A 230686-nucleotide genomic window follows, 5' to 3' on the forward strand; every position below is an offset into this window, starting at 1 on the left:
CAGAGTTCCACCGCTGGCAGGCCGAATTGGCGCTCGCAATTGGGATCGAGGTACAGCAGGGCCCAGCTTGCCTCATTAAGCCGCTCGAAACGCAGCATACCGAGGCGCGAAGGCACCGGTAATTGCGTCACTACCTCGGTCGCCATACGGGCGACATCGGGTTGGCTTTTCATGGGGAAACTCGCTTGGGAAAATGCGCGTGGCGCCCGGCTCACGCCCTCTTTACTGTCGCCTGCGGCAAGGTTGCATCATGCGGCACGCACTGACAAGAGAGGATGAAGGCTAAGTGCTATAAGGCAGTTATCGGCCGCGCGAAGGATTTCTGCAATCGAAATGACAGAAGGTGTACAAACCTGTCCTGTGCGTACACCGAGCGCGCAAAAAAAAGCCCCGCCAAGCGGCGGGGTTGAGGTACGAGCGTGGCGCTCGGAAATCGGTGCGGCAAGGGCCTTCCCAGTAAAAGGAAGGCCCTGCGGCTTACAGCAGGATGGTGCGGATGTCGTTCAGCAACTGGCTCAGGCGCTGGGTGAAGCGTGCCGCCGCGGCGCCGTTGATCACACGGTGATCGTAGGACAGCGACAGTGGCAGCATCAGCTTCGGCTGGAACGCTTTGCCGTCCCACACAGGCTGAATGGTGGCCTTGGAAACACCCAAAATCGCCACTTCCGGCGCGTTGACGATTGGCGTGAAGCCAGTGCCGCCAATGTGACCGAGGCTGGAGATGGTGAAGCAGGCGCCCTGCATGTCGTCCGGGGTGAGCTTCTTGTCGCGGGCCTTGGCAGCCAGTGCAGCGGCTTCGCCAGCGAGTTGCAGCAGGCTCTTCTGGTCAACGTTCTTGATGACCGGCACCAGCAGGCCATCCGGGGTGTCGACCGCGAAACCGATGTGCACGTACTTCTTGCGGATGATCGCCTTGCCACTTGGCGCCAGCGAGGCGTTGAAGTCCGGCAGTTCCTTGAGCAGATGCGCGCACGCCTTGAGCAGCAGTGGCAGCACGGTCAGTTTAACGCCAGCCTTTTCGGCCACGGCTTTCTGCGCAACGCGGAAAGCTTCCAGGTCGGTGATGTCGGCCTGGTCGAACTGGGTCACGTGCGGGATGTTCAGCCAGCTCGCGTGCAGGCCGGCCGCGCCGATTTGCATCAGGCGGGTCATCGGCACTTCTTCGATTTCGCCGAAGCGGCTGAAGTCCACGGTACGGATCGGCGGAATGCCCGAACCACCGGTAGCGCCACCGGCAGCTGGCGCTTCCTTGGCTTTTTGCATCATGGCCTTGACGTAGACCTGCACGTCTTCCTTCAGCACGCGACCGTGAGGGCCAGTGGCCGACACAGCATTGAGCTCAACGCCGAACTCACGGGCCAGTTGACGCACCGCAGGGCCGGCATGCACCTTGGCACCGCTTGGCGCAGGTGCGGCAGCCGCAGGGGCTGGCGCAGCTTCGGCTTTTGCGGCAGGTGCAGGGGCAGCAGCGGCAGGTGCCGCTTCAGCCTTGGCAGCCGGAGCAGCAGCCGGTGCTGGTGCGGCGGCTGGCGCAGCACCTTGTACTTTCAGCTTGAGGATGAAGTCACCAGTGCCTACTTCGTCTTCCAGCTTGACCGCGATGCTTTCCACCACGCCGGCAGCCGGCGAAGGGATTTCCATGGAGGCCTTGTCGGACTCCAGGGTGATCAGCGACTGGTCAGCTTCGACGGTGTCGCCGACCTTGACCAGCAGCTCGATGATCTTGGCCTTGCCCGACGAACCGATGTCCGGGACGTGGATGTCCTGGACGGTGGCGGCGGCGGGTTCAGCAGCCGCAGCGGCAGGTGCTTCGGCTGGCTTTTCAGCGGGTGCTGGCGCAGCAGCGGCGGCAGGGGCCGCGGCCGCAGGGGCTGCATCAGCAGCACCTTCGATTTCCAGCTCCAGCAGTTCGTCACCTTCTTTCAGGCGGTCGCCCAGCTTCACTTTCAGGCTCTTGACCACGCCGGCCTTGGGAGCAGGGATTTCCATGCTCGCCTTGTCCGATTCCAGGGTCAGGATGCTCTGGTCGGCTTCGACGGTGTCGCCGACCTTCACAAACAGCTCGATTACTTCACCTTCACCGCTGCCGATGTCAGGTACGCGAATGAGTTCGCTCACAAAAAGTCTCCTCAGCAGTCCAGTGGGTTGCGTTTTTCCGGGTTGATCCCGAACTTGACGATGGCGTCAGCCACCACCTTGGGTTCGATCTCACCACGGTCAGCCAAGGCTTCCAGGGCTGCCAACACCACGAAGTGACGGTCGACTTCGAAGAAGTGACGCAGCTTCTTGCGGCTGTCACTGCGGCCGAAACCGTCGGTGCCCAGGACTTTGAATTCCTTGGACGGGACCCACTGGCGGATTTGTTCAGCAAACAGCTTCATGTAGTCGGTAGAGGCAATGACTGGACCCTTACGGCCGGCCAGGCACTCTTCGACGTAGCTCTTTGCAGGTTTCTGGCCAGGGTGCAGGCGGTTGCTGCGCTCTACGGCAAGGCCGTCGCGACGCAGTTCGTTGAAGCTGGTCACGCTCCACACATCGGCGCCGACGTTGAACTCGTCACGCAGGATCTTAGCCGCTTCACGCACTTCGCGCAGGATGGTGCCGGAGCCCATCAGTTGCACGTGGTGCGCCGCTTCCTTGGTGTCTTCTTCGAGCAGGTACATGCCCTTGATGATGCCTTCTTCCACGCCGGCCGGCATGGCAGGCTGCTGGTAGGACTCGTTCATCACGGTGATGTAGTAGAAAACGTCCTGCTGCTCTTCGGTCATCTTCTTCATGCCGTCCTGGATGATCACCGCCAGCTCGTAGCCGTAGGTTGGATCAAAGGTGCGGCAGTTCGGGATGGTGGCAGCCAGGATGTGGCTGTGACCGTCTTCGTGTTGCAGGCCTTCGCCGTTCAGCGTGGTGCGGCCGGCGGTACCGCCGATCAGGAAACCACGGGTACGGCTGTCGCCTGCTGCCCAGGCCAGGTCGCCGATACGCTGGAAGCCGAACATCGAGTAGAAGATGTAGAACGGCAGCATCGGCTGGTTGTGGCTGGAGTACGAAGTACCGGCAGCGATGAAGGAGCTCATGGCGCCCGCTTCGTTGATGCCTTCTTCGAGGATCTGGCCCTTCTTGTCTTCCTTGTAGAACATCACCTGGTCTTTATCGACTGGCTCGTAGAGCTGGCCGACGGAAGAGTAGATGCCCAACTGGCGGAACATGCCTTCCATGCCGAAGGTACGGGCTTCGTCCGGGATGATCGGGACGATGCGCGGGCCGATTTCCTTGTCCTTGACCAGTTGCGCAAGGATGCGCACGAAGGCCATGGTGGTGGAGATTTCACGGTCGCCCGAGCCGTCAAGGATGGCCTTGAGGGTGCTCAGGTCCGGTGTCGGTACGCTGAAGCTGTTGGCGCGGCGCTGTGGCACGAAACCGCCCAATGCGCTGCGACGCTCGCTCAGGTAGCGGGCTTCGGCGCTGTTTGGCTCAGGCTTGAAGAACGGCAGGTTCTCCAGCTCTTCGTCCTTGACCGGGATGTCGAAGCGGTCGCGGAACAACTTCAGGCTGTCGACATCGACTTTCTTGGTGTTGTGCGCGGTGTTCTTCGCTTCGCCGGCACCGGTGCCATAACCCTTGATGGTCTTGGCCAGGATGACGGTGGGCTGTTCCTTATGGTTGACCGCCTGGTGATACGCCGCGTAGACCTTGTACGGGTCGTGGCCACCACGGTTGAGCTTCCAGATCTCGTCGTCGGACAGGTCGGCAACCATCGCCTTGAGTTCAGGCGTGTTGAAGAAGTGCTCGCGAACGAACGCACCGTCTTTAGCCTTGTAGTTCTGGTATTCGCCGTCGATGACTTCGTCCATGCGACGTTGCAGGATGCCGTCGACGTCCTTGGCCAGCAGTGGGTCCCAGAAGCGGCCCCAGATGACCTTGGTCACGTTCCAGTGGGCGCCACGGAACACGCCTTCAAGTTCCTGGATGATCTTGCCGTTGCCGCGAACCGGGCCGTCGAGGCGCTGCAGGTTGCAGTTGATGACAAAAATCAGGTTGTCGAGCTTCTCGCGGCCGGCCAGGGAGATGGCACCCAGGGATTCCGGCTCGTCGCACTCGCCGTCACCCAGGAAGCACCAGACTTTCTGCTTGCCTTCGGGGATGAAGCCGCGGGCTTCCAGGTACTTCATGAAACGTGCCTGGTAGATCGCCTGGATCGGGCCCAGACCCATTGAAACGGTCGGGAACTGCCAGAAATCAGGCATCAGCCAAGGGTGCGGGTAGGACGACAGGCCCTGACCGTCGACTTCCTGGCGGAAGTTGTTCATTTGTTCTTCGCTGATGCGACCTTCCATGAACGCACGGGCGTAGACGCCTGGCGAGGTGTGGCCCTGGAAGTAGATCAGGTCGCCGCCGTGTTCGTCGGTCGGGGCCTGGAAGAAGTAGTTGAAGCCGATGTCATACAGGGTTGCGCTGGAAGCGAAGCTGGAGATGTGACCGCCCAGGTCAGAATCTTTCAAGTTCGTGCGCATTACCATCGCCATGGCGTTCCAACGTACCAGCGAGCGAATGCGGCGTTCCATGAACAGGTCGCCAGGCATGCGTGCTTCGTGGGTAACGGGGATGGTGTTGCGGTATGGCGTGGTGATGGCGTAAGGCAATTGCGAGCCGCTGCGGGTCGCGAGTTCGCCCATACGGGTCATCAGGTAGTGAGCACGGTCTTCGCCTTCTTTGTCGAGAACCGATTCCAGGGCGTCCAGCCATTCCTGGGTTTCGACGGGATCGAGGTCTTGCATGGCTTGCTCCAGGGCGGAAAGGCTACCAGAATCGGTTGCCTGAAGTTTGCGACTGGCCTTGTGGGCAGACGACATAAATTCTTGGATGGCCGAAGGTTGCTTCGGCGTCCTGTAGTTTTACTACAAATCGTCGGCCATTTCAGCCTTTCGAATGTATATACGAGTAGTAAAACTACACAAGACTGAGCGTATGGCTCGGTCTGGCTGGTGAGCATAATCGTTATTGTTGATCTTTTGCGAACAAGAAAAGGTGAAAGTTTAATGCTGTGTGCCAAGATTGATTTAATTTCAGCTATTTATAACCTTTGTTCGACAGTCCATCACCGAGGGTGGTTCTTGCGTTCACAGCCGCAGGCCATTTACGCGCCGATCAAGGATAGATCATGAGCCTTCCCACGCTGGCCGAGCTGCCGGCCATTCTCCTGCCTTACGCCAGCCGGGCCGAGCAGTCATTTCGTGACGCAGTGGCCGCGCTGGATGACGATCATGGCCTTTCTGCGTGGACGCCGCAACGGTGGGCCGACTTCGCCCGCGTGTGCGCAGCCAGTGATTTCGTCATTGAACAGAGTGTTCGTGACCCTTTGATGTTGCTCGAATTGGTGGCCTGGGGTGAGCTGGACCGCGGCTTTGCGCCCGGTGAGCTGTGCAGCCAGATTGCCGGAGCAGTGCAACAAGCCGAAACAGAAGATGAGTTGGGCCGGGTATTGCGCCGCCAGCGCACGCGCCAGCAAGTGCGCATCATCTGGCGCGACCTGACGCGTCAGGCCGACCTGGTGCAAACCTGTCGCGATCTCTCTGACATGGCCGACGCCAGCATCGACCAGGCCTACCAATGGTTGTACCAGCGCCATTGCGCCCAGTTCGGCACGCCCACCGGGCGACGCAGTGGTGAAGCCCAGCACATGGTTATCCTCGGCATGGGCAAACTCGGTGCGGTGGAATTGAACCTGTCCTCGGATATCGACCTGATCTTTGCCTACCCTGAAGGCGGAGAAACGGTGGGTGTGAAGCGCTCCCTGGATAATCAGGAGTTTTTCATCCGCCTTGGTCAGAAATTGATCAAGGCCCTCGACCCGATGACCGTCGACGGCTTCGTCTTCCGGGTCGACATGCGCCTGCGTCCCTACGGCTCGTCCGGCGCCTTGGTGCTCAGCTTCAACGCGCTGGAGCAGTACTATCAGGATCAGGGCCGGGACTGGGAACGCTACGCGATGATCAAGGCGCGGGTGGTGGCTGGCGATCAGGTGGCGGGCGCGCAGTTGCTGGATATGCTGCGGCCGTTCGTCTACCGCCGCTACCTGGATTTCTCCGCCATCGAAGCGCTGCGCACCATGAAGCAGTTGATTCAGCAGGAAGTGCGGCGCAAGGGCATGGCCGACAATATCAAGCTGGGTGCAGGCGGCATCCGCGAGGTGGAGTTTATCGCCCAGGCGTTCCAGTTGATCCACGGTGGCCGCGACCTCAGCCTGCAACAGCGTCCGTTGCTGAAAGTGCTGGGCACCCTGGAAGGCCAGGGTTACCTGCCGCCGGCGGTGATCACCGAGTTGCGCAATGGCTACGAATTCCTGCGCTATACCGAACACGCGATCCAGGCGATCGCCGATCGCCAGACGCAAATGCTTCCCGATAGCCCCGATGACCAGGCGCGTATCGCCTTTATGCTGGGTTTCAGGGATTGGGGCGCGTTCCACGAGCGCCTGATGTACTGGCGTGGTCGTGTGGACTGGCACTTCCGCCAAGTGATTGCCGACCCGGATGAAGAGGAAGGCGAAGAAAGCGAACTGGTCGTCGGTGGCGAGTGGTTGCCACTGTGGGAGGAATCCCAGGATGAAGACGCTGCGTGCCGCCAACTGGCCGAAGGCGGTTTCACCGACGCCCCTATGGCGCTCAAGGCCTTGGCTGGCCTGCGCGGTAGCCCGCAATTGCGTGCCATGCAGCGCTTGGGGCGTGAACGCTTGGACGCGTTTATCCCGCGCCTGCTGGCCCAGGCCGTCGAGCACGCCAACCCGGATCTGGTGCTTGAGCGTGTGTTGCCGCTGGTGGAAGCCGTCGCCCGGCGTTCGGCATATCTGGTGCTGCTCACGGAAAACCCCGACGCCCTGCGTCGCCTGCTGACCCTGTGCGCCGCCAGCCCGTGGATCGCCGAGCAGATCACCCGTTTCCCGTTGTTGCTGGATGAGTTGCTCAACGAAGGCCGCCTGTTCAAGCCGCCGCTGGCGCCGGAACTGGCCGCCGAGTTGCGCGAACGCCTTACGCGCATTCCCGAAGATGACCTTGAGCAGCAGATGGAAGCCCTGCGGCATTTCAAGCTGGCGCACCGCCTGCGGGTGGCCGCCTCGGAAATCGCCGGCAGCCTGCCGTTGATGAAAGTCAGCGACTATCTCACCTGGCTGGCCGAGGCGATTCTTGAGCAAGTGCTGGCCCTGGCCTGGCGCCAGACTGTCGCCCGCCACGGCGCGCCGCAGCGCCTGGACGGTACGCTGTGCGATCCTGGGTTCATCATTGTCGGGTATGGGAAAGTCGGCGGTATCGAACTGGGACATGGTTCGGACCTGGACCTGGTGTTTATCCACGATGGTGACCCCCAGGCCGAGACCGATGGCGCCAAGCCGATTGACGGCGCGCAGTTCTTTACGCGCCTGGGTCAGCGGATCATTCACCTGCTGACCACCCAGACCAACTCGGGCCAGCTCTATGAAGTGGACATGCGCCTGCGACCTTCCGGCGCATCCGGCCTGCTGGTGAGTTCCCTGGGCGCATTCGACCGCTATCAGCAAAATGAAGCCTGGACCTGGGAGCATCAGGCCCTGATACGCGCGCGGGTGCTGGTCGGCAGCCAGGATGTGGGCCAGGCATTCGAGCAGGTACGCGCTGAAGTGTTGGGGCGTGAGCGGGACTTGGCCAAGCTGCGCCAGGAGGTCAGTGAAATGCGTGCCAAGATGCGCGATAACCTCGGCACCCGGGCCACGACGGCCGGCAGGGGCGCCAATGCCTTCGAGGCTACGGCGGTGTTCGATCTCAAGCAGGACGCCGGAGGTATCGTCGATATTGAATTTATGGTGCAATACGCGGCTTTGGCGTGGTCTGCGCACCATCCGTCGTTGCTGCGCTACACCGATAATATCCGCATTCTGGAGGGCCTGGAGCAGGTCGGGCTGATGCCCGCCGCCGATGCCCATTTGCTGCGTGAGGTGTACAAGGCCTACCGCTCAGCCGCGCACCGCCAGGCTTTGCAGAACGAGGCCGGCACGGTCGCCGGAGACCAGTTCGCCGATGAGCGGCGACAGGTAATGCGAATCTGGCAGGCGCTGGGCTTGAGCTGAAACACTATTAGGGCGGGGAGGCATAAGCCTCCCCGCATCGTTTGTGGAAACTACATGAATATTCTGATCGTTGGGCCCAGTTGGGTCGGTGACATGGTGATGGCACAGACACTGTTCCAGTGCCTGCGGCAGCGCTATCCAGACTGCCAGATCGACGTGCTCGCCCCTGAGTGGAGCCGGCCGATCCTCGAGCGCATGCCCGAAGTGCGCAAGGCCTTGAGCTTTCCGCTCGGCCACGGCGCCCTGGAACTGGCGACCCGTCGGCGCATCGGCAAGTCCATGGCCGGCCAGTACGACCAGGCGATCCTGTTGCCCAACTCGCTCAAGTCGGCGCTGGTGCCGTATTTCGCCGGCATCCCCAAGCGCACCGGCTGGCGCGGCGAGTTTCGCTATGTGCTGCTCAATGACGTGCGCACGCTGGATAAAGCCCGCTACCCGCTGATGATTGAGCGTTTCATGGCCCTGGCCTACGAGCCTGGCGCGCAATTGCCCAAGCCGTACCCGCGCCCCAGCTTGCAGATCGACCCGGTGACCCGCGACGCGGCACTGGCCAAGTTCGGCCTCACCCTTGATCGGCCGGTATTGGCCTTGTGCCCAGGCGCCGAGTTTGGCGAGTCCAAGCGCTGGCCGTCGGAGCATTACGCCAAGGTTGCCGAGACCAAGATCCGCGAAGGCTGGCAGGTGTGGCTGTTCGGTTCGAAGAACGATCATTCGGTCGGTGAAGATATTCGCCAGCGCCTGATCCCGGGCCTGCGGGAGGAAGCGACGAACCTCAGTGGCGACACATCCCTGGCCGAGGCCATCGACTTGCTGTCCTGCGCTGACTCGGTGGTGTCCAACGACTCCGGCCTGATGCATGTCGCGGCAGCGCTGAACCGCCCGCTGGTGGCGGTGTACGGCTCTACCTCCCCAGGGTTTACCCCACCCCTGGCCGACAAGGTCGAAGTGGTGCGCCTGGGCCTGGATTGCAGCCCCTGCTTTGACCGTACCTGCCGTTTCGGCCACTACAATTGCCTGCGCCAATTATTGCCGCAGCCGGTAACCGATGCCTTGCAGCGGTTGCAGGGCGACGTGGTCGAGGTTCGCTGAGTTGCGGGTACTGGTAGTCAAGACCTCATCCCTGGGCGATGTGATCCACGCCTTGCCAGCATTGACCGATGCAGCGCGGGCGATCCCCGGCATTCGCTTTGATTGGGTGGTGGAAGAAGGCTTTGCCGAAATCCCTGCCTGGCACCCGGCGGTGGACCAGGTGATCCCGGTAGCGATCCGCCGCTGGCGCAAGAATCTCTGGCAAACCTTCAAGAGCGGCGAGTGGCGGCGCTTCAAGCAGCGTGTGCAGTCGACCAAATATGACTTGGTGATCGACGCCCAGGGCCTGTTGAAAAGCGCCTGGCTGACCCGTTATGTGCGGGCACCCGTGGCCGGGTTTGACAAGCACTCGGCCCGCGAACCGATCGCGGCACACTTCTACTCGCGGCGCCTGGCCGTGGCCCGTGGGCAACACGCGGTAGAGCGCCTGCGCCAGTTGTTCGCAGTGGCCTTGGGCTACGATCTGCCCAAAGGCCTGGGCGACTATGGCCTGAGCACCGAGAAGCTGCTGGGGCTGCCGCCAAAGAAACCTTTTGTATTGCTGTTGCACGGCACCACCTGGGACACCAAGCACTGGCCCGAAGCCTATTGGCGCGAGCTGGCCGAACGCATGGGCCGCCTGGGGGTGGACGTGAAGCTGCCCTGGGGCAACGCCGCCGAAAAGGCCCGGGCCGAGCGCCTGGCCCAAGGGCTGCCCAACGCCGAAGTGTTGCCCAAGCTCAACCTGGCGGGTGTGGCCAGTGTATTGGCCAGCGCCCGGGCCTGTGTGGCCGTGGACACCGGGCTCGGCCACCTGGCCGCTGCACTGGATGTGCCGACCATTTCCCTGTTCGGTCCCACCAACCCCGGCCTGACCGGTGCCTATGGCAAGGGCCAGGTTCACCTGGCCAGCGATTGGCCGTGTGCGCCATGCCTGCAAAAAAACTGCACCTATCAACCAACGGCCGACGACCTGCGTCGGTTCGACATCCAGCGTGAGTCGCCCCTGTGTTTCACACGCTTGAATCCTGAGCGTGTAGCAAGCCGGCTGAGCACGTTGTTACTGGCTGAGGAGCAGCACTGATGCAACTGGCTTTTGTTCTGTACAAGTATTTCCCCTTCGGCGGCCTGCAGCGCGACTTCATGCGCATCGCCCTGGAGTGCCAGCAGCGCGGCCACCAGATTCGTGTGTACACCTTGATCTGGGAGGGTGATATCCCGCCAGGTTTTGAGGTGCTGGTGGCACCGGTCAAGGCGCTGGTCAACCACCGTCGCAACGAAAAACTGTATGCCTGGATCCAGGCTGACCTGGCCAAGCGCCCGGTGGACCGCGTGGTGGGATTCAACAAAATGCCCGGGCTGGATGTGTACTTCGCCGCCGACGGGGTGTTCGAGGACAAGGCACAAAACCTGCGCAACCCCATGTACCGCTGGTTCGGGCGCTACAGGCACTTCGCCGAATACGAGCGTGCGGTGTTCGACAAAAACGCCAAGACCCGGATCATGGTGTTGTCCGAGCATCAGCAGCAGCTCTTCACCCAGTATTACGGAACCCAGGCCGAGCGTTTCCATCTGCTGCCGCCCGGCATCGCCCGCGACCGACGCGCCCCGCCGAACGCCGCCGAAATCCGCGCCGAGTTTCGCGGTGAATTTGGCCTGGCCGAGGATGATCTGTTGCTGGTGCAGATCGGTTCGGGCTTCAAGACCAAGGGCGTCGACCGCAGCCTTAAGGCCTTGGCCGCATTGCCTTCGAAGCTGAAGAAACGCACCCGGCTGTTTGTAATCGGCCAGGACGACCCCAAGGTATTCCAATTGCAGAGTGCCGCATTGGGCCTGGGTGATCAGGTGCAGTTCTTCAAGGGCCGCAGTGATATCCCGCGCTTTCTGCTGGGTGCAGACCTGCTGATCCACCCTGCTTATAACGAGGCGGCCGGCATGGTGCTGGTCGAAGCGGTGGTCGCCGGCCTCCCGGTACTGGTGAGCCGGGTGTGTGGCTACGCGTTCTACATCGACAAGGCCCAGAGCGGTCGGGTGTTGGACGAGCCGTTCGAGCAAGCCCAGCTCAACCAGTACCTGGTGGATATGCTCGACGATCCACACGCACGCGCGACCTGGAGTCGCAATGGTCTGGCCTTCGCCGAGACGGCCGACCTCTATAGCATGCCGCAGTACGCTGCGGACCTGATTCTGGCGGAGCCAAACCGATGAAGTTGATTCTAGCCGAACCCTTCAAGACTCTTTGGGCCGGGCGCGATGCGTTCGCCGAGGTCGAGAAGCTGGAAGGCCAGGTGTTCCGCGAGCTGGCCGCTCGCCGTACGTTGCGTACGGTGGTCGAAGGCCAGCCTTATTTTGTGAAGATCCACCGTGGCATCGGCTGGGGCGAAATCCTTAAGAACCTGGTTACGGCCAAGTTGCCGGTATTGGGCGCGGGCCAGGAGTGGCTGGCGATCCAGCGCTTGCAGGAACTCGGCGTGCCGACCATGACCGCCGTGGCGTTTGGCGAAAAAGGCAGTAACCCGGCGGACCAGCATTCGTTTATCGTCACCCGGGAACTGACCCCGATTATCAGTCTGGAAGACTTGACCCTCGACTGGGTCAAGCAACCGCCCGTGCCAGCCATCAAGCATGCCTTGACCCTTGAACTGGCACGTACGGTCGGCGCAATGCACCGCGGCGGGGTCAATCATCGCGATTGCTACCTCTGCCATTTTCTGTTGCACACCGACCAGCCCATCAGCGTCGACAACCTCAAGCTGTCGGTGATCGACCTGCACCGCGCCCAGGTGCGTGCGACGATACCCATGCGTTGGCGCAACAAAGACCTGGCCGGCCTGTATTACTCCGCCCTGGAGATCGGCTTGACCCAGCGCGACAAACTGCGCTTTCTCAAGGCTTACTTCCAACAGCCGCTGCGCCAGATCCTGGCCGAGCAAACCGCGCTGTTGGCCGAATTGGAACGCATGGCCGCGAAGCTCTATGCGCGCAAGCAACGATACGGGGATGCGCTCTGATGGCGGGTTGGAACCTGGAGCCTGCCTACGCCGCCCTGGCGGATGACTTCGGGAGCCTGGAAGCGGTCTTCGCCCTGCAAGGCGAGCGGCTGACCCGCGACCCGCTGTCGGAAGTGATCCGGGTGGAGCGGGGTGGGGTCAATTATTACGTCAAGCGCTATGTGGGCGCCGGTAAAGGCTTACGCCGCTATTTGGGCCGGCCGCGGGTCAAATCCGAATGGCAGAACCTCAAGCGTTTTGCCAAATGGGGCATCCCTACGGCCGACGTAGTTGCCTGGGGCCTGGATCGCAAGGGCCTGGCCTACAACCGCGGCGCCATGATCACTCGTGAATTGCCCAGGACCGAAGACCTGTCGGTGCTGGCCGAGCGTAATGACGAACGCCTGAAGGACCCCCGCTGGGTCGATGGCATCAGCCGTCAGCTCGCTGAGTACACGCGGACCATGCACGACCACCGTTTCACCCATAACGACTTGAAGTGGCGCAACCTGCTGGTGGACGACCAGCGCACCCTATACCTGATCGACTGCCCCAACGGCGATTTCTGGCGCGGTTTCTGGCTCAAGTACCGCATCACCAAGGACCTGGCCTGCCTGGACAAAGTCGCCAAGTATCACTTGTCGGCCACCCAGCGCCTGCGCTTCTACCTGCAATATCGCCAACGCTCGCACCTGACGGCGTCGGACAAACAGCGGATTCGCCACGTGGTGAAGTTTTTCGAGGGGCGCGAATGAGTGACTTCCTGGCGGCCGAAGACCGCGCTTTGCTTGAGCGCAACGGGCTGGCGACATTCGATGCCCTGTGGGCCAAGCAACTGGACGCGGTGGACGAGCCCAATACCAGCCAAGGCGGCTGGAGCAGCGTGTATCGCCTGGAACTTGAGGGTCAGGGTTACTACCTCAAGCGCCAGAGCAACTACCTGACCCGCACCTTGCACCGGCCGTTGGGCGAACCCAGTTTTGCCCGTGAGTTTCGTAACATCAGCCTGTATCGGAAGCTGGGAATCCCGGCGTTGCAGGCGGCTTTCTTCGGCGAGCGCAAGGTCGCAGGCGAACGCCGGGCGATGTTGCTTACCCGCGCCCTGGATGGTTGGAACGACCTGGATTCGTTGCTGGAACAATGGCCGCAACTGAGCGATATCCAGCAGCGCGCAATCCTGCTGGCGTGCGGCAAGCTGGCGCGGCACCTGCACGGTGTTGGTCAGGTGCACGGCTGTTTTTACCCCAAGCATATTTTCCTGCAGGCCACCGCGCAGGGTTACGCCGCGCAGTTGATCGACCTGGAGAAAACCCGCCCGCTGTTGTTCGGCTGGCGGGACCGGGTCAAGGACCTGGAACCGCTGCTGCGCCGTGCGCCGCAATGGTCCGATGCGCAAGTGCGCCAACTGTTGGCAGCGTACCTTGAACAGCCCGAGGACAGTGCCTTGGTATCCACTTGGCTTCAACGCTTGACTGCACGCCGTAGCCACAAGGAGAACCGCTGATGCGTTTATCCGAGCTGAAAAAGATTGGCCGTTCCCCCAGCCTGCCGTTGACTATCGACTTGGCAGATGCCGCAGGCCCAGGGCAGTTGCAACTGCTGAGCCTATTGCGGGTGTTGCCGGGGCAGCGCTACGTGGGCGCGGCTGTTTGGCGCGGTCGCCCGGTGTTGGCCAAGCTACTGGTAGGCAGCAAGGCGGCGCGGCATTTTCAGCGCGAGCTCAAGGGCGTGCGTTTGTTGGCCGAGCAGGGCCTGACCACGCCGCTGTTGCTGGCCGATGGCTTGCAGGATGGCGAGGGCGGCTGGCTGCTGTTTGAGTTTATCGAGGGCGCCCAAAGCCTGGCCGACGCCTGGCTCGCCGTCGAGAGCCTGCCGCCGCTTGCGGACGAACAAACCGCCGTGCTCGCCGAAGCGCTGGGTGCGATTGCCCAGATGCACGCCAAAGGCCTGTGGCAGGAAGACCTGCACCTGGACAATCTGCTGCGCCAGGATGGCAAGTTGTATTTGATCGATGGCGCCGGTATTCGTGTCGAGGAGCCGGGCAAGCCGCTGTCGCGCAATCGAGTGCTGGAAAACCTCGGGGTGTTTTTTGCCCAGTTGCCGAAAAGCCTCGAGCCCTTTACCGAAGAATTGCTGGTGTATTACCTGCTCGGCAATGGCGAGCATGCCTTGCCGCTGGAAGCCCTGGAAAAGCAGGTACGCAAAGTCAGCGCCTGGCGCTTGAAAGATTTCCTCGACAAGACCGGTCGCGAGTGCACGCTGTTCAGCGTGGTACGTGGCGCCTTTGCCCTGCGTGCGATCCGACGCGAAGAAGAGGCGGCCATGCTGCCGGTGCTGGAGCAGGCGGATGCGTTGCTTGATCAGGGCCACCTGTACAAGACCGGCGGCGCGGCCAGCGTGGGCAAGGTCGAGGTGGCCGGTCGGCCGCTGGTGATCAAGCGCTACAACATCAAGGGCTTTGCCCACTGGCTCAGGCGCTTTTGGCGGCCGAGCCGCGCCTGGCATTCCTGGCGCGAAGGCAACCGCCTGGCGTTCCTCGGTATCGCCACGCCCAAGCCGCTGGCGGTATTGGAGAAGCGCTTTTTATGGTTGCGCAGCCGTGCTTACCTGATCACGGAGTTCCTGCCTGGGCCGGACATCATCGAGCGCTTCGCGCCGTATGTTGAGCAAGGTGATGCGCCTGAAAGCGAGCTGATGGCGCTGGAGCATCTATTCGCAGAGTTGATTCGCGAGCGTATCAGCCACGGCGACTTCAAGGGGCATAACCTGTTTTGGAACGACGGCTGCTGGGCGATGATCGACCTGGACGCGATGTGTCAGCACAGCTCCATCGCCAGCTTCGCTGCGGCGTATGCCAAGGATCGTGCGCGGTTTATGCGCAATTGGCCGCAGGGAAGTGCGTTGTATCAAGTGATTGATCAGCGTTTGCCTAAAGAGACGGATGTTTTGGCGGGCCTGGTTTAAGAGCACGCTTGAGGTCCAAATGTGGGAGGGGGCTTGCCCCCCGATGCGGGGCGTCAGTGAATGTTTCTGTAACTGATCCACCGCTATCGGGAGCAAGCCCCCTCCCACATTAGAATTGATATTCAGCCCCAGCCCCCTCGTACCACGATCGCCCCGCCGGCGTTGCTGACATACCGGCAGGTCGAGCGTCGGGCTGGCGCTGCGCGAGCCGGTGATCACGCTGGGGTCGAGGGTCAGCGTTGCGTCGCCGGCCAGGGCTGTGGTGCACAAGCCCAGTGCAAGCAGGGCGGCGGGATCGGACGCTTCCTACACAAAATTGCGCCCAGCAGAGCCTGTGGATAACGGTTCGGAGTGTTAGCTTTCAGTCCCTCAACTGGAGAAGCAAGCATGAAGACTGGAATGGCGAGGCTGTGGGCGCTGGTAGGCAGCCTGTTGCTGCTGGCCGGCTGCGGTACCGTGACAACGGTGTTGCGTGACGATGGGGTCGCAATCCGGGAGCTCAAGGCGAAAAAAACCTACTGCCAGTCCGTTCCACGTGTCTACAGCGGCGTGGCTTATGACCTGTGCGTACTGCATGCACCGCCCAATTCCGCAGGTGGCCTCGCGCTGGACGGTATTCCCTGGGCCTTTATCGATGTGCCGATCTCCGCCGTGCTGGATACCCTTGCCTTGCCTTACACCCTCTACCGGCAAAACGCCGACGGTAGCCTCGAACTGCAGTAGCCCTCCGAGCCTGGCGCGCGCCGCTAACAGCTTCCCCCTGCTTTTAAGCTATAATCCCGCCCTTTAGCTGTTTCTCGCCCAGGCGAGAGGCACACTTTTTTCAGGCGCGACCCGCCTGCATGCAGACTAAAAGAGGCTAGACCCCTGTGGCATTGACGATTCTTGGCCTGTCCGGCGCCCTTAGCCATGATCCTTCCGCAGCCCTGTATATCGACGGCAAGCTGATTGCGGCCGCCGAAGAAGAGCGCTTCGTACGCGACAAACATGCAAAGAACCGCATGCCCTACGAGTCGGCGAAGTTCTGCCTGGAACAGGCCGGCATCAAGCCTTCCGACGTTGACGTAGTGGCGATCCCGTTCGCCCCGATCAGCCTGTTCGGCGAGGCGCGCTGGCACTACGCCAAGCGCTACTGGTACGCCCCGGACCGTGCCCTCGACGCGATCCTGATGGGCAACCGTCGCTACAAGCGCTATCGCAACAAGATCGTCTGGTGCCTGGAGCAATTGGGTTTCGACCCGAAGAAAATCAAGATCGAACCGGTTGAACACCACCTGGCCCACGCTTCCAGTGCCTACCACTGCTCGGGCTTTCAGGAAAAGACCGCGATCCTGGGCATCGACGGCAAGGGTGAGTACGCCACCACGTTCTTCGGCTACGGCGAAAACGGCAAGATCCACAAGATCAAGGAATTCTACGATCCAGACTCCCTCGGCGGCCTGTACGGCGCAATCACCGAGTTCCTCGGTTTCGAGATGCTCGACGGTGAATTCAAGGTCATGGGCATGGCGCCCTATGGTGATGCCAGCAAGTACGACTTCTCGCGCCTGGCCTCGTTTGAAAACGGCGAACTGCTGATCAACACCGACTACGCCAACGTCATCGGCCTGCGCCGTTATAAAGAGAAGGGCAAGGGTTTCTACTTCTCGCCGAAACTGATCGAGTGGCTGGGCCCCAAGCGCGAAGGCGACATCGCCGACGAGCCGTACATCCACTACGCGGCCAGCATGCAGGCGCTGTTCGAAAAGCTGGCCCTGCAGATGATCGATTACTACCTGGGTGACATCCTCAAGGACACCGGCAAGCTGGCCTTCGCCGGTGGCTGTGCGCTGAACGTCAAGCTGAACCAGAAGATCATCGCCCGTGACGACGTGAAAGAGCTGTTCGTACAGCCCGCTTCCGGCGATGCCGGTACAGCAGTCGGTGCGGCGGCCTACGTGTCCCACGCCCGTGGTGTACCGGTTGAGAAGATGGAGCACGTCTACCTCGGCCCGTCCTACAGCAATGAAGACGTGATCGCCGCCTGCGCCAAGCACGCGAGCAAGCCGAACTGGCGCAAGATCGAGAACATGCCGCAGCGCATCGCCAGGATCATGGTGGACGGCAACCCCGTGGCCTGGTTCCAGGGACGCATGGAGTTCGGCCCGCGTGCCCTGGGCGGCCGTTCGATCATCGGTTGCCCGAGTGCGACCGGCGTGGCTGACCGCATCAACCACCAGATCAAGTTCCGCGAGCGCTGGAGGCCTTTCTGCCCGTCGATGCTCGACACCGTGGCCCCGCAGATGATCAAGGTCGATCACCCGGCGCCGTTCATGACCTTCACCTTTGAAGTCGCCGAAGAGTGGAAGACCCGCGTGCCGGAAGTGGTGCATGAAGATGGTACGTCCCGCGCCCAGGTGCTCAAGCGCGAATACAACCCGCGCTACTACGACATGATGAAAGAGCTGGAAGTGCTGACCGGTAACGGTGTGTCGCTGAACACCTCGCTCAATCGTCGTGGCGAAGCGATGATCTGCTCGCCGACCGATGCGTTGAACATGTTCTTCGGCTCCGACCTGCAGTACCTGATCATGGAAGACATCCTCGTGGTCAAGGACGGCGTGGACCCTTATGACGCCGTGGTTTAAATGCTGAACCGCTTCCAGGGCTGGCGTGAACGTGGCTGGGCGCCTGTCGAGGCCGAGGTTTACGCTCAGGCCTGGCAGCGTTATGGCGGCAGCCTGGCGACTCATCCGCAGGTGATCGAGCGGTTGGCTGACCTGGCGCAGATTCCGGTGCGCTATCTGGGTTGGGAACAAGGTGGCGAACTCAAGGGGGCGATCGCCACCTGGGGACGCGACCTTGCTCTCTCCAAGGAAGTGCTCAAGCGCAGCGGCAAGAAGGGCCTGTTTGACCTGGGCAACGCTGAGATCATCCTGCCGATTGCCGCCGATGCGCAGGTGCCGTTGCGGCATCGTGCGCGCTACCTGTCGGCGCTGAACGAGGGGCGCGTCAGCACCCTCAAGCCCCAGGCAGAGCAATTGGCCATGGCGCGCACGCCCGAAGAACTGTCGAAGAAGTTTCGCTACAACCAGCGCCGCGAATTGCGTTTGCTGGAAGAAGCGGGCGGCGTAGTGCGGGCGGTCAGTGAGTTTTCCAGCGTGGAGTTGGCGGCGATTTATTGCGACCTGTTCCAGCGCCGCTGGGGCTTTCCGGCAGCAGGCGCGGCGCGCCTGGCCGAGGTATTGGAGTTGCTCAAGGAGTTCCTGTTCGGCTCGGTGCTGTTTCTCAATGACGCCGCGATTGCGGTGCAGTTGGTGTATCAGGTGCAGTCCAATGAGTGGTTCAGCGCCGAGTACGTCAACGGTGGCGTCGACCCGGAAACCCGCGCATTCAGCCCCGGCAGCGTGCTGAGTTTCCTCAATACCCAAAGCGCGTGGGAACAGGCGCGGGCGTCGAACAAGTCGCTGCGTTTCTCCTTCGGGCGTTCCGACCGTGAGTACAAGGAGCGCTGGTGCAACCCGGTGCCGGTGTTCAGCGTATGAGTCGCAAGCAGCAGCTGCTCAAGCGCCATCGGCGCAACAAGCGTATCGCGCTGTTGATCGGCTTGCTGGTGTTGGTGGCAGCCGGCGTCCTGGTGGCTTGGTGGTTGCCGCTGCTGCTGGCGGTGCTGCTGTGGGCGGCCCATGAAGCCTGGTTTGCCGATCACCTGTTTTACTCGCCCAAAGACAGCTACGGCTACGCGTTCCCGGTCGGCAGCGAACAGTCCGGCCTGCGCCTGGAGGCGGGGCGGCTGCTGTTGGACACGCCTCTGGCGGCCGATGAAACCCTGATCGTGGGTGTCGATTTGAAAAGCACCTGGTTTGGGCGGTTCCTCGACCCTGCGGTGGACGTTTTGGGCCTGGAGATGCCGGATCGACAAGTCTTCGAGCGCGGCGTCGCCGGGCGGCGTTACCTGAACCTGACAGGCGCCGCCGAAGCCTTGGCGGCGGGCAATATCAGGTTGCGCGGGCGTTTCTGCCGGATCAAGGGCCAGCCGATACTCTGGCGCTTTCGCCAGCCGGACTATCGCCAGCACCGGGTGATGGTCATCGCGCCTCACGCCGACGATGCCGAGCTGGCGGCGTTCAGCCTCTACAGTCAGGCGCGTGAAAGCTGGATCGTGACCCTGACCGCCGGTGAAGTTGAAGCCGAACATTACCAGCACATGGGGCTTCCCAGAGCTGAAGCCGCCCGCCTCAAGGGCCGCCTGCGTGCCTGGGACAGCATCGCCGTGCCGCGTTGGGCTGGCGTGCCCGAGACGCAGTGTGTGCAATTGGGCTACTTCTGCATGCAGTTGCAGGCCATGCAGGCAGCGCCGGATCAGCCCATGGCTTCGCGCGAAGCTGACTTAAGCGATACGCGGTTGTTTCGTCAGTTCAACGGCTTTGCATTGCCGGGGGATATGGACGGCGCGCCGACCTGGCACAACTTGATCGCTGACCTGCGGGCACTGCTGCTAAAGGCGCGGCCCCAGGTGATCGTGTTGCCCACGCCATTGCTTGACCCCCACGCGGACCACATCAGTGCCCATGCGGCGATCCTGGAAGCCCTGCAAGGCCTGGAGTGGCAGCCCGACACATTGCTCGGCTACGCCAATCACCTGCATGATAACGACCGCTGGCCCATGGGTGATTCGGGGGCTGGCGTAGCGCTGCCGCCGCGTTTTGAGAGTGCGGTCGAGATGGAGCCTTGCAGCTTTGCGCTCAGTTTGAGTCTGCAGCAGGACAAGGCCATGGCATTGGGCATGATGCATGACCTGCAACCGCCAGCGCCGTTCAAGCGCCGGGTGCGCAGGTGGTTGCAGCAACTGCTGGCGGGCCGCAAGCCGTCGCCCTACGGCGAGAACGAATTCTTTCGCAAGGCCGTGCGCCGTCACGAGCTGTTGTGGGTCCTGAAGAGGGACTGAGAGCCTATTGAAGGCAGGCCGGTATTTGCCTGTCGCCCTTTTTACCGGGCTGCGTGCCCGTAGCCAGATCGCTGCATGGAGAGTTATGAAGCCGCGTTTCAAGGTTTTGCAGTTACAGCCGGACTACAACGTCAAGACCAATGATTTCGCCGACCTGGGTGAGCAAATCGTCAAGTCCTTGCCGCCTGAGCGTTTCGAGGTGACATCCGGATTTCTCAGCGGCCGCCCGCTGCCCGGCCAGCCCCTGAGCGTGGCTGAACACTCTCATTATTTCGAGCTGCCGGAGAAGTCCCTCAAGGGCATTCGCTTCGGTGCCATGTGGCAGATCTACAAGTATTGCCGCGAGCAGAAATTCGATGTGGTCATCTGTAACCGCTTCAAGTCGGTGAACATGATGCTCTCGCTCAATCGCTGGCTGAAAATTCCGCTGTGTATCGGCATCTCCCACGGTTTTGGCGAGTATGCCCGTGGTTACCGTCGACGTCAGACCCAGCGCTGGGTCAGTCCGGCATGGCGGTTTGTCGGGGTGTCGGAGGCGGTGAAGGACTATCTGGTGGATCTCAATTGCGGCTTTACCCGCGACAACACCACCTATGTCACCAACGCTATCGACATTCCCCAGGCCGAAGCCCTGCAGTTGACCCGTGAGGACGCCCGCAAGGCCCTGGGTCTGCCAATGGACGCACGAATGATCGGCGCCCTGGGCCGCCTGGTACCGATCAAGGGCCACACCCATCTGTTGCAAGCTTTCGCGACCCTCAAGGACAAATACCCCGAGGCCCAGGTGGGCATCATCGGTTCCGGTCGCGCCGAAGCCGATCTGCGTGCGGATATCGAGCGTCTGGGCCTGACTGGTCGCGCACACTTACTGGGCTTTCGCGAAGACGGCATGAAGTACGTGCGCGGCTTCGATATCTGGACCATGCCGTCGCTGTTCGAAGGCCTGGGCCTGGCCCTGCTGGAAGGCATGAGCGGCCACTTGCCGGTGATCGCTTCCAATGGCCCGGCGATGCTGCCGCTGGTGCAGGGCGCGGGCGGCCTGTCCCATGACCCGGGTAATGTCGAGCAACTGGCCGCGGCCCTGGATACCTATCTGGCGCTGAGCGATGAACAATTACGCGCCAAGGGTGAAGAGGTGTTCCGCTACCTGCAGGCCAATCACACTCTTGAAGAGTTCAAGCACAAGTACCTGACCCTGATTGAAACCGGTTTGCGTGAAGTAGGTAGAGCATGAATCAGCCACAACCCCTGGTCTCGGTGATTATCGCTTCCTATAACCACGGCCAGTACATCGAACAGAGCATCCTCAGCGTGTTGGGGCAGACCTACCCCAATATCGAATTGCTGGTGGTGGATGACGGCTCCAAGGATGATAGCGTCGAACGTATCCTGCGCTTGCAGGCCGAGCACGGCTTTGACTTCCAGGTCCAGCAGAACCAAGGCCTCAGCGCCACCCTCAACGGTGCGATCGCGCGCGCCAAGGGCAGCCTGATCGCACCGTTCGGCTCGGACGACATCATGCTGCCGGACCGTATTGCCACCCAGGTCGCGTATATGGACGGTAAGCCTAAGGTGGGCATGTGTGCCGGCAACATCGAGCTGATCGATGCTGACGGCAACCTGCATCCGGAGAAAAAACAACGCCGCGACGTGCCGTTTCGCAGCCTCGACTTCGATGATATTTTCATGGACCGCAAGCCGTTCCCACCGGCCCCGACCATGCTGATTCGTCGGGAAGTGCTGGAGCAAGTCGGTGGCTTCGACCCGCAGATTCCCCTGGAGGACCTGCTGATCCAGTTGAAGATCACGGCGGCGGGCTACACGATCGACGCCCTTGGCGTGGTGATGGCCAAGTATCGCCAGCACGCGAGCAACACGTACAAGAACCACCGCTACATGATCCAGAACATTCTCAAGACTTATGCCAAGTTCAGCGATCACCCGGCTTATGACGCGGTGCGCTACAACTTCCTGAACTCGATGTTCCTCAAGACCGCCGACCGCGATCGCCCACTGGCGCGGGAGATTCTCAAGCAGATCCCGTTGAAGTTCTGGGGGCGCAAGACGTTGCGCGGTTTGGTGCGCTTGTATCTGGCGCCGCTCAAAAACTGAAACTGCGCCTCACCCTGTAGGAGCGAGCTTGCTCGCGAAAAAACGGAGAACACCGCGGGCAACTTGAATGCCCGCGTCATCGTTCACGATTTTCGCGAGCAAGCTCGCTCCTGCATGTTTAAAGGCTCTGTACTTGCTCGCGGATTTTCGCGGTAGCCGCTGGGCTTGCCACCGATGCGTAGCCTTTGACCAGTTGCTCGAAGTGCGTTTCGAACAGCCAGTTGCGATCCTGTGGATAGCGCTGCATGTGGCGCAGGTTACGCTGGCGCAGCGCGTAGCGCAGTGAGGACGGGTAGATGCGCAGGTCGGCCACATCGATCAGGCCGAACTCACCGTCGTCCATCAACAGCACGTTACCCAGGTGAAGCGAGCGGAAGTAAACACCGCGCTCGTGCAACTGCGCCATGAACCGGCCAAAACGCTCCACCAGCGATTCGCGCAAGCTGCTGTCCAGGCTTTGCAGCGCTTGGCGCAAGGTCAGGCCGGGCAGTGGTGTGTAGGCCACGGCGCTGCTGGCGTCACTCAGGCGATAGAGCCCGAGGATGTCCGGGGCGGGAATGCCAAGGGTGCGCAATTGCTCGCTGTTGCTGGCAAAACGCTCCGAATACGGGTTGAAGCTGCCGGAGGTGTACCAGCGGCGTGGGCGGAATAGCTTGAGGAAGCTGCCGTCTTCCAGGCGTAGGACTTTAGGTCCGAGGCCATCGGCTTCAATGACGTGGGCGTTGTTGCACATCTGCTCGAAGGCGGCGGTCTTCAGGTTTTGCACCGGCATACGCAACAGGCTGCGATGGCGCTGGGCGATGCTCAGGCCGGTGATAATCGCCAGGGGAATCCACAGCAGGAACCAGTGTTCCTTGGGGCGCGACAGAATGCCGCCGCCCTCGGTCAGGCCTGCGCCGATGCCGTAGGCCAGCAGCGAGGATGCCAGGATGAACAGCGGCTGTGCGCGTTGCTGCAGGCCTTTATACAGGCCCCAGCCGAGCATAAAGGCCCAGGGGATAAAACCAATGATGCCGACGTAATAGAGCACGCCGAGGGCAAAGCTGTGGGGTTCGCGCAGTTGGTATCCATCGGACACCGTTAGGTAAAGCTCGGAATCGTAGCTATGCCCGATCCAGGGATGCTCGGCGATAAGCTGCAGTGAAATACTCCACAGCTCGAGACGGAACGAAGTGCCTCGCTCGGTGATTAACTCGGGGTAAAACAGGAGTAGTGCGACTGTGCCTAGGATCATTCCACTGATCAGCAATGCCGAGCGACGATTTCGGCTCACAAAGCTCATCCACAGGATAGCCAGCCCCAGCGCCACCAGCGGCGTGCGTGAGCCGGTCGCCAGCACGGCCATGGTCATGATCGCCAGGGCCGGTACGCTGAACCACAACACTTTCATGCGCTGGGTGGTCATGCAGACATACAGCCAGTACACGGTGAAAAACCCAAAAAGGTGCGAACTCAACAGTGGGTTATCAAGAGCACCAAGACCGCCGATCATGCGCAAACCGGGCGAATAGCCCTTGGCGAACGCCACCAGGTTACCCAGGCTCACCACCAGTGCAATCACCGCCGCGCTGAAGAAGATCGGTTTGAACAATTCATTGCGGTAATGCAGCAACAGCCCGCACCCGCCAAAAAGCATGAAGGTGTTCAGCGGTCGCTTGAACAGGTCGGTGTCGGTGCTGTGTTCGGGGCTCCACAGCAGGCTGGTCAACGCCCAGGCGGAGAAAGCCAGGAACGCGATTGCCAGCGGCTCGCGCAACAGATCCTTGAATTCCCTGGGGCGCATGCACAACAGAAACAAAGTCGGTACGCTGAACAGGATGTAGAAAATCCGGTGCAGTACATTACGATTGCCGACGAAGAACAGTGCACTCAGGAGCAGCAATAAGCCAACAGGCAAAATCCATAGGACCAGGAAGTCGAAAACGCGATTTGAGCCATAGTTAAGGCGCTTGGAGTGCATACAGTAGAGCCATTCCAGAAAGAGAAAGCCAACCATCTTAAGCTAGTGGCCATGTAATGTCGCCGGTCGGATCCAACCGGGCCGCGGGTTACACCGGGTGCAAGTACAACAGAGAAGCTGTGCTAAAGTCAGCCTCCTTTTTCAAAACGCCGCGTGATATGACCGACTCCAGTCCGAGCGCAAGCCCTTCGAGCTTGAAAATATACTTCCGTCTGCTCAGTTACGTTAAGCCTTATATGGGCTTGTTCGCATTGAGTATCCTCGGATTTCTGATTTTCGCGTCGACCCAGCCGATGCTGGGTTACATCCTCAAGTATTTTGTCGACGGCCTCTCCAACCCGGAAGCCGTGCTGTTCCCGACGGTACCATTCCTGCGCGACCTGCAACTGCTGCAGGCCGTGCCGCTGCTGATCATCCTGATCGCGGCCTGGCAGGGCTTGGGTTCGTTCCTGGGCAACTACCTGCTGGCCAAGGTTTCCCTGGGCCTGGTCCACGACCTGCGGGTGCAGTTGTTCAACAACTTGCTGACGCTGCCCAACCGTTATTTCGATAACCACAACTCCGGCCACCTGATTTCCCGCATCACCTTCAACGTGACCATGGTCACGGGGGCGGCGACCGACGCCATCAAGGTGGTCATCCGCGAAGGCATGACGGTGATCTTCCTGTTCGCCTCCCTGCTGTACATGAACTGGCGCCTGACGCTGGTCATGATCGCGATCCTGCCGCTGATTGCCGTGATGGTCAGCACCGCCAGCAAGAAATTCCGCAAGCAGAGCAAAAAGATCCAGGTGGCCATGGGCGACGTCACCCACGTGGCCTCGGAGACCATCCAGGGCTACCGCGTGGTGCGCAGCTTCGGTGGTGAAGTCTACGAAGAGAAGCGCTTTCTCAAGGCCAGCCAGAGCAACACCAACAAGCAACTGCGCATGACCCGTACCGGGGCAATCTACACGCCAGCATTGCAGTTGGTGATCTACTCCGCCATGGCTGTGCTGATGTTCCTGGTCCTGTACCTGCGTGGCGATGCCTCTGCCGGTGACATGGTGGCCTACATCACCCTGGCCGGTTTGTTGCCCAAGCCGATCCGCCAACTGTCGGAGGTCAGCTCCACCATCCAGAAAGGTGTGGCGGGCGCCGAAAGCATTTTCGAACAACTGGACGAAGACGTTGAGGTCGACCACGGCACCATCGAGCGCGACCAGGTCAGCGGTCGCCTGGAAGTGCGCAATCTGAACTTCACCTACCCTGGCACCGAACGCCATGTGCTCAAGGACATCAGCTTCACTGCCGAGCCTGGGCAGATGATCGCCCTGGTGGGCCGTTCGGGCAGCGGCAAGTCAACCCTGGCCAGCCTGATCCCGCGCTTCTACCACCATGAAAGCGGCGAGATCCTGCTCGACGGCGTAGAGATCGAAGACTACAAGCTGCTCAACCTGCGCAAGCACATTGCCCAGGTCACCCAGCACGTCACCCTGTTCAGCGACACCGTGACCAATAACATCGCCTACGGCGACCTGGCCGGTGCGCCTCGCGCCGACGTTGAAGCGGCCGCCGCCGATGCCAACGCCAAGGACTTCATCGACCAGTTGCCCAAGGGCTTCGATACCCAGGTCGGCGAGAACGGCGTGTTGTTGTCCGGCGGCCAACGCCAGCGCCTGGCCATTGCCCGGGCATTGCTCAAGAATGCGCCGTTGTTGATTCTCGACGAGGCCACCTCGGCCCTCGACACCGAGTCCGAGCGGCATATCCAGGCGGCACTGGACAAGGTCATGCAAGGCCGTACGACCCTGGTGATCGCGCACCGATTGTCGACTATCGAGAAAGCCGACCTGATTCTGGTGATGGATGACGGGCGGATTGTCGAGCGCGGCACCCACGGCGAGTTGCTTGCGCAGAACGGTTATTACGCCCGCCTGCATGCCATGGGCCTGGATGCGCCGGTAGCGGCTGACATCACCTGATCAACAGACGTCACGGCTCGAATGTGGGAGGGGCTTGTCCGAAGGTTTTTTTGTAGGAGCGAGCTTGCTCGCGAAAAACGTCAACGATTACGCGTGCTTCCTGAATAAACGCGGCGCCTGTGAGTTTTTCGCGAGCAAGCTCGCTCCTACAGAGGGTAGCCCCCTCCCACATTTGGCCAGCAGTGCGCGTAAGCGACCGCAAACCCTGTGCTAATATCGCGCCCCTGTTCATTTTGTATGTGGGTTGCTCCATGAAGTTGTCCATGCCGCGATTCAATCAAGCCGCTGTCTTGGTGGTCGGCGATGTCATGCTCGACCGTTACTGGCATGGCGGTACCTCACGGATTTCCCCTGAGGCGCCGGTGCCGGTAGTCAAGGTCGAGCAAATCGAAGACCGCCCAGGCGGCGCTGCTAACGTCGCCCTCAATATTGCCGCTCTCGGCGCCCCAGCCTCCCTGGTAGGGGTGACTGGCGACGACGAAGCTGCCGACAGCCTGGCCAACAGCTTGCAGGGTGCCGGTGTGCGTGCGCTGTTCCAGCGCATCGCCCATCAGCCGACGATCGTCAAGCTGCGGGTCATGAGTCGTCACCAGCAATTGCTGCGTATCGATTTCGAAGAGCCCTTCGCAACCGATGCCCTGGCCCTCAGCGACCAGGTCGATGCTTTGTTCGAAGGTATCAAGGTGCTGGTGTTGTCCGACTACGGCAAAGGCGCCTTGCAGAACCACCAGGTATTGATCCAGGCCGCCAAGGCCCGCAATATTCCGGTGCTGGCCGATCCCAAGGGCAAGGACTTCTCGATTTATCGGGGCGCCAGCCTGCTGACGCCAAACCTCAGCGAGTTCGAAACTATCGTCGGCGGTTGCGTCGATGAGCACGATCTGGTGAGCAAGGGCGCCACACTGATGACCGAGCTCGACCTGGGCGCCTTGCTGGTGACCCGTGGCGAGCACGGCATGACCCTGCTGCGGCCTGACCATCCGGCCATGCACCTGCCGGCACGTGCACGTGAAGTGTTTGACGTTACCGGTGCCGGTGACACCGTGATTTCCACCCTGGCGGCGTCCATCGCGGCCGGTGAAGAATTGCCCCACGCCGTGGCCTTGGCCAACCTGGCGGCGGGCATTGTGGTGGGCAAGCTGGGTACCGCGGCCATCAGTGCGCCGGAATTGCGCCGTGCGATCCAGCGCTCCGAAGGCTCGGAACGCGGCGTGCTGGGCCTGGAGCAATTGCTGCTGGCGATTGACGATGCCCGCGCCCACAACGAGAGCATAGTCTTCACCAACGGCTGCTTTGACATCCTGCACGCCGGTCATGTGACTTACCTGGAGCAGGCGAGTGCCCAGGGCGATCGCCTGATCGTCGCGGTCAACGACGATGCGTCGGTCAGCCGTTTGAAAGGCCCGGGCCGTCCGATCAACAGCGTTGACCGGCGCATGGCGGTGCTGGCAGGGCTGGGTGCGGTGGACTGGGTGATCAGCTTCTCCGAAGATACCCCGGAGAACCTGCTGGCCCAGGTCAAGCCTGACGTGCTGGTCAAGGGCGGGGACTATACCGTCGACAAGGTGGTCGGTGCGGATATCGTCAGTGCCTATGGCGGTACGGTCAAGGTGTTGGGGCTGGTTGAAAACAGCTCTACCACTGCTATCGTCGAAAAGATCCGCAACAACGAGTAACACCCCGTGACGCCCGGGGCGAGCCTGCTCGCCCCTAGCTCTTCTTCGGTACGATCTTGCGCAACATCTGCCGCGCCTTGCCGGTCAGGCGCTTGAGCTTGGAGTCCTTTTCCGGCTCTGCCAAACCCTGCTGCCTTAGCCAATCCTTCCAGCGAATCCGCTCATCGCGCACCAGCCAGCCTTCCTGCCGGGCGAAGCTTTCCGCCAGGTACAAGCCGCGTGTGCTGGCCGGGTACAGCTGGTCTTTCTTTACGGTGTACAGCTCAGCGAGCGGCTCGCCGTCTTTCAATGGCATCAGGTACAGGTCCGGGCGCTGGCGGTCCAGGCGCGCCACCAGTTGGTCGCCTTCGAGGCGCTCATCCACATGGAACAAGCTGAGGGACTTGGCCTCCTTCGGCACTTCCAGGCGCAGGTCATAAATCAACTGCAGTGACGCCGTCGGCAGGTGCACGTAGGCTCGCGGGCGTTCGATCAGTTGGGTGGTGGCGCAGCGTACCGGGCGAGCGGCGCCGGACAAGGGGCTCAGGCGGAACGGCAGGGCTTCGCGGTAATGCAGGGCGGCGGAGTAGGGCGCCGGCAGCCAGGTGTCGTTGAAACGTCCGCCGAGCCAGCCTTCCGGAGTTTCGAGCAAGCATTCCTCGGCAATTTCCTGAATGGCGGTGTGCAGCGGCAGGTTCAGTTCATGGGCCGGGACGTAGCCGGAGATCAGCTTGAGCACCACATCGCCGCGGTCCTGGCGGCGTTGGCGCACCAGTACCCAGTAATCCTTGTTTTGCCAATGCAGGGTCAGGCGTACCGATACGCCCAGGTTCGCCAGTTCGAGGGCGAAGCGCTCGGCGTCCGGCACCTCTACCGGCTTGCGCCGTTGCAGGGTCTGGGCGAAGTTGAGCGGCATGCCTACACTCTGGTAGCTCAGGCCCTCGGGGGTAGCCTCTACGTGCAGCGGCAGTGTCTTGAAGTTGCTCGGGTTTTTTCGAATCAGCGTTCGCGGCATGTCGGCTCCTTCTTGCGACGGGGTCGGCCGCATCGGCGGCATCAGAGTTGACGGATGACCCGGGCAGCGGTCGCCGCGTTATGGGCCAGGTGCAGCGGATTAATGGTCCCGACAATAGCACTGGCGACGCCCGTTTGCGCAAACAACAGCTTGAAACTGGCATCAATTGGATCCATTCCTGGCTCCAGGCACACGTGGCCGCTGGCCAGGGCTTTTTTCACCAGGATGCCTTTGCCATGGGCTGCTGCATAATCGATCACGGCTTTTTCGGCCTGCTCGTTGAGGTTGTAGGTGACCATCGCGCAATCACCCTGTTCCAACGCTTTTACGCCGCCCTCGACGGTCTTGCCGGAAAAACCGAAAGCGCGAATCTTGCCGTCTTTTTTCAGCTCCGCCAGGGTCTGGTAAACCTCGCAATCGTTGAGGATATGCAAGTCGTTGCCATCGGAATGCACCAGCACCAGGTCGATAAAATCCGTTTCAAGGCGTTTCAGGCTGCGTTCAATCGACATCCGCGTATGGGCCGCGCTGAAATCGTGCCGCGACACGCCATTGGCAAACTCTTCGCCGACCTTGCTGACAATCACCCAGTTCTTGCGTTGCCCGCGCAGCAGCGGGCCCAGGCGCTCTTCGCTCATGCCATAGGCCGGCGCGGTGTCGATCAGGTTGATGCCCAGCGAGCGGGCCAGGAGCAGCAGCCTGCGTGCCGCTTCGTCGCTGGGGATCTGGAAACCGCTGGGGTATTTCACGCCCTGGTCGCGGCCCAGCTTGACGGTGCCCAGGCCCAGTGGCGACACCCGCAGACCGGTGTTGCCCAAGGGTCGATGAAAGTCGTGAAGGGTTAGCAGGCTCATGGCAACAGTTGCTCCCAGGCAGGTTGGCCGATAGTTGGTTTTGGCAGGTCGGGTAGCGGGGCGCCGGCGCCAGGGCGGATGCCGTCGCGCTCCAGGAGGTGCAGGACTCGATCGGCGAAGTCCGGCGCCAGGGCCAGTTTGGTCGGCCAACCGACCAACAGGCGGCCGTCGTCGGCGAGGAAGGCGTTATCGGGGCGGGTCAGCCCCGACTGCAGCGGTTCGGCGCGATCCACCCGTAAGGTTGCCCACCGGGTCTGGCTCATGTCGATCCAGGGCAGCAGTTGCGCCAGCTCTTTCTGTGCGGTGGCGATCTGTTCTTCTGGTGTGCGTGCCACGCCGTCAGCCTCGGCAATATCGCCGCCGAGGTACCACACCCAGTTGCCGTCGGCCGCCGGGTGTGTCGTCACAGTGATGCGCGGCTTGGTGCCGCCGCCCAGGCAATGGGCATACAGGGGTTTGAGGCCCGGGCCCTTGGCGATGATCATATGCAGAGGACGTTTTTGCATGGCTGGCTGGCTCAGGCCCAGGGTCGCGAGCACATCGGCGGTACCGCCTCCGGCACTCAACACGATGCGCTGGGCACGGATCTCGTGGCCGTCGACTTTCAAGCCCGCCAGAGTGCCGTCCTCAAACAGGGGCTCAATGTGCTGACCGGCAAGCAAGCCGTCACCCGCCAGTTGCGCCAGGCGTTCAATCAGGCTCGGTACGTCCACCACCAATTCCGCCAGGCGATAGACCTTGCCCTTGAAACGACGGTCTTGCAGGGCCGCGGGCAACTCGTCGCCCTTGACCTGATCGACGCGGCCGCGCACGGCCTTGCTGGCGAAGAAGCTGGTGAGGTTGCCGGCGAGGGTGCCGGGGGACCACAGGTAATGGGCTTGGGACAGTACGCGTACGCCGGACAGGTCCAGCTCACCGGTACCCGCCAGGGCTTCCCGCCAGCGGCGCGGCATATCGGCGATGGCTTCGGAGGCGCCGGTGAGGGCGCCGTGCAGGGCGTATTTCGCGCCGCCGTGGATGATCCCCTGGGACTTCACGCTTTGCCCGCCACCCAGGGTGGCGCTTTCCACCACTAACGTAGAGAACCCCTGGCTGCGCAGGCGTGCGTTGAGCCAGAGGCCGGCAACCCCGGCGCCGACAATCAGAACGTCGGTGGAAATAACGGATGGCATCGGCGACCTCAGTGTTCAAGACAAGAGGCGCAGTATACAGGCTGTTGAGTGGCGGTCAGTGCCCCACGGTTTTCGAGAACAGCTGAATCACCACCACGCCCAGCACAATCAGGCCCATGCCCAGCATCGCCGGGACATCCAGCTTCTGCCCATAGATGAACAACGCTGCGACGCTGACCATCACAATCCCCAGCCCTGCCCAGACCGCATAGGCTATCCCCACCGGCACGGTGCGCACCACCAGGGTGAGCATCCAGAACGCGACGCCATAACCCACAATCATCAACAACAGCGGGATCGGTGTGCTCAAGCCCTTGACGGCTTTCATGGAGACGGTCGCAACCACTTCCGAGCAAATTGCAATGGCCAGGTAAACGTAGGCGGCATTCATGGGAAAGTCCTCGGTAGTTTCAAAATCTGTAGGAGCGAGCTTGCTCGCGAAAAGCGTTAACGAAAACGCAGGGATTGCAGCTAGACGCGTTGCCTGTGCGTTTTTCGCGAGCAAGCTCGCTCCCTACAGTGGTCGGCATTCTAGTTGTTTGCCAGATGCGGTAAAGTCATTACCTATCTGGATTAGAGATGGGTTGAGCCATGAGCGTGCAGTGGAACCTGGAACAGATGCGCCTGTTTGTCAGCGTCGCCGAGCGGCGTTCGTTCTCGGCCGTCGCCCGTGATCAGCGCAAGGCGCAATCGGCGATCAGCAATGGCATCGCGTTGCTGGAAGCGGACCTGGGCGTGAGCCTGTTCGAGCGTAGCAGTGGCCGCCAGCCTAGCTTGACCGAGGCCGGCAGCGTGTTGCTGGAGGAGGCGCGTGAAGTGCTGCGCCAGTGTGAGCGCCTCAATGGCCGGGCGCTGTCCTTGACCCGCGGTGAGGAAGCCTGCCTGCGCCTGGCCCAGGATGAGGCGATGTTGTTCCAGCCGGTGCTCGATAGCCTCGAGGCACTGGCGGTGCACTACCCGCTGCTGGAAGTGCAACTGTCCAGCGCCGCCCAGGGCGACGTGGCGCGCAAGCTGGTGGAGCGCAAGGCGGACCTGGGGCTGTTGTTCTATCACGATCAGATCCCCGAGGCCCTGGAACGACGGGTGGTGGGCAGTGTGGAAATGGTCACGGTGTGCGGGGTGAATCACCCGCTGGCCCAGGAACAGTACGTGACGTGCCAGCATCTGGCGCAGTTTCGGCAGTTGCTGATGTCGACCCAGACCAGCGTTTACCCCGGCAGCGAGGCGGCCAGCCCGCTGGTGTGGCGCGCCGACAGTTTCTACGTACTCGCCGAATGGCTGATGAGCGGCCTGGGCTGGGCCTGGTTGCCTCGGCATATCGTGCAATACCCGACCTATCAACAACAGATGGTCGAGTTGGCCAGCGAATGGACGCCGCCGGCGCTGGTGGTGGAGCTGGTGTGGCGCCGCGATGAACACCTTGGGCCCGCGGCCCGCTTCCTGGCCAAACGTTTTGCCGAGTGCTTGCAGGCGATCGACTGAAAAAGCCGATAAACTCCGCCGCCATGAATAGAACTCTCTATAGCTGTCTGTTTTACCTGGCGCTGCCGTTGGTGGCCTTACGTTTATGGTTGCGTGCGCGCAAGGCGCCGGCCTATGCCAAGCGTGTGGGCGAACGGTTTTCCTATGGCTTGCCGGTGATGCGTCCCGGCGGGATCTGGGTGCATGCCGTGTCGGTGGGCGAAAGCATTGCCGCCGCGCCGATGGTTCGTGGTTTGCTGGCGCGTTATCCACAGCTGCCGATCACCGTCACCTGCATGACGCCCACCGGTTCCGAGCGGATCCAGGCACTGTTCGCCAACGAGCCGCGCATCCAGCACTGCTACTTGCCTTACGACTTGCCTTGCGCCGCCAAGCGATTTCTTGATCACGTGCAGCCCAAGCTGGCGGTGATCATGGAAACGGAACTCTGGCCCAACCATATTCATGCCTGTGCCCGGCGCGGTATCCCGGTGGCGCTGGCCAATGCGCGATTGTCGGCGCGTTCGGCCAAGGGGTATGCGCGTTTCGCCAAGCTGACTGCGCCGATGCTCTCGCAAATGAGCCTGTTCGCTGTGCAGACTGAAACCGAAGCCGAACGATTTCGCAGTCTTGGTGCGCGTCCTGAAACGGTGGAGGTTACCGGCTCGATCAAATTCGACCTGAGCATCGATCCGCAATTGCCGGAACGCGCCGCCGCGTTGCGTGAACAATGGGGCGCCAGTGAGCGGCCAGTGTGGATCGCAGCCAGTACCCACGAAGGCGAAGATGAAGTGGTGCTTGCAGCCCATCGACAATTGCTCGCCAGCTACCCCAACGCATTGCTGATTCTGGTTCCGCGTCATCAGGAGCGCTTTGGCCCAACATTTGAGCGTTGCGTGCAGCAGGGCTTTGCCACGGTGCGCCGCTCCAGTGGCGAGGCGGTCAACGCGCAAACCTCGATTTTGCTTGGCGACACCATGGGTGAATTACTGTTCCTCTACGGCTTGGCCGACAGCGCCTTTGTCGGCGGTAGCCTGGTGCCGACGGGGGGGCACAATCCGCTGGAGCCGGCGGCGTTGGGCAAGCCGGTGATCATGGGACCCCACGTATTCAACTTCCTCGACATCACCGCGATGATGCGTGACGCGGGGGCGTTGCGCGAGGTGGATGACGCAGAAGGTCTGGCCGAAGCGGTGAGGCAGCTGTTCGAGCTGCCGCAGGATGCGCGCAGGATGGCGCAGGCGGGGTTGAAAGTGATGCAGGCCAATCAGGGTGCGTTAAAACGCCTTTTGGACGGTTTGGAAAGATTGATCGCTCACTGACCCAACACCCATCAAATGTGGGAGCAAGCCCCTCCCACATTGGTTTTGCAGTGTGATCAATAGCCCGGGCGGGCCTTGAGCTGCTCGGCGGCGGCCTTGGCCAAATCCGGTGGCAGGAAGTCCTTGTCCGGGTTGTAGTCTGCCTTGAGGTAGCGCGCCAGGTCTTGCAAGTCCCCTGGGTTCAGGGTGCCCGCCGCCTGCTTCAAGCGCAGGTTGTCGAGGATGTAGTCATAGCGGCTGTTGTTGTAGTTGCGCACCGAGGAGTAAAGCTGGCGCTGTGCATCCAGCACGTCAACGATGTTGCGCGTGCCCACCTGATAACCGATCTCCGTGGCTTCCACCGCGCTCTGGTTGGAGATGATCGACTGGCGGCGTGCCTGGACTTGTTCCACATCGGTATTCACCGCACGGTGCAGGTTACGGGTGTTTTCCACCACCTGGCGGCGCAGGCCTTCGCGTTGTTGCTCGCTCTGGTCCAGGCGTGAATAGGATTCACGCACTTGCGAACTGGTAAGCCCGCCGCTGTAGATCGGGATGTTCAGGCGCAGGCCGATGGTGCGTTGCGACACATCACCGCCGTACGGGATGGGCAACTGATTCGGGTTGCTGAAACCCAAGGCATCGTTGTCACCTTTTTCGTATTGCGCGACGGCGTCGAGGGTCGGCAGGTGCCCGGCCTTGCGCTGGCGCAGGGTTTCTTCGGCGGCAGTCACGGCGTAGTTGCTGGCCAGCAGATTGAGGTTCTGGCGACCGGCCGTTTCGACCCAGGCCTTGGCGTCGTTCGGTGCCGGCGGTAGCACCGGCAGCGTGTGGACGATGCCCTGGATCGAGTTGTATTGGCGATTGGTCAGGGTGATCAACGCTTCGAAGGCGTCATCTACCTGGCGCTGGGCAACGATGCGGTTGGCCCGGGCCGTGTCATAGCTGGCCTGGGATTGCAGTACATCGGTCTTGTCCGACAGGCCCACGTCAAAACGTTCGTTGGACTGGTCGAGCTGGCGCTTGAAGGCATTTTCTTCGGCCTTGGTCGAGGCCAGGTTGTCCTGGGCACGCAGCACGGCGAAGTAGCTCTCGGCGCTTTGCAGGATCAGGTTCTGTTCAGTGGCCGACAATTGCAGCGACGCTTGCTCGTTGACGGCTTCAGCCGCCTGCAGCTGGAACCAGCGATCGGCGCGGAACAGCGGCTGGCTCAGCGTGGCGCGCCAGGAGTGGGCGTCGCGGTTGGCCGTGGCGGCCGGCTGGTCGATCTGGGTGCGCACGTTATTGCTATCGGCACCGGCTGACAGGTTCGGCAGCAGCCCGGCGCGAGCCTGGGGTACCACTTCTTTTTGCGCGCCGTATTGGGCGCGGGCAGCGGCAAGGTCGGCGTTGTTGTGCGCCGCTTCCTGATAGACGCTGACCAGGTCGGTGTTGGTGGACAAGGGCGCTTCTGCTGCCCAGACCATTCCATTGGTCGCACAAGACACGGCAAGAGCCAGTGAGAGTTTGCGCAGCATGAGGCGATCCCTAGTTTAAATATTACGGTGATAATTTAGCGCTCAAGGCTAAGGCTGGCCATTCCTGGCGTCAAGCCTTGAGGCAGTGCCCGAGTGTAGTGGCCGGATCACGGCACAACAATCCCACGATCACGCCATTCATCACGCTGAATGCACCGCTATTGGCAATTTGCCCATGCCATGGTCTAGACTGGCCGAGTTCTTGTCGGGGTGCCTTGTTGGAAGGCTGAGATCGGTAAATACCGGATCCCGTTGAACCTGATCAGGTTAACGCCTGCGTAGGGAACAAGATTTCTCGTCACCCGGCGAGTCCTCTTGTGCTTCGTCCGGGATGTTGTTCGACCATCGAACAGCCCTCGAGTACCGAGCACAGCACTGGTTCCAGTGCGTCCATCCGTCACAGGTTCGCTCCGACAAAAATCCACCGCCTGGATAAGTTGGAGAGCCCGTGATGACGACAAAACTAAAAAATACCGTGCACCTGAGTGAATCGGCCAAGGTCGACTCCGGCTCCGTGCAGCCGTTTACCCGCTCGCAAAAAATCTACGTACAAGGCACTCGCCCGGATATCCGCGTGCCGATGCGCGAAATCAGCCTGGATGTGACGCCCACCGATTTCGGCGGTGAAATCAACGCCCCCGTGGTCGTCTACGACACCTCCGGCCCTTATACCGACCCCAACGTCATCATCGACGTGCGCAAGGGCCTGGGGGATGTGCGCTCGCCGTGGATCGAGGCTCGTGGTGACACCGAGCGCCTGTCGGGCCTGAGTTCGCACTTTGGCCAGCAACGCTTGAGCGATGCCGAACTGACTGCCTTGCGCTTCGCCCACGTGAAGAACCCGCGTCGCGCCAAGGCCGGCGCCAACGTCACGCAGATGCACTACGCGCGTAAGGGCATCATCACCGCCGAGATGGAATACGTCGCCATCCGCGAAAACATGAAGTTGGAAGAAGCCCGCGCCAGCGGCCTGTTGGATCAGCAGCACGCCGGTCACAGCTTCGGCGCCAGCGTGCCGAAAATCATTACCCCGGAATTTGTGCGCGAGGAGATCGCCCGCGGTCGCGCGATCATTCCGGCCAACATCAACCACACCGAACTGGAACCCATGATCATCGGGCGTAACTTCCTGGTGAAGATCAACGGCAATATTGGTAACAGCGCCCTGGGTTCGTCCATCGAGGAAGAAGTGGCGAAACTGACTTGGGGTATTCGCTGGGGTTCGGACACCGTGATGGACCTGTCGACCGGCAAGCATATCCATGAAACCCGCGAGTGGATCATCCGTAACTCGCCGGTGCCGATCGGTACCGTGCCGATCTATCAGGCCCTGGAAAAAGTCGGTGGCGCCGCCGAAGACCTGACCTGGGAGCTGTTCCGCGACACCCTGATCGAACAGGCCGAGCAGGGCGTCGACTATTTCACCATCCACGCCGGTGTGCTGCTGCGCTATGTGCCGCTGACCGCCAAGCGTGTGACCGGCATTGTGTCCCGTGGCGGCTCGATCATGGCCAAGTGGTGCCTGGCGCACCACAAAGAGAACTTCACTTACACGCATTTCGACGAAATCTGCGAAATCATGAAGGCCTACGACGTCAGTTTCTCCCTGGGTGACGGCCTGCGCCCGGGGTCGATTGCCGACGCCAACGATGCCGCACAGTTCGGCGAGCTGGAGACCCTGGGCGAGCTGACCAAAATCGCCTGGAAGCACGACGTACAAACCATGATCGAAGGCCCTGGCCACGTGCCGATGCAACTGATCAAGGAGAACATGGACAAGCAACTGGAGTGCTGCGACGAGGCGCCGTTCTACACCCTCGGCCCGCTGACCACCGACATTGCACCGGGCTATGACCACATCACTTCGGGTATCGGTGCGGCGATGATCGGCTGGTTCGGTTGCGCCATGCTTTGCTACGTCACGCCCAAGGAACACCTGGGTTTGCCGAACAAGGATGATGTAAAGACGGGGATCATCACCTACAAGATCGCCGCGCACGCCGCCGACCTTGCGAAAGGCCATCCAGGCGCGCAAATCCGTGATAACGCGCTGAGCAAAGCGCGCTTCGAGTTCCGTTGGGAGGACCAGTTCAACCTAGGCCTGGACCCGGACACTGCACGTTCCTACCACGATGAAACCCTGCCTAAGGATTCGGCCAAGGTCGCGCATTTTTGCTCCATGTGCGGGCCGAAGTTCTGCTCGATGAAAATCACCCAGGAAGTACGCGAATACGCCGCCAACCAGCGCATTGAGGCGGTGGATGTGGATGTGGCCAAGGGCTTGGCGGAGCAGGCGCAACGGTTCAAGCAGGAAGGTAGCCAGCTGTACAAGAAGGTCTGATCCGGGATTCAGATACCTTGTAAGAGGCTTATCGGGGGCTTGCCCCCCGATAGCCATTTCCCAAGCAACACATGCCTCTTGCAGGTCACCCCTCCCTTGAACATTCAACCCAGCACTTATTCGCCGGACATCGCGAATTCATCCTGGGACGAGCGTTCAGTGGCGCGCGGGTACCAGTTCAGGCCTGAGGATGCCTTCCAGGCGCGAGTAAGGAATCTGCAACTCGACGTGGCCCAGGGCATAGGGGGCGATGGTGGCGGTGGGGTACTTGAGGGTCACGGCACTGGAAGTCAACGCCACGTTCGGGGTTTTCTGGAACGGGTAGCTTTTCACGAATTCCGGCTCCAGGCTCAGGCGCGTGCTGATCTGCCAGCTGTTGTGGCTGACCTGGGCAGCTTTCCAGAACGCGTCTTCCTTGCCCGGCAACAGCATATCGGTAAGTGTCAGGGCCTTCTGCTGCTGGCGCGAATAGTTGATGAACCCGCGGCCTGGTTCGCCATGGGTGGCGCCCTGGTCCAGGTAGCTGGACAGTTCGATGATCACCAAGCCGTCATGCTGCTCGCGTACCTTGGCCTGCAAATACATGCTGTTGTGGGGCGCCGCGGTTTGCAGGAACTGCTCGCGGTAGGCTTCCAGGCTCGACGGCAGCGGGTCGCTCGCATTGGTTCGGGTCATCTCCAGCAGGCGCTGTTCGATCAAGGCGTCTAGCTTGGGCTCCTTGGCAAAGTGCACGGTGTCGATATTGACCAGCGGGCAATCGGCGCTGGCGCAACCCGGCTTGCTTTGCTCGGTGGCGTCACGGACGCCTTCCAGCGGCGTGCGATAACTGGGTTGGAACAGGCTCTGGCAGGCGCCGAGAGTCAATGCGATACAAGCCACGGAGGCAATTTTTAAAAGCGACATGTATGTTCTTCGTCCATCGATAAGAGCGAAATTCGTGGATCTTCGACTACCGGCGCGGCAGTCAGTTCGCCACTAAGCTTGATCGTGTGAGTTTGACGTCCGCCGCCTGTCCCGGCAACTGGAAAGGGGCTGCATCAACGGGCATCGGCGCGTTAGGATGGCGGCAATTGCATCAGCATAACGAGGAAAACATGACGGACATCGCGAAGTCCGCGCCGAACAAGATCGAGATCGTTCAGCGCGACAATGCCTACCAGGGCTTCTACAAGCTCGATCGCGTGCAGTTGCGCCACGAGAAGTTCGATGGCGGCATGAGCCGGGTGATCAACCGCGAAGTCTTCGTGCGTCATGATGCTGTGTGCGTGCTGCCCTACGACCCGCAACGTGATGAGGTGGTGCTGATCGAACAGTTCCGCGTCGGTGCCATGGGGCGCGCCGGTAATCCGTGGCTGGTGGAGATGGTCGCCGGCCTGATTGACAAGGACGAGCAACCGGAGGAAGTTGCACACCGCGAGGCCGAGGAGGAAGCTGGGCTGACATTCTCCGCGCTTTGGCCGATCACCAAGTATTTCCCGTCGCCCGGCGGCAGTACCGAATTTGTCCATCTGTACCTGGGCCGTTGCGACAGCTCGGGCGCTGGCGGCGTCCATGGACTGGAAGAAGAAGCAGAAGATATCCGCGTTACCGCCTGGGCGTTCGAAGATGCCTTGCAAGCGGTGCGCGACGGTAAGATTTCCAATGCAGCCAGCATTATCGCCCTGCAGTGGCTTGCGCTTAATCGCGCGGAAGTGAGGGGGTTATGGCAGTAAAGGCACGGGAGCGTTACCGAGTTGACCTGATCGGGCTGCAAGCCGCCTGCGAAGCCAACTATGCGCGGCTGATGCGCCTGCTCCCGGACATGCGCCACACCCCCGAGGCGCGGCGCATTGCTGTGACCCACGGCGACCAGATGCTCGGCGTGCTGGCCCTGGAGGTCATCCTCACCTGTCCCTACACCACTACGCTGCGCGTGCGCCAGGAGCACAGTCTGCCTTGGCTGCCGGTGCCGCAACTGGAAGTGCAGGTGTACCACGATGCGCGTATGGCCGAAGTGATCAGCGCCGAGCATGCGCGACGCTTTCGCAGCATCTATCCTTACCCGAATGTGTTCATGCACCAACCCGACGAGAAAGCACAGCTCAATGTGTTCCTCGGGGAATGGCTGAGCCACTGCCTGGCGTTGGGTCATGAGTTTGAGGTCGTGCGGTAGATGTGAACTGCGTCTGCTTACCCAGCTTTCCTCTTTGTGTCCTGCCCTAGCATAATCGCGCCACCTATCCATTCCAGTGATTGCCTTGGGAGAGCGCCTTGCCGAGCGTATCCAACGTGAACCCCGACGCCAGCGTGTTGTTGGTGCAGCTGTCCGACAGCCATTTGTTCGCCGAGGAAGGCACAGCCCTGCTGGGCATGAATACCCGCGCCAGCTTGCAGCGGGTGATCGAGTTGGTGCGCGAGCAACAGCCGCGGATCGATCTGGTGCTGGCCACCGGTGACCTGTCCCAGGACGGCACGCTTGAGTCCTACCAGCAATTTCGCGACATGACCCGGGCGATTGGCGCGCCGGCGCGCTGGATCCCGGGCAATCACGACGAGCCGCAGATCATGGCCCAGGCGGCCGTGCACAGTGATTTGCTCGAGCCTGTGGTGGATATCGGCAACTGGCGCATTACCCTGTTGGACTCGGCCGTACCCGGCTCGGTGCCGGGCTACCTGCAGGACCAGCAACTGCAGCTGCTTGCCCAGGCCCTGAGCGAAGCGCCGAACCGCCATCATCTGGTGTGCCTGCACCATCATCCAGTGTCTATCGGTTGTGCCTGGATGGAGCCTATCGGCCTGCGCAATCCCGAGGCGCTGTTTGCCGTACTGGACCGCTTCCCGCAAGCGCGGGCGCTGCTCTGGGGGCACGTGCACCAGGAGATCGACCGCGAGTGCAACGGGTTGCGGTTGCTGGCCTCGCCTTCCACCTGTATCCAATTCGCGCCGGGCAGCGAGGACTTCCAGGTCAGCGAGCAAGCGCCGGGGTATCGCTGGCTGCGCCTGCATGCCGACGGACGGTTGGAGACTGGGGTGGAGCGGCTTCGGGACTTCGCGTTTACCGTCGACTACGGCAGCAACGGCTATTAAGACCTGCAAACACTGATCAAATGTGGGAGGGGGCTTGCTCCCGATGGCGGTGGGTCAGTCACAGCTATTGGGGCTGACACACCGCGATCGGGAGCAAGCCCCCTCCCACAGGGGTTCTGCGGTATCTGGAAGATCGGGTGCTCACACCTCACTCCGATCCCTGTAAACTGCGCCTCTTTGGCCCACGCACGGAGAGCCCGGCATGTCCGCTTCGATCCTGTATATCCACGGTTTCAACAGTGCCCCGGCCTCCAACAAGGCCAGTCAGCTGATCACCGTGATGGGCGCCCTCGGCCTGGCCGGGCAACTGCGTGTGCCGGCCCTGCATCACCACCCGCGTCAGGCTATTCCGCAATTGGAGCAGGCGATTGACCAACTGGGGCGGCCGCTGCTGGTCGGCAGCTCACTCGGCGGCTACTATGCAACCCATCTCGCCGAACGCCATGGTCTCAAGGCGTTGCTGGTCAACCCGGCGGTCAGCCCCCATCGGATGTTCGACGGTTACCTGGGCACCCAGAAGAACCTCTACACCGATGAGACCTGGGAGTTGACCCACGATCACGTTGCGGCACTGGCCGAACTTGAAGTACCGGCACCCCAGGATGCGGCGCGTTATCAGGTGTGGTTGCAGACCGGGGATGAAACCCTGGATTATCGCCTCGCCCAACAGTATTACCGGGCCTGTGCCTTGCGCATCCAGGCCGGTGGCGACCATGGTTACCAGGGGTTCGCCGAGCAATTGCCGGCACTGTTGAGCTTTGCCGGTATTGGCGCAGATCAGTATCAATCCTTCGATTTTTCGTCACTGTAGAAAATCGCAGGTCACTTTTTAATCGAACGACTCACGACGAGACCCCATGGCCACTCCCAGCGCTAGCTCTTATAACGCCGACGCCATCGAAGTCCTCTCGGGCCTCGACCCGGTGCGTAAGCGTCCCGGTATGTACACCGACACCAGTCGGCCGAACCACCTTGCCCAGGAAGTCATCGACAACAGCGTCGACGAAGCCTTGGCCGGGCACGCCAAGTCGGTACAGGTCATCCTCCATGCCGACCATTCCCTGGAAGTGTCCGACGATGGTCGCGGCATGCCGGTGGACATTCACCCTGAAGAGGGTGTATCGGGTGTCGAGCTGATCCTGACCAAGCTGCACGCTGGTGGCAAGTTCTCCAACAAGAATTACCAGTTTTCCGGTGGCTTGCACGGTGTGGGTATCTCCGTGGTCAACGCGCTGTCGACCCAGGTGCGGGTCAAGGTCAAGCGTGACGGCAACGAGTACCAGATGACCTTCGCCGATGGCTATAAAGCCACCGATCTGGAAGTGGTCGGCACTGTCGGCAAGCGCAACACCGGCACCAGCGTGTACTTCGCCCCGGACCCGAAATACTTCGATTCGCCGAAATTCTCCATCAGCCGCCTCAAGCATGTGCTCAAGGCCAAGGCCGTGCTGTGTCCAGGGCTGCTGGTCAGCTTTGAAGACAAAGGCACCGGCGAGAAGGTCGAGTGGCACTACGAAGACGGCCTGCGCTCGTATCTCGAAGACTCTGTCAGCGAGTTCGAACGCCTGCCCAACGAGCCGTTCTGCGGCAGCCTGGCGGGTAATAAGGAAGCCGTCGACTGGGCGCTGCTGTGGTTGCCCGAAGGTGGCGACAGCGTGCAGGAAAGCTACGTCAACCTGATCCCCACCGCCCAGGGCGGCACCCACGTCAACGGTTTGCGCCAGGGTTTGCTGGACGCCATGCGCGAATTCTGTGAATACCGCAGCCTGTTGCCGCGTGGCGTCAAGCTGGCGCCGGAAGACGTGTGGGAGCGCATCGCGTTCGTGCTGTCGATGAAGATGCAGGAGCCGCAATTTTCCGGCCAGACCAAGGAGCGTCTGTCGTCCCGTGAAGCGGCAGCGTTTGTCTCCGGTGTGGTCAAGGACGCTTTCAGCCTGTGGCTCAACGAACACCCGGAATTGGGCCTGGCCCTGGCTGAGCTGGCGATCAACAACGCCGGCCGGCGCTTGAAGGCCAGCAAGAAGGTCGAGCGCAAGCGCATCACCCAGGGCCCGGCATTGCCGGGCAAGCTGGCCGATTGCGCCGGGCAGGACCCGATGCGCTCCGAGCTGTTCCTGGTCGAAGGTGATTCAGCCGGTGGTTCCGCCAAGCAAGCGCGGGACAAGGAGTTCCAGGCGATCCTGCCGCTGCGTGGCAAGATCCTCAATACCTGGGAAGTCGACGGCAGCGAAGTGCTGGCCAGCCAGGAAGTGCATAACATCGCCGTGGCCATCGGGGTCGACCCGGGCGCAGCGGACATGAGCCAACTGCGCTACGGCAAGATCTGCATCCTCGCCGACGCCGACTCCGACGGCCTGCACATCGCCACCTTGCTGTGCGCGTTGTTCGTCCAGCATTTCCGACCGTTGGTGGACGCCGGTCACGTCTACGTCGCCATGCCGCCGCTGTATCGCATCGATCTGGGCAAGGAAATTTTCTACGCCCTGGACGAAGCCGAGCGCGATGGCATCCTCGATCGCCTGGTGGCCGAGAAGAGGCGCGGTAAGCCTCAGGTCACGCGATTCAAGGGCCTGGGTGAGATGAACCCGCCGCAGCTGCGCGAAACCACCATGGACCCGAACACCCGGCGCCTGGTGCAGTTGACCCTGGAAGACTTCGCCGGCACGTCGGAAATGATGGACATGCTGCTGGCGAAGAAGCGTGCACCGGATCGCAAGGCCTGGCTGGAATCCAAAGGCAACCTGGCCGAGGTTCTGGGCTGATGCGCACAGGCTTCGCCCTGGCGATCCTGATGTTGAGCGGGCTGGCGGCCACCCAGGTGGTTGCCGCGCCCGTGGTGGAACTCAAGCTGGTGTCCGAGCACCCGGTGGACGGCATGCGCGGCGGCAATCTGTCGGGCCTGGCGGTGTGCGGCAAGGAACTGTGGACGGTTTCTGACCGGGATGACGACCAGATCTACCGGCTGGATACCGGCGCGCCGACCTGGAACGCCCAAGCGGTGCAGATCGACGTGGCACCCGTGCCCGAGTCCGGTCTGCCTTGGGGCTTGCGTTCGCGCACCAAGGCCGCTTCGTTCATTCGCGGCGGTGACCTGGATTTTGAAGGTATCAGCTGTGATGCCTTGGGGAATCGCTACATTGTCAGCGAAGCCCATGCGGCGGTGTTGCAGATCCCGGCGACTGGCGCGCCCGAATGGTTGAAAATTGCCCCTGGCATGGTGCGCGAAGCACGGGCCAGTGGCATGTTGCTGCACTTCAATGCCTTGTTCGAAGGCCTGGCGGTGAACCCCGAAGGCAATCAGATCTGGCTGGCCGCCGAGCGTGAACGCCGCGGCTTGATTTCGATCAAGCGTGGCCAGAGCGTATGGGATTGCGACGGTGCCTGCGTGTTGTTGAGCGAGGCCGGCCAGGAAGTGCAACCGGCGCAATTCACCAACGCCAAGGCGGTGTCCAAGGACTTTGCCGACCTGGCGCTGTTCAACGGCAAGCTGTTTACCCTGGAGCGCAATGCGTTCCAGATTTGCCGGCGCGATACGCTCACGGCCAAAGTCGAGCTGTGCTGGTCGTTTGCCGACGAGATGCTCACGCCGCCGCGACGTTATGCACAACCTTATGGGCTGGCCGAAGCCCTGGTGGTGGATGCCGACGGCGCGTGGATCGGTATCGACAATAATTTCGGCCCTCGCGCCGATGGTGAAAAACGCCCTATGGTCTATCGTTTCGCCGCGCCTGACGGTGGCTGGAGCGCCCAGCCATGAGCCCTGCTTTTTTTGCATTGACCCGGCGCAGCGGCAGTTCCGCTGCGCGTTACCCTACAATGATGAGGCCCGCATGAGTGACATCCTCGCAGACAGCTTAGATGGCGTAGAACGCCGGTCGCTGGCTGACTTCACCGAAAATGCCTACCTCAACTACTCCATGTACGTGATCATGGACCGTGCCTTGCCGCATATCGGCGACGGCCTGAAGCCCGTGCAACGGCGCATCATCTATGCCATGAGTGAGTTGGGCCTGGACGCCGATTCCAAGCACAAGAAGTCGGCGCGTACCGTCGGTGACGTGCTGGGTAAGTTCCACCCCCACGGCGATTCGGCGTGCTATGAGGCCATGGTGCTGATGGCCCAGCCGTTCAGCTACCGCTACACCCTGGTGGACGGCCAGGGCAACTGGGGGGCGCCGGACGATCCCAAGTCTTTTGCCGCCATGCGCTACACCGAGGCGCGGTTGTCGCGTTACTCCGAAGTGCTGCTCAGCGAATTGGGCCAGGGCACCGCGAACTGGGGGCCGAACTTTGACGGAACCCTCGACGAGCCTTTGGTATTGCCGGCACGTTTGCCGAATATCCTGCTCAATGGCACCACCGGTATCGCGGTCGGCATGGCCACCGACGTACCGCCGCACAACCTGCGCGAAGTCGCCACCGCCTGCGTGCGCTTGCTGGATGAGCCCAAGGCCACGGTCGAGCAGCTTTGCGAGCACATCCAGGGCCCGGATTACCCGACCGAAGCGGAAATCATCACGCCTCGCGCCGACCTGTTGAAGATGTACGAAACCGGCAAGGGCTCGGTGCGCATGCGCGCCGTGTACCACATTGAAGACGGTGACATTATCGTCACCGCATTGCCGCACCAGGTATCGGGCGCCAAGGTGTTGGAGCAGATCGCCGCGCTGATGCAGGCCAAGCCGTCGAAACTGCCGCAAGTTGCCGACCTGCGTGACGAGTCCGACCATGAGAACCCGTGCCGCATCGTGATTATCCCGACCAATAGCCGGGTGGATCATGAAGTGTTGATGCAGCATTTGTTTGCCAGCACCGACCTGGAGTCCAGCTACCGGGTCAACGTCAATATCATCGGCCTGGACGGCAAGCCGCAGTTGAAGAACCTGCGCAACCTCCTGGTGGAATGGCTGGAGTTCCGCGTACAGACCGTGCGCCGCCGCCTGCAATTTCGCCTCGATAAGGTCGAGCGCCGCCTGCACCTGTTGGACGGTTTGCTGATTGCCTACCTCAACCTGGATGAAGTGATCCATATCATCCGTACCGCCGAGCACCCGAAGGCCGAGTTGATCGCGCGTTTCGAGCTGAGCGAAATCCAGGCTGACTACATCCTCGACACCCGCTTGCGCCAGTTGGCACGCCTGGAAGAAATGAAGCTGCGCGACGAGCAAGACGCGCTGCTCAAGGAGCAAGCCAAGTTGCAGGCGCTGCTGGGCAGCGAAGCCAAGCTCAAGAAGCTGGTGCGCAGTGAACTGATCAAAGACGCGGAAACCTACGGCGATGACCGCCGTTCGCCTATCGTCGAGCGCGCTGAAGCGAAGGCGCTGACAGAAACCGAGCTGTTGCCTAACGAGAAAATTACCGTCGTTTTGTCGGAAAAGGGTTGGGTTCGTTCCGCCAAAGGGCATGATATTGACGCCACCGGCCTTTCCTACAAAGCCGGTGATGGCTTCAAGACCGCTGCGGCCGGGCGTTCCAACCAGTTTGCGGTGTTTATTGATTCGACCGGGCGCAGTTATTCAGTGCCGGCCCATACCTTGCCGTCTGCACGGGGGCAGGGTGAACCGTTGACCGGGCGCCTTACGCCGCCACCGGGGGCCAGTTTCGAGTGCGTGCTGTTGCCGGACGATGATTCGCTGTACGTCATCGCCTCCGACGCCGGCTACGGTTTCGTGGTCAAGGGCGAAGACCTGCAGGCCAAGAACAAGGCGGGCAAGGCGCTGTTGAGCCTGCCGAACAACGCCAAGGTGATGCTGCCAAGGCCGGTGGATGATCGTGAGAGCAACTGGCTGGCTTCGGTGACCACCGAAGGGCGTTTGCTGGTGTTCAAGATCAGCGATTTGCCGCAGCTGGGCAAAGGCAAGGGCAACAAGATTATCGGCATTCCCGGCGACCGGGTGGCCAGTCGTGAAGAGTTCGTGACCGACATCGCGGTGGTCCCGGAAGGCTCTACCCTGGTGCTCCAGGCCGGCAAGCGCACGTTGTCATTGCGCCCTGACGACCTGGAGCACTACAAGGGCGAACGTGGTCGGCGTGGTAATAAACTGCCTCGAGGCTTCCAGCGAGTGGACGCCTTGCTGGTGGAAACGCCGGTTTAAGCTGTACTAGAGGCCTCGATCTACGATTTAACGCGTAGATCGACGCTTTCGCGCTGGAGTCATGGCGCATATTCACGGATGATATGGCCTTTCCAGCGCCGGCGTGGCCGAGCGTGTCAGGTTATTTTTAGTATTACATTGTGGTTCGCCTTGTGGCAGCCACCTGGATGGGATGATGACTGCTCCACGCCTTCCACTATTTTTGATGCTCGCTGGCCTTTTAGGGCTGGCGGGTTGCAGCACGCACCAACCGGTTTCGCTGTACCAGCTGGACAGCGGAAGTCCGGCTCAGCCAGCCCAGACAGCGGGCATGGCGGTATTGCTTGGCCCGGTAGTCGTTGCCGATTACCTGCAGCGCGAAACCCTGTTACAACGTCAGAACGATGGCAGCCTGCAAGGTTCCACCGATGGTCGTTGGGCAGGCAGCCTGTCGTCCGATATCAATCAACTGATGTTGCGCCAGGTCGCCGGCCAACTGGATAGCCAGCGCGTAGTGCTGGCACCAGGGCCATCCGGGTTTACTCCGGATGTGCAGGTGCTGTTGACGATCACGCGGCTTGACTCCGGCAAGTCGCAACCTGCAATCCTGGATGCACAGTGGCGTCTGATAGACCGTCGTGGGCAGGTGCGGGATAACCGCATCGTACATCTGCAGGAAGAGCACGCCGGCACCACCGCGTCCCAGGTCCAGGCCCAGGGTGTGCTATTGCAGCATTTGGCACAGCAGTTGTCGGTGGCGCTCAAGCCACTGGCCAACCAGCCGCCGGTTGCTGCCGAGACACCTCGCAAACAGGCTTCCCAGCCCAAGCCGGCAGCTCCGGAAAAGCCGAAGATGCCGATGGCAACGCCGATTCGCACGGACTTGGAAGTGTTCAGGTTCTGATCTGAATGGCGCACAAACAAAAGGCCCGCTGAATAAGCGGGCCTTTTTATTGGGCTGTTCTGTAGGAGCGAGCTTGCTCGCGAAAAGCGTCAACGATAACGCGTGTTTTCTGAATAAACGCGGCGTCTGTGAGTTTTTCGCGAGCAAGCTCGCTCCTACAAAAGCCTTAGCCTCAGGGCTTACGGGTCTCATGCATGCGCGCCAACTGGCGCTCAAGCATCGACGGATACGGCTCCATCAACCGCTCCACACAGCTGGCCCCTTCAGGGCTGGCAATCGGGCGGATGCGGGCGCGTTGGCGGATCAGCGTGTCTTCACTGATCTTGCGTTCCACCAACAGCAGGTTGCGGCTGTGTTGGGACAAGGCCAGGGCATCCTGGGCGATTTCGGTCAGCAGCAGGTCGATCTGGCTCATGCCAAACAGGTCATCGCCCACCGTCAAGCCAAGCTGCAGTTGCAGGGTGATGCCGCTATCGGCCACTTCAATCTGCAAGGCATGGCCCAGGGCGCGCAACAGCTCTCCGCAGCAGATTGCATTGGTCAGGTAGTCTTCGCCGCTGTCTTCGCTGTGGAACAGCATCAGCGTGCTGCCATCGTTAAGGGTGTGCAGTTCGCTCTGGTACAGCGAGGCGGCCTGGTCGAGGCAGTCGCGGTAGCGTTCGAGCAACTCGGTCAGGCGCGCACGCGGCAGGCGGCGCAGTTGCTCCTGGGCTCCCAGTTGCACGGCGAGTACGGCGCTGTGCTGCGGCTCGGTGTTCCTTTCCACCGCAACCGGCTTCGGTGCAGCAGCTGGGGCCACGGCCGAGGTATCGCGCAGGTCGGCGAACGGGTCTTCGTCGTCCAGCTCGTCTTCTTCGGCCTTGATCACATGGCGCGGCGCTGGCTTCAGGCCGGCTACCGGCGCGCTTTCGTCGAAGCCCGGGTCGCGCAGGTCGCGTACTTCAAACTCAGGCTCGTCGTTGTAGTCGTCGGTGTCGTCGTACTCTGGCTCAGGTTCGACTTCCGGGACTTTAGGTTCCGGTGCAAAGCTGGCGTGAAGCTGGCGTGCGAGGTCGCCGATTTCGTCCTGGCGATCAGTGGCCGGGGTGTGTTCGTCGATATCCCGCAGCCAGATGCGCAGTTGCATCAACGGCGTGGAGATATGCCGCCCCAGGCGCAGGCTCAAGGCCAGGGCCAGGGCCAGCAGGATCGCGCTCAAGATGCCCATGCTCTGCAGGCTGATGGTCATCGGCTGCTGGAACTGCTGCATATCAAGGCTGATACGCAGTTGGCCGGCCTTCACATCCTGAAAGGTGATATTGCTCTGGTACAGGCCCTCGGCTTCACCCAACAGGCCGTTCTTCGGGCGTTGCCCGGCCTCGGCCATGATCCGGTTATCCACGCTATAGATGGCGGCATGGGCCACCAGTGGGTTCTTGGTCAGGTTGTTGAGCAGTACGTTGAGGCTGAGGATGTCGTTGGACACCAGCAACTCAGTCGCCGACGTGGCGGTCTGGGTCGTCAGGCTCTCGCCCAGGGCATCGGCTTGCTCATGCATGGCCTGCTTGAACTGCAAACCCATCACGCAGGCGTAGATCACCAGGGCCAAAGCGACCAGGATCACGTTATGGCTGGCGATGCGTAATGCGATCGGTACACGGCGGTGGCGCAGTGCCCGGAAGATCAGCAGGAAGAAGTTATCGGTTTTTACTGGCGTGGGCCGGTTCACTTGCGCTCGGCTCTTGGTCCGTGAAGTTGACGCGCAGTATAGCGACAGGCCCATGGCCGGCAAAGCGCTGGCTGTGCCCGATGGTCACTGAAAGTGGGTAGAATGCGGTTTTTTTCCAGCCTGGGGGTGCGCTTTGCGCGAAATTGTCCTGATCAACATCACAGGTCTTGACCGACCGGGTCTCACCGCGGCCATCACCGGCGTCCTGGCCCAGGGTGGTGTGACCATTCTCGACATCGGCCAGGCGGTGATCCATGACACCCTGTCGTTCGGCATCCTGGTGGAAATCCCCAGCACCGAGCAGGCCTCGGCGGTACTCAAGGACATCCTGTTCACGGCCTATAAGCTGGATCAACAGGTGCGTTTCACTCCGGTATCCGAAGCGGACTACCAGCACTGGGTGCAAGGCCAGGGCAAAAAACGCCATATCGTCACCCTGTTGACCCGCAAGGTCACGGCCGAGCAGTTGCAACGCGTCAGCTCCATTACCGCGCAGTATGGTTTGAATATCGACCATATCGACCGTCTGTCGGGTCGCATGCCATTGGATACCCCTGCTGATAAGGGCAAGGGCTGCATCGAGTTCTCCGTGCGCGGCGAACCGGCCGATGCGCAAGCGCTACGTGCCGAATTCCTCAGTGTTGCCCAGGAGCTGAATGTCGATATCGCCTTCCAGGAAGACTCGCTGTTCCGTCGCAACCGTCGTCTGGCGGTGTTCGACATGGACTCCACCCTGATCGAAGCCGAAGTCATCGACGAGCTGGCCAAGGCGGCCGGTGTGGGCGAGCAAGTGTCCGCGATTACCGAGCGGGCGATGGCCGGTGAGCTGGATTTTCGGGCCAGCTTCAAGGAGCGTCTGGCGCTGCTCAAGGGCCTGGACGTGAGTGTGCTGGATTCCATCGGCGCGTCACTGCGCCTGACCGAGGGTGCCGAGGTTCTGTTCGCCGAACTCAAGCGCCTGGGCTACAAGACCGCCATCCTGTCGGGCGGCTTCACCTACTTCGCCAAGCAGTTGCAGGCGAAGTTGGGCATTGACTATGTATTCGCCAACGAGCTGGAAGTGGTGGATGGCAAGGTGACCGGAGTGGCCGTCGAGCCGATTGTCGATGCGCAGCGCAAGGCGGATCTGCTCAAGGAACTGGCCCACAAGGAAGGCTTGCGGCTGGAGCAGACCATTGCGGTCGGCGATGGCGCCAATGACCTGCCGATGCTGGCGATTGCCGGGCTGGGTGTGGCGTTTCGCGCCAAGCCATTGGTCAAGCAATCGGCCAAGCAAGCGATCTCGACCTTGGGTCTGGATGGCGTGCTGTATCTGCTGGGCTTGCGCGACCGCGACGGTCAGGTCTAATTGACGAAATGCGGTCAAAAATGTGGGAGGGGGCTTGCTCCCGATGGCGGTATTCCAGTCAGAGATGTATAGACTATTCCACCGCCATCGGGAGCGAGCCCCCTCCCACATTTGATCTTTGCAGTTTTCAGATTAGGCTTTAGGCAGTGCGATAGCCTGGCCCATCTGCACTGGCGCACCCGCCAGCAACGCTTCGGTCCACTTCACCTGGTCCGGACCGAACAGCACGATGGCGGTCGAGCCCAGCTTGAAGCGACCCATCTCTGCACCCTTTTCCAAATGAATCGGCGCGCGGGCAGCTTCGTCATAGCGGAAGGTTTTCAGCTCGCGCTTGGGTGGCGTGACCAGGCCGGCCCATACGGTTTCAATCGACGCCACTATCATAGCGCCCACCAACACCACCGCCATCGGGCCGCGTTCGGTGTCGAACAGGCAGACCGCCCGCTCATTACGCGCAAACAGCTCCGGCACGTTTTCAGCGGTGGTCTGGTTGACCGAGAAAATCCGTCCTGGCACGTACACCATCTCGCGCAAGGTACCGGCCAGTGGCATGTGCACGCGGTGGTAGTCCTTCGGCGATAGGTAAATAGTGGCGAAGTCGCCACCCATGAATGGAGCAGCCAGCGCCGCGTCACCGCCGAGCAATTCCAGCACACTGAAGCTGTGGCCCTTGGCCTGGAAGATGCGGCCATGCTCGATCGGGCCTACCTGGCTGACGGCGCCGTCGGCCGGGCTGAGTACCGCGCCTGGGGTCGGGTCCAGCGGGCGGGCGTCGTCTTTCAAGGCGCGGGTGAAGAAGGCGTTGAAGTGCTCGTAGGCGGTCAGGTCTTCCACCAGGGCCTGGGACATGTCCACCTGATAGCGCTTGGCGAACCACGCGGTGAAGGCGTTCTTGAACCAGCGCACGCGGCACTCGGCAACGCAGCCGGCCAAGCGCGAGAGCAAGTGGTGTGGGAGCAAATACTGGCTGAGGATAAACAACTGCTTTTTCATAACTGTCCTTAAACCTTAAATCTCAACGGGGGTGTCGGGGTGGTTGCCCCATTCGCCCCAGGAACCGGCATAACCTTTGACTCGCGGATAACCGAGCGCCTTGGCCACCAGGTAGGTGAAGCCAGAGCGGTGGTGAGTCTGGCAATGGGTGATGATTTCTTTGTCGCGGGTCAGCCCGAGGTCTTCGAGGACCTGCGGCATGTCACGGCGGATACGCAGGTTGCGCGCCTTGTCCATGCCGGCGGTCCATTCGAAATTCACTGCACCGGGGATGTGTCCGCCCTTGGCCGCGAGCACTTTCTCACCGGAATATTCCAGCGGGCCACGGGCGTCCCAGATACCCAGGTCGGTGGCGCCGAGACGGCTTTGCAGGTATTCGCGGGTGGCGGTGGGGCCATCATGCAGCGTGAGGCTGACCGGGCCGCCGACCGGTGCGGGTACATCGGTGGAGAGCGGTAGTTTTTCCTCCAACCACGCCAGCAGGCCGCCGTCCAGGTAGTGATATTTCGGATGGCCGATCACGTCGAGCATCCAGATAAAGCGCCCGGCCCAGCCGCCGCCTTCGTCGTCATAGACCACGTAGGTCGCGTCCGGGGTGTGGCCCAGTTCGCCGAACAGTTTTTCCAGGTCGGCTTGGCTGGGCAGCAGGCCGGGTGCCGGTGGCTGGCCCAGTTGGGTGCGTTTGGGGTCAACGAAATGCGCGCCGGGGATATGCCCTGCGGCGTAGCGGGCGGCACTGGTGAGGTCCACCACAATCAGGTGTGTGGCATCAAGGCGGCCAAGCAGGTCGCTGGACTCGATCACCAGCGGCAAGCCAGAGAAGTCAGGCATGTGAGGTCTCCTGGGCACAAATGTTGGCGATTAAAGACCGCGATTGTAGCGCAAGCATCAGGCGCTGCGGTTGGTAAAGCTGTGCAGGGCCTTTTCGATGCATTGGGCGGTTTTGCCGAACGCCTGCACGGTGGTTTCCGAGAATGGCCCGCCGCCCTGGTCCGCGACGATCAGCATTACTACGCGGCCGTTGCAGCTCAAAGAGCGCAGCAGCAAGTGCTCGCCGGTAAACAAGCGGCGCAGGACCGGCGGCAGCAGGGCTGAGAACTGCGCATGGTTGTCGGGGCTGAGCCGCACCTGGGCGGATTTTTCCAGCAGGCGTTGCAGCAATGTGCTGTTGACCACATCCAGGCTCAGGTGTGCGGCGTCCTTGGGCAGCCCATCGGCCTGATGTACGCGCAAGGTACTCAAGGCGCGGTCGGCCATGAACAGCAAAACCCGCTGCATACCGCTGGCTACCAAGGCGCTCTTGGCGCAGGTGGTCAGGTGCATGGCATTGGCGAAACGATTTGGCTCGACCAGCAGTTCCGTACAGTGTTTGCGCCACACCGCAAGGGACTCGGCGGTGGGCGGCGGCGCTGGCAGCAGGCCGCGATGGACCTTCTGCACATGCCACGGCCAGATCAGCGACAGCGCCGGGTGCCAGAGGTCGGGCATCAAGGTGGTGCGTGCGCTGGTCACAGCTTGCTGGTGCACCTGCTGTTGCACGTCACTCAATGGCACCTGCAGGTACAAGGCGGTCAGGTATTGCCAACGCTCGGTGTGCGGGCAAGTCCAGGATTCCTGGGCCGACATCGCCATGCCGTTGGCCAGCAGCACGGTGTTGGCCGGCTGGTTCAGCCAGCGGCGCAGGTTGGGCTCGGCATCGAGCAGTTGCTGGTGGCGCAGGGCATCGTCTTCGCGGGCAATGTGCAGCGCCTTGACCAGCAAACGCTGCTCCTCTAACAGCAGCTTGTAGCCCTGTGACACCCAGATCGGCAGGTGCCAGGCTTCGGTCAGGCCCAGGCACAGATCGAGCAAGCGCACGCCGAACAGCTCCTGCTCGACATGGCGCGCCGACTGGCCTTTATGGATAACCCGCAGTTCCCATTCCTCCAACAGCTTGGGGAAGGCGACGGCCATCGGCCACAGCGGTGACAGAAACAGCAGGCTGCCCCAGTGTATGTCCTGCCACAACCGCGCCAAGCGGCTGCCGAACAAACCGTTGGCTTGCTGGGACGCATGCTGGCTCACCAATAGCAATTGGCGCAGCGCAACAGGGATTTCCTGGGCTGGCACTGAGGGCAGGCGCGCCAGCAGTTTCTCTGCACGCTCGAGGCCGAGGCGATTAAGCGCGACTTCGAGGTTTTCCGCAGGTTCGGCCAGGCTGCCATGGGTTTGACTGTTGGCTTCGCGCATCACGCTGAGCACCAGGGCCGGGCTGTTCTGCATCAGTTCGGCAATATCTCGCAATGAACTGCGACTATCGCGAATGGCCTTGCATACGCGTTCATGGCTGGCCTGGGGCACTGGCAGCAAAACATCGTCCAGGCGCTTGATCCAAGCGGCGAGGGTGGTGGGTTTTGCATTGGATACGGTCGTTTCGTTTGCCATGATTGGGGCGCGATCATCACTTGCGTTTAACACGCCCGGAACGGGCTGAATTGGCTTTTCGCCTTAACGGGCTATAGTCTGGCGCAGTTTTGCCGATAAGTAGAACAAGAGTTTTCCGCAACACCCAATATGTCCATGAACCCGACGGCGCAAGTACCCATCTCCTATGGCTAAAATTATCGGCATCATTGTCGTCATCGCAAGTGTGCTCGGAGGGTACGTCCTCTCCCACGGTAAAATCGCCGCATTGATTCAACCTTTCGAAGTGCTGATTATCGGCGGCGCGGCGTTTGGCGCATTCTTGCAGGCCAACCCCGGCTACATGACCATGCATGTGATCAAGAAGTCGCTGGGCATGTTCAGTTCGCGCTTTTCCCACACCTTCTATCTGGAGGTGCTGGGGCTGGTCTACGAGATCCTCAACAAGAGCCGCCGTGAAGGCATGATGGCGATCGAGGGCGATATCGAAGACGCCGCCGCCAGCCCGATTTTCGCCAAATACCCGGCGGTGCTCAAAGACGAGCGCATGACTGCGTATATCTGTGATTATTTGCGCATCATGTCGTCCGGCAATATGGCGCCCCACGAGCTGGAAGGCCTGTTCGACATGGAACTGTTCAGCCTCAAGGAAGAGCTGGAGCATCCGTCCCACGCCGTGACCGGCATCGCCGACGGCATGCCGGGCTTTGGTATTGTCGCCGCGGTACTGGGTATCGTGGTGACCATGGCCTCCCTTGGCGAGGGCGACCAGGCGGCCATCGGCATGCACGTCGGCGCGGCGCTGGTGGGGACCTTCTTCGGTATCCTCGCGGCCTATGGTTTCTTTGGGCCCCTCGCCACATCCCTGGCCCATGATGCCAAGGAAGAGGTCAACCTCTATGAAGCGATCAAGGCGTGCCTGGTAGCGTCCGCGTCGGGCATGCCGCCGTCGCTGGCCGTGGAGTTCGGGCGCAAGGTGCTGTACCCCAAGCATCGCCCAAGTTTCTCCGAGCTGGAACAAGCGGTTCGCGGTCGCTAAGCCATGGAAAACAACCAGCCGATCATTATCAAGCGCGTCAAGCGCTTCGCTGCGGGGCACCATGGTGGTGCCTGGAAAATCGCCTTCGCCGACTTTGCCACGGCAATGATGGCGTTCTTCCTGGTGCTGTGGCTGATGTCTACCGCCACGCCGGAACAGAAGATCGCCATCGCCGGTTATTTCAAAGACCCGATTGGCTTTTCGGAAAGCGGCACGCCCTTCGTGATCGACCTGGGTGGCTCGCCACAGTTGGCACCTGAGCGCACCATCAACCCGGAGGTGCAGACCGAGTCGCCCCAGGAAAAAATCCCGATCGAGCGCGATACGGTTGAAGCCATGGCCGAGCAGGTCGAGCAGGAGCGCCTGGAGCTGTTGCTGCAAGAATTGCAGAATAAGGTTGAAGAAAACCCGCAGCTGCTGAAGTTCAAGGACCAGATTTCCTTCGAGATCACCCCCGAGGGGCTGCGCATCCAGATTACCGACGCCGCCAACCGGCCGATGTTCGACTCCGGCAGCGCGCGGTTGAAACCGTACTTTGAAGACATCCTGCTGGCCATGGCCGACACCATCAAGGCGGTGCCGAACAAGATCAGCATCAGCGGCCACACCGATGCCAAGCCTTACGCGGGCCAGGGCGATTTTGGCAACTGGGAACTCTCGGCCAACCGCGCCAACGCCGCCCGCCGTGCACTGGTGGCCGGTAGCTATCCAGACCCGCAAGTGGCGCGAGTGGTAGGTTTTGCTTCCTCGCAGTTGTTTGATCCCAAGGACCCGTTCAATCCGGTCAACCGCCGCATTGATATCGTGGTACTGACCAAAAAGGCCCAGCGTGCGATTGAGGGCGACCAGCCGCCGCCACCGACACCGACCCAGGGTGACGGCGCACCAGGCGAAGTGCCGGTTGATCCGAATGCGCTACCGCCGGAACAGCAGCCGCTGCCGGCCCATGAACTGCGGCAGAAGTTGAACCTGTTTGATGATGGCGGGGTGAAGGATCCTACGGTGCCTGCGCCGGCCTCCTAAGCTCCAGATACAACAAGGCCGCGATGATCGCGGCCTTGTTGTATTTGCTGTTTCACTGTAGGAGCGAGCTTGCTCGCGAAAAACGTCAACGATAACGCGTGTATCCAGGATGCCCGCGTTGCTCTTGGGGTCTTCGCGAGCAAGCTCGCTCCTACAGAGGCTGGCGGCTTAGTAATTGCTTTCAGGCAAACTCGCAATAATCGACCGATAGCTGTTCATTCGCTGCTGTTGCACTCGGCCATCTTCCAAGGCTTTGAGCAACGCACAGCCCGGCTCGCGGTCGTGCTTGCAGTCGCGGAAGCGGCAGGTACCGATCAGGTCGTTGAACTCGATAAAGCCTGCCTCCACATCGCTGCGGCTGACGTGGCCCAAGCCGAATTCACGGATTCCCGGGGAGTCGATCAATTCGCCGCCGCCGGGGAAGTGGAACAGCCGCGCGGTGGTGGTGGTGTGAGTGCCCTGGCCGGACAGTTCCGACAGTGGGCCGACGCGGGTGTCGACTTCCGGCAACAGGCTGTTGACCAGCGAGGACTTGCCCACGCCGGACTGGCCGACAAACACGCTGATGCGCCCGTCCAACTGCTGTTGCAGTTGTTCCATGCCGTTGCCGTGATGGGCTGACACTTCCAGCACCGGGTAGCCCAGGGTGCGGTAGACCGCCAACAACGCATTGAGCGCCGGGGCGTTCTGCTCGTCGATCAGGTCGAATTTGTTCAGCAGCAGCAGCGGGCGAATACCGGCATGCTCGGCCGCGACCAGGTAGCGATCGATCAGGTTGGCATGGGGCTCGGGCAGCGGCGCGAACACGATCACGATCATGTCGACGTTGGCGGCTACCGGCTTGAGCTGGCCACGGCTGTCGGGGCGGCGCAGTTCGGTGCTGCGTGGCAATTGGGCGACGATCACGCCGATGCCCTGGTTACCGGCACGCCACACGACTTTGTCGCCGGTGACCAGCGCAGGCAGGTTGGCGCGCAGGTGGCAACGGGATACTGAGCCTGCGAGCTCGCCTTCCAGCGCCTCGACCTCGACCTGCACACCGAAGTGCGCGATCACCAGGCCGGTTTGTTCTGGGCCCAGGTCGCCGCCCTCGAGTGCTTCCACGGCGGAGGATTCGCGTTTGGCGGCGCGGGCGGCGCGTTCACCTTGAATCTTTTCGATGCGCCAGTTTTGGCGACGATTGAGCTGGCGTTTGGCCATTGGTGTTCCGTGTCGATAATGCAAAGGTTAGGTAAAACGGTCGCGAGTCTAGCACGCCCCCGCCTGCTAAACTGCCTGGCTACGCCAAGGTGCCAAGAGAATCAAGCCATGCAAAACCCACAGAACCTGATTTGGATCGATCTGGAAATGACCGGTCTGAACCCCGACACCGACGTCATTATCGAGATGGCGACCATTGTCACCGACAGCAACCTCAACACCTTGGCCGAAGGTCCGGTGATCGCCATCCACCATAGTGACGCCGTGCTCGCCACCATGGACGAGTGGAACACCCGCACCCACGGTAACTCCGGCCTGACCCAACGCGTGCGCGACAGCCGCATCAGCATGGCCGAAGCCGAAGCTGAAACCATCGCCTTCCTGGAAAAGTGGGTACCCAAGGGCAAGTCGCCGATCTGCGGCAACAGCATCTGCCAGGACCGACGCTTCCTCTATACGCATATGAAGGCGCTGGAGAGCTACTTCCACTATCGCAACCTCGACGTGTCGACGCTCAAAGAGCTGGCTGCGCGTTGGGCGCCGGAGGTCAAGGACAGCTTCCATAAAGGCAGCACGCACCTGGCGCTGGATGATATTCGCGAGTCGATTGCCGAGTTGCAGCATTACCGCAAGCATTTCATCAAGGCTTGAAAACGGGGCGACTGCTGAACATGTGGGAGGGGGGCTTGCTCCCGATGGCGTTGTGTCAGCCCCAGATGCATTGACTGACACTCCCTCATCGGGAGCAAGCCCCCTCCCACATTTGAATGGATTTGCAAATCCAAAGGTGGAAGGGCACTTGCCCTGATGGCGGGCGACTGGGTTTATCTCCGAGCGCCCCCTTTTGGTGCCATCAGCAAATGATTAGACTGCCGGCCTCTCTGCAAGGATCGCCATCATGTTGCTGATGCTCTACCTCATCGCCATCACGGCCGAAGCCATGACTGGCGCCTTGTCCGCCGGTCGGCGTGGCATGGATTGGTTTGGCGTGGTGCTGATCGCCTGTGTGACGGCCCTGGGCGGTGGTTCGGTGCGCGATGTATTGCTCGGCCATTACCCGCTGACGTGGGTCAAGCACCCGGAATACCTGGTGCTCACCTCCGTCGCGGCGTTGGTGACGATCTTTATCGCACCGCTGATGCGCCGCCTTCGCTCGCTGTTTTTGGCGTTGGACGCCTTGGGCTTGGTGGCATTTACCCTGATCGGCTGCATGACCGCTCTGGAAATGGGCCACGGCATGCTAGTGGCATCGGTCAGCGGGGTGATCACTGGGGTGTTCGGCGGCATCCTGCGGGATATCTTCTGTAACGACATTCCGCTGATCTTCCGCCGGGAGCTGTACGCCAGCGTGTCATTCCTGGCCGCGTGGTTCTATCTGCTGTGCCTGTATCTGGAGCTGCCCAGCGAACAAGCGATTCTGCTGACGCTATTCAGCGGCTTTTTATTGCGCCTGCTGGCGATCCGTTTTCACTGGGAAATGCCCAAGTTCGTCTACAACGACGACGTACACTAGCGGGCCGCGTGCTGGTTCAGCGCCCATTCCACATGCTCGCGCACTAACTCCGACGGATAATTGCGCCGCGCCTTCAAGGCTTCCAGCACCGGTATGCTCGACGGCGCATTACCCAGGCCTACCGCCAGGTTGCGCAGCCAGCGCTCGTAGCCGGCACGGCGCAAGGGTGAGCCTTCGGTGCTGCTGAGGAATTTATCCTCGTCCCACATGAACAGTTCGGCAAGTTCCGCGTTATCCAGATTGTGCCGTGGCTTGAAATCGCTTTCGGCGGTGGGTCGGGCGAAACGATTCCACGGGCAAACGATCTGACAGTCATCGCAGCCAAATACGCGGTTGCCGATCAACGAGCGCAGGTCCTCGGGGATGGCGCTCTTGAGTTCGATGGTCAGGTAGGAAATGCAGCGCCGGGCGTCCAGCACATAAGGGCCGACGAAGGCATTGGTGGGGCAGATGTCCAGGCAGGCGGTGCAGCGGCCACAGTGTTCGGTGGCGTGGGGTGGGTCCACCGGCAGCGGCAGATCCACAAACAGTTCGCTCAGGAAGAAATAGCTGCCGGCCTTGCGATTGAGTACCAGGGTGTTTTTACCGATCCAGCCCAGGCCGGCTTGTTCGGCGATGGCTTTTTCCAATACGGGGGCGCTGTCGACAAAGGCCCGAAAGCCGAAGGGGCCGATCTGTGCCTGGATGCGATCGGCCAATTGCTGCACGCGTTTGCGGATCAGCTTGTGGTAGTCGCGGCCCAGGGCGTAGCGCGAGATGTAGGCTTTTTCCGGCTTGGCCAGCAGTTGCGCCATCTGGGTATCGCCGGGCAGGTAGTCCATGCGCAGCGATACCACGCGCAAGGTGCCGGGCACCAGTTGGTCAGGGTGCGAACGCTTGCTGCCGTGGGCGCCCATGTAGTCCATCTCGCCGTGGTAGCCCGCGTCGAGCCAGCGTTGCAGGTGCTGTTCATGCTCAGCCAGGTCGAGGCCGCTGATGCCGACTTGCTGAAAGCCCAGCTCGCGGCCCCAGTCTTTGATCGATTGGGCGAGGGCGGGCAGATCGGAGGTAATAGCAGGCATGAGACACGGGAAACCACAGGTTAGATGCGTATAATTCTGCCAGACATCGGAGCTTGAAGACGCATGCCTCAGACAAAACACGAAATAACCGACGTGCAGCCCCTGTTGCCTGGCCATTTGCCGCAACTGGCTGCGCGTTCCCCGAACGCCCATAAGGGCCTGTACGGGCATCTATTGGTCATCGGCGGCGATCACGGCTTTGGCGGTGCGGCGTTGCTCAGTGGCGAAAGTGCCTTGCGCAGCGGTGCCGGCATGGTGTCCCTGGCGACCCGCCCTGAGCATGTGCCGGCGGCGCTGGCACGGCTGCCGGAAGTGATGACGGTGGGCGTCAGCTCTGCCAACCAGTTGATGAGCCTGCTTGAAAAAATCTCGGTCATCGTGATTGGCCCGGGCTTGGGCGCTGCGGCGTGGGGCAAAAGCCTGCTGTCCGTGGCGGCCAATGCCCAGCAGCCGCAGGTCTGGGATGCTGACGCCTTGAATCAGCTGGCCACAGGCAGCGTCAGCCTTCCTGCCAATAGCGTGATCACCCCACATCCAGGTGAAGCAGCGCGGTTGTTGGGCATTTCGACAGCCGAGGTTCAGGCGGACCGCCTTAAGGTGGCGCGCGCGTTGAGCGAGAAATTCAATGCAGTGGCTATCCTCAAGGGGGCTGGCAGTTTGATTGCCAGCCCGGACGGGCGGGTTGCTCGCTGTGATCAAGGCCACCCGGCCATGGCGACGGCGGGGCTCGGTGATGTCCTGGCGGGCCTGGTCGGTGCCTTGTTGGCCCAGGGTATGCCCGCGTATGACGCAAGCTGCCTGGCCGTGTGGTTGCATGCCACTGCGGGGGATCGCCAAGGCAGTTTTGGTCGCGGGCTGGCGGCCAGCGACCTGATACCTGCCATTCGTCAATTGCTGGAGGAGCAGTCGCCGTGCCTGAATTAGTGCTTTTCCTGGCGAATGAAGACGCCATGGTTGCGTTCGGTCAACGCATCTCGCAGGTCACCGCCGGGGCCGGATTGATTTTTCTCGAGGGTGACCTTGGGGCCGGCAAGACCACGCTGTCGCGAGGAATTATTCGCGGTCTGGGCCATACGGGCGCGGTGAAAAGCCCGACGTTCACTTTGGTAGAGCCCTACGAGATCGGTGACGTGCGTGCCTTCCACTTCGACCTCTACCGTCTGGTAGATCCCGAAGAGCTGGAGTTCATGGGCATCCGTGATTATTTCGACGAAGATGCGCTATGCCTGATCGAATGGCCAGATAAAGGCACAGGCTTTTTGCCAAAGCCAGACATGACCATTACCATTACGCCGCATGAGCACGGACGTCAGCTGAAGTTGTTGCCCCAGAGCGAGCGCGCTAAAGCGTGGTGCGCCACTCTGGCATTGGAATTCAAATAAAATTGGTGGGGTTAGGTATGCGCTTTCGCGCGTTGGTTGCTGTCGTGGGGGTGTTGCTTGCGGCAATGACTGTCAATGCTCTGGCTGCTTCACAGGTAAAGAGCGTTCGCCTGTGGCGAGCTCCGGATAACACGCGACTGGTGTTCGACCTGTCTGGCCCGGTCCAGCACAGTGTCTTTACCCTGACGGCGCCTGATCGCCTGGTGATAGACATCAACGGTGCCAGCCTGGCCGCGCCGCTGAAGGTTTCTACCGCCAACACGCCTATTACCGCCATGCGCTCGGCCCAGCGTACGCCGACCGACCTGCGCGTGGTCATTGACCTGAAAAAGGCCGTGACCCCCAAAAGCTTTTCCCTGGCGCCCAACGCCCAATACGGCAACCGCCTGGTGGTCGACCTGTTCGACAACCCTGCCGACGCCGCACCGCCGCATGCGCCGACGCCGAGCGTGGCGACGGTGCCCGCAGTGCCGGTCAACCCCTCGCAACCCCAGGTCAAGCTGCCACCGCCGCCGCCCGCACCGGCCGGCAAGCGCGACATCATCGTGGTGATCGACGCCGGCCACGGTGGCGAAGACCCTGGTGCCTCCGGCTCCCGCGGCCAGCATGAGAAGGACGTGGTACTGGCGATCGCCCGCGAGCTGCAGCGCCAGGTCAATGGCATGAAAGGCTACCGCGCCGAGTTGACCCGTACCGGTGACTACTTCATTCCGTTGCGTGGCCGTACCGAAATTGCCCGTAAGAAGGGCGCGGACCTGTTCGTGTCGATCCACGCCGACGCCGCGCCGTCCACCGCCGCCTTTGGTGCTTCGGTGTTTGCCTTGTCGGATCGCGGCGCCACCTCCGAGACCGCACGCTGGCTGGCCGACAGCGAAAACCGTTCCGACTTGATTGGCGGGGCCGGCAACGTGTCCCTCGATGATAAGGACAAGATGCTCGCCGGCGTACTGCTCGACCTGTCGATGACCGCCTCGCTGACCTCCAGCCTGAACGTCGGCCAGAAAGTCCTGAGCAACATCGGCCGCGTGACCTCGCTGCACAAACAGCGCGTGGAGCAGGCCGGGTTCATGGTGTTGAAGTCGCCGGACATCCCGTCGATCCTGGTGGAAACCGGGTTTATCTCCAACGCCAACGAAGCCTCGAAGCTGGCCAGCGCCAGCCATCAGCAGGCGTTGGCACGCTCGATCAGCGCCGGCGTGCGCCAGTTCTTCCAGCAGAACCCGCCGCCGGGCACCTATATCGCCTGGCTGCGCGACTCCGGCAAAATCGCCCAGGGCCCGCGTGACCATCGCGTGCAGCCCGGTGACACCGTGGCCATGCTGGCAGTACGTTTCCAGGTCACGCCTGCGGCCTTGCGCAGTGCCAATAACCTGAAAACCGATGAGTTGAAGATCGGCCAGGTGTTGACCATCCCCGGCACTGAACTGGCGGCACAGTAATGAGCGAAACCATCTTGAACAGCGGCTCGCGCATTGAATTGCTCAGCCCGCGTCTTGCCAACCAGATCGCCGCCGGTGAGGTCGTTGAGCGCCCGGCTTCGGTGATCAAGGAGTTGCTGGAAAACAGCATCGACTCCGGCGCCAAGCGCATCGATGTCGACGTGGAGCAGGGCGGCGTCAAGCTGCTGCGGGTACGTGATGACGGCAGCGGCATCTCCGCCGACGACCTGCCGCTGGCCCTGGCCCGTCACGCCACCAGCAAGATCCGCGACCTGGAAGACTTGGAGCGGGTCATGAGCCTGGGCTTTCGCGGTGAGGCACTGGCCTCCATAAGCTCCGTGGCCCGCCTGACCTTGACCTCACGCACCCGCAGTGCCGAGCAAGCCTGGCAAGTGGAAACCGAAGGCCGCGACATGGCGCCTCGGGTCCAGCCGGCGGCGCACCCGGTGGGCACTTCGGTGGAAGTACGCGACCTGTTCTTCAACACCCCGGCACGGCGCAAATTCCTCAAGGCCGAGAAAACCGAATTCGACCACCTGCAGGAAGTCATCAAGCGCCTGGCCCTGGCGCGCTTCGATGTGGCGTTTCATCTGCGCCACAACGGCAAGACCATCCTCAGCCTGCACGAAGCCCACGACGACGCCGCACGCGCTCGCCGGGTGGCGGCAGTGTGCGGTGGCGGGTTCCTGGAGCAGGCACTGCCGATTGAGATCGAACGCAATGGCCTGAGGCTGTGGGGCTGGGTCGGTTTGCCGACGTTTTCCCGTAGCCAGGCCGACTTGCAGTATTTCTTTGTGAACGGCCGTGCGGTACGCGACAAGCTGGTGGCCCACGCGGTACGCCAGGCCTACCGCGATGTGCTGTTCAACGGGCGGCATCCGACGTTTGTGCTGTTCTTTGAGGTCGACCCGTCGGTGGTCGACGTCAACGTGCACCCGACCAAGCACGAAGTACGCTTCCGCGACGGGCGCATGGTGCATGACTTCCTGTATGGCACGCTGCACCGCGCCCTGGGCGATGTGCGTCCGGATGACCAACTGTCAGCGCCGATTGTCACGGCCGTGGTACGGCCAACTGGCCCGGAAGCCGGAGAGTTCGGCCCCCAGGGTGAAATGAGCCTGGCCGCCAACCTGCTGCAATCGCCGCAGTCGCAGCCGACCTACACGGCGCCGAACTCGGGTGCCGGTGCGGGCTATCAGTATCAATACACGCCGCGCCCGCAATCGACAGTGCCGGTGGCCGAGGCCCAGGCGGCGTACCGTGAGTTTTTTGCGCCGCTGCCGGGCGCCGAGCCGGGTATTGCTCCTTCATTGCCGGAAGGCGGCGGCGATATCCCGCCATTGGGTTACGCCCTGGCGCAGCTCAAGGGCATCTATATCCTCGCTGAAAACGCTCATGGCCTGGTGCTGGTGGATATGCACGCCGCCCACGAACGAATCATGTACGAGCGCTTGAAAATCGCCATGGCCAGCGAAGGCCTCAGCGGCCAGCCGCTGTTGGTGCCGGAATCCCTTGCGGTGAGCCAGCGCGAGGCCGATTGCGCGGAAGAGCATCACAGTGTGTTCCAGAAACTTGGCTTCGAATTGCAGCGTCTAGGTCCGGAAACCCTGGCGATCCGGCAGATTCCCGCGTTGCTCAAACAGGCTGAGGCCAACCGCCTGGTGGCCGACGTGCTGGCAGACCTGATGGAATACGGCACCAGTGACCGCATCCAGGCGCATATCAATGAGCTGCTCGGCACCATGGCTTGCCACGGCGCCATCCGCGCCAATCGTCGCCTGGCCCTGCCGGAAATGAACGGCCTGCTGCGTGACATGGAAAACACCGAGCGCAGCGGCCAATGCAACCATGGCCGACCGACCTGGACCCAGATGGGCCTGGACGATCTGGACAAACTCTTCCTGCGCGGTCGTTGATGAGTGCCTTGCCCCCCGCGATCTTCCTGATGGGCCCCACGGCCGCCGGCAAGACCGACCTGGCCATCGAGCTGACCAAGGTGTTGCCCTGCGAGCTGATCAGCGTTGACTCTGCCCTGGTTTACCGGGACATGGACATTGGTACCGCTAAACCGTCGAAAGCGTTGTTGGCCCAGTATCCGCACCGTTTGATCGACATCATCGACCCGGCCGAGAGCTATTCGGCAGCGGATTTTCGCACCGATGCCCTGGCGGCCATGGCTGAGATCACCGCGCGGGGCAATATTCCGCTGCTGGTGGGCGGTACGATGCTCTACTACAAGGCTTTGCAGGAAGGCCTGGCCGATATGCCGCCCGCTGACGCCCAAGTGCGCGCCGAACTCGAAGAAGAGGCTGCACGCCTTGGCTGGCAAGCCCTTCACGAGCAATTGGCGGCCGTGGATCCGGTGTCCGCAGCGCGCATTCACCCCAATGACCCCCAGCGTCTCACCCGTGCCTTGGAAGTCTGGCGTGTGAGTGGCCGGACCATGACTGAACACAGGCTGAAACAAAGTGCGCAAAGTGCTGATGCAGGCGCATCTGGACAACCACAATTGCCCTATACTGTGGCGAACCTGGCCATCGCTCCGGCAAATCGCCAGGTGCTGCATGAACGAATTGCACAAAGATTCACAATTATGTTGGAACAGGGGTTTGTGGAGGAGGTCGTAGCACTGCGTTCAAGAGGTGACCTACATCCCGGGCTGCCTTCGATACGTGCTGTAGGCTACCGCCAAGTCTGGGATCATCTGGATGGCAAGCTGACGTCAGCCGAAATGCAGGAGCGCGGCATCATTGCCACGCGCCAATTGGCGAAGCGCCAGTTCACCTGGCTGCGCAGCTGGAGCGAATTGCACTGGTTGGACAGCCTGGACAGCGACAATCTGTCACGCGCCTTGAAATACTTGGGAACGGTCTCCATATTGAGCTGAGTCCTTGCAATTGCCGTCTATCCTTGGGGGTGTGGCGGCCATAAGCTATCTATTTTCCGATTTTTTATTATTGATCCTTAAAGGAGTGCGGCACATGTCAAAAGGGCATTCGCTACAAGACCCTTACTTGAATACTTTACGTAAAGAGAAAGTGGGGGTTTCCATCTATCTGGTCAACGGTATCAAGCTGCAAGGTACGATCGAGTCGTTCGACCAGTTCGTGATCCTGCTGAAAAACACCGTCAGCCAGATGGTCTACAAGCACGCTATCTCGACAGTCGTTCCAGTTCGTCCAATCCGTCTGCCTAGCGCAGCAGGTGACGAACAGGGTGACGCTGAGCCAGGTAACGCCTGATAGGAGTCTCCTTTGTTCTTTGAGCGCCACGGTGGTGGTGAGCGAGTAATCCTCGTTCACTTGGATGGACAGGACCCTGAGGCGCGCGAAGATCCGCAGGAGTTTCAGGAGTTGGCAAATTCGGCCGGCGCCGAGACCGTTGCGTTTTTTAACGTGCCGCGTCATCGGCCAACCGCCAAATACCTGATAGGCAGCGGCAAGGTCGAGGAACTGCGCGACCTGGTCCACGCCGAAGAAGCCGATCTGGTGATCTTCAATCACATTCTCACGCCCAGTCAGGAACGTAACCTCGAACGTGTCTTCGAGTGTCGCGTGATTGACCGTACCGGCCTGATCCTCGATATTTTTGCCCAGCGCGCCCGTACCCATGAAGGCAAGCTCCAGGTCGAACTGGCCCAGCTTGACCACATGAGCACCCGCCTGGTTCGCGGCTGGACGCACCTTGAGCGTCAAGGTGGCGGTATCGGCATGCGTGGTCCCGGTGAAACCCAGTTGGAAACCGACCGGCGTCTGCTGCGGGTTCGCCTGCGCCAGATCAAGGGCCGCCTGGAGAAAGTGCGCAGCCAGCGCGAGCAATCGCGCCGTGGCCGTACCCGCGCGGATATCCCTACCGTTTCCCTGGTGGGTTATACCAACGCCGGCAAATCCACGCTGTTCAACAACGTGACGAAATCGGACGTGTACGCGGCCGACCAACTGTTCGCAACCCTCGACCCGACCCTGCGCCGCCTGGATATCGACGACCTGGGGCCGATTGTCCTGGCCGACACCGTGGGTTTCATTCGTCACTTGCCGCACAAGCTGGTCGAGGCATTTCGGTCTACGCTCGAAGAGTCGAGCAATTCCGACCTGCTCTTGCACGTGATCGATGCGGCCGAACCGGATCGCATGCTGCAAATTGAACAGGTCATGGTGGTGCTGGGCGAGATTGGTGCCCAGGACTTGCCGATCCTCGAGGTCTATAACAAACTCGATTTGCTTGAAGGCGTTGAGCCACAGATCCAGCGCGACGAAAACGGCAAGCCCCAACGGGTCTGGTTGTCGGCGCGTGATGGCAGTGGTCTGGAGCTGCTTGAACAAGCCATTGCCGAATTGCTCGGCAGCGATTTGTTCGTCGGCACCTTGCGCTTGCCTCAGCGTTTTGCTCGACTGCGTGCACAGTTTTTCGAATTGGGCGCGGTACAGAAAGAAGAACACGACGAAGAAGGTGTCAGCTTGCTGGCCGTTCGATTGCCGCGCTCGGAACTCAATCGGCTGGTCAGTCGCGAGGGTGTTGTACCGGCAGAGTTCATCGAACAACACACTTTGCAATAAAAGCCTCCTAAAGCGGTTGTGCCGCGGTAGCAGGCATTCTGTAGCATTGGTCGGCGCGCCGTGGGTGCGTCTTTGCTTTATCAGATGGAGAGCGCTATGGCTTGGAATGAGCCGGGTGGCAACTCGAATAATCAGGATCCTTGGGGTGGTAAGCGCCGCAATAACGGCGACCGCAAGGGGCCACCGGATCTCGACGAGGCCTTCCGAAAGCTGCAGGAAAGCCTGAATGGGTTGTTCGGTGGTGGAAAAAAACGTGGTGGTGACGACGGCGGTCGCACAAGCAAGGGCGGTGGCTATGGCCTGTTGGGCCTGGGTCTTGTCGTGCTGGCGGCCGTATGGCTCTACAGTGCGGTATACGTCGTGGACGAGCAGGAGCAGGCCGTGGTGCTGCGCTTCGGCAAGTACTACGAGACCGTCGGCCCGGGCCTGAATATCTATTTCCCGCCGATCGACAAGAAGTACATGGAGAACGTCACGCGTGAGCGGGCGTACACCAAACAGGGCCAGATGCTGACCGAAGACGAGAACATCGTCGAAGTGCCGCTGACCGTGCAGTACAAGATCAGCAACCTGCAGGACTTCGTGCTGAACGTCGACCAGCCGGAAATCAGCCTGCAACACGCAACCGAAAGTGCCCTGCGCCACGTGGTGGGTTCCACCGCCATGGACCAGGTGCTCACCGAAGGTCGTGAATTGATGGCCAGTGAAATCAAGGAGCGGCTGCAACGCTTCCTCGATACCTATCGCACCGGTATCACCGTCACCCAGGTGAACGTACAGAGCGCAGCGGCACCGCGTGAAGTGCAGGAAGCCTTTGACGACGTGATCCGCGCCCGTGAAGACGAGCAGCGTTCGCGCAACCAGGCTGAAACCTACGCCAACGGCGTCGTGCCGGAAGCCCGTGGTCAGGCCCAGCGCATCATCGAGGATGCCAATGGCTACCGCGATGAAGTGGTCTCTCGCGCCAAGGGTGAGGCGGATCGCTTTACCAAGCTGGTGGCCGAGTACCGCAAGGCGCCGGAAGTCACCCGCGAGCGTCTGTACCTGGACACCATGCAGGAAGTCTTCAGCAACACCAGCAAGGTTCTCGTGACTGGCAGCAAGGGAGGGCAGAACAACCTGCTGTACCTGCCGCTGGACAAGATGATCGAAGGTGGTCGTAGTGGCACCAGCGCACCGTCTACCGGTTCCAATGCCGCTGCCAACGAAGCGAGCGCCCGTGCGGCCGCTGACTTGCTGCAACAGCAAACACGTACCAGGGAGAGTCGTTGATGAGCAATAAATCGCTGACCGCCCTGATTGTGGGCGTCGTCGTGGTCATCGCTGCCTGGAACTGCTTCTACATCGTGGCTCAGACCGAGCGTGCGGTGCTGCTGCAATTCGGTCGCGTGGTCCAGGCGGATGTCCAGCCGGGCCTGCATGTGAAGGTCCCCTACGTCAACCAGGTGCGCAAGTTCGACGCCCGCCTGATGACCCTGGATGCACCGACACAGCGCTTCCTGACACTGGAAAAGAAAGCCGTGATGGTTGACGCCTACGCCAAGTGGCGCGTCAAGGATGCCGAGCGCTTCTACACCGCGACCTCCGGCCTCAAGCAGATTGCTGACGAGCGTCTCTCGCGTCGTCTGGAATCGGGCCTGCGTGACCAGTTTGGTAAACGCACCCTGCACGAGGTGGTATCCGGTGAGCGGGATGCGCTGATGGCTGACATCACGCGTTCGCTGAACACCATGGCGGAAAAAGAGCTGGGTATCGAAGTGGTCGATGTCCGGGTCAAGGCCATTGACCTGCCCAAGGAAGTCAACCGCAGCGTGTTCGAGCGCATGAGCACCGAGCGTGAGCGCGAGGCCCGTGAGCACCGCGCCAAGGGTAACGAGCTGGCAGAGGGTATCCGTGCGGATGCCGACCGTCAGCGCCGTGTCCTGCTGGCAGAAGCCTATCGCGAGTCTGAAGAGGCCCGTGGTGATGGTGATGCCCAAGCCGCGGCGATCTACGCCAAGGCCTACGGCCAGGACCAGGAGTTCTACGCGTTCTACCGTAGCCTGCGCGCCTACCGTGAAAGCTTCGCGAACAAAACCGACGTCATGGTGCTGGACCCAAGCAGCGACTTCTTCCGCTACCTGGAAAAGTCCAAGTAACCAGCCTTTGATTCTGTAGGAAGCACTCCGTCGGGCGGCTAAAATGCCTGGCGGGGTGCTCCTTTCAGAAAACGGGTGTATGATGCGGCAGCCGGGAAATTCCCGGCTTTTTTGCGTCTGCATGTTTGATTCGGCAGGCGTGACAGGTTTTTCGAGGAAAGTGCCCGACGAGGCCGGTTACAGGCCATTCGTCACGTCGCTCTTGCGCGTGGTTTATGCAGGGGGCGGGTATTTTCTGCTTCACTCAAGGTTCGGCCGAGGGCTGGCCGCCCGGATCATAGGGGAATGGCGTAATGGCAACGGTAGACCGCTGGCTGCTGCCAGATGGCATCGAAGAAGTACTGCCACCAGAAGCTGCGCGCATTGAAATAGCGCGTCGCCAGGTGTTGGATCTGTTCCAGAGCTGGGGTTACGAGTTTGTCGTGACTCCCCATATCGAGTACCTGGAATCCCTGCTGACCGGCGCGGGCCAGGACCTGGATTTGCGTACCTTCAAGGTCATCGATCCGCAATCGGGCCGGCAGATGGGGTTCCGTGCCGACATCACGCCGCAAGTGGCGCGCATCGATGCGCACACTCTGCGCCGCGAAGGTCCAAGCCGCCTGTGCTACGCCGGCAGCGTGCTACATGCCCAGCCGCGTGCCTTGTCGTCTTCCCGTAGCCCGATCCAGTTGGGCGCCGAGTTGTACGGCGATGCCAGCCCGAGCAGTGACGTTGAAGTGATCAGCCTGATGCTGGCCATGCTGCAACTGGCTGACGTGCCGGCTGTGCACATGGACCTGGGGCACGTCGGTATCTACCGCGGCCTGGCCCGTGCGGCCGGGTTGTCCGGCGAAGTAGAGCAGCAGTTGTTCGATGCCCTGCAACGCAAGGCCATTGATGAAGTGGTCGCCCTCACCGAGGGTGTACCTGCGGATCTGGCCGGTATGCTGCGTGCGCTGGTTGATCTGTGCGGTGGCCGTGAAGTGCTGTCGGCTGCACGTGAGCGCCTGGCCAAGGCGCCGGCGCCGGTATTGGCTGCGCTGGATGACGTGCTGGCAATCGCCGAGCGCCTGTCGGCGCGATTCCCGCAGCTGCCGCTGTATTTTGATCTGGGTGAGTTGCGCGGCTACCACTACCACACCGGTGTGGTGTTCGCGGTATTTGTCCCGGGTGTTGGCCAAGCCATCGCCCAGGGTGGTCGTTATGACGATATCGGCGCTGACTTCGGTCGTGCGCGTCCGGCCACTGGTTTCTCCACCGATTTGAAAACCCTGGTGACCCTGGGGCGTGCTGAGGTCGAGCTGCCGTCTGGTGGCATCTGGATGCCCGACAGTACGGACGCGGCACTCTGGCAGCAGGTTTGCCAGTTGCGCAGTGAGGGTCAGCGTGTGGTCCAGGCCTTGCCTGGGCAGCCATTGGCCGCCGCCCGTGAAGCGGACTGCGACCGGCAATTGATTCAGCAGAACGGGCTTTGGCAAGTATCGCCACTGGCTTCTTGAGTTTTCCTGCCGGCCATCGCCGGCACCAAGTTTGCGCGAATGAGGACAAGTGTTATGGGTAAGAATGTCGTAGTCCTGGGCACCCAATGGGGTGATGAGGGCAAAGGCAAGATCGTTGATCTGCTGACCGAACATGCTGCCGCCGTAGTGCGCTACCAAGGTGGCCACAACGCTGGCCACACCCTGGTCATCGATGGCGAAAAAACCGTCTTGCACCTGATCCCCTCGGGCGTACTGCGCGAAGGTGTGCAGTGCCTGATCGGCAACGGCGTGGTGGTCGCACCTGATGCCCTGCTACGCGAGATCATCAAGCTGGAAGAGAAAGGCGTGCCGGTGCGTGAGCGCCTACGTATCAGTCCGTCCTGCCCGCTGATCCTGTCCTTCCACGTTGCGCTGGACCAGGCCCGTGAAAAGGCCCGTGGCGAGCTGAAGATCGGTACTACCGGTCGCGGTATCGGCCCGGCCTACGAAGACAAGGTAGCCCGTCGTGGCCTGCGTGTAGGCGACCTGCTCAACATGCCGCGCTTTGAAGACAAGCTGCGTGAACTGGTGGATTACCACAACTTCATGCTGGTGGGTTACTACAAAGAGCCGGCCATCGAGTTCGAGAAGACCCTGGCCGAGTGCAAGGAATACGCTGAACTGCTCAAGCCGCTGATGCTGGACGTGACCGCCGAGCTGCATGACCTGCGTCGCGCCGGCAAAGACATCATGTTCGAAGGCGCCCAGGGTTCGCTGCTGGACATCGACCACGGTACCTACCCGTACGTCACCAGCTCCAACACCACCGCCGGCGGAGTCGCCACAGGTTCAGGCGTTGGCCCGATGTTCCTGGACTACATCCTGGGCATCACCAAGGCCTACACCACCCGTGTCGGTTCGGGTCCATTCCCGACTGAGCTGTTCGACGACGTCGGTGCACACCTGGCCAAGCAAGGTCACGAGTTCGGCGCAACCACCGGCCGTGCTCGCCGTTGTGGCTGGTTCGACGCCGTTATCCTGCGTCGCGCTATCGATGTGAACAGCATCTCGGGCATCTGCCTGACCAAGCTGGACGTCCTCGACGGTCTGGAAACCATCAACATCTGCATCGGCTACAAAGATGCAGAAGGCAACGATGTCGCTCCGACCGACGCCGACAGCTACGTAGGCCTGCAGCCTGTGTACGAAGAAGTGCCAGGCTGGACCGAATCGACCGTGGGTGCCAAGACCCTGGAAGAACTGCCAGCCAACGCCCGTGCCTACATCAAGCGTGTTGAAGCGTTGATCGGCGCACCGATCGACATTATTTCGACGGGCCCGGACCGCAACGAAACCATCGTGCTGCGTCACCCGTTCGCTTAATAAGCTGTTGATGTAAAAAGCAAAGGGCTCCTTCGGGAGCCCTTTGTCGTTTCTGTCTGGCAAGCGGCACGACCCTTGCTGTGTTTCTCTCTTTCGCGGTGCTATCAATTTAATGGCACCCGTGGTGGAGGGATTCCCGATGTCTGCCGTTCTCTCATTGTTACAAAGCCGGCTGTTGCGGCCGGTCTTCGTTACCCTTGGTATCGCTCTTTTGGTGCAAGTGCTGGTCGCCGTCGCTCTGACGCGGAGCACGGTCACTGCACTGGAGGCCGATTTGAGCAATCGCCTGGGTATCGACAGCCAGAAGCTGTCTGGCGAATTGGCCCAGGCGGGCAAGGAAGTCACCTCCAGCCTGGACAGCCTGTCGACCAGTACCCGCCAGCGTCTGACGGCGGGGCTTTCCACGCGCTTGCAGGAAGAACAGAAACAGCTGCGTGCGACCCTGGAAAAAGACCTGCAGGACTCCGCCAATGATATGGCGCAATTGTTGGCTTCAGTGGCCCCTCGCGCCATGTGGGACAGTGATGTGCCGACGCTGTCGGAGTTCGCCCGGCGTGCCCAGCGTAACCCCAATGTGTTGTTCGTAGTGTATGACGACGCAGCAGGCGAGCACTTGACCCGTTACCTGAATCGCGAAAACCCGATCAACCAGGCCCTGCTGGCGAAGGGAGCGGGCGAGCGTGCCCTGGATAAAGTGCTGGACGCGGCCAAGACTGACCCTTCCGTGTATTACGTAGAAGCCTCTATCAGCCCCAACGGCGTGGAAATCGGCAAGGTGCGCATGGGCGTATCCACTGCGGCGGTTGAAGCCGATCTGCAAGCATTGGATAAGCGCTTTGCCGCGCTGATTGCCAGCGGTGACCAATTGGTGGGCGATAGTCTCAAGGGGGCTGCTGCTGACAGTGCCGCCGCCATGGGCGCCAGACTGCAATCGGCGCAGGCCACAGCTACCCAAATGACCGCCAATACCGCCAGTGCCGTGCAGGACGCTGCGGGCACCCTGCGCTGGCGCATCGGCATGGGCCTGGCCTTGGTGGGGCTTGGCGTATTGCTGCTGATCGCCATCGTACTCGGTCGGCGCGTGGTCAACCGCTTGAAGCTGCTGATCGCGGCCATGGATGACCTGGCGGCAGGGGAGGGTGATCTTACCAAGCGCGTGCAGATCAACAGCAAGGACGAAATTGGTGACATGGCCTCTGCGGTCAATCGCTTTGTGGATAAATTGCAACCCATCGTGCGCGAAGCAGGCGACGTGGCCCAGCGCACCGGTGTGGAAATCGGCGCCATGACGTTGCGCAATGCCGGCGCCGATGCTGCTGCTGGCTTGCAGCGTGATGAAGTGGCGCAGAGTTTGCGCGCACTCTCGCAAATGGCCGACGAGGCCCAGGCCGAAAGCCATGCCATGCAGGCAGCCTTGCAACAAGTGGTGGATATTCGCCAGGCCACGGATGAAAATTCGCGCACGTCGGCCGAAGTCGGCAGCTTGATCGAGGCGTTGGCAGGGCAGGTCCAGGCCGGCTCCCAGGTTATCGAGCGCCTGGCCCAGCAAAGCGAGCAAATCGAGGTGGTGTTGACCGTAATCCATGGCATCGCCGAGCAAACCAACCTACTCGCACTCAACGCAGCCATCGAAGCAGCCCGCGCCGGTGAGACCGGTCGTGGGTTCGCCGTGGTGGCGGACGAAGTGCGTGCATTGGCCAGTAAGACCCAAAGCTCCACTGGCGATATCCAGGCGCATATCGTGGCATTGCAGCAGGGCGCGCGTGAGGCGGTGGAAACCATCGGTAAGGCTGGGCGCCAGGCCAATGAAGGATTGCTGGTGCTGCGCGACAGCGTGCGCTTGCAACAGACGGTCCAGGCATCGGTGGAGCAGGTGCACGCGGCCATCGGACTGGCGACTCGTGCAGCCGAGCATCAGGCCCAGGGCGCCCATGCAGTGCGCGGGCGGGTGGAGGTAATCCATGCCCAGGCCGAGCGTGCGGCGCAGGCGGTAATAGAGACGACGGCCAGTGGCAAGGTGCTCGATGGGTTGGCGGCGCAGTTGAAGGCGAGCCTGGGGCAGTTCAGGGCTTAGTGTTGCCTGTGCCGGCCTCATCGGGAGCAAGCCCCCTCCCACACTTGGAATGCGTTCCAATGTGGGAGGGGGCTTGCTTCCGATAGCGATCTCAGCGACTCAGATACATCCGAGTCGTGAGCAAATACACCGGCAACCCCGACACCAATATCAACAACGCTGCATAAGGCGCCGCCGCCGCAAACTCCACATTCGAGGTATGTGCCCAAACGGCAGTCGCCAAGGTATTCAGCCCGGTTGGGCTCAACAGCAACGTCGCTGTCAATTCCTTCATCGCATCCAGAAACACCAGTGCAAATGCCGCCCCCAGCGCCGGGAAGATAATCGGCAACGTCACTCGGCAAAACGCACTGAACGACGAAGCGCCCAACGTGCGTGCTGCCTCTTCCAATTGCGGTGCGGCCTTGTTCAGCGCGGTGCGAATCGGCGCCTGGGCCAAGGGCAAGAACAGCAGCGCATAAGCGATCAGCAGCAACGCCGAGGTCTGGTACAGCACCGGCACGTAGTGCAGGGCGAAATACACCAGGGTCAGCGCGATCACCAGGCCGGGCAGGGCGTGCAGCAAGTAAGGCAGGCGCTCGGCCCAGATCGCCAGTTGACCTTTGTAGCGCACCACCAGCAATCCCACCGGCACCGCCAGCGCCAGGCACAGAGCTGCGCCGCCCAGGGACAGTGCCAGGGAGGACAGCAGCGCCTCACCTATCTCTGCCATCGGAAACGCCGCAGATGAGCCTACCGCCAGCCAGTAACCGAGCATCCCCAATGGAATGCCACTGCCGATGATTGCCAGCGCCAGGCAATACACCTGACCCAATAACGCCCACTTGCCCAGTTGGACCTGTCCGGCATGTCGCGCCGCACCCTGGCCGATGCGCACATGCCGGCCTTTGCCGCGCACGCGCAGTTCCAGCCACAACAAGGTCAGGCACATCACCAGCAATACCGCCGAAAGCATCGCGGCATTGGCATTGCTGAATTCCAGTTCGAATTGCTGGTAGATCGCTGTGGTGAAGGTCTGCAGGCCGATGATCGACAGCGCGCCGAACTCCACCAGCATATGCAGGGCGATCAACAACGCCCCGGCCAGCAACGACGGCCACAGCAGCGGCAAGGTGATGCGAAAGAACACGCCCCAGCGATTCAACCCCAATGTGCGGGCGGATTCTTCCAGGGACGGGTCGAGGTTGCGCAAGGTTGCCGCCACCGGCAAAAACACCAGCGGGTATTTGGACAGGCTCATCACCAGGATTGCGCCGCCGAGCCCCTCGAAGTTGGCGCTCAACGACACCCAGGTAAAGCTGCTGACAAATGCCGGCACCGCAAACGGCAGGCACAGGATCACGCCCCAGAGGCGCCGCCCTGGCAGGCTGCTGCGCTCCAGCAGCCAGGCCAGGGACAGGCCGATCACGCCACAGGCCACCGTCACGCCGACCATCAGCGCGAGGGTGTTGCGCAGCAGGCCAAAGACATACGGCCGCCACAACAGATGCACCGCCTCTGCCCAGCCGGCCTGCCAAGCCTTGAGCCCGACATATGCCAGTGGCAGCAGGCTCAGGCCAACCAGCAACAGCACCGGCAGCAACAGCCAGATCGAAGGGCGTTTGCGCCGGGGGCTGAATGCGCCGGTCGTCAGCGACGGGTTCATCAGTTCAAGCCAACATCACGTTCCAGCTCCAGTGCTTCCTCAGCGTTGCCAAGGTCGGCCGGAGTGACTTTCGGCGGTTGAAGCTCGCTGAAGGGCTTGAGGCCACGGTTGGATTCCATACCCTTGCGCAGCGGGTACTCGGCCGAGGTGTTGGTGATCACGCGCTGGCCTTCTTCACTGGCCATGAATGCCAGCAATTGCTGAGCTTCCTTGGGATGCTTGCTGGATTTCAGTGCGGCAGCGGAGGACACGGTGATCAGGCCGCCGGCATCGCCATCAGTGAAATAGTGCAGTTGGGAATCCAGGTTGGTTTTTTCCTTCTTCAGGGCAAACCAGTAATAGTTATTCACCAGCACGGTGGCCACTTCGCCATTTTCCACGGCCTTGAGGGCGACCATATTGTTGCTGTATACCTTGCCGAAGGCGCGCAGGCCGGTCAGCCACTCTTCGGCAGCTTCGCGACCGTGCAGCTTGATGATCGCCACCGCTTGCTCCTGGAAGGCGCCGCTGGTGGGTACGAAGCCGACCTTGCCTTGCCACTCGGGGCCGGCGAAGTCCAATACCGACTTGGGCAGGTCTTTTTCAGCAATCAGTTTTGGGTTGAAAGCCACGACGCGGGTGCGGGCGGTCACGCCCATCCAATCGCCGTTACGGCCGACGTAATCTTTGGGCAGTACATCCAGGGTGCTGGCATCGATCTTCGCCAGCAAGCCTTGCTCGCCGAGTTTGTTCAGTGGCGGCGACTCTTCGGTATAGATTACGTCGGCAGGGGAACGGTCACCTTCTTCGACGACCTGGCTGGCCAACTGATTGCTGCTGCCTTTACGCACGTTAACGTGAATGCCAGTCTTGGCTTCAAAGGCTTTGGCGAGTTCATCGCCGACTTCCTTATGTTGGCCGTTGTACAAGGTCAGGGCGATCTTGTCGGCGGAGTAGGCGGCGGGCGAGAGCAGTGTCAGGCCGAGCAGGGTGAGGCTCAGGCCGCGCAGAAGGGATGTTGTGAGACGGTTATCGCGGATCATCATCCGAAGTGTTCCTCGCTATATGCAACAAATCATTGCAAGGATAAACGATAAAACTTCTCATGTGCGGATGAGCGGGGAAATCACTGGGGAGTTTTTCAAGCGTCAGAAACGAAAAAACCCGCTTTCGCGGGTTTGATCTGAATTTGGTGCCCAGGAGAAGACTCGAACTTCCACGACCTTGCGATCACCAGCACCTGAAGCTGGCGTGTCTACCAATTTCACCACCTGGGCATTATCTAACAACGTTGCCGCTGTCGATGGGGCGAACTATACGGCGGCCTTTTTGATCTGTAAACCCCTGATTCGAAAAATATAAATCAATTTTTCCGTTAAAAATCAAAGGCCTGAAACGAAAAAACCCGCTTTCGCGGGTTTGATCTGAATTTGGTGCCCAGGAGAAGACTCGAACTTCCACGACCTTGCGATCACCAGCACCTGAAGCTGGCGTGTCTACCAATTTCACCACCTGGGCATTATCTGACAACGTTGCCGTCGTCGATGGCGCGCACTATACGGAGCGATATTTGCGCTGTAAACCCCTGCCATCAAAAAAGCCTGGAAAATTTCGCCAATGGTCGTGCAAGGTGCGCGCCGGGGGTCGCAAAAGGCTTTTAAACGCTTGTTGATACCTGAAATTTCCCGTTTCAATACGCGTATGCCAAACTAACCCACATATAGACAAGGTGAAAACTCTCTAATGGCCGATTGGCAGTCCCTCGATCCCGAGGCCGCTCGTGAAGCGGAAAAATATGAAAACCCTATTCCTAGCCGCGAACTGATCCTGGCGCACCTCGCCGATCGTGGTTCGCCTGCTAGCCGCGAGCAGTTGGTCGAAGAATTCGGTCTGACCACCGAAGACCAGCTCGAAGCCCTGCGCCGCCGCCTGCGCGCCATGGAGCGCGACGCGCAACTGATCTACACCCGCCGCGGCACCTACGCACCGGTAGACAAGCTCGACCTGATCCTGGGCCGCATCGCCGGCCACCGTGACGGCTTTGGCTTCCTGATCCCGGACGACGGCAGCGACGACCTGTTCATGAGCCCTGCGCAAATGCGCCTGGTGTTCGATGGCGACCGTGCCCTGGCGCGCGTTTCCGGCCTCGACCGTCGCGGTCGCCGTGAAGGCGTGATCGTCGAAGTGGTGTCCCGTGCCCACGAGTCCATCGTCGGCCGTTACTTCGAAGAAGGCGGCATCGGCTTTGTGGTGCCGGATAACCCGAAGGTCCAGCAGGAAGTGCTGATCACGCCGGGCCGCAATGGCGCCGCCAAGGTGGGCCAGTTCGTCGAGGTGAAGATCACCCATTGGCCGACTGCGCGCTTCCAGCCCCAGGGCGATATCGTTGAAGTGGTCGGCAACTACATGGCGCCGGGCATGGAAATCGACGTTGCGCTGCGCACCTACGATATTCCTCACGTCTGGCCTGAGGCGGTACTCAAGGAAGCCGCCAAGCTCAAGCCGGAAGTCGAAGACAAAGACAAAGAAAAACGCATCGACCTGCGTCATCTGCCGTTCGTCACCATCGACGGCGAAGATGCCCGCGACTTCGACGATGCGGTCTACTGCGAAGCCAAGCCCGGCAAACTGCGCCTGTTCTCCGGCGGCTGGAAGCTGTTCGTCGCGATTGCCGACGTGTCCAGCTACGTGAAGATCGGTTCGGCCCTGGATAACGAAGCCCAGGTGCGCGGCAACTCCGTGTACTTCCCTGAGCGCGTAATCCCGATGCTGCCTGAGCAGCTGTCCAACGGCCTGTGCTCCCTGAACCCGAAAGTCGACCGCTTGGCCATGGTGTGCGAGATGACCATCTCGAAAACCGGCGAGATGACCGACTACCAGTTCTACGAAGCGGTGATCCACTCCCAGGCACGCCTGACCTACAACAAGGTCAGCACCATCCTGGAAACACCGAAGACCAGCGAAGCCAAGGCCCTGCGCAGCGAATACGCTGGCGTGGTTCCACACCTCAAGCAGCTCTACGCGCTGTACAAGGTGTTGCTGGGTGCCCGTCATACCCGTGGCGCGATCGATTTTGAAACCCAGGAAACCCGGATTGTCTTCGGTTCCGAGCGCAAGATCGCCGCTATCACGCCGACCACCCGTAATGACGCACACAAGCTGATCGAGGAATGCATGCTGGCGGCCAACGTGGCCACCGCCGAATTCCTGAAGAAGCACGAAATTCCAGCGTTGTACCGGGTGCACGACGGCCCGCCGCCGGAGCGCCTGGAAAAGCTGCGCGCGTTCCTCGGTGAGCTTGGCCTGTCCCTGCACAAAGGCAAGGACGGCCCGACGCCGAAGGATTACCAGGCCCTGCTGGCCAGCATCAAGGACCGTCCGGATTACCACGTGATCCAGACCGTGATGCTGCGCTCGCTGAGCCAGGCGGTATACAGCGCCGACAACCAGGGCCACTTCGGCTTGAATTACGAGGCGTATACCCACTTCACCTCGCCGATTCGTCGCTACCCGGATTTGCTCACGCACCGGGCGATCCGCAGCGTGATCCACTCCAAGCAGAACACCCCGCACGTCAAGCGCGCCGGTGCCATGACCATTCCGAAGGCACGGATCTATCCGTACGACGAGGCGGCCCTGGAACAGCTGGGCGAGCAGTGCTCCATGAGCGAGCGCCGCGCCGACGAAGCCACCCGTGACGTAGTGAACTGGCTCAAGTGCGAGTTCATGAAGGATCGCGTGGGCGAGACGTTCCCGGGTGTGATCACCGCCGTGACCGGCTTTGGCCTGTTCGTCGAGCTGACCGACATCTACGTCGAGGGCCTGGTGCACGTCACCGCCTTGCCGGGTGACTACTACCACTTCGACCCTGTGCATCACCGCCTGGCGGGCGAGCGCACCGGGCGCAGCTTCCGCCTGGGCGATACCGTGGAAGTGCAGGTCATGCGCGTCGACCTCGACGAGCGCAAGATCGACTTCGGCATGCCTGACAAGCCCGCAGAACCGGCTGGCCGTAAAAAGCGTGGCAGTGAAACCGCAGCCCCGGCGACCAAGGGCAAAGGGGCACCTGCGAAAGCGGCAGTCGCCGAGCCTGCACCGGCCAAGTCCGGTCGTCGCTCTTCTGCCAAGGACAAGGCCCCTGAAGCCTACCGCCCAAGTGATGCCGCGGCGAAAAACGCCGAGCTGCGCAAGAGCCGCGAGTTGAAGCAGCAGTTGCTCAACGAAGCCAAAAGCGGTGGTAAAGCGGCGTCTGGGGGAAAGTCCCAAGGGGCGGAAAAGCCGTCGAGCAAGCCGAGTAAACACCGTAAAGGCCCGCCGAAAGCGGGTTCGGCCCCCGCTAAAAGCAGCGGGTCGCGCAAACCTAAGGCCAAGTCATGAGTCTGGAAAAAATCTACGGCGTGCACGCCGTAGAAGCACTGCTGCGTCACCATCCCAAGCGCGTCAAGCAGGTGTGGTTGGCCGAAGGCCGCAGCGAGCCGCGTGTACAGGCGCTGGTCGAACTGGCCACGCAAAACAAGGTGGCCATCGGCCAGGCCGAGCGTCGTGAAATGGACGTCTGGGTCGAAGGCGTGCACCAGGGCGTGGTGGCGGACGTCAGCCCGAGCCAGGTCTGGGGCGAAGCGATGCTCGACGAGCTGCTCGACCGTACCGAAGGTGCGCCGCTCCTGCTGGTGCTGGACGGCGTGACCGACCCGCACAACCTCGGCGCCTGCCTGCGTTCGGCGGACGCCGCCGGCGCGCTGGCGGTGATCGTCCCCAAGGACAAGTCAGCGACCCTGACACCCGTAGTGCGTAAAGTCGCCTGCGGTGCGGCGGAAGTGATTCCATTGGTGGCCGTGACCAACCTGGCGCGCACCCTGGAGAAACTCCAGCAGCGTGGCTTGTGGGTCGTGGGTACGGCAGGCGAGGCCGAGGTCAGCATCTATGATCAGGACCTCACCGGCCCGACCATCCTGATCATGGGCGCCGAAGGCAAAGGCATGCGTCGCCTGACCCGTGAGCATTGCGATTACCTGGTGCACTTGCCGATGGCCGGTAGTGTCAGCAGTCTGAACGTGTCGGTTGCAACGGGTGTATGTCTGTTTGAGGCCCAGCGTCAGCGCGGTGCCAAGGTCAAGGCCAAGAAGTAATCCCGAGCCTGGCACAGAACCAAAATGTGGGAGGGGGCTTGCTCCCGATTGCGGTGTATCAGTCAGCTAATGTTTGGCTGACACACTGCTATCGGGAGCAAGCCCCCTCCCACATTGGTTTCTGGTGTCAGTAAGCATTGTTCAAATAATCACCAATCACCTTGCGCCGCTTCTCCCCCTTCTCTACAATTGCGCCCCTTGCCTTCCTGGCAGGCACGCATGTGCCTCCCCTGCGGCAAGATCCATAAGTGTCATTCACTCCTTGTCTGACCGTTTTTGAGCGGCAGGCTACAACCCGTAAGGAGCATTCATGCGTCATTACGAAATCATCTTTTTGGTCCACCCGGATCAAAGCGAGCAAGTCGGCGGCATGGTTGAGCGTTACACCAAGCTGATCGAAGAAGACGGCGGCAAAATCCACCGTCTGGAAGATTGGGGCCGTCGTCAACTGGCCTACGCAATCAACAATGTTCACAAGGCTCACTACGTGATGCTGAACGTTGAGTGCACTGGCAAGGCCCTGGCCGAGCTGGAAGACAACTTCCGCTACAACGATGCAGTGATCCGTAACCTGGTCATCCGTCGCGAAGAAGCCGTTACCGGCCAATCCGAGATGCTCAAGGCTGAAGAAAACCGCAGTGAGCGCCGTGAGCGTCGCGACCGTCCTGAAGAAGGCGCTGATGATAGCGCTGATGACAGTGACAACAGCGATAACGCTGACGAGTAATCCACGGACCTTTTAAGGAGCCTATCAAATGGCACGTTTCTTCCGTCGTCGTAAATTCTGCCGTTTCACCGCTGAAGACGTGAAAGAGATCGATTACAAAGATCTCAACACTCTGAAAGCCTACGTATCCGAGACCGGCAAAATCGTTCCAAGCCGTATCACCGGTACCAAAGCACGTTATCAGCGTCAGCTGGCCACCGCTATCAAGCGCGCCCGCTTCCTGGCCCTGCTGGCCTACACCGACAGCCACGGCCGCTGAGACCGGGCAGTCGACAAGTAGTAAGGGATTGAATGCATGCGCGCCTTAGCTGAGTTCATCATGCGCGGTCGCGTGCAGGCCACTCTGGTAGTGGCTGGCTGTGCGGCATTGCCGTTGCTTTATTGGTTGGGTGCTGCCGCTGGTTGCCTTGTGCTGCTGCGGCGCGGTTTGAAGGACGCCCTTGGCGTTCTTGCCCTGGGTTTGTTGCCGGCCTTGATCTGGTGGCTGCAAATGGGTGATCCACGGGTACTTCTGGTACTGCTGGGGTCATCGAGCCTTGCGTTGGTTCTGCGCGCAAGTGAGTCCTGGGTCCGTACGCTGCTGGTCAGCGTGGCATTGGGGTTGGTGTACTCAGTGATGCTTGGCGCGGCTTTCCGCCCGCAAATCGAGGCGCTGTCGCAGGAGATCGTCAAGATCCTGCCGTTGGCCCTCGGGGATCTCTACCAGCAGTTGTCGGTAGATGAGCGAGCGCGGTTTGCGTCACTGATTGCCCCGGTCCTGACCGGCCTGATTGCGGCATTGTTGCAGGTCGTCAGCGTGCTGAGCCTGATTCTTGGGCGTTACTGGCAGGCGTTGTTGTACAACCCGGGTGGTTTTGGTCGCGAGTTTCGCAGTATCAGAATCCCGGCGGGGCCGGCGATGTTGCTGCTGGCGTGCATGGTTGTCGGGCCGAACTTCGGCCCACAGATGGCCTTGCTGGCGCCGATTTGCAGCGTACCGCTGGTGTTTGCCGGGCTGGCCCTGATCCATGGGCTGGTTGCGCGCAAGCGCCTGGCCAGGTTTTGGCTGGTGGGGTTGTACGTCACGCTGTTGCTGTTCATGCAGCTGATCTATCCGTTACTCGTGGTCTTGGCCATTGTCGACGGCCTGATTGATTTTCGCGGTCGTCTGGCGTCGAAAGACGCCGATAACGCGAACGGTGAAGGTTAAAAGTTAGAGGATTTTCACATGCAACTGATCCTTCTGGAAAAAGTCGCCAACCTGGGCAACCTGGGCGACAAAGTGAACGTTAAGGCCGGCTACGGTCGTAACTACCTGCTGCCATACGGCAAAGCCACCGCTGCAACCGCTGCCAACCTGGCTGCGTTTGAAGAGCGTCGCGCTGAGCTGGAAAAAGCCGCAGCAGACAAAAAAGCTTCGGCCGAAACTCGCGCTGCCCAACTGGCTGAGCTGGAAGTGACTATCACTGCCACCGCCGGTGACGAAGGCAAGCTGTTCGGTTCGATCGGCACCCACGACATCGCTGATGCACTGACCGCCTCCGGCGTTGAAGTGCAGAAGAGCGAAGTTCGTCTGCCGAACGGCACCATCCGCAACGTAGGCGAATTCGACGTAGCCGTGCACCTGCACGCCGAAGTTGAAGCCACCGTACGCGTTGTCGTGGTAGCAGCTTAAGCCGCACCTAACTGACTGGCACCTCGCGTGCCAGGCGGTTAACATCGGGCACGATCCTGTTTACAGGTCGTGCCTTTTGTTTTTCTACACACCCTTAAATTCCAAGTGGCCATGAACGAAATCTCCGCTCCTGAGCAATACGATCTGCAAACCGCTGCCCTGAAGGTGCCGCCGCATTCCATCGAGGCCGAACAGGCCGTGCTCGGTGGTTTGATGCTGGACAACAACGCCTGGGAACGCGTGCTGGATCAAGTCTCGGACGGTGACTTCTATCGCCATGACCACCGCCTGATCTTCCGCGCCATCGCCAAGCTGGCTGACCAGAACTCACCGATCGACGTGGTGACCCTGGCCGAGCAGTTGGACAAGGAAGGCCAGACCTCCCAGGTCGGTGGCCTGGGCTACCTCGGTGAGTTGGCGAAAAACACGCCGTCCGTCGCCAACATCAAGGCCTATGCGCAGATCGTCCGCGAGCGCGCCACCTTGCGCCAGTTGATCGGCATCAGCACCGAGATCGCCGACAGTGCCTTCAACCCCGAAGGCCGTACCGCCGCCGAGATCCTCGACGAAGCCGAGCGCCAGATCTTCCAGATCGCCGAAGCGCGGCCCAAGACCGGTGGCCCGGTCAGCGTCAACGACCTGCTGACCAAGGCCATCGACCGTATCGACACCTTGTTCAACACCGATGCGGCCATCACCGGTATTTCCACCGGCTACACCGACCTCGACGAAAAGACCAGCGGCCTTCAGCCGTCCGACTTGATCATCGTCGCCGGTCGTCCATCCATGGGTAAGACCACCTTTGCGATGAACCTGGTGGAAAACGCCGTACTGCGCAGCGACAAGGCGGTGCTGGTGTATTCCCTTGAGATGCCAGGCGAATCGCTGATCATGCGTATGCTCTCGTCCCTGGGGCGTATCGACCAGACCAAAGTGCGTTCCGGCCAACTGGAAGACGACGACTGGCCGCGCCTGACCTCGGCGGTCAACCTGCTCAACGACCGCAAGCTGTTCATCGATGACACCGCCGGTATCAGCCCGTCCGAAATGCGTGCGCGTACCCGTCGCCTGGTGCGTGAGCACGGCGACATCGCACTGATCATGATCGACTACTTGCAGCTGATGCAGATCCCGGGTTCCAGCGGTGACAACCGTACCAACGAGATCTCTGAAATCTCCCGGTCCCTGAAAGCCCTGGCCAAGGAATTCAACTGCCCGGTGGTGGCCCTGTCCCAGCTCAACCGTTCCCTGGAACAACGGCCCAACAAGCGCCCGGTGAACTCCGACTTGCGTGAATCCGGAGCGATCGAGCAGGATGCCGACGTCATCATGTTTGTGTACCGCGACGAGGTGTACCACCCCGAGACCGAGCACAAGGGCATCGCCGAGATCATCATCGGCAAGCAGCGGAACGGCCCCATCGGCTTTATCCGCCTGGCGTTCATCGGTAAGTACACGCGCTTCGAAAACCTGGCGCCGGGCAGCTACAACTTCGACGACGACGAATAGCCAAGCGTCAATCGGCCTTGCTGAACAGCTGCTTGATCATCTTTTCGTCGTAACCGTAGTCCCAGCGCAACTCCGTGCCGGCCTCATGGGTTTGGCCAGGCTGGCCGGTATCAGTTTGCCGGTAGCCCCGACGGAGAACCAGTCTCTCCAGGCGGGTCGTACCTCGAGCAGGGTATCGCGATGATGCAAGGGCACCAGGCGCTTGAAAAACGCCAGGTAGCCGGGTGTGTTGCTCAGTCGGTCCGCCAACTGCTGGTTCAAGTCTTCCTCGGACGAGTGCAAGCGCAAGGGGGCCGCTGGATCCTCCGGCACGTAGAGCAACTGTTGCGGGTTGTCGCTGCCCCATTCGAACACCAGCACGTTGGGCAGCACGACCGTGTCGAGGGTAAGGTGGCTGCAGCGCAACTGTGGGTGGCTGCCGTCGCGCGCCAGTGCAAGCAACTGATCATAGCGTTCTTGAACCAGCACATTGTTCAGTCGCGCCAAATGCAGCGACACCGCGAGGCTGTGCTTTTCTTTTTCGACAAACAGCACGCGCACGTGCGAGGTCATGGTCAGGGTATGGGTGGTGCCCAGTACCTGTTCAACGTGATACTGGTAATACCGGCCGATATCCAGATCGCGGCACAGTTTGGCCATTTGCTGCGGTGTCACGGGGCTGAGCTGGCGGCCACCTCCGGCCTGGGTGTAGATGCCCGAGCCGGCCTCGATACCCTTGCCTTCGGCTTCGTCCGCTTCGAAGTTTTGTAGCGCTACCTCCAACAGGCTCTGCTCCGTAGTGCCTGCGGCCGTCTTGACCAGGCCCAGCAAGTGTTGGTGCTTCCATTTGCGCACCAGGAGCGCGGACTCATCGATCCGCTGGCCGGGAAACTTGCGTTGCAGGGCTTGCCTGAGCATGGGCCGCGCATACGCTTCCGGGCTTTTGAGGCTGTGCAGATAGGCCTTGAGATCATGCCTGGCCTTATTGCTCTTGCGCAGGCTTTCACGCAACGCTTTGCGCAACTCCTTGGGCGCAAGCGTCAGCCAGGCCGGCAGTTGGGTGCGAATAAAGGCTGCGTGAGTCGAAAACGCAGGCGTGGGGTTGCTGGTCATCAGGGGCTCCAAATGGATAGTCATTTGGGGCCAGCCTATCCAGGGTTTTCGTCGCTGAAGGTTATCTACTTGTTACCCGCACGCCCGTAAAAGCTGGGCGCCCGGCGCGGAGGGAGACGGCCAGGATTAAAGCCGACCATTGCCGTCGGAATTGGTCAAAATTTGTGCTATATTCCGCGCCCGCGATTTTTCATCTCAACACCGGTCACCGTCATGCAAACAGCCAAGCCGTTATTTGACTATCCCAAGTACTGGGCCGAATGTTTCGGTCCTGCGCCATTCCTGCCGATGAGCAGGGAGGAGATGGATCAGCTTGGCTGGGATTCGTGCGACATCATCATCGTCACCGGTGATGCCTACGTTGACCATCCATCGTTCGGCATGGCGATCATCGGCCGGCTGCTGGAGGCCCAGGGCTTCCGCGTCGGGATCATTGCCCAGCCGAATTGGCAGTCCAAAGACGATTTCATGAAGCTCGGCGAGCCGAACCTGTTCTTCGGTGTCGCGGCCGGCAACATGGACTCGATGATCAACCGCTACACCGCCGACAAGAAAATCCGTTCCGACGACGCCTACACCCCAGGCGGCATGGCCGGCAAACGCCCGGACCGCGCCAGCCTGGTGTACAGCCAGCGTTGCAAGGAAGCCTACAAGAACGTGCCGATCGTGCTGGGCGGCATCGAAGCCTCCCTGCGCCGCATCGCCCACTACGACTACTGGCAGGACCGTGTGCGCAACTCGATCCTGATCGACGCCACCGCCGATATCCTGCTGTACGGCAACGCCGAGCGCGCCATCGTCGAAGTCGCCCAGCGCCTGTCGTGGGGCCACAAGATCGAAGACATCACCGATGTGCGCGGCACCGCGTTCATTCGCCGTGACACGCCGGCAGGCTGGTACGAAGTGGACTCCACGCGTATCGACCGCCCGGGCAAGGTCGACAAGATCATCAACCCCTATGTGAACACCCAGGACACCCAAGCCTGCGCCATCGAGCAGGAAAAGGGGCCGGTGGACGATCCGGAGGAAGCCAAGGTCGTGCAGATCCTGGCCAGCCCGCGCATGACCCGCGACAAGACCGTTATCCGCCTGCCCTCGGTGGAAAAAGTTCGCGGCGACGCGGTGCTCTACGCCCACGCCAACCGCGTGCTGCACCTGGAAACCAACCCAGGTAACGCCCGCGCCCTGGTGCAGAAGCACGGTGAAGTGGACGTGTGGTTCAACCCGCCACCCATCCCGATGACCACCGAAGAGATGGACTACGTGTTCGGCATGCCTTACGCCCGCGTACCGCACCCGGCGTACGGCAAGGAGAAAATCCCGGCCTACGACATGATCCGCTTTTCGGTGAACATCATGCGTGGCTGCTTCGGCGGCTGCACCTTCTGCTCGATCACCGAGCACGAAGGCCGCATCATCCAGAACCGTTCCGAAGAGTCGATCATCCGCGAGATCGAAGAGATCCGCGACAAGGTCCCGGGTTTCACCGGTGTGATTTCCGACCTCGGTGGTCCGACTGCGAACATGTACCGCATCGCCTGCAAGAGTCCGGAAATCGAATCCGCGTGCCGCAAGCCATCCTGCGTGTTCCCTGGCATCTGCCCGAACCTGAACACCGACCACTCGTCGTTGATCCAGCTGTATCGCAGTGCCCGAGCGTTGCCGGGCGTGAAGAAGATCCTGATCGCTTCCGGCCTGCGCTATGACCTGGCCGTCGAGTCGCCAGAATATGTCAAAGAGCTGGTGACCCACCACGTGGGGGGCTACTTGAAGATCGCCCCGGAACACACCGAGGAAGGTCCGCTCAACCAGATGATGAAGCCGGGCATTGGCAGCTATGACAAGTTCAAGCGCATGTTCGAGAAGTACACCAAGGAAGCGGGCAAGGAGCAGTACCTGATCCCGTACTTCATCGCCGCCCACCCGGGCACCACCGATGAAGACATGATGAACCTGGCCCTGTGGCTCAAGGGCAACGGCTTCCGTGCCGACCAGGTGCAGGCGTTCTACCCCTCGCCAATGGCTACCGCCACGGCGATGTACCACTCGGGCAAGAACCCGCTGCGCAAGGTCACCTACAAGAGCGACGCGGTGACTATCGTCAAGAGCGAAGAGCAGCGCCGTCTGCACAAGGCGTTCCTGCGCTACCACGACCCGAAGGGCTGGCCGATGCTGCGTGAAGCGCTGACCCGCATGGGCCGTGCCGACCTGATCGGGCCTGGGAAAGACCAACTGATCCCGCTGCACCAGCCGTCCACCGACAGCTACCAGAGCGCCCGGCGCAAGAACTCGACGCCGGCCGGCAGCCACAAGGTCGCCAAGGAAACCACGACCAAAATCCTCACCCAGCACACCGGCCTGCCACCCCGTGGCAGCGACGGCAGCAACCCGTGGGACAAGCGTGAGCAAGCCAAGGCAGCGGCCCAGGCGCGTAACAAGCAAGCGGCGAAGGAACGCACCGATGCGGCCAAGGGCAAAGGCGGCAAGCCTGCGCGCAAACCGGTGGTGCCGCGTTGATCGCTGCCTGAACCTACAAAACGCCAGCCTCGTGCTGGCGTTTTGCTTTCTGGTCGGTGGTGAGTCTGTTTGGTAAGGTGGCGCCCATTAGATCGCTATCGGGAGCAAGCCCCCTCCCACACTTTAATGTGTGAATACATTCAAAATGTGGGAGGGGGCTTGCTCCCGATAGCGTCAGTCCAGTCTCCACCCTTTCAAGGAAGAACACCCCATGGGCAACCCCCTGGCCGGCATCGGCATGGACTCCAACCGCTCCCAGTTCATGGCGCGCCAGCGCATCGAAAGCCAGATCAACCTGCCGCGGCTGTTTGCGGCCATTGACGCCGATCCAGGTATCGTTGGCGCAGGCGTCGTATACATCGACGCCGACTTCAACGTCATTACCCTGCGCGAATTCAAGCCCATCTGCAGCATCAAGCCCAAGCGCATCATTTTGCGCGAGGCGCAGAAATACATTGCGCCGACGCAGTTTGCTCAACATGTCGTGAGCAATCCTCGAGAATCGCGACTGATTGGCGAAGCCGTGAATACCGGAGTCTCCTGTTTTGGGGCTGTCATCAGTTGGGCTGCGATCGCCAGTGGAACAATTCTGGTGCCTTTCAGTGCCGGCGCCAGTTCCGTCATCGTTGTGGTGGGGTATGCGGCTGCCGGCGCAAGTTCGCTTCAGTGTTTCAACGGCATTGCCCGGACAGCGCTGGAGGTCGCCAAGCCTGAGGTAAAGGATTGGCTCGACAGTGAGGGCTGGTACCAGAATGCTTCCATTGTGCTGGACGCAGTATCACTGGTAGGCGTGAGCGCTTCGGCCCTGACGACGGTCAAGCTGGTCAGGGCCGCCAAAGCATCGACGGGCAAGAGTCTGCGTGACGTGCTTCGCGGGTTGAATCGCCAGGAAAGAGCCAAGCTCACGAAAGAGCTACTCAGCATCAACCATCCCAGCTTGACTGCGAAGATGCTCAAATTGAAGCAGGCGTCGGGTGAACTCACCAAGCGTTTCACCCCTACGCAGCTCAAGCACAGCACCACTACCCAGATCAAAGACGTCCTGGGCGCAAGCATAGGGTTTGGCGGGAGTGCGTACTCCGGAAACGTCAATACCATAGCGATAGGGTTGTACGAGGAAATAAACGAATGAACGAGTTAATGACGCTACGCGACTTTTTCAGGCAATACTTTCTGACGTTTATGGGCGGCGTATTTGCTGCGTGTTTTTCTTTGGCGTTGGCTGTGGCGCTGGCGTTCGTCACCTATTTTCGTGATGCGCCGATGGCTCAAGTGGGGCTCAAGATCATGTCTGTCGGGGCGCTGCTCATTCTGTTGACGGTCCATAGTAACTTTATGATTTTGCGGGGCAGACCCTCCTGGGTGTGGGTAATGGTCGGTATCTACGTCGCCTGTCTACTGTTTGTCGTTCCGATGGTTCAATTCCGGCCTCACAAAGTTCTTTATGGGTTGGCGCTGTTATTCCCATTGCTCGGATTATTGACACTTAATAGCAAGGTTCAACGAGAGATGCGCACGAAACTCGTGGAAATCCGTCGCATTCGGCAGTCTGTCAAATCAACCGTCAGATCAAGTAGTCGCATGTAAAGGAGCCTCCTTCGATAAACAGATTCCTGGCGCGCTATTTCCCCGTATTCATGGGGACGATTTTCATGGCGATCTTCTCCGGCTCAGCCGCAGTTTCCATGGCAGGCGTGACCTATTTGCGCTGTTGGGGTTACTGCTGCTCAACAGCAAACGCCACCGCGAAATGCGCAAAAAACTGTCCGAGATACGCCATCTGCGCCAAACCGCAATCGCAAAGCGCAAAGCCCGTTGATTGGGTAGATTCACCATCCATCCTCACACTGACGCCACAAATGTGTGCGGCTCTTGCACTGTGGTACGTACGTTGGCGCCGTTTTGGTGCTGTACTGCACCGGGTCCCACGATAAAGCGCAATGACCGCCGCCCTGGCATAAGTCTTGCGCGCGTTGTGCTTATGCCCTGGCTCGCAGGAGGCCGCCGTGTCGATTCATGTTGCGTTGCACCACGTTACGCACTACCGCTACGACCGCGCTGTCGAACTCGGCCCCCAGATCGTGCGTTTGCGCCCGGCAGCCCATAGCCGTACGCGGATCTTGTCCTACGCGTTGAAAGTGCTGCCCGAGCAGCATTTCATCAATTGGCAGCAAGACCCCCAGGGCAATTACCTGGCGCGTCTGGTCTTCCCGGAAAAGACGGACGAACTGCGTATCGAAGTCGACCTGGTTGCCGAGATGGCGGTGTTTAACCCATTCGATTTTTTCCTTGAGCCGTATGCCGAAAAAATCCCGTTCAACTACGCCGCCGATGAGCAACGCGAACTGGCGCCGTACCTGGAAACTTTGCCGCTGACGCCAAGATTCGCCGCGTACCTGGCCGGTATCGACCGTACGCCATTACCTGCGGTGGATTTCCTGGTTGGGCTGAACCAGCGCCTGGCCGCCGATATCGGCTATCTGATCCGCATGGAGCCGGGCGTGCAAACCCCGGAATTCACCCTGGAAAATGCCTCCGGCTCCTGCCGCGACTCGGCCTGGTTGTTGGTGCAAGTGCTGCGCAACCTCGGGTTGGCGGCGCGATTTGTCTCTGGTTACCTGATCCAGCTCACCGCCGACGTCAAAGCCCTCGACGGCCCGTCCGGTACCGAGGTGGACTTCACCGACCTGCACGCCTGGTGCGAAGTGTATTTGCCCGGCGCCGGCTGGATTGGCCTTGACGCGACTTCCGGGCTGTTCGCCGGTGAAGGGCATATCCCGTTGGCCTGTAGCCCCGATCCATCATCTGCCGCGCCGATCAGCGGGTTGGTGGAGCCGTGCGAGTGTGAATTTACCCACGAGATGTCGGTGGAGCGCCTCTGGGAAGCGCCACGGGTGACCCAGCCCTACACCGAAGAGCAATGGCTGGCGATCCAGGCCCTGGGCCGGCAGATCGACGCTGACCTGCTCAAGCACGACGTGCGCCTGACCATGGGCGGCGAGCCGACCTTCGTCTCTATCGACGACCCTGACGGCGCCGAATGGAACACCGCCGCCCTGGGGCCGGACAAGCGTCGCCTGTCCGCCGAGCTGTTCCAACGCCTGCGCCGGCACTATGCCCCCAAGGGCCTGGTGCATTTCGGCCAGGGCAAGTGGTACCCCGGCGAGCAACTGCCGCGTTGGTCGCTTAACTGCTACTGGCGTCGCGACGGCGTGCCTATCTGGCACAACAGCGCGCTGATCGCCGATGAACAAGAGGATTATGGCGCTGACGGCGCGATGGCCGGGCGCTTCCTGGCCAGCGTCGCCGAGCACTTGAAGCTTGCGACGCACTTTGTGTTCCAGGCCTTTGAAGACAACTTCTACTACCTGTGGCGTGAGGGCGCGTTGCCGCACAACGTCAGCGCCCAGGACCCGCGCTTGAACGACGAACTGGAGCGCGAGCGCCTGCGCAAAGTCTTCGCTCAGGGCCTGGGTAAAGTCATCGGCCACGTGCTGCCCCTGGCGCGCACCGCTGCCAATGACCGCTGGCAGAGTGGTCGCTGGTACCTGCGCGATAATCACTGCCGCCTGGTGCCGGGCGATTCGCCGCTGGGCTATCGCCTGCCTTTGGCGTCCCAGCCCTGGGTGACGGCGGCGGAGTATCCGTTCGTGCACCCCACCGACCCGAATCAGGATCAGCCTGACCTGCCGACCACCGAACAACTGCGTAGCCACGGCGAGCCGGCCACGAGCGATGAGCGTGTGCCGAAGGTCGATGAATCCGCTGACTGGCTTACCCGTACCGCACTGTGCGCCGAAGCGCGGGAAGGGCGCCTGTACCTGTTTATGCCGCCGCTGGAACGCGTCGAGGATTACCTGGAACTGGTGGCCGCCATCGAGGCCACCGCCGAAGAGTTGCATTGCCCGGTGCTGCTGGAAGGTTACGAGCCGCCCGCAGACACGCGTTTGAGCAACTTCCGGGTCACGCCGGACCCCGGTGTGATCGAGGTTAACGTACAGCCGTCCGCCAACTGGGACGAGTTGGTAGAACGCACCGAATTCCTCTACGAAGAGGCCCGGCAAACCCGCCTGACCACCGAGAAGTTCATGATCGACGGGCGCCATACCGGCACCGGTGGCGGCAACCATTTTGTGCTGGGCGGCGCGACGCCCAAGGACTCACCGTTCCTGCGCCGTCCTGACCTGCTGCGCAGCCTGATCAGTTATTGGCATAACCACCCGTCGCTGTCCTACTTGTTCTCCGGTCTGTTTATCGGCCCGACTTCCCAGGCGCCAAGGGTGGACGAGGCACGCAACGATGCGCTGTATGAACTGGAAATCGCCTTCGCGCAGATGCCAGCGCCGGGCGAGGAATGCCCGCCGTGGTTGGTGGATCGCCTGCTGCGCAACTTGCTGATCGATGTAACCGGCAACACCCATCGCGCCGAATTCTGTATCGACAAACTCTACTCCCCCGACGGCGCTACCGGCCGCCTGGGCTTGCTCGAATTGCGCGCCTTTGAAATGCCGCCCCATGCACGCATGAGCCTGACCCAGCAGTTGCTACTGCGCGCACTGGTGGCACGATTCTGGCGCGAGCCTTACGCGCCGCCGAAACTGGCGCGCTGGGGCACCGAGTTACATGACCGTTTCCTGTTGCCGCATTTTATCGAGCAGGACTTTGCCGACGTGATCGTCGAACTGAATGCGGCCGGCTACCCGCTACGCGCCGAATGGTTCGCGGCGCACTTGGAGTTCCGCTTTCCCAAGGTGGGCGACTACGCCGTCAGCGGTATCGAACTGGAACTGCGTCAGGCCTTGGAGCCTTGGCATGTGCTGGGCGAAGAGGGCGCGGTGGGCGGTACGGTACGCTACGTGGATTCGTCCCTGGAGCGCCTGCAAGTGAAGTTGACTGGCCTGCCAGCGCAACGCTACCTGCTGACCTGCAATGGCGTGCCGGTGCCGCTGCAAGCGACCGGCCGCGTCGGCGAGTTTGTCGCCGGCGTGCGCTACCGCGCCTGGCAACCGGCCAACTGTCTGCAACCGACCATCGCAGTGCATACGCCCTTGGTATTCGACCTGCTCGACACCTGGATGCAGCGCTCGCTGGGCGGCTGCCAATACCATGTGGCGCATCCGGGTGGACGCAATTACGACAGCTTGCCGGTGAATGCCAACGAGGCAGAGAGCCGGCGGATGGCGCGGTTTTTCCGCTTGGGGCATAGCCCGGGCAAGCTCTCTGTGCCGGGTGTAGTGGTGAACGATGAATTGCCTATGACCCTCGATTTACGCCGTTTTCCAAAAAATAAGGAATGAATGCGAGCCAACTGTGGGAGGGGCTTGCTCCCGATAGCAGAGTGTCAGTCCGCACACCCGTCACTGATACACCGCTATCGGGAGCAAGCCCCCTCCCACATTGGACCGTAGTGAATTTGAGTTAACCTGACTTCCCTTGCCCCTGCCGAGCGTTCCATGTCCGATTTGCTCGACCGTTACCCGCTCACCGCGGGCACCTACCACGAACTGCTGGACGCCAGCGGCGCGGTGCGTGCCCATTGGCAGCGCTTGCTCGATCACCTGCAACGAAGCACGCCCGCGCAACTGGCCCAGCGCCAGGCGCTGCTGACCCGGCAAATCCAGGAAAACGGTGTGACCTACAACGTCTACGCCGACCCCAAGGGTGCTGATCGCCCCTGGGAGCTGGACCTGCTGCCCCATGTGCTGGCCGCCGATGAGTGGCGGCAGCTGTCGGCCGGCATCGCCCAGCGGGCGCGCTTGCTCAATGCAGTGCTGGCCGACCTGTATGGCCCGCAGCGCCTGATCAAGGAAGGCTTGCTGCCCGCCGAACTGGTGTTCGGGCATAACAACTTCCTGTGGCCATGCCAGGGCATCCAGCCGCCCGACGGTGCATTCCTGCACTTGTACGCCGTGGACCTGGCGCGCACTCCGGATGGCTGCTGGTGGGTCACCGCCGACCGTACCCAAGCGCCGTCGGGCGCCGGCTACGCCCTGGAAAACCGCACCATCGTGTCCCGCGCGTTCCCGGACATGTACCGTGATTTGCAGGTGCAGCACCTCACCGGATTCTTCCGCACGCTTCAGGAAACCCTGGCTCGCCAGGCGCCGGGCGACGACCAGCCACCGCTGATCGTGCTGCTCACGCCGGGGCGTTTCAACGAGAGCTATTTCGAACACCTGTACCTGGCGCGCCAACTCGGCTACCCGTTGGTAGAAGGCGGCGACCTCACCGTGCGCGACAGCACTGTGTTCCTGAAAACCCTCAGCGGCCTACGCCGGGTGCACGCGATCATGCGCCGCCTCGACGACGATTTCTGCGACCCGCTGGAGTTGCGTACCGACTCGGCTTTGGGTGTGCCCGGCCTGCTCGACGCCGTGCGCCAAGGCAAGGTGCTGGTGGCCAATGCTCTGGGCAGCGGCGTGTTGGAGTCCCCAGGCTTGCTGGGTTTCCTGCCAAAGATCAACGAATTCCTGTTTGGTGAAGCGCTGATCCTGCCGTCCATTGCCACCTGGTGGTGCGGTGAAGCGCCGGTGCTGGCCGAAGCCCTGGAAAAACTCCCGGAGCTGCTGATCAGGCCGGCATTTGCTTCGCAGAGTTTCGCCCCGGTGTTTGGTCGCGACTTGAACGATGAGCAACGCCAGGCTCTGGCCGAGCGTATGTGCGCTCGGCCTTACGCCTACGTTGCCCAAGAGCTGGCGCAGTTGTCCCAGGCGCCGGTATGGCATACCGAGGAAGACCATCTGCAACACCGCGCCATCGGCATGCGCGTGTACGCGGTGGCCAGTGATGAGGGGTATCGCGTGCTGCCCGGTGGCCTGACCCGTGTGGCTGCCGAGGCCGATGCTGAGGTGGTATCGATGCAGCGCGGCGGTGCCAGCAAGGACACCTGGGTGTTGGGTGAACGTGCCAGCGTCGGCGAACAGTGGCGTGCCCAGCGCGCGATTGGCGCCCACGATCTGGTACGTCGCGATCCTTATTTGCCGTCGCGGGTGGTGGAAAACCTGTTCTGGTTTGGCCGCTATTGTGAACGCTGCGATGACAGTGCGCGTTGGCTGCGTATCGTGCTGGCGCGTTATGTGGATGGCGATGATCCGTTGGCGTTGCGGGCAGCGATCGAACTGGGGGAAAACCTGCGTCTGTTACCAGAGGAGGGCGAGCTGCCCGAGCGCCTGCTCGCCGCCTTGCTCGGCGATGATTGGCATTCGAGCCTGCGCGCCAACTTGCAGCGCTTGCAGTGGGCGGCGTCCCAGGTACGCGGCAAGCTGTCCCGGGAAAACTGGCAGGCCCTGGTGGAGTTGCAACGCGAAGCCATGGAGCTGGAAAGCCAAGCCCCTGATTTTGGCGAGCTGCTGGATTTCCTCAACCGTCTGGTGATGTCCCTGGCGGCGCTGTCCGGGTTTGCCCTGGACGACATGACCCGTGATGAAGGCTGGCGCTTCTTGATGATGGGCCGGCGTATCGAGCGCCTGCAGTTTCTCAGCAGCAGCCTGGCAGCGTTCCTGCGTGGTGTGGCGGTGTTCGATCAGGCCGGGTTGGAGTGGTTGCTGGAACTGGGCAACAGCAGCATCACCTATCGCTCGCGCTACCTGGCGGTGCCGCAGTTGATCCCGGTGCTCGACCTGTTGTTGCTCGATGAGCAGAACCCCCATGCGGTGCTGTTCCAGTTGAAACTGGTGAGCCGCACCCTGCGTCACCTCAATGATGATTTCGGTGTGCCTCGGGAAACCGGCCTGGCGCCGTTGGTGGAGCGACTGGCGCGCTTCGACCTGGGCTGCCTGGAGAACCCGTTGTTCGGCGAGGCCAGCGTGCGTGCCGCGCTGGACGGCCTGGCCGACCTGTTGCAAACGGTCGCCGATGAAAGTGGGCAAGTGTCCGATCGCCTGGCGCTGCGTCATTTTGCCCATGTGGACGATGTCAGCCAGCAGACGGTGTCGGTGTGATGAGCGCGCGTTATCAGATTTTCCACAATACCCATTACCACTACGACAGCCCGGTGTCCCTGGCGCAGCAATTGGCGCATTTATGGCCACGGCAGTGTGCCTGGCAACGTTGTACCTGGCAGCAGCTGGAAATCAGCCCGCAGCCGTCTTCGCGTCGCGATGAGCTGGATGTGTTCGGCAACCCGATCACCCGCCTCGCGTTCGAGCGGCCCCATGATGAATTACTGGTGAACGCGGCGCTGACCGTGGAAGTGCTGGCGCGGCCTGCGCTGGATTTCCAGCAATCGCCGGCCTGGGACCGGACTCGTGACAGCTTGACCTACAGCAGCCAGCCCATGGCAGCGCAACTGATCGAAGCCTGTCGATATCGCTTCGAATCGCCCTACGTGCATTTGAAGAAAACCTTCGTCGAGTTCTCCGAAAGCTGCTTCCCGCCCGGCAAGCCCCTGCTGCTGGGCACGCAGGCGTTGATGCAGAAGATTTTCAGCGAGTTCACCTTCGATGCCGAAGCCACTCAAGTCGCCACGCCGCTGGTGGAGGTGCTGGAGCGGCGGCGCGGGGTGTGCCAGGACTTCGCCCACTTGATGCTCGCCTGCCTGCGCTCGCGTGGGCTGGCGGCGCGCTATATCAGCGGTTACCTGCTGACCCAGCCACCGCCCGGCCAGCCACGGTTGATCGGCGCCGACGCGTCCCATGCCTGGGTCTCGGTGTTTTGCCCGGAGTCGGGCTGGGTGGATTTTGATCCGACGAATAACGTGCAGCCGGCACTGGAGCACATCACCCTGGCCTGGGGCCGGGATTTCTCTGATGTGTCGCCGTTGCGTGGGGTGATTCTGGGGGGAGGTAGCCATGACCCGGAGGTGCGGGTGACGGTGATGCCGTTGTAGGAGCGAGCTTGCTCGCGAAGAACCTGAGGGCGCCGCGGTGAATCAGGCACCCCGCGTTATCGTTAACGCCTTTCGCGAGCAAGCTCGCTCCTACAGTAATGTTTATTCGGCCGGGTCTTTCGGGGTTTCGGTCTCGTCAGTCGCCACTTCACCTTCCGCATCCGGGTTCAGTGCGCCTGCTTCTTCGTCTGCAGAGGCTTTCTTGCGTTGCAGTTTTTCCTCTTTCTTCTGTTCCTTGGCCAAGTCTCTCTGACGTTTGGCGAAGGAGTAATTAGGTTTGGCCATGGGCGATCCTCTAGGGTCGAAGGTGAGGGTGGGCGGCGCGCAGCTGCCTTGGGTCGTCATGGTAGCAGCTTCAAGGTGCCTTTCGCCTTCACTTACCGCAGGCGTAGGCGGCCAGCAGGCCGTTGAACAGGTGATTAAGGTGCATGGCGCGGACTCCAGTGGGCAATGGCGCGATCATAGGCAGCCTGCGGCACTTTGGCTGGTTGATTGTGTTGATCAAGCTGATAGCCTAAAGTTGTATACAATCTGTTGATGCAGATCATAAGAACTTAAGCCTGCTTGAGGCACCCTTGTCGCAATACGCGTTTTCTAACCCTGCCTTGGAGATTCACATGTTTGCCAAACTCGTTGCTGTTTCCCTGCTGACTCTGGCGAGCGGCCAGTTGCTTGCCGCAGAGTGCAAGGTCACCGTCGACTCTACCGACCAGATGTCCTTCAACACCAAAGAAATCACCATCGACAAGAGCTGCAAGCAGTTCACCGTTGAGTTGACTCACTCGGGTAACCTGCCCAAGAACGTGATGGGGCATAACTGGGTGCTGACCACTGAAGCCAACATGCAGCCTGTGGCTACCGACGGTATGGCTGCCGGTATCGATAAGGATTATCTGAAAGCCGGTGATGACCGCATCATCGCCCACACCAAGATCATTGGTGCTGGCGAGAAAGACTCGGTGACCTTCGACGTCTCCAAGCTGAAAGCCGATGAGAAGTACAGCTTCTTCTGCTCGTTCCCTGGCCACATCTCGATGATGAAAGGTGCCGTGGTCCTGAAGTAACACCGCGTTATCGTTCATCGGGGGCAAGCCCCCTCCCACATTTGAATGTATTCACAAATCAAAGTGTGGGAGGGGGCTTGCTCCCGATGCATTCTGGCAGTCACTGCAAAATCAGCTGACTCACCTCACGGCGCAAACGGCATCACCCGCTTGTGCTCAGTCTTGCGATAGGTCTCGCAGATAATCCTGAACGCCTCTTCACGCACGGGCTCACCGTGCAGGAACGCATCGATTTCGGCATAGGTCACCCCGTGTGACGCTTCGTCCGGCTTACCCGGCGACAGGTCCTCCAGGTCGGCGGTCGGGACTTTCTCCACCAACGATTCCGGCGCACCAAAGTGCCGCGCAATCGCACGCACCTGGTTTTTCACCAATCCGCTCAACGGCGCCAGATCGCAGGCGCCATCGCCGAACTTGGTGAAAAAGCCCATCACCGCTTCCGCCGCGTGATCAGTGCCGATCACCAAGCCGCCGGCCGCGCCAGCGATGGTGTACTGCGCCACCATGCGCATACGCGCCTTGGTGTTGCCCAGTACGAAGTCGCGGGACACCGCTGCCTTGCCTTCAAACGCCGCCACTTCATTGGCCAGGGCTTTGACTGCCGGGCCGATATTCACGGTGTGGCGTTCGTCCGGCTCGATAAACTCCACCGCGGCCTGGGCGTCATGTTCGTCGAACTGGGTGTCGTAGGGCAGGCGCACGGCGATAAAACGATAGGCCTCGTCGCCACTGCTGGCGCGCAGTTCCTGCACCGCCCGTTGGGCCAGCAGGCCGGCGGTCAGGGAGTCGACGCCGCCGCTGATGCCCAGCACCAGGGCCTTGAGCCCGGAATTGCGCAGGCAGTCCTGGATAAAGGCCACGCGCCTGGCGATCTCGGCTTCAAGGCTGGCCTGGTCATTGAACGGCGCTTGGACCTTTAGCTGTTGCGCAATCTCACGCTGTACGGCTTGCATGGTTCACTCCTTGCTGGAAAGGGCGGGTACTTTGAAAACGTGACGCAAATAGGCGACAAAATTCGGGTCGGTGCAATGGGTCTTACCCGCTTCATCGGAAATCTTGGCGACGGGCTGGCCATTGCAGGCGGTCATTTTAAGCACGATGCTCATCGGTTCCACCCCTGGAATATCGCAGGTCAGGTTGGTGCCGATGCCAAAGCTCACATTAATGCGGCCACGCAGCGCACGGAAAATCTCCAGGGCCTTGGGCAGCGTCAGGCTGTCGGAGAACACCAGGGTTTTGCTCATCGGTTCGATGCCGAGCTTGTGGTAGTGGGCGATGGCTTTTTCCGCCCACTGGATGGGGTCGCCGGAGTCGTGGCGCAGCCCGTCGAACAGCTTGGCAAAGTACAAGTCGAAGTCGCCGAGGAAGGCGTCAGTGGTGATGCAGTCGGTCAGGGCAATACCCAGCAGGCCACGGTACTCACGCACCCAGCAATCCAGGGCGGCGATCTGGCTGTCGATCAGGCGCGGGCCGAGTTGCTGGTGGGCCATGATCCATTCGTGGGCCATGGTCCCCAAGGGCTTCATATCGAACTCGCGGGCCAGGTGCACGTTGCTGGTGCCGACGAAGCGCCCGGGGAAGTCGTGCTTGAGCACACTCACCACTTCCTCCTGCACACGGTAGGAGAAGCGTCGGCGCGTACCGAAGTCGGCCACTTGCAGTTCCGAGAGCTCGTCGCTGCTGGCATTCGCCGTCAGCCAGTCGAATTTGCGGTACAACTGCTCGCGGGCCTGTTCGAGGATCACCGTCTGGTAGCGGTAGCGGTTACGCACTTCGCTGACGATGGCCAGCATCGGCACTTCAAACAGGATCACATGCAGCCACGGCCCGCGCAGGTGGATAAACAACTCGCCGTTTTCGATACCGGTCTGCACGTAGCGCAGGTTGAAGCGGAACAGCCCGAGAAAACGCAGGAAGTCCGGCTTCATGAAGCTGATACGTTCAAGGAAACCCAGTTGGTCGGGGCTCAGGCTCAGCTCGGCGAGGCGCTCGATCTGGTAGCGGATCTCTGCCAGGTATGGGCGCAGGTCTTCGCTGTTGCGGCAACGGAACTCCCATTCAACTTCCACATTCGGGTAGTTGTGCAGCACCGCCTGCATCATGGTCAGCTTGTAGAAGTCGGTGTCGAGCAAGTTCTGCACGATGCGATCGGCAAACACACTCTCGCTCATAACGGGAATCTCCAGACGGGTCGGCGATGGGCGCCGGCCTTTACGCACAATTAAGTAAGGGGGCTAGTGGCGCATAGACGTGGGTCGGTTTGCCAGTGATTTTTTTGCCAAGGCCACCGGCGCTTTCGTGATCAAGCCCCCTCCCACAGGTTGAAATGCGTTCCAAATGTGGGGGGAGCTTGCCCCGATGACGGTACTCCAGGCACTAAATAACCTGCTCAAGCATCCATTTCACAAATTCCCTGACCTTCGGCACCTCCGCCGAATGCTCAGGATAAGCCAGGTAATAGGCATCCTGGCTCGGCATCGCATGCTGCCAGGGAATCACCAGCTTGCCCTCGGCCAGTTCCTCCTCCACCAGAAAGCGCGGCAGCAACGCCACGCCACAACCCACCTGCGCGGCGCGGATGCACATATAGAAGGTGTCGAAACGCGGCCCGTGGTAGCTGTGCTCGGTATGCATGCCCTGGCTGGCAAACCAGTCATGCCAACCCTGGGGCCGCGAGGCGTTTTGCAGCAGCACCAGGTCGCTCAGTTGCGTGGGGTCGGTGAAGGGGAGGGCGGGCAGGCTGTCGGGCGCACAGACAGGCACCAGCTCTTCGCTGAACAGCTTCAAACTCTCGGTGCCGGGACGCGAACCCTGGCCGAAGTAGAACGCCATATCGGCCTTGCCTTGCAGCAGTTCGTCCGGCTCCTGCTCGTTGCACAGGTCCAGGTGAATCTGCGGATGGCGCAGGCGCCAACCCTTGAGGCGTGGCACCAGCCAGCGTGCGCCGAAGGTGTAGGGCGTGGACACCCGCAGCACTTCAGTCTCGCCGCCATAGGAGCGCAGGTAATGAGTAGACATCTCCACCTGGGTAAGGATCTTGCGCACTTCCACCAGGTACAGATCGCCCGCCGGCGTCATCTGCAAACGGCGGCGTACCCGGCGAAACAGCAGGTGTTGCAGCAGCTCCTCCAACTGCGCCACCTGTTTGCTCACCGCGCTTTGCGTGAGATTGAGCTCCTCGGCGGCGCGGGTGAAGCTCAGGTGGCGGGTGGCGGCTTCGAAACATTGCAGGGCGGTGATCGAGGGCAAATATCTTTTGTTCAGCACGGCATGCCTCTTTTTATTCTTTGCATGAATAAACGGAATGATATCTCGCCTAATCGTCGTTTGTTGGCAAGTCTTGGGCCAGCTACAAATAAGCTCTGGATCGCCGTGTCTTTGGCGGCGCGAATTTTCTGTTTGAGATTGAAGGAGTGACCCATGGTTGCTGCATTGCTTGATCGTCTCGGGGTAAACCCGGCGCTGTACCAGTCGGGCAAGCAGCCCGTGCATTCGCCGATCGATGGTAGCCAGATCGGCAGCGTGCACTGGGAAGGCGCCGCCGAGGTGGAGCAACAGGTCAGTCGCGCCGAGCATGCATTCGAGGCCTGGCGCAAGGTGCCGGCGCCGCGACGCGGCGAGCTGGTACGCCAGTTTGGCGACGTGCTGCGCCAATACAAGGCCGACCTCGGCGAACTGGTGTCATGGGAAGCCGGCAAGATCACCCAGGAAGGCTTGGGCGAAGTGCAGGAGATGATCGACATCTGCGACTTCGCCGTCGGCCTCTCGCGTCAACTGTATGGCTTGACCATCGCCTCCGAGCGTCCTGGCCACCATATGCGTGAAACCTGGCATCCGCTGGGCGTGGTCGGCGTGATCAGCGCCTTCAACTTTCCGGTGGCCGTGTGGGCGTGGAATACCACCCTGGCCCTGGTGTGCGGTAACGCGGTGATCTGGAAACCCTCGGAAAAAACCCCGCTCACCGCGCTGGCCTGCCAGGCACTGTTCGAGCGCGTGCTGAAAAAATTCGACGGTGCCCCCGAGTACCTCAGCCAGGTGATCATTGGCGGCCGCGACGCCGGCGCCGCGCTGGTGGATGACCCGCGCGTCGCCCTGATCAGTGCCACCGGCAGCACGCGCATGGGCCGGGAAGTGGCGCCGAAAGTCGCTGCGCGTTTTGCCCGCAGCATCCTCGAGCTGGGTGGCAACAACGCCATGATCCTCGGCCCGAGCGCCGACCTGGACATGGCCGTGCGCGCCATCCTGTTCAGCGCCGTCGGCACTGCCGGCCAGCGTTGCACCACCCTGCGCCGCCTGATTGCCCATGAGTCGGTCAAGGACGAAATTGTCACGCGCCTCAAGGCCGCCTACTCCAAAGTGCGCATCGGCCACCCGCTGGAAGGCAACCTGATCGGCCCGCTGATCGACAAGCAGGGCTTCGACAACATGCAGGATGCCCTTGAGCAAGCCTTGAGCGAAGGCGGCAAGGTGTTCGGCGGCAAGCGCCAGCTGCAAGACCAATTCCCCAACGCCTATTACGTGTCACCGGCCATCGTGGAAATGCCCGAGCAGAGCGACGTGGTGTGTACCGAGACGTTTGCGCCGATTCTCTATGTGGTCGGCTACACCGATTTCGCCGAAGCCTTGCGCTTGAACAACGCCGTGCCTCAGGGGTTGTCGTCATGCATCTTCACCACCGATGTGCGCGAAGCCGAGCAGTTCATGTCGGCCGTGGGCAGCGATTGCGGGATTGCCAACGTCAACATCGGCCCGAGCGGCGCGGAGATTGGGGGCGCGTTTGGCGGTGAGAAAGAGACCGGCGGCGGGCGTGAATCAGGGTCGGATGCATGGCGCGGGTATATGCGCCGGCAGACCAATACCGTGAACTATTCGCTGGAACTGCCGTTGGCGCAGGGCATCACGTTCGACTGAGTCCTCAAGTCCAAGTGAGGTCAAAAATGTGGGAGGGGGCTTGCTCCCGATTGCGGTGGATCAGTTGTACATCTGCTGACTGACACGCCGCCATCGGGAGCAAGCCCCCTCCCACAGTTGATCTCATTTACACATCAAGATTGTTGTCTGTTAGGTCTCATCGGAGTCTGGCAATGGCACTACGCGAAGCATGTTTATGGGAACAACTCACCCCTGGCCGGCCGGATCGTGCCGCGCTCAAGGGCGAGGTCAAGGTGGATGTATGCGTGATCGGAGCCGGCATCACCGGTTTGTCGGCGGCGATTCATTTACTCGAACAGGGTAAAAGCGTTGCCGTGCTGGAGGCCCATCGCACCGGCCATGGCGGTTCGGGGCGCAACGTCGGGCTGGTGAATGCCGGCATGTGGATTCCACCGGACGAGATCGAAGCCGGGTTCGGCACGGCGGTGGGCAGCCAGCTCAATCGCATGTTGGGCGCGGCGCCGTCCCTGGTGTTCAGCCTGATCGACAAATACCGCATCGATTGCCAATTGCGCCGCGAGGGCACTTTGCACATGGCCCACAATGCCCGTGGCGAGGCGGATTTACGCAGCCGTGAAGAACAATGGAAACGCCGTGGTGCGCCGGTTGAGTTACTCACCGGGCAAGCATGCGAGCAAGCCACGGGGACCAAGAAAATCGCTGCCGCGTTGCTGGATCGGCGCGCCGGCACCTTGAACCCCATGGCTTACACGGCGGGCTTGGCGAATGCCGCCGTGGGGCTGGGCGGGCAGCTGTTCGACCATTCCCCGGTCACCCAACTGGAGCGCCAAGGTGCCGATTGGTCTGTGCATACCGACGAGGGCGCGGTGCAGGCCGCACAGGTGGTGATCGCCTCCAATGCCTATACCGAAGGCGAATGGACCGAGCTGCGGCGCAACTTCTTTCCCGGTTATTACTACCAAGTCGCGTCGGCGCCGCTGACCGAGGAGGCCGCCCGGCAGATCCTCCCCGGCGGCCAGGGCTCATGGGATACGCGCCAGGTGTTGAGCAGCATCCGCCGTGATGCCGACGGGCGCCTGTTGCTTGGCAGCCTGGGCAACGGCAACCAAAAACCGGCCTGGTTTCTCAAAGCGTGGGCCGATCGGGTGCAACAGCACTACTTCCCCTACCTCAAAGCGGTGCAATGGGAGTGCACCTGGACCGGCTGCATCGCCTTCACCCCCGACCACCTGATGCGTCTATTCGAACCGGCCCCCGGCCTGGTCGCTGTCACCGGCTATAACGGTCGTGGCGTAACCACCGGCAGCGTGGTGGGCAAGGCGTTTGCCGACTATCTGTGTCACCAGGATCCCCAGGCCCTGCCGATCCCGTTTGCGCCCATGCAACCCTTGGCCGGGGCAAGCCTGCGCAGCTGCTTGTATGAAGCTGGATTCTCGCTGTATCACGCCGGGCAATGTCTTAGGATCGTGATCTGATCAGCGAAATACATGTCAGAAGCCTGCATTTTCTTAGCAGGCTACCCATCTGTATTGGTGCAAGGCGTAGCAATCTCGCACTGTAAATGTGCAGTTCCGTTACGCACGTTGTTACAGGTGTAGGAACTGTCGTTTATCCCTCTGGTTGCAGGTGCGACCTGTCGAGGTTGTACTTTTTTGGTTCGTTGGTTGCACCTATAGAGGCTAGACGGTTGCACGTCCTGGCAGAAGGCGTCGAAACGCCTGTAATAACAATGACACCGTGTCTTTTTGAAGAATAAAAACGTAATGGCACGCGGCTTGCTCTGAGCTTTCGGTGAAAGGTTTGAATGCAAGTTGTCGTGCCAAAAATCAAAAATATCGGAGCACCACTCATGTCCCAGACGTTTTACAAGAAAGGTTTTCTGGCCCTCGCCGTTGCAGCGGCGCTGGGTGTTTCTACGTTTGTTCAAGCTGATGTGAAGATTGGTGTGGCGGGCCCGATGACGGGCGCCAACGCCGCTTTCGGTGAGCAGTACATGAAGGGTGCCCAGGCGGCAGCCGACGTTATCAACAAGGCCGGCGGCATCAACGGCGAGCAGATCAAGCTGGTCGCCGGCGACGACGCCTGCGAACCTAAACAAGCAGTCGCCGTGGCCAACCGCCTGGCGGACCAGGACAAAGTCATCGGCGTGGTCGGGCACTTCTGCTCCTCGAACACTATTCCGGCATCCGAGGTCTACGACGAAGCCGGCATCATTGCCATCACCCCGGGTTCCACCAACCCCCAAGTCACCGAGCGCGGCCTGAGCGCCATGTTCCGCATGTGCGGGCGTGACGACCAGCAGGGCATCGTCGCCGGCGACTACATCGTCGACGTGCTCAAGGGCAAGAAAGTCGCGGTGATCAACGACAAGGACACCTACGGCAAGGGCCTGGCCGACGCTACCGCTGCGCAGTTGACCAAGCGCGGCGTCAAGCCGGTGCTGGAAGAGGGGCTGACCCGTGGCGAGAAGGACTTCAGCGCCCTGGTCACCAAGATCCGCTCCCTGGGCGCCGATGTCGTGTACTTCGGCGGCTTGCATCCCGAAGCCGGCCCGTTGGTGCGCCAGATCCGTGAAGCCGGTTTGAAAGACGTCAAGTTCATGTCCGATGACGGCGTGGTGACCGACGAACTGGTGGCGACTGCCGGTGGTGCCCAGTATGTCGATGGCGTGTACATGACCTTCGGCGCCGACCCGCGCCTGCTGCCGGACAGCAAGACCGTGGTGGAAGAGTTCCGCAAAAACGGCACCGAGCCGGAAGGCTACACCCTGTACGCCTACGCCTCGATCCAGGCCCTGGCCGCCGGCTTCAACGGTGCCAAGTCCAACAAGGGTGAAGACGCTGCCAAGTGGCTAAAGGCCAACCCGGTTAAAACCGTCATGGGCGAAAAAGCCTGGGATGCCAAGGGCGACCTGAAAGTCTCTGACTACGTGGTTTACCAGTGGGACAAAGACGGCAAATACCATCAGCTGGAAAAGCAGAAGTAAGCCTGAGCACCACAGTTCCAATGTGGGAGGGAGCTTGCTCCCGATGACGGTCTGTCAGCCACCAGATGTACAGCTGACACTCCGCAATCGGGGGCAAGCCCCTCCCACAGGGACCTTGCTGTGAACAAGATCTGTTTTTTCCTCCAGAAGCGCCGCACACCCACTGGTGTGCAGGTGCTCACCGCGTGAGATTGCGTTATGGATGGTATTTTCCTGCAGCAACTGGTCAACGGCCTGACCCTCGGGTCGGTCTATGGCCTGATCGCCATCGGCTACACAATGGTCTATGGCATCATTGGCATGATCAACTTCGCCCACGGCGAGGTTTATATGATTTCCGCTTACCTCGCGGCGATCAGTCTGGCACTGCTGGCTTACTTCGGCATCGAATCCTTCCCGCTGCTCATTCTCGGCACCTTGATCTTCACCGTAGTCGTCACCGGCGTGTACGGTTGGGTCATTGAGCGTGTCGCCTATAAACCGTTGCGTAACTCCACCCGACTGGCTCCGCTGATCAGCGCCATCGGTATCTCATTGATCCTGCAGAACTACGCCCAGATCGCCCAGGGCGCCAAGCAACAAGGCATCCCGACCCTGCTGGCCGGCGCCTGGCGTGTCGATATCGGCACTGGCTTCGTGCAACTGACCTATACCAAAGTGTTCATCCTCGTGGCGGCGTTTGCCGGCATGGCGTTGCTCACCTACATCATCAAATACACCAAGCTCGGCCGCATGTGCCGCGCCACCCAGCAAGACCGCAAGATGGCCTCGATTCTGGGTATCAACACCGACCGCGTGATCTCCTACGTGTTTGTCATCGGTGCTGCCATGGCCGCCCTGGCTGGCGTGCTCATCACCCTCAACTACGGCACCTTCGACTTCTATGCCGGCTTCATTATCGGTATCAAGGCATTTACCGCAGCGGTACTCGGCGGCATCGGCTCCCTGCCTGGAGCGATGCTCGGCGGGATCATCCTCGGTATCTCCGAGTCGCTGTTCGCAGGGTTGGTCAACTCTGACTACAAAGACGTGTTCAGTTTCTCCCTGCTGGTGGTGATTCTGATTTTCCGTCCCCAGGGCCTGCTTGGTCGCCCACTTGTGGCGAAGGTGTAAACATGTCTGCTGCCAAATCGATTGATATCAAGAAAAGTGTGGTCGATACGGTCCTCGCCGGGCTGATTTCGCTGATCGTGTTCGGCCCCATCGTCGGTGTGGTGCTCGACGGCTACAGCTTCAACCTGGAGCCGGTGCGCGTTGCCACGTTGGTCGCCATTGTGATGGCTGGGCGCTTTGCCCTCAGCCTGTTCCTGCAAACCCCCAAAGGCGTGAAGATCCTGCAGGGTTTCGAAAGCAGCGGCTCGGGCGTGCACGTGCTGCCACCGGACTACAAGTCGCGGCTGCGCTGGATTATTCCGGCGCTGATCGTGATCGCCATCGTGTTTCCGATTTTCGCCAACAAATACCTGCTCACCGTGGTCATCCTCGGGTTGATCTACGTCTTGCTCGGCCTGGGCCTGAACATCGTCGTCGGCCTGGCCGGCCTGCTTGACCTGGGTTACGTGGCGTTTTATGCCATTGGTGCCTACGGCCTGGCGCTGGGCTACCAATACCTCGGCCTGGGTTTCTGGACGGTGCTGCCGCTGGCGGCCATCGCAGCGGCGCTAGCCGGATGCATACTTGGCTTTCCAGTGCTGCGAATGCACGGTGACTACCTGGCCATCGTGACCCTGGGCTTTGGTGAAATTATTCGCCTGGTGCTCAATAACTGGCTGTCGTTCACCGGCGGTCCCAACGGTATGCCAGTGCCTTCGCCGACCTTCCTGGGCCTGGAGTTCGGCAAGCGGGCGAAGGATGGCGGCATCCCGTTCCACGAGTTCTTTGGCATCGATTACAACCCCAACGTCAAGTTCATGTTCATCTATATCGTGCTGTTCCTGGTGGTGCTGGCGGTGCTGTACATCAAGCACAGACTCACGCGTATGCCGGTGGGCCGCGCCTGGGAAGCCTTGCGCGAGGATGAGATAGCCTGCCGTTCCATGGGCCTGAACCACGTGCTGGTCAAGCTCTCGGCATTCACCATTGGCGCGTCCACCGCCGGGTTGGCCGGGGTGTTCTTTGCCAGTTACCAGGGCTTCGTCAATCCGTCGTCGTTTACCTTCTTCGAGTCGGCGTTGATCCTCGCCATTGTGGTGCTCGGAGGCATGGGCTCGACGGTGGGCGTGGTGATCGCGGCATTCGTACTGACCGTGGCGCCCGAACTGCTGCGCAGCTTCTCCGAGTACCGCGTCCTGCTGTTTGGGGTGCTGATGGTGGTGATGATGATCTGGCGACCGCGTGGCTTGATTCGGATCAGCCGTACCGGTGTGACGCCACGTAAGGGGGTAGCACCATGAGCAAGGAAGTTGTGCTGTCCGTGGAACACCTGATGATGCACTTTGGTGGCATCAAGGCCTTGAGCGATGTGAGCCTCAAGGTCGAGCGCAACTCGATCTTCGCCCTGATCGGCCCCAACGGCGCCGGCAAGACCACGGTGTTCAACTGCCTCACCGGCTTTTACAAAGCCAGCGGCGGCAAGATCGAACTCAACGTGCGAGGCCAGCAGACCAATGTGATCCAACTGCTCGGCGAGCGCTTCAAGGCGGTGGACTTCGTGTCGCCGAAAAACTTTCTCAGCCGCGTGTACTACAAGATGTTCGGCGGCACTCACTTGGTGAACCGCGCCGGCCTGGCGCGGACCTTCCAGAACATCCGCCTGTTCAAAGAAATGTCGGTGCTGGAAAACCTGCTGGTGGCCCAGCATATGTGGGTCAACCGCAACCTGCTGGCCGGCATCCTCAACACCAAAGGCTACCGTAAGGCCGAAAGCGACGCCCTCGACCATGCCTTCTACTGGCTGGAAGTGGTCGACCTGGTGGACTGTGCCAACCGCCTGGCCGGCGAGCTCTCCTACGGGCAGCAGCGCCGCCTGGAAATCGCCCGCGCCATGTGCACGCGGCCGCAGATCATCTGCCTGGACGAGCCCGCTGCGGGCCTCAACCCTCAGGAAACCGAAGCCCTCAGCGCGATGATTCGCCTGCTGCGCGACGAACACGACCTCACGGTGGTGCTGATCGAGCACGACATGGGCATGGTGATGAGTATTTCCGACCACATCGTGGTGCTGGACCACGGCAACGTGATCGCAGAAGGCGGCCCGGAGGCGATCCGCAACGACCCGAAAGTGATAGCGGCCTACCTGGGCGCAGACGAAGAGGAACTGGTATGAGCGCGCCTATCCTCGAAATGAAGGACCTGGACGTGTATTACGGCCCGATCCAGGCCCTGAAAAAAGTCTCGCTGTACATCAACGAAGGCGAAACCGTCAGCCTGATCGGCTCCAACGGCGCGGGTAAATCCACGTTGCTGATGTCGATCTTCGGCCAGCCTCGGGCCGAGTCGGGGCAGATTCTGTACAACGGCGTCGACATTACCCACAAGTCGTCCCACTACATCGCCTCCAACGGCATTGCGCAGTCGCCGGAAGGGCGGCGGGTGTTCCCCGACATGACCGTCGAGGAAAACCTGCTGATGGGCACCATCCCCATTGGCGACAAGTTCGCCGGCGAGGATATGCAACGCATGTTCGAGCTGTTCCCACGGCTCAAGGAGCGGCGCAACCAGCGGGCCATGACCATGTCCGGTGGCGAACAGCAAATGCTCGCCATCGCCCGTGCATTGATGAGTAGGCCCAAGCTGTTGCTGCTGGATGAGCCGAGCCTGGGATTGGCGCCTATTGTGGTGAAGCAGATCTTCTCAACCCTGCGCGAGCTGGCGTCCACCGGGATGACCATCTTCCTGGTGGAGCAGAATGCCAACCATGCGCTGCGTTTGTCGGATCGGGCGTATGTGATGGTCAATGGCGAGATTCGCCTGACGGGGACTGGCAAGGAATTGCTGGTGAACGAGGAAGTGCGCAACGCCTACCTCGGCGGTCACTAACTGGTACTCAGTACCCTGTGGAAGGGGGCTTGCTCCCGATAGCGGTGTGTCAGTTTCAGAAGTGCTGACTGACAACTCGCTATCGGGAGCAAGCCCCCTCCCACATTTGATTGCGTGGTCCATCAGGCCCTTTCCCAAATTGTGGAAAACAAATCCAGCCACCCTCTAAAGCGCGACATATAGCCGCCGCAAATCCCTGTTTTGTCACAGTTTTGACTTGTCCCCATCCACTGTGGAACCGGCTGTGGGTAACGTGGGAGTAGCTGGCTGAAAGCCTTTAAACACGTGGCTTACAGCCTTGTGGTTGTTTTTTGATCAGCCGCTTTTTTGCGGCCGTCCGAGGGTTTTGTCAACCTGTTTAAAGACACAGGTATATGACCGAAATATGTCCGTCCAGCCTGTGGATAAGTCTGTGACTAAACTCTGGAAAGACCCCCGCAGGGGCCGGAATGACTGGCCTGGAGCCATCGTTATGGTTTTCCGCATATGTCAGCGGCTACATACGACCCCGTCCAGGTCAAGCAAAAAACTTTCCAGACCCGCCTGAAAGCCTTGTACACAGCGGCTTCGAGCAGTTTGCACTTGCCCCCAAAGACTGTGGGCGCAGTTGTGGATAACCTGCGCGCATATGGCTGCAAGCCACGGTTTATAAGGCTCTGCTCGAGGTGGTTAAAAAATGATCAATCATGCATCAAGATGTGTGCATAGCGGTTGCCGCAGGGGCGCTGTAAGGGCATTCTGCTGGCTGCTTTTTTCCCGATGCCCGCAAGGAGAACACCATGTCCGACACGTTATTTATCACTGGCGCCACTTCAGGTTTCGGCGAAGCCTGTGCCCGTCGTTTTGCCGAAGCCGGCTGGAAACTGGTGCTTACCGGTCGCCGTGCCGAGCGCTTGAATGCGCTGGTTGAAGAGCTTTCCAAGCAGACCGAAGTGCATGGCCTGGTGGTGGATGTGCGTGACCGCAAGGGCATGGAAGACGCCATTGCCAACCTGCCGCCATCGTTCGCCAAGCTGCGTGGCTTGATCAACAATGCCGGCCTGGCCGTGGGCACCGACCCTGCGCCCAAGTGCAACCTCGACGATTGGGAAACCATGGTCGACACCAACATTAAGGGGCTGCTGACCACCACCAGTCTGTTGCTGCCGCGCCTGATCGCCCATGGTCGCGGCGCCGGGATCATCAACCTGGGTTCCATCGCCGGTAACTACCCGTACCCGGGCAGCCATGTGTATGGCGGCTCCAAGGCATTCGTGAAGCAGTTCTCGCTGAACCTGCGCTGCGACCTGCAAGGCACCGGCGTACGTGTGACCAACATCGAGCCGGGCCTGTGTGAGAGCGAGTTCTCGCTGGTGCGGTTTGGCGGAGACCAGGCACGTTATGACGCCACCTATGCAGGTGCCGAGCCGATCCAGCCGCAGGATATTGCCGATACGATTTTCTGGGTGATGAACACGCCGGCGCACGTGAATATCAACCGCTTGGAGCTGATGCCGGTGAGCCAGACCTGGGCTGGGTTTGCGATTGAGCGTGGGGCCAAGGCTTAAGTACCTGCGCAATACATTGTAGGAGCGAGCTTGCTCGCGAAAGACGTTAACGATGACGCAGGCATCCTGAATGCACGCGGCGCGCTCGGGTTTTTCGCGAGCAAGCTCGCTCCTACAATAAATGGCGTCAAATCGGCCAAAACAGGACATAAGGTACACTCCGCTCCTGAAAACCCTCCGCACTGTGCGGTTTAAAGGTTTTGACAGGAGGAAATGTGAGTAACCGAGGTGAGCAGGCACTGCTCAAACAATCGACGATCCTGATGTTCGCTGTGGCGATCGTCGGGATTGTCACGGGTGTGATATCCGGCGCCCAATCCATTCTGTTCGACGGTTTTTTCTCGCTGATCGCCACCGCCATCAAGGTGCTGATGCTGATCACGGCCAAGCTGATCGCCAAGAAAAGCAACGAGCGCTTCCAGTTCGGTTATTGGCACCTGGAACCGATGGTGCTGTTGATCGAAGGCAGCTTCCTGCTGCTGATTGCCATCTACGCGTTTCTCAACGGCGTGTTCGGCATTATCAATGGCGGGCGCGAGATCGAGTTGGGGTTGGTGATCATTTATGCGGCAGTGTTTACCGTCGTGGAGTTCGCCTATTTCTTCTATGTGCGCTACCGCAACCGCAGCCTCAAATCATCGCTGATCCAGTTCGACAACATCAGTTGGCTGGTGGACGCGATGCTCTCGGTGGGCTTGCTGATCAGCTTCCTTGCCGCGCTGTTGCTCAAGTCCCAGGGCTATGGCGAATGGGCGGTGTATGTCGACCCGTTGATCCTGATCCTGCTGGCCCTGAGCATGCTGGCGCCGGCGTTCAAGATCCTGCGCCCGGCGTTGCGCGAGGTATTGGGAATCGCCCCGGACCACCTGGACGACAAAGTGCGCGAAGTAATGGATGCGGCGCAGGCCAAGCACGGTTTCGACGATTACGTGTCCTACGTGCAGAAGCACGGTCGGGCGCGGTTTATCGAGATTCATGTGGTATTGCCGGCGGATTACCCGGTGGATAAGGTTGCGACGTTGGATGGGCTGCGCGAAGAGATATCCACAGGGCTGGGCACGCCGGATGCGGCGCGTTGGCTGACGATCAGTTTTACCGGGGATCGCAAGTGGATTGCGTGATGGGCCGTTAGTCCGAGGTGAGGCTATCGGGAGCAAGCCCCCTCCCACATTAGGACGATTTTCAACATGAAAACGCGGACAAGTGTGGGAGGGGGCTTGCCCCCGATGAGGCCCTGAAGATCACCCAAGCTGCTTGATCAAACCCTGGTAGCAGGTCGCCAAGTGATACGGCGTAGTCGACGGCATATCCCGTCGGCTCACGGCGCCCTGGGCATCCAGGCATTCATGCCAGCCCTTGGCATGCAGAAAATGCTCTTGCAGCGCCAGCAACTGGCGCTGCAGCACCGCTTCACTGCCTGGCCGTAACGTCAGTGCCCGCACGTACTCGGCCTGAGCCCAGATACGTTGGGTGCCGTCGCGCACCGCGCCATCCAGCGCAAGCATGCCACTGACCGCACCGCTCGATTTATCCACACCCATTTCTTCGGCATAGGCAAACGCCCGTGTCAGTGACGCATGCAGCGGTGTGCCGCGCAGCACCTCTGACGATTCCAGCAAAAAGAACCATTCGAACTGGTGCCCCGGCTCAAACCAGTTATCCACAGCTCCCAGCGGTTTTTCCATCATCACGCCATGCTCGCGGTCGATGAAGCGTTGCTGCATGGCCGTCGCCAACGCCAGCAGGGCCGCCTGTACTTCGGCATCCTCACGCACTGCGAGGGTCGCAAGGAAGCCTTCGGCCAGGTGCATCAATGGGTTCTGCAATGGCCCTGAGCCCAGCGAGGCCCAGTTGCGCTCCAGCACGGCCTCATACAAGTCATCGCCCGTGGCAAAGCGCTGGGCGACCACTTTCAGGGCGGCATTTAGTACCGATTCCACCAACGGTTCACGCACCTTGGCCCAGTAATGGGCGCAGGCAAAGATGATGAAGGCGTGGGTATAGAGGTCTTTGCGTTTGTCCAGCGGTTGGCCGGCCGGGTCGATGCTGTAGAACCAGCCGCCGTGCTCGGCATCATGGAAGTGCCGTTGCAGGGAACGGAACAGCGCCGCCGCGCGTTCTTCGGCAAAGCCCGCCCCGGGCTCGCCGATCAGGCTGGCGAACACATACAACTGCCGGGCGCAGGCCATGGCGCGGTAGCGTTGCGGGGGCAGCGGCTGGTGATCGGCGTCCAGCGCCTCGAAGGGCAGTGCCAGGTCGGCATTCCAGCCTGGGCCTTGCCATAGGGGTACGATCAGGTCGTGGAAGTGCGTGAGCACGGTGTTCAAGGAAGGGGGGGAAGCGCTGGGCATTGGCTGGCGTCGTCACGGCAGGGGTGTAGGCGCGCATGGTAGCAGGCTTGGGAACTGTGGTGTCTGCGCTACCGCCATCGGGAGCAAGCTCCCTCCCACATTTTGATTGTGAATACAGTCAAGTGTGGGAGGGGGCTTGTCCCCGATGGCGCTTTCAGCCGCGCCGCAAATCACCCCGCCAACAACCAAACCCCAGTCGCCGCCGAAGCCGCCCCGGCCACTCGCACCAAGGGCGCTGCCGCAACCGGCAGAAAGCGCACAACGGCATAGCCCAAGGCATGCAACACCGCAGTCGCTCCCACAAACCCAGCGGCATACGCCCAAGGGCTGGTCATGTCCGGCAATTCCAGACCATGGGCAACACCATGGAACAACGCAAACAACGCCGTAGCACCCACGGCTACGAAAAGCGGCGGCCGTACTGCCAATGCCACCGCCAGGCCCAACGCCAGCACCGACGCCGCAATCCCGCTTTCCAGTGCCGGCAATTGCAGCCCTTCAAAGCCCAGCACCCCGCCAATCAACATGGTGCCAACGAAGGCACAAGGCAGCGCCCAACGTGCATTGCCTTGTTGCTGCGCCGCCCATAGACCGACCGCCACCATGGCCAGCAAATGATCAAGGCCGCCCAGCGGGTGGCTAATACCGGCCACCAGGCCATTGTCGCCGTGGCCCGGGTGGGCGAAGGCAAGGGCAGGGACGAGCAGCAGCGTGGCCGCGGCGAGGAATTTGTTGAGGCTCATGAACAGGTTCCTTATAGGTTGATCAGGCAGCGGTCAGCAGGCCCTGGCGTTCGATAAAGGCGACGATCTCCTCCAGGCCGACCCCGGTTTTCTGGTTGCTGAACACAAAGGGTTTACCGTTGCGCATGCGCTGAGTGTCGCTGTTCATCAGTTCCAGCGATGCACCCACCAGCGGAGCCAGGTCGATCTTGTTGATCACCAGCAAGTCGGATTTGCAAATACCGGGGCCGCCCTTGCGTGGCAGCTTGTCGCCAGCGGACACATCGATCACATAGATGGTCAGGTCCGACAGTTCCGGGCTGAAAGTGGCCGACAGGTTGTCGCCGCCGGATTCCACCAGAATCAGGTCAAGGCCCGGAAAGCGGCGGTTGAGCTGGTCCACGGCTTCCAGGTTGATCGAGGCGTCTTCGCGAATCGCGGTGTGCGGGCAACCGCCGGTTTCCACGCCGATGATGCGCTCGGGCGCCAGGGCCTGGTTGCGTACCAGAAAATCGGCGTCTTCGCGGGTGTAGATGTCGTTGGTGACCACCGCCAGGTTATAGCGATCACGCAGCGCCAGGCACAGGGCCAGGGTCAAGGCGGTCTTGCCGGAGCCCACCGGGCCACCGATACCGACGCGCAGGGGTTGGGTGTTCATATCTGGTTCTCCAAAAAAATCCTAGGATCGGAACAGGCGGCTGTATTGGCGCTCGTGGGCCATGCACGCCAGGGACAGGCCAAAGGCGGCGCTGCCCAAATGCTTGGGGTCGATGCGTTCGGCGTCTTGCTGGGCTTGTTGCAGCAGCGGCAACAGTTCGCTGGTCAGACGTTGTGCGGCTTGCTGGCCGAGGGGCAGGGTTTTCATCAACACCGCCAACTGATTTTCCAGCCAGCTCCACAGCCAGGCGGCGAGGGCGTCCTCAGGGCTGATACGCCAGGCGCGGGCGGCCAGGGCCCAGCCGAGGGCCAGGTGCGGTTCGCCGCGTTGTGCAAGGAACTCACGGGCGGCACTGTCCAGTTCCGGCAAGCCAGTGAGCAGTTGTTGCAGGGAATAGCCCATCTGCCGGCTCTCCTGATACAGCTCGCGGGTCTCGCGGCTGGCACGGTGTTCTTCGCACAACTGCGCCAGTGCGGCCCAGTCCAGTGCAGCGGCAGCACGGCAATGGGCGAGCAACAGGGGGGCTTCGAAGCGCGCCAGATTGAGCAGCAACTGATCGCTGATCCAGCGCCGTGCATTCGCGGCATCCTGTACTTGGCCATTGTCCACGGCCATTTCCAAACCCTGGGAATAGCTGTAGCCGCCAATCGGCAATTGTGGACTGGCCAGGCGCAACAGCGCCCAGGCTGGGTTCATAGACGTACGCCGAACTGGTGCAGCTTGGGCGGGTAGTTGAAGTCTTCGTCGCCATGGCGCGAGTGATGATGGCCGCCGCCGTAGGCGCCATGCTCAGGCTGGAATGGCGCCTCGATGGTCTGGGTGTCGGCACCCAACTGTTCCAGCATCGCCTTGAGCACGTAGTCGTCAAGCAGACGCAGCCAGCCGTCGCCGACTTGCAGGGCCACATGGCGGTTACCCAGATGGTAGGCCGCGCGGGTCAGTTCAAACGCGTTGCGGCAAGTGACGTGCAGCAGCTGTTCAGGTCTGGCGCGAACGCGTACGACACGTCCGTCTTCGGCTTGTAGGAATTCGCCGTCGTGCAGCGGTGGCTGACCACGCTCCAGAAACAGGCCGACGTCTTCACCGTCGGCACTGAAACAGCGCAAGCGGCTTTTGCTGCGGGCTTCGAAGGTCAGCAGCAACTCAGCGGCCCAGAGGGCTTGGGGGGCGATTCGGCGGTGGATCACCAGCATCAGTAGGCTTCCAGCTATGAGCAATAGCAGTGCTAGAGCAAGGGGCTTGCCAACCCGCTATAGCCGTAGGAATTGCCTGTCGGTACGGGGTGTGGAGCCTGGATGGGGCATACACGGGTTGTATGGTTGTTTCAATTTGGTGCGTATATTTGGTTATAGCACTGGAAAAGGGCGCTTTTCCTGAAAGAGGCCTTGGATTGTATGAAGCTTCTTTCATCCAATTATCCATTGCATTTTTAGGGATTTATCCTACACAGATGCAAGAATCCGCCTTCATGGGCTTACGTGATGGTTCTTTAAGATTCGCGCCGTGTTTAATTCACCGCGATATTCATCATGTTCAAGTCATTTATCTGTTCAGTCATTGTCGGCCTGTCGTGTTTCATCTCGTCAGCTTCGGCCAATCTTCAACAGCCGCCTACCTTTGCTTCAACCCATGCCAAATCTTCGGTGGACGATGTGATCGACCGAGCCCATCAATTGCTCGGCACCCCCTACAAGTGGGGCGGTACGTCTGCCGAGCAGGGATTTGATTGCAGCAGCTTCCTGGTCTATCTGTTCAAGACCCAAGCCAATATTCAGCTGCCACGCACGACGGCAGCGATGCACCGCTCCACTGCCGCGACCATAAAGCGCACAGCGTTAAAACCGGGCGATGCGGTATTTTTCAAGGGCAACGGGCGAGGGCAGGTGAGTCATGTCGGGCTGTATATCGGCGAAGGCAAGTTCATTCATTCACCGCGTACCGGCAAACATGTGCGTATCGATTCGTTGAGCAATAAGTACTGGAGCAAGAACTACACCACGGCCAAGCGTTTTCATAAGGCCGGCTGAGGGCTTACTCGGTACTGCCCAGCCCCTGCCAATGCTTGAGGCCGATAAAGATAAAGCGCAGTTGCTGGGTGATTTTTGCCTGGGGCGTGAGGTGAGCCGGCAGGGCATGGGCCGGTGGGTCGATGATGTCGGGAAGGGTGGCAAACACACTTTTGACGATCAGGTCGGCCATTACATGCAAACCCTCTGGGTCCAGGTGCTGCAACTTGGGCATCAGCGTCAGGTCGGCCGCCAGGTCGCGGGTGATGTCTTCGCGCAGGGCCGCGATGGCCTGGCGTACCGCCAGGCAACCGCCGTACTGTTCACGGGCCAGGAACAGGAATTGTGAACGGTTGGCCGAGACCACATCGAGAAAGATCCGTACGGAGGCATCGATAATGCCGCCCATCACGAACTCGTTGTGGCGCACCAGGCGAATCGTGGCGCGGAAGGTCTGGCCGACTTCGCTGACCAAGACCAGCCCCAACTGGTCCATGTCGGCAAAATGGCGATAAAAACCGGTGGGCACGATACCGGCGGTCTTGGCCACTTCGCGCAGGCTCAGGCTGCCAAACCCGCGGCCACACTCCATCAGATGGCGGGCTGCATCCATCAGGGCGAGGCGGGTCTGTTGCTTCTGTTCGGCACGGGGCAGCATGAGCGAATGGGCTTTGTCGGCGAGTACAGCGACGCACTCTAGCAAAAGCGCTTTGCTGGCGTCGAACTTGGCGGGGGCGAAGCGTGACGCGGTCTATATAAAAGCAAAAGCCCGATCGACAGATCGGGCTTTTGTCTGGGCCACCACGGGCTTAGCTCTGTGCTTGATGCAGTTCCTGCAGACGGTCGGCACCGCCTTCAGCAACGCCTTCGGTGTAGGCGCGTTTGTTGGCTTGTTCAGCACCGCCTTCTACCAAGCCTTTTTCCTGCAGACGGTTGTAGCCATTTTCAGCCACGGCACCTTTGGCATAGTCGCGGTTTTCGTCTTCTTGCGAACCGCTGCGTGCCACGGTCTGGCTGGTTTGCACGGCCTGGGCTTTATTCTGTGGGGTGGCCTGTTCGGCGGCCGGCAGGGCAAAAGCGCTGGAAGCCAGGACAGATAACAGGACGGTAGCGAGTAATTGACGTTTCATGATGGTTGCTCCTTGGGAGGGCGATAAAGTGGGTACAGGGCTAATGCTACTCTTGATAAGTCGATATAAAAGTTCATAAACACAATGGTAATAATCAACAGAATTGATTGTTCCCTGCAAAGGCTCTAGATCGAGCCTCTCAAGCACTCGGTTTTGCACCGGGGTGGGTATTTTCGACACGAACTTGGGTAACAATGGTGCGCCGGTGATGATCGGAATCTGTCCGTTCGATCAGGAAAGTGGCTTTTTGCGACTAAATCAGCCATCGGGTTAAACCCCCGGGCGGTTTGCCAGTCGTAGTCTTATAGGCTGCTCTAGAGGGGTAGCTCTGCCAGTCGTATTCAGGAGTCCTGTGCAATGACGCGCACTCGTAAAATCGTCGCTTGGAGCTGCGCCAGCTTCGTTCTGTTAATTGCCATCGTGGTGCTGATCCTGGTGTTCTTCGACTGGAATCGCATCAAACCGCCACTTAATGCCAAGGTCTCCGAAGAGCTGCATCGCCCGTTCGCCATCAACGGCAACCTTGCGGTGGTGTGGCAGCGAGAGCCTGATGAAGGCGGCTGGCGCGCCTGGGTGCCGTGGCCCCATGTGATCGCCGAAGACCTGACCCTGGGCAACCCCGACTGGTCCAAGCAACCGCAGATGGTTACGCTCAAGAAGGTCGAGCTGCGTATTTCGCCCCTGGCCTTGCTGGTGCAGCGCGTAGTGATCCCGCGTATCGACCTTACCGAACCCAGTGCGCAGTTGCAGCGCCTGGCCGATGGCCGCGCCAACTGGACCTTCAAGTTCGATCCGAAGGATCCCGACGCCGAGCCCTCCAACTGGGTGGTGGACATTGGTGCTATCGGCTTCGACAAGGGCCATGTGACCCTTGACGATCAAACCCTCAAGACCCAGCTCGATGTGATCATCGACCCGTTGGGCAAACCGATCCCATTCGGCGAGATCGTCGGCGACGCCGATGCCAAGAAGGCTTTGGAAAAAGGCTCGGCGCCCCAGGACTATGCGTTCGGCCTGAAGGTCAAAGGCCAATATCACGGCCAGAAACTCGCCGCTACCGGCAAGATCGGCGGCCTGCTGGCATTGCAGGACGCGGCCAAGCCGTTCCCACTGCAAGCCCAGGTCAAAGTCGCCGACACCAGCATCGCCCTGGCCGGCACCCTGACTGACCCGCTGAACCTCGGCGCCCTGGACCTGCGCCTGAAACTCTCGGGCAGCAGCCTGGGCAACCTGTACCCCCTGACCGGCGTCACCCTGCCGGACTCGCCGGCCTATTCCACCGATGGCCGCCTGATCGCCAAGCTGCATGAAGCCAGCGGCGCCTCTTTCCGCTACGAAAAATTCAACGGCAAGATCGGCAACAGCGATATCCACGGCGACCTGGCCTATGTCGCCAGCCAGCCGCGGCCCAAGCTCAGCGGCGCGCTGGTGTCCAACCAGTTGCTCATGGATGACCTGGCGCCCTTGATCGGCGCTGATTCCAATGCCAAGCAAAAGGCTCGAGGCGGGGAGAGCAAGCAACCGGCGACCAAGGTGCTGCCGGTGGAAGAGTTCCGCACCGAGCGCTGGAGTGTCATGGATGCCGACGTGGAGTTCACCGGCAAGCGCATCGTGCACAGTGCCGACCTGCCCTTCACCGACCTCTATACGCATCTGGTGCTCAACGATGGCCAACTGAGCCTGGAACCGCTGCGTTTCGGCGTGGCCGGTGGCAAGCTCGACGCGCAGATTCGTTTGAACGGGCGCACCACGCCGATGGAAGGCCGCGCCAAGTTGACGGCGCGTAACTTCAAACTCAAGCAGTTGTTCCCCAGCTTTGAACCGATGAAAACCAGCTTCGGTGAACTCAACGGCGACGCCGATATATCCGGACGTGGTAATTCCGTGGCGGCGCTGCTGGGCACCTCCAACGGTGACCTGAAGATGTTGATCAACGACGGCGCCATCAGCCGAGGCCTGATGGAAATCGCCGGGCTCAATGTGGGCAACTACGTGGTGGGCCGCCTGTTCGGCGACAAGGAAGTGAAGATCAACTGCGCGGCGGCGGACTTCGGCATCAAGACGGGCTTGGCGACCACGCGGTTGTTTGTGTTCGATACCGAGAACGCCATCATCTACATCGATGGCACCGCGAACATGGCAACGGAGCAGTTGGACCTGACCATCACGCCGGAGTCCAAGGGCTTTCGCTTGTTTTCGCTGCGCTCGCCGCTGTACGTCAACGGGCCATTCATCAAGCCCAATGCTGGCGTGAAAGCCATTCCCCTGGCCCTGCGCGGCGCCGGCATGGTGGCCTTGGGCGTTATTGCCGGCCCGGCTGCCGGGTTGCTGGCGCTGGTGGCACCGAGCGGCGATGAGCCGAATCAGTGCGCGCCTTTGCTGCAACAGATGAAGGAAGGCAAGGCGCCGAAAACGGTAAAAGGCTAGGTTCCACGAGGAATGAAAGTCTCTTGTGGCTCGCAAGGGATGCCAATCTGGAGGGACCCATCGTCGTAATAGGGGGTGCCGTCCGGATTGATCGAGTAGAACGCCTCATGCAAATACTGCTTGCCTTCAAGCATGAAACAGCGGAAGGAAGTATTGTTGGGAAATGCTGTTTTGAGCAGGTCGAACTCTACGCTGTGACCTACCCAGGCGTTAAATATGGGCTCGTTGTAGTCGACCACCTCTCGCAGTCTGACAATATCCTTGAAATACGCACTCTCTGTTTTTCCGGCGCAAGTACCATGTTTCTTCCATTCGTACCTGAACATTCCTTGCGGGGCGACAGTTACCAGCTCGGCAATTTCCGGGGTATTGGAAATCTCTTGCAGCTTATTCTCGTCGATATCGCATTTTGCAGCTGATTCGCAGCTGGGAGCAGTATTACAAGCGGCCGGGTGGCGATTGGTTTTTTGCCCGATGCTGTTGTTATAGGGCCAGATGCCATGGGTCAAAAACTTTTGCGGCGGTTTATCGCAGCCCGACGTTTCCGGCTTGAGCTTGCAGAAACTGGGCTGCCAGGTCACCGCGTAGACTAAGTACTGATAGCCCTCGCTGCTGGGGGTTATCTCCTCGTTCGCATCCAGGGCCAGGGCGCTATAACTGATCAATAACGTTGCCATTGCCGCTGCAGTGAATTGAGTCCTTTTCATGGGGTTACTCCCTATTCATTCAGCCAAAGGGTTTGGCATCGAGCATTGGAAGTATTAATTAACCATGGTGCACTGGAAAATCTACTGTCAGAACTAACAGGTAGGCGGCGGAATGTCGCAAGTCAAAGGGCAAAATAAAACCCCAGGTAGATGCAGTCAGCACCTACCTGGGGTTTGAACAGCGGCCTGTCAGAGGTCCTGCAGAATATCCGCCATGTCATCGGCGTGTTCTTCTTCCTGAGCCAGGATATCTTCGAAGATACGGCGGGTAGTTGGATCCTTATCACCGATGTACTGGATGATTTCACGGTAGCTGTCCACCGCGATACGCTCGGCCACCAGATCCTCGTAGACCATCTCTTTGAGCGAGTTGCCTGCCACGTATTGGGCGTGGGAGTTCTTCGACAGCAGGTCGGGGTTGAACTCCGGTTCGCCGCCCAGTTGCACGATGCGCTCGGCCAGTTTGTCGGCGTGCTCGGCTTCCTGGGTGGCATGTTCCAGAAACTCATCGGCGGCAACGCTGGCTTTCAGGCCGTTGGCCATGAAGTAGTGACGCTTGTAACGCAACACGCAGACCAGTTCGGTGGCCAGCGACTCGTTGAGCAGGCGGATGATCTCCTGACGGTCGGCGTCGTAGCCTTCGGTCACGGCACCGTTTTCGACATTCTGGCGGGCGCGGCTGCGCAGGGTCGCAATGTCAGTCAAGTGTGCTTCAGTCATTTCAATCTCCTGGGGCTAATCCGGTTGTACGCCACGCTCTGCCGGCGTGATCGCTATAGGTTGTGAGTCCCGGGCCAGGCGAAAAGTTTTATCGGATTTAACAGGATGTGTCATGAGTGGCTGTGACCGGCGTGGTCCAGCGCTCCGACAGGATCACCCCACCCAAGGTCAGCAAGCCGCCCACCACGTGATACAGAGCCAACTCTTCCTTGAGCACCACCGCTGCAATCAGCGCGGTAATCAACGGCAGTAGGTTGAAGAACAGCGTGGTACGGCTCGGCCCAAGCGTCTTCACCGAGTGCATCCACGCCAGCGGCGCCAGCATCGAAGCCAGCAGGCAGGCATACAGCACCAGCGGAATATTCGCCCAGCCCAGGCCCGCCTTGGCCGAGAACAGATACAGCGGGAACAGCACCACCACCGCCACCAGCACCTGTAAATACAGGAGCACCAACGGCGGCAGGCGCAGTTGCCATTTTTTCAGCAGGGTGCTGTAGATGGCATAGGCCAGCGTGGCGATGAGCATCATGCCGTCGCCCAGGTTGACCCCGTGTTGCAGCAGTGCACCGAGGTTGCCGGACGACACCACCACCACTACGCCGGCGAATGACAGCACTGCACCGGTCAGTGCGCCATAGGTCAGGCGTTGGCCCAGGCTGATGATGGCGGCGGTCAGGGCCATCAGCGGCATCAGTGAAAGGATGATGCCCATATTGGTGGCGCTGGTCAGCGTGGCCGCGTAATAGGCCAGGCTTTGATACACCGCCATGCCCAAAATGCCGAGGATGAAGATCTTGCCCAGGTTCGGGCGGATGAGCGCCCAGTTGGCAACGACCGGCTTGAACATGAACGGAGTGAACAGCAGCGCAGCGAACAGCCAGCGGTAAAAGCCGATTTCAGCCGGGAAGATTGAGCCTACGGCCAATTTGTTGACCACGGTATTGCCGGCCCAGATAAAGATGGCCAGCAGCGGATACGCGTATTGCATTGAAAGAATCCAGTGTATTGACGAGGCGCGATTATCCTCTGTCTGTATCGAAGCCTATACTGCGAACCAGACAACCGACCTCTGAATCCAGACAACATGCCCAGACATACCGTACGTCTCGCGGATTTCCCCAGCTTGCCCAGCCCAGTGTACTTCCGCTACTCCGAGTTCGCTCCGGATACCGAGTGCACCCCGCACCGGCATGGCTGGGGCTCGCTGGACTATTCGGCCAATGGCGTTATGCGCATGGAGGTCGCCGGCAACCGCTTTATGTCGCCGCCGCAGTACGCGGTATGGATTCCGCCGGATACCGAGCACAGCTCCTACAACGCCCAGGCGATCGTGTATCGCTCGGTGGGCTTGGCGCCGTCGCTCTGTGAGCAACTGCCGCAAACCCCGTGCACCCTGGCGATCAGCGACATTCTCAAGGCCATCCTCAGTGATTTCGCCCAGCGTGACGTGAATATCCCGCAGGCCGATGCCGATATTCGCCTGGCCCAGGTGCTGGTGGACCAGCTCAAACAGGCGCCGATTCACGACGGTTTCTTGCCCTACGCCCGCCACCCTGGGCTGCTCGGTGTTCTGGAAGGCATGCAAGCGCAACCGGGAGACAATCGCCCGCTGGTGCAATGGGCCGAGCAGGTGCATGTCAGCGAGCGCACCCTGGCGCGCCAGTTTGTGCGCGAACTGGGCATGAGCTTTGGCGAATGGCGCCAGCGCCTGCGCTACCTGGCGGCCATCGAAGCGCTGGACAGTGAGCGCAGCGTGCAACATGTGGCGTTTGACTTGGGCTACAGCACCGCCTCGGCCTTTATCGCCATGTTCCAGCGTCACGCCGGCTGCACGCCGGAGCAGTACCGGCGTTCGAATATACGTGGTCGCTGAAGTTGTAACAGGTTTTGACTACACTGCCAGGTAGGCCGTGCCCGTCGGCACGGTAACAGGGAGAAAACTCCATGAAGATGCTGCGTATTCCGTTGTTGATGATGGGCCTGCTGCTGTGCTCCCAGGGTTTTGCCGCTACCGCCCAGCAGAACAAAATGACCACCTGCAATGCCGAGGCCACAACCAAGACCCTTAAAGGCGATGACCGCAAGGCCTTCATGAAGACCTGCCTGTCGGCGCCAGCGGCCAACGATGCCAAGACCCTGACGCCGCAGCAGCAGAAGATGAAAGACTGCAATGCGTCGGCTAAAACCGAAGCGTTGACCGGCGATGCGCGTAAAACATTCATGAGCACCTGCCTGAAGAAATAATAGCCCCGGGCCATAGAAGGCTGCGACACTCGCACACAGCCCCTTTGTAGGAGCGAGCTTGCTCGCGAAAAACGTGAACGATCACGCGGGCACCCAGACTAAACGAGGCGCCCTTTCGTTTTTCGCGAGCAAGCTCGCTCCTACAACATCCTTTAACGCCGTTCGTTTTGAGGCTGTATGCCAACGTTTTCTCAGCGTCATGTGTTGTTGCTGTCCAGCTACATCATCATTTTCGGCGGGTTGCTGCTGGTGCTGCCGCTCAAATTACTGCCCAGCCTGCTGGCCGGCCTGTTGGTCTATGAACTGGTCAACATGCTCACCCCGCAACTGCAACGCCTGATCGAGGGCCGGCGCGCACGCTGGCTGGCGGTGGCCTTGCTGGGCACCCTGATCGTCAGCGTGCTGACCCTGATATTCGCCGGCGCCATCAGCTTCCTGCTCCACGAAGCGGAAAATCCCGGGGCGTCCCTCGACAAATTCATGGGCGTGGTCGACCGCGCACGCGGCCAATTGCCGCCGTTTATCGATGCCTACCTGCCCGCCAGTGCCGCCGAGTTTCGCGTGGCTATCGGCGATTGGCTGAGCAAGCACCTGAGCGAACTGCAATTGGTGGGCAAAGACGCAGCCCACATGTTCGTTACCTTGCTGATCGGCATGGTGCTCGGCGCTATCATCGCGCTGCAGCGCGTGCCCGACCTGACCAAGCGCAAACCTTTGGCCGCCGCGTTGTTCGATCGCCTGCACCTGCTGGTCCAGGCGTTTCGCAACATCGTCTTCGCCCAGATCAAAATCGCTGCGCTCAATACCGCCTTCACCGCGGTGTTCCTCGCGGTGGTGCTGCCGTTGTGCGGCATCCACCTGCCGCTGACAAAAACCCTGATCGTGCTGACCTTCCTGCTCGGCCTGTTGCCGGTGATTGGCAACCTGATGTCCAACACCCTGATCACCATCGTCGCGCTGTCGCTGTCGATCTGGGTGGCGGTGGCGGCGCTGGGGTATCTGATTGTGATTCACAAGGTCGAGTACTTCCTCAACGCACGCATCGTTGGCGGGCAGATCAGTGCCAAGTCGTGGGAGTTGTTGTTGGCGATGCTGGTGTTCGAAGCGGCGTTTGGTTTGCCGGGGGTGGTGGCGGGGCCGATTTACTATGCCTACCTCAAGAGCGAATTGAAGCTTGGCGGCATGGTTTGAGGCCGGGCACTCGGGCAAATAGCCGATTGCGATAAACGTTATGCCGAAGATGTCTTGAAACTGTAAGTTCTCACAGTGGTGCTTTGCACCTGCTTGGATGAGGCTAACTCCCCGAGGGAGGTTGTCTGAACCAGGGAGGGGACGCGTGAGCAAGCACATTGTAATTGTCGGTGGCGGCGTTGGCGGCACGATGCTCGCCAACCAGTTGGTCACCAAGCTTTATTCGGAAATCCTGCGCGGCGAGGTATGCATTACCTTGCTGTCGAACTCGCCCGATCATTTCTATAAGCCTGCATTCATGTACGTGGCCTTCAATCAGTTCTTCGACGAAGAGTTGAAGCGCCCCGAACGCTCATTGCTGCGCCCGGAAATCGACTTCCGGGTTGATGAGGTCACGCGCTTCGACTTTGCCGGCCAGCACCTGCATACCCGCAGTGGCAAGCGCTACGGCTACGATTTCCTGGTGATCGCCACCGGTTGCGTGCCTGCACCCGAACGTATCGAGGGCCTCAAGGAGGCGGGTGATCATTTCTACGATTACGCGGCAGCCCGGCGGTTGGCCGAGCGCCTGAATACGATTGAGCGGGGGCGGATTTTCATCAGCGTTTCTTTTCCAAAGACGCCAAACGTACCTCACCAATGCGGCATCGCCCCGGTGGAAACTACCCTGATGCTGGACGACTTGCTGCGGCGTCGAGGTGTGCGCGACAAAGTTGAAATCATTTACACCTACCCCAGCGTCGCCCAGCTTTTGCGCAACTGCCTGTTCATGCAGCGTCCGGTCGGGGAGGCGCTGCCGGGTATTTTCGAGCAGAGGAATATCCGTTTCCAGCGCGACTTCACCTTGGGCAGGGTCGACGCCGAGCGCCGTATTGCCTACTCCGAAGAGGGTGAGGAGCAGCCTTTCGATATCCTGATGGCGACCCCGCCGATTCGTGCCGTGGATGTGGTGCTCGAAAGCGGCGTCTCCCAGGCTGAAAATGACGAAGGCTGGCTGCCGACTAATCATGAAACGCTGCAGGTCTATGGGTTGCAAGGGGTGTACGTCATCGGCGACACGGTCGACTTGCCCATCAGCAAGGCCGGAGGCGCCTGTCATAACCAGGCGCCGGTGATCGCCAATAACATCACCGCCGAGATTCGCCTGGGCGCTCCCAATTCGGTATACGAAGGGCGCGTGCAGGCGGTGGCGCAGATGGGGCTGAATGCCGGAATGCCGCTGTGGTACGACTACGCCCATGACGTTCTGCCAACTCCGCCGAGCAAGCTCGGCGGCCTGCTGCGCACCGGCTTCAATCGTGGCCTGTACTGGGCCGTGGCGCGCGGAATGCTTTGATCTGACACACGGAGGTTCTAATCGTCATGGATGTTGCTGATACGTTGCCCGGGCATAACGCCGGGCTTGTGGCGTTGCTTACCAAGCTACAACCGCTGCTGGACAGTGGCCGTATGGACAATGTTGTCGATGTGCTGGCGTTGGTGTCCGACCTGGTGGACATGCTCGATGGCGCCATGGTGGAGAAACTGGCGCTGCTGTTTGAACAGGCCACGGCTGTGTCCTGGAACGTCGGCAACGCGGCGCGCATGGCCACGGCGCAGACCCAGGCTGAAGAGACTCCGCCCAGCCTCTATGGCTTGCTGTCGTTGCTGCGTGAGCCGGACACCCGGCGCGGCGTGGCGCTGGCACTCAGGACATTGAACGTCCTCGGGCGACAATTGTGAGCTGATGCAGGCTAACTTGCCTGTCTGAGCCTTACGCCCTAACTGACCTAATGGATTAAGTCATGATCAACAAACCCAAGCCGTCAACGGCAGGGCCTGCTACAACTCGGTGGGATCCACTGGCCTATCTTCAATTCGCCCGCCTGCGCGAGCGCCCGGTGCTGGAACTGTTGGACCGCATGACCTCCCTGCAGCCCCGGCGCATCTATGACCTGGGGTGCGGGACCGGCATCGCCACCCAACTGTTGGCCAAGCGTTGGCCCGAGGCAGAGTTGATCGGCATCGATAGCTCCTCGCAAATGCTCAGCGAGGCCAGCTACCTGCCGATCAAGGCGCTCTGGTACAGGTGCGATGTGCAGCATTGGCAGGCCGAGCAGCCTGCGGACCTGTTGTTCGCTGCCGCCGTGCTGCACTTTATCAATGGGCATGAAACCTTGTTGCCACGCTTGTTGGCGCAACTGTGCCCCGGCGGTTGCCTGGCGGCTCACATGCCTGATTGGCGGGACGCGCCCTGGTACGCGTTGATGCTCGAAACCCTTGAACACGGTGGTCTGGATAACGCACCACTGGGTACACCGCAGCTTCGGCAGTGCATGGCCGAGCGCCCGGTGCTGTCGCTGGAGCGCTATTACCGTTTGCTGGCGCCGTTGACCACCGGCCTGGATATCTGGGAGACCGAGCATCTACAGGTCGTCGAGGGCCAGTCGCCGATTTTTGACTGGGTCAAAGTCTCGGCACTGCGGCCTGTGCTGCTGGCATTGAATGAGCAGGAGCGACGACGATTCCTGGAGCAATACCTGGCGCGAGTGCACCAGCGTTACCCGCCGGAGAGGGATGGGCATACGCTGTTTCCGTTCAAACGGATCTTCATTCTTGCGACGGCATAGACAACCCACACTTCGAAGGTGGGGAAGGGATCGTACGTCCTCAATGCCCGCATAGCTGGGCGGGACGGTTTAGCGAATGGCGTTATAAAAATGATCGCCAAACCGTCTAAGAAACTGTCAGCTTTCACAGGTTGCAGGCAGGACAGGAGCTTTTATCTTTTCTTGAGCGCCAATGAGAATTAAGGAAAATCATGGGGTTTTCCTGCTTTTCAATTAATTGAAAAGGAAAAGGTAAACCTATGAGCAATCCACGAGTTTATTTCGACGTGAGTATCGACGGCGTTCCGGCTGGGCGAGTTGTCATGAATCTCTTCGCTGACGTTGTTCCGAAAACCGCTGAGAATTTCCGAGCCTTGTGCACGGGTGAGCACGGGTTTGGGTACGCGGGGTCGAAGTTCCACCGGGTAATCCCAAATTTCATGCTTCAAGGTGGGGACTTTACCCGAGGCGATGGGTTCGGAGGAAAGTCGATCTACGGTGAGAAATTCGCAGATGAAAATTTTACGTTGAACCACGACGGGCCAGGCCTGTTGTCCATGGCCAACGATGGCCCGAATACCAACCGTAGTCAGTTTTTTATCACCACCGTTGCGACTCCTCAACTTAACGGCAAGCATGTGGTGTTTGGCAAGGTCGTTGAAGGTATGGATGTGGTTAAGAAGATTGAGTCATACGGTTCCCCTTCAGGGCGCACTAGCAGTGCCGTTGAAATCTCCCTTTGCGGTCAACTATGACAAGCAGGATTAGGCCGCTTGCGGACTCAACCTGCGTCCATTACGTCCATCGAAGCTACCCTGCGTTTCGGATGTACGCAGGCCAAAATGTGGGAGGGGCGGTGCCCCTCCCACATTTGATCGCAGTGTTGGCGAGATCGGAGCAGGTCAGTTGCCGTAGCGCTTGCTGGCCTCGATCGCCAAACCGCTGCCGATACTGCCGAAGATATTGCCTTCCACATGCCGCGCATTCGGCAGCATTGCCGAGATGCTGTGGCGCAGTGCCGGGATGCCGCTGGAACCACCGGTAAAGAACACCGTATCCACCTGGGCCACGTCAACCGAAGCATCGGTGAGCAACTGGGTCACGCTGTTGCGCACGCGTTCGAGCAGCCCGTCGATGGCGGATTCGAACAAGGTGCGACTCAGGTCCACGCTCAACCCCGGCTCGACCCGATCCAGCAGCACATGGCGGCTGTCTTCGTGGGTCAGTTGGATCTTGGTTTCTTCAACTTCCATCGCCAGCCAGTGCCCGGCGCGCTGTTCGATCAGCTTGAACAGGCGGTCGATGCCGCCGGTGTCTTCGATGTCGTAGCGCATGCTGCCCAGGGCCAGCTGGGATTTCTGTGAGTACACCGAGTTGATGGTGTGCCAGGTAGCCAGGTTCATGTGGTGGCTGGTGGGCATGTAGGCGCCGCTTTTCATGCGGCTGCCATAGCCGAACAGCGGCATCATGCCGGCCAGGGACAGTTGCTTGTCGAAGTCGGTGCCGCCGATGTGCACGCCGCCGGTGGCGAGGATGTCGCTCTGGCGGTTGTCGTTGTGTCGGCGGTCCGGGGACAGGCGCACCAGGGAGAAGTCTGACGTACCGCCGCCGATGTCGACGATCAGCACCAGCTCTTCTTTCTCGATGGTGGACTCGTAGTCGAACGCCGCCGCAATCGGTTCGTACTGGAAGGAAATGTCCTTGAAGCCGATCTTGCGCGCCACGTCCACCAGGGTGTTCTCGGCTTCCTGGTCGGCCATGGGGTCGTCATCGACGAAAAACACCGGGCGGCCCAGTACCACTTCCTCGAACTCACGACCGGCAGTAGCCTCGGCACGGCTCTTGAGCTGGCCGATAAACAGCGCCAGCAGGTCGGTAAACGGCATGGCCGTACCCAATACGCTGGTGTCGTGCTTGATCAGCTTGGAACCCAGCAGGCTCTTGAGCGAGCGCATCAGCCGGCCTTCGTAGTTTTCCAGGTATTCATGCAGGGCCAGGCGGCCATACACCGGGCGACGCTCCTCGAAGTTGAAGAAGACCACCGACGGCAAGGTGATCTTGTCGTCCTCCAGCGCAATAAGCGTCTCCTCGCCGGGGCGGATCCAGCCGACGGTGGAGTTGGACGTGCCGAAGTCGATACCGCAGGCACGGGCTGGGGATGGGTTTTTCATGTCTATCGGGTTCCGGTTGAAAAACGGCCGCGCAGTGTATGTCAGTCGCAGGCGCTTGCGTAGGCCGACTATCCGTTAAATCACGCTTGAAAGTGCGGGATTTGCCCCCACATCTGGTGCATACGGCTGATGCCGATAACACTTTGACGTACCCCCAGGCCACCACCCTCCACAGGTGCAAACCAGCGCACGTGGTGCCCCGGGCAGTGCGATCTCGATAAAGGATGGTGAACCGCCGATGGATTTCAAAGATTACTACAAGATTCTGGGTGTAGAGCCGACGGCCGATGATAAGGAAATCAAGGCGGCCTATCGCAAGCTCGCACGCAAATATCACCCCGATGTCAGCAAGGAAAAAGACGCCGAATCGAAATTCAAGGACGCGTCCGAAGCCTATGAGGCGCTTAAAAGTGCCGACAAGCGCGCCGAGTACGATGAGCTGCGCAAATACGGCCAGCATGGCCAACCGTTCCAGGGGCCACCGGGCTGGCAGAGCCGTGGTGGGTTCGGCGGTGGCGGCGCGGGTACCGAGGACTTTTCCGATTTCTTCAGCTCGATCTTCGGTGGTCGTGGCGACGCTTTCGGTGGCGGCCAGCGCCGTCCTGCGGGGCGCAAGGGCCAGGACGTGGAGATGCAACTGACGGTGCACCTCGAGGAAACGCTGTCCACCGAGTCCAAGCAGATCAACTTCCAGGTGCCGCAATACGACGCCTCGGGCCGTCACGTCAGCAACACCACCAAGAGCCTGAACGTGAAGATCCCCGCCGGCGTAGCCGACGGCGAGCGCATCCGCCTCAAAGGGCAGGGCGCACCGGGCATCGGTGGCGGCGCCAACGGCGACCTGTACCTGATTATCAAGCTTGCGCCGCACCCCAGGTTTGAAGTGGATGGCGAAAACCTGATCATTAATTTGCCCCTGGCACCCTGGGAGTTAGCGCTCGGCGCGGAAGTGGCGGTGCCGACCCTGACCGGCAAGATCAACCTCAAGGTGCCCGCCGGCAGTCAGAACGGCCAGCGCATGCGCGCCAAGGGCCACGGCTTGGCAAACAAGGCCGGGCAGCGCGGTTACCTGTTCGTGCAGCTCAAGGCGGTCATGCCCAAGACCAGCGACGAAGAGGTCAAGGCGTTGTGGCAAGCGCTGGCGCAAAAGGCCGCGTTCAACCCGCGCGAGCATTTTTGAGCGGCGATAAATAGCTAGGGCTTGCCTGGCCGGGCGATTCGATAGGTTGGTGTTTTCACAACCCGTCATGGATGGCCCGCTATGTCAGAGCAACCCGTTACTCCCACCCCCGAAGGCACGTTCAACGTTGACCTTCGGGGCGTGCACTACGACTTCCTTAAAGACCGTGTGCCCGCCTGGTTCAATCAGGCTATCGCCCTGCGCCAGCAAGAACTCGCCAACCACGAACTGGAACTGCCCAGCTGGTACCTGAGTGCCACGGCCCAGCAAAAGGCCGACCTGGCCGACAGCCATAACCGTTACCGTGAAACTTTGAACCAGGTTGACGAGCACCTGGGCCAGATCGAGGACGTGTTGGCCTTTGCCGAGCAGCCGCTCAAGGACGCGATCAAGACCCGCTTCAAGTTGGAGCTGGATGTCCGGAACGTCTATTTCGCACGCAAGTACGGGTTCAAAAGTCGCGATGACTTGTACGGTGCCTTTGTTTTCGATCAACAAGGCGACCCGGCGCAGCGCTATGAATACCGCGGCGTTTCCCTGCTCGAGGCAGCCCTGGCCAACTTCGCGCCCGACGAAGAACAGGCCAGGGCCTGCGCCGATTGCCAGGTGATCACCACCTGGGGCGGCTTCGACAGCGACATCGTCCCGACTCCCAGTGTGATCCAGGCGCATGCGCTGGCCATTCCTGCCCATGAGTTTGCCCAACTGTGCCGCAGCCTGGACCTGGGCAAACGGTATCAGCAACATATCCAAGACATCGTGCAACCCGCTGACGATACCCAGCGCAGCGCGCTTGAACGCCAGCTTGAAGAACATCAGCGCCAGCAATTGGCGTTGAGTGCCGAGGTGGCGGTGCAAACGCCGGGGTGGGGCGTCAGTGCCGATGCCTATCGCATGCTCAAGCAGGTCATTACCGACCCCGGCAGCGCCAGGCTTGACGGTAAACCGGTGACGTTTGCGGCGCTGAAGATCTTCGGCAGTGTGTTGGTCGGGCCCTTGCTGATCGGCCCTGAACGCAAAGACAGCGATCGGGTCGAGCGCCTGGTGGTGTTCATCCCCAACGACCCCCAGCAGCCGCTCAAGGAATATGCCTCCAGCGGCGAGTTCATGGCCGACCTCCGGACCCGCTTGCACAGCCTGTCCTACCGGCGTTTTTTCAGCCGTTTCGTGCCTCAGCGCGAACAGGGCGTGTTCTTTCAACAGTTCAACCGGCTGTACAAACCCGCCAACGGCAATGGCGCAGCCGGCGACTACCCATTGGCTGCCAAGCCGGCGCGTTTACCCCTGGATGAGCAGCTGATCGACACCCGCCTGTGGCAACCGTTGCGCGAAGCCCAGGTGCGCAAGATCCTTGCCGACGCCCGCGCCGTAGCCGTGCCCACCGGTGACGAGGATCGCCAGGCCCGCCTCGACCGGCTGGCCAGTTACTTCGATGCGGTGATCAGCGCATTCAACCTCGCGGCCTTCGTAGTGCCGGGGCTGGGGCCGATCATGCTGGCGGTGGCGGTGCTGCAGATGTGTGCCGAGGCGTTTGAAGGGGTCGAGGCTTTCGAGCAAGGCGACCTGAAGACCATGTGGGCGCACTTAGCCAGTATCGCCCTTAATGCAACCTTGCTTAAGACCGGTGCCAAGGTTGTGCCCGAAATCAAGCTGGCGAGCGTGGTGGATAAACTCAAGCCAGTCACCCTCCCCGACGGTAAAGAACGGCTGTGGAACCCTGACTTGACGCCCTACAAGGTACAGGTCGACTTACCCGCAGACGCCAAGCCGAACGCCCTGGGCCTCTATGCCCATAAAGGACAGAAGCTGTTGCCCCATGAAGGTGACCACTATCAAGTGCGCCAGGAACCCGATACCGGGCGATACCGCATCCAGCATCCCAGCCGCCCTGGTGCTTATGAACCGTTGCTGGAGCATAACCATGCCGGCGCCTGGAGTCATGAAGTCGAGGAGCCCCTGACCTGGGACCAGCCGACCCTGATCCGGCGCCTGGGGCTGCCGCAGCGCGGGCTCGACGCGCCGACCCTGGAGCAGGCGCGCATGGCCAGCGGCATCGAGGACGACACCCTGCGCCAGGCCTATGTCGAACACGGCCCGGTGCCTTTGTTGCTTGAAGACACCGTCCAGCACTTCAAGGCTCACCAGGACCTGACCACCTTTGTCGAGCAGATGCGCAGCAGCGACCCGGCGCTTCACGCCCAGGCGGACCCGACACTGCAACTGCAGTTCATGCGGCGCAGTGGCATGTTGCCGGTCAATACCGTGCTGCGCGTGGTGAGCGACAGCGGTCGCGTGTTGTGGGAAGAACAAGCCTTTACCACCGCTTCCCGGCACGTGGTGGTGGTCACTGAAAACCAGTTGGCCCGTGGTGATTTGCTCAAGGAGGTGCTGCACAGCTTGCAAGGCCTCGACCCGAAGCTGATGACGATCCCCGGCACTGCCGAAGAGTCGTTGACGATGCGGGCCGCCAAGGTGCGCGAGTCGGTCGCCACTATCGTCGAGACGTTCAAGGGCTCGCTGGTCGAGGAACGCTACAAGGCGTTGAACGCCAGCGATGACCCTGACGTAGGACTGGTCCAGGGCACTTACCCCAAGCTGCCGGCGTCGATTGCCGCCGAGTTACTTGCCGGCCTGAACGATGAACAATTGCAGGCGTTTCGCAACAGCGGGATTCTGCCCGAAACGCAGCGCGAGCAGGCGCGTTGGTTCGAGCAGGAAACCCGTGTTTCGCGTGCCTATGAAGGCCTGCACCTGGACACCTTGACCGGCCTCGACAGCCAGCGCCTGGCCCTGCGTACCCTCGAAACCTTGCCCGGCTGGCGGCGCGGCACACGGGTCGAGCTGCGTCGATCCTCGGCCGAGGGCACCCTGCTCGATGCCATCGGTTCCCCGGACTCGAGCATTCGCAAGACCCTGGTGCTCAAGATCAACGGCGCCTTCGATGCACCCATGCCCAGGGACTTCTACACCGCCGCTTGGGAGCAGTTGTCCAGTGTGGAGCGCCAGAACCTGGGCTTCACTGATGCCTTGCAAATGAAGGCCGCCATTGGGCAAGCGCCCCTGCCGCGACAACCGCTGCGCACGGTGTTGCTGGAGCACCCGGTGCGCAAGCCGAGTGTTGAACCGGGGCTGCGCCTGTTGGGTGGCGGGCGTGGCTTCCGGCGGCTGCTGGACCGCGTGGTGGGGCCGTCGCCGGAGGCGCTGAAGGCCCGGGTACGTGCACTGTACCCGACCTTGAGCGACGATGAAGTGACGAATTTCATCCAGTCACTGGGTGGCGACGTCAGGCGAGGGCTGGCCCGCCGGGAAGCGGAATTCAAGACCCTGACCGCCGATCTCGACGCCTGGGTCCAGGCCACGACGCCATTGGACGCATCGGGCGTGCGGGATATCGACGCCCCGGCGCCGCGTATGGCCAATGAGATCATGGGGCACTGGCGTCGTACGCGTAGCCGCACCCTGCGGTTGATGATGCCACGCAAGTTGGAGCTGCCGACACTGAGCGCCGACTTCGGGCATGTCCAGAGCCTTGAAATCTATGGGGCCAAATGGTCAGCCAAGGGCGACGCCTTCCTCAAGCAATTCAGCGGGCTCGAGGATTTGAGCATTCGCCGCTGCGGGCTCACCGAATTACCCGCAGCCATCGGTGACATGCACAACCTTACCTCGCTGGACCTGAGCTCCAACCGCATTCGCCTCAATTCCCAAAGCGCCCGGATGCTCAGTGGCCTGGGCGATCTTGAGACGCTGCGGTTCACCGGCAACCGCTTGGGCATTGCCCCGGATTTCAGTGGGATGCCGCACTTGAGGCAACTGAACCTGAGGGGCGCGCAACTGGAGCAGTGGCCGACGGGCCTGCTTGCGTGCCCCGATCTGGAAGTCGTCGATTTGAGCCATAACCTGTTGCGCGAGGTGCCGGCGCAATACCTCAACCCGGCTCCAGAGCAGTTCGAAGAAACCGCCCGGGTCAACGGTGTCACCTTGCTTGAGGGCAACCCGTTCCCGGCTGATTACTGGCGGCAGTTCGAGAGCTATTGGGAACGCCTGGTGGAGGCCCGGTCGCCGGTGGTTTCAAGCGCTCGTGACGGCGCGTTTGATAGTGGCAACCCCAGGCTTGCAAAGATACGGCGTATGTACCCGAACAAGCGCACGTACGAAGCGAGGGCGTGGGTTTCGCTGATGGGCGAGCAAGCCGATGTGACGTTGGCCAGGCTCGAAGCGGAATTTACCACCCTGGAGCGACAGTTGAATGCCTGGACGTTTTCGGGGGGCGGAGAACGCCAGCGCTATGTGCGGACAGGCGAACGGCAAGCCAACGCCGACAACCTGAACGACCGTCTCCTGGCCCAGCAACGGATCCTCGCCGCCTGGCGCCGTGAGACCCCGCAAAAGCTCAGCAGTGATGGACAACCGATTGGCCTGGAGCTGGATTTGAGTGGGCTGAACCTGCCGAACTTGCCGGACCTGGATGTGGATTTCGGCCATGTAGGCTCGCTGAAACTGAGCAACATGCAACTCAGTGCTTCGCCGGAAGGGTTCCTTGCGCGATTCCGGCATCTGCGCTGGCTGGATATGTCGGACAACCAGTTGCGCGAGCTGCCGTTGGCCCTCGGACAAATGCCCGGCCTGACCCGCTTGTTCTTGCAGAACAACCGGATCCGCCTGACCCGCGAGACTGCGCGGATCCTGTCGGAACGGGTCACGTTGCGCGTGCTATGGCTGCAACACAACACCCTCGGCCTTGCGCCGGACTTCACGCGCATTACCAACATGCGTTGGCTCAGTATGAACAACACCAATATTGACAGCTGGCCCGTGGGCTTGGCCGAGCAACCGAATCTGGATCAGATAGACCTGCGCAATAATCACATCACGACCCTGCCAGACTCGGTCATTGCACCGCCCGACGAGCAGTTGGCGCGCTCGGCACGGGTCAATGACGTGACGTACGTATCCGGTAATCCGCTGACCCCGCAAACCCTGCAACAGGTCAGGGCTTACGACCATCGCCTCGTACAGGCCGGCCTGGCGCCGACCAACACGAACCAGCTGGTGAGAACCGCGCTGAACATCCCCATCACGGTTCAGCGCGGCTTGACCGGGCCTTCTGTGGCCGAACCGCAACCGTTGCAACGCTGGACCCAGGGAATGTCCGAGGGGCAACTGGCCGCGAGGCGCGCTCAGTGGTCGCAACTGCGCAGCCAGCCGGGCGCCGAGCCATTTTTCCGGCTGCTCAATAACCTGATGCCGGTCGGCCCAGTGCATGCCGATTTGCAGCGTCGCGTGTGGGAGGTGCTCGACAGCATCAGCGAAAATACCGAGCCATCGGAGAACCACCGCAAGGACCTGTTCAACCAGGCCGGCGAGCCCGGTTGCTGCGATCTTGCCGCATACTCCTTCGCCAATCTGGAGGTCAGGACCCTGATCTACAGGGCGCGGGCGCAAGCCACCGCACAGGCGCCGGGGGCGCAGTTGGCGACCCTGTCCAAGGGCTTGTTCCGCCTGGACGAGGTCGACAAATTTGCGCGTGCCGATATCCAGCGCAGCAAGGACATTATCAGCGACCCCGCTGTGCCGCCGGCCGATAAGTCCCGGCACATCGACCGCCTGCGAGAAGAGGTGGAGATCGGCCTGGCGTATCGCTTCGGCCTCAAGGATCGGCTGCAATTGCCAGGGCAGCCCGAGCGGGTGCGCTTTACCCGTCTGGGCCAAGTGACGCAGCAAATGCTGGATGACGCCTACACGCACATCATTGGCCAGGACAACTCTGCCGAGGAGTTTCACGCCCTGTTGGCCCGGGATTTCTGGCAGGACTATGTGACGCATAAATACCGCGCGCAGTTTGATCGGCTCAGCGAGCCCTACCAGCAGCAGTTGGCCGCCCTGCATGACCAGCGAGCGGCCGAGCAATTGTCCGCCGCGCTCTATGAGGCCAGGGCCGATGAGTTGCAGGCGCGGTTGGCGATCGAGGAAGGAGCACTGATCGAGAGCCTGAGCCGCCAGGAAATCGCCGAGCTACTGCTACCCCATGAACCTCTCGAAGTGCTGGTCGAACCGGGCGTGGGCCCGACCTCCGGCCTGCAGCTCAGCCAGGCGCGCGCCATCGAGCTGGATGGCAAGCGCTACTTTGTCGCGAGCATGCCCGATGCCCGGGATGGCGAGTATTACGTGTTGTGGGTGCAGGCGTCGGAGAATCCATTTGCCCTGGTCAGCAGCGGTATTGTCGCCAAGCCCGATATCGACGGCGCATGGATACGCAGGGGCTCGGCGGGCGGCATGCGGTCCGGCAGTTCCAGTGATGAACTTGAAGATGCATCCGAGTCCATGCCGGTGGATCACTACACTGCAACCGAACTGAGCGCCATGAAGCGCGAGGTGCATTTCACCCAGCTGCGCAATGTGCCGGGCAGTTATGACCGGGTTAACAACGGCAGGTACCCGCTGCGGGATCTGCAAGGCAAACCCATGCGTATCCGGAAACTGCAGAGAGAAGTCGTGACCGAAGCGGGCGTCAACTACAGCTCTGAGCAGATCAAGCCTTATCTCCAGTTTGAAGGCTACGAAAAGGTGGCGGCGCGTTATGACGAGAAGCTGCAGCGGCGCGTGTTCACTGCCCAGGACATGCAGGTACCTGAGGAAAAAGTTCTGATCGGGCAGTCCATGGTGGTGGCCAACCGGCGTATTGCCAAAGGTGAAATCCTCGGCGTCTACGGCGGCACCGTGCTGCCCTCTCAAGTCGGCAGCCCCGGAGGGCAGACCTACGTGATCGTGGCGGGTGCCAGGCCGACCCCTGGAAAACTCGGCATGGAGCCCATCGAAATCTCGGGGGACAACATCCTTTCCAGGATCAATACCCACTTTGAATATGACGCCAACGGCAAGCCCGTACGCCAGGCCGCCGGCGGCTACAACGTTGAAGGGGTAGGGTTCGACGTTGAAGTGGAGGAGGGGCAGGGTGCCAAGAGCACCAGGAGCACTATGATCCTGACGGCGATATTTGCCATTGAAGATATCCCGGCGGGCGTCGAGCTGCGCATGGATTACCAATACAGCGAAGGCATGATTGCGACGTTGTTTGCGTAGTCTCCGTTTCCTGTGGGCGCGAGCTTGCCCGCGCCAGCAGGGGCGGGTTCAGAACAGGAAGTAACGCTGGGCCATCGGCAGTACATCCGCCGGCTCGCACCACAGCAGCTGGCCGTCGGCCTTGACCTGGTAGGTCTGTGGATCTACCTCGATCTCGGGCAGGTAGTCGTTGTGGATCAAGTCGGTTTTCTGCACATCGCGACAGCCCTTGACCACCGCAATCTGCTTCTTCAGGCCCAGGGCCCCGGGCAACCCGGCGTCCTGGGCGGCCTGGCTGATAAAGGTCAGGCTGGTGGCGTGCAACGCGCTGCCGAAGCTGGCGAACATCGGGCGGTAATGCACCGGTTGCGGCGTGGGAATCGAGGCGTTGGCGTCGCCCATCAGGCTTGAGGCAATCGCGCCGCCCTTGAGGATCAATGTCGGCTTGATACCGAAGAACGCCGGGCGCCACAGCACCAGGTCGGCCCACTTGCCCACTTCAATGGATCCGACGATATGGCTGATGCCATGGGTGATTGCCGGGTTGATGGTGTACTTGGCGATGTAGCGCTTGGCGCGGAAATTGTCGTTGCCGGGGCCGTCGCCGGGCAGGGCGCCGCGCTGTTTTTTCATCTTGTCGGCGGTCTGCCAGGTGCGCGTGATCACTTCACCGACGCGGCCCATGGCCTGGCTGTCGGAGCTGATCATCGAGAACGCCCCGAGGTCGTGCAGGATGTCTTCGGCGGCGATGGTCTCGCGGCGGATGCGGCTTTCGGCGAAGGCTACGTCTTCGGCAATGCTCGGGTCCAGGTGATGGCAGACCATCAGCATGTCCAGATGTTCGTCGATGGTGTTGCGGGTGAACGGCCGCGTCGGGTTGGTAGAACTGGGCAGCACGTTGGGGTAACCGCAGGCCTTGATGATGTCCGGCGCGTGACCGCCGCCGGCGCCTTCGGTGTGGTAGGTGTGGATGGTGCGGCCCTTGAGGGCGGCGAGGGTGGTTTCGACAAAACCGGACTCGTTGAGGGTGTCGCTGTGGATCGCCACCTGCACATCGTATTGGTCGGCCACGCTCAGGCAGTTATCAATACTTGCCGGCGTCGTGCCCCAGTCTTCATGCAGCTTCAAACCGATGGCGCCGGCCTTTACCTGCTCGATCAGCGGCTCGGGCAAACTGGCGTTGCCCTTGCCGGTGAAACCGATGTTCATCGGGAACGAATCGCTGGCCTGCAGCATGCGCGCCAGATGCCAGGGGCCGGAGGTGCAAGTGGTGGCATTGGTACCGGTGGCCGGCCCGGTGCCGCCGCCGATCATGGTGGTGACGCCGCTGGTCAGCGCCTCTTCGATCTGTTGCGGGCAGATGAAGTGCACATGGGAGTCGATGCCGCCGGCGGTGAGGATCATGCCTTCGCCGGCAATCACCTCGGTGCTGGCGCCGATGGCCATGGTCACGCCGGGCTGGATATCCGGGTTGCCGGCCTTGCCGATTGCGTGGATGCGACCGTTCTTGAGGCCAACGTCAGCCTTGACGATGCCCCAGTGGTCGATGATCAGTGCGTTGGTGATCAGGGTGTCCACCACTTCATGGGCGAGCAACTGGCTCTGGCCCTGGCCGTCGCGGATCACCTTGCCGCCGCCGAACTTGACTTCTTCGCCGTAGACGGTGAAGTCCTGTTCCACTTCGATGAACAGCTCGGTGTCGGCCAGGCGAACCTTGTCACCGACGGTGGGGCCGTACATGTCGGCATAGGCTTGGCGGCTGATTTTCATGTGTGGTTGCCCTGATAAAGATGTGTTGAATGTGTGATCGCTATCGGGGGCAAGCCCCCTCCCACACTTGGAATGCATTCCCCTGTGGGAGGGGGCTTGCCCCCCGATGAGGCCCTAAAGGTCACCCATGATCCGCCCGGCAAACCCGAATACCCGCCGCCCACCGCCCAGATCCACCAACTCCACCTCTCGCCGTTGCCCCGGCTCAAACCGCACTGCCGTGCCCGCCGGAATATTCAGGCGCATGCCACGACTTGCTGCACGATCAAACTCCAGAGCGTCATTGGTCTCGAAAAAATGGTAGTGCGAACCCACCTGGATCGGCCGGTCACCGCTGTTGGCCACGTCGAGGGTGAGGGTGCGACGGCCGACATTGAGTTCGATGTCGCCCGGCTGGATCTGATATTCGCCAGGAATCATGCAGGTTGCCCCAGGGTCTTGAAGTAGATGGCGGTCGGGCTGTAGCGCCCGTCCGGGCTTTGGCAATAGTCGGGCAGCTCACCGACCTTGGTATAACGCAGCGACTGGTAGAACGCTTCGGCTGCGGAGCCGGCCTCGGTGTCCAGGTACAGCAGGCCGCGCTTGTGCTGGCGCGCGGCGAGTTCCAGGGTGCTCATTAATTGATGGCCCAGGCCGTGGCGGCGGGCGCTGCTGTGCACCAGCAGCTTTTGTACTTCGGCGCGGTTGAGGCCATTGGCTTTTTGGCACAGCGCCAACTGCACGCTGGCGATCACCTGCTCGTCACGCACCACCACCCACAGCAGCAGGCTTGCGTCTTCGATGCTGGATTGCACGCCGCTCAAATAGGCGCGGGCCTGGGCTTCGTCGAAGCCGTCCATAAAACCCACCGAAGCGCCATGCTGCACCGCGTCCAGCAACAGCTCGATCAAGCCCAGGCGGTAATGGGCAAAACTTTCAGCATTGACTCGACGCAGTTGTGCAGCGTTCATCGATCTCACTCCTTGGGCGGTTCGGCGCCCGGGTTCAAGGTCAGTTGCATAAAGGTCAGGTCCAGCCAGCGGCCGAACTTGATGCCCACTTGCGGCATGTGCCCTGTGGTGATGAAACCCAGGCGTTCATGCAGATGGATGGACGCCTGGTTGCCGCTTTCGATGGCCGCGACCATCACGTGCTTGCCGCCACTGCGCGCACGCTCCACCAGCGCTTGCATCAGGCGTGGGCCAAGGCCTTTGCCGCGTTGATCGTTGCGCACGTACACCGAGTGTTCGACGCTGTAGCGAAAGCCTTCGAAAGGCCGCCAGTCGCCGAAGGAGGCGTAGCCGATGACTTCGTCGTGTTCCACCGCCACCAGGATCGGATACTGCTGGGCCTGGCGCGCACTGAACCAGGCTTGGCGGTTGGCCAGGTCCACCGGTTGCTCGTTCCAGATTGCCGTGGTGTTCAGCACGGCGTCGTTGTAGATGTCGCGGATCGCCGGCAGGTCGTGTTCGGTTGCATCACGAATCATCGCAGTGCCTCACGCAATGGGCTGGTGGACGGTGACCAGCTTGGTGCCGTCGGGAAAGGTGGCTTCCACCTGGATATCCGGGATCATCTCCGGGATGCCTTCCATCACCTGTTCGCGGCTGAGCAGTGTGGTGCCGTAGTGCATCAGATCGGCCACGGTGCGGCCATCGCGGGCGCCTTCCATCAGGGCGGCGGAAATGTAGGCGATGGTTTCCGGGTAGTTGAGCTTCACCCCGCGTGCCAGGCGGCGCTCGGCGACGAGGCCTGCGGTGAAGATCAGCAGTTTGTCTTTTTCCCGTGGGGTCAGGTCCATGGTTCAAGGTCCTTCAAAGAATGCATTCTTGAATTTGACAGAGATCAAGTGTGGGTGGGGGCTTGCTCCCGATGGCGGGGTGTCAGGCATACATTTGTGACTGGCCCACCGCCATCGGGAGCAAGCCCCCTCCCACATTTTGATCTTCATGTGCTCCAGATTCTTGGTGATATTGCTTCTCTGCCGAGTATGGCCGGGCGCAGCAATCGCCATAGATCAATCAACCATCCTCGCGCCAGCAGTGCTTCACTGGCCAGGCAGCGGGCGACCAGCAAGCCCGGCAATTGGGTCAAATCGCCGCGCACAGCGTGGGGCAGCGAGCGGCAACGCTCAAGCAATTCAGGCTCGACCTCACCTGTCACCAGCAACGTGGCAAACACCGGCTGCCCATCCAGCCCGATGGGCGAATCCAGCAGCCCATCGGCGCCTACAATGCGCTGGCGCTCATGCCAGAGCAACTGCCCGTCGCGGCGGATATCCAGGTGCGATTGAAAGTGGCCGAGGTCGAACCGCTCGCCACTGGCCGGGCGTCCAAGAGCGACCACATCCCAGTAGAACAACCGCGCGTCGCCTTGCAGCTCAACACGTGTTGTCAGTTCAGCCTGGGCGGCGCTGAACACGATGGTTTCCTGGGGCAGCCATTCCAGGGTCGCGCCGGCCTCGACGGTCAACTCGACTTGTTGAAACGCCGGGCCGCTGGCGCGGTACCACTTGGCGGCGCCGGGGCTGGTCAACTGCGCCCAGGCCCCCGCGCCGACATGGGCGCTGATGTCCAGGCGATCGCCGCCGGCAATTCCGCCGGGCGGGTGCACGATGATGTGCTGGCATACCCCGGGGCCTTCGGCGTACAGGTGCTTTTGCACCCGTAGCGGGCCAAGGTGGCGGCGCAATACCGGGCGCGTGGTGTCGCCGAAACGCGCGTAGCCGAGTTCCAGCTCGGCGTGCCAGCTGGGGGTGAACAGGGCAGGGGATATGGGCAGGTTCATGGCCGGGTGCTTATCGTCAAGAGGCTACAGGTTAGATGGTTACCAGTCCGCGTACACCTTCGCTTTCCATATTTTTACCGCGGCCTTGCTGCACGATTTCACCCCGGGACATCACCAGGTACTGGTCCGCCAGCTCGGCGGCGAAGTCGTAGAACTGCTCCACCAGCAGGATTGCCATATCGCCGCGTTCCGCGAGCTTCTTGATCACCGCGCCGATCTCCTTGATCACCGACGGTTGGATGCCTTCGGTGGGCTCATCGAGGATCAGCAGGCGCGGGCGGCTGGCCAGGGCGCGACCAATCGCCAATTGCTGTTGCTGGCCGCCGGACAGATCGCCGCCACGGCGATGCTTCATTTGCAGCAACACCGGGAACAGCTCGTAGATGAAGGCGGGCACTGCTTTGGCTTCGGCGCCGGGGAAGCGCGACAGGCCCATCAGCAGGTTTTCTTCCACCGTCAGCCGGGCAAAAATCTCCCGTCCCTGGGGCACATAAGCGATGCCAGCATGCACACGCTGGTGCGGCTTGAAGCCGGTGATGGCCTTGCCTTCCCAATTCACCACGCCTTCCTTGGCCGGCAGCAAACCCATCAGGCACTTGAGCAGGGTGGTCTTGCCCACGCCGTTACGCCCGAGCAGGCAGGTGACTTCGCCGATCTTCACGTCGAAGGACAGCCCGCGCAGGATGTGGCTACCGCCGTAGTACTGGTGCAGCTTGTCGACTTGCAGCATTCTCAAAACCTCCTCAATCCCCTGTAGGAGCGAGCTTGCTCGCGAAAAACCTGAGGGCGCCGCGTACATTCAGGATGCCCGCGTTATCGTTAACGATCTCGCGAGCAAGCTCGCTCCTACAGGAAAACCACCTTAGCGACCGAGGTAGACCTCGATCACCCGCTCATTTTCCTGCACCTGTTCCAGCGACCCTTCGGCCAATACGCTGCCCTGGTGCAACACGGTGACGTGGTCGGCAATCGAGCCGACAAAGCCCATGTCATGCTCCACCACCATCAACGAGTGCTTGCCCGCCAGGCGCTTGAACAACTCGGCGGTGAACTCGGTTTCGGCGTCGGTCATGCCCGCCACCGGTTCGTCCAGCAGCAATAGTTGCGGGTCTTGCATCAGCAGCATGCCGATTTCCAGGAACTGCTTCTGGCCGTGGGACAGCAAGCCGGCGGGCCGCTGCACCGAGGTGGTGAGGCGGATGGTCTCGAGCACTTCATCGATACGGTCTTTCTGCTCGCCATTGAGGCGTGCGCGCAGGCTGGCCCAGACCGACTTGTCGGCCTTCTGCGCCAGCTCGAGGTTTTCGAACACACTGAGCGCTTCGAACACCGTGGGTTTCTGGAACTTGCGGCCGATACCGGCCTGGGCGATCTGCACTTCGCTCATGCTGGTCAGGTCCAGGGTTTCGCCGAACCAGGCTTTGCCGTGGCTGGGCCGGGTCTTGCCGGTGATCACGTCCATCAGCGTGGTCTTGCCCGCGCCGTTGGGGCCGATGATGCAGCGCAATTCACCGACGCCGATGTAGAGATTCAGGTCGTTGAGGGCCTTGAAACCGTCGAAGCTGACGCTGATATCTTCCAGGGTCAGGATGGTGCCATGGCGGGTATTGAGCCCTTTGCCTGCGGCCTGGCCGATACCGATGGCATCGCGGCCGCTGCCGGCATCGAAAATAGGTTCAAGCATGACGTTCCTCATTTCTTCAGCAGGCCGATAACGCCCTTGGGCAGGTACAGGGTGACGATGATGAACAGCGCGCCGAGGAAGAACAGCCAATACTCCGGGAAAGCCACGGTGAACCAGCTCTTCATGCCATTGACCACGCCGGCGCCGAGCAATGGCCCGATCAGCGTGCCGCGCCCGCCCAGGGCCACCCACACGGCGGCCTCGATGGAGTTGGTCGGCGACATTTCGCTGGGGTTGATGATGCCCACCTGCGGCACATACAGTGCCCCGGCAAGCCCGCACAGCACCGCACTCAATACCCATACGAACAGCTTGAAGCCTCGTGGGTCGTAACCACAGAACATCAGGCGGTTCTCGGCATCGCGCAGTGCAGTCAGCACCCGGCCGAACTTGCTCTGCGCCAGGCGCCAGCCGATGTACAGGCTGGCCACCAGCAACAGCACTGTCGCCACGAACAACACCGCCCGCGTGCCCGGTTCGGTGATGCCAAAGCCGAGGATGCTGCGGAAATTGGTGAAGCCGTTATTGCCGCCAAACCCGGTCTCGTTGCGAAAGAACAACAGCATCCCGGCAAAGGTCAGGGCCTGGGTCATGATCGAGAAATACACGCCCTTGATCCTTGAGCGGAAGGCGAAGAAGCCGAACACCAGCGCCAGTAAGCCCGGGGCCAGCACCACCAGGCACAGCGCCCAGAGGAAATGGTCTGTGCCGGCCCAGTACCAGGGCAACTCGTTCCAGGATAAGAAGGTCATGAACGCCGGCAATTGATCCCCTGACGCCTGGCGCATCAGGTACATGCCCATGGCATAGCCGCCCAGGGCGAAGAACAGACCGTGGCCCAGGGACAGCATCCCGGCGTAGCCCCACACCAGGTCCAGTGCCAGGGCGACGATGGCATAGCAGAGGATCTTGCCCACCAGCGTCAGGGTGTAGGCGGAAACATGAAAGGTGCTCTCCGTCGGCAGCAGCGACAGCAGCGGCAACGCCAGCAGCACGGCGAGAATCACCACGCCGACGGCAATCGTCACCTTGGGGCCGGCCTTTTGCGTGGCTGTAAGCATCAATGGCTGGTTCATCAGTCGATCACCCGTCCTTTCAGTGCGAAGAGTCCTTGCGGGCGTTTCTGGATAAACAGAATGATCAGCGCGAGGATCAGGATCTTGCCAAGTACGGCGCCGATCTGCGGTTCGAGAATCTTGTTGGCGATGCCCAGGCCGAACGCCGCCATGACGCTGCCGGCCAACTGGCCGACACCGCCGAGCACCACCACCAGGAACGAATCGATGATGTAGCTTTGGCCCAGGTCCGGGCCGACGTTGCCGATCTGGCTCAGCGCCACACCGCCAAGGCCTGCGATGCCGGACCCGAGGCCAAAGGCGAGCATGTCCACGCGCCCGGTGGGCACGCCGCAGCAGGCGGCCATGTTGCGGTTCTGGGTGACGGCGCGCACGTTCAGGCCCAGGCGTGTCTTGTTCAACAGCAGCCAGGTGAGCACCACCACGAACAGCGCGAAGGCGATGATGACGATGCGGTTGTACGGCAGCACCAGGTTGGGCAGTACCTGAGTCCCCCCGGAGAGCCAGGCGGGGTTGGACACTTCGACGTTCTGTGCGCCGAACACCAGGCGCACCAGTTGGATCAGCATCAGGCTGATGCCCCAGGTGGCGAGCAAAGTTTCCAATGGCCGGCCATACAGGTGCCGGATCACTGTGCGCTCCAGGGCCATGCCGATGGCCGCGGTGACGAAGAACGCCACCGGCAGCGCGATCAACGGGTAGAACTCGATAGCAGCAGGCACATAGCGCTGCATCATCAACTGCACCACATAGGTCGAATAGGCGCCGAGCATCAGCATCTCGCCATGGGCCATATTGATCACGCCGAGCAGACCGAAGGTGATCGCCAAGCCCAGCGCCGCCAGCAACAGGATCGACCCCAGGGACATGCCGCTGAACGCCTGGCCGAGGATCTCGCCCATCATCAGTTTGCGCTTGACCTGGGCCAGGCTGGTTTCGGCCGCGGTGTGCACGGCGGCATCGGTTTCCACGCCCGGCGCGAGCAGCGCTTCGAGACGCGTGCGCGCCAGCGGGTCACCGGTGCTGCCGAGCAAGCGCACGGCAGCCAGGCGCACCACCGGATCGCTGTCCACCAGTTGCAGGTTGGCCAGGGCCAGGCTGAGGGCGGTGTGCACGTCCTCATCGGTCTCGGCGGCGACCTGCTGGTCGAGGAATTTCAACTGCGCAGGTACTGCGCTTTTTTGCAGGGTGCGCGCGGCTGCCAGGCGCACCTTGGGGTCGGCGGCGAGCAACTGCTGGCTGGCCTGGACGTTATTGATCAAGCCGCGCAGGCGGTTGTTCAGGCGTATGGTTTTGGTTTCGCCGTTGAGCGTGAGCTGGCCTTGTTGCAGGGCGTCCACCAGCTCGATGCGCGCCGGGTCGGGCTGGGCGGCCCAGTCCTGGAGGAGCTTGGCTTGTTGCGTCGGGTTGGCGGCGAGGAAGTCTTCGGCGTCGCCTGCATATGCCGCCAAAGGCAACAACAGCAGCACGGCGAGGATGAGGCGGTGGAAGGCAGTGGGCATACACAATGTCCTGATCATGCGGGGACAGTGTGGGAGGGGGCTTGCCGCCGATGGCTGAGTGTCAGGCACTGCATGTGCTTACTGATACACCGCAATCGGGAGCAAGCCCCCTCCCACATTTGATCTGTGGCGAGGCTTAGTTGCTCTTCACGGCGTGATCGGGCTTCTTGTCATTGCCCGGAATGTAGGGGCTCCACGGCTGCGCCCGAATCGGCTCCTGGGTCTGCCACACCACCGAGAACTGCCCATCAGCCTGGATCTCACCGATCATCACCGGCTTGTGCAGGTGGTGGTTGGTCTTGTCCATGGTCAGGGTGAAGCCCGACGGTGCAGCAAAGGTCTGGCCGCCCAGGGCTTCACGCACTTTGTCGACGTCGGTGGACTTGGCTTTCTCCGCCGCCTGGGCCCACATATGGATGCCCACGTAAGTGGCTTCCATCGGATCGTTGGTCACGGCTTTGTCCGCACCCGGCAGGTTGTGTTTCTTGGCGTAGGCTTTCCAGTCGGCGACGAATTTCTGGTTCACCGGGTTCTCCACCGACTGGAAGTAGTTCCACGCCGCGAGGTTGCCCACCAGCGGCTTGGTGTCGATGCCGCGCAGTTCTTCTTCACCCACCGAGAACGCCACCACCGGTACGTCGGTGGCTTTCAAGCCCTGGTTGGCCAGCTCCTTGTAGAACGGCACGTTGGAGTCGCCATTGACGGTGGAGACCACTGCGGTCTTGCCGCCGGCAGAGAACTTCTTGATGTTGGCAACGATGGTCTGGTAATCGGCATGGCCGAATGGGGTGTAGACCTCTTCGATATCTTTGTCGGCCACACCTTTGGCATGCAGGAACGCGCGCAGGATTTTGTTGGTGGTGCGCGGGTACACGTAGTCGGTGCCGAGCAGGAAGAAGCGCTTGGCGCCGCCGCCATCTTCGCTCATCAGGTACTCCACCGCCGGGATCGCCTGCTGGTTCGGCGCCGCGCCGGTGTAGAACACGTTCGGCGACATCTCTTCGCCTTCGTACTGCACCGGGTAGAACAGCAAACCGTTGAGTTCTTCAAACACCGGCAATACCGATTTACGCGATACCGAGGTCCAGCAGCCGAACACTACGGCAACCTTGTCCTGGGTCAGCAGTTGCCGGCCTTTCTCGGCGAACAGCGGCCAGTTGGAGGCGGGGTCTACCACCACCGGTTCGAGCATCTTGCCGTTCACGCCGCCCTTGGCGTTGATCTCGTCGATGGTCATCAGCGCCATGTCTTTAAGCGAAGTCTCGGAGATCGCCATGGTCCCGGACAACGAGTGCAGGATGCCGACCTTGATGGTCTCGGCGGCCTGCACGGTCCAGGTCAAACCCATCGCGACAATGGATGCCGACAAAGTAAAAGCCTTGATCAAGCTACGACGCTGCATGGTGCGATCTCCGTAAACCGATATTTTTATGGGGGCAGATACACCGGACTTTGCAAAGGCTGTGCCTGCGGCGCGAACCACCGTCGCCTTTGAGTGATTGCTGTGGGTGTTGGCAAGGGCGTGCACTAGCTTGGCGCCGCAATGGCGGCAAAGTGCATGCGAGGCGCTAAAACGGGGCATGAAGATAGATATGCGCCGCAAGCACCGTGCAGGGATGTTCCAGCATGAGGGTTCAGGTAAGGCGCATGCGATGCGCCTTCGCTCCTTCTTGCGCGAGAGCTTTTATGGAAAAGATCCCCAGTACTGCAGCCCACCCGTCAAACCAGGCCGTTCATTTGCCGCTTTTGAGCCCGCCTTTTATCAGTGCCGATGACGCCGCGTATTGGGCGCATGAGCAAATAGGCGATCAGCGCGACAGAGAGTACGGCGGTGTGATTCTCAAGCGCGAGAACCGTTATGCCGCGACAACACCACAGCCGGGTAAGACCTCGTCATTTACCCTGAACGAAGTCTTCGCTACGGCGGATGACGGCACGCTTATCTTGCCGTCGGGTTATACGTGTGCGGCGATCTATCATTCCCATCCGCTTGATTACGCCGCATATGAGGGCACGCACTTTACCGCCGATGAGCGCACCCTCCTGCTCGGGTTTTTTTCGCCTCCCGACATGCAAGTCATGATTCGTTTTCGTCACATCGCCGGCACCCATTACTTGTCCGGGCCCGAAGGCTCGCTGCTCAAGTACGTGGCCAGCGGTTCGCCCAAGGAACTGGCGTTTTTAAAGCGCTTGGACGATGGCGACCCCGGGGATATGGATCTGCACGAAGACGTCATCCCGCAGTTGGCCGAAGCGGGCGAGTTTTCGGTGCTGGTAGCCAACGCCGTTTGGGGCGGTGTACGCGGGCGTGTCGACAAAGACTGGCGCATGGGGGAGCGATTGGCCGGAGGGCAGGCACTGCAGCCATTGTTTACGTCGGTATTCCCAGGTCGGGATCTGGAAAAGCTACTGCCGATGAATATCACGGCGTCGGCCCGGCCCGTCTTCGGGTATGTACTCAAGGCAATCGGCAAGGACGAGTACATCGCTCCCGTTCCTGCCTGGGAGCAGCAACGCCTGGTACCCCCCGAGGGGCTGTTTATGAAACGCGCCGAGGGCCGCGCACGCCTGCCGTCCAACTTTCGGATTGATAGGGTTTATTGCCGGGTGCAGCCGAAAGAAGTGTGGCAGCACAAGTATTTTTTCACCCCCTCACTGTTGGCTGCCGCGCTTGCCCAGTGGCGTGCCGACCCTGCGTTGTACGACCCTCATCGGCGTCTGACGCTGATGTTGCGAAGTGCCGATGGTGCGCTATTGTCCTACACCTTTTCCGGCTCGGAGGCAGAAGCCCAGTTCCTTTCCGATGATGGAAACGTGGTGGAAAAACAAATGAAAGAGGCCACGTTTACCCCTGCCCAGTTTGTCGAGAAAATGGCCAGGTTGGGGGAGTTGAACGTGGTGCAGGTCGGGACAGCATGGCCACGGGCAGGACGATTTGCTGTCGCTCCCCCAGCGCTTGAAAAACCGTCACCACGCTTGAGCCCAGCCTTTATCAGTGCCGACGACGCCGCGTGCTGGGCACATGCCGCCATCGGCGAGCGCCGTGATGTCGAGTATGGCGGTGTCATTCTCAAGCGCGCAGGCCGCTACTACGCCACCCATCCTGTACCGGACCAACGCAACAGCTTTGATCATGGGCTGGTGTTGGCCAAGGACAGCGAAGGCCGCTTTATCGCCCCTGGCGATTATGTCGCCGAGGCCTTCTACCATTCTCATCCTGCCGATGCCGCGCAAATCCAGGGCATGTTTCCCAGCTTTACGGCCGACCAGGTGCTGCTGTTCAACAACTACTATTCGGTGGCCGACCAACTCTTCAGCTTCAAGCAGCGGGCGTTCGCCAAGACCCACTATTTTTCCGGGCCCGATAACGTGTTGCTCAAATACGTCAGCAGCGGTTCGACGACGGAAAAAAAACTGGAGCAGCAGTTGCGTGACGGGACGCTTGAGCCCGCCAGTGATTTCGAACATCTGATCTGGAAACTGGCCGAGGCCGGCGAGCTCTGGGTGATCATCGCGCATCCGGTGTGGGGCGGCGTGCGCGGCCGTATCACCCACGGCTGGCGGATCAGGATGCCGGCGACAGTCGTGCAACAACTGCCGTTTTTCACTGCGGTGTTCCCAACCCCTGAAACGGCCGTGTTGCGTGCACTGCTGCTGGCCGGTGCGTCCGACCAGGGCGCCAAGGTCGGGTTTGTACTCAAGCACAGCCGTGAGGACGCCTACGTTGCAACCTTGGCGACGCCCAAGCGTCAACCGCTGTTCTCGCTCAACGAGGTGTTTCCCAAACGCCCCAACGGTAAGCTTCGGTTGCCTTCCCACTACCGGCTGGAGGCCATCTACTTCACCAGTTTTTACCAGACCCACGAAGTCGCGGCGCGGGAAAAGTGGCTGGCCAGTACCTTCTTTACACCGGCACAAATAGTGGCGGCGACTCGGCAGGCGCGAGGCACTCTGGAAATCCAGAACCCGGGTCGTGGTTTGTCCCTGTATATGCAAGCCTCGGACGGTGCCCTGCTGGCATTCAAGGTGCCCGAGGCCACGTCCACCAGTGAGCTGGTCCGGCAGGGCAGCGAGGGCGAGCTGAACGACAACGGTGCACAGGCCGCCCTGCTCAGCGGCACCTTGAGCCCGCGAGACTATGTGCGCAGGGTCATTGCGGCAACCGAGCTGGCGGTGGTGCAGGCCGGTGGCTTGTGGCGCAAGGTGGGCAGTGTGGATAACCGCTCCGACCTGTTGACGTCGTTCTACAAGGCAACCTTGAGCCGTTCGTTTCTCTCGGCACGGGATGCGGCGGTGTATGCCCATGAGCAAATCGGCAACTGGCGCGACCGCTACTACGGCGGTTATGTGCTCAAGGGCGAAGATGGTCGTTTTGTCATTACCGAGCCCATTGCCAGCGCCGCCAACCCCTTTGCCTTTACGTTGTTTTTCCCTCTGGGCCACGCCGGGCCTTTGATCCCGCCGGAACCCTATGTGCTGCATGGGCGCTATGGTTCGCACCTGGCCCTGTCGATGGCCGATCCGGTGGCGGTGGCACAGCGCGGCTGGACCCGCGACGAGGCGCAGATCAACCAGCAGGTGTTCAGCACCGCCGAAATCTACTCGATCATCCCGGCTGGCCGGCCGGCGTATCTGTCGGGGGCGCAGGACTGCCTGTTGGAGTTCACCCCGAACAACTCGTCCCAGGAAAGCCTGCTGTTGGCCAACCTCGGCCCCCAGGCCGGTGACAACAGCCTCGGCAAACGCCTCGACAGCGGGCGGATCAGACCTGCCGATTGGGTCTGGCGCCTGGCTGAGGCAGCAGACTTGAGGGTTATAGAAGGCAATGCGCTGTGGGGCCCGCGTTCGGTGGTCTACAACGACTGGACGCCCAACTACACCTACGCCCCGCGATCCGGCCCACCTGACTATGTCACCTACGGCGCCGTGTTTCCCAGCGCCGATGAGGCTGCCAACAACTTGCATGGGCGAGTGCACGGGCGCAATTACGCTGATTCTGCCTGCTTCGCCTTCATTCTCAAACACAAGGAGCAGGAGCAGTACATTGCGAGTCAGATTGTGGGCGTCACTGCTCAGGACGCGCTGTTCAATCTCAACCGTTTGTTTGAGCGCAAGGATGGCGGCGGCTATCGGCTGCCCGATGGGTTTGAAGTGCACGGACTGTTTCGCTCGCAGCAATGGTCGCCTGCGGGGTTGAATACTTCGAACGCTTGGCTGACGCTGTTTTTTGTCACGCCGGATGTGCTGTATACCGCGATCTTTGCGGCTGATCGAGCAGGCGTGAAAAAACCGGCGTTGTATTTTTCGACCCTCGATGGTGCGCTGTTGCGGTATGTGCCGGCACCCCTTGATGTGAGCAGTGGCGGCCCGGCAGATACGTTATTGACCCAGGCGCAGGAACAGTTGAACTCCGGTCAGAAGCCACCCTTGGACTTCCTCAGGGAGTGGGTGCTCAAAGGCATGCTCACTGTCGTACGTACCAGCCAGTATTGGGATAAAAAAGGCGTGGTCGCCGCTACATGGGGCGGTTACGAAACCCTGATGCCGCGTCGGTTGAGCCCTTCCTTTGCGAGTGCCGATGATGCAGCCCGCCACGCAGCGGCGCGGCTGAACAACGGCTATCGTCGGGCCTATGGCGGCGTAGTGCTCAGACTGGTCAACGGGCTGTTCGTGGCGACGGAGCCCCTGGCGCTGCCGCCCCAGGGGTTTGCGCTGAATTGGATCTACCCTGAGCAGACGGTTGCGGCGGGGTTGTATCCGGGAGGTAGTACGATTGTGGCGCGGTATCGGTCCCTGGTGGACCAGGAGGTACCGATGCTGCTGTCCGCGACTGAAAAAGCCATTTACCAGACCATGATACCGAGCGCCGTACTGGGATCATTCTTGCACCGTGAGCGCTACCTCAATCGGGAGTACGTGTTCGGTGCAAGGGGCTCGATCCTCAGTTACCAGTTGTCCAGCGCCGCGGAGGAGTCGTTGCTCATGCAGCGTGTGGCGCCGCTGAACCCGGTGAGGGCGGACTACGGCGATAACCTCATCGAGCAGCAAATACGCAGCGGGGCACTTTCGCCTGCGGACTTCGTGACGCAGGTGGCGAAGGCCGGTGAATTACGTGTGGTGGAGGGCGACCGGGTATGGGGACCGCCGAGGACGGTGAAGGTGAGTTTTCTGGCCAATCAACCTCAAACCGACGCCAGAGCGATTCGCGCCGTATTCCTTGACCCGCCCTGCGGGCCCCTGTTCACCCAGGCGTATGATGCCGTCCGTCACGCCCAGCGCTTGTACAAGCCGCAAGCCGAAGTGGCATTCGGTTACGTACTCAAATCGGTGAACAAACCGTTGTACATGACAACCCTGGCGTTGGTTCGAGAAGATCTCGCCGATCTCACCCAAGTGTTTGTCGGCGGTCAGTTGCCTCAGGGTTATGTGCTTGATGGCCTGTACCTGTGTGCCTCCACCGTTGCCATTGCGTCTGCCGATGATGAAATGGCGCACAGTTTCTTTGCGCCCCCTGCCATCGTCAAGGCGCTGAGCTTCCTCACCTACGCGCGCAACGGGGAAAGCCTGCCGCTGTACCTGGTGTGCGCTGACGGTGCGTTGCTCAAGTACGTACTTCCCCGAAGCACGCCACTGCACAGGGTAACGGGCGAGGCCCATCTGGACCGTACTCGATTGCTTGAAGGCACCCTCAAGGTGCGCGACTACGTGCGTCGCCTGGCGAGTGCCGGTGAGCTGCACGTACGGGTGAACAGTGAAATATGGGGCAGGAAAGAACGGGTCACTGCCAATTGGGTGCCAAAGAAAACGCCCCATGCATTGGTGGATGATCCGTTTTTTCACTCGTTCTGCGGCCCGTTGTTTTTTTACCCCGATGATGCCGCCCATTATGCCCAGGGGCTGGTGGCCCCGTTCCAGTCCAGGCAATACCTGGGTGCGGTCCTGGAGCCAGAGCCAGGGCAGGGGTACGTGGCGATCGAACCGGTGGAGGATCAGGGGCTGATAAACGGCATGTCCACGCTGGCAAGGTTTTTCTGGATTGGCCACGCCGGATTTGACGTACCGGCGGGCCATGTACTGGGCACCCATAAAATTGTCGCGGTCCACCGGTTTTACAAGGCGATTGCGTCGACGTCCAGCCATGAGCAGATAGACAAAGACCTGCTGGAGAATTTCGTCTCCAAGGATGACTTGCGCGATAGCCTGGTGGTGATCAAGAACAATGCCCCCCGGGCTGAGAGTTGTTACCTGTCTTGCCGCGGCGGGGCCCTGCTCAAATACGTGCCCGCGCTTTCACTCACTGAAAGCCGCCTGCTCAGCTCAGGGCCTGCGCCGGCCCCTCACGTGCTGGTGAACCAACTCAGGGTACTGGGCAAACTGTCGGTGTTGATGACCGATGCGTTCTGGACACGTATCGGCCCGCTGGACCGGGAGTGGAGCAGCAACGGGGTGCGGGCAGAACCGCCAACCGATGAGTTCTGGTATGCACGCACAAAAGATGAGCTATGAACTCAGCGCTTGCGCATCAGGCCAATAAAAAACAGCCCGCCAATCGCTGCCGTCGCCACACCAATCGGCAGGTCTTCGGGGGCGATCAGGGTGCGTGCCGCGACGTCGACCCACACCAGGAACACACTGCCCAGCAGTACGCACACGGGTAGCAAGCGCCGATGCTCGGCACCCACCAGGCGCCGGGCGATGTGCGGCACCATCAGACCGACAAAGCCGATGGAGCCGCTGATCGACACCAGCACGCCGGTCATCAGCGATGCGATCAAGAACACTTTGAACCGCACGTTGCGTGCGTTCAGGCCCAGGGTCACGGCGGTCTGTTCGCCAGCCATCAAGGCATTGAGCGGTCGCGCCATGCCCAGCAGCAGGGCCAGCCCCAAGACCACCGTGATGGCGGGAATCGACAACAGTTCCCAGCGCGCCAGCCCCAGGCCGCCCAGCATCCAGAACATCACCGCCGAGGCGGCGCGGTGGTCGCCCATGAACAGCAACAGGTTGGCCATCGCCATCATCACAAACGACACCGCTACACCGCACAACAGCAGGCGATCACTGTCCAGGCGGCCATTGCGACTGGCCACGGCCAGCACCACCAGCATGCTCAGCAGCGCACCCATGAACGCGGCGATGGGCAAGGTCAACAGACCGATGATCTCACCCACATGCAGCACCACGATTACTGCGCCGAGGGTGGCGCCGGAGGTTACGCCGAGCAGGTGTGGGTCGGCCAGCGGGTTGCGCGTGACCGCCTGCAACACCGCGCCGATCAACGCCAGCCCGGCGCCCACCAGCGCGCCCAGCAGCATGCGCGGCACACGGATCAGCCAGACGATATGTTCCTGGCCCATGCTCCAGTCCACCGCACCAAGACCGAATGCCTTGTTCAGCAGAATCCGTCCTACCACGTCCACCGGCACCCGCGCCGGGCCGAACCCCAGGGAGGTCACGCAGGAGACCAGCAACAACGCACCAAGGGCGCCCAATAACAGCAGGTAGCGACGGGTGATCATTCGCCGTGGAACCCCTTCGCCAGGGTTTCAACCGCCAGCACATTGTCGATACCTGGCGTGGCCTGCACATAGGGGATCACGATAAAGCGCTGGTGCCTGATCGCGTCCACCGCTTGCAGGGCCGGGTTGTTCAGCAGGAAGTGCTTTTTCTGCTCGGCAGTGATTTCGCTGTAGTCGACGATCACGATGACCTGCGGGTTACGCTCCACCACGGTTTCCCAGTTGACCCGGGTCCAGCTGGCGTCGATGTCTTCGAGGATGTTGCGCCCGCCGGCGGCGTCGATCAGCGCCTGGGGCATGCCCAGGCGGCCCGAGGTCATGGCGCGGTCTTCGCCGCTGTCATACAGGAACACCCGTGGCTTATCGGGGGGCAGGTGTTTTTGCACCTCGGCCACCTGTGCCTGCATCTGCGCGATCAAGGCATTGGCGCGCTCCTGCACGTCGAAGATCCTGCCCAGGTTGCGCAGGTCGTTATAGGTGTCGTCCAGGCTTGCGGCTGGGCGCTTCATCACGAACGCGCATGACTCGGTCAGCTCATACACATTGATGCCCAAGGGTTGCAGGGTGTGCGGCGTGAGGTCGCCACCCACGCGCATGCCGTAGTCCCAGCCGGCGAAGAAGAAATCCACATTGGCGTTGAGCAGGGTTTCCACCGACGGGTATTTGCTCGCCAGTTCCGGCAGGCCGTCGAGAGTCGTGGCCATGTCCGGCGGCACTGACTTCCAGCCGCTCACGCCGCTGTATCCGGCCATGTGCGGCTTAAGGCCCAGGGCGAGCATCATCTGGGTCATGTTGATGTCGTGACTGACCGCATGTTGCGGGGCTTGCTGGAAGGTCACGTCGCGGTTGCAGCTCTGGATGGTCAGCGGGTAACGGGTGGCTTCGGCGAAGGCGTGGGCCGGGCCGAACAACAGGGCGAGCGACAGTAAGGCACGCAGGATCATGGTTGGGTTATCCAGGTGATTCGGGGGTATCCGGCCAAAGGGTGGGGGTCGATCAACGCTTCGACGCCAAATACCTCGCGCAGCAACGCGGTGGTCAGCACGTCGTGAGGTGTGCCGCTGGCGACGATGCGCCCGTGGTTGATCACGTACAGACGATCACAGAAGGCCGCCGCCAGGTTCAGGTCGTGGATGCTCGCCAGGGTGCCGATGTCCAGGCGCTTGACGAGTTTTAACAGCTCCAGCTGGTAGCGTGAGTCGAGGTGGTTGGTGGGTTCATCCAGGATCAACAGTTGGGGTTGCTGGGCCAGGGCGCGGGCGAGGATGACGCGCTGTTTTTCGCCGCCCGAGAGGGTGACGAAGGCATGGTCTGCGAAATCCTGCATGCCGACCGATTCCAGCGCGTGCCGGATCAATTGCCCGTCGTGCAACGTGTCGCTGTCGAACAGACCCTTGTGGGGCGTGCGCCCCATGGCGACCACCTCATCCACCCGCAAGCCGAACGCGTCAGGGAACTCCTGCAGTACCACTGCGATACGTTGTGCACACCACTTTGCGCTTTGCTTCCAGACGTTCCGGTGTTCAAGCGACACATCGCCATGCTCCGGCCGGGTGAACCGGTAGGCGCAGCGCAACAGGCTGGTCTTGCCACTGCCGTTGGGCCCGATCAGCCCGACAAACTCCCCGGCAGCGACTTGCAGGCTGGCTTCACGCAGTTGGAACTGGTGATGGCAGTGGTCATGGCCGGGAGGGGTCCAGCCAAGTTCGCTGAGGGTGAGTGAGGTCATCAGTATTCTCAAGTCCCACATGGGGTTTGTGTTTTATTCAGTTAGAAGGTGTAGTCAGCAGTGACGAAGAACGAGCGCGGTTCACCCAGGATCCACTGCTGCCCATCGTTGTATTGGCTGACCGCATAAGTGCGATCAAACAGATTATTCAGTTGCAGCCCCAAGGTGGTATTGCGCATCGCCTTCCACGACAGCGTGGCATCCACCACGGTGTAGCTCGGCAGCTCGTTCTGGTTGGCCATGTCGGCATAACGGGCGTCGACGTAACGTACACCGGCACCGGCCCGCACGTTGTCGGTCACGGCCTTGCTCAGCCACAGGTTGGCGGTGCGGCGCGGCACGTCCACCGGGCGATTGCCATCGCGGGAAACCTGCACACCGCCGACGTCCTGCTTGAAGTCGTCATACTGCGCCCGCACGATGGCGGCGTTGGCTTGTAACTGCCAAGCGTTTGGCAGTTGCAGGTCGAGGCTGGCTTCCAGGCCGTTGGAGGATTGTTGGCCGACTTGCTGCTTGAGGTCCGGGTCGCCCGGCACGTCAGTCAGCAGTTTCTTCTTGACGATATGGTAAGCCGCCAGGGTCCATTCACCGTGTGCGTCCCAGAACGCTTGTTTGATACCGACCTCAGTCTGCCTGGCGGTGGACAGGTCAAACTGCTGCTGGCTCGGGCTCAGGGAAATCAACCCGCCGACGCCATCGGTGCTGGTAGCGTACTGGCCGTAGACCGAGGTGTCCGGGGTGATCGCATAGACCAGGCCGGCTTTCCAGTTATTACCGGTGAGGGTCTTGTCGGATTGGCTGCCGGTACGCAGGTCGTCGCGGTCGATGTGTGCGTAGTCACGGCGGATGCCGGTGATCAGCGCGAGTTTATCCGTGAGCTGCAGGCGATTTTCCGCGAAGCCGGCGACCGTCTTGGTAGTGGTGGCGAACACCGGTTTGAACGGGTCCTGGCTGGCAAACGGCGCAGGCGTGGGGTGATGCAGATCGATGGGCTGGCCGTTGTTCAACACGTCATTGAACGGCGTATTGCTCGCAAGGCTGAAGCGGATGCGGTTGTATTCCACGCCCGCCACGGTCTGGCTGTCGAGGCCGAACAGGCTGTGCTTGAAGGTGAAGGTCTGGCGGTCGCCGACCTGTTCCTGATTGTGCTTGATGCCGAAATTGCCGCTGCGGGTCAGGTGGCCGTTGGTGAAGTTGTAGTTTTCCGCGTTTTGCCAACGGCGTTGGTTTTTCAGGTAGTAAAGCTCGTTGGTCGCGCTGAGGTTATCGCTCAGTTGCCACTCGCTGGTCAGGCGCGTCCACTGATCGTTGTAGTGCTGGGTGTCGTTGCTGACGTTGTAGTTCTTGTCGCGCAGGCCCTTGTGCAACTGGCCATTGACCAGTGGCGTGCCGAAGTAGTTTTGCGGGCGCTGGTCGCCGTAGTCGCTGGCCAGGGTGAAGCTCAGGTTGTCGGCTGGCTGCCAGCGCAGGGCGCCGCTGATGAAGTCACTGCTGGAGTCGCCACGGTCGATAAAACCGTTGCTGCGCAGACGGTTGAGGTTCAGGCGATAGCTCAGGGTATCGGACAGCGAACCGCCGCTATCGAGTGCCTGCTGCTGGCGGTCGTAGGAACCGTAGCCGAGGCGGATGTGGTTTTCGATCTGCCCCGTAAAGGGCTTTTTCGAAATCGTATTGACCACTGCGCCGGTAGCGCCTTCGCCGTACAACACCGAGGCCGGGCCGCGCAGTACGTCCACCCGTTCCACGGCCCAGGTGTCCACCGGGAAGGTCGAGGTGCCCATGCCGGTGTACATGCGGTTGCCGTCGTAGAGCTGCATCACCGAGCTTTGGCCGGTAAAGCCACGGGCCTGCAGCGAGGTGCCGCCATCCCCTGGCGTGCCGGTGCGGCTGATGCCGGTGGCGCGGGAGATGGCGTCCTGCACGCTGGCATCGCCCCGTTCGCGGATCTGCGCGCCGGTCTGGCTTTCTATGCTGCCTGGGGTTTGCAGCGCTGTCAGGTTCAGGCGCGAACCGGCGGTGGTTGGCGTGTTCAGATCGACGCGTTCGTCATCCACTGCCGGCGCGGTGATGGGGCTGGCAGGCAGGGTCAAGGCTTGGGCATTGGTATGCAGGGCGAGCAGGCACAGGCCGCTCGCAAGGTAGTTGTTCATCGGTCGATCAATCGCTTCTTGGCAGGTACTCGCCGCAGGGCGCGGCGAGTAACGATAGCGCAGAAAGTGTTATAAGTTAACACTTATCGGCTGCGGGGCAAAAGTCCGCATAAGGCTACAGAGGCCCTCTGGCAAGGGCATCTCGCCTGTTTCATACTGAACCTGAGGCAGATTCACCTTGGCCAAAAAAGCGTGACAGCACCAGGCGATCCAAGACCCACACCAGGATCAACGACGCCCCCACCAGCGGGAAAATGATCGCCAGCCCGAGCATGATCACCATCGCGGTTTTCCACTTCGGCAAGTCATGGCGCAGCGGCGGCACACCCAGCCCGCCCTGTGGCCGGCGCTTCCACCAGATCACCACGCCGCTGATCGCACTGAGCAGGATCATCAGGCAGATCAGCAGCACGATCAGTTGGTTGACCCAGCCGAACATCTTGCCTTCATGCAGCATTACCCCGGTCTCGGTGGCGCGAGCGACGAGGTTGTAGTGTTGCCAGCGCACATCGGCGAGGACCTTGCCGGTGTATTGGTCGATATGCAGGGTGGCGTCATTGCGTGGGTCGTTGGCAAACACGGCGACGGTGAACACACCGGTGGCGGTGGTGGGGAAGGTGATGCTGTAGCCGGGCTCGACCTTGCGTATGGTGGCCAGGTCGACCACCTGTTGCAGGCGTATGGTGGGGGCGGCAGGGCCCGAATGCATGGCGCCATGGTTCATGTGTTCGGCGTGGTCGCCGGACATCGGCATCGGCGTGTTTTCCATGGCCCAGGGCACGGTCTGTTGGCTGGCGCTGTTGAGCATGCGCGCCTGCTGATCCGATTGCGGCACGTCTGTCCACATCGCCGCCGGAAAGGTGTTCCACAGCTGGGCATATTGCTTGCCCCAGAAGCCGGTCCAGGTCATGCCGCTGAGCAGCATCACCAATAAGAAAGCCGCGCCCCAGAAACCGACCACAGCGTGCAGGTCACGCCAGAACAGTCGGCCCCGATTTTGCAAACGAGGCCACAGCACACCGGCCGATGACTTGCCGCGTGGCCACCACAGGTACAGGCCGGACACCACCAGCATCACGCCCCAGCCGGCGGCGAGTTCGATCAGGCGATCACCGAGGGTGCCGACCATCAGCTCGCCATGCAGGGCGCGGGCGATGGCTTGCAGGTTGTATTTAGCGTCCTGTTCGCCGAGCACGATGCCGCGATAGGGGTCGATGAACAGGGTGACTTCGCCCCCATCTTTTTGCATGACGAACTGCGCGCTGCTGGTGGCGTCGACGGGAGGCAGGTACTTGCTGATCGCGGCCTTGGGGTAGGCGGTCTTGGCCCGTTGCAGCAGCTCGTCGGCACTCAGCGCGTGTTCGGCGGCGGGCACGTTGAGCAGGTCGGCGTACATCAGCGGGTCGAGCTGGGGTTTGAACAGATAGATGATGCCGGTCAGGGCCAGCAGCACCATGAAGGGGGCGACGAAGAGGCCGGCGTAGAAGTGCCAGCGCCAGGCCAGGTTGTAGAAGGAGAGCTTTTGTGTGGTCATCAGGGGCTCCGCAAGGCTTTGGTTTTTTTGTCTCAGTTACACCGCCATCGGGGGGCAAGTCGAATCGTCGCACCGCCCCTCCCACATTTGACTGTATTCACAAATCAGAGGGTGGGAGGGGGCTTGCCCCCGATGTTTTTTAGAAGCTCATATCCACCTTGGTCCAAAGCGTACGCCCCGGCTCCTTGATGGCCTGCGGGTCGTTGGCCGGGTAGCCGAAGCCGGCATTACCGGCCAGGTTCAAATGCTCGGCGTAGGCTTTGCCGAACAGGTTGTCGACACCGGTGCTGACCTTGAAGTTTTTATTGATGCGGTATGCGGCGTTCAGCGAGAACACACCGAAGCCGCCGCTCTTGTCGTAGTCTTTGCCGACCACGTTGCCCTTGTTCTGGTCAATGCGGGTTTGTGCCGCCACCACGCGCCACAAGGCGCCGGCACTCCAATCGTCTTCGCTGTAGGTCAGGCCGAAACGAGCATCCAGCGGCGGCATTTGCGGCAGTGGCTTGCCATCGCTGCTGTTCTTGCCCCAGGCGTAGGCGAGACTGGCGTCGGCTTTCCAGTGAGTGGTCAGCTTGTAGGCCGCGCCCAATTCGCCGCCCATGATGCGCGCGTCGACATTGCGCGCCTGGGAGGTGGTGCCCATCATGCCGGGCCGGTAATCGAACAGGATGAAGTCGCGTACCTGGCCGACATAACCCGAGGCCCAGGCTTCGAGAGCGGCGGTTTTGTACTGCGCGCCGAAATCCAGCTGAGTGGTTTTCTCGGGTTTCACGCCGTCGAAGGCATTCACCGAACCGACCGCCCCGGTGTTGGGTGAAAACAGTTCCCAGTAATCCGGGAAGCGTTCGGCGTGGCCCAGGCCGGCATAGACCGTGGTGGGCGTGTCCTCCAGGTCATGTTCGTAGCGCACGAAGCCCGATGGCAGGGTGTCGGCGCGGGTGTCGTCAGCGGTCGGATTGGGTCGCGACATCATCCCCGAACCGGTGCGTTGACGAAAGTCCTTGGCCGAGGCGCGGTCCAGGCGCGCGCCGGTGATCAGGCGGTCATTGTCGGCGGCGTACCAGGTCAGTTCGCCGAACACGCCGTAGTTGTGGAAGTTGGCGTCCTTGTTGCGCGGCAGGTCCTTGTAGGTGTCGATGCCCATGCTGCTGCGTGCACGGTGTTCATTGGTCTGTGCATCCAGGCCGCCGATCAGTTGCACATCGGCCCAGCGCCAGGTTGCCTTGATGCGCGCGCCGAGGGTGCGGCGGTCGACGTTGGAAGCCATGGGACCTGCCATCATGCCGGTGCCCGAGGGGACGCGCAGGCTGTAGTTGTCCATCACATGGTCGGCATAGTTGTAGTAGACCTGGGCCTCGACCTTATCCAGCACCTCGCCGATATTGGACTTCTCGAAACGCAGCCCGAGACTTTCGCGCAGGAACTGCGAGCCATCCATGCCGCGCCCGGCGTAGCGTGCTTCACCATCGCCGCGGCCGGCGGTGAGTTCCAGCAAGGTGTCAGCGTCGGGGGTGAAGCCCACTGCCACATCGCCATTCCACTTGTCATAACGCGATGCGACGGTGTCGTTATTGCCGTCCTTGTAGTCGTCGGCATGGGCCTGGTTGCCGATCACCCGCACGTAGCCCAGTGGCCCACCGGCAGCGGCATCGATAACCTTGTCGAAACGCCCGTTGGAGCCCGCCAGCACACTGGCGTTGACCCGCGTACCCAGCTCGCCGAATTGCTCCGGCTTGCGGTCGAACAGGATGGTGCCGGCTGACGCACCCGGGCCCCAGAGCACGGTTTGCGGGCCTTTGATCACGGTCAGTTGGTCGTAGGTTTCCGGCGAGATGTACGAGGTGGGCGCATCCATCCGCCCCGGGCAGGCGCCGAGCATCATGCTGCCGTTGGTAAGGATATTCAGGCGCGAGCCGAACATGCCGCGCAGCACCGGGTCGCCGTTGGTGCCGCCGTTGCGTACCAGGGCGAAGCCGGGGATGGTCTTGAGGTAATCGCCGCCATCGCTGGCAGGCACCGGTTGGCGTGGGTCTTTGGGGTTGGTGACAACAGTGAGTGGCGAGCTGGGGGCGATCGCAGTGATTACCGTGGGGCTCAACTCGTGTTCGTGCGCATGGGCGCAGGGGGTAAGCAGTGCGCCGCACAGAACGGCGAAAACAGGGGCAGCGCCCAAACGGGTGTCAGCAGAAAACCTGGACATGACAAATTCCATCAATCAATCGTAAACAACACGGCCAGCAGCCTGCGGCTGTCTGTCTAGAGTCGGCCGGGTGAAGTAACGCGGTGAAGTGTTTACGCAGTGATGGGCGGCGCGCGGCTGCGGGCGCCGGGGAAGATGCTCTGCCGAGCATGGCCCAGGCGCGGGGCGGGGATGAGTGCGTTGGCTGGCGGCGGGGTGCCGAGCGTTACGTAGGAGACACTGCCGGGCAGGGCCGGGCAACTGAACAGCAGGCTGCAATAGCCGCATTTTTCCCAGAGGACATGATGTTCGTCGGGGGCTTTGGCGGGCTTGGGTTCGCCGTGGCACGCCGGCATGTCCATGGACATACCGGCGTGATGATCCATCGGCATCGCTTGGGAAATCAGCGGACCGATAAAGATCATCAGCATGGCGAACAGGCTGATCCAACTGCCGCGCATCAGGCGGCGGTGCGGAGACAACCTGGCGCGGGGGGCGCCCATCGGGTTGGTCTAGTGAGTGTGCTTATGCTCGTGCGTGGCCAACGGCGGTACCTTCTGCACCGACACCTCCACCTCGACCTTGCCGGCTTTCTCGAAGGTCAGGGTCAGTGGGAATTGCTTGCCATCGGTCAACAGGCTGCGGTCTTTGAGGCCCAGCAGCATGACGTGATAGGCCATTGGCGCGAAGGTCAGCTCACCCTTGGCGGGTACGGCCACGCTGGGCACTTGCTGCATCTTCATCAGGTCGCCTTGCATCACATGCTCATGCAGTTCGGCCTTGTCCGCCACCGGCGTCTCGACACTCAGCAAGCGATCCGGGGCAGCCCCGGTGTTATGAATTACAAAGTACGCCGCCACAGTCGGCGCATTGGGTGGTAATTCCTGGGACCAGGGTTCGCTCACCAGCAGGTCGCCGACCTTGTAGTCTTCGGCATTGGCAGCACTGAACACCGGCAGCAGCAACGCAGCCAGAAGCAGGGAAGATTTGAGCATGGCAGTTCTCCAGAACGGTTCTAAACGCAGTTCACTTGCGAAGAAGATCAGGCTGTTGGAGACGCTCGGGGATTAAGACTTGGCCATTGCTGGCGCGGAGCGGGATTTTGCAGGGACGGTGGCGGCAGGCTTTGCACCGCTTCAAACCGCGTCACATACAACTGCGGCACGTGCCCCGGCAGCGCCACCAACGGCGCCGAGCCCGAGCAACACCAGCAATGCTGCATGGCGGAGTGATCATCCGGCGGTGTTGGAATCTCCAGCTTGCCCAAGGCAATCGTCTTCAGGCTGGCGCCATTGGACGAGCAGAAACTGCCCCACATCAGGCGCTTGACCGGGTCATCGGTCTGCTGCATCGCACTGGCCAACGGCATGGCAAACGCATTGAACAGCACTGCAAGGCAGGCGATCCAGGCAATTGCAAAGCGTTGTCGGGCCATGGCGGATAATCCGTAGGGTTAAACGATCAGGGGGTATTTAGCCTGATCGGGGGTGATAAGTAAAAAAGGGCGGTGTGGTTTGGTGTCGCAGGGTTGAGGATAGACGGGGAATCGAGTGGGTGCCGATCTTCAAGGCAACGCATTCCAAATGTGGGAGGGGGCTTGCTCCCGATAGCGGTGTGTCAGCTACTCAATTGCTGGCTGAACCACTGCCATCGGGGGCAAGCCCCCTCCCACATTAGGTCCGTGTTGCTCAAAGGGTGTGTATTGCCTGTAGCGACGCAGCTACGGTGGTGAACTCTCGATCTACGGCAGGCAACACCGGCCGCTTCAACACCAGCACCGGCACCCTTCGCTCACGCGCCACTTCCAGCTTCGGCTCGGTGGCGGTGCTGCCGCTGTTCTTGCTGATCAGCACATCAATTGCGCGCCGTTCAAACAGCGCTCGCTCGTGCTCGATCAGAAACGGCCCGCGTGCGCCGATCACTTCACACCGGTCATTGCCCGGATACACATCCAGCGCTCGCAGCGTCCAGAATTGCTCGGCGGGAATCTCATCGAGATGCTGCAACGGTTCGCGCCCCAGGGTGAACAATGGCCGTTTGAAGGGTTTCAACGTCTCGATCAGCCCGGCCCAGTCGGAAACTTCCCGCCAGTCATCCCCCACTTGCGGCTGCCATGCCGGACGCCGCAACGCCCAGCAAGGCACACCGCACAACTGTGCCGCCTGGACAGCGTTGCGGCTGATCTGCGCCGCGTACGGATGGGTGGCGTCGAGGATCAGGCTGATGCGCTCATCGCGAACAAACTGCGCTAACCCCTCATGACCGCCGTAGCCGCCGACACGTACCTGGCAGGTAAGATCGGTAGGCACACGGCCGACACCGGACAAGCTGTAGATATGCTCCGGCCCCAAGGTACGGGCAATGGCCAGCGCTTCCGTCACACCACCGAGCAGCAGAATCCGTTTCATAGCGGCTTGACCACTTCCAGCAGGGTGATCGGCAGCGCCTGGCGCCAGGTATCGAACTCGCCCAATGGCTGCGCCTGGGCCACATGGACGCGCGTCAGTTCGCCGCCATGCTCGGCGCGCCAGTTCATCAAGGTCATTTCGCTTTGCAGGGTCACGGCATTGGCAACCAGTCGACCACCGGGACGCAGGTGCTGCCAGCAGGTGTCGAGCACGCCTTCACGGGTGACGCCGCCACCTATGAAGATGGCGTTCGGGGCTTCCAGGCCAAGCAACGCATCCGGGGCCTTGCCGCGAATCAGTTGCAGGCCGGGCACGCCGAGGACGTCGCGGTTGTGTTCGATCAGACCTTGGCGGCCTGCGTCGGCTTCAATCGCTAAGGCGCGGCAGCTGGGGTGGGCGCGCATCCATTCGATGCCGATGGAGCCGCTGCCCGCACCCACATCCCACAGCAGCTCGCCGGGCATCGGTGCGAGGCGGGCGAGGGTCATGGCGCGCACATCGCGCTTTGTCAGTTGGCCATCGTGTTTGAAGGCCGAGTCGGGCAGGCCAGCCAGACGCGACAGACGTGGTGTGTTGGCATCCGCCAGGCAGTCGATGGCGACCAGATTCAAGTCGGCCACTGAAGTCTGCTCCCACGACTGCGCCAACCCATCGATGCGCCGTTCGTGCTCGCCACCCAGGTGTTCAAACACGCTCAATCGGCTGGGTCCAAACCCGGACTCGACCAATAGCGATGCAATCGAAGCCGGGCTGCTGCCGTCATTGCTCAATACCAACAAGCGCATACCACTGGCCAGATGCGCATTCAGCGCCGCTACCGGCCGGGCCACCACTGATAACGTCACCACCTCCTGCAATGGCCAGCCCAAACGCGCCGCCGCCAGCGACACCGAAGACGGCGCGGGCAAGATCAACAGTTCCTGCGCCGCCACCTGCCCCGCCAGGCTGGCGCCCACGCCATAGAACATCGGGTCGCCGCTGGCCAGCACGCACACAGGCTCGCCACGCCGCGACAGCACCGGTTCCAGGGAAAACGGGCTAGGCCACAGTTGGCGCTCGCCACGGATACACACCGGCAACAGGTTCAATTGACGCTGCCCGCCTATAATCCGCGAGGCGCGCAACAGCGCATGCCGGGCATTCCTGCCCAGGCCCTTGAAGCCGTCTTCACCAATGCCTACAACCGTCAGCCAGGGCGACATATCAATTCCTTGAACGACATCCGACGGGCAGGCTTTTCATGCCGCCGGACAAAGCAGGCATAATACCGCGCCTTTACCCGTCAACCGGTAGCCCCGTGAATCCAACGCCCGCTGTGAATACCTTGCGCCCCTCGGCCTGTCCGGGGTTGTTGCGTATTGTCCAGGCGTTGGATGGCGGCATTTGCCGGATCAAATTGGCCGGTGGTTCGATCAGTGCCGCCCAGGCCCATGCCGTGGCGGACGCAGCCCAGGCCTATGCGGGCGGAGTGATCGAGGCGACCAACCGCGCCAACCTGCAGATCCGCGGCATCGGCGCCGAACAGCCAGCCCTGATCGCCATGCTGCTGGCTGCGGACCTTGGGCCGAGCAACGCCGCGGGTGACGACGTGCGCAACCTGATGCTCAGCCCCAGCGCCGGTATCGACCCGCAGATGCTGTTCGATACCCGCCCGTTAGCCGCGCAGATCCTCGCCACCCTGCAAACCCATCCGCGCTTTCATCAACTGTCGGCCAAGTTCGCCGTACAGCTCGATGGTGGCGAAGCCCTGGCGATGCTTGAACATCACCATGACCTGTGGCTATCGGCGTTTGTACGCGATGGCCAGACGCTGTTGGCGTTCGGTCTGGCTGGCTGCCCGGGGCTGGATGCGCCCGTGGCGGCGGTGCCGTTGGACCAGGGCCATGCCTTGGTTGTGGCGGTGCTGGAAGCCTTTCTCGACCTGGCGACGCCCGAGCAAACGCGCATGCGCCATCTGGCTGTGGATAACGTATTGAGCCGCCTGGGCCTGCCACTGCTGTCGGTGGAGGGCTTCCAGCGCCCGGTCAGTGGCGCTTTGCTGCACCTGGGAAGTTATCCACAGGCGCAGAAAAACCAGTTCTACGTCGCGGCCGTCGCGCCATTGGGCCGCCTCGATCCGCTGATGCTCAAGGGCGTCGCGCAACTGGCCAGCGAGTATGGCGACGCAACGTTGCGTTTCACGCCCTGGCAAGGGGTGTTGCTACCCAATATCGAACGCCCTGTCGCGGTGACCGAACGCTTGGCGCAGTTGGGCTTTCTCTGCTCGATCGACCAACCCCTGGCCCGCCTGATCGCCTGTACCGGTTCCAGCGGCTGCGGCAAAGGCCTGGCCGATACCAAGGTCGATGCGGTGCAACTGGCGGCCCTGCAACCCGGCGTCGAGGTGCACCTGTCCGGCTGCCCGCGCTCCTGCGCCGCGGCGCACACCGCATCGGCCACCTTGCTGGCGGTGAGCCCGGGCCACTACGACCTCTATTTTCGCGACGCAGCCCAACCCGGTTTCGGCCGGCTGCACGCGCGCACTCTTTCCATTGAAGCGGCGGGCGCCTTGCTGCGCGCTCGCCCACGGAGCAACACCAATGATTGATTACATCCGCGACGGTCAGGAGATCTATCGCAACTCCTTCGCCATTATTCGCGCGGAAGCCAAGTTGGACCGGATTCCGGCTGACTTGGAAAAACTCGCGGTGCGGGTGATTCATGCGTGCGGCATGGTCGAGGCGATCGATGGCCTGCAATTCTCCGCAGGCGCCGGCAAGGCCGGGCGCGATGCATTGGCTGCTGGCGCGCCGATTCTGTGTGATGCGCGGATGGTGTCCGAAGGCGTGACCCGTGCGCGCCTGCCGGCCAATAACGAGGTGATCTGCACCCTGCGTGACGATAGCGTGCCGGAGTTGGCACGCACACTGGGCAACACCCGCTCCGCCGCCGCCCTGGAACTGTGGCGACCGCACCTGGAAGGCAGTGTGGTGGTGATCGGCAACGCGCCGACCGCGTTGTTCTACCTGCTGGAAATGCTGGATGCCGGCGCGCCGAAACCGGCATTGATCCTGGGTTTTCCCGTGGGCTTCGTCGGTGCCGCCGAATCCAAGGCGATGCTGGCGGCGGATAGCCGTGGCGTCCCGTTCGTGATCATGCAGGGTCGCTTGGGCGGCAGTGCCATGGCCGCCGCGGCAGTCAATGCGCTCGCCACGGAGGTCGAATAATGCAGGCACGCGGACGTTTGATCGGCCTGGGGGTAGGCCCCGGCGACCCGGAACTGATTACCCTCAAGGCCCTGCGCCTGCTGCGTGAATCGCCAGTGGTGGCGTACTTCGTAGCCAAGGGCAAGAAGGGCAACGCCTTCGGCATCATCGAAGATCACCTGGTCGCGCAGCAAACCCTGATGCCGCTGGTGTACCCGGTGACCACCGAAGTGCTGCCGGCGCCGCTCTCCTATGAACAAGTGATCAGCGACTTCTACGACAATGCCAGCCTTGATGTGGCGGCGCACCTGGATGCGGGCCGCGATGTGGCGGTGATCTGCGAAGGTGACCCGTTCTTCTATGGCTCCTACATGTACCTGCACGATCGCCTCGCCGAGCGCTACGAAGCCCAGGTGATTCCGGGCGTGTGTTCGATGCTAGGGGGGGCCTCCGTACTCGGCGCGCCGCTGGTGTATCGCAACCAGAGCTTGTCGGTGCTCTCGGGCGTATTGCCCCATGACGACCTCAAGCGCCGCCTGGCGGATGCCGACGCCGCGGTGATCATGAAACTGGGGCGCAACTTCCCGAAGGTGCGCCAGGTGTTGGAAGAACTGGGCCTGGCCGGGCGTGCGCTGTACGTGGAGCGCGCCACCATGGCCAACCAGAAGATCGTGCCGCTGGATCAGGTCGATCCGGCGTCCTCGCCGTATTTCTCGCTGATCATCGTGCCCGGTGAAAGGTGGCAAGGTTGATGACTCCGGCGATTGTGATTCTGGGCCAAGGCAGCTTGGCCACCGCACGCAAGATCCAACAGGTTTACCCAGGCGCGTTGATCCACGGTCTGGCTGGAAGGGTGGACGGTGCAGACCAGGTTTACAGCGAGTTCGGCGCGACGTTGCGCCAGCTCTACCAACTGGGCACGCCGCTGATTGCGTTGTGCGCCGCCGGCATTGTGATCCGGACCCTCGCGCCGCTGCTGCTGGAAAAGGGCGAGGAACCCGCCGTGCTGGCCGTGGCTGAAGATGGCAGCGCCGTGGTGCCGCTGCTCGGTGGTCTGGGCGGCGTGAACGTGATGGCGCGTGATATCGCTGCGGCATTGGGCGTATCCGCCGCCATCACCACCAGCGGCGAGCTGCGTTTCGGCACCTGCCTGCTCAACCCGCCGGCCGGTTATCAACTGGCCGACATTGAGTTGGGCAAGCGTTTTGTCTCAGACCTGCTGGCCGGCGAAAGCGTGCGCATCGAAGGTGCGGCGCCATGGTTGGACCAGGCCAATCTGCCACAGGACCAACGGGCGCGCCTGGCGATCCATGTGGGTAATGCCGAGCGCACCCCGGCGGCCAATGAACTGTTGATTTACCCACGTAACGTCTACGTCACTTGCAAGCCCGGCAAGCAGTTGGCCAAGCGTGTGCACACGGCATTGCGTGACGCGGGGATCGCCGTGCAGGCCCTGGCGTGCCTGTTGGCCAGTGACCTGCAGATGGCCGATGCCTCATTGCATGAGGCCGCGTTGGCGTTGGGTGTGCCGCTGCGCTTTGCCCAGTTGACGCCCGTTGCGGATATCAGCATCACCGTGGCCGAGCAGCCCGTGGATCTGTCACAAGTGGGGCGCCCCCGTGGTCGCCTCGCAGTGATCGGCCTGGGCCCTGGCGCCGCCGAGCTGATGGTGCCGGCGGTCAAGGCAGAACTGGCGCGTTGCACTGACGTGCTGGGTTATGAAACCTATGTGCGCATGGCCGGGCCGTTCCGTGATGATCAAGTGCAACACTGCACCGACAACCGCGAAGAAATGCAGCGCGCGCGCCACGCCTTCGAACTGGCCGCCCAGGGACGTTCGGTGGTGGTGGTGTCGTCCGGCGACCCGGGTGTATTCGCCATGGCTGCTGCGGTGATCGAGGCGTTGCACGACTGCGACGATCCAGCCTGGCATCAGGTCGACCTGGAAATCCTGCCAGGGGTTTCCGCCTCCCTGGCCACCGCCGCCCAGGCCGGCGCTCCGCTGGGCCACGACTTTTGCGTGATGTCGCTGTCGGACAACCTCAAACCCTGGTCGATCATTGAAAAGCGCCTGGACCTCGCCTCCCAGGCTGACCTGGCCCTGGCGTTCTACAACCCGATCTCCCGCGCGCGTCCCTGGCAACTGGGGCGTGCCCTGGAGATTGTCGCACTGCACCGCACGCCTGAAACGCCAGTGGTGCTGGGCCGCGACATCGGTCGCCCGGGCCAGACGCTGCGTGTCACCACCTTGGGGCAGCTCACGCCCGAGCAGGTAGACATGCGCACCATGGTGTTGATCGGCTCATCCACCACCTGCACATTCCCGCGTGCCGGTGGTGGTGAGTGGGTGTATACACCGCGCTGGTATGGCGAAAAACCCGCCAGCTGAAAACGGCCCATTGGCCGCCGGAAAGCTCCGAATGACTCAGGGATTTACCTGGCGTTGTCCGGGGCTTTTTCTTTTTCATGCGATGAAAACCGCAAGTCCCGTGCCCGCGCCCTGTCATTGCTGGGGGACGGTTTTTGGTGGGTGTGGCCAAGGAATGTTTGTCCCATGGAAAACTATCCCTGCACTGGACTAGGGTGCAAGTAAGCCCCATGTGGGGTGCTTGTGGAGAACTGGAAATGGAGCGACGTCACAGAAGGATCAACAGTAAAAAAAGGCGCAAATTGATCGCTGCCTATAAGCTGCCGGGAGCCCCTGGCAAGCAGCTCGCTTCAAGATTGGATCGCGAGGACGACTGCAATGCGGCAGTGGTCAACAACAGCGTGATTTCCTTCGCCGAGGGGCTGTCTGTGCTGAACCGCGAGTACATTCGCAAAAGCTACCTGCTGGCCAGCAGTTATGTGAGCGATGTGTTGAAGGTCCAACGGGGGACCGAGGCGTGGTACGACGAATTTATCAAGGTCATGGTCAGCCTGGGTTGGCTGCCGGTGCGCAGTCGCTTTGAGCGGGTCTCGCGTGCGGGCAAGGGCCTGACGGTGCAACTGGCGGCCCTGAATATCATCGCTGCGATGCTGGCGTCGACGTCGCTGTCGGGGCCATTGGTCAGCGCCTTGCCGAAGTTGGCTGCGGATGCACTGGAAGCGTTGAAGCAGCGGCCGGCATGTTTCGATCTGTTCAAGCGCAATAGCACGGTGCAGCAAGGCGGCGACTTCGGCCTGGCTTCCTGCGCCGAAAACGACGGTGAATTGATGATGGTGCTGGTGACCTACAGCACCCACGGAGTGGACAAACACCTGGGCATGCCCTTCCTGGAATGGGACAGCTCGTCGTTCGAGGCATTCAGCGGGCAGACCTGTCTGGTACTGAATACCTCGGTGGTCAATGAAAAAACCATCCAACTGATGCGTGAAAGCGCCGGCGACAAAGTGCAGTTGGCCATTGCCAAGTACCGGATCTAAGGCACCAGGTAGCCGCGCACTCCGGTAAAGATGATTTGCGCGGCCAGGGCGCAGACGAACAGGCCCATCAAGCGGCTGACAATCTGCAGGCCCTGGTCGCCAAGAATGCGTTCGATACGGTTGGACAGGTACAGCACCACACCCACCGTGAGGCTGGCCAGGGCAATGCTGAGAATGGCGGTGAGCTTGTCATCCCAGTGCGGTTGGCTGACGCCCATCACCAGCAATGCGCCGATGGTGCCGGGGCCGACGGTAAGGGGGATGGTCAGCGGCACGATGGTCACATCCTGCTGCACGTTGTCGGTCTGCACCGCTGACTTTCCTTGGGCCATGCCCAGGGCGGAAATGAACAACACACTGCCGGCGCCGATGCGGAATGCGTCCACGGTAATGCCGAACACACTGAAAATCACCCGACCGAACAGGTAGAGCAGCACGCTCGATACCAGGGTCGCCAGGGCCACCTTCCAGGCCAGGCGCCGACGTTCCTTGCTGGAATAACCACGGGTCAGGCTGATAAAGCAGGACAGCACAAAGAACGGGCTGTAGAGCACCAGCATCTTCAGGTAAACGCTGAATAACACATGGAGCATGGGGGGAGCTCGCGGGCGGTGGAAGTGTGGGCAGTCTATCAGGCGGCAGAGATCAAATGTGGGAGGGGGCTTGCTTCCGATAGCGGTGTGTCAGTAACAAATATGCTGACTGACCCGCTGCTATCGGGAGCAAGCCCCCTCCCACCTTTGATCGCATTTCAAATTATGACGAAGCATGCTCCGGGCGCTGTTGGCGCTGCGCTACCCAATAGTCCACCAGCTCACGCAACTGCGATAACTCCACCGGCTTGGCCATATGCCCGTCCATGCCGGCCTGGCGTGCACGCTCTTTGTGTTCCGAGAGGATATGCGCGGTGAGCGCTACCACCGGCGTACGCACGCGTTGGTGACTGACCTCCCACGCGCGCAGTTGCTGCGTGGCAGAGAAACCATCGAGGATCGGCATCTCACAGTCCATCAAGACCAGGTCGTAACGCCGGGCTTTCATTGCCTCAAGCGCTTCTTCGCCATTGCTGGCGGTGTCCGGGTTGAGGTTGAGCTTGCCAAGCATGCCGCGTATCACTTTGGTGGAGATGCTGTTGTCTTCGGCCACCAGAATGCGGAAATCGCCGGGCACGCTCACGGCTGCCGGTACGCTGGGTGCAGGGCGTGGAAAAGCCGCGCCTTTGCTGCGCTGGGTCAGTTCGTCGGCCAGGGTGGTCTTGAGGGTGTAACCGGCCACCGGCTTGGCGAGGATGCGCTTGATCCCGCAGTTACGCGCAATGATCTTGCTCGGCGCGTTACTGATGCCGGTGAGCATGATCAGCAGGATGTCGTGGTTCAGACTCGGGTCTTCCTTGATCTTCGCCGCCAGTTGCATGCCGGTCATGCCGGGCATGTTCTGGTCGAGCAGCACCACGTCGAAGTAATCACGCAGGTGCGCCTTGGTGCGCAACAGGGCCAGGGCCTCCTTGCCGGAAGGCACGGCGCTGACGTTCAGGCCCCAGGCGGTACATTGCTGCACCAGCACTTTGCGGCAGGTGTCGTTGTCGTCCACCACCAGCACGCGCGCGTCCTTGAGTGGGCCGTCGAGGTCGGAGGTCGGGTGTTCCAGGCGTTCCGGGTCCAGGGGCAGGGTCAGCCACAAGGTGCTGCCCTGGTGACTGCCGCTCTTGATACCGAACTCGCCGTTCATCAACAGGATCAGTTGGCGGGCGATAACCAGGCCCAGGTGGCCGCTCAAGCGCGTCGCCGAAAGGAAGTTCTTGCTGTGCAGTTCGCTGTGCAGCAGGGCGTCGCGCTCGGCGGCTTCCATGGGCAGGCCGCTGTCCTGCACAGCAATACGCAAGCGTGGCTTGGCGCTGCGCTCGTCCAGGGCCACGACGATCAGCACTTCGCCTTCATCGGTCTTGTGCAGGGCGTTTTCCAGCAGGCTCAACAACGCCTGGCGCAGGCGCGTCGGGTCACCGCTGATCACCCGCGGCACCTGGGGCTGGATAAAGCTGATCAGCTCGACATTCTGCTGCTCGGCCTTGGCGCGGAAGATACTCAGGCAGTCGTCGATCAGCGCATTGAGGTCGAACTGCACATCGTCCAGTTCGATCTGGCCGGACTCGAGCTTGGAAATATCCAGGATCTCGTTGATCAGGGTGAGCAATTCGTTGCCGGCGCTGTGAATGGTCTGCACGTAGTCGCGTTGCTTCACCGATAAAGGCGTGCCCAGCAGCAGTTCGGTCATGCCCAACACGCCGTTCATGGGCGTACGGATCTCGTGGCTGATCTTCGCCAGGAACTCGGCCTTGGCGGCGATTTCGGCGTTGCTGGCTGCCAGGTCGCGGCTGACGCTGAAGCGGGTTTCGACAATTGCGCGCTGGCGCTCGCCGAGGGCCAGGCTCATCAGCAGGCCGCTGATGCAGATAAAGCCCAGCAGGGTGACGATCAAGCCTTGCGGCGCCACCAGTGTGAGGCCGAGCAGGGCGGGCAGGATGATCAGCGTGCCGATGTTGAACACCACCATCGCCGCCACGAACAAGCGCGCCGGGCGGTAGCCTTTCTGCCAGTGGTAGGCCGAGACAAACAGCATGCTCAGGCCGGCCAGCGCCACCAGCGCATAGGTGATGATGTTCAGTGGCAGGGTATTGACGAACAACAGCAACAAGCCGCATAGCACGATCAGCAGGATGTCGGCCATCAACAGCTTGTTCAGCGGGTGCGGGCCCAGGGGCATGAAGAAACGGTAGGCAAACATCAAGCCGCAGGGGGCGGTCAGCAGCAGGGCAAGGTATGCGCCGGGGGTCTGGATCGCATGCCAGTTCGGCAGCCATGGCCCTACCAGATTGAGGAGCAGCGCCAGGCTGAGCATCAACAGAAATTCACAGGCGGCCAACCATAGGCTGCTGCGCGAGCGATGGTAGGCGAAGCGCGTGAGGTTGTGCAGGATCAGCATGAGCAGCACGCCGAACAGCAGGCCGTAGATCAGTGTCTGGTTCTGGTTGGCGGCGGCCAGTACGGCCGGTTCCAAGGTAATGTAGGGGCGCAACTCGTGTTCCGAGACCAGCCGCAGGTACACCTCAAGGGGGCGCGGACTTTGGGGCATCGGCAGCATGAAGTCGCTGCTGGGCAACGGGCGTTCAGACTGGGGCTGGCGTGTGCCTGTGGTTTGCTGCTCTACCAGGGTGTCGCCGTCCAGCACATACAGGCCCAGGCTGGACAGGTCCGGCGCAAAGACCCGCAGCACTTGCTCGTGCTCGCCCGGTTGCAGCCTGAAGCGCACCCACAGCGCGCCGTCCGGCTGCGCGGCAGTGATCCGGTCCAGTTCGATGGGGCTGAATTGATTGGTGTAGCGGGCAGAACGGATGTCGCTCAGTTGCAGGTCGGCCTGTTCGTCAAGCAATACTGCCCAACCACTGCCTTGCGTGGCGGCCTGGGCCGGGAGCAAGCAGAGCAGGGTCAGCAGACTGACTGTGAAACCTATGGCGATCCTGAGCCAGCGCACGGCGAAATCCCTTCGTAGGTTGATTGCACGGGTTAACTATGCGCGGGGCGACATGTGTACGGCAAGGGCCAGAGGCCCTTACCTAACCGAACGGATAGCTACGAGATGTTCTCACCACGTTCACGGGCAATGGCGCGGTAGCCAATGTCAGTGCGGTAGAAGCAACCTTTCCAGTCGATTTTCGCGGCCAGCTTGTACGCCTGCTGTTGCGCGGCATCGACACTGGCACCCATCGCGGTGGCGCACAACACTCTGCCACCTGCGGTTACAACTTTGCCGTCCTTGAGCGCGGTGCCTGCATGGAACACCTTGCCTTCCAATCCAGCGGCCGCTTCCAGGCCTTCGATCACATCGCCCTTGGCATAATCGGCAGGGTAGCCGCCGGCAGCCAGCACGATGCCGACGCTGGGACGCGGGTCCCATTGCGCTTCGACCTTGTCCAGCGCCTGGGCCAGTGCCGCTTCCACCAGCAGCACCAGGCTCGATTGCAGACGCAGCATCACTGGTTGGGTTTCCGGATCGCCGAAGCGGCAGTTGAACTCGATGACTTTCGGGTTACCGGCTTTATCGATCATCAGGCCGGCGTAGAGGAAACCGGTGTAGACGTTACCTTCGTCGGCCATGCCACGCACGGTCGGCCAGATCACCAGGTCCATGACGCGCTGGTGAACTTGGCTGGTCACTACCGGCGCCGGGGAGTAAGCACCCATGCCGCCGGTGTTCGGGCCGCTGTCGCCGTTACCGACACGCTTGTGGTCCTGGCTGGTGGCCATTGGCAGCACGTTCTTGCCGTCGACCATCACAATGAAACTGGCTTCTTCGCCGTCGAGGAATTCCTCGATGACCACACGGGAACCGGCGTCACCAAAGGCATTGCCGGCGAGCATGTCGCGCACGGCGTCTTCGGCTTCCTGCAAGGTCATGGCGACGATCACGCCTTTACCGGCAGCCAGGCCATCGGCCTTGATCACAATCGGCGCGCCTTTTTCACGCAGGTAAGCCAGGGCCGGCTCGATCTCGGTGAAGTTCTGGTAGTCGGCGGTCGGAATCTTGTGGCGTGCCAGGAAGTCCTTGGTAAAGGCTTTCGAGCCTTCCAACTGGGCGGCACCAGCGGTGGGGCCGAAGCAATCCAGCCCACGGCTGCGGAACAGGTCGACGACGCCGGCCACCAATGGCACTTCCGGGCCGACGATGGTCAGGGCGACGTTTTTCTCGGCGAAATCTGCCAGTTGTTCCAGGGCCAGGACGTCAATGGCGACGTTTTCGCACTTGGCTTCAATGGCGGTGCCAGCGTTGCCGGGGGCGACGAAGACTTTCTGGACCCGGGGGTCCTGGGCAACTTTCCAGGCCAGGGCGTGTTCACGGCCACCGCTGCCAATGATCAAAACATTCATTTCAAAAACCTCTGAGAAACGCTGTGCTTCTCTGTAGGAGCGAGCTTGCTCGCGAAGGTCGTCAACGATGACGAGGGGAAACTGACACCCCGTGGCGTTTTTGAGTTTTTCGCGAGCAAGCTCGCTCCTACAGTAGAGAAACGGTGCTGTTAGTGGCGGAAGTGGCGCATGCCGGTGAAGACCATGGCGATGCCCGCTTCATCAGCGGCGGCGATGACTTCAGCATCACGCATCGAGCCACCCGGTTGGATCACGGCGGTTACGCCGGCTTTTGCGGCGTTGTCCAAACCATCGCGGAAAGGGAAGAACGCATCGGACGCCATGACCGACCCCGCCACCTGCAAACCGGCGTGTTCAGCCTTGATCGCGGCGATACGCGCCGAGTTCACGCGGCTCATCTGGCCGGCACCGACACCGATGGTCTGGCGGTTCTTGGCGTAGACGATGGCGTTGGACTTGACGTACTTGGCCACTTTCCAGGCGAAGATCAGGTCGTTGATCTCTTGCTCGGTCGGCGCACGCTGGGTGACCACTTTCAGGTCCTGGCTGCCGATCATGCCAATGTCGCGGCTCTGTACCAGCAGGCCGCCGTTGACGCGCTTGTAGTCCCAGGCAGCAGCGCGCTCGGCCGACCACTCGCCGCAGGCCAGCAGGCGCACATTGGCCTTGGCGGCGACGATGGCGCGGGCTTCTTCACTGACACTTGGGGCGATGATCACTTCGACGAACTGGCGCTCGACGATGGCCTTGGCGGTCTCGGCGTCCAGCTCGCGGTTGAAGGCGATGATGCCGCCGAACGCGGATTCGGTGTCGGTGGCGTAGGCCAGTTCGTAGGCCTGGCGGATACCGCCCTCAGCGTCCGGGCTGACGGCGACGCCGCACGGGTTGGCATGCTTGACGATCACGCAGGCCGGCTTGACGAAGCTCTTCACGCATTCCAGCGCGGCGTCGGTATCGGCCACGTTGTTGTAGGAAAGTTCTTTGCCTTGCAGCTGGGTCGCGGTGGCGATGCCCACTTCGGCAGGCTTGGCTTCCACGTAGAACGCCGCGCTCTGGTGCGGGTTCTCGCCGTAGCGCATTTCCTGGGCCTTGATGAACTGGCTGTTGAAGGTGCGCGGGAACTGGCTGCGGCCTTCTGTGCTCAGGGTTTCGGCGGCCTGGTTCACGGTGCCCATGTAGTTGGCGATCATGCCGTCGTAGGCGGCAGTGTGTTCGAACGCCTTGAGCATCAGATCGAAGCGCTGGGCGTAGGTCAGGCCACCGGCCTTGAGGCCTTCCAAAACCTGGGCGTAGTCGCCGGCGTTGACCACGATGGCCACGTCTTTATGGTTTTTGGCGGCCGAGCGGACCATGGTTGGGCCACCGATATCGATGTTTTCGATGGCGGTCGGCAGGTCGCAGCCTGGCTTGTTGATAGTGGCTTCGAACGGGTAGAGGTTAACGGCCACCAGGTCGATCGGCTTGATGCCGTGCTCGTTCATGATGGCGTCGTCGATGCCGCGACGGCCGAGGATACCGCCGTGGATTTTCGGGTGCAGGGTCTTGACGCGACCGTCCATCATTTCTGCGAAACCGGTGTAGTCCGCCACTTCCACTGCGGCCACGCCGTTGTCCTGCAGCAGTTTGAAGGTCCCGCCTGTGGAGAGGATTTCCACACCCAGGGCTTCCAGCTCCCGGGCAAATTCAAGGATCCCGGTCTTGTCGGATACACTGATCAAGGCGCGGCGGATCGGCAGGCGGGTAGTCTGGTCGGTCATTTCAATTTCCATCAAAAGCAAAGGAGTCAGCAAAAAAGGCGACCGGTTTTACGCGGGCGCCTTTCTGGTTTGATTGAATGCTTACAGCAAATCGTACTGCTTGAGCTTTTTGCGCAAGGTGCCACGGTTGAGGCCCAGCAGCTCACTGGCTTTGGTCTGGTTGCCCTTGACGTAGTTCATCACGCTTTCGAGCAAGGGCGCCTCGACTTCGGAGAGCACCAGGTTGTACACGTCCGTGACGGAAGCGCCCTCAAGGTGGGCGAAATAATTGTGCAGCGCCTTCTCGACACTCCCGCGAAGGGTCTGGCCTTCTTCGCTGGGCGTGTTGAGGTGCTGTTTCAAATTGACGTTGTCGCTCACGGGTGTTGTTCCACTCACTAAAGTCTCGGTCATCGTCGTCATGCGGCCACCCCTTCTCCATCCCCTGTTCCCAGGCTCTTGTCACGTTCGGCAAAGAACTCACGAACGGTGGCGACCTGTGCCTGCGTTTCATCCAAACGATTGAACTGGGCGCGGAACTCCTTGGCGCCCGGCAAGGTGGCGAGATACCAGCCGACATGCTTTCGAGCAATGCGCACCCCCATCACATCCCCATAGAAGGCGTGCAGGGCGGCCAGATGCTCTAGCAGAATACGTTCCACCTCGTTCAGTTCCGGTGCCGGCAAGGCTTCGCCGGTACGCAGGAAGTGCTCGATCTCACGAAAAATCCACGGCCGCCCCTGGGCGGCCCGGCCAATCAACAAACCATCGGCACCGGTGGCGTGCAGCACGCGCCGGGCTTTCTCGGCTGAGTCGATGTCGCCATTGGCAAACACCGGCATCGACACGGCCTGCTTGATCGCGGCAATGGTGTCGTACTCGGCTTCACCGGTGTAAAGGTCGGCGCGGGTGCGGCCATGCACCGCCAGCGCTGTAATACCTGCCTGTTCAGCGATCTTCGCCACCGTCAGGCCATTCCTGTTGTCCCGGTCCCAACCGGTACGGATCTTCAGGGTCACCGGCACATCCACTGCGGCGACAACGGCCTGCAGGATCTCGGCGACCAACTGCTCATCCTTCAACAAGGCGGAGCCGGCGGCCTTGTTGCAGACCTTCTTGGCCGGGCAGCCCATGTTGATATCAATGATCTGCGCACCCAGCTCCACATTGGCCCGGGCCGCGTCCGCCAGCATCTGTGCGTCACCACCGGCGATCTGCACCGAGCGTGGCTCGGGATCACCTTCGTGGATCATGCGCATCCGCGACTTGCGGGTGTTCCACAGACTCATGTCGCTGGTAACCATTTCAGAGACTACTAGGCCCGCGCCCAAACGTTTGCACAGCTGACGAAAGGGCTGGTCGGTGACTCCCGCCATCGGGGCGAGGATCAAGCCGTTCTGCAATGTGTATGGGCCGATGCGTACCGCCGACATAGGACTTCCCTGTTGTGGGGCCGGATCATTAGAGTTCGAAAAAGGGTTGGCATGATACCCGCTCTCGATGACTGGTTAAAGGCTGAATTGGATAAAATCTGAACAGTTACTTTTTTATCGCCATCGGTTTGGTCGATGGCGACAAAGTCAATCATCCGCCGTCAAACTTCGGGATGTGCACAGGTTCACTCGGGCGAATGGAAGCTCAGGCTGTAATTCACGGCCCTGTTGCCTGGATCAAGGATATCCAGGGATATGTGGATCGGCGTCTGCGAAGGCATTTCGCTGACGCCGGCCAACTCGCCGCTCAGGTATTCGGCGGGTTTGAAGCGGCGACTGGCAATCAGGCTGCCGTTCAAGTCCGCAAAGCGCAGTTCCAGCAGCGGGAAGGGCTGGGAGAAGGTCGCACGGTTATAGATGATCGCATCCACCACCAGCGCCCCGGCGAAGTCCGGATGGCTGCGTACCACCAGGTTGCTGCTCTTGATGTGGGCAATATCGACCCGCGATGGCACGGTACAGCCCAGTTTCGGGCACAGTTGCTGGAACCACGGGCGGTAGGCGTCCTGGCGGGCCAGGTCGTCGAATTGGTAGGCGATGTACTGGCCTGCCAGGCCTGCGGCGGCGAGCACTACCAGCAGTATCCAGATCAAACGGCGGCCCCAGCCTGACGGGCGTTTCTGCGCATACAGGTGCAGCGGATCGTCTTCCAGGTCCTGGAGCAGGTCGTCGTGTATGGCGGCTTCCGGGCGCGAGCGTTTGCGGCGTGACGGCAGACGATCGTCGGGTTCAGACTCACCTCCCGCGTCGGTAACAGGCGTCAGCGGCGGGTCGGGGTTGTCATCGCCAGGGGAGGCGTCGTCGTTGAGATCGTCGGAATGGATCGACATGGACGGTTCGGTGCGCTGGTTGGCCGCCTGCGCCCTGGCCGGCTCTGGCAGGTCTTCAGGTGCCAGGGTGCGCTCCTCGGGTGGCTCACTGAACAGGCTGGCGGCCCATTTTTCTTCTTCGGCCTTCACCGTATCGCGACTGGCGCTGAAAGACTCTTCCTTTTGCCGACGCTCGGCGCCTGGTTGGCGACGTTCTGCATCCAGTGGCTGGGTGTGCAGGGGCTCGCGACGTTCCAGCTTGGCCAGTTCCTTGTCCAGGTTATCCAGGTCCAGCTCTTCGGCCGTCCACTGTTTTTGGCTGATTGCCCGCGGTGGCTCGGGTGTCGCTTCGACAGTCGATCTATCGGCTGGCTCGGCGCCAGCCGGTAGCTCCGGTTGGGTTGCAGGCGCATGAGCGCGTTGCTCCAGCAATTGGCGAGCGGCGTTGAACACTTGCAGGCACGAGCCGCAGCGCACCACGCCACGGGCCGCGCTCAACTGCGCATGGTTGACGCGGAAACGGGCTTGGCAGTGCGGGCACTGGGTGACGAAGCTGTCGGTCATGCGGTCATCCGATTCAGGCAAGCGCTCATTCTAGCGCCGACGACCACTGATGCGTACCCAACCATCACGGTTGGCGATCGGGTCCAATTCGAAATCCTGGGCGTAGGCTGCGGCGACGTCTTCACCTTGTTCGGCGAGGATACCCGACAGCGCCAGGCGCCCGCCGGGCTTGACCAGGCTGGACAATTGCGGCGCCAGGGCAACCAATGGCCCGGCGAGGATATTGGCAACCAGCACATCGGCCTGTACCTGCGGCAGATCCTCCGGCAGGTAGAGTGGGAATTTGCCTTCGGCGATGTGGTTGCGCCCGGCGTTGTCGCGGGAGGCCTCCAGGGCCTGCACATCGATGTCGGTGCCCACGGCCTCCTTGGCGCCCAGCAGCAGGGCGGCAATCGCCAGGATCCCGGAGCCGCAGCCGAAGTCCAGCACGTTACAGTCGGTCAGGTCCTGGCCGTCCAGCCATTCCAGGCACAGTGCGGTGGTGGGGTGGGTGCCGGTGCCGAACGCCAGGCCCGGATCCAGCAGCAGGTTGACGGCGCCAGGCTCCGGGGCGGCGTGCCAGCTCGGTACGATCCACAGGCGCTGGCCGAAGCGCATGGGCTGGAAGTTATCCATCCAGCTGCGTTCCCAGTCCTGGTCTTCGATTACTTCGCTGTGATGCTCGGGCAGCGGCGCGCCGGTGAGCAGCTCCATATGGGCCAGGACGCTGGCGGCCTCGGTGCCGTCTTCGAACAGGGCCAGCAAATGGGTGTGCGACCACAGCGGCGTGGTGTTGAGTTCAGGTTCGAAGATCGGCTGGTCTTCGGCGTCCATGAAGGTCACCGACACGGCGCCCACTTCGAGGAACGCGTCTTCATAGGTTTCGGCTTGTTCTGGGCTGATGGCGAGACGGACTTGCAGCCAAGGCATGGCGGGCACCTTTGAAAAAATGAATGTGCAGCGAGTAGGCCGCGAAAGCGCGCAAGTTTACGCGAGAGCACGCCAGAAGACGACATTACTGAATGAGCGCGGACCAAATGTGGGAGGGGGCTTGCTCCCGATAGCGGTGGATCAGTTACAGATACTGAGGCTGACACACTGCAATCGGGAGCAAGCCCCCTTCCACATTTGGACAGTGTCCATCCTGGAAAACAGGTGTGCAGAAACAACAAAGCCGCCCGAAGGCGGCTTTGTTGGGTGGAGCACTTACTGGTTGGCCAGCTTGTGTTCCAGGTAGTGAATGTTCACACCACCTTCGCAGAAGCCTTCATCACGAACCAGGTCCCGATGCAGCGGGATGTTGGTCTTGATGCCGTCGACCACGATTTCGTCCAGGGCGTTGCGCATACGGGCCATGGCCTCGTCGCGGGTGGCGCCCCAGGTGATCAGCTTGCCGATCAGCGAGTCGTAGTTGGACGGAACCTTGTAGCCACTGTACAGGTGCGAGTCCACACGTACGCCGTTGCCGCCGGGCGCGTGGAAATGCTTGACCAGGCCAGGGCTTGGGATGAAGGTTTTCGGGTCTTCGGCGTTGATCCGGCACTCCAGGGAGTGGCCGTGCATCTTCACGTCGTCCTGGGTGAAGGACAGCACGTTGCCGGCGGCGATGCTCAGCATCTCCTTGACGATGTCGATACCGGTGACCATCTCCGATACCGGGTGCTCTACCTGCACACGAGTGTTCATCTCGATGAAGTAGAAACGACCGTTCTCGTAGAGGAACTCGAAGGTACCGGCGCCACGGTAGTTGATGTCGATGCACGCCTTGACGCAGCGTGCCAGGACTTCCTGACGGGCTTTCTCGTCGAGGCCCGGTGCCGGGGCTTCTTCCAATACCTTTTGGTGACGACGTTGCAGCGAGCAATCGCGGTCGCCCAGGTGGATGGCGTGGCCCTGGCCGTCGGACAGTACCTGGACTTCCACGTGACGTGGGTTGGTCAGGTATTTTTCCAGGTAGACCATCGGGTTGCCGAACCAGGCGCCCGCTTCGGAGCGGGTCTGCTTGGCGGCTTCGATCAGGTCTTCTTCCTTGTGCACCACGCGCATGCCGCGACCACCGCCGCCACCGGCGGCCTTGATGATCACCGGGTAACCGACTTCGCGACCAATGCGCAGGGCGGTTTCCTCGTCTTCCGGCAGCGGGCCGTCAGAACCTGGAACGGTTGGCACGCCGGCAGCGATCATGGCGTCCTTGGCCGATACCTTGTCGCCCATCAGGCGAATGGTTTCGGCTTTCGGGCCGATGAAGGCAAACCCGGATTTTTCCACCTGTTCGGCGAAATCGGCGTTTTCCGCGAGGAAGCCGTAGCCCGGGTGGATGCCATCAGCGCCGGTCACTTCGGCCGCGGCGATGATGTTCGAGACCTTCAGGTACGAGTTCGCAGCCAGTGGCGGGCCGATGCAGATGCTTTCGTCCGCCAGTTTCACGTGCATCAGTTCGGTATCGGCCGTCGAGTAAACAGCGACGGTCTTGATGCCCTCTTCCTTACAGGCGCGCAGGATACGCAGCGCGATCTCGCCGCGGTTGGCGATCAGGACTTTTTGCAGTTTCTTCGCAGGTTTCAACATCGAAGGTGCTCCGCGGTTCAAACGATGGTGAACAGCGGCTGGTCGTACTCAACCGGCTGACCGTTTTCCACCAGGATGGATTCGATGACGCCGGCTTTTTCGGCCGTGATGTGGTTCATCATCTTCATCGCCTCGACGATGCAGATGGTGTCGCCCACTTTCACGGTCTTGCCCACTTCAACGAAGGCTGGCGAGGTCGGTGCCGGGGTGCGGTAGAACGTACCGACCATGGGCGACTTGACCACGAAACCGTTCAACGCGGGTGCGGCTGGGGCAGCAGGGGCTGCGGCAACTGCTGGAGCGGCGGCAGGCGCGGCAGCGGCAGGAGCCGGTGCTTGCATCTGCGGTGCGTAGAACTGTTGGGCCGGGGTCTTGCTGTGACGGCTGATCCGTACGGATTCTTCGCCTTCCTTGATTTCCAGCTCGTCGATACCGGATTCTTCCAGCAGTTCGATCAGTTTCTTAACTTTACGGATATCCATGAATCATCAACTCCCAAGGGTCGGTCAGGGGCGCTTGGCCTGTTCTTCAAGCTGTTCCAGGGCGGCCTCCAGGGCCAGTCGGTAACCGCTGGCGCCAAGGCCGCAGATCACTCCTACCGCTACATCGGAGAAGTAAGAGTGATGGCGGAAAGGTTCGCGTTTGTACACGTTGGACAAATGCACTTCGATGAATGGGATGCTCACCGCCAGCAACGCGTCACGTAATGCAACGCTTGTGTGTGTAAAAGCGGCGGGATTGATCAGAATAAAGTCCACACCTTCGCCACGCGCGGCATGGATTCGATCAATCAATTCGTACTCGGCATTGCTTTGCAGGTAGAGCAGATGGTGGCCGGCAACACGGGCCCGTTTTTCCAGGTCAAGGTTGATCTGGTCGAGGGTCACTGCCCCGTAGACGCCCGGTTCGCGGGTGCCGAGCAGGTTCAGGTTGGGTCCGTGAAGAACCAGTAAGGTCGCCATCGGCTGTTCCTTGTTATGGGTATGGGTGCGTCAGAACCCGGCGACTATGCCGCAAAGCCTTTGTGACTGTCCAGTTCTATGCAGTAGGCAGCACGATTAGCGAGGATTGCGCAAAATTTGTGACTGTGGCCCAAGATCCAGTCATGCCTGACACGGTCTTGAATCCACTGAAGATCAAATGTGGGAGGGGGCTTGCTCCCGATACATTGGGTCAGTCTCAATACCTGTAGCTGATCCACCGCGATCGGGAGCAAGCCCCCTCCCACATTCGATCTACCACAGGGCGGGACATCGGGTCAGACGCGGAAGGCTTGTACGGCAGTGTTGAGCTGCCCACCCAGCACCAGCAGGTGTTCGCCCTGGCTACGCCCCTGACCGATACGCAGCAGGTTGTCCTCACCCAACTGGTGAATCCGCTCGCTGTTATCGCGAATCTCACTCACGGCCCCACTCTGCTGCGCGGTCACATCGGCGATGCGCACCGCAGTTTCGGAAATCGTCTGGATCGCCCCGACGATTTCATCCAGCGCGCCATCCGCCGCCTGAGCCTGCTGGGCGGTGGCTTCGGCGTGTTCGACCTGCGCACGCATGCCTTGCACCGATTGATGGGCGGCGGTTTGCAGGCCGGCGATCAAGCCCTGGATTTCGGCGGTGGCGCCTGCGGTGCGCTGGGCCAGCGAGCGAACCTCGTCGGCCACCACGGCGAAACCACGCCCGGCTTCACCGGCACGGGCGGCTTCGATGGCGGCGTTGAGGGCCAGCAGGTTGGTCTGGTCGGCAATCGAGCGAATCACCGTAAGCACACCGCCGATGGTGGCGGATTCTTCTGCGAGTTTCTCGATCATCTGCGCATTTTGCTGCACTTCACCCACCAGGGCATGCAGCCCGGTCAGGCTCAGGCCGATCACCCGCTGGCCTTGCTCCACCGCCTGGCCGGCGTTGCGACTGGCGCCGGCGGCCTGGCTGGCATCACCGGCTACCTGTTGGATGGTGGCTTCCAGTTCACCCAGGGAATCACGGATCTGCGCGGTATCGCCGGCCTGGCGTTCGGCGCCGTCGTGCAGGCCGCTGCTCAGTTCGGCCAGGGCGCGGCTGCTGCCGGCGACTTCTTCGGCGTTGCCACGAATGGTGCCCACCAGGTCCACCAGGTAGGCGCGCAAACGGTTGAGGGAGGCTTCGATAGCGTGCAGTTCACGGTTGGTCCTGCCCAAGGCAATGGGCTGGCTGAAGTCGCCTTCGGCCCAGGTGGACAAGGCCGGTGCCAGGTTGGTCAGTACCCGTGCCAGGCGGCGTTGCAGGGTGTCGATCAGCAGCGCGATCAGCAGGATCAGGCCAATCATCACGCCTTGGATGACGCGTACTTCGCCCTGGATCCTGGCGTGTTGCGCGCGCACCACTGGCTCCAGTCCGGCGATGGCTTGCTGCACGCTGGCGATCTTCAACTGGGTGCCGGCGGCGAGGTCGGCGCGTTGCTGGATCTGCTCCCGGGTGCGCTTGAGTTCGGCGGGGTAACGGGTCAGCAGGCTATTGAGTTCGCGCTTGAGATCGACGCCAGTATCTTGGGCTTCGGTTTTTTCGGTGTTTTCCAGGCCCATCAGTGCAGAGAAATCATCGGTGTTGGATTCGGCGCTGGCCTTGACCCCAAGCAACGGTAATTGTCCCAGCAGGTCGGCTTGGATACGGATATTGGCGATCTCTCGCTCCACCTCATCAGCCAGCTCGGCGCGGCCACTGCTCACCAGCTTGTCCCGCGCCAGGGACAGCTTGCCCAGGTGTTGCGAGGCGGCGAGCAGCGCTGGCAGGTAGCGGGCTGCATCGGCGGAATTGACGCCGCTGGCGTATTGGCTCAGTTGCTCCAGGTTTGCCCCCAGTTCGCGTTCGGCCTGCAACAGCAGCGCTTGCGGGTCGCCGGCCAATTTGCCGGCGGCCAGCAGGTCTGTCTTGCTGAAGGTTTCCAGGTCCGCCAGGCTGGGGCGCAGGGTTTGCGCCAGCTCGGCCGGCAGCTCGGCGAGTTGCTGCAACAGGCTTTCCAGGCTCTGGCTGGCGCTGCTCAGGCGCAGGGCATCGCCGCTGGCCAGGTAGTCGTCGATATTGCGTGCCGCCTGATTTTGAAACACCTGGGACAGACCCAGGTAACGCTCCATCAATAAATACGGACGCTCCAGCGCCCGTTGCGACCACCAAAGCGTAGCGCCGAGGGCCAGGCAAACGGCCACCAGCAGAAGGGTATTGAGATTGGTCAGCAGCTTGAGGCGCATGCGGGGTTTCAACCGACGGCAAAAGATAAGTGCCTGAAGTTATTGCGCCTGCGTTACAGAGTTATGACCGATTCGGTGGATTCCGGTGAAAAGATGGCACTTTGCTTTGATGTGCGGGCCGCTTGTACGCGGTTACGCCCGGCGCCCTTGGCGCGGTACAGCGCTTCATCGGCCTGGGCAGCCATCATCAGGCTGTCGGAGTCGTCGCATAGCTCCACCAGGCCGGCGCTGAAGGTGCACCACAAATCCTGGGGTTGGGCGGGGTAGTGGATTTCTGCAAAGCGCCCGCGAATCTCGTCCAGCACCTTGCAGGCCGATTCCAGGTCGGTGTCGGGCATGACGATGGCGAATTCTTCACCGCCATAACGGCCAATATAGTCGGTCTTGCGCAAACGCTGCTTGAGAAACAGCGCCAGGCTCTTGATCACGCGGTCGCCCATGGGGTGGCCGTGGCTGTCATTGACCCGCTTGAAGTGGTCGATATCCAGCATGGCAAAGCTCAACGGCTTGTTCTCGCGGCGGGCGCGGAAGCTGCAGTCTTCGAGCAATTGCAGGATATGGGTATGGTTGTATAGCCCGGTCAGGCTGTCGCGCACCATCCGCGCCTTCAAGTTGCGCGCCCGCGCTGCGCGGTTGCGCACGGTGGTGATCAGGTGGCGCGGCTTGATCGGCTTGGTGAGGAAGTCGTCGCCGCCTTCACTCATCGCGTCCAGTTGTTTATCCAGGTCGTCTTCGGCCGACAGGTAGATGATCGGCACGCTGACATAGCGGTCGTTATGGCGGATTACCTTAGCCAGTTCGGTACCGGTACAGGCAGGCATATACATGTCGAGGATGATCAGGTCGGGCTGGAAATCCGCCAGCTCGGCCATGGCCTGGATCGGTTCGATCAGGGTGCGGGTGACAATGCCGGCGCTGTTGAGCAGGCGTTCTGTATGCAACGCCTGGGCCCGCGAGTCGTCAATGATCAGCACCTTGTACGGCTCGTACTGGGCAATGCAGGTGAGCACTTCGATCTTTTCCAGCAGGCTGGAGGCTTCCAGGGTGCCGGTGAGGAACTCCTCGCCGCCAGCGCGCACGGCAGCCAGGCGCGTCGGGGTGTCGGTTTCGTGCAGGCTGAAAAACAGCAGCGGCAGCTTTTGCTCCAGGCCCTCCTGGGCTTCGGCAGCGAGCTTGAGGCCCAGGCCTGTGCCGCAGAAGTCCACATCCATCACAATCGCCGACGGCAGGCGCTCCGCCATGGACGCGCGAAAGGCCGCGACACTGTCCAGGGACTGGGCGCTCATGCCAAAGAATTCCAGCTGCTTGGCCAGGCGTTCGGCGCGATCATGGTCAGCGAGCATCACGTAAATGGGCTTGCGCATCGGCGGCAGGAAGGTTTGCTCAAGCTGGTCGCCCTGGCGCAGGCCGGTGCGCGACAGGCGTTGCATCAGGCGGTTGAGCTCGGTAATCAACTGGCTGCTCAGACGGCCGCGGTTTTCGTCCACAGCCTGCAGGGATTCACCGATATGCCGGGCCAGCTGGCCGTGTTCCGGCTGTTCGAAACGCTCGGCAAAGCGCAGCAGGCGCAGGTTGGCTTCGCTGAGTTCGGAGAAATCGGCATTCGACCATTCGCTGCGCTGCAGGCGCTGCCAGATCTCAAGAATTTGACGTGCCTGATGAATTACCCGCTGGGCAAAATGCTGCTTGAGACGCTCGCGGCTGGGGTCTTCTGGCTCGGTCATATCCTGACTACTGTGAGGGTGCATGCGGAGGTCGACTGATGGCTCTATGCTAGCACCTCTTTTCTATTGCATGAGTGTCATACGTCAATTAAGTCCGCGTGCGTGACATTCAGTTATCGACCCGCTGGTCGCGCAGCGTAAAAGACGTGCATCCTTTATAGTCCAATTGCCGTTGCGCGCCACTTTCGCGCAAAAGCCCCGCACCGATGGGCACGATGGGGTAGGGTTGTGGTCGGAGTGTCTGAACGCACCCGGACAATTGACGTGCATGAACTCAAGTGATTGAAAGGATATCGCCATGCTGGACTGGAAAAACCGTGCAGGCAGTGCCAAAGGCCCCGCCCCTGAGCCTAAGTCGGCCAACCGCAGCTATTTTCGCAACCTGCTGATGAGCCGAGCCTTGCTCAGCGTGATCTGCTTGTACCTGCTGGTCACCGGTGGCCTGGGTTGGTATTGGAGCCAGGAGCCGGCGCTGTTTCCGGTCCAGCAAAACGCCCAGCTTGCCGCCGAGAAGGAAGGCAAGCAGATGGTGGTGGGCTATACCACCGTCGAGACCCTCAAGTCCGTGGTCGGCACCTTGCTGAACAAGCCTGGCGGCTACATTTCCAATGATCGTTTCCCGCCTGGGCTGTGGATGGACAACATGCCGAGCTGGGAATATGGCGTGCTGGTGCAGGTACGCGACCTGACCCGCGCCCTGCGTAAAGATTTCGCCCGCTCACAGTCGCAGTCGGCTGAAGACGCCGATCTGGCCAAGGCTGAGCCGCGCTTCAACTTCGATAACAAGAGCTGGGTGCTGCCGTCCAGTGAGTCGGAATACCAGGAAGGCATCAACTCCCTGAGCCGCTACGAAGCGCGCCTGTCTGACCCTAACCAGCGCGGCGCGCTGTTTTATGCGCGTGCCGACAACCTGAACAACTGGTTGGGCGATGTCGCCACCCGTTTGGGCTCGTTGTCCCAGCGCCTGTCGGCCAGCGTGGGTCGAGTCAAGCTGAACACCGCGCTGAAAACCGAGGCGCTGGCGCCGGGCGAAGTGCCGCAGGTCGATGAGGAAGTGGTGGAAACTCCATGGATGCAGATCGACAACGTGTTCTACGAAGCGCGCGGCCAAGCGTGGGCCCTGTCCCATCTGCTGCGTGCCATCGAAGTCGACTTTGCCGACGTGCTGGCCAAGAAAAACGCCACCGTCAGCGTGCGCCAGATCATTCGTGAGCTGGAGGCCTCGCAGGAACCGGTTTGGAGTCCTATGATTCTCAATGGCAGTGGCTTCGGTGTACTGGCGAACCATTCGCTGGTGATGGCCAACTACATTTCCCGGGCAAACGCTGCAGTGATCGATTTGCGTCAGCTCCTCAACCAGGGTTGATGATGGACGCTTCATCCAGAGAGGCCGCACACCGTGCGGCTTCCGATGCCGAACTGATCTGCTGGGTCGACGAGCAGGACAACCTGCTCGGCCACCGCGTCAGGTCTGACCTTCGTAAGCTCGGCCTGATCGGCCGTTGCACCTTTATCTTCCTGTTCAATTCCCAAGGCGAGCTGTGCGTGCATCGGCGCACCTTGAGCAAGGCGTTGTATCCCGGGTTCTGGGATACGGCGGCGGGCGGCATGGTAGCGGCCGGTGAGTCTTACGCGTTGTCGGCAGCCCGCGAGCTGGAAGAAGAGTTGGGTGTCAGCGGTGTGCCATTGATCGAGCATGACCACTTCTATTTCGAAGAGGGTGACAGCCGGCTTTGGTGCAAGTCTTACTCCGCAGTGTGGGACGGGCCCCTGCGGCTGCAGCCCGAAGAGGTGATGGAAGCACGGTTTTTAACCATCGAAACCATCCAGCAGGAGGCCGCACAAAAGCCCTACTGCCCGGACGCCCAAGAAGGTCTGCGGCGCTATCTGGCCCTGCGTCGCTAAAGTTGCAAAAAATGGCGCCATTTGGCTCTTAGCAAGTCGGCTTTTTGCCGTTACACTGCGCGCCTTTTCACCCGAACCACTATTGTTTCACCCTGTAGGAGCGAGCTTGCTCGCGAAAAACGCCAAGACACCGCGTGCTGCCTGAACGCCCGCGTTATCGTTGACGACCTTCGCGAGCAAGCTCGCTCCTACCGTGGATGTTACCTTGACGGTTCGGTAGCGCTGCCCCTGCCAGAGTGGGGCTTCGCGGTCGGTCTCGCCCGTTGGTGCTGGCCGATCAGTCTTCATCCTCCGAAGAGGATTGCCGGTGGCCAAAAAAGCCGCATCCTTCGCCGCCCTGGGTGGCCTGGTATTTTCCACTGACGCAGGTCGACACTGCCCGGACTGTCGTCAGCCCGTGGACGCCTGCATCTGCAAACAGACCCTGATCCCCGAAGGCGACGGTATTGCCCGTGTGCGCCGCGAGAGCAAAGGCCGTGGCGGCAAGACGGTGACTACCATCACCGGCGTGCCCCTGGCTGAAGATGCGCTCAAGGAGCTGGCCACCACGCTGAAGAAGCGCTGTGGCACCGGTGGCGCGTTGAAAGACGGGGTTATCGAGATCCAGGGTGACCACGTCGAACTGCTGTTGGCCGAGTTGATCAAGCTCGGGTACAAGGCCAAGAAGTCCGGCGGCTGAAAGCCTCTTCCCAACCTGTATCTAAACTCTGTCCGGGGAGTGGGGTCTACCCTGCTCACAGGCAAATCGTCATTTTCATTCTTTAGACTGCGCCAGCCTCCGTGAGAGGTGGCGCCTTCGCCTTCATTTATAGGGGACTTCGATGTCCGTACGACGCACACGCAAAGACGATGGCAGCCAATGGACAGTTGCGGACAGCCGCAGTGTTTACGGGATTCGCCATTGGGGGGCCGGGTATTTCGCGATCAATGAAGCCGGTCGCGTAGAAGTCCGTCCGAACGGCCCGAACAGCACGCCCGTCGACCTCTATGAGCAGGTCGATGAGCTGCGCAAGAGCGGCCTGTCGTTGCCGCTGCTGGTGCGCTTCCCCGATATCCTGCAAGACCGCGTGCGCCAGTTGACCGGCGCCTTCGATGCCAACATCGAGCGCTTGGAATACCAGAGCAAATACACCGCGTTGTACCCGATCAAGGTGAACCAGCAGGAAGCGGTGATCGAGAACATCATCGCCACCCAGAACGTCTCCATCGGCCTGGAAGCCGGCTCCAAGCCTGAGCTGCTGGCGGTGCTGGCCCTGGCGCCGAAGGGCGGCACCATCGTCTGCAACGGTTATAAAGACCGCGAGTTCATCCGCCTGGCGCTGATGGGCCAGAAGCTCGGCCACAATGTGTTCATCGTGATCGAGAAGGAATCCGAAGTTGAACTGGTGATCGAAGAGGCGGCGAGCCTCAAGGTCAAGCCCCAGGTCGGCCTGCGCGTGCGCTTGTCGTCCCTGGCGTCGAGCAAATGGGCGGACACCGGTGGCGAGAAATCCAAGTTCGGTCTGTCGGCGGCACAGCTGCTGTCGGTGGTCGAGCGCTTCCGCGCCGCCGGCCTGGACCAGGGCATCCGCCTGCTGCACTTCCACATGGGCTCGCAGATCGCCAACCTGGCCGACTACCAGCACGGGTTCAAGGAAGCCATCCGTTACTACGGCGAACTGCGCAATCTTGGACTGCCGGTGGACCATATCGACGTCGGCGGCGGACTGGGTGTGGACTACGACGGTACCCACTCGCGTAACGCCAGCTCGATCAACTACGACATGGACGACTACGCCGGCGTGGTCGTGGGCATGCTCAAGGAATTCTGCGATGCGCAGAGCCTGCCGCACCCGAACATCTTCTCCGAAAGCGGCCGCTCCCTGACCGCTCACCACGCCATGCTGGTGGTGCAGGTGACGGACGTCGAGAAACACAACGACGAAATCCCGCTCATCGAAAACAAGGAAAGCCTGCCGGAAACCGTGCAATGGCTGGTGGACCTGCTGGGCCCGACCGACATCGAGATGGTCACCGAAACCTACTGGCGCGCCACCCACTACATGAGCGACGTGGCCACCCAGTACGCCGATGGCAAGCTGACCCTGGCGGAAAAAGCCCTGGCCGAACAGTGCTACTTCGCCGTGTGCCGCCGCCTGCACAACTCGCTGAAAGCCCGCCAGCGCTCGCACCGCCAGGTGCTGGACGAACTCAACGACAAGCTGGCCGACAAGTACATCTGCAACTTCTCGGTGTTCCAGAGCCTGCCGGATACCTGGGCCATCGGCCAGGTCCTGCCGATCCTGCCGCTGCATCGCCTCGACGAAGAGCCGCTGCGCCGTGCGGTATTGCAGGACTTGACCTGCGACTCCGACGGCAAGATCAAGCAATACGTCGACGAGCAGAGCATCGAGACCAGCTTGCCGGTGCACGCCTTGAACGAAGGCGAGGACTACCTGCTGGGCATCTTCCTGGTGGGCGCTTACCAGGAAATCCTCGGTGACATGCACAACCTGTTCGGTGACACCGACTCGGTGAACATCTACCAGCGTGAAGACGGCTCGGTGTACAGCGCCGGGATCGAGACCCACGACACCATCGAAGACATGCTGCGCTATGTGCATTTGTCGCCGGAAGAGTTGATGACCCATTACCGTGACAAGTGTGCGAGTGCGAAGATCTCCGCGTCTGAGCGTACCCAGTTCCTGGATGCGTTGCGCCTGGGCTTGACCCGTTCTTCGTACCTGTCCTCGTAATATATGTGGGAGGGGGCTTGCTCCCGATAGCGGTGGATCAGTCAATGAATCTGTTGACTGACACTCAGCTATCGGGAGCAAGCCCCCTCCCACATTTGGATCTGCATTCCTTCAGTTTGCTCCCAGCCACAGCCCTTGCCGATTCAAGCGCCAGGCTATCGCCCAGAGTGTCAGGCTGCGCACCGCCATGAACAGCAGGAAGGTTACCCACAACCCGTGGTTACCCAACCCCTGCAACGCCCAGGCAACCGGCAGCACCAACACCACCGTCAGCAACATCCCATTGCGCATCTCCCGCGCACGCGTTGCGCCGATAAACAGGCCATCGAGCAAGTAACTCCACACCGCAATCAACGGCAGTATCGCCAGGTAAGGCAGGTAGATGTCGGCCGTTTCGCGCACGCTGGGAATGTCTGTTTGCATGGCGATAAACAGATGGCCGCCGAAGGTGAACAGCAGGGCGAAGCCGATGCTGGCGATCAGTGACCAGCCGCAGGCAACCACCAGCGAGCGGCGCAATGCCTGGCGGTCATGGGCACCAATGGCGTGGCCGCACAGGGCTTCGACGGCGTGAGCCAGGCCATCCAGCGCATGGGCCGTCAGCAACAGGCCATTGAGCAACAAGGCGTTGGCGGCGACCGTGGCATCCCCCAGCCGTGCGCCTTGCACCGTGATCATGAAGAACACCGACTGCAAGGCCAGGCTGCGGATGAAGATGTCGCGGTTGACCGCCAGCAACGGCCGCCAGCTTTGCCAGCGTTTGAGCGCGGCCCAGGCGATATGACCGGGGTAGGCGCGCAGGGCTTTTTGCGTGAGGGCCAGGCCAAGCAGGGCGCCGGTCCATTCAGCGATCACCGAGGCGCGGGCAGAGCCGACCACGCCCCAGTCCAGGTCGAGTACAAACCACAGGTTAAGTGCAATGTTGACCAGGTTGGTGGTTAGCAGAATCGCCAACGGCGCGCGGGCGTTTTGGGTGCCGAGGAACCAGCCGACCAGTGCGTAGCTGGCCAGGGCTGCCGGCAGGCCGAACAGGCGGGTGTGGAAGAATTCGCGGGTCAGTTGGTTCAGTTCAGGGGAGGGCTGCATCCATTCCAAAGCCAGATGGCTCAGCGGAACACCTACCGTACCCAGCAACGTCGCCAACCCCAGCGCCAGCAGCAAGCCTTGCAACAGGATTTGCCGCAGCGCCGCGCCATCGTTGCGCCCGGCGGCCTGGGCGGCGAACCCGGTGGAGCCCATGCGCAGGAAACCCATGGCCCACGCCAGGAAGGTATACAGGCTGGCGCCGACGGCCACGGCGCCCAGTTGATGGGCGTGGGGCAGGTGGCCGATGACCATGCTGTCGACCAGGGCCACCAGCGGCACGGAGATATTCGACAGGATCATCGGCGCGGCCAGAGCCCAGACGCGGCGATGGGTGGGGCGGTGGCGCCAGTCGGCGAGCAGGGCGGTCATGAAGGCTCCTTGGTGGAGCGGGCATTGTACCTGCCCACCAGATTCAATGTGGGAGGGGGCTTGCTCCCGATAGCGGTGTGTCAGTCACTAATATTCTGACTGATCCACTGCCATCGGGAGCAAGCCCCCTCCCACATTTTGATCTCCAGTGGCTGTGGGGTTTGGTTTAGTCTGGAAGGCACCCAGAACCAACCCTCCCTCCGTCGGTCAATGTGATCAGCGCCACAGCGGCTTGGCCTGCGCTGATATATAGTTCACCCCTCGGTTCCCTCTGACTATGAGTGCCCCATGCTTAACAAAGGACTGTTCCTCGCTTGCGCGCTGGCCCTGCTGAGCGCCTGTGATTCTTCCGATAAACCCGCTGCACCGTCGGCTCCCCCCGCGCCAAGCGTGGCGCCTGCACCTGCCAAGGCGGCGGTGGACGTGGCGGCGTTGAAGCAGCGCTATGCCGGGCGCGAGTTAAGCGTGGTGGACGTGTCCGAAGTGCAGTTGGAAGGGGCGAGCACCTTATCGGTGAGCTTTTCCATTCCCCTGGACCCTGAGCAGAAATTTGCCGATAAATTGCACTTGGTGGACAGCAAGTCCGGCAAGGTCGATGGCGCCTGGGAGCTTTCCGACAATTTGATGGAGCTGCGCCTGCGTCACCTGGAGCCGCAGCGCAAGCTGGTGCTGACAGTGGACGCCGGGTTGAAGGCGGTCAACGACAACCAGCTCGCCGCCGAATACACCGCCCGCCTGGAAACCCGCGACCTGCAAGCCACCGTCGGCTTCGCCAGCCGGGGTACGCTGCTGCCGACGCGCCTGGCCGAGGGCCTGCCGGTGATCGCGCTGAATGTCGACAAGATCGACGTCGAATTCTTCCGTATCAAGCCTGAATCCCTGCCGTCGTTCCTGGCGCAGTGGGGGCGCAATACCAGCCTGCAAAGCTATGAGTCCCGGGAACTGCTGCCCATGGCCGACCTGGTCTACGGCGGGCGCTTCGACTTGAACCCGGCGCGCAATACCCGCGAAACCCTGTTGCTGCCGATCGCCGGTCTCAAGCAGTTGCAGCAGCCGGGCGTGTACCTGGCGGTGATGCGTGCTTCGGGCACCTACAACTATTCGCAACCGGCCACGCTGTTTACCTTGAGCGATATTGGCCTGTCGGTGCACCGCTATGCCAATCGTCTGGATGTGTTTACCCAGGCGTTGGAAGGCGGCAAGGCGCTGAACGGCGTCGAGCTGGAAATCCTCGATGCCGAAGGCCGCGTGCTCGGCCAGGGCAAGACCGAAGACGGTGGACACGCTGAGCTGGCGCTGCCGAAAAAAGCCCAGGTGCTGCTGGCCAAGCAGGGTGAACAGACCAGCCTGTTACGCCTGGACAGCGCCGCGCTGGACCTCGCCGAGTTCGATATCGGTGGGCAACCGTCCCATCCGTTGCAATTCTTTGTGTTCGGCCCGCGTGACCTGTATCGCCCCGGCGAAACCGTGCTGCTTAATGCGTTGTTGCGCGACAAGGATGGCAACGCGGTCAAGCCGCAGCCGGTGAGTGTCGAAGTCCGCCGACCGGATGAACAGGTAAGCCGCAAATTCGTATGGGAGGCCGATGCCTCCGGCCTCTATCAATACCCGCTGCAACTGGCCTCTGAGGCACCGACCGGGCGCTGGCAGCTGGTGTTCGACCTGGGCGATGGCAAGCCGCAGCTGTATGAGTTCCTCGTCGAAGATTTCCTGCCCGAACGCCTGGCTCTGGAACTCAAGGGCAGTGACACGGCGCTGAGCCCGGCGGATAACGCGGTTATCCAGGTCAACGGTCGTTATCTGTATGGCGCGCCGGCATCCGGCAATCGGGTCAGCGGCCAGGTCTATGTGCGCCCGCTGCGTGAAGCGGTCAAGGCCCTGCCTGGCTACCAGTTCGGCTCCGTCACCGAAGAAGAGCTGAGCCAGGATTTCGAGTTGGACGAAAGCGTACTCGACGCCAACGGCGAGGAGGCGCTGACTCTGGAAAGCAAATGGACCGAGGCCAAGTCGCCGCTTCAATTGATCGTGCAAGCCAGCCTGCAAGAGTCGGGCGGGCGGCCGATCACGCGGCGCCTGGTGCAGCCGATCTGGCCGGCCGAGCAATTGCCGGGCCTGCGCGGGTTGTTTGACGGCAAGGAAACCAATGGCGATGGCCCGGTGGAATTTGAAGTGCTGGTGGCCAACCAGGACGGGCAGAAACTCGCCGCCCAAGGCCTCAAGGTGCGCCTGGTGCGCGAGCGCCGTGACTACTACTGGAACTACTCCGACAACGATGGCTGGAGCTACCACTACAACGAGAAATTCCTCAACCTCGACGAGCAGACCCTGGACATCAAGGCTGGCGACACCGCCAAGGTCAGCTTCCAGGTGGAGTGGGGCCCTTACCGCGTAGAGGTTGAAGACCCGCAGACCGGCCTGGTCAGCAGCGTGCGCTTCTGGGCCGGCTACCAGGCCCAGGACAACACCGAAGGTGGCGCCGTGCGCCCCGACCAGGTCAAGCTGGCACTGGATAAACCCGCTTATGGCGACGGCGATACCGCCAACGTCACCGTCACCCCGCCGGCTGCCGGTAAGGGCTACCTGCTGGTGGAATCTGCCGAAGGCCCGCTGTGGTGGCAGGAAATCGACGTGCCGGCCGAAGGCAAGAGCTTTGCGGTCAAGCTCGACCCGAAATGGTCGCGCCATGATCTGTATGTGAGCGCCCTGGTGATCCGTCCCGGCGAGCGCAAAGCCAATATCACCCCCAAGCGCGCCGTGGGCCTGTTGCACCTGCCGCTGGACCGCACCCAGCGCAAGCTCGGCCTGACCCTCACCGCGCCGGAAAAAATGCGCCCCAAACAACCGCTGACGGTAAAGATCGCTGCCAGGAATGCCGATGGCAGCGTACCGAAACAGGTGCATGTGCTGCTGGCGGCGGTGGACGTGGGCATTCTCAATATCACCGAATATCCCACGCCCGATCCCTACTCCAGCCTGTTCGGCCGCAAAGCCTATGGTGTCGATCAGTTCGACATCTACGGCCAACTGATCGAAGCCGGCCAGGGGCGCCTGGCCAGCCTGGCGTTTGGTGGCGACGCGGCATTGGCCAAGGGCGGCAAGCGCCCGGACACCAGCGTGACCATCGTCGCCCTGCAAAGCGCGCCGGTGACACTGAACGAAAAAGGCGAGGGCGAAGTCAGCGTCAACATCCCCGACTTCAACGGTGAACTGCGCCTGATGGCCCAGGCCTGGAGCGATGATCGCTACGGCATGGCCGAAGGCAAGACGGTGATCGCCGCACCGCTGATCGCCGAATTGTCGGCGCCGCGCTTCCTCGCGGGAGGCGACCAGACCACCCTGGCCCTGGATCTCTCCAACCTGTCGGGCAAGGCGCAGAAGCTCGATGTGCAATTGACCGCCGAAGGGCAGTTGGAGCTGGTCAACGGCGGCGCGCAAGCGGTTGAACTCAAGCAAGGCCAGCGCACCACCCTGCGCATCCCGGTGAAAGCCTGGGGCGGTCTGGGCCAGGGCAAAATCAAGGTCAGCGTGAACGGCCTGGACCTGCCGGGGGAAAACCTGCCGCCATTCAGTCGCGAATGGACCTTGGGCGTGCGCCCAGCGTATCCGGCGCTGCTCAAGCACTACCGCGCAGTGCTCAAGGATCAGCCATGGAGCCTGCCCGCCGGTACGCTGGACCAGTTCGATGCCTCCGGGCGCGAAGCGCTGTTGAGCCTGTCGAGCCGTCCACCGTTGAACCTGGGAGCACAGATCAGCGCACTCAAGGCCTACCCTTATGGTTGCCTGGAGCAAACCGCCAGTGGCCTGTACCCGTCGTTGTATGCCGATGACGCGCTGCTCAAGCGCCTGAGCATCAAGGGCGAGCCGGATGCCGAGCGCAAGCGCAAGATCGAGTTGGGCATCGAGCGCCTGCTGGGCATGCAACGCTACAACGGCAGCTTCGGTTTGTGGGGCGCCGACGGCGAGGAGGAATATTGGCTGACGGCGTACGTGACCGACTTCCTGCTGCGCGCCCGCGACCAGGGCTTTGCCGTACCGCCTGAAGCCTTGAAGAAGGCCAGCGAGCGCCTGTTGCGGTATGTGCAGGAGCGCAACCTGATCGAAGTCGACTACAGCGACAACGCCGAGCACACGCGGTTTGCCGTGCAGGCTTACGCCGGCATGGTGCTGGCGCGCAGTCAGCAGGCGCCGTTGGGAGCGTTGCGCAGCCTGTTCGAGCGGCGCAGCGATGCGCGCTCAGGGTTGCCGCTGGTGCAGTTGGCCATCGCCTTGCAGAAAATGGGCGATCAACCGCGTGCGGATCAGGCGTTGCTGGCTGGCTTGGCGGCACAGCGCAGTAGCAAAGAATGGCTGGCCGATTATGGCAGCCCGTTGCGTGACCAGGCGATGATCCTGGCATTGCTGGAAGAAAATGACTTGGCCAAGGGCCAACGCGAAGAGCGTTTGTTCACCCTGTCGGACCAGTTGGCCGCCAGCCCGTATCTATCGACCCAGGAGCGTAATTCCCTGTTCCTCGCCGGGCGTCTCGGGTTTGCCAGACCGGAAGCCAACTGGCAGGTGTTGCTCACCGGCAGCGGCGGGGCGCATGAGTTGAATAACCAGCAATCGACCCTGGCGTTGGAGGGCAAGCTGCTGTCCAGCGACCTGGCCTTGAACAATCAGGGTGAAGCGCCGGTGTATCAGCAATTGACGATCTCGGGTTATCCACAAGTGCCGCCGGCTGCCGGTGGCGAAAACCTGAGTATCCGCCGCGAATACCTGGGCATGGACGGCCAGCCGCTCAACCTGCGTAGCCTCGCCAGCGGCGACCTGGTGCTGGTGCACCTGGCCGTCAGCGCCAAGCAGCGTGTGCCGGATGCCCTGGTGGTGGACCTGCTGCCCGCCGGCCTGGAACTGGAAAACCAGAACCTGGCCCAAAGCGCCGCCAGCCTGGAAAACGCCAGCAGCCAGGTGAAGCAATGGCGCGAGTCGATGCAGAATGCCTCGCTCAAGCATCAGGAGTTCAGGGATGACCGTTATGTGGCGGCCATGAGTCTGGATGGCTATGGCACCACGCACTTGTTGTACCTGGCGCGTGCGGTGACACCGGGAACCTACCGCGTGCCGCCGCCGCAGGTGGAGTCGATGTATCGACCGAACTGGCAGGCGGTGGGTGAGACGCCGGGAGATATGGTGATCAAGGGCCGCTGATCGCTGAATGTGAAATGGGACTACTGTGGGAGGGGGCTTGCTCCCGATAGCGGTGGATCAGTCAAAACATTATTGGCTGACACTCAGCTATCGGGAGCAAGCCCCCTCCCACAGGGGGACTGGGGCTGTCAGATAAATCAGTGCACAACCCAACTGAGCAGCCACAGGCCCAGCAGCAGCCAGATGATGCCCATGATGATCGAGGCCCGCATGAAGGCGCGTACCGCCGAGTACAGCAAGAGCAGGCCGACGATCAGGGTGATGATGCTGATGATCGAGGTGTCCATGCCCAAGGTGCGCGACAGGCCATCGATAAAGTTGCCGCCGGCGTGGGTCAAGGCCCCGAACAACCCGCTCAGTCCGTCGACGATAAACCGGATGACGGAGCCGAGCGCCTGGCCCAACCATTCGAAAAAGCTTTCTACCTGCATGTGCGTGTCCTGAATAAGAAGGTGGGCGTGACTGTGCCTTTGGTCGTTATTGCCACAGGCTAGTTCCCTACAAGCATAGAGGTTTGCCCGCTTGAATTTGCGTTTTGTTGCCCGCTGGACCCTGGCGAGCCTGCTGTTGGTGATTGCCTTGCTGTGGCTGGCTGATCGGATCTGGCCATTGCCCTTGCCCCAGGACGACCTGGCCCGGGTGGTGCTGGCCGAGGATGGCACACCACTGTGGCGGTTTGCCGATGCCAATGGGGTGTGGCGCTATCCGGTGCGTACCAGCGAAGTGTCGCCGTATTATCTCGATGCATTGCTCACTTACGAAGACCGCTGGTTCTACCAGCATCCCGGGGTCAACCCGTTGGCGCTGGTACGGGCGACGTGGCAAAACCTCACAGGTGCACGGGTGGTCTCCGGCGGCAGCACCCTGTCGATGCAAGTCGCACGTTTGCTCGACCCGCATTCGCGCACCCTGCACGGCAAGTTGCGTCAGCTGTGGCGCACTGCGCAGTTGGAATGGCACCTGTCCAAGGACGAAATCCTCAACCTGTACCTGAACCGTGCGCCCTTCGGCGGTACGTTGCAGGGTGTGGCCGCGGCGAGTTGGGCGTACCTGGGCAAGTCGCCGTCCCAACTGACCCACGCCGAAGCTGCGTTGCTCGCAGTATTGCCCCAGGCGCCGAGTCGCTTGCGCCCGGATCGGCATCCGCAGCGCGCCCAGGAGGCCCGCGACAAGGTGCTGCGCCGCCTCGCCGAGTTCAAGGTATGGCCGCAATCGGCGGTCGATGAAGCCCTGGAAGAACCGCTGCTGCTCGCCCCGCGCCTGGAACCGAGCCTGGCGCCATTACTCGCACGCCGCCTCAACCGTCCGGACAGCCCGCCGCTGATCCGCACCACCCTGGATGCCACCTTGCAACGGCGTCTCGAAGACTTGCTGCTGGGCTGGCGCGCACGGCTGCCGGAGCACACCTCGGCAGCGATTTTGGTGGTCGAGGAAGAAAGCATGGCGGTGCGCGCCTACCTGGGCTCGGTGGATATCAACGACACCAAGCGCTTCGGCCATGTGGACATGATCAGCGCGCTGCGCTCGCCCGGCTCCACGTTGAAACCCTTCCTGTATGGCATGGCCCTGGACGATGGTCTGATCCACTCCGAGTCGCTGTTGCAGGACGTGCCGAGGCGTTATGGCGATTACCGGCCGGGAAATTTTTCCATGGGCTTTACCGGGGCCGTGCCGGCGAGCACGGCGCTGTCCAGCTCGTTGAACCTACCGGCGGTGCAATTGTTGGAAGCCTACGGGCCCAAGCGTTTTGCCGCACAGATGCGCATCGGCGGCATGCCGTTGGCGCTGCCGGCGCTGGCCGAGCCAAACCTGGCGCTGATCCTCGGTGGCGCGGGCAGTCGCCTGGAAGACCTGGTGAGCGGCTACAGCGCCTTGGCCCGTGACGGCAAGAGCGCCACCCTGCGACTGCAGCCGGACGATACGCTCAGGGAGCGGCCATTGCTTTCACCCGGGGCGGCCTGGATTGTGCGGCGCATCCTCAGCGGCCAGGCACGGCCCGACCGCGACCCGCGAGCGGAGCTGGTGCAACGCCCGGTGCTGGCGTGGAAAACCGGCACCAGCTATGGCTTTCGCGATGCCTGGGCAATTGGCGTGGGCCCGCGTTATTTGATCGGTGTATGGATTGGCCGTCCGGACGGCACACCGGTTCCGGGCCAGTTCGGCCTCGCATCGGCAGCGCCGTTGATGTTGCAGGTCCATGACGTACTGACCAATCGTGACAGCCAGCGCGGCATCAGTGCGCCGGTCAAACCGGTGCCGGCGAATATCGGCGTGGCAGCGATCTGTTGGCCCATGGGCCAGCCCATGGCCCGCAGCGACCCCAATTGCCGGCGTCAGCGGTTTGCCTGGACCCTGGACAACACCACGCCGCCGACCTTGCAGGCACTGGACCAACCCTTGAGCGTGGGCTTGATGGAAAGCATCTGGGTCAACGCCAAGGGTTTGAGGGTCGACGCCCATTGTCCTGGCGCACAGGTCAAAAACATTGCCCTGTGGCCGGCGCCGCTGGAGCCCTGGTTGCTAAGGGCCGAACGCCGTGAAGCACGCATCCCGGCGCCTGACCCGGACTGCCCGCCACCGGCGCTGGCCGCGTCGTCGCCGTTGTCCATCGTCGGCGTACGCGAAGGCGACCAACTGCGCTTGCCGGCTGCCAGCCAACAAACCCTGCGCCTGAAAATCTCCGCCCTGGGCGGCAGTGGTCGGCGTTGGTGGTTCCTCAATGGCGCGCCGTTGGGTGATAGCGCCAATCAGGACAGTATCAATGCCAGTTTCGAGCGATTGGGCCGCTATCAGCTAAGCGTTCTGGATGAGGCTGGGCAAACCGCCAGGCTTGAGTTCAGCGTTGTTGATTAGGCTTCATCGGGGGCAAGCCTTGAGCACACCACCGCTATTCACTTGCCTTCGCTCTCCATCCCCCTGAAGCTATACCCATTCAGGAGTCCCCCAATGAACCTCGAACACCTCACCGAGCGCCTGCACCGCATCCGCGATACCAACGACTGGAAGCAATTCCACAGCCCGAAAAACCTGGCCATGGCCGCCAGCGTGGAAATGGCCGAGCTGGTGGAAATCTTCCAATGGCTTACCGAAGACCAGTCCCGCCAGCTTCCCGCCGACAAACTCGCCCACGCGGGCCAGGAAGTCGGCGATATCGTGTTGTACCTGCTGTTGCTGTGCAGTGAACTGGGCCTGGATATGAACGAAGTCGTGCGCGCCAAGCTGGCCGACAGCGAACGGCGGTTTGCCCATGGGTGATCGTCATTTCGACCAGTTGGCCACGCGTTTCGCCGAAAAAATCTACGGCGGTGCCAAGGGCGCGATTCGCCTGGCGGTGCTCCAGGCCGACCTGGCCGAAGCCTTGCCACAGCGCCCGTTGCGCGTGCTGGATATCGGCGCGGGCCTGGGGCATATGTCACTGTGGCTGGCCGAGCGTGGCCATCAGGTAACCTTGGCCGAGCCCGCCGCACCGATGCTTGAAGGCGCGCGCCAGCGCTTTGCCGACGCCGGCCAGACCGCGACGTTTATCCATGCGCCCTGGCAAGACTTGCCCGGCCAGCTCACCGAGCCTTACGATCTGGTGCTGTGCCATGCCGTGCTGGAATGGCTGGCCGAACCCCACGCCATATTGCCGGTGCTGCACCAATTGACGCTGCCCGGCGGCTGGTTGTCCCTGGCGTTCTACAACCGTGATGCGTTGATCTACCGCAACCTGCTCAAAGGCCACTTCCGCAAAATGCGCAAGAACGACATGGCCGGTGAAAAGCAGAGCCTTACGCCGCAACAGCCCCTCGACCCACGGGAGCTGGCGGCGCAACTCGAAGGGATGTGGCAGGTCGAAAGCCAAAGTGGCGTGCGGGTGTTTCACGACTATATGCCGATGGAGTTCCAGGCCCGCGCCGATTTGCAGGATTTATTGGAGATGGAGCTCGCTCACCGTCGTCACCCAAGCTTTGCCGGACTTGGGCGTTATTTGCACTGGGTCTGCCGTCCGGTTTAAGCGGCCCAGCCTGCGGAGGTCGAAATGCGTCGTCTCTGTTTGATCCTGTTATCGCTCGGTCTGGGGGCTTGCTCCAGCCCCAACCCCTATGTCGCCACGTCGGCACCGATGCCGCCGGCCCCGGCCCAGGCGGCCACTACTTTTGATGCCAGTGCCTACCCGGCGCCCGCGCGCGACTATGGCGCCTACCGCAGCTGGGGCTGGCTCAACGGCCAATTGCCCGCGGGCACGGCCTGGGCCGATTCGGCGCAGATTGCCGAAGCGGTCAGCGGCGCCCTCGACCAGCGCGGCCTGCGCCCCTTGCATGACAAGCGTGCACCCGACTTGTTGGTGAGCGCCGATGTACGCCTGGAGAAACGCCTGCGCCAGGTGCGGGACGACTATGGCTACGGTTACGGCGGCTATAACCGCTACGGCAACGGCTATGGCATGTACAACAGCGTGCCCGTGGTGCGCACCTATGAAGTGACGGTGGCAGTGGCGCGTATCAGCCTGTTCGACGCCCGCACCCGCCAGCCGGTGTGGAGCACCAGCGCGGAAACCACCAGCCAGGGCAGCCTGAGCGAACGCGCCGACAGCTTGCGCAAGGCGATGCAGAAAGCAATGGCTGCCTATCCGCCCAGTTAGCAGCTATTCTCATTTCAGGCTCACGTTGTTTTTGGAGAAGTGCCATGTTTCGTCGTATCGCTGCACTTGCTGTCGTTGTGTTGCTGGGCGGTTGCCAGAGCAACCAGGTCAATCACGATTTCGACGCCAGCCGAGACTTCGGCGCCTACCGCAATTGGGCCTGGAAAGACCCGGCATTGCAGTACCGCCCGGATGATCCGCGAATCAAGAGCGACCTTACCGAGCAACGCATCCGCCAAGCCGTGGGCGAACAGCTTGACCAGCGCGGCCTGCGCCCCGCAGCGGCCGGCACCAAGGCGGACCTGAATGTGCAGGCCTACCTGATCGTCGAAGACCGCCAGCAACAAGTCACCACCAACTATGGCGGCGCCTGGGGCGGACCCTGGAATGGCTACTGGGGCGCACCGATGTACAACGAGACACGCAACATCACCTACAAAGTGGCAACCATCCAGATCGACCTGCTCGACGGCAAGGACGGCAAGTTGGTTTGGCGCGGCAGCGACGAGCAAATGATGGCCAGCACGCCTAATCCAGAGGACCGCAGCAAGGCTATCCGCAGCACTGTGACCAAGATTCTCTCCAACTACCCGCCGCACTGATTACCCCCTGTAGGAGCGAGCTTGCTCGCGAAAAACGTCAACGATAACGCGTGCTTCCTGAATCACCGTGGCGCCTGTGAGTTTTTCGCGAGCAAGCTCGCTCCTACAGCATTAGGGCATCTCCGCCAGTCGCCAATGTGGCGAGTTGCCAGCAACCTGCCTGTCCCTTGTCTACACTCCAATGCAACCCCGGTGAGTTAGCGCAGGAGTGCTTCGATGTCTCCCCGATTCGGTTCCAGGCAGCGTGGGGCAATTGGCTTGATGACGGCAGGCACCTTGGCGCTGGCCCTGGTGTTTACGTTGCTGGCGGTCGACAGCGGGCGTTTGTACCTGGAAAAACGCAAGCTGCAGTCGGTCGCCGATACGTCGGCGCTGGAAGCGGCTGGCCTCGGTGGCCAATGCGGCACCAACACTACGGCCAACGCTTATGCCGCGCAAAATGCCTCGCGTAACGGTTTCGTGGTCGGCAATGGCCGCACTCTGGCCGTGACGTGCGGCACCCTGGCGACCAATGCCGCCAACACCCGCGTGTTTACCGCAGATGCTACCAAGAGCGACGCGATTCGCGTGGTGGTCTCCCACACCGTGATGACCAGCATCGCCAACGGCTTGTGGAACCTGTTCAGTGGTGCGCCGCTCACGCCGCAACTCAACCTGAGCGCTACTGCCGTAGCGGCTACACCGCCGCCGGTAGCGCAACTGACAATCCGCAGCAGCCTGGCCAGCGTCGACTCAAGTAAATCCCCCCTGCTTAATCTGGTCATGGGTAACCTGCTCGGCGGCAGCCTGTCGCTCACGGCGGCGAGTTGGAACGGCTTGCTGCAGACCAACGTCAACCTGCTCGGTTACCTCGACCAGTTGGCGATCGACCTGAACGTGAAGGCCGGCGATTACGATGCGCTACTCAGCACGGCCGTCTCCGCCACCCAGTTGATCGACGCCGCGGTGAAGGTCTTGCAGAAAAATGGCGCGGCGGTCACCGCGGTTATCAACGACGTGATTTCGATAGAAGCCATTGCGCCAAACACCAAGCTGTTGACGGTGGGCGACCTGATTGATATCGCCACCGGCACCCCGACGGCGGCGCTGAATTCCAATGTGCAACTGTTTCAGTTGCTCGAAGCAGTGGCGCAGTTATCCAGCAGCAAGAACGCCGTGAGTGCGGCGGCGCAGCTCGCTATTCCGCTGGTGGGCAATGTGTCGATCCAGACCAAAGTCATTGAGCCGCCGCAGTTGTCGGCCATTGGCAACCCGGCGCTGGCGAAGAAGGGCTTGTCGAATAACCCGCCGACCGATCAGATCTTTGTGCGCACCGCACAAGTGCGTACGTTGGTGTCTATTCAGCTGCCTGTGTTGAATGGCATTAATGGGCTGACGTCTGCGGTTTCCGCCATCACCACGCCGGTGACAGGTGTCGTGAATAACCTGTTGCATTTGAATTTGGTGAGCCTGCTGGATCCAGTGTTGTGCCTGATTTTGAAGCCTTGTGATCACACCGATGTTCAGTTGTTGAGCGGCCTGGATATCAATATCGAGGTGGCCAGCGCGAGAAGCCATGTTACGGATTTCAATTGTGCGAGCAATGCGGCGAAATCACTGACTGTTCAGGTTGAGACTGCGCTTGCGGATGTTTCTGTAGGAAAAGTGGATGCAGCGCAGGCCTTTTCCTCCGCAGTAAAATCCCAAGTGAATCCTGTAGCCCTCGTGGATATTGGCGTACAGACCTGCAAGGGGATATTTGGCTGTGGTCCACGCAAGGCAGGCGTAGGCGGTAGCTTATCCCTATCCGTCGTCCATGCGACCGTGGGAGGGACGAGTCAAAGTCTGCTGTTTTCTCCGGTCAACGACATGAATCTGGCGCCCACCTACAAGTCTGTTCCTCCCTCGACAGAGGTGGTCAAAGGGCTGGTCAATACCTTGGGGGCGATCCAGGTAAATTATGTTGCCCCAACCGGCAGTGCCCCTGGCGGCATCCTACCGGCGGTGTCGGGCTTACTCGCGACCATTACCAATACGCTGGTAACCGCGATCAAGAACATTTTGTCGCCAGTGCTCGACCCGATTGTGGATGGCCTGTTAAGTGCACTGGGCATCAACCTCGGCAACGCCGAAGTCGGTGCCAACCTCACCTGCCACATGGGGCGGGCTTACCTGGTGATTTGATCCGGTACGATGGGCAACTCCACGCAAAATTTCGCGCCTGCCTCGCCATTGCTGACGCTCAGGCGTCCGCCCATGTTTTCCACGATCCCATAGCTTACCGAAAGCCCCAGCCCGGTGCCGACACCAATTGGCTTGGTGGTGAAGAACGGTTCGAAAATCCGCTCCAGCAAGCGCGGGTCAATCCCGCCGGCATTGTCTTCGACCCAGATGCGTACGTGGCGACCGTCATGTTCGCTGTGCAGCGCAATCCAGGGGCGCAGTCCGGGGGTCTTTTCGCGTTGGCTGAGCAACGCGTCGCGGGCGTTGACCATCAGGTTGATCAGCACCTGTTCCAATTGGTCAACATAGCCTTTGACCTGCACCGAGAAGTCCGCAGGGCTGATGCGTACTTCCACGCCTTTGCCGCGCAGGCCCTCACTGAGCAGGGCCAAGGTGCCCTCCAGCGCCTGCGCCGGGTCGAAGGGTTGCTGTTCGATTTCCGAGCGGCGGCCGAAGACGCGCATATGGTCGACCACCCGTGCCGCGCGTTGCACCTGGGCGTCGATGCGCTGGAGTTTTTCCGTGAGGTAATCCACTTGTACATCGCCATTGCCCAGGCGCTTGAGCACGTTGACGACGGCCATGTGCATCACGTTCAGCGGCTGGTTGATTTCATGGGCCAGGCCGGTGGCCATTTCGCCGAGGGTGGCCATTTTTGCGCTTTGGGTCAGTTGTTGCTGGGAGCGACGCACTTCGGTGTTGTCGCGGCCCACGGCCTGCACTTCCAATAAGGTGCCGTGTTGGTCAAATACGCCACGGTCCGACCACACCCACCAGGCATGTTCACGCCCGGGCAGTTGCAGGCTGATTTCAGCCGTGCTCACCGGGAATTCCGGGGTCAGCCGCGCAATGCGCTGCACAAAGGCGGCGCGCTGTTCATCCGACAGCCATTGGCCCAGGTCGACGCCGGGCAGTTGGGCGGGCAGGCATTCCAGGTAGTTGGCCAACGGGGTGTTGCCGAAGGTCAGGATCAGGTCGGGGCGGTAGCGGCAGATCATTGCCGGCGAGTCTTCCACCAGGATGCGATAGCGCTCCTCACTCTGACGCACCTGTTCGGCGGCCAGGGTCGCCTCGGTCACGTCCAGCCACAAGCCTACGGCCTCTACCGGCAGGCCGAGGTCGTCGCGCAACAGTTTGGCTTCGTCGAGCAGCCAGTGGTAGTGGCCTTGTTTGTCACGCAGCCGATAGCGGCTGCGCACGTTGCCTTCGCGCAGCAATTGGCGAGTGCGTTCAAAGTAGAGTTCGCGGTCGTCGGGGTGGATCAGCGCCGCCAGGGTGTCGAGGTTGCAGTCGGCCAGGGTCCAGCCCAGCAGTGGTAGCAGGCTGTCGCTGAAAAACGCCGGATGCAGCGCGCCGTTGACGTAGCGCTGTACATAGATCACCGCCGGTGAGCTGGCGATCAGGTTGTCCAGGCGCGCATGGGCAGCGGCGGCTTGCAGTTGCTGATTTTTGATGTCGCTGATGTCGAGCATGAAACCGATCCAGCGCCGCTCATTCCCGACTCCCAGCACTTGCCCCTGTATGCGGTACCAGAGGGGCGCCTGCTCGGCCTCCGTACGCTGCAGACGCACGCTGGTCAGCAAGGGTTTGCCCAAGGCTTGCAGGTCTTGCAGGCGGCTGTTGAGGGCTTGGCGGTCGGCCGGGTGGATCAGTTCGAGCCAGGTGGCGAGAGCCTGGCGGGTGGGGCTTTGCTCCAGGTTCAGACTGCGCAGCAACTGTGGCGCCAGTTGGATTTCCTGGGTGGCGGGCAACAATTCCCACCAGCCGGTACCGAGCAGGCCTTGCAGGGCTTCCAGCCGTTCCAGTTGCTGGTGATGACGCTGTTCACGCAGGCGACTGAGCAGCGGGGCGGCGAGGGCCGCACACAAGTTGAGCCAATCGCGCTCGCGGGTGTGTTGCGCCTGGCCACTGTAGAAGCCACACAGCAACCACGCCGCGACGCCCTGGCTGTCGCGGTAAGGCACCAGGAAGCCATCGGCATTGCCAAACACGCTGCGCAGGCGCGGGTTGTCACTGCGGCCCTGGGCAATGTCCAGGCTCAGCGGCGTGTTGCCGTTGATGCTGTCCAGGCTGGTGCCCAAGTGTTGCCCGGTTTGCCACAGGGCCGGCGCATCATGGGCGGCATATTGACTGTAGATGCGCCAGCCTTGGTTCTCCTCGTCGAGCAGCGCCATGGCCACGCACGGCATGCGCCAGCGCTGAGCGACGGTGCGCAGGTGCTCGTTGAACACCTGGGGCAGGCGGTTGAGGCTGCAGACGCGCAATTGTTCGTTCATCAGGCCGGCGATCTGATGGTTCTGTTCGCGCTGCTGTTCCAATGCCCGGTCGGCCAGCAGGTCAGTAATATCCAGCAAGTGCAGGGCCCAGCCGTCGCCCTCGGGCTCCATCCAGCCGCGGGTATGCAGGACCTGGCCGCCGGCACCCTGAAAGTCCAGGTCCAGGCCGTGGCGTTGCCATTGCTGCGGTGTGCCCTCGACACTCAATGCGCTGTTGGCGCACAGCAAGGCGTGCAACGGCGGGGTGTTTGTGTGGGTGAAGTGCTGGGTGAGCAAGGGTTGCAAGGTGCCGGCGATGCTCAGCACCTGGCCCAGGTTGTCCAGTTGCAGGTGCAGGCCCAGCGCGGTCATGGCCGGCGCGCTGTGGCGCCCGCGCAGGCGCGCGAACAATTTATCCCCTGCCGTCAAAACTGCAGGCTCGAGGTGGCGGTTAGGTTGGCGGGCAGGTTCGGTACGCTGCCAACCCCGGGCAATACCAAGGCCGGTAGCACCGCTTTGATATTGGCCGAGGGGTAGGTGATTTTTACCGTCAGCAAATTATTGGTGTAGGTGGCGGTGATGTAGCCGGGCAAGAACTTCAACGAGCCGGGGATCCAGTTCAATTGAGCCTGCGCCGCATCCTTGGCGCGCTGTACCACCAGTGCCGAATAGCCTGCGGTACTTGGATCCAGGGACACACTGCGGCGCACACCCTCCGCCGCCGCCTGATGAAAGGACTGCATCAACAGCAGCGGCAAGCTGTAGCTGAGCATGCCGTAGAACACCGCAAAGAAGATCACGAAGACCAAGGCAAACTCGATGGCCGCCGCACCTTTTTGCTTTCTCGGGAAGCCTGATTTCATGACTGCGTCTACCCTGAGGCGAGTACCTGATATCAGCATAGAATCATTCGGCAAAAAGGGATGTTTTTTACGTGATCCACTATGTAGTGATTCTGCTGTGGTTGGGCCTGTGTGCAGTGCAGGATATTCGCCAGCGCCAGATTGCCAATACGCTGACCTTGGGTGCTGGTTTGCTGGCGTTGATCTACCTGCTGTGGGCAGGGTCGACCTGGGTTGGTGCGCCCCGCAGCGAAGGAGGCCTGGCGTTGGTTCTGGCGCTGATACTGACCCTGCCCGGTTATGCGTTGGGCCGCTTCGGCGCGGGGGATGTGAAGCTGCTCGCCGCCCTGGGCCTGGCGTCCAATACCGACATTCTGTTGGGGGCGCTGGTCGGCGCCGCGGTCGCCATGCTGGCCTGGACATTTGTGCATCAAGGGCTTAGCTCGAGCCAGGTTGAACGGGCAGAAGAAGTGTCAAAAAAACAGCCTTTTGCGCCTTTCGTGTTGACAGGTTTCGTCGCGTGTTGGCTTTGGATCCATTAAGCGCGCGAGTTGATTAATGCTATGTACATAGTTGGAAAGTACGTCTACGTTTAATGAGTGGTTGTATAGGATTTTTCGTCAAAAAGGATGGGTCCTCTTTGGCTTGCCAGGCATGGAGTAGCGCGTGAACAAGCTCACATCTGCGGTAAAAGTGCTCGTGGTCGACGATCAACCCTTGATCGTGGAGGAGCTCTGTGAATTTCTCGAAAGCAGCGGGTACCGTTGTGTCCCATGCGAGTCCAGCCAACAGGCTATCCAACGCTTCGACGACGACCCCCAGATAGGCCTGGTGCTGTGTGACCTGCATATGCCGGACATGGACGGCATCGAGCTGGTGCGGGCCCTGCAACAGGTTGCCGGCAAACATCGTGCGTTCGAAGCGATCATGCTCACCGGGCGTGCCGACAAGCAGGATGTGATCAAGGCCCTGCGCGCGGGGATCGCTGATTACTACCAGAAGCCGATCAATCTCGACGAGCTGCTTGAAGGCTTGAAGCGCCAGGAAGCGGCCTTGGAGGAACGGCAAAAAGATCTGCAACTGGGCACGCTTAACCAAAAGCTGCAGTATTTGTCCGAATCCATCAACGACTTGTATATGGACCTGGACAAGGCGCGTCGCAACCCATCCAAGGACACTGATGGCGAGCCGCTGGCCGATGACGCCGGGCCATTGGAAATCCCGGCAATCTTCAACCAATTGTCACCGCGCCAGCTGGATGTGGCACGCCTGGTGGGCAGGGGCCAGACCAACTACCAGATTGCCTGTGACCTGGGGATCACCGAGAACACGGTCAAGTTGTATGTGTCCCAGGTATTGCGCCTGACCCATATGCACAACCGCACCCAGTTGGCGCTGGCGTTGTCACCCAGCAACTCGGCGATACGCCAGCGGGTGACAGCGCACTGAAGGTCCAGCGCCGGCGCCAATAATGTAGGAGCGAGCTTGCTCGCGAAAAACGTCAACGATAACGCGTGAATCCTGCATAAACGCGGTGTCGTGGAGGTCTTCGCGAGCAAGCTCGCTCCTACAGTGGGATATAGGCTTGGTTATTTGCTCCCACCCTGTGCAGACCCCCCCACCTTCTGATCAAAGAACTCCGGGATCGGGTGCTTGTTACTGTCCAGCCAGCGCTTGAGAGCCTGCTCCCGTTCTGCCGGCGTGGCCTTCTGCGGATTGGCCGAGGCCGCGCGGCCGCTCAGTTGCAGCGCCATCCAGTTTTCCGTTTCCGCCTGCCGTGGAGAAGACGGCCCGGCTTCGATGGCCGATGCCATGAGCGGCAGTGCCAACACTGCGAGGCCGGCGAGGTAATGGATTTTCATCATCGACTCCCTATTTCACAGGTGCCGGCAGCGTGTCGCTGACCGTCGCTACCTGGTCTTTGGCTGAACGCACCGGTGCCGTGCGTGAACCCTTGAGTTGTTGTGCACGCGCCTGGGCTTCGGTGACCTGCTCGGGGCTCAGCCCGAGCTGGCCGACCACTTTTGCGGCCTGCCCCCAGTTGTCCTGATAGATCAGCAAGGTCACCAGGTTCACCGCTGCCAATTGATCGCTCTGCTTGAGTTCGATGGCGGTCATGAATTCGAAACGGGCGTCTTCCAGGCGCAGCTGATCGAGGTACACCACGCCCAGGTCATTGCGGATTTTCTCGTCGGTGGGCGCCAGTTTTGCAGCACGTTGCAGGTGGGCCATGGCCTGGCCGTTGTGGCCCTTGGCCGAGGCCAATTGCCCCAGGCCGTGCTCGCCATCGGCAGCCAGGCAAGTGCCCAACAGGCTGCGGTACAGCGGCTCGGCTTCGGTGCGGCCCAGCAAGCGGTAGGCCCGGGCCTGGCGCTGGCGAACCTGGGGCAGGGCATTGGGCAGGCCCTGCAGGTTGGCCAGGCTGGCGTGCAGCTTGCCTTCGTTGGCCATGTCATCGGCCAGGTTCAATGAAAGCTCCTGGTCCGAGCTGGGCTTGGGGCAACTGCCGGGCTCCAGCAATCCGGCCCATGGAACCTGGCCATTGCTGGCACAGCCGCCCAGCATCAGCAGGCTCAAGGCGACAATCAGTGGCTTCATGGCAAGCTCCTCAGAAGTTATTCAAGGCCCGGGCGATGGCGATAAAGGCCGGCCCCCCAAGCACAGTCAGCAGGGCGGGAAACAGGAACACCATCATCACCACGGACATCTTCGCCGACATCTTCGAGATGTATTCCTGCAAGCGGGTCAGGCGGCGGTCATCGAGCAACTGCTTGAGGGCCAGCAGCGACTTCATGGCGCCGCCACCTTGCTGGATCAATTGCTGGAGAATGATGCAGGTGTCGGTGAACTCGTCTACGGCCAGCAGGCGCGCGGTCTTGCCCAGTTCCTCCGACAACTCCAGGCCCGAGTCGACCCGTGCCAGGATCAGGCGCAGTTCATGGGTGAGGTCTGGAAGCAGGCGCTGGGCGTCGATACTCAACACTCGCAGCGACTGTTCAACCGCCATGCCGGATTCGAACAGGATGCGCAGCAACGGAATGAATGTGGAGATCTCCCGTGCGATGCGCTCCTGGCGGTATTTCGCACTGAGGACCAACACACGCTTGGGCAACAGGTAACCGACCCCCAACGCAATGGCCGGCGCGATCCACGGCGAGCCCGCATGGGCAAACAGCAGCTGCTGGCCGAGCACAGTCAGGCCCAGCAGCACGATGGGCACGCCGACCTGGCAGGCGGCGAACATGGAGCGCTGGTTGGGCTTACGCCAGCCGACGCGGTTGAGCAGGGTTTGTGTTTCGTTGTCCAGGCTGACCGAGCGTTGCGCGACCGCGCTGGCGCCCAGTTGGCGCATCAGGCTGCCAAGTTTGTCTTCGCGGGCCAGTTGGCCTTGCAGGCGTTGGTTGACCGTGCGCTGGCGGCGGCGTTGTTCCAGAAGGCTGCCGGCGATCAACACGACGGCGGCGAGTAACAGCAGGAGGCTGATCAGGATGGCCATCTCAAATACTCCGCAACATGCGCCACATGACGAAGGTGCCCGTGATGTCGAGCGCTACCGCACCGAGCAGCAGATAGCGCCCGGTTCCGTCATTCCACATGCTCATCAGGTAGCCCGGGTTGACCATCAGGAAGTAGCCGACCATGGCGATGGGCAACCCTGCCAATACATAGGCGGTCATGCGTGTTTCACCGGTCATGGCCTTGAGTTGACGCGCGCCCTGTTCGCGCTCGCGGATCATCTTGATCAGGTTCTCCAGCAACTCGCTGGCGTTGCCGCCGTAGCGGTGGTTGACCTTCAGGCCCAGGGCAAACAGACGAAACTCATCGCGCTCGTAGAACTCGGCAAAATCGCTGGCTGACTCCGGCAGGCTCACGCCCATTTGCACATTGCGCTGAATGCGGCTCATCGCCTGCTTGAGGGGGGCTTCGGTGCTTTCGATTGCGCCCAGCACGGCGTCGGCCAGGGTGCGTCCGGACTTGAGACTGCGCACGCTGTGGTCGAGCAATTGCGGTAGTTGTTCGATCATGCGTTGCACACGCCGCTGATAGCGCCAGGCGATGTACAGGCGCAACAGCAACGGCGGCACCAGCAGCATGGCAAGCAGGCCCAGCCAGTCGGCCAGCAGGTAGCCCAGCACCATGGCAGCCGCCCAGCCGCTTAACCACAGCCCAAGGCGATCGGTGGGCTTGCCCAGGCCGGCGCGCAGGAACATCCGTTCCATGGCGACCCAGTTGCTGTTCGATTCCTGAGGCACGGGCTGGCCATCGGCAAGGCGCTCCAGCACGCGGTGGGTGCCGGCCTGGCGCAGGCCGCGCTGGAACAGCCAGATGGACAGGCTGACCAGCAGAACGCAGATGAGCAGCAAGATGGGTCCGGTCATGACGCCCCCCTACAACGGCAATGGCGTTTCGCGCCGCAGCTTGTCGCCGGCCGGGTGCAACGCTTCGCGCAGGAAGCCAAAGCCGGTGCGGCGGTCGAAGCGGAACAGGGTATTGGTGACATACACGTCGTCGCGCACGCCGACCACTTCCACCACCTCGCTGACGCAGCGGCGCCCATCGGGCAGGCGCGTCAGCTGGATCACCACATCCAGTGCGGCGCAGATCATTTGGCGCAAGGTTTTTTCCGCCACCACACGCCCAGTCAGGCCCACCAGGGTTTCCAGGCGCAGCAGCGCGTCCTGGGCATTGTTGGCGTGCACGGTGCTCATGGAACCGTCATGGCCGGTGTTCATGGCGGTCATCACGTCGAGCACTTCGACGCCGCGAATCTCGCCGAGGATGATGCGGTCCGGGCGCATTCGCAGGGCGTTGCGAATCAGATCGCTGGCCTTGACCTCGCCATGCCCTTCGGCATTGGGCGGGCGGGTTTCCAGGCGTACCACGTGGGGGTGGCCCAGTTGCAGTTCGGCCACATCTTCGATGGTGACCAGGCGCTCGTGGGGGTTGATCAATTGGCTGAGAATATTCAGCAGCGTGGTCTTGCCGGTCCCGGTACCACCGCTGATGAGGATATTGCAGCGCTTGCCCACGGCCTCCTGGAAAAACTCGAAGATGCTCTGGTCGATGGTCTGCATCGCCACCAGGTCGCTGCTCTTGAGCATGTCTTTGCGGAATTTACGGATCGACAGGCAGGGGCCGTCCAGGGCAATCGGCGGGATGATCGCATTGACCCGGCTACCATCGGGCAGGCGTGCATCGACCATCGGCGACGACTCATCCAGGCGCCGCCCGAGGGGCGCGAGGATACGCTGCATCACCCGCTCCACATGGTGCGCATCGATAAAGCGCAGGTCGCTCTGGTACAGCACGCCGTCACGTTCGATAAACACCCGGTGCGGGCCGTTGACCAGGATCTCGGTGACCGACACATCGCGCAGCAGCACTTCCAGCGGACCGAAACCGGTCAGTTCATCGACGATTTCTTCGGCCAGGCGCTCCATCTCATAACGCGAGATCGCCAGGTGCATGCGTGTGATGTACTCGGCCACTTTGTCGATGACAAATTGCGCCAGGGATTGACGCGAGCCTTCCAGCAGGTTCTGCCCGGTCTCTTCGATGGCATCGATGATGTAACGATGCAGCACCATTTTCAGGCTGTCATGGTCGTTGCGCCCGGCGGCTCCGCGAGTGGGGGCGCCGAAGAGTTTTTCACCGTTCATCGACCTGACCCCAGTAGACGTTCGAACCAGCGCGTTGACGGTTTTTCCATGCCCTCGGAACGTTTTGCCAGGCGCTCGCCCAACTGACGCAAGGTGTGTGTCAATGCTTCGCGCGGGGCCAGGGTGAACAGGCTTTGCCCTTGGTTCTTGGCATTCAGGCGCACTTCAGGGCTAAGCGGCAGCACCGCAATGCACTCCAGGCCGAAGCTTTTTTCCAGGGTTTCGGTGTCGGGTGCGCAGCCTTTGATGTAGCGGTCGACGAGCAGCTTGGCATGATCGAGCTTCATGCCTTTTTCGCGCCACAGGTTCAGCACCGCGAGGTTGCGCCGGCAGTCGAGCACGCCTTGGTCGGTGCACCACAACAGCTTGTCGCAGTGGCTGACAAAGGTGCGCAACGCTTCGCTGTCGGCTTGCCCGGTCAGGTTCACGACGATGTGCTGGAAGTGCTGGCGCAAGGCGCTGAGCAACATGTACAGCTCGGCGGCGCTGGTCACTTCCAGGGGCTCGTCGCTGGCGGCATACGCAAGAATGCGCAGGCCCTCGTCGGTGCTGGTAAAGGCGCTGTTGATCAGTGTGGTGTCAAGGCGGCGCAGGTGGCGCAAGGCGTCACCGAAATTGAAGGTACTTTCCAGGCCCAGCAGCGCCAGGCTGTCGCCCCGCGGCAGGCCGAGGTCGAGCAGCAGTGTCTGCTGGCCACTCTTTTGCACCACCATCGCCAGGTGGCTGGCGATCAGGGCACCATCGGTATTGCCTTGGGCTCCGTACAGCACAGTCAGGCCGCCAAGGTGGGCGTTCGGCGCAGTGGGCGGCAGGCGCTTGCTCAAGCGGCGCACCAACCCGGCCACTTCGCTGGAGCGTGAGCCATAGGCGACAAAATCCCGGGCGCCGGCGCGCATCGCGTTGAGTACCAACTGGTTGTCCATGCCGTCGCCGAGGGCAACCACCGCCAGCATTGGCTTGGCTTCCAGGGCGCCTTCGATCAGGGCGCTCTGGGCCACCAGGTGTTCGCGGTCCAGGCCCACGAACACCAGGTTGGCGAAGGTCACGTCCACCAATGCGAGCAATTCATCCAGGCTGCCGCCGCCGACGCTGATCACTTGTCCAAGCGGGGCCAGCGCGCCCTGCAGCCACTCCAGGTCGGTACTGTTGCGGGTGATTGCCAGGAAGGTCTGGCCAAGGCTATCGCTCATTGGGAAAGTCCACTGCGACGGTCGAAGTTGCCGTTTTCAAGAAAGAACAGGCGGAACCAGTTCGGGTCATAGTTGCGCAGCTTTTCGCCGGGCAACGACGGCAACTGTGCGTTGGCCGCCAATGGCCGGACCAGGTGCGGGGTGACAATCATCAGCAGCTCTTTCTCTTCGCTGCGGATATTGGAATCGCGGAAAAACGCGCCAATGATCGGGATATCGCCCAGGCCGGGGAGCTTGGCGATGGTGGAGCGGTTGGTGCTGCTGATCAGGCCACTGATCACAAAGCTTTCGCCGTCTGCCAGTGACACGCTGGTGTCGGTGCGCCGTACGGTCAGGGCGGGCACCTGGATGCCCTCGATCTGGATCGCGTTGTTGTAATCCAGCTCGCTGACTTCCGGTGCAACTTTCAGGGCGATGCGGTTGTGATCGATCACCGTGGGTGTCAGGGTCAGGCGGATGCCGAACTCCTTGTACTCGATGGAAATGGTATCGCTGCCGGCACTGGGTACCGGGATCGGCACTTCACCACCGGCCAGGAAGGTCGCGCTCTGGCCGCTCATCGCCACCAGGCTAGGGCGGGCCAAGGTGTAGGCAAAGCCACTGCTTTCCAGGGCGTTGATCAACGCCTTGACCCGGCCACCGCCAAACCCGATGTTGAAACTGTCAGCGCTCACCGGCAGCTTGAACACGCTCTCCGCTGGGGAGAGCAGGTCGGGGCTGCCGAGGAAGAAATTCTTGCCCATGCCGAGGATCTTGGTGCTGGCCTCTTTGAGCTTGGTGCGGCTGACCTCGACGAAGCGGATATCGGTCTGTACCTGGCTGGGCAGTGTCGGGTCTTCCGAGGGCGACAGCGATTGGCTGGTCAGCGCCGAGGTGGCCTTGCCCTTGACGAACACCATGCTCTGGCGCGGCGCGGTCGAGCAGCCCGTCCATACCATCAGGCTGGTGGCGCCACTGCCCACACCGGTCAGCAGGAAGTTACGCTCGCCATTGACCCGCACATCGGCGATCTTCGGGTCACCGATGGCCAGGCGCGTGATCGCGACCGGCGATTGCAGCTCGGTTTGCAAGCCTTCGCCCACCTCGACCACGGCGGGCAACTGGCCCAAAGTGCTGCAATTGCCCGGCGCGGCCATCGCCATGCCCACGGGCAGGCACGGTAGCATCAAGGCCAAGGCCAATTGAGCGTAGCGTGGGCTCATTCAAGGCATCCTTGTTCAATCAGGGGTTTGTTGGGCTGCGGAAGCGCCACGTATCACTTCGACGCCCCGACGCTGGCCGGTATCGGCAACCGTGGCGGCGATTTTTTTTGGCGGGCCGGTGAGGGCCAGTTGGGTGAATTGGTAGAGGTCGCGGTTGGCGCTTTGCACTTTGTCCGGCGTGTCGCTTTCGCCGGCCCAATAGCGGCTGAGTAATTGTTCATCGGCACTGCGAACGGCCAGGCGCAGCGTGCCGGCCTGGGAGGCGAGCATCAGCCGGCTCAGCAACGGTTCGGGCACCGCCAGCACGACACTCCGCGCAGCGGTACGCCGTTGTGCAGCCTGGGCGCGCTCTTCGGCGCTGGCCGGTGGCGGCACTGCCGGTGTGCCGTCGTTGGCCAGCCCCAATTGGTCGCCGACGCTGAGCAGGCGTATCGCAGGGATGATCACCTGCGCCGATTGCTCGGCATTGGCGTTGTCCTGGCGCAGGAACAGCAAGACATCGACGTAATCGCCGGGGCTCAGTTGGCCACCGGCACCGATGACCTCATCGACGGCGACCGCCAGCGCGCGTTCATTCGCACGGATCATGCGGGCCAGCGGCCCACCGGCGGTGAAGCTTTCATCGTTTAGCCAGGTGCCGGCACCCAGGGCGCGCAAGGGCGTGCGGCCGATAGCCTGGTCGAGGCTGGTCAGGCTGCCGGCGGGAACGGTGCGCAATTTTTCCACGGTCACATCGGCAGCGGTAAGAGGGGCAAAAGCGGGCACCGCGTGTACCAGTACCACCACGGGTTGGCGGGTTTGGTCTTCGACAGCAGTTACGGTTTTTTCAACAGAAATGACAGGTTCTTGAGAGGGCGCAATCACAGGTGCGGTTGGACGACTCAACACCAGGCCCCAATAACCCGCAATCAATGCTCCGACAAGCAGCAAGCCAGCCAGGACCATGCTGATGCGACTGTTCATGACGGCTCTCCCTATCCTGTTGCACTGCTTATGCCCGTTAATCCAAACGAGTTAATTTCGCAACTTGGCTGTGATGAACAACTAACGATTTGGCTATTTGAAGGTAGCTCAGCTAGGACGAAATGCCATTACTGCACAAGAAATTTATCTGAAGGCTAAATCCGACCCCGTCAAGGCCGGACAGGGAGTGGCAGCGCGGCGACTAATACTTTGTGATTAATTCATTCTTACAGTTGTGAGTGTCAACTTTGTTGACAATGCTCTAGTGGCACACAGCAATCACTGTGCGAGCCAGCAGTAACGGCGCTTTGTGGCGCATGAAGGAGAAGTCTTATGATCCTTGACCTGTTCTTGAAATTTTACATTCACGCTCAGTTGTTCTTGCGTCGCAGAGACGGGGCATCGGCCATTGAATATGTGATTATCGTGGCGATAGTTGCGTTGGTAATCATTGGGTTCGGTACTGGGCTTGGCGATAAAATAAAAGGTGTCTTCGAGCAGGTGTCCGATGCACTGCCGGCAGCGACATAACCGTAAGCACTGCAGGTTGTCGTTTCGATGATCTTTTTATCAGGTACTGCTCATGAGCCACCCGTCGTCACCCCGCCAACAAATCCTATTGGTGGACGACGAGGAGGATGCGCTGGTCGAGTTAGCCGAATCCCTCGAAAACGAGGGATTCGTTTGTTTTACTTCCACCTCCGTTACTTTCGCCCTGCAAGAATTGACACTTCACCCTGATATAGCGTTGGTCATCACTGACCTGCGCATGCCCGAGGAAAGCGGGATTTCGTTGATCAAGCGCCTGCGCGAACACACCTCGCGCTCGCATTTGCCTGTGATCGTGATGTCCGGTCATGCCGAGATGGATGATGTCAGTGACATGCTGCGCCTGCAGGTGCTGGATCTGTTTCGCAAACCGATCTATCTGGTGCGCTTGATCGATACCCTCAACAGCCTGTTTCCACTTCGGTAGTTGGCGTGCGCAGTTCCAAAAATGTGGGAGGGGGCTTGCTCCCGATGGCGGCCTGACAGTTGACCAGGATGTTGGATCAGACCGTGTACATATCCATTCCTGCGGTAACGGCCACTTTGGGTTCCGCTCTTACAGCGGGTCACTTTTGAAAAGCCGGAATGCCGGCCCAGGCAAAAGTAACCAAATGCTCTTGCCCCACCACTCGGCACCTCGCCCAGGCTCGGTGTGCCCGTAATCCGCCATGGACTTGGGGGGCCGCCGCCACGCGCCATCCATGGCGCGGGGCGGCTAAACCGGCATCCCTGCCGGTTTACCTCCCAAATCCCTGTCGAATTCCGGCCAGCGTGGTTTAACGGGGCGCCTGAGATCAAGAGCAGATCAAGAGCGGCTCGCTTCGCATCGTGATTACTGGCGGTCGCTACGTCTGCGTTGTGTAGATACCCGTGCTCATCGGGGGCAAGCCCTAATGCAAGTCAGTTGCTGCTTTTTAGGAGCGAGCTTGCTCGCGAAAAACTTACAGGCGCCGCGTTCATTCAGCAAACACGCGTTATCGTTGACGTTTTTCGCGAGCAAGCTCGCTCCTACAGAAGGCGATGACCGCTTAACTGACTGGCATTAGGGCAAGCCCTCTCCCACATTTATAGTTAAGGCATCGGCTGGGTCAGAGCTGATAACTGAAACTCAACGTATACCGCGGCCGTCGGTTGTAACTGTCCAGGGCGATGTCCGACATCGGTTTGGCCGCTTCCAGGGCGATGTTGTAGTACTTGTTGTCGCCAAAGCGCAGGCCCACGGCCGCCGATGACATATCGCTGGCCTTGACCGGCAGTTCATTGAACCAGGTCCTGGCGCGGTCGAGCACGACATAGGGTTGCAGGACTTTCACCCAGTCCCCGGCGCGGTTGTAGCTGTAGTTGACCTCGTAGGCCGCGCCCCAGCCCTTGTCGCCCGAGCCTTGGTCGTCGGGGTAGCCGCGGCCGAAATTCTGCCCGCCGAAAGTGGCGCGCTCGCTGTCGGGCAATGTGTCGTTACTCCAGTAGAACGCGCCTGAAAGCACGCCTTGCCAGTTATCGAAGAACTTGTTGCTTTGCACCCCGGACAGGCGCAATCGAAAAAAGTCGAGGTCGGGCTTTGCCACGTCCAGGTCACTGCGGGCTTTGGCGCCCAAGCCGTCGATACCCCGGTACAGGCCGCCGCTGATAATGCGCAATTGCCGCGCATCAGCCTTGCGCCAATCTCCCTCGAACGCCAGGGCCCGCAGGTTCGATTCGATATCAAAACGCAGCGGGTAGCCCACCAGTTTGTAGCGGGTGGTCTGGTCCACGGCATACAGGCGCGTGCCCAGGGTCAACGATTCGGTGGGCGAGGCAATCAGCGGGTGGCTCAGGCCAATGGAGTAGCGGTCCACGGACTGGTGCGGCTTAAGTTGGAAGCCGCCGTCCAGTTGCACATTGGCATTGGGGTCGGCGCGGTAACGTTCGGCGGCCAGTGCGAACTGGCTGCCTTCGGCATTGATGAACTGGTTGTAGTCCACGCGGTAGTAATGCTCTTTATCCTCACCCGGCGGGAACAGGCCGCTGACGGTGAGCTGCTCGCCCAGGAAGGTTTGCGAATTGCTGGTGGCACTGAGCAACGCCTGGGTGCCGCCACGGCTTTTCTGCACCAGGCTCATGCTGGTGGTGAAGGGCTTGCGGCTTGCCTGGATCTGCATGTGCGTGGCGCCATCGGTGGTGCCCGGCGGCGGTACCTGGGCTTGTACGGTCAGGCCGGGAATGCGGCTCATCAGCGTGGTGTAGCGTTCGAAGGTCTTGCGCGTCAGCGGGCGTTCGGCCAACAACTTTTGCGCCAGTTTATCGACGTAGGCCGACACCGGGCCGATGTCGCCGGTTTGCTGGTAGTCCTTGATGTAACCCTCCACCAGGACGACGCGGACCAGACCGTTTTCGAAATTTTGCTGCGGCAGGAACGCATAGGACAGCAGGTAACCGTCCTCCTGGTAGCGACGGGTTATGCCACGGGTCGCTTCGATCAACTGTGCGAGGTTGGTCTCGCGACCAATCAGCGGTGCGTAGACTTGAGCCGTCTCGGTAAGCGGGTAAATGGTGCCGCCTTCGATCTGCAGCTTGCGGATGGTGACCTTGGTGTCCATCAATAAGGGTTGGCCGGCAGTCGGCGGCGTTTCAGGCACTTGGGTTTTCGGCGTGACCGGTCGATAGGCATCGGCGGGCAGGTTGGGGACCGGCAGGGTACGGATCGTGTCGTTGCTGTTCAAAAAGCTGGGAAGGGGCTCGGCCTGGACGTAAGCACTGAGGGTTAGCAATAACAACGGCGTCAATACGCGCATAGGACACTCCATGGTCAACTGCAGCAGCGCTTCGGGCCCGCCGGGTTCTGGGACGCGGTTCGGGAGGGTGGCGGTTCATCACCTATGTCGCCGCCCATAAAAAAGACGAGAGACTTATTCAGGGTCTCTCGTCTCAACCAAGCGTAGGCGCTGTAGGGGAGGCCGTCTAATCGGCCAGGTGCAATTCTATTTTCCGGTCAGGCCGTTCAACAAACCGCCAAGACCGCCCGTTGCTGTGGTGCCTCCGGTTGTTGTCGTTGCAGTACCGGTGGTTGTGGTGCTGGCGCCGATGTTCAGGCCGCCAAGCAGGCCACCGCTGGTGCCGCCAGTGCCGCCGGTGACCAGGCCACCCACCGAGCTCACGGTGTTGCCGACCGCCGTAACGGTGGTGCCGAGAGTATTGGTGACCGGGTTGGCATTGGTGGTGGTGAGGTTAGTGCCCAGGCTGCTCACAGCGCCGCCGACTTGCGTCACCAGGCCGTTGACCGGAGCACCAACGCCAGTGGTGGTACCAATGTTTTGCGTCAGCGCAGTGACGCCGGAGGTCACGGGGTTCAGGGCTGCGCCGACATTGGTTGCGACCGCTGCGACCGGTGCCGTGGCGCCGGTGTTGGCGACGCCCGTACCACCCAGCACTGTGCCTACGGAGGCGATGGTGTTGCCCAGCGCGCCACCGGTTACACCGGCTGCACTGACGGTGCCGTTGGTGTTGCCCACATTCAAGCCAGTACCCACGTTACTCACAAGGCCACCCACCAGTTCCGGTATGCCGGGGGCAGCAGTGCCACCCGTTGGTGCGACATAACCGCCGGACTTATCGAGTGTGCCACCGACGCCGGTCAGCACACTGCCGACCACGCTGGTGACCGGGTTGCCGGTGCCGCCGGTGCTGGCGACTTGGGGACCCAGGCTGGTGACCGTCGAGCCGACTTTATCCAGCAGGCCATTGACGGGAGTGCCCAGGCCGGTTGCGGTGCCCAGATTGCCGGTGGTGTTTTCCACCAGCGACACCACAGGCACCACTACTTTGCCACCCAGGGTGTTGGTCAGCGAACCCAGCGGGCCAGTGGTGCTGGCGGTGCTGAGAGTATCGCCGAGCATGGTCACCGTGGTGCCGACTTTATCGACTACGCCGCCGACCGCACCGCCTACACCGCCGGTCAAACCACCGACCACAGGGACACCGCCGAGGGTGGTCGACAGCGATTGGCCGGTGGTCGAGAGGCCGCCACCCAGGTCGGCGACGCCATTACCTACGCCTGCCACGGTAATGCCCAGGGAGTTGCTATTGGTGCCCAGCGAGCCCAGGCCGGTGGTCATGCCGGTACCGATGCTGGTGACAGCGGTGCCTGCCGAGGTCACCAGGCCGCCAGCGGTAACGCCAACGATGGGCACACCGTTCAAGGTAGAGCCAAGATCACCCACGGCTGCGCCGACATTGCCCACGGTGGTGCCGAGGGTGCCGGCGATCTGGCCGGTGATCAGCGGGGTGGTTGTCGAGCCTGTTCCGCCGCCAGTACCACCACCCGTTCCGCCGGTGCCGCCACCTGTGCCGCCACCTGTGCCGCCAGTGCCTCCGCCGGTCCCACCCGTGCCGCCGCCGGTCCCACCCGTGCCTCCGTCAGTGCCGCCGGTGCCGCCGCCGGTCCCACCGGTGCCTCCGTCAGTACCGCCAGTGCCGCCGCCGGTCCCACCGGTGCCTCCGTCAGTGCCACCGGTGCCGCCGCCGGTCCCACCCGTGCCTCCGTCAGTGCCACCGGTGCCGCCGCCGGTCCCGCCCGTGCCTCCGTCAGTGCCACCGCCAGTTCCGCCAGTGCCACCACCTGTGCCGCCGTCACCGCCACCTGTGCCCGCACCTGCTCCGGCATCCGGTGAGGAGGCTGCCACGCTGGATTTATGCCCGCCACCACCGCTGCTGCAGCCACCGAGGCTCATTGCCATGATCAGGGCCAGAGCGGTACTTGCTTTCCAAAACACTACTTGAGTTTTCATGATTGAGTTCCTTGCACCTGGTACAACCTTGGTTGTTTCAAACCCTCGCTACTTCTTGGGGTAGCGATAGGTTTGTCCGTGTGGTCATCACAGACCCAGGCACTCTTTCGTGCAACGCTCAACTTGGTATTAACGATTTATATACATAAGGTCTTAGTCGGCTTAACGACTAATACGAAGGGTGTAATGGAAAATAGGTTGATAAAGCCTTAAATGTTTTAAATCAGTGAGTTGAATAAAAAAACGGACCTCGTGAGGTCCGCTATAACTTTGGGTGTATATATACAATTAAGCAGTATGTTTCAGGCGATCGGCTGCCACTTGCCGAGCATATGCTGAATGTCGCCCGCGCCTTTGAGTGCCAACTCGCCACTGGAACCGGCCGCGCTGCTCATCAATATCACTTCACTGGGCAGGCGCACGGGTTTCTTGAACTCGACTTCGATCTCAATATTGGCAGCCGGCAGATGTTCTCCCAACGCTGCCAGCGTGCGCGCCTTATTCCACAGCCCATGGGCAATGGCCTGGGGAAAGCCGAATAACTTGGCTGTCGGCGCACTGAGGTGGATCGGGTTGTAATCGCCCGACACGCGGGCATAGCGGCGGCCGATATCGGCAGGCGCTTTCCAGCGTGTCAGCTCGCTGGTCGGGCCATGGGTCTGGGAGGTTTTATCCACTGCATCGCCTTCAAGCTTCACGCCGCGACACAGCATTTGGCTTTCGGCCTCCCAGAGCAGCCCCAGGGCATCTTCGACGACGGTCACAATGTCAAAGGTCGCGCCTTTGGCATGGGGCTGAAGGCTGTGGGCATAGACGCCGATGCCCAGGTCGCCCACGCCGCCCAAGGGGCGATGAATGCGGATGCGATTGCTCAGGTGAACCAGCCCCAGCAAGGGGAACGGAAACGCCTTGTCAGTCAGCAACTGCATCTGCAGGCCGAACGCCAGGATGTGCGGATAGGTCGCCGGTAGCATCGGGCCATCGGCAAACCCGCAGACCTTTCGGTAAGCCGCGACGGCCTTGGGGTTGACGCTGACCCGGCAACGCAAGCCGTGTTCGGGCAAGGTGCTGCCGGTGATCTTGCGCTTGAGCGCCGCTCGCCAATACAACGGCAGTAGAGAGGGCGGGCTGTCTAAGGTGTGCCATTGCATGTTTACGCTCCCAGAAGACTTTGCCCACATACCCGCAGCGCTTGGCCGCTGACCGCACCGGAACCTGGCTGACCGAGCCAGGCCACCGCTTCGGCCACATCCTGGGGCAAGCCACCCTGGCCCAATGAACTCATGCGACGCCCCGCTTCACGCAGCGCGAACGGGATATGCGCGGTCATCTGGGTTTCGATAAAGCCTGGCGCCACGGCATTGATGCTGATTCCGCGTTCCTTCAACAGGGGCGCCCAGGCCTGGGCCAGGCCAATCAAGCCGGCCTTGCTCGCGGCATAGTTGGTTTGCCCGCGATTACCGGCAATACCGCTGATCGAGGCCAGCAGCACTACGCGTGCGTTGTCATGCAGGGTGCCGCTGTCGAGCAGGGCCTTGGTCAGCACCTGCGGGGCATTGAGGTTGACGGCCAGCACGGCGTCCCAGTATTCCGGGGTCATATTGGCCAGGGTCTTATCGCGGGTGATGCCGGCGTTGTGTACCAGGATATCGAGGCCGTCGGGCAGGTGTTCGACCAGTTGGCTGGCGGCGTCTTCGGCGCAGATATCCAGCACCACTGTACGCGCATTCAAGCGCGCAGCCAGGGCTTCGAGATCGGCCTTGGCCTGGGGCACGTCGAGCAGAATCACCTCGGCGCCGTCGCGGGCCAGGGTTTCAGCAATGGACGCACCGATGCCACGGGCGGCGCCAGTGACCAGGGCTTTGCGCCCCGCCAGCGGGCGCGTCCAGTCCTCGACCGGGGTGTCGCAGGCCGCCAGGCGGATGACCTGGCCCGAGATATAAGCGCTTTTCGGCGACAGGAAAAACCGCAGCGCACCTTCCAGCTGGTCCTCGGCGCCGTCGCTCACATACAGCAATTGCAATACGCCGCCGCTGCGCAACTCCTTGGCCAGGGAGCGGCTGAATCCTTCCAGGGCACGCTGGGCGCTGGCGGCAAACGGATCGCTGAGGCTTTCCGGCGCGCGGCCGAGGATCACCAGGTGTGCGCTGTGATCGAGGTTTTTCAGCAGAGGCTGGAAGAACTCGCGCAGTTGCTTGAGCTGGTCGGTGTGCTGCAAGTGACTGGCGTCGAACACCACCGCCTTGAGCTTGGGGCCGTGCCCGGGAATCCACGCGGTTGACGTCGAGGCTTCGGCGCCGTAGCTGTAAACCGCGTCGGTGAGTCGATTGGCAAACGCCAGCACCTGGGTCGTCAACGCGCCCCCGCCGAGCAGCAGCGCACCTTCGACCGGGCGCAGGCGCCCAGCTTGCCAGCGTTCCAGGCGTACCGGCGACGGCAGGCCAATGGCGGCGACCAGGCGATGGCCGAGGCTTGAGTTGGCGAAGTCGATATAACGGTCAGACATGGAACGCTCTCCGAAGGCTGGGGTTCAAAGGGTTGACCACCCTGGGGTGGCAGTCGTTCGATTGAGCCTAGGCTAGGCTTGATGATTACACCCACCTTCACAAGGGAGCTTTCCATGACTCAATTGCGCCGTGTAGCGATCATTGGCGGTAATCGCATTCCTTTCGCCCGCTCCAATGGCCCGTACGCCACGGCGAGCAACCAGGCGATGCTGACCGCCGCGCTGGAGGGCCTGATCGAGCGCTACAACCTGCACGGCCTGCGCATGGGCGAGGTAGCCGCCGGCGCGGTACTCAAGCACTCCCGAGACTTCAACCTGACCCGCGAATGCGTGCTCGGCTCGCGCCTGTCGCCGCAAACCCCTGCATACGATATCCAGCAAGCCTGCGGCACCGGGCTGGAGGCGGCGTTGCTGGTGGCCAATAAAATTGCTCTGGGCCAGATCGAATGTGGGATTGCCGGCGGCGTAGACACCACCTCCGATGCACCGATCGGGGTGAACGAAGGCTTGCGCAAGCTTTTGCTGCAAGCCAATCGCGGTAAATCCATGGGGGATAAACTAAAAACCTTGTTACAACTTCGTCCCCAGCACCTCAAGCCGGAACTGCCGCGCAATGGCGAACCACGCACCGGCTTGTCGATGGGTCAGCATTGCGAACTGATGGCGCAGACCTGGCAGATTCCCCGCGCCGAACAGGACCAGCTTGCGCTTGAGAGTCATCAGAAAATGGCCGCGTCCTACGCCGAAGGCTGGCACAACGACTTGCTCACGCCCTTTCTTGGCCTCACCCGCGACAACAACCTGCGGCCCGACCTGACATTGGAAAAACTTGCCAGCCTCAAGCCAGCCTTCGAGCGCAGCGCAAAGGGCACGCTCACCGCCGGCAACTCCACGCCGCTCACCGATGGCGCCTCCCTGGTGCTGCTGGGCAGTGAAGCCTGGGCCAAGGAGCGCGGCTTGCCGATCCTGGCGTACCTGCGTGATGGCGAAGCGGCTGCGGTGGATTTCGTCAACGGCGCGGAGGGCCTGTTGATGGCGCCGGTGTATGCGGTGCCGCGCTTGCTGGCCCGCAACGGCTTGACCCTGCAGGACTTTGATTACTACGAGATTCACGAAGCCTTTGCCGCCCAGGTGTTGTGCACGCTCAAGGCGTGGGAAGATGCGGACTATTGCAAGACCCGCCTGGGCCTGGATGCGCCGCTGGGGTCCATCGATCGCAGTCGGCTCAACGTCAAGGGCAGTTCCCTGGCGGCGGGCCATCCGTTTGCCGCCACCGGCGGGCGTATCGTCGCCAACCTCGCCAAACTGTTGGACGCGGCGGGCAAAGGCCGCGGGCTGATTTCGATTTGCGCTGCGGGCGGCCAAGGGGTGACGGCGATTATCGAACGCTGATTAACGAAAAAATTGGCCCATTGCATGCATTCTTGAGTGGTCAGAGGTCGGTAGCCTCTCCCACCGGCGAGCCGATTGCCGTATAACGAGTGCCACACGCGTGTTTGGTAATACAGGACCCACAATAAAAGCTGATGAAGACTCCTAAACGCATTGAACCCCTGATCGAAGACGGTCTGGTCGACGAAGTGCTGCGCCCACTCATGAGTGGTAAAGAAGCAGCTGTTTATGTGGTGCGCTGCGGCAACGAATTGCGTTGCGCCAAGGTTTACAAGGAGGCGAATAAACGAAGTTTTCGTCAGGCGGCCGAATACCAGGAAGGCCGTAAGGTCCGTAACAGCCGCCAGGCCCGTGCCATGGCCAAGGGCTCCAAGTTCGGCAAGAAAGAAACCGAGGACGCCTGGCAGAACGCCGAAGTTGCGGCGCTGTTCCGCCTGGCCGGTGCCGGCGTTCGTGTGCCCAAGCCGTATGACTTTCTTGAAGGCGTGCTGCTGATGGAACTGGTTGCCGACGAGTACGGCGACGCGGCGCCGCGCCTGAACGACGTGGTGCTGGAGCCGGACCAGGCGCGTGAATACCACGCCTTCCTGATCTCCCAGATCGTGCTGATGCTATGCACCGGCCTGGTGCACGGTGACCTTTCGGAATTCAACGTACTGCTCACGCCAACGGGCCCGGTGATCATCGACCTGCCCCAGGCGGTGGATGCGGCGGGCAACAACCATGCATTCAGCATGTTGGAGCGCGACGTTGGCAACATGGCTTCCTACTTCGGGCGTTTTGCCCCGGAGTTGAAGAAGACCAAGTACGCCAAGGAAATGTGGGCGCTGTACGAAGCCGGTACCTTGCACCCGGCCAGTGTATTGACCGGTGAGTTCGACGA

General features: G+C 61.3%; 186 protein-coding genes, 2 tRNA genes, 2 pseudogenes and 1 riboswitch (2 of these 191 only partly in view). Of the genes and pseudogenes, 103 read left to right on the plus strand and 87 right to left on the minus strand.

Annotated elements, in window-relative coordinates:
* The 3 genes from KVH01_RS09835 to aceE all read right to left on the minus strand — a co-directional run.
* On the minus strand, positions 1 to 173 hold the start of the coding sequence (locus tag KVH01_RS09835; protein WP_217881297.1) for a putative bifunctional diguanylate cyclase/phosphodiesterase. The gene continues 2521 nt to the left of window position 1, outside the view; only the first 173 of its 2694 coding nucleotides appear in the window; its start codon is at positions 171 to 173; its stop codon lies off the left edge, out of view.
* A gap of 304 nt (positions 174 to 477) precedes the next feature.
* A complete protein-coding gene (gene aceF / locus KVH01_RS09840) occupies positions 478 to 2118 on the minus strand; it encodes a dihydrolipoyllysine-residue acetyltransferase (RefSeq protein WP_043050734.1) in 1641 nt (546 codons plus the stop codon).
* Between the two features lie 11 nt (positions 2119 to 2129).
* Entirely contained in the window at positions 2130 to 4775 is a 2646-nt protein-coding gene (aceE, locus tag KVH01_RS09845; RefSeq protein WP_043050735.1) for a pyruvate dehydrogenase (acetyl-transferring), homodimeric type, read from the minus strand.
* Between the two features lie 383 nt (positions 4776 to 5158).
* Here aceE and glnE point away from each other — a divergent pair, with 383 nt between their 5' ends.
* From glnE to KVH01_RS09915, 14 genes are all read left to right on the plus strand, one after another.
* Entirely contained in the window at positions 5159 to 8098 is a 2940-nt protein-coding gene (glnE, locus tag KVH01_RS09850) for a bifunctional [glutamate--ammonia ligase]-adenylyl-L-tyrosine phosphorylase/[glutamate--ammonia-ligase] adenylyltransferase (RefSeq protein WP_217881298.1), read from the plus strand.
* A gap of 54 nt (positions 8099 to 8152) precedes the next feature.
* The gene (gene waaF, locus KVH01_RS09855) at positions 8153 to 9187 is read left to right on the plus strand and encodes a lipopolysaccharide heptosyltransferase II (RefSeq protein WP_043050737.1); all 1035 of its coding nucleotides are present in this window, start codon (positions 8153 to 8155) and stop codon (positions 9185 to 9187) included.
* Between the two features lies 1 nt (position 9188).
* Positions 9189 to 10250 carry a lipopolysaccharide heptosyltransferase I gene (gene waaC, locus KVH01_RS09860; RefSeq protein WP_217881299.1) on the plus strand — a complete coding sequence of 354 codons (1062 nt, stop codon included), beginning with the start codon at positions 9189 to 9191 and terminating at the stop codon, positions 10248 to 10250.
* Positions 10250 to 11374, plus strand: coding sequence for a glycosyltransferase family 4 protein (locus KVH01_RS09865; protein WP_043050739.1), 1125 nt, complete (start codon positions 10250 to 10252; stop codon positions 11372 to 11374). The genes waaC and KVH01_RS09865 overlap by 1 nt, the downstream gene beginning before the upstream one ends.
* Positions 11371 to 12177 carry a lipopolysaccharide core heptose(I) kinase RfaP gene (gene rfaP, locus KVH01_RS09870; RefSeq protein ID WP_043050740.1) on the plus strand — a complete coding sequence of 269 codons (807 nt, stop codon included), beginning with the start codon at positions 11371 to 11373 and terminating at the stop codon, positions 12175 to 12177. The genes KVH01_RS09865 and rfaP overlap by 4 nt, the downstream gene beginning before the upstream one ends.
* Complete coding sequence (locus KVH01_RS09875) at positions 12177 to 12911, plus strand: lipopolysaccharide kinase InaA family protein (RefSeq protein ID WP_043050741.1); 735 nt, start codon at positions 12177 to 12179, stop codon at positions 12909 to 12911. The genes rfaP and KVH01_RS09875 overlap by 1 nt, the downstream gene beginning before the upstream one ends.
* The gene (locus KVH01_RS09880) at positions 12908 to 13660 is read left to right on the plus strand and encodes a lipopolysaccharide kinase InaA family protein (protein ID WP_217881300.1); all 753 of its coding nucleotides are present in this window, start codon (positions 12908 to 12910) and stop codon (positions 13658 to 13660) included. The genes KVH01_RS09875 and KVH01_RS09880 overlap by 4 nt, the downstream gene beginning before the upstream one ends.
* Positions 13660 to 15120: a lipopolysaccharide kinase InaA family protein gene (locus KVH01_RS09885; protein WP_217881301.1), complete on the plus strand. Its 1461-nt coding sequence runs from the start codon at positions 13660 to 13662 to the stop codon at positions 15118 to 15120. Before KVH01_RS09880 ends, KVH01_RS09885 begins: the two co-directional genes overlap by 1 nt.
* Before the next feature lie 387 nt (positions 15121 to 15507).
* On the plus strand, positions 15508 to 15843 hold the full coding sequence (locus KVH01_RS09890) for a YceK/YidQ family lipoprotein (RefSeq protein WP_217881302.1): 336 nt from the start codon (positions 15508 to 15510) through the stop codon (positions 15841 to 15843).
* A gap of 146 nt (positions 15844 to 15989) precedes the next feature.
* Positions 15990 to 17747, plus strand: a complete 1758-nt coding sequence (locus tag KVH01_RS09895) for a carbamoyltransferase family protein (RefSeq protein ID WP_217881303.1) — start codon at positions 15990 to 15992, stop codon at positions 17745 to 17747.
* Positions 17748 to 18644, plus strand: a complete 897-nt coding sequence (locus KVH01_RS09900) for a GNAT family N-acetyltransferase (RefSeq protein ID WP_217881304.1) — start codon at positions 17748 to 17750, stop codon at positions 18642 to 18644.
* A complete protein-coding gene (locus tag KVH01_RS09905; protein ID WP_217881305.1) occupies positions 18641 to 20047 on the plus strand; it encodes a PIG-L deacetylase family protein in 1407 nt (468 codons plus the stop codon). Before KVH01_RS09900 ends, KVH01_RS09905 begins: the two co-directional genes overlap by 4 nt.
* Positions 20048 to 20132: 85 nt before the next feature.
* Positions 20133 to 21281 (plus strand): glycosyltransferase family 4 protein, encoded by a 1149-nt coding sequence (locus KVH01_RS09910; RefSeq protein ID WP_217881306.1) that lies wholly within the window; start codon positions 20133 to 20135, stop codon positions 21279 to 21281.
* Positions 21278 to 22159 carry a glycosyltransferase gene (locus tag KVH01_RS09915; RefSeq protein ID WP_043050749.1) on the plus strand — a complete coding sequence of 294 codons (882 nt, stop codon included), beginning with the start codon at positions 21278 to 21280 and terminating at the stop codon, positions 22157 to 22159. The genes KVH01_RS09910 and KVH01_RS09915 overlap by 4 nt, the downstream gene beginning before the upstream one ends.
* Positions 22160 to 22277: 118 nt before the next feature.
* Here KVH01_RS09915 and KVH01_RS09920 read toward each other — a convergent pair whose 3' ends face one another.
* On the minus strand, positions 22278 to 24119 hold the full coding sequence (locus tag KVH01_RS09920; protein WP_217881307.1) for a bifunctional O-antigen ligase/aminoglycoside phosphotransferase family protein: 1842 nt from the start codon (positions 24117 to 24119) through the stop codon (positions 22278 to 22280).
* A 158-nt stretch (positions 24120 to 24277) separates the two neighbouring features.
* Here KVH01_RS09920 and msbA point away from each other — a divergent pair, with 158 nt between their 5' ends.
* Both msbA and hldE read left to right on the plus strand, forming a co-directional pair.
* Positions 24278 to 26083, plus strand: coding sequence for a lipid A export permease/ATP-binding protein MsbA (gene msbA, locus KVH01_RS09925; RefSeq protein ID WP_217881308.1), 1806 nt, complete (start codon positions 24278 to 24280; stop codon positions 26081 to 26083).
* Between the two features lie 251 nt (positions 26084 to 26334).
* On the plus strand, positions 26335 to 27759 hold the full coding sequence (gene hldE, locus KVH01_RS09930) for a bifunctional D-glycero-beta-D-manno-heptose-7-phosphate kinase/D-glycero-beta-D-manno-heptose 1-phosphate adenylyltransferase HldE (protein ID WP_217881309.1): 1425 nt from the start codon (positions 26335 to 26337) through the stop codon (positions 27757 to 27759).
* A 34-nt stretch (positions 27760 to 27793) separates the two neighbouring features.
* On the opposite strand, the gene KVH01_RS09935 is transcribed toward hldE, so the two are convergent.
* The 4 genes from KVH01_RS09935 to KVH01_RS09950 are packed head-to-tail and all read right to left on the minus strand — an operon-like array spanning position 27794 to position 31170.
* Positions 27794 to 28753, minus strand: coding sequence for a hypothetical protein (locus KVH01_RS09935; RefSeq protein ID WP_043047922.1), 960 nt, complete (start codon positions 28751 to 28753; stop codon positions 27794 to 27796).
* A 41-nt stretch (positions 28754 to 28794) separates the two neighbouring features.
* On the minus strand, positions 28795 to 29607 hold the full coding sequence (locus KVH01_RS09940; RefSeq protein ID WP_217881310.1) for an aldo/keto reductase: 813 nt from the start codon (positions 29605 to 29607) through the stop codon (positions 28795 to 28797).
* Positions 29604 to 30779, minus strand: a complete 1176-nt coding sequence (locus KVH01_RS09945) for an NAD(P)/FAD-dependent oxidoreductase (protein WP_217881311.1) — start codon at positions 30777 to 30779, stop codon at positions 29604 to 29606. Before KVH01_RS09945 ends, KVH01_RS09940 begins: the two co-directional genes overlap by 4 nt.
* Before the next feature lie 55 nt (positions 30780 to 30834).
* On the minus strand, positions 30835 to 31170 hold the full coding sequence (locus KVH01_RS09950; protein WP_043047919.1) for a DMT family transporter: 336 nt from the start codon (positions 31168 to 31170) through the stop codon (positions 30835 to 30837).
* Between the two features lie 200 nt (positions 31171 to 31370).
* Between KVH01_RS09950 and KVH01_RS09955 the strand changes: the two genes are divergently transcribed.
* Together KVH01_RS09955 and waaA are read left to right on the plus strand one after the other, a co-directional pair.
* Entirely contained in the window at positions 31371 to 32261 is an 891-nt protein-coding gene (locus KVH01_RS09955) for a LysR family transcriptional regulator (RefSeq protein WP_043047918.1), read from the plus strand.
* A gap of 23 nt (positions 32262 to 32284) precedes the next feature.
* A complete protein-coding gene (gene waaA, locus KVH01_RS09960; protein WP_217881312.1) occupies positions 32285 to 33562 on the plus strand; it encodes a lipid IV(A) 3-deoxy-D-manno-octulosonic acid transferase in 1278 nt (425 codons plus the stop codon).
* A 56-nt stretch (positions 33563 to 33618) separates the two neighbouring features.
* Here waaA and KVH01_RS09965 read toward each other — a convergent pair whose 3' ends face one another.
* Positions 33619 to 35058 carry a TolC family outer membrane protein gene (locus tag KVH01_RS09965; RefSeq protein ID WP_043047914.1) on the minus strand — a complete coding sequence of 480 codons (1440 nt, stop codon included), beginning with the start codon at positions 35056 to 35058 and terminating at the stop codon, positions 33619 to 33621.
* Positions 35059 to 35254: 196 nt separating this feature from the next.
* Positions 35255 to 35360, plus strand: a riboswitch (TPP riboswitch).
* A gap of 149 nt (positions 35361 to 35509) precedes the next feature.
* Here KVH01_RS09965 and thiC point away from each other — a divergent pair.
* Positions 35510 to 37399, plus strand: coding sequence for a phosphomethylpyrimidine synthase ThiC (gene thiC / locus KVH01_RS09970; protein WP_043047912.1), 1890 nt, complete (start codon positions 35510 to 35512; stop codon positions 37397 to 37399).
* Positions 37400 to 37555: 156 nt separating this feature from the next.
* On the opposite strand, the gene KVH01_RS09975 is transcribed toward thiC, so the two are convergent.
* Positions 37556 to 38302 carry an RsiV family protein gene (locus tag KVH01_RS09975; protein WP_217881313.1) on the minus strand — a complete coding sequence of 249 codons (747 nt, stop codon included), beginning with the start codon at positions 38300 to 38302 and terminating at the stop codon, positions 37556 to 37558.
* Positions 38303 to 38493: 191 nt separating this feature from the next.
* On the opposite strand from KVH01_RS09975, the gene KVH01_RS09980 reads away from it, so the two are divergent.
* The 8 genes from KVH01_RS09980 (at position 38494) to KVH01_RS10015 (ending at position 47443) form a co-directional block, all read left to right on the plus strand.
* Positions 38494 to 39111, plus strand: coding sequence for an NUDIX domain-containing protein (locus tag KVH01_RS09980; protein WP_043047909.1), 618 nt, complete (start codon positions 38494 to 38496; stop codon positions 39109 to 39111).
* Positions 39102 to 39551 carry a DUF1249 domain-containing protein gene (locus tag KVH01_RS09985; protein ID WP_043047907.1) on the plus strand — a complete coding sequence of 150 codons (450 nt, stop codon included), beginning with the start codon at positions 39102 to 39104 and terminating at the stop codon, positions 39549 to 39551. Before KVH01_RS09980 ends, KVH01_RS09985 begins: the two co-directional genes overlap by 10 nt.
* A 98-nt stretch (positions 39552 to 39649) precedes the next feature.
* Positions 39650 to 40465, plus strand: coding sequence for a 3',5'-cyclic-AMP phosphodiesterase (gene cpdA, locus KVH01_RS09990; RefSeq protein WP_217881314.1), 816 nt, complete (start codon positions 39650 to 39652; stop codon positions 40463 to 40465).
* 202 nt (positions 40466 to 40667) lie between these two features.
* Positions 40668 to 41276, plus strand: a complete 609-nt coding sequence (locus KVH01_RS09995) for a YqiA/YcfP family alpha/beta fold hydrolase (RefSeq protein ID WP_217881315.1) — start codon at positions 40668 to 40670, stop codon at positions 41274 to 41276.
* Between the two features lie 46 nt (positions 41277 to 41322).
* A complete protein-coding gene (gene parE / locus KVH01_RS10000) occupies positions 41323 to 43227 on the plus strand; it encodes a DNA topoisomerase IV subunit B (protein WP_217881316.1) in 1905 nt (634 codons plus the stop codon).
* Positions 43227 to 44222 carry an esterase-like activity of phytase family protein gene (locus KVH01_RS10005; protein WP_217881317.1) on the plus strand — a complete coding sequence of 332 codons (996 nt, stop codon included), beginning with the start codon at positions 43227 to 43229 and terminating at the stop codon, positions 44220 to 44222. Before parE ends, KVH01_RS10005 begins: the two co-directional genes overlap by 1 nt.
* 73 nt (positions 44223 to 44295) lie before the next feature.
* Positions 44296 to 46560 (plus strand): DNA topoisomerase IV subunit A, encoded by a 2265-nt coding sequence (gene parC, locus KVH01_RS10010; protein ID WP_217881318.1) that lies wholly within the window; start codon positions 44296 to 44298, stop codon positions 46558 to 46560.
* A gap of 172 nt (positions 46561 to 46732) precedes the next feature.
* Positions 46733 to 47443 (plus strand): PqiC family protein, encoded by a 711-nt coding sequence (locus KVH01_RS10015; RefSeq protein ID WP_043047900.1) that lies wholly within the window; start codon positions 46733 to 46735, stop codon positions 47441 to 47443.
* 172 nt (positions 47444 to 47615) lie between these two features.
* On the opposite strand, the gene KVH01_RS10020 is transcribed toward KVH01_RS10015, so the two are convergent.
* Positions 47616 to 49151: an AhpA/YtjB family protein gene (locus KVH01_RS10020; protein ID WP_217881319.1), complete on the minus strand. Its 1536-nt coding sequence runs from the start codon at positions 49149 to 49151 to the stop codon at positions 47616 to 47618.
* A gap of 133 nt (positions 49152 to 49284) precedes the next feature.
* Here KVH01_RS10020 and serB point away from each other — a divergent pair, with 133 nt between their 5' ends.
* A complete protein-coding gene (serB, locus tag KVH01_RS10025) occupies positions 49285 to 50499 on the plus strand; it encodes a phosphoserine phosphatase SerB (protein ID WP_217881320.1) in 1215 nt (404 codons plus the stop codon).
* A gap of 132 nt (positions 50500 to 50631) precedes the next feature.
* On the opposite strand, the gene asd is transcribed toward serB, so the two are convergent.
* Genes asd through KVH01_RS10040 form a run of 3 tightly spaced genes read right to left on the minus strand, consistent with a single transcriptional unit; the run spans position 50632 to position 53916 of the window.
* Complete coding sequence (gene asd, locus KVH01_RS10030) at positions 50632 to 51492, minus strand: archaetidylserine decarboxylase (protein WP_043047897.1); 861 nt, start codon at positions 51490 to 51492, stop codon at positions 50632 to 50634.
* Positions 51493 to 51507: 15 nt separating this feature from the next.
* Positions 51508 to 52323 carry a rhodanese-like domain-containing protein gene (locus KVH01_RS10035; RefSeq protein ID WP_217881321.1) on the minus strand — a complete coding sequence of 272 codons (816 nt, stop codon included), beginning with the start codon at positions 52321 to 52323 and terminating at the stop codon, positions 51508 to 51510.
* A 57-nt stretch (positions 52324 to 52380) separates the two neighbouring features.
* Positions 52381 to 53916: an HDOD domain-containing protein gene (locus tag KVH01_RS10040; RefSeq protein ID WP_217881322.1), complete on the minus strand. Its 1536-nt coding sequence runs from the start codon at positions 53914 to 53916 to the stop codon at positions 52381 to 52383.
* A 166-nt stretch (positions 53917 to 54082) separates the two neighbouring features.
* Here KVH01_RS10040 and motA point away from each other — a divergent pair, with 166 nt between their 5' ends.
* Positions 54083 to 54934, plus strand: coding sequence for a flagellar motor stator protein MotA (gene motA, locus KVH01_RS10045; protein ID WP_043047893.1), 852 nt, complete (start codon positions 54083 to 54085; stop codon positions 54932 to 54934).
* A 3-nt stretch (positions 54935 to 54937) separates the two neighbouring features.
* Entirely contained in the window at positions 54938 to 55957 is a 1020-nt protein-coding gene (gene motB / locus KVH01_RS10050; RefSeq protein ID WP_217881323.1) for a flagellar motor protein MotB, read from the plus strand.
* A gap of 168 nt (positions 55958 to 56125) precedes the next feature.
* Here the strand turns inward: motB and rsgA are convergent, their stop codons facing one another.
* Positions 56126 to 57157, minus strand: a complete 1032-nt coding sequence (rsgA, locus tag KVH01_RS10055) for a small ribosomal subunit biogenesis GTPase RsgA (protein WP_043047889.1) — start codon at positions 57155 to 57157, stop codon at positions 56126 to 56128.
* 108 nt (positions 57158 to 57265) lie between these two features.
* Here rsgA and orn point away from each other — a divergent pair, with 108 nt between their 5' ends.
* Entirely contained in the window at positions 57266 to 57808 is a 543-nt protein-coding gene (gene orn / locus KVH01_RS10060; protein WP_010213620.1) for an oligoribonuclease, read from the plus strand.
* Positions 57809 to 58052: 244 nt separating this feature from the next.
* Entirely contained in the window at positions 58053 to 58670 is a 618-nt protein-coding gene (locus KVH01_RS10065; protein ID WP_172833454.1) for a trimeric intracellular cation channel family protein, read from the plus strand.
* Here the strand turns inward: KVH01_RS10065 and queG are convergent.
* Positions 58667 to 59731: a tRNA epoxyqueuosine(34) reductase QueG gene (gene queG, locus KVH01_RS10070; RefSeq protein ID WP_043047887.1), complete on the minus strand. Its 1065-nt coding sequence runs from the start codon at positions 59729 to 59731 to the stop codon at positions 58667 to 58669. The two genes, KVH01_RS10065 and queG, sit on opposite strands and share 4 nt — an antisense overlap.
* A gap of 63 nt (positions 59732 to 59794) precedes the next feature.
* On the opposite strand from queG, the gene KVH01_RS10075 reads away from it, so the two are divergent.
* From KVH01_RS10075 to KVH01_RS10130, 12 genes are all read left to right on the plus strand, one after another.
* The gene (locus KVH01_RS10075) at positions 59795 to 60655 is read left to right on the plus strand and encodes an NAD(P)H-hydrate dehydratase (protein ID WP_217881324.1); all 861 of its coding nucleotides are present in this window, start codon (positions 59795 to 59797) and stop codon (positions 60653 to 60655) included.
* Complete coding sequence (gene tsaE / locus KVH01_RS10080; RefSeq protein WP_217881325.1) at positions 60643 to 61113, plus strand: tRNA (adenosine(37)-N6)-threonylcarbamoyltransferase complex ATPase subunit type 1 TsaE; 471 nt, start codon at positions 60643 to 60645, stop codon at positions 61111 to 61113. The genes KVH01_RS10075 and tsaE overlap by 13 nt, the downstream gene beginning before the upstream one ends.
* Before the next feature lie 17 nt (positions 61114 to 61130).
* Positions 61131 to 62552 (plus strand): N-acetylmuramoyl-L-alanine amidase, encoded by a 1422-nt coding sequence (locus KVH01_RS10085; RefSeq protein WP_217881326.1) that lies wholly within the window; start codon positions 61131 to 61133, stop codon positions 62550 to 62552.
* Complete coding sequence (mutL, locus tag KVH01_RS10090) at positions 62552 to 64468, plus strand: DNA mismatch repair endonuclease MutL (protein ID WP_043047878.1); 1917 nt, start codon at positions 62552 to 62554, stop codon at positions 64466 to 64468. The genes KVH01_RS10085 and mutL overlap by 1 nt, the downstream gene beginning before the upstream one ends.
* Positions 64468 to 65439, plus strand: coding sequence for a tRNA (adenosine(37)-N6)-dimethylallyltransferase MiaA (miaA, locus tag KVH01_RS10095; RefSeq protein ID WP_217881327.1), 972 nt, complete (start codon positions 64468 to 64470; stop codon positions 65437 to 65439). Before mutL ends, miaA begins: the two co-directional genes overlap by 1 nt.
* Positions 65440 to 65533: 94 nt before the next feature.
* Positions 65534 to 65794, plus strand: a complete 261-nt coding sequence (gene hfq, locus KVH01_RS10100) for an RNA chaperone Hfq (RefSeq protein ID WP_003188059.1) — start codon at positions 65534 to 65536, stop codon at positions 65792 to 65794.
* Between the two features lie 12 nt (positions 65795 to 65806).
* Positions 65807 to 67108, plus strand: a complete 1302-nt coding sequence (gene hflX, locus KVH01_RS10105; RefSeq protein WP_043047876.1) for a ribosome rescue GTPase HflX — start codon at positions 65807 to 65809, stop codon at positions 67106 to 67108.
* Positions 67109 to 67204: 96 nt separating this feature from the next.
* Positions 67205 to 68380 carry an FtsH protease activity modulator HflK gene (hflK, locus tag KVH01_RS10110; RefSeq protein ID WP_043047874.1) on the plus strand — a complete coding sequence of 392 codons (1176 nt, stop codon included), beginning with the start codon at positions 67205 to 67207 and terminating at the stop codon, positions 68378 to 68380.
* Positions 68380 to 69246, plus strand: a complete 867-nt coding sequence (gene hflC, locus KVH01_RS10115) for a protease modulator HflC (protein ID WP_010213607.1) — start codon at positions 68380 to 68382, stop codon at positions 69244 to 69246. The genes hflK and hflC overlap by 1 nt, the downstream gene beginning before the upstream one ends.
* Before the next feature lie 293 nt (positions 69247 to 69539).
* Positions 69540 to 70727, plus strand: a complete 1188-nt coding sequence (locus tag KVH01_RS10120; protein ID WP_124399127.1) for an ATP phosphoribosyltransferase regulatory subunit — start codon at positions 69540 to 69542, stop codon at positions 70725 to 70727.
* A 54-nt stretch (positions 70728 to 70781) separates the two neighbouring features.
* Positions 70782 to 72071 (plus strand): adenylosuccinate synthase, encoded by a 1290-nt coding sequence (locus tag KVH01_RS10125; RefSeq protein WP_043047871.1) that lies wholly within the window; start codon positions 70782 to 70784, stop codon positions 72069 to 72071.
* A gap of 139 nt (positions 72072 to 72210) precedes the next feature.
* Positions 72211 to 74145 carry a methyl-accepting chemotaxis protein gene (locus KVH01_RS10130; protein WP_217881328.1) on the plus strand — a complete coding sequence of 645 codons (1935 nt, stop codon included), beginning with the start codon at positions 72211 to 72213 and terminating at the stop codon, positions 74143 to 74145.
* A 91-nt stretch (positions 74146 to 74236) separates the two neighbouring features.
* Here KVH01_RS10130 and KVH01_RS10135 read toward each other — a convergent pair whose 3' ends face one another.
* From KVH01_RS10135 to KVH01_RS10150, 4 genes are all read right to left on the minus strand, one after another.
* Complete coding sequence (locus tag KVH01_RS10135) at positions 74237 to 75790, minus strand: ABC transporter permease (RefSeq protein WP_043047868.1); 1554 nt, start codon at positions 75788 to 75790, stop codon at positions 74237 to 74239.
* The gene (locus KVH01_RS10140; protein WP_124399131.1) at positions 75790 to 76815 is read right to left on the minus strand and encodes an iron ABC transporter substrate-binding protein; all 1026 of its coding nucleotides are present in this window, start codon (positions 76813 to 76815) and stop codon (positions 75790 to 75792) included. Before KVH01_RS10140 ends, KVH01_RS10135 begins: the two co-directional genes overlap by 1 nt.
* A 144-nt stretch (positions 76816 to 76959) precedes the next feature.
* Positions 76960 to 77046: transfer RNA gene (locus KVH01_RS10145), tRNA-Leu, on the minus strand.
* Between the two features lie 154 nt (positions 77047 to 77200).
* Positions 77201 to 77287: transfer RNA gene (locus KVH01_RS10150), tRNA-Leu, on the minus strand.
* 225 nt (positions 77288 to 77512) lie between these two features.
* Here KVH01_RS10150 and rnr point away from each other — a divergent pair.
* The 7 genes from rnr to dnaB all read left to right on the plus strand — a co-directional run bounded on the left by rnr (position 77513) and on the right by dnaB (position 84788).
* Entirely contained in the window at positions 77513 to 80146 is a 2634-nt protein-coding gene (gene rnr, locus KVH01_RS10155; protein WP_043047866.1) for a ribonuclease R, read from the plus strand.
* Entirely contained in the window at positions 80143 to 80898 is a 756-nt protein-coding gene (gene rlmB / locus KVH01_RS10160; protein WP_021493242.1) for a 23S rRNA (guanosine(2251)-2'-O)-methyltransferase RlmB, read from the plus strand. Before rnr ends, rlmB begins: the two co-directional genes overlap by 4 nt.
* Before the next feature lie 310 nt (positions 80899 to 81208).
* Positions 81209 to 81625, plus strand: a complete 417-nt coding sequence (rpsF, locus tag KVH01_RS10165; protein WP_005784250.1) for a 30S ribosomal protein S6 — start codon at positions 81209 to 81211, stop codon at positions 81623 to 81625.
* Between the two features lie 28 nt (positions 81626 to 81653).
* Positions 81654 to 81884 (plus strand): 30S ribosomal protein S18, encoded by a 231-nt coding sequence (gene rpsR, locus KVH01_RS10170; protein ID WP_002551829.1) that lies wholly within the window; start codon positions 81654 to 81656, stop codon positions 81882 to 81884.
* Between the two features lie 36 nt (positions 81885 to 81920).
* Entirely contained in the window at positions 81921 to 82814 is an 894-nt protein-coding gene (locus KVH01_RS10175) for a YybS family protein (protein WP_043047864.1), read from the plus strand.
* A gap of 18 nt (positions 82815 to 82832) precedes the next feature.
* Complete coding sequence (gene rplI, locus KVH01_RS10180) at positions 82833 to 83279, plus strand: 50S ribosomal protein L9 (protein ID WP_003171376.1); 447 nt, start codon at positions 82833 to 82835, stop codon at positions 83277 to 83279.
* Positions 83280 to 83390: 111 nt separating this feature from the next.
* The gene (gene dnaB / locus KVH01_RS10185; RefSeq protein WP_003188079.1) at positions 83391 to 84788 is read left to right on the plus strand and encodes a replicative DNA helicase; all 1398 of its coding nucleotides are present in this window, start codon (positions 83391 to 83393) and stop codon (positions 84786 to 84788) included.
* Positions 84789 to 84824: 36 nt separating this feature from the next.
* Here dnaB and KVH01_RS10190 read toward each other — a convergent pair whose 3' ends face one another.
* On the minus strand, positions 84825 to 85880 hold the full coding sequence (locus tag KVH01_RS10190) for a dermonecrotic toxin domain-containing protein (RefSeq protein WP_217881329.1): 1056 nt from the start codon (positions 85878 to 85880) through the stop codon (positions 84825 to 84827).
* A gap of 213 nt (positions 85881 to 86093) precedes the next feature.
* Here KVH01_RS10190 and KVH01_RS10195 point away from each other — a divergent pair, with 213 nt between their 5' ends.
* From KVH01_RS10195 to KVH01_RS10220, 7 genes and pseudogenes are all read left to right on the plus strand, one after another.
* The gene (locus KVH01_RS10195; protein WP_043047861.1) at positions 86094 to 88397 is read left to right on the plus strand and encodes a YgiQ family radical SAM protein; all 2304 of its coding nucleotides are present in this window, start codon (positions 86094 to 86096) and stop codon (positions 88395 to 88397) included.
* Positions 88398 to 88608: 211 nt separating this feature from the next.
* The gene (locus KVH01_RS10200; protein ID WP_217881330.1) at positions 88609 to 89529 is read left to right on the plus strand and encodes an NAD synthetase; all 921 of its coding nucleotides are present in this window, start codon (positions 88609 to 88611) and stop codon (positions 89527 to 89529) included.
* Entirely contained in the window at positions 89526 to 89984 is a 459-nt protein-coding gene (locus KVH01_RS10205; protein ID WP_217881331.1) for a hypothetical protein, read from the plus strand. Before KVH01_RS10200 ends, KVH01_RS10205 begins: the two co-directional genes overlap by 4 nt.
* 50 nt (positions 89985 to 90034) lie before the next feature.
* Positions 90035 to 90216, plus strand: a pseudogene (locus KVH01_RS30815) (hypothetical protein).
* Between the two features lie 187 nt (positions 90217 to 90403).
* A complete protein-coding gene (locus tag KVH01_RS10210) occupies positions 90404 to 93694 on the plus strand; it encodes a transglutaminase family protein (protein ID WP_217881332.1) in 3291 nt (1096 codons plus the stop codon).
* A 156-nt stretch (positions 93695 to 93850) separates the two neighbouring features.
* The gene (locus tag KVH01_RS10215; RefSeq protein WP_217881333.1) at positions 93851 to 96337 is read left to right on the plus strand and encodes a circularly permuted type 2 ATP-grasp protein; all 2487 of its coding nucleotides are present in this window, start codon (positions 93851 to 93853) and stop codon (positions 96335 to 96337) included.
* Entirely contained in the window at positions 96337 to 97224 is an 888-nt protein-coding gene (locus tag KVH01_RS10220) for a transglutaminase family protein (RefSeq protein ID WP_217881334.1), read from the plus strand. Before KVH01_RS10215 ends, KVH01_RS10220 begins: the two co-directional genes overlap by 1 nt.
* A 102-nt stretch (positions 97225 to 97326) precedes the next feature.
* On the opposite strand, the gene KVH01_RS10225 is transcribed toward KVH01_RS10220, so the two are convergent.
* A complete protein-coding gene (locus KVH01_RS10225; RefSeq protein WP_217881335.1) occupies positions 97327 to 97509 on the minus strand; it encodes a hypothetical protein in 183 nt (60 codons plus the stop codon).
* 332 nt (positions 97510 to 97841) lie between these two features.
* On the opposite strand from KVH01_RS10225, the gene azu reads away from it, so the two are divergent.
* Positions 97842 to 98288 (plus strand): azurin, encoded by a 447-nt coding sequence (gene azu, locus KVH01_RS10230; protein WP_043047849.1) that lies wholly within the window; start codon positions 97842 to 97844, stop codon positions 98286 to 98288.
* Between the two features lie 125 nt (positions 98289 to 98413).
* On the opposite strand, the gene nadE is transcribed toward azu, so the two are convergent.
* The 3 genes from nadE to KVH01_RS10245 form a co-directional block, all read right to left on the minus strand.
* Positions 98414 to 99241, minus strand: coding sequence for an ammonia-dependent NAD(+) synthetase (gene nadE / locus KVH01_RS10235; RefSeq protein ID WP_217881336.1), 828 nt, complete (start codon positions 99239 to 99241; stop codon positions 98414 to 98416).
* 3 nt (positions 99242 to 99244) lie between these two features.
* Positions 99245 to 100459: a nicotinate phosphoribosyltransferase gene (gene pncB / locus KVH01_RS10240; RefSeq protein WP_217881337.1), complete on the minus strand. Its 1215-nt coding sequence runs from the start codon at positions 100457 to 100459 to the stop codon at positions 99245 to 99247.
* 205 nt (positions 100460 to 100664) lie between these two features.
* Positions 100665 to 101555: a LysR family transcriptional regulator gene (locus KVH01_RS10245; RefSeq protein WP_043047847.1), complete on the minus strand. Its 891-nt coding sequence runs from the start codon at positions 101553 to 101555 to the stop codon at positions 100665 to 100667.
* A gap of 153 nt (positions 101556 to 101708) precedes the next feature.
* On the opposite strand from KVH01_RS10245, the gene amaB reads away from it, so the two are divergent.
* From amaB to KVH01_RS10290, 9 genes are all read left to right on the plus strand, one after another.
* Positions 101709 to 103199 (plus strand): L-piperidine-6-carboxylate dehydrogenase, encoded by a 1491-nt coding sequence (gene amaB / locus KVH01_RS10250; protein WP_043047846.1) that lies wholly within the window; start codon positions 101709 to 101711, stop codon positions 103197 to 103199.
* 173 nt (positions 103200 to 103372) lie between these two features.
* The gene (gene amaA, locus KVH01_RS10255; RefSeq protein WP_217881338.1) at positions 103373 to 104656 is read left to right on the plus strand and encodes an L-pipecolate oxidase; all 1284 of its coding nucleotides are present in this window, start codon (positions 103373 to 103375) and stop codon (positions 104654 to 104656) included.
* A 374-nt stretch (positions 104657 to 105030) separates the two neighbouring features.
* Entirely contained in the window at positions 105031 to 106167 is a 1137-nt protein-coding gene (locus KVH01_RS10260; RefSeq protein WP_217881339.1) for a branched-chain amino acid ABC transporter substrate-binding protein, read from the plus strand.
* A 198-nt stretch (positions 106168 to 106365) separates the two neighbouring features.
* Positions 106366 to 107280 (plus strand): ABC transporter permease subunit, encoded by a 915-nt coding sequence (locus KVH01_RS10265; RefSeq protein WP_198714708.1) that lies wholly within the window; start codon positions 106366 to 106368, stop codon positions 107278 to 107280.
* A gap of 2 nt (positions 107281 to 107282) precedes the next feature.
* Complete coding sequence (gene livM, locus KVH01_RS10270; RefSeq protein ID WP_217881340.1) at positions 107283 to 108560, plus strand: high-affinity branched-chain amino acid ABC transporter permease LivM; 1278 nt, start codon at positions 107283 to 107285, stop codon at positions 108558 to 108560.
* Positions 108557 to 109432 carry an ABC transporter ATP-binding protein gene (locus tag KVH01_RS10275; RefSeq protein ID WP_043047842.1) on the plus strand — a complete coding sequence of 292 codons (876 nt, stop codon included), beginning with the start codon at positions 108557 to 108559 and terminating at the stop codon, positions 109430 to 109432. Before livM ends, KVH01_RS10275 begins: the two co-directional genes overlap by 4 nt.
* Complete coding sequence (locus KVH01_RS10280; protein ID WP_046070667.1) at positions 109429 to 110145, plus strand: ABC transporter ATP-binding protein; 717 nt, start codon at positions 109429 to 109431, stop codon at positions 110143 to 110145. Before KVH01_RS10275 ends, KVH01_RS10280 begins: the two co-directional genes overlap by 4 nt.
* A 779-nt stretch (positions 110146 to 110924) precedes the next feature.
* The gene (locus KVH01_RS10285) at positions 110925 to 111692 is read left to right on the plus strand and encodes an SDR family oxidoreductase (protein ID WP_043047840.1); all 768 of its coding nucleotides are present in this window, start codon (positions 110925 to 110927) and stop codon (positions 111690 to 111692) included.
* 215 nt (positions 111693 to 111907) lie between these two features.
* Positions 111908 to 112813: a cation diffusion facilitator family transporter gene (locus tag KVH01_RS10290; protein ID WP_217881341.1), complete on the plus strand. Its 906-nt coding sequence runs from the start codon at positions 111908 to 111910 to the stop codon at positions 112811 to 112813.
* A 120-nt stretch (positions 112814 to 112933) separates the two neighbouring features.
* Here KVH01_RS10290 and KVH01_RS10295 read toward each other — a convergent pair whose 3' ends face one another.
* The 5 genes from KVH01_RS10295 to ureE all read right to left on the minus strand — a co-directional run bounded on the left by KVH01_RS10295 (position 112934) and on the right by ureE (position 116616).
* A complete protein-coding gene (locus tag KVH01_RS10295; protein ID WP_217881342.1) occupies positions 112934 to 114043 on the minus strand; it encodes an AGE family epimerase/isomerase in 1110 nt (369 codons plus the stop codon).
* 170 nt (positions 114044 to 114213) lie between these two features.
* Positions 114214 to 114786, minus strand: coding sequence for a HupE/UreJ family protein (locus tag KVH01_RS10300; RefSeq protein WP_043047834.1), 573 nt, complete (start codon positions 114784 to 114786; stop codon positions 114214 to 114216).
* A gap of 22 nt (positions 114787 to 114808) precedes the next feature.
* Positions 114809 to 115423, minus strand: a complete 615-nt coding sequence (gene ureG, locus KVH01_RS10305; protein WP_012721947.1) for an urease accessory protein UreG — start codon at positions 115421 to 115423, stop codon at positions 114809 to 114811.
* Between the two features lie 21 nt (positions 115424 to 115444).
* The gene (locus tag KVH01_RS10310; protein WP_217881343.1) at positions 115445 to 116119 is read right to left on the minus strand and encodes an urease accessory protein UreF; all 675 of its coding nucleotides are present in this window, start codon (positions 116117 to 116119) and stop codon (positions 115445 to 115447) included.
* Complete coding sequence (gene ureE / locus KVH01_RS10315; RefSeq protein WP_217881344.1) at positions 116116 to 116616, minus strand: urease accessory protein UreE; 501 nt, start codon at positions 116614 to 116616, stop codon at positions 116116 to 116118. The genes KVH01_RS10310 and ureE overlap by 4 nt, the downstream gene beginning before the upstream one ends.
* Before the next feature lie 336 nt (positions 116617 to 116952).
* Here ureE and KVH01_RS10320 point away from each other — a divergent pair, with 336 nt between their 5' ends.
* Entirely contained in the window at positions 116953 to 117450 is a 498-nt protein-coding gene (locus KVH01_RS10320) for a C40 family peptidase (RefSeq protein WP_043047827.1), read from the plus strand.
* A gap of 4 nt (positions 117451 to 117454) precedes the next feature.
* Here the strand turns inward: KVH01_RS10320 and KVH01_RS10325 are convergent, their stop codons facing one another.
* Both KVH01_RS10325 and KVH01_RS10330 read right to left on the minus strand, forming a co-directional pair.
* Complete coding sequence (locus KVH01_RS10325; RefSeq protein ID WP_043047825.1) at positions 117455 to 118087, minus strand: TetR family transcriptional regulator; 633 nt, start codon at positions 118085 to 118087, stop codon at positions 117455 to 117457.
* 151 nt (positions 118088 to 118238) lie between these two features.
* On the minus strand, positions 118239 to 118559 hold the full coding sequence (locus KVH01_RS10330; protein WP_003188116.1) for a hypothetical protein: 321 nt from the start codon (positions 118557 to 118559) through the stop codon (positions 118239 to 118241).
* A gap of 357 nt (positions 118560 to 118916) precedes the next feature.
* On the opposite strand from KVH01_RS10330, the gene KVH01_RS10335 reads away from it, so the two are divergent.
* Positions 118917 to 120986, plus strand: a complete 2070-nt coding sequence (locus KVH01_RS10335) for an AsmA family protein (RefSeq protein WP_217881345.1) — start codon at positions 118917 to 118919, stop codon at positions 120984 to 120986.
* On the opposite strand, the gene KVH01_RS10340 is transcribed toward KVH01_RS10335, so the two are convergent.
* From KVH01_RS10340 to KVH01_RS10350, 3 genes are all read right to left on the minus strand, one after another.
* Entirely contained in the window at positions 120983 to 121693 is a 711-nt protein-coding gene (locus tag KVH01_RS10340; protein WP_217881346.1) for a ribonuclease T2 family protein, read from the minus strand. The two genes, KVH01_RS10335 and KVH01_RS10340, sit on opposite strands and share 4 nt — an antisense overlap.
* Positions 121694 to 121882: 189 nt before the next feature.
* Positions 121883 to 122413, minus strand: a complete 531-nt coding sequence (locus KVH01_RS10345) for a ferritin-like domain-containing protein (RefSeq protein WP_005784304.1) — start codon at positions 122411 to 122413, stop codon at positions 121883 to 121885.
* 97 nt (positions 122414 to 122510) lie between these two features.
* A complete protein-coding gene (locus KVH01_RS10350) occupies positions 122511 to 123401 on the minus strand; it encodes a DMT family transporter (protein ID WP_217881347.1) in 891 nt (296 codons plus the stop codon).
* Between the two features lie 96 nt (positions 123402 to 123497).
* Between KVH01_RS10350 and KVH01_RS10355 the strand changes: the two genes are divergently transcribed.
* From KVH01_RS10355 to KVH01_RS10385, 7 genes are all read left to right on the plus strand, one after another.
* Positions 123498 to 124286 carry an AraC family transcriptional regulator gene (locus KVH01_RS10355; RefSeq protein WP_217881348.1) on the plus strand — a complete coding sequence of 263 codons (789 nt, stop codon included), beginning with the start codon at positions 123498 to 123500 and terminating at the stop codon, positions 124284 to 124286.
* 71 nt (positions 124287 to 124357) lie between these two features.
* Positions 124358 to 124657, plus strand: a complete 300-nt coding sequence (locus KVH01_RS10360; RefSeq protein WP_217881349.1) for a PsiF family protein — start codon at positions 124358 to 124360, stop codon at positions 124655 to 124657.
* Between the two features lie 177 nt (positions 124658 to 124834).
* A complete protein-coding gene (locus tag KVH01_RS10365) occupies positions 124835 to 125848 on the plus strand; it encodes an AI-2E family transporter (protein ID WP_043047819.1) in 1014 nt (337 codons plus the stop codon).
* A gap of 97 nt (positions 125849 to 125945) precedes the next feature.
* The gene (locus KVH01_RS10370; RefSeq protein WP_217881350.1) at positions 125946 to 127184 is read left to right on the plus strand and encodes an NAD(P)/FAD-dependent oxidoreductase; all 1239 of its coding nucleotides are present in this window, start codon (positions 125946 to 125948) and stop codon (positions 127182 to 127184) included.
* Positions 127185 to 127210: 26 nt separating this feature from the next.
* Positions 127211 to 127570 carry a DUF1641 domain-containing protein gene (locus KVH01_RS10375; RefSeq protein ID WP_217881351.1) on the plus strand — a complete coding sequence of 120 codons (360 nt, stop codon included), beginning with the start codon at positions 127211 to 127213 and terminating at the stop codon, positions 127568 to 127570.
* Between the two features lie 62 nt (positions 127571 to 127632).
* Positions 127633 to 128457 carry a methyltransferase domain-containing protein gene (locus KVH01_RS10380; protein ID WP_217881352.1) on the plus strand — a complete coding sequence of 275 codons (825 nt, stop codon included), beginning with the start codon at positions 127633 to 127635 and terminating at the stop codon, positions 128455 to 128457.
* A gap of 239 nt (positions 128458 to 128696) precedes the next feature.
* The gene (locus KVH01_RS10385; protein ID WP_217881353.1) at positions 128697 to 129191 is read left to right on the plus strand and encodes a peptidylprolyl isomerase; all 495 of its coding nucleotides are present in this window, start codon (positions 128697 to 128699) and stop codon (positions 129189 to 129191) included.
* Between the two features lie 147 nt (positions 129192 to 129338).
* On the opposite strand, the gene KVH01_RS10390 is transcribed toward KVH01_RS10385, so the two are convergent.
* Positions 129339 to 130607 carry an Hsp70 family protein gene (locus tag KVH01_RS10390; RefSeq protein WP_043047811.1) on the minus strand — a complete coding sequence of 423 codons (1269 nt, stop codon included), beginning with the start codon at positions 130605 to 130607 and terminating at the stop codon, positions 129339 to 129341.
* A gap of 238 nt (positions 130608 to 130845) precedes the next feature.
* Here KVH01_RS10390 and KVH01_RS10395 point away from each other — a divergent pair, with 238 nt between their 5' ends.
* Both KVH01_RS10395 and KVH01_RS10400 read left to right on the plus strand, forming a co-directional pair.
* Positions 130846 to 131787, plus strand: a complete 942-nt coding sequence (locus KVH01_RS10395) for a DnaJ C-terminal domain-containing protein (protein WP_217881354.1) — start codon at positions 130846 to 130848, stop codon at positions 131785 to 131787.
* 81 nt (positions 131788 to 131868) lie between these two features.
* Positions 131869 to 138870: an NEL-type E3 ubiquitin ligase domain-containing protein gene (locus KVH01_RS10400; protein ID WP_217881355.1), complete on the plus strand. Its 7002-nt coding sequence runs from the start codon at positions 131869 to 131871 to the stop codon at positions 138868 to 138870.
* A 48-nt stretch (positions 138871 to 138918) separates the two neighbouring features.
* On the opposite strand, the gene ureC is transcribed toward KVH01_RS10400, so the two are convergent.
* From ureC to urtA, 11 genes are all read right to left on the minus strand, one after another.
* On the minus strand, positions 138919 to 140619 hold the full coding sequence (ureC, locus tag KVH01_RS10405; RefSeq protein ID WP_217881356.1) for an urease subunit alpha: 1701 nt from the start codon (positions 140617 to 140619) through the stop codon (positions 138919 to 138921).
* 114 nt (positions 140620 to 140733) lie between these two features.
* Positions 140734 to 141039, minus strand: coding sequence for an urease subunit beta (locus KVH01_RS10410; RefSeq protein WP_217881357.1), 306 nt, complete (start codon positions 141037 to 141039; stop codon positions 140734 to 140736).
* The gene (locus KVH01_RS10415) at positions 141036 to 141569 is read right to left on the minus strand and encodes a GNAT family N-acetyltransferase (protein ID WP_217881358.1); all 534 of its coding nucleotides are present in this window, start codon (positions 141567 to 141569) and stop codon (positions 141036 to 141038) included. The genes KVH01_RS10410 and KVH01_RS10415 overlap by 4 nt, the downstream gene beginning before the upstream one ends.
* A gap of 5 nt (positions 141570 to 141574) precedes the next feature.
* Positions 141575 to 142087, minus strand: a complete 513-nt coding sequence (locus KVH01_RS10420) for a GNAT family N-acetyltransferase (protein ID WP_043047804.1) — start codon at positions 142085 to 142087, stop codon at positions 141575 to 141577.
* 9 nt (positions 142088 to 142096) lie between these two features.
* Positions 142097 to 142399: an urease subunit gamma gene (gene ureA / locus KVH01_RS10425; RefSeq protein ID WP_003171437.1), complete on the minus strand. Its 303-nt coding sequence runs from the start codon at positions 142397 to 142399 to the stop codon at positions 142097 to 142099.
* A gap of 146 nt (positions 142400 to 142545) precedes the next feature.
* Complete coding sequence (locus tag KVH01_RS10430; protein WP_217881359.1) at positions 142546 to 143385, minus strand: urease accessory protein UreD; 840 nt, start codon at positions 143383 to 143385, stop codon at positions 142546 to 142548.
* 31 nt (positions 143386 to 143416) lie between these two features.
* The gene (gene urtE / locus KVH01_RS10435) at positions 143417 to 144115 is read right to left on the minus strand and encodes an urea ABC transporter ATP-binding subunit UrtE (RefSeq protein ID WP_217881360.1); all 699 of its coding nucleotides are present in this window, start codon (positions 144113 to 144115) and stop codon (positions 143417 to 143419) included.
* A gap of 132 nt (positions 144116 to 144247) precedes the next feature.
* The gene (gene urtD / locus KVH01_RS10440) at positions 144248 to 145081 is read right to left on the minus strand and encodes an urea ABC transporter ATP-binding protein UrtD (protein WP_161796502.1); all 834 of its coding nucleotides are present in this window, start codon (positions 145079 to 145081) and stop codon (positions 144248 to 144250) included.
* Positions 145078 to 146145 carry an urea ABC transporter permease subunit UrtC gene (gene urtC, locus KVH01_RS10445; protein WP_217881361.1) on the minus strand — a complete coding sequence of 356 codons (1068 nt, stop codon included), beginning with the start codon at positions 146143 to 146145 and terminating at the stop codon, positions 145078 to 145080. The genes urtD and urtC overlap by 4 nt, the downstream gene beginning before the upstream one ends.
* On the minus strand, positions 146145 to 147647 hold the full coding sequence (gene urtB / locus KVH01_RS10450; protein ID WP_217881362.1) for an urea ABC transporter permease subunit UrtB: 1503 nt from the start codon (positions 147645 to 147647) through the stop codon (positions 146145 to 146147). The genes urtC and urtB overlap by 1 nt, the downstream gene beginning before the upstream one ends.
* A 136-nt stretch (positions 147648 to 147783) precedes the next feature.
* A complete protein-coding gene (gene urtA / locus KVH01_RS10455) occupies positions 147784 to 149049 on the minus strand; it encodes an urea ABC transporter substrate-binding protein (RefSeq protein WP_217881363.1) in 1266 nt (421 codons plus the stop codon).
* Between the two features lie 284 nt (positions 149050 to 149333).
* On the opposite strand from urtA, the gene KVH01_RS10460 reads away from it, so the two are divergent.
* Entirely contained in the window at positions 149334 to 155153 is a 5820-nt protein-coding gene (locus KVH01_RS10460; RefSeq protein WP_217881364.1) for a DUF4329 domain-containing protein, read from the plus strand.
* Positions 155154 to 155155: 2 nt separating this feature from the next.
* Here KVH01_RS10460 and KVH01_RS10465 read toward each other — a convergent pair whose 3' ends face one another.
* The 11 genes from KVH01_RS10465 to cbiE all read right to left on the minus strand — a co-directional run bounded on the left by KVH01_RS10465 (position 155156) and on the right by cbiE (position 167368).
* Entirely contained in the window at positions 155156 to 156166 is a 1011-nt protein-coding gene (locus tag KVH01_RS10465; protein ID WP_217881365.1) for a FecCD family ABC transporter permease, read from the minus strand.
* Complete coding sequence (locus KVH01_RS10470) at positions 156163 to 157110, minus strand: ABC transporter substrate-binding protein (RefSeq protein ID WP_217881366.1); 948 nt, start codon at positions 157108 to 157110, stop codon at positions 156163 to 156165. The genes KVH01_RS10465 and KVH01_RS10470 overlap by 4 nt, the downstream gene beginning before the upstream one ends.
* On the minus strand, positions 157107 to 157895 hold the full coding sequence (locus KVH01_RS10475) for an ABC transporter ATP-binding protein (protein WP_217881367.1): 789 nt from the start codon (positions 157893 to 157895) through the stop codon (positions 157107 to 157109). Before KVH01_RS10475 ends, KVH01_RS10470 begins: the two co-directional genes overlap by 4 nt.
* 41 nt (positions 157896 to 157936) lie before the next feature.
* Positions 157937 to 160045 (minus strand): TonB-dependent receptor, encoded by a 2109-nt coding sequence (locus KVH01_RS10480; protein ID WP_217881368.1) that lies wholly within the window; start codon positions 160043 to 160045, stop codon positions 157937 to 157939.
* Positions 160046 to 160196: 151 nt separating this feature from the next.
* Entirely contained in the window at positions 160197 to 161579 is a 1383-nt protein-coding gene (locus tag KVH01_RS10485) for a PepSY-associated TM helix domain-containing protein (protein WP_217881369.1), read from the minus strand.
* 139 nt (positions 161580 to 161718) lie between these two features.
* Positions 161719 to 163779: a TonB-dependent copper receptor gene (locus KVH01_RS10490; protein WP_217881370.1), complete on the minus strand. Its 2061-nt coding sequence runs from the start codon at positions 163777 to 163779 to the stop codon at positions 161719 to 161721.
* Positions 163780 to 163871: 92 nt separating this feature from the next.
* Positions 163872 to 164261, minus strand: a complete 390-nt coding sequence (locus KVH01_RS10495) for a DUF2946 domain-containing protein (RefSeq protein WP_043049461.1) — start codon at positions 164259 to 164261, stop codon at positions 163872 to 163874.
* Positions 164262 to 164270: 9 nt separating this feature from the next.
* On the minus strand, positions 164271 to 164753 hold the full coding sequence (locus KVH01_RS10500; protein ID WP_043049462.1) for a copper chaperone PCu(A)C: 483 nt from the start codon (positions 164751 to 164753) through the stop codon (positions 164271 to 164273).
* Positions 164754 to 164800: 47 nt separating this feature from the next.
* On the minus strand, positions 164801 to 165193 hold the full coding sequence (locus tag KVH01_RS10505; RefSeq protein ID WP_217881371.1) for a DUF2946 domain-containing protein: 393 nt from the start codon (positions 165191 to 165193) through the stop codon (positions 164801 to 164803).
* A 253-nt stretch (positions 165194 to 165446) separates the two neighbouring features.
* Positions 165447 to 166166 (minus strand): cobalt-precorrin-6A reductase, encoded by a 720-nt coding sequence (locus KVH01_RS10510; protein ID WP_217881372.1) that lies wholly within the window; start codon positions 166164 to 166166, stop codon positions 165447 to 165449.
* Positions 166163 to 167368, minus strand: a complete 1206-nt coding sequence (cbiE, locus tag KVH01_RS10515; RefSeq protein WP_217881373.1) for a precorrin-6y C5,15-methyltransferase (decarboxylating) subunit CbiE — start codon at positions 167366 to 167368, stop codon at positions 166163 to 166165. Before cbiE ends, KVH01_RS10510 begins: the two co-directional genes overlap by 4 nt.
* 38 nt (positions 167369 to 167406) lie before the next feature.
* On the opposite strand from cbiE, the gene cobG reads away from it, so the two are divergent.
* From cobG to KVH01_RS10540, 5 genes are all read left to right on the plus strand, one after another.
* Complete coding sequence (gene cobG, locus KVH01_RS10520) at positions 167407 to 168753, plus strand: precorrin-3B synthase (protein WP_217881374.1); 1347 nt, start codon at positions 167407 to 167409, stop codon at positions 168751 to 168753.
* The gene (locus KVH01_RS10525) at positions 168746 to 169372 is read left to right on the plus strand and encodes a precorrin-8X methylmutase (RefSeq protein WP_217881375.1); all 627 of its coding nucleotides are present in this window, start codon (positions 168746 to 168748) and stop codon (positions 169370 to 169372) included. Before cobG ends, KVH01_RS10525 begins: the two co-directional genes overlap by 8 nt.
* Positions 169372 to 170103, plus strand: coding sequence for a precorrin-2 C(20)-methyltransferase (locus KVH01_RS10530; RefSeq protein ID WP_217881376.1), 732 nt, complete (start codon positions 169372 to 169374; stop codon positions 170101 to 170103). Before KVH01_RS10525 ends, KVH01_RS10530 begins: the two co-directional genes overlap by 1 nt.
* A complete protein-coding gene (gene cobJ, locus KVH01_RS10535; protein WP_217881377.1) occupies positions 170103 to 171740 on the plus strand; it encodes a precorrin-3B C(17)-methyltransferase in 1638 nt (545 codons plus the stop codon). The genes KVH01_RS10530 and cobJ overlap by 1 nt, the downstream gene beginning before the upstream one ends.
* A 236-nt stretch (positions 171741 to 171976) precedes the next feature.
* A complete protein-coding gene (locus KVH01_RS10540) occupies positions 171977 to 172756 on the plus strand; it encodes a hypothetical protein (RefSeq protein ID WP_217881378.1) in 780 nt (259 codons plus the stop codon).
* On the opposite strand, the gene KVH01_RS10545 is transcribed toward KVH01_RS10540, so the two are convergent.
* From KVH01_RS10545 to purD, 3 genes are all read right to left on the minus strand, one after another.
* Positions 172753 to 173349, minus strand: coding sequence for a MarC family protein (locus KVH01_RS10545; protein WP_003171467.1), 597 nt, complete (start codon positions 173347 to 173349; stop codon positions 172753 to 172755). The two genes, KVH01_RS10540 and KVH01_RS10545, sit on opposite strands and share 4 nt — an antisense overlap.
* 163 nt (positions 173350 to 173512) lie before the next feature.
* Positions 173513 to 176284 (minus strand): hybrid sensor histidine kinase/response regulator, encoded by a 2772-nt coding sequence (locus KVH01_RS10550; protein WP_043049471.1) that lies wholly within the window; start codon positions 176282 to 176284, stop codon positions 173513 to 173515.
* 98 nt (positions 176285 to 176382) lie between these two features.
* On the minus strand, positions 176383 to 177678 hold the full coding sequence (purD, locus tag KVH01_RS10555) for a phosphoribosylamine--glycine ligase (RefSeq protein ID WP_217881379.1): 1296 nt from the start codon (positions 177676 to 177678) through the stop codon (positions 176383 to 176385).
* 21 nt (positions 177679 to 177699) lie between these two features.
* Here purD and KVH01_RS29800 point away from each other — a divergent pair.
* Positions 177700 to 177813 (plus strand): annotated as a pseudogene (locus KVH01_RS29800) (outer membrane lipoprotein carrier protein LolA); the annotation flags it as partial.
* Between the two features lie 14 nt (positions 177814 to 177827).
* On the opposite strand, the gene purH reads toward KVH01_RS29800, so the two are convergent.
* From purH to KVH01_RS10605, 10 genes are all read right to left on the minus strand, one after another.
* Entirely contained in the window at positions 177828 to 179435 is a 1608-nt protein-coding gene (purH, locus tag KVH01_RS10560) for a bifunctional phosphoribosylaminoimidazolecarboxamide formyltransferase/IMP cyclohydrolase (protein WP_217881380.1), read from the minus strand.
* 81 nt (positions 179436 to 179516) lie between these two features.
* Positions 179517 to 179837 (minus strand): DNA-binding transcriptional regulator Fis, encoded by a 321-nt coding sequence (gene fis / locus KVH01_RS10565; protein ID WP_043049474.1) that lies wholly within the window; start codon positions 179835 to 179837, stop codon positions 179517 to 179519.
* Complete coding sequence (dusB, locus tag KVH01_RS10570) at positions 179834 to 180847, minus strand: tRNA dihydrouridine synthase DusB (protein ID WP_043049475.1); 1014 nt, start codon at positions 180845 to 180847, stop codon at positions 179834 to 179836. The genes fis and dusB overlap by 4 nt, the downstream gene beginning before the upstream one ends.
* 185 nt (positions 180848 to 181032) lie before the next feature.
* Positions 181033 to 182280 (minus strand): DUF3426 domain-containing protein, encoded by a 1248-nt coding sequence (locus KVH01_RS10575; RefSeq protein ID WP_217881381.1) that lies wholly within the window; start codon positions 182278 to 182280, stop codon positions 181033 to 181035.
* A gap of 30 nt (positions 182281 to 182310) precedes the next feature.
* On the minus strand, positions 182311 to 183189 hold the full coding sequence (gene prmA, locus KVH01_RS10580; RefSeq protein WP_043049477.1) for a 50S ribosomal protein L11 methyltransferase: 879 nt from the start codon (positions 183187 to 183189) through the stop codon (positions 182311 to 182313).
* Between the two features lie 276 nt (positions 183190 to 183465).
* The gene (gene accC, locus KVH01_RS10585) at positions 183466 to 184827 is read right to left on the minus strand and encodes an acetyl-CoA carboxylase biotin carboxylase subunit (RefSeq protein ID WP_043049478.1); all 1362 of its coding nucleotides are present in this window, start codon (positions 184825 to 184827) and stop codon (positions 183466 to 183468) included.
* A gap of 17 nt (positions 184828 to 184844) precedes the next feature.
* Complete coding sequence (gene accB / locus KVH01_RS10590; protein ID WP_043049479.1) at positions 184845 to 185309, minus strand: acetyl-CoA carboxylase biotin carboxyl carrier protein; 465 nt, start codon at positions 185307 to 185309, stop codon at positions 184845 to 184847.
* A 24-nt stretch (positions 185310 to 185333) separates the two neighbouring features.
* Positions 185334 to 185789, minus strand: a complete 456-nt coding sequence (gene aroQ / locus KVH01_RS10595; RefSeq protein WP_043049480.1) for a type II 3-dehydroquinate dehydratase — start codon at positions 185787 to 185789, stop codon at positions 185334 to 185336.
* 296 nt (positions 185790 to 186085) lie between these two features.
* Positions 186086 to 188047 (minus strand): methyl-accepting chemotaxis protein, encoded by a 1962-nt coding sequence (locus KVH01_RS30820; protein ID WP_217881382.1) that lies wholly within the window; start codon positions 188045 to 188047, stop codon positions 186086 to 186088.
* Positions 188048 to 188100: 53 nt separating this feature from the next.
* Positions 188101 to 189771, minus strand: coding sequence for a response regulator (locus KVH01_RS10605; RefSeq protein ID WP_217881383.1), 1671 nt, complete (start codon positions 189769 to 189771; stop codon positions 188101 to 188103).
* A 298-nt stretch (positions 189772 to 190069) separates the two neighbouring features.
* Between KVH01_RS10605 and KVH01_RS10610 the strand changes: the two genes are divergently transcribed.
* From KVH01_RS10610 to speA, 4 genes are all read left to right on the plus strand, one after another.
* Positions 190070 to 191137 (plus strand): DUF2333 family protein, encoded by a 1068-nt coding sequence (locus tag KVH01_RS10610; RefSeq protein WP_034117525.1) that lies wholly within the window; start codon positions 190070 to 190072, stop codon positions 191135 to 191137.
* 2 nt (positions 191138 to 191139) lie between these two features.
* Positions 191140 to 191676: an NUDIX hydrolase gene (locus KVH01_RS10615; RefSeq protein ID WP_043049483.1), complete on the plus strand. Its 537-nt coding sequence runs from the start codon at positions 191140 to 191142 to the stop codon at positions 191674 to 191676.
* Positions 191677 to 191983: 307 nt separating this feature from the next.
* On the plus strand, positions 191984 to 192355 hold the full coding sequence (locus KVH01_RS10620) for a translation initiation factor Sui1 (RefSeq protein ID WP_043049484.1): 372 nt from the start codon (positions 191984 to 191986) through the stop codon (positions 192353 to 192355).
* Positions 192356 to 192497: 142 nt separating this feature from the next.
* Positions 192498 to 194411, plus strand: coding sequence for an arginine decarboxylase (speA, locus tag KVH01_RS10625; protein ID WP_046070724.1), 1914 nt, complete (start codon positions 192498 to 192500; stop codon positions 194409 to 194411).
* Between the two features lie 111 nt (positions 194412 to 194522).
* Here speA and KVH01_RS10630 read toward each other — a convergent pair whose 3' ends face one another.
* On the minus strand, positions 194523 to 195866 hold the full coding sequence (locus KVH01_RS10630) for an MATE family efflux transporter (protein ID WP_217881384.1): 1344 nt from the start codon (positions 195864 to 195866) through the stop codon (positions 194523 to 194525).
* Between the two features lie 288 nt (positions 195867 to 196154).
* Between KVH01_RS10630 and KVH01_RS10635 the strand changes: the two genes are divergently transcribed.
* The gene (locus KVH01_RS10635) at positions 196155 to 201053 is read left to right on the plus strand and encodes an alpha-2-macroglobulin family protein (RefSeq protein ID WP_217881385.1); all 4899 of its coding nucleotides are present in this window, start codon (positions 196155 to 196157) and stop codon (positions 201051 to 201053) included.
* Positions 201054 to 201190: 137 nt separating this feature from the next.
* Here the strand turns inward: KVH01_RS10635 and KVH01_RS10640 are convergent, their stop codons facing one another.
* Positions 201191 to 201484, minus strand: coding sequence for a hypothetical protein (locus KVH01_RS10640; protein ID WP_043049487.1), 294 nt, complete (start codon positions 201482 to 201484; stop codon positions 201191 to 201193).
* 91 nt (positions 201485 to 201575) lie between these two features.
* Here KVH01_RS10640 and pbpC point away from each other — a divergent pair, with 91 nt between their 5' ends.
* The 6 genes from pbpC (at position 201576) to KVH01_RS10670 (ending at position 208442) form a co-directional block, all read left to right on the plus strand.
* Positions 201576 to 203906: a peptidoglycan glycosyltransferase PbpC gene (pbpC, locus tag KVH01_RS10645; RefSeq protein WP_217881386.1), complete on the plus strand. Its 2331-nt coding sequence runs from the start codon at positions 201576 to 201578 to the stop codon at positions 203904 to 203906.
* Between the two features lie 93 nt (positions 203907 to 203999).
* Complete coding sequence (locus KVH01_RS10650; RefSeq protein ID WP_217881387.1) at positions 204000 to 204308, plus strand: MazG-like family protein; 309 nt, start codon at positions 204000 to 204002, stop codon at positions 204306 to 204308.
* Positions 204301 to 205050: a methyltransferase domain-containing protein gene (locus KVH01_RS10655; protein ID WP_217881388.1), complete on the plus strand. Its 750-nt coding sequence runs from the start codon at positions 204301 to 204303 to the stop codon at positions 205048 to 205050. Before KVH01_RS10650 ends, KVH01_RS10655 begins: the two co-directional genes overlap by 8 nt.
* A 24-nt stretch (positions 205051 to 205074) precedes the next feature.
* A complete protein-coding gene (locus KVH01_RS10660) occupies positions 205075 to 205677 on the plus strand; it encodes a DUF4136 domain-containing protein (RefSeq protein WP_217881389.1) in 603 nt (200 codons plus the stop codon).
* 44 nt (positions 205678 to 205721) lie between these two features.
* Complete coding sequence (locus tag KVH01_RS10665; protein WP_034117535.1) at positions 205722 to 206279, plus strand: DUF4136 domain-containing protein; 558 nt, start codon at positions 205722 to 205724, stop codon at positions 206277 to 206279.
* Between the two features lie 216 nt (positions 206280 to 206495).
* Positions 206496 to 208442, plus strand: a complete 1947-nt coding sequence (locus KVH01_RS10670) for a pilus assembly protein TadG-related protein (protein ID WP_217881390.1) — start codon at positions 206496 to 206498, stop codon at positions 208440 to 208442.
* On the opposite strand, the gene KVH01_RS10675 is transcribed toward KVH01_RS10670, so the two are convergent.
* Together KVH01_RS10675 and KVH01_RS10680 are read right to left on the minus strand one after the other, a co-directional pair.
* Positions 208427 to 211165, minus strand: coding sequence for an ATP-binding protein (locus tag KVH01_RS10675; protein ID WP_217881391.1), 2739 nt, complete (start codon positions 211163 to 211165; stop codon positions 208427 to 208429). The two genes, KVH01_RS10670 and KVH01_RS10675, sit on opposite strands and share 16 nt — an antisense overlap.
* Complete coding sequence (locus KVH01_RS10680) at positions 211162 to 211599, minus strand: TadE/TadG family type IV pilus assembly protein (protein WP_046070734.1); 438 nt, start codon at positions 211597 to 211599, stop codon at positions 211162 to 211164. Before KVH01_RS10680 ends, KVH01_RS10675 begins: the two co-directional genes overlap by 4 nt.
* A gap of 71 nt (positions 211600 to 211670) precedes the next feature.
* Between KVH01_RS10680 and KVH01_RS10685 the strand changes: the two genes are divergently transcribed.
* Positions 211671 to 212120 (plus strand): prepilin peptidase, encoded by a 450-nt coding sequence (locus KVH01_RS10685; protein ID WP_217881392.1) that lies wholly within the window; start codon positions 211671 to 211673, stop codon positions 212118 to 212120.
* Between the two features lie 124 nt (positions 212121 to 212244).
* Positions 212245 to 213027: a response regulator transcription factor gene (locus KVH01_RS10690; protein ID WP_217881393.1), complete on the plus strand. Its 783-nt coding sequence runs from the start codon at positions 212245 to 212247 to the stop codon at positions 213025 to 213027.
* A 140-nt stretch (positions 213028 to 213167) separates the two neighbouring features.
* Here the strand turns inward: KVH01_RS10690 and KVH01_RS10695 are convergent, their stop codons facing one another.
* Genes KVH01_RS10695 through cpaB form a run of 8 tightly spaced genes read right to left on the minus strand, consistent with a single transcriptional unit; the run spans position 213168 to position 220593 of the window.
* A complete protein-coding gene (locus tag KVH01_RS10695; RefSeq protein WP_217881394.1) occupies positions 213168 to 213440 on the minus strand; it encodes a DUF3613 domain-containing protein in 273 nt (90 codons plus the stop codon).
* Positions 213441 to 213450: 10 nt separating this feature from the next.
* Complete coding sequence (locus KVH01_RS10700) at positions 213451 to 214176, minus strand: tetratricopeptide repeat protein (RefSeq protein ID WP_217881395.1); 726 nt, start codon at positions 214174 to 214176, stop codon at positions 213451 to 213453.
* 10 nt (positions 214177 to 214186) lie between these two features.
* The gene (locus KVH01_RS10705; protein WP_043049498.1) at positions 214187 to 215074 is read right to left on the minus strand and encodes a type II secretion system F family protein; all 888 of its coding nucleotides are present in this window, start codon (positions 215072 to 215074) and stop codon (positions 214187 to 214189) included.
* Position 215075: 1 nt separating this feature from the next.
* A complete protein-coding gene (locus KVH01_RS10710) occupies positions 215076 to 215957 on the minus strand; it encodes a type II secretion system F family protein (RefSeq protein ID WP_217881396.1) in 882 nt (293 codons plus the stop codon).
* A 9-nt stretch (positions 215958 to 215966) separates the two neighbouring features.
* Positions 215967 to 217238, minus strand: coding sequence for a CpaF family protein (locus tag KVH01_RS10715; protein WP_217881397.1), 1272 nt, complete (start codon positions 217236 to 217238; stop codon positions 215967 to 215969).
* On the minus strand, positions 217235 to 218428 hold the full coding sequence (locus KVH01_RS10720; RefSeq protein ID WP_217881398.1) for an AAA family ATPase: 1194 nt from the start codon (positions 218426 to 218428) through the stop codon (positions 217235 to 217237). The genes KVH01_RS10715 and KVH01_RS10720 overlap by 4 nt, the downstream gene beginning before the upstream one ends.
* On the minus strand, positions 218425 to 219630 hold the full coding sequence (locus KVH01_RS10725) for a type II and III secretion system protein family protein (protein WP_043049502.1): 1206 nt from the start codon (positions 219628 to 219630) through the stop codon (positions 218425 to 218427). Before KVH01_RS10725 ends, KVH01_RS10720 begins: the two co-directional genes overlap by 4 nt.
* Before the next feature lie 15 nt (positions 219631 to 219645).
* Positions 219646 to 220593 carry a Flp pilus assembly protein CpaB gene (gene cpaB / locus KVH01_RS10730; RefSeq protein WP_217881399.1) on the minus strand — a complete coding sequence of 316 codons (948 nt, stop codon included), beginning with the start codon at positions 220591 to 220593 and terminating at the stop codon, positions 219646 to 219648.
* Between the two features lie 333 nt (positions 220594 to 220926).
* Between cpaB and KVH01_RS10735 the strand changes: the two genes are divergently transcribed.
* Both KVH01_RS10735 and KVH01_RS10740 read left to right on the plus strand, forming a co-directional pair.
* On the plus strand, positions 220927 to 221124 hold the full coding sequence (locus KVH01_RS10735) for a Flp family type IVb pilin (RefSeq protein ID WP_043049504.1): 198 nt from the start codon (positions 220927 to 220929) through the stop codon (positions 221122 to 221124).
* A gap of 52 nt (positions 221125 to 221176) precedes the next feature.
* Positions 221177 to 221569, plus strand: a complete 393-nt coding sequence (locus KVH01_RS10740; protein ID WP_043049505.1) for a response regulator — start codon at positions 221177 to 221179, stop codon at positions 221567 to 221569.
* A 661-nt stretch (positions 221570 to 222230) separates the two neighbouring features.
* Here KVH01_RS10740 and KVH01_RS10745 read toward each other — a convergent pair.
* From KVH01_RS10745 to KVH01_RS10760, 4 genes are all read right to left on the minus strand, one after another.
* Positions 222231 to 223913: a ShlB/FhaC/HecB family hemolysin secretion/activation protein gene (locus KVH01_RS10745; protein WP_217881400.1), complete on the minus strand. Its 1683-nt coding sequence runs from the start codon at positions 223911 to 223913 to the stop codon at positions 222231 to 222233.
* Between the two features lie 186 nt (positions 223914 to 224099).
* Entirely contained in the window at positions 224100 to 225905 is a 1806-nt protein-coding gene (locus tag KVH01_RS10750) for a collagen-like triple helix repeat-containing protein (RefSeq protein WP_217881401.1), read from the minus strand.
* A gap of 302 nt (positions 225906 to 226207) precedes the next feature.
* On the minus strand, positions 226208 to 227056 hold the full coding sequence (locus KVH01_RS10755; protein ID WP_217881402.1) for a MaoC family dehydratase: 849 nt from the start codon (positions 227054 to 227056) through the stop codon (positions 226208 to 226210).
* 2 nt (positions 227057 to 227058) lie between these two features.
* Positions 227059 to 228411 (minus strand): 3-oxoacyl-ACP reductase, encoded by a 1353-nt coding sequence (locus KVH01_RS10760; protein WP_217881403.1) that lies wholly within the window; start codon positions 228409 to 228411, stop codon positions 227059 to 227061.
* A 114-nt stretch (positions 228412 to 228525) separates the two neighbouring features.
* On the opposite strand from KVH01_RS10760, the gene KVH01_RS10765 reads away from it, so the two are divergent.
* Both KVH01_RS10765 and KVH01_RS10770 read left to right on the plus strand, forming a co-directional pair.
* Positions 228526 to 229803, plus strand: a complete 1278-nt coding sequence (locus tag KVH01_RS10765) for an acetyl-CoA C-acetyltransferase (protein ID WP_043051734.1) — start codon at positions 228526 to 228528, stop codon at positions 229801 to 229803.
* A gap of 134 nt (positions 229804 to 229937) precedes the next feature.
* Positions 229938 to 230686, plus strand: partial view of a PA4780 family RIO1-like protein kinase gene (locus tag KVH01_RS10770; protein WP_043051735.1) — the 5' portion only. The gene runs 151 nt beyond the window's last position; only the first 749 of its 900 coding nucleotides appear in the window; the start codon lies at positions 229938 to 229940; its stop codon lies beyond the right edge, outside the window.

The sequence above is a fragment of the Pseudomonas khavaziana genome, assembly GCF_019145205.1.
Classification (GTDB): domain Bacteria; phylum Pseudomonadota; class Gammaproteobacteria; order Pseudomonadales; family Pseudomonadaceae; genus Aquipseudomonas; species Aquipseudomonas khavaziana.

What these genes read in the sequence shown, in the direction of transcription:
- aceE (WP_043050735.1), bottom strand. Translation starts at nt 4,775, where the DNA reads ATGCAAGACCTCGATCCCGTCGAAACCCAGGAATGGCTGGACGCCCTG.
- glnE (WP_217881298.1), top strand. Translation starts at nt 5,159, where the DNA reads ATGAGCCTTCCCACGCTGGCCGAGCTGCCGGCCATTCTCCTGCCTTAC.
- waaF (WP_043050737.1), top strand. Translation starts at nt 8,153, where the DNA reads ATGAATATTCTGATCGTTGGGCCCAGTTGGGTCGGTGACATGGTGATG.
- KVH01_RS09865 (WP_043050739.1), top strand. Translation starts at nt 10,250, where the DNA reads ATGCAACTGGCTTTTGTTCTGTACAAGTATTTCCCCTTCGGCGGCCTG.
- rfaP (WP_043050740.1), top strand. Translation starts at nt 11,371, where the DNA reads ATGAAGTTGATTCTAGCCGAACCCTTCAAGACTCTTTGGGCCGGGCGC.
- KVH01_RS09875 (WP_043050741.1), top strand. Translation starts at nt 12,177, where the DNA reads ATGGCGGGTTGGAACCTGGAGCCTGCCTACGCCGCCCTGGCGGATGAC.
- KVH01_RS09880 (WP_217881300.1), top strand. Translation starts at nt 12,908, where the DNA reads ATGAGTGACTTCCTGGCGGCCGAAGACCGCGCTTTGCTTGAGCGCAAC.
- KVH01_RS09885 (WP_217881301.1), top strand. Translation starts at nt 13,660, where the DNA reads ATGCGTTTATCCGAGCTGAAAAAGATTGGCCGTTCCCCCAGCCTGCCG.
- KVH01_RS09890 (WP_217881302.1), top strand. Translation starts at nt 15,508, where the DNA reads ATGAAGACTGGAATGGCGAGGCTGTGGGCGCTGGTAGGCAGCCTGTTG.
- KVH01_RS09900 (WP_217881304.1), top strand. Translation starts at nt 17,748, where the DNA reads ATGCTGAACCGCTTCCAGGGCTGGCGTGAACGTGGCTGGGCGCCTGTC.
- KVH01_RS09905 (WP_217881305.1), top strand. Translation starts at nt 18,641, where the DNA reads ATGAGTCGCAAGCAGCAGCTGCTCAAGCGCCATCGGCGCAACAAGCGT.
- KVH01_RS09910 (WP_217881306.1), top strand. Translation starts at nt 20,133, where the DNA reads ATGAAGCCGCGTTTCAAGGTTTTGCAGTTACAGCCGGACTACAACGTC.
- KVH01_RS09915 (WP_043050749.1), top strand. Translation starts at nt 21,278, where the DNA reads ATGAATCAGCCACAACCCCTGGTCTCGGTGATTATCGCTTCCTATAAC.
- KVH01_RS09920 (WP_217881307.1), bottom strand. Translation starts at nt 24,119, where the DNA reads ATGCACTCCAAGCGCCTTAACTATGGCTCAAATCGCGTTTTCGACTTC.
- msbA (WP_217881308.1), top strand. Translation starts at nt 24,278, where the DNA reads ATGACCGACTCCAGTCCGAGCGCAAGCCCTTCGAGCTTGAAAATATAC.
- hldE (WP_217881309.1), top strand. Translation starts at nt 26,335, where the DNA reads ATGAAGTTGTCCATGCCGCGATTCAATCAAGCCGCTGTCTTGGTGGTC.
- KVH01_RS09935 (WP_043047922.1), bottom strand. Translation starts at nt 28,753, where the DNA reads ATGCCGCGAACGCTGATTCGAAAAAACCCGAGCAACTTCAAGACACTG.
- KVH01_RS09940 (WP_217881310.1), bottom strand. Translation starts at nt 29,607, where the DNA reads ATGAGCCTGCTAACCCTTCACGACTTTCATCGACCCTTGGGCAACACC.
- KVH01_RS09945 (WP_217881311.1), bottom strand. Translation starts at nt 30,779, where the DNA reads ATGCCATCCGTTATTTCCACCGACGTTCTGATTGTCGGCGCCGGGGTT.
- KVH01_RS09950 (WP_043047919.1), bottom strand. Translation starts at nt 31,170, where the DNA reads ATGAATGCCGCCTACGTTTACCTGGCCATTGCAATTTGCTCGGAAGTG.
- KVH01_RS09955 (WP_043047918.1), top strand. Translation starts at nt 31,371, where the DNA reads ATGAGCGTGCAGTGGAACCTGGAACAGATGCGCCTGTTTGTCAGCGTC.
- waaA (WP_217881312.1), top strand. Translation starts at nt 32,285, where the DNA reads ATGAATAGAACTCTCTATAGCTGTCTGTTTTACCTGGCGCTGCCGTTG.
- KVH01_RS09965 (WP_043047914.1), bottom strand. Translation starts at nt 35,058, where the DNA reads ATGCTGCGCAAACTCTCACTGGCTCTTGCCGTGTCTTGTGCGACCAAT.
- thiC (WP_043047912.1), top strand. Translation starts at nt 35,510, where the DNA reads ATGACGACAAAACTAAAAAATACCGTGCACCTGAGTGAATCGGCCAAG.
- KVH01_RS09975 (WP_217881313.1), bottom strand. Translation starts at nt 38,302, where the DNA reads ATGTCGCTTTTAAAAATTGCCTCCGTGGCTTGTATCGCATTGACTCTC.
- KVH01_RS09980 (WP_043047909.1), top strand. Translation starts at nt 38,494, where the DNA reads ATGACGGACATCGCGAAGTCCGCGCCGAACAAGATCGAGATCGTTCAG.
- KVH01_RS09985 (WP_043047907.1), top strand. Translation starts at nt 39,102, where the DNA reads ATGGCAGTAAAGGCACGGGAGCGTTACCGAGTTGACCTGATCGGGCTG.
- KVH01_RS09995 (WP_217881315.1), top strand. Translation starts at nt 40,668, where the DNA reads ATGTCCGCTTCGATCCTGTATATCCACGGTTTCAACAGTGCCCCGGCC.
- parE (WP_217881316.1), top strand. Translation starts at nt 41,323, where the DNA reads ATGGCCACTCCCAGCGCTAGCTCTTATAACGCCGACGCCATCGAAGTC.
- KVH01_RS10005 (WP_217881317.1), top strand. Translation starts at nt 43,227, where the DNA reads ATGCGCACAGGCTTCGCCCTGGCGATCCTGATGTTGAGCGGGCTGGCG.
- parC (WP_217881318.1), top strand. Translation starts at nt 44,296, where the DNA reads ATGAGTGACATCCTCGCAGACAGCTTAGATGGCGTAGAACGCCGGTCG.
- KVH01_RS10015 (WP_043047900.1), top strand. Translation starts at nt 46,733, where the DNA reads ATGATGACTGCTCCACGCCTTCCACTATTTTTGATGCTCGCTGGCCTT.
- asd (WP_043047897.1), bottom strand. Translation starts at nt 51,492, where the DNA reads ATGAAAAAGCAGTTGTTTATCCTCAGCCAGTATTTGCTCCCACACCAC.
- KVH01_RS10035 (WP_217881321.1), bottom strand. Translation starts at nt 52,323, where the DNA reads ATGCCTGACTTCTCTGGCTTGCCGCTGGTGATCGAGTCCAGCGACCTG.
- KVH01_RS10040 (WP_217881322.1), bottom strand. Translation starts at nt 53,916, where the DNA reads ATGGCAAACGAAACGACCGTATCCAATGCAAAACCCACCACCCTCGCC.
- motA (WP_043047893.1), top strand. Translation starts at nt 54,083, where the DNA reads ATGGCTAAAATTATCGGCATCATTGTCGTCATCGCAAGTGTGCTCGGA.
- motB (WP_217881323.1), top strand. Translation starts at nt 54,938, where the DNA reads ATGGAAAACAACCAGCCGATCATTATCAAGCGCGTCAAGCGCTTCGCT.
- rsgA (WP_043047889.1), bottom strand. Translation starts at nt 57,157, where the DNA reads ATGGCCAAACGCCAGCTCAATCGTCGCCAAAACTGGCGCATCGAAAAG.
- orn (WP_010213620.1), top strand. Translation starts at nt 57,266, where the DNA reads ATGCAAAACCCACAGAACCTGATTTGGATCGATCTGGAAATGACCGGT.
- queG (WP_043047887.1), bottom strand. Translation starts at nt 59,731, where the DNA reads ATGCCTGCTATTACCTCCGATCTGCCCGCCCTCGCCCAATCGATCAAA.
- KVH01_RS10075 (WP_217881324.1), top strand. Translation starts at nt 59,795, where the DNA reads ATGCCTCAGACAAAACACGAAATAACCGACGTGCAGCCCCTGTTGCCT.
- KVH01_RS10085 (WP_217881326.1), top strand. Translation starts at nt 61,131, where the DNA reads ATGCGCTTTCGCGCGTTGGTTGCTGTCGTGGGGGTGTTGCTTGCGGCA.
- mutL (WP_043047878.1), top strand. Translation starts at nt 62,552, where the DNA reads ATGAGCGAAACCATCTTGAACAGCGGCTCGCGCATTGAATTGCTCAGC.
- miaA (WP_217881327.1), top strand. Translation starts at nt 64,468, where the DNA reads ATGAGTGCCTTGCCCCCCGCGATCTTCCTGATGGGCCCCACGGCCGCC.
- hfq (WP_003188059.1), top strand. Translation starts at nt 65,534, where the DNA reads ATGTCAAAAGGGCATTCGCTACAAGACCCTTACTTGAATACTTTACGT.
- hflK (WP_043047874.1), top strand. Translation starts at nt 67,205, where the DNA reads ATGGCTTGGAATGAGCCGGGTGGCAACTCGAATAATCAGGATCCTTGG.
- hflC (WP_010213607.1), top strand. Translation starts at nt 68,380, where the DNA reads ATGAGCAATAAATCGCTGACCGCCCTGATTGTGGGCGTCGTCGTGGTC.
- KVH01_RS10120 (WP_124399127.1), top strand. Translation starts at nt 69,540, where the DNA reads ATGGCAACGGTAGACCGCTGGCTGCTGCCAGATGGCATCGAAGAAGTA.
- KVH01_RS10125 (WP_043047871.1), top strand. Translation starts at nt 70,782, where the DNA reads ATGGGTAAGAATGTCGTAGTCCTGGGCACCCAATGGGGTGATGAGGGC.
- KVH01_RS10130 (WP_217881328.1), top strand. Translation starts at nt 72,211, where the DNA reads ATGTCTGCCGTTCTCTCATTGTTACAAAGCCGGCTGTTGCGGCCGGTC.
- KVH01_RS10135 (WP_043047868.1), bottom strand. Translation starts at nt 75,790, where the DNA reads ATGAACCCGTCGCTGACGACCGGCGCATTCAGCCCCCGGCGCAAACGC.
- KVH01_RS10140 (WP_124399131.1), bottom strand. Translation starts at nt 76,815, where the DNA reads ATGATGATCCGCGATAACCGTCTCACAACATCCCTTCTGCGCGGCCTG.
- rnr (WP_043047866.1), top strand. Translation starts at nt 77,513, where the DNA reads ATGGCCGATTGGCAGTCCCTCGATCCCGAGGCCGCTCGTGAAGCGGAA.
- rlmB (WP_021493242.1), top strand. Translation starts at nt 80,143, where the DNA reads ATGAGTCTGGAAAAAATCTACGGCGTGCACGCCGTAGAAGCACTGCTG.
- rpsF (WP_005784250.1), top strand. Translation starts at nt 81,209, where the DNA reads ATGCGTCATTACGAAATCATCTTTTTGGTCCACCCGGATCAAAGCGAG.
- rpsR (WP_002551829.1), top strand. Translation starts at nt 81,654, where the DNA reads ATGGCACGTTTCTTCCGTCGTCGTAAATTCTGCCGTTTCACCGCTGAA.
- KVH01_RS10175 (WP_043047864.1), top strand. Translation starts at nt 81,921, where the DNA reads ATGCGCGCCTTAGCTGAGTTCATCATGCGCGGTCGCGTGCAGGCCACT.
- rplI (WP_003171376.1), top strand. Translation starts at nt 82,833, where the DNA reads ATGCAACTGATCCTTCTGGAAAAAGTCGCCAACCTGGGCAACCTGGGC.
- dnaB (WP_003188079.1), top strand. Translation starts at nt 83,391, where the DNA reads ATGAACGAAATCTCCGCTCCTGAGCAATACGATCTGCAAACCGCTGCC.
- KVH01_RS10190 (WP_217881329.1), bottom strand. Translation starts at nt 85,880, where the DNA reads ATGACCAGCAACCCCACGCCTGCGTTTTCGACTCACGCAGCCTTTATT.
- KVH01_RS10195 (WP_043047861.1), top strand. Translation starts at nt 86,094, where the DNA reads ATGCAAACAGCCAAGCCGTTATTTGACTATCCCAAGTACTGGGCCGAA.
- KVH01_RS10200 (WP_217881330.1), top strand. Translation starts at nt 88,609, where the DNA reads ATGGGCAACCCCCTGGCCGGCATCGGCATGGACTCCAACCGCTCCCAG.
- KVH01_RS10205 (WP_217881331.1), top strand. Translation starts at nt 89,526, where the DNA reads ATGAACGAGTTAATGACGCTACGCGACTTTTTCAGGCAATACTTTCTG.
- KVH01_RS10215 (WP_217881333.1), top strand. Translation starts at nt 93,851, where the DNA reads ATGTCCGATTTGCTCGACCGTTACCCGCTCACCGCGGGCACCTACCAC.
- KVH01_RS10220 (WP_217881334.1), top strand. Translation starts at nt 96,337, where the DNA reads ATGAGCGCGCGTTATCAGATTTTCCACAATACCCATTACCACTACGAC.
- KVH01_RS10225 (WP_217881335.1), bottom strand. Translation starts at nt 97,509, where the DNA reads ATGGCCAAACCTAATTACTCCTTCGCCAAACGTCAGAGAGACTTGGCC.
- azu (WP_043047849.1), top strand. Translation starts at nt 97,842, where the DNA reads ATGTTTGCCAAACTCGTTGCTGTTTCCCTGCTGACTCTGGCGAGCGGC.
- nadE (WP_217881336.1), bottom strand. Translation starts at nt 99,241, where the DNA reads ATGCAAGCCGTACAGCGTGAGATTGCGCAACAGCTAAAGGTCCAAGCG.
- pncB (WP_217881337.1), bottom strand. Translation starts at nt 100,459, where the DNA reads ATGAGCGAGAGTGTGTTTGCCGATCGCATCGTGCAGAACTTGCTCGAC.
- amaB (WP_043047846.1), top strand. Translation starts at nt 101,709, where the DNA reads ATGGTTGCTGCATTGCTTGATCGTCTCGGGGTAAACCCGGCGCTGTAC.
- amaA (WP_217881338.1), top strand. Translation starts at nt 103,373, where the DNA reads ATGGCACTACGCGAAGCATGTTTATGGGAACAACTCACCCCTGGCCGG.
- KVH01_RS10260 (WP_217881339.1), top strand. Translation starts at nt 105,031, where the DNA reads ATGTCCCAGACGTTTTACAAGAAAGGTTTTCTGGCCCTCGCCGTTGCA.
- KVH01_RS10265 (WP_198714708.1), top strand. Translation starts at nt 106,366, where the DNA reads ATGGATGGTATTTTCCTGCAGCAACTGGTCAACGGCCTGACCCTCGGG.
- livM (WP_217881340.1), top strand. Translation starts at nt 107,283, where the DNA reads ATGTCTGCTGCCAAATCGATTGATATCAAGAAAAGTGTGGTCGATACG.
- KVH01_RS10275 (WP_043047842.1), top strand. Translation starts at nt 108,557, where the DNA reads ATGAGCAAGGAAGTTGTGCTGTCCGTGGAACACCTGATGATGCACTTT.
- KVH01_RS10280 (WP_046070667.1), top strand. Translation starts at nt 109,429, where the DNA reads ATGAGCGCGCCTATCCTCGAAATGAAGGACCTGGACGTGTATTACGGC.
- KVH01_RS10285 (WP_043047840.1), top strand. Translation starts at nt 110,925, where the DNA reads ATGTCCGACACGTTATTTATCACTGGCGCCACTTCAGGTTTCGGCGAA.
- KVH01_RS10295 (WP_217881342.1), bottom strand. Translation starts at nt 114,043, where the DNA reads ATGCCCAGCGCTTCCCCCCCTTCCTTGAACACCGTGCTCACGCACTTC.
- KVH01_RS10300 (WP_043047834.1), bottom strand. Translation starts at nt 114,786, where the DNA reads ATGAGCCTCAACAAATTCCTCGCCGCGGCCACGCTGCTGCTCGTCCCT.
- ureG (WP_012721947.1), bottom strand. Translation starts at nt 115,423, where the DNA reads ATGAACACCCAACCCCTGCGCGTCGGTATCGGTGGCCCGGTGGGCTCC.
- KVH01_RS10310 (WP_217881343.1), bottom strand. Translation starts at nt 116,119, where the DNA reads ATGAACCCAGCCTGGGCGCTGTTGCGCCTGGCCAGTCCACAATTGCCG.
- ureE (WP_217881344.1), bottom strand. Translation starts at nt 116,616, where the DNA reads ATGCTGGTGATCCACCGCCGAATCGCCCCCCAAGCCCTCTGGGCCGCT.
- KVH01_RS10320 (WP_043047827.1), top strand. Translation starts at nt 116,953, where the DNA reads ATGTTCAAGTCATTTATCTGTTCAGTCATTGTCGGCCTGTCGTGTTTC.
- KVH01_RS10325 (WP_043047825.1), bottom strand. Translation starts at nt 118,087, where the DNA reads ATGCTGCCCCGTGCCGAACAGAAGCAACAGACCCGCCTCGCCCTGATG.
- KVH01_RS10330 (WP_003188116.1), bottom strand. Translation starts at nt 118,559, where the DNA reads ATGAAACGTCAATTACTCGCTACCGTCCTGTTATCTGTCCTGGCTTCC.
- KVH01_RS10335 (WP_217881345.1), top strand. Translation starts at nt 118,917, where the DNA reads ATGACGCGCACTCGTAAAATCGTCGCTTGGAGCTGCGCCAGCTTCGTT.
- KVH01_RS10340 (WP_217881346.1), bottom strand. Translation starts at nt 121,693, where the DNA reads ATGAAAAGGACTCAATTCACTGCAGCGGCAATGGCAACGTTATTGATC.
- KVH01_RS10345 (WP_005784304.1), bottom strand. Translation starts at nt 122,413, where the DNA reads ATGACTGAAGCACACTTGACTGACATTGCGACCCTGCGCAGCCGCGCC.
- KVH01_RS10350 (WP_217881347.1), bottom strand. Translation starts at nt 123,401, where the DNA reads ATGCAATACGCGTATCCGCTGCTGGCCATCTTTATCTGGGCCGGCAAT.
- KVH01_RS10355 (WP_217881348.1), top strand. Translation starts at nt 123,498, where the DNA reads ATGCCCAGACATACCGTACGTCTCGCGGATTTCCCCAGCTTGCCCAGC.
- KVH01_RS10360 (WP_217881349.1), top strand. Translation starts at nt 124,358, where the DNA reads ATGAAGATGCTGCGTATTCCGTTGTTGATGATGGGCCTGCTGCTGTGC.
- KVH01_RS10365 (WP_043047819.1), top strand. Translation starts at nt 124,835, where the DNA reads ATGCCAACGTTTTCTCAGCGTCATGTGTTGTTGCTGTCCAGCTACATC.
- KVH01_RS10370 (WP_217881350.1), top strand. Translation starts at nt 125,946, where the DNA reads ATGAGGCTAACTCCCCGAGGGAGGTTGTCTGAACCAGGGAGGGGACGC.
- KVH01_RS10375 (WP_217881351.1), top strand. Translation starts at nt 127,211, where the DNA reads ATGGATGTTGCTGATACGTTGCCCGGGCATAACGCCGGGCTTGTGGCG.
- KVH01_RS10380 (WP_217881352.1), top strand. Translation starts at nt 127,633, where the DNA reads ATGATCAACAAACCCAAGCCGTCAACGGCAGGGCCTGCTACAACTCGG.
- KVH01_RS10385 (WP_217881353.1), top strand. Translation starts at nt 128,697, where the DNA reads ATGAGCAATCCACGAGTTTATTTCGACGTGAGTATCGACGGCGTTCCG.
- KVH01_RS10390 (WP_043047811.1), bottom strand. Translation starts at nt 130,607, where the DNA reads ATGAAAAACCCATCCCCAGCCCGTGCCTGCGGTATCGACTTCGGCACG.
- KVH01_RS10395 (WP_217881354.1), top strand. Translation starts at nt 130,846, where the DNA reads ATGGATTTCAAAGATTACTACAAGATTCTGGGTGTAGAGCCGACGGCC.
- KVH01_RS10400 (WP_217881355.1), top strand. Translation starts at nt 131,869, where the DNA reads ATGTCAGAGCAACCCGTTACTCCCACCCCCGAAGGCACGTTCAACGTT.
- ureC (WP_217881356.1), bottom strand. Translation starts at nt 140,619, where the DNA reads ATGAAAATCAGCCGCCAAGCCTATGCCGACATGTACGGCCCCACCGTC.
- KVH01_RS10410 (WP_217881357.1), bottom strand. Translation starts at nt 141,039, where the DNA reads ATGATTCCTGGCGAATATCAGATCCAGCCGGGCGACATCGAACTCAAT.
- KVH01_RS10415 (WP_217881358.1), bottom strand. Translation starts at nt 141,569, where the DNA reads ATGAACGCTGCACAACTGCGTCGAGTCAATGCTGAAAGTTTTGCCCAT.
- KVH01_RS10420 (WP_043047804.1), bottom strand. Translation starts at nt 142,087, where the DNA reads ATGATTCGTGATGCAACCGAACACGACCTGCCGGCGATCCGCGACATC.
- ureA (WP_003171437.1), bottom strand. Translation starts at nt 142,399, where the DNA reads ATGGACCTGACCCCACGGGAAAAAGACAAACTGCTGATCTTCACCGCA.
- KVH01_RS10430 (WP_217881359.1), bottom strand. Translation starts at nt 143,385, where the DNA reads ATGAACCTGCCCATATCCCCTGCCCTGTTCACCCCCAGCTGGCACGCC.
- urtE (WP_217881360.1), bottom strand. Translation starts at nt 144,115, where the DNA reads ATGCTGCAAGTCGACAAGCTGCACCAGTACTACGGCGGTAGCCACATC.
- urtD (WP_161796502.1), bottom strand. Translation starts at nt 145,081, where the DNA reads ATGAGGAACGTCATGCTTGAACCTATTTTCGATGCCGGCAGCGGCCGC.
- urtC (WP_217881361.1), bottom strand. Translation starts at nt 146,145, where the DNA reads ATGAACCAGCCATTGATGCTTACAGCCACGCAAAAGGCCGGCCCCAAG.
- urtB (WP_217881362.1), bottom strand. Translation starts at nt 147,647, where the DNA reads ATGCCCACTGCCTTCCACCGCCTCATCCTCGCCGTGCTGCTGTTGTTG.
- urtA (WP_217881363.1), bottom strand. Translation starts at nt 149,049, where the DNA reads ATGCAGCGTCGTAGCTTGATCAAGGCTTTTACTTTGTCGGCATCCATT.
- KVH01_RS10460 (WP_217881364.1), top strand. Translation starts at nt 149,334, where the DNA reads ATGGAAAAGATCCCCAGTACTGCAGCCCACCCGTCAAACCAGGCCGTT.
- KVH01_RS10465 (WP_217881365.1), bottom strand. Translation starts at nt 156,166, where the DNA reads ATGATCACCCGTCGCTACCTGCTGTTATTGGGCGCCCTTGGTGCGTTG.
- KVH01_RS10470 (WP_217881366.1), bottom strand. Translation starts at nt 157,110, where the DNA reads ATGATCCTGCGTGCCTTACTGTCGCTCGCCCTGTTGTTCGGCCCGGCC.
- KVH01_RS10475 (WP_217881367.1), bottom strand. Translation starts at nt 157,895, where the DNA reads ATGACCTCACTCACCCTCAGCGAACTTGGCTGGACCCCTCCCGGCCAT.
- KVH01_RS10480 (WP_217881368.1), bottom strand. Translation starts at nt 160,045, where the DNA reads ATGAACAACTACCTTGCGAGCGGCCTGTGCCTGCTCGCCCTGCATACC.
- KVH01_RS10485 (WP_217881369.1), bottom strand. Translation starts at nt 161,579, where the DNA reads ATGACCACACAAAAGCTCTCCTTCTACAACCTGGCCTGGCGCTGGCAC.
- KVH01_RS10490 (WP_217881370.1), bottom strand. Translation starts at nt 163,779, where the DNA reads ATGTCCAGGTTTTCTGCTGACACCCGTTTGGGCGCTGCCCCTGTTTTC.
- KVH01_RS10495 (WP_043049461.1), bottom strand. Translation starts at nt 164,261, where the DNA reads ATGGGCGCCCCCCGCGCCAGGTTGTCTCCGCACCGCCGCCTGATGCGC.
- KVH01_RS10500 (WP_043049462.1), bottom strand. Translation starts at nt 164,753, where the DNA reads ATGCTCAAATCTTCCCTGCTTCTGGCTGCGTTGCTGCTGCCGGTGTTC.
- KVH01_RS10505 (WP_217881371.1), bottom strand. Translation starts at nt 165,193, where the DNA reads ATGGCCCGACAACGCTTTGCAATTGCCTGGATCGCCTGCCTTGCAGTG.
- KVH01_RS10510 (WP_217881372.1), bottom strand. Translation starts at nt 166,166, where the DNA reads ATGAAACGGATTCTGCTGCTCGGTGGTGTGACGGAAGCGCTGGCCATT.
- cbiE (WP_217881373.1), bottom strand. Translation starts at nt 167,368, where the DNA reads ATGTCGCCCTGGCTGACGGTTGTAGGCATTGGTGAAGACGGCTTCAAG.
- cobG (WP_217881374.1), top strand. Translation starts at nt 167,407, where the DNA reads ATGCCGCCGGACAAAGCAGGCATAATACCGCGCCTTTACCCGTCAACC.
- KVH01_RS10525 (WP_217881375.1), top strand. Translation starts at nt 168,746, where the DNA reads ATGATTGATTACATCCGCGACGGTCAGGAGATCTATCGCAACTCCTTC.
- KVH01_RS10530 (WP_217881376.1), top strand. Translation starts at nt 169,372, where the DNA reads ATGCAGGCACGCGGACGTTTGATCGGCCTGGGGGTAGGCCCCGGCGAC.
- cobJ (WP_217881377.1), top strand. Translation starts at nt 170,103, where the DNA reads ATGACTCCGGCGATTGTGATTCTGGGCCAAGGCAGCTTGGCCACCGCA.
- KVH01_RS10540 (WP_217881378.1), top strand. Translation starts at nt 171,977, where the DNA reads ATGGAGCGACGTCACAGAAGGATCAACAGTAAAAAAAGGCGCAAATTG.
- KVH01_RS10545 (WP_003171467.1), bottom strand. Translation starts at nt 173,349, where the DNA reads ATGCTCCATGTGTTATTCAGCGTTTACCTGAAGATGCTGGTGCTCTAC.
- purD (WP_217881379.1), bottom strand. Translation starts at nt 177,678, where the DNA reads ATGAATGTTTTGATCATTGGCAGCGGTGGCCGTGAACACGCCCTGGCC.
- purH (WP_217881380.1), bottom strand. Translation starts at nt 179,435, where the DNA reads ATGACCGACCAGACTACCCGCCTGCCGATCCGCCGCGCCTTGATCAGT.
- fis (WP_043049474.1), bottom strand. Translation starts at nt 179,837, where the DNA reads ATGACGACGATGACCGAGACTTTAGTGAGTGGAACAACACCCGTGAGC.
- dusB (WP_043049475.1), bottom strand. Translation starts at nt 180,847, where the DNA reads ATGTCGGCGGTACGCATCGGCCCATACACATTGCAGAACGGCTTGATC.
- KVH01_RS10575 (WP_217881381.1), bottom strand. Translation starts at nt 182,280, where the DNA reads ATGACCGACAGCTTCGTCACCCAGTGCCCGCACTGCCAAGCCCGTTTC.
- prmA (WP_043049477.1), bottom strand. Translation starts at nt 183,189, where the DNA reads ATGCCTTGGCTGCAAGTCCGTCTCGCCATCAGCCCAGAACAAGCCGAA.
- accC (WP_043049478.1), bottom strand. Translation starts at nt 184,827, where the DNA reads ATGTTGAAACCTGCGAAGAAACTGCAAAAAGTCCTGATCGCCAACCGC.
- accB (WP_043049479.1), bottom strand. Translation starts at nt 185,309, where the DNA reads ATGGATATCCGTAAAGTTAAGAAACTGATCGAACTGCTGGAAGAATCC.
- aroQ (WP_043049480.1), bottom strand. Translation starts at nt 185,789, where the DNA reads ATGGCGACCTTACTGGTTCTTCACGGACCCAACCTGAACCTGCTCGGC.
- KVH01_RS30820 (WP_217881382.1), bottom strand. Translation starts at nt 188,047, where the DNA reads ATGCGCCTCAAGCTGCTGACCAATCTCAATACCCTTCTGCTGGTGGCC.
- KVH01_RS10605 (WP_217881383.1), bottom strand. Translation starts at nt 189,771, where the DNA reads ATGACCGAGCCAGAAGACCCCAGCCGCGAGCGTCTCAAGCAGCATTTT.
- KVH01_RS10610 (WP_034117525.1), top strand. Translation starts at nt 190,070, where the DNA reads ATGCTGGACTGGAAAAACCGTGCAGGCAGTGCCAAAGGCCCCGCCCCT.
- KVH01_RS10615 (WP_043049483.1), top strand. Translation starts at nt 191,140, where the DNA reads ATGGACGCTTCATCCAGAGAGGCCGCACACCGTGCGGCTTCCGATGCC.
- speA (WP_046070724.1), top strand. Translation starts at nt 192,498, where the DNA reads ATGTCCGTACGACGCACACGCAAAGACGATGGCAGCCAATGGACAGTT.
- KVH01_RS10630 (WP_217881384.1), bottom strand. Translation starts at nt 195,866, where the DNA reads ATGACCGCCCTGCTCGCCGACTGGCGCCACCGCCCCACCCATCGCCGC.
- KVH01_RS10635 (WP_217881385.1), top strand. Translation starts at nt 196,155, where the DNA reads ATGCTTAACAAAGGACTGTTCCTCGCTTGCGCGCTGGCCCTGCTGAGC.
- KVH01_RS10640 (WP_043049487.1), bottom strand. Translation starts at nt 201,484, where the DNA reads ATGCAGGTAGAAAGCTTTTTCGAATGGTTGGGCCAGGCGCTCGGCTCC.
- KVH01_RS10650 (WP_217881387.1), top strand. Translation starts at nt 204,000, where the DNA reads ATGAACCTCGAACACCTCACCGAGCGCCTGCACCGCATCCGCGATACC.
- KVH01_RS10655 (WP_217881388.1), top strand. Translation starts at nt 204,301, where the DNA reads ATGGGTGATCGTCATTTCGACCAGTTGGCCACGCGTTTCGCCGAAAAA.
- KVH01_RS10660 (WP_217881389.1), top strand. Translation starts at nt 205,075, where the DNA reads ATGCGTCGTCTCTGTTTGATCCTGTTATCGCTCGGTCTGGGGGCTTGC.
- KVH01_RS10665 (WP_034117535.1), top strand. Translation starts at nt 205,722, where the DNA reads ATGTTTCGTCGTATCGCTGCACTTGCTGTCGTTGTGTTGCTGGGCGGT.
- KVH01_RS10670 (WP_217881390.1), top strand. Translation starts at nt 206,496, where the DNA reads ATGTCTCCCCGATTCGGTTCCAGGCAGCGTGGGGCAATTGGCTTGATG.
- KVH01_RS10680 (WP_046070734.1), bottom strand. Translation starts at nt 211,599, where the DNA reads ATGAAATCAGGCTTCCCGAGAAAGCAAAAAGGTGCGGCGGCCATCGAG.
- KVH01_RS10695 (WP_217881394.1), bottom strand. Translation starts at nt 213,440, where the DNA reads ATGAAAATCCATTACCTCGCCGGCCTCGCAGTGTTGGCACTGCCGCTC.
- KVH01_RS10700 (WP_217881395.1), bottom strand. Translation starts at nt 214,176, where the DNA reads ATGAAGCCACTGATTGTCGCCTTGAGCCTGCTGATGCTGGGCGGCTGT.
- KVH01_RS10705 (WP_043049498.1), bottom strand. Translation starts at nt 215,074, where the DNA reads ATGGCCATCCTGATCAGCCTCCTGCTGTTACTCGCCGCCGTCGTGTTG.
- KVH01_RS10710 (WP_217881396.1), bottom strand. Translation starts at nt 215,957, where the DNA reads ATGACCGGACCCATCTTGCTGCTCATCTGCGTTCTGCTGGTCAGCCTG.
- KVH01_RS10715 (WP_217881397.1), bottom strand. Translation starts at nt 217,238, where the DNA reads ATGAACGGTGAAAAACTCTTCGGCGCCCCCACTCGCGGAGCCGCCGGG.
- KVH01_RS10720 (WP_217881398.1), bottom strand. Translation starts at nt 218,428, where the DNA reads ATGAGCGATAGCCTTGGCCAGACCTTCCTGGCAATCACCCGCAACAGT.
- KVH01_RS10725 (WP_043049502.1), bottom strand. Translation starts at nt 219,630, where the DNA reads ATGAGCCCACGCTACGCTCAATTGGCCTTGGCCTTGATGCTACCGTGC.
- cpaB (WP_217881399.1), bottom strand. Translation starts at nt 220,593, where the DNA reads ATGAACAGTCGCATCAGCATGGTCCTGGCTGGCTTGCTGCTTGTCGGA.
- KVH01_RS10735 (WP_043049504.1), top strand. Translation starts at nt 220,927, where the DNA reads ATGATCCTTGACCTGTTCTTGAAATTTTACATTCACGCTCAGTTGTTC.
- KVH01_RS10740 (WP_043049505.1), top strand. Translation starts at nt 221,177, where the DNA reads ATGAGCCACCCGTCGTCACCCCGCCAACAAATCCTATTGGTGGACGAC.
- KVH01_RS10745 (WP_217881400.1), bottom strand. Translation starts at nt 223,913, where the DNA reads ATGCGCGTATTGACGCCGTTGTTATTGCTAACCCTCAGTGCTTACGTC.
- KVH01_RS10750 (WP_217881401.1), bottom strand. Translation starts at nt 225,905, where the DNA reads ATGAAAACTCAAGTAGTGTTTTGGAAAGCAAGTACCGCTCTGGCCCTG.
- KVH01_RS10755 (WP_217881402.1), bottom strand. Translation starts at nt 227,056, where the DNA reads ATGCAATGGCACACCTTAGACAGCCCGCCCTCTCTACTGCCGTTGTAT.
- KVH01_RS10760 (WP_217881403.1), bottom strand. Translation starts at nt 228,411, where the DNA reads ATGTCTGACCGTTATATCGACTTCGCCAACTCAAGCCTCGGCCATCGC.
- KVH01_RS10765 (WP_043051734.1), top strand. Translation starts at nt 228,526, where the DNA reads ATGACTCAATTGCGCCGTGTAGCGATCATTGGCGGTAATCGCATTCCT.